The 212,177-nt window shown below is 45.9% G+C and carries 207 protein-coding genes and 6 pseudogenes (1 of these 213 cut by a window edge); 71 read left to right on the top strand and 142 right to left on the bottom strand.

Going from position 1 to position 212,177, the window contains the following annotated elements; genetic code table 11:
- Positions 1–881 precede the first annotated feature (881 nt).
- The 8 genes from AC5SXE_RS03510 (at position 882) to AC5SXE_RS03475 (ending at position 7,449) form a co-directional block, all read left to right on the top strand.
- Positions 882–2,189, top strand: coding sequence for an ABC transporter substrate-binding protein (locus AC5SXE_RS03510; RefSeq protein ID WP_493916630.1), 1,308 nt, complete (start codon positions 882–884; stop codon positions 2,187–2,189).
- Positions 2,190–2,294: 105 nt separating this feature from the next.
- Complete coding sequence (locus tag AC5SXE_RS03505) at positions 2,295–3,086, top strand: ABC transporter ATP-binding protein (RefSeq protein ID WP_493916629.1); 792 nt, start codon at positions 2,295–2,297, stop codon at positions 3,084–3,086.
- 6 nt (positions 3,087–3,092) lie between these two features.
- A complete protein-coding gene (locus AC5SXE_RS03500; protein WP_493916628.1) occupies positions 3,093–3,803 on the top strand; it encodes an ABC transporter ATP-binding protein in 711 nt (236 codons plus the stop codon).
- 12 nt (positions 3,804–3,815) lie between these two features.
- Entirely contained in the window at positions 3,816–4,724 is a 909-nt protein-coding gene (locus AC5SXE_RS03495; RefSeq protein ID WP_493916627.1) for a branched-chain amino acid ABC transporter permease, read from the top strand.
- A complete protein-coding gene (locus AC5SXE_RS03490) occupies positions 4,721–5,797 on the top strand; it encodes a branched-chain amino acid ABC transporter permease (protein ID WP_493916626.1) in 1,077 nt (358 codons plus the stop codon). The genes AC5SXE_RS03495 and AC5SXE_RS03490 overlap by 4 nt, the downstream gene beginning before the upstream one ends.
- Positions 5,794–5,988, top strand: a complete 195-nt coding sequence (locus AC5SXE_RS03485) for an acetamidase/formamidase family protein (protein ID WP_493916625.1) — start codon at positions 5,794–5,796, stop codon at positions 5,986–5,988. Before AC5SXE_RS03490 ends, AC5SXE_RS03485 begins: the two co-directional genes overlap by 4 nt.
- A gap of 89 nt (positions 5,989–6,077) precedes the next feature.
- The gene (locus AC5SXE_RS03480) at positions 6,078–7,025 is read left to right on the top strand and encodes an ADP-ribosylglycohydrolase family protein (RefSeq protein ID WP_493916624.1); all 948 of its coding nucleotides are present in this window, start codon (positions 6,078–6,080) and stop codon (positions 7,023–7,025) included.
- 265 nt (positions 7,026–7,290) lie between these two features.
- Positions 7,291–7,449 (top strand): hypothetical protein, encoded by a 159-nt coding sequence (locus AC5SXE_RS03475; protein WP_493916623.1) that lies wholly within the window; start codon positions 7,291–7,293, stop codon positions 7,447–7,449.
- Between the two features lie 231 nt (positions 7,450–7,680).
- Here the strand turns inward: AC5SXE_RS03475 and AC5SXE_RS03470 are convergent, their stop codons facing one another.
- Genes AC5SXE_RS03470 through AC5SXE_RS03455 form a run of 4 tightly spaced genes read right to left on the bottom strand, consistent with a single transcriptional unit; the run spans position 7,681 to position 11,695 of the window.
- Positions 7,681–9,174 carry a tripartite tricarboxylate transporter permease gene (locus tag AC5SXE_RS03470; RefSeq protein WP_493916622.1) on the bottom strand — a complete coding sequence of 498 codons (1,494 nt, stop codon included), beginning with the start codon at positions 9,172–9,174 and terminating at the stop codon, positions 7,681–7,683.
- Positions 9,175–9,213: 39 nt separating this feature from the next.
- Positions 9,214–9,678 (bottom strand): tripartite tricarboxylate transporter TctB family protein, encoded by a 465-nt coding sequence (locus AC5SXE_RS03465; protein WP_493916621.1) that lies wholly within the window; start codon positions 9,676–9,678, stop codon positions 9,214–9,216.
- A gap of 23 nt (positions 9,679–9,701) precedes the next feature.
- Complete coding sequence (locus AC5SXE_RS03460) at positions 9,702–10,694, bottom strand: Bug family tripartite tricarboxylate transporter substrate binding protein (protein WP_493916620.1); 993 nt, start codon at positions 10,692–10,694, stop codon at positions 9,702–9,704.
- Between the two features lie 44 nt (positions 10,695–10,738).
- The gene (locus AC5SXE_RS03455) at positions 10,739–11,695 is read right to left on the bottom strand and encodes an aminopeptidase (RefSeq protein WP_493916619.1); all 957 of its coding nucleotides are present in this window, start codon (positions 11,693–11,695) and stop codon (positions 10,739–10,741) included.
- Between the two features lie 297 nt (positions 11,696–11,992).
- On the opposite strand from AC5SXE_RS03455, the gene AC5SXE_RS03450 reads away from it, so the two are divergent.
- Positions 11,993–12,742, top strand: coding sequence for a FadR/GntR family transcriptional regulator (locus AC5SXE_RS03450; protein ID WP_493916618.1), 750 nt, complete (start codon positions 11,993–11,995; stop codon positions 12,740–12,742).
- A gap of 57 nt (positions 12,743–12,799) precedes the next feature.
- On the opposite strand, the gene AC5SXE_RS03445 is transcribed toward AC5SXE_RS03450, so the two are convergent.
- The 12 genes from AC5SXE_RS03445 to brxF form a co-directional block, all read right to left on the bottom strand.
- Positions 12,800–13,582 (bottom strand): hypothetical protein, encoded by a 783-nt coding sequence (locus tag AC5SXE_RS03445; RefSeq protein ID WP_493916617.1) that lies wholly within the window; start codon positions 13,580–13,582, stop codon positions 12,800–12,802.
- A 31-nt stretch (positions 13,583–13,613) separates the two neighbouring features.
- On the bottom strand, positions 13,614–15,608 hold the full coding sequence (pglZ, locus tag AC5SXE_RS03440; RefSeq protein ID WP_493916616.1) for a BREX-3 system phosphatase PglZ: 1,995 nt from the start codon (positions 15,606–15,608) through the stop codon (positions 13,614–13,616).
- Complete coding sequence (locus AC5SXE_RS03435) at positions 15,601–18,414, bottom strand: DEAD/DEAH box helicase (protein WP_493916615.1); 2,814 nt, start codon at positions 18,412–18,414, stop codon at positions 15,601–15,603. Before AC5SXE_RS03435 ends, pglZ begins: the two co-directional genes overlap by 8 nt.
- Before the next feature lie 353 nt (positions 18,415–18,767).
- Positions 18,768–19,283, bottom strand: a complete 516-nt coding sequence (locus AC5SXE_RS03430; protein ID WP_493916614.1) for a TIR domain-containing protein — start codon at positions 19,281–19,283, stop codon at positions 18,768–18,770.
- Positions 19,284–19,285: 2 nt separating this feature from the next.
- Positions 19,286–19,888 carry a 7-cyano-7-deazaguanine synthase gene (locus AC5SXE_RS03425; protein WP_493916613.1) on the bottom strand — a complete coding sequence of 201 codons (603 nt, stop codon included), beginning with the start codon at positions 19,886–19,888 and terminating at the stop codon, positions 19,286–19,288.
- Positions 19,879–20,610, bottom strand: a complete 732-nt coding sequence (locus AC5SXE_RS03420; RefSeq protein WP_493916612.1) for an 8-oxoguanine DNA glycosylase — start codon at positions 20,608–20,610, stop codon at positions 19,879–19,881. The genes AC5SXE_RS03425 and AC5SXE_RS03420 overlap by 10 nt, the downstream gene beginning before the upstream one ends.
- Positions 20,611–20,638: 28 nt before the next feature.
- Complete coding sequence (locus tag AC5SXE_RS03415) at positions 20,639–21,598, bottom strand: hypothetical protein (RefSeq protein WP_493916611.1); 960 nt, start codon at positions 21,596–21,598, stop codon at positions 20,639–20,641.
- Positions 21,599–21,610: 12 nt separating this feature from the next.
- On the bottom strand, positions 21,611–22,525 hold the full coding sequence (locus tag AC5SXE_RS03410; RefSeq protein WP_493916610.1) for a DUF4231 domain-containing protein: 915 nt from the start codon (positions 22,523–22,525) through the stop codon (positions 21,611–21,613).
- A gap of 5 nt (positions 22,526–22,530) precedes the next feature.
- On the bottom strand, positions 22,531–25,641 hold the full coding sequence (locus AC5SXE_RS03405) for a DNA methyltransferase (RefSeq protein ID WP_493916609.1): 3,111 nt from the start codon (positions 25,639–25,641) through the stop codon (positions 22,531–22,533).
- Between the two features lie 48 nt (positions 25,642–25,689).
- The gene (locus AC5SXE_RS03400) at positions 25,690–28,635 is read right to left on the bottom strand and encodes a DUF6079 domain-containing protein (protein ID WP_493916608.1); all 2,946 of its coding nucleotides are present in this window, start codon (positions 28,633–28,635) and stop codon (positions 25,690–25,692) included.
- On the bottom strand, positions 28,571–29,488 hold the full coding sequence (locus AC5SXE_RS03395) for a DUF6079 family protein (protein WP_493916607.1): 918 nt from the start codon (positions 29,486–29,488) through the stop codon (positions 28,571–28,573). The genes AC5SXE_RS03400 and AC5SXE_RS03395 overlap by 65 nt, the downstream gene beginning before the upstream one ends.
- A gap of 42 nt (positions 29,489–29,530) precedes the next feature.
- Positions 29,531–29,998, bottom strand: a complete 468-nt coding sequence (brxF, locus tag AC5SXE_RS03390; protein WP_493916606.1) for a BREX-3 system P-loop-containing protein BrxF — start codon at positions 29,996–29,998, stop codon at positions 29,531–29,533.
- A 1,274-nt stretch (positions 29,999–31,272) separates the two neighbouring features.
- Between brxF and AC5SXE_RS03385 the strand changes: the two genes are divergently transcribed.
- From AC5SXE_RS03385 to AC5SXE_RS03370, 4 genes are all read left to right on the top strand, one after another.
- Positions 31,273–32,664 carry an acyclic terpene utilization AtuA family protein gene (locus AC5SXE_RS03385; RefSeq protein ID WP_323721309.1) on the top strand — a complete coding sequence of 464 codons (1,392 nt, stop codon included), beginning with the start codon at positions 31,273–31,275 and terminating at the stop codon, positions 32,662–32,664.
- A complete protein-coding gene (locus tag AC5SXE_RS03380; protein WP_493916605.1) occupies positions 32,664–33,005 on the top strand; it encodes a DUF4387 domain-containing protein in 342 nt (113 codons plus the stop codon). Before AC5SXE_RS03385 ends, AC5SXE_RS03380 begins: the two co-directional genes overlap by 1 nt.
- Positions 33,006–33,318: 313 nt before the next feature.
- Entirely contained in the window at positions 33,319–34,665 is a 1,347-nt protein-coding gene (locus AC5SXE_RS03375) for a TRAP transporter large permease subunit (RefSeq protein ID WP_493916604.1), read from the top strand.
- 19 nt (positions 34,666–34,684) lie between these two features.
- Positions 34,685–34,945, top strand: coding sequence for a hypothetical protein (locus tag AC5SXE_RS03370; protein ID WP_332635408.1), 261 nt, complete (start codon positions 34,685–34,687; stop codon positions 34,943–34,945).
- A gap of 118 nt (positions 34,946–35,063) precedes the next feature.
- On the opposite strand, the gene AC5SXE_RS03365 is transcribed toward AC5SXE_RS03370, so the two are convergent.
- The 12 genes from AC5SXE_RS03365 to AC5SXE_RS03310 form a co-directional block, all read right to left on the bottom strand.
- On the bottom strand, positions 35,064–35,465 hold the full coding sequence (locus tag AC5SXE_RS03365; RefSeq protein ID WP_493916603.1) for a DUF4268 domain-containing protein: 402 nt from the start codon (positions 35,463–35,465) through the stop codon (positions 35,064–35,066).
- A 42-nt stretch (positions 35,466–35,507) separates the two neighbouring features.
- Positions 35,508–35,660, bottom strand: a complete 153-nt coding sequence (locus AC5SXE_RS03360; protein ID WP_493916602.1) for a hypothetical protein — start codon at positions 35,658–35,660, stop codon at positions 35,508–35,510.
- Positions 35,661–35,712: 52 nt separating this feature from the next.
- Positions 35,713–35,949 (bottom strand): transposase, encoded by a 237-nt coding sequence (locus AC5SXE_RS03355; RefSeq protein WP_493916601.1) that lies wholly within the window; start codon positions 35,947–35,949, stop codon positions 35,713–35,715.
- A gap of 336 nt (positions 35,950–36,285) precedes the next feature.
- Positions 36,286–36,900, bottom strand: a complete 615-nt coding sequence (locus AC5SXE_RS03350) for an ATP-binding protein (protein WP_493916600.1) — start codon at positions 36,898–36,900, stop codon at positions 36,286–36,288.
- Between the two features lie 257 nt (positions 36,901–37,157).
- A complete protein-coding gene (locus AC5SXE_RS03345; RefSeq protein ID WP_493916599.1) occupies positions 37,158–37,364 on the bottom strand; it encodes a hypothetical protein in 207 nt (68 codons plus the stop codon).
- A gap of 946 nt (positions 37,365–38,310) precedes the next feature.
- Positions 38,311–39,342 (bottom strand): DctP family TRAP transporter solute-binding subunit, encoded by a 1,032-nt coding sequence (locus AC5SXE_RS03340; RefSeq protein WP_493916598.1) that lies wholly within the window; start codon positions 39,340–39,342, stop codon positions 38,311–38,313.
- 144 nt (positions 39,343–39,486) lie between these two features.
- Positions 39,487–40,764 (bottom strand): TRAP transporter large permease, encoded by a 1,278-nt coding sequence (locus AC5SXE_RS03335; RefSeq protein WP_493916597.1) that lies wholly within the window; start codon positions 40,762–40,764, stop codon positions 39,487–39,489.
- A gap of 3 nt (positions 40,765–40,767) precedes the next feature.
- Complete coding sequence (locus AC5SXE_RS03330; protein ID WP_493916596.1) at positions 40,768–41,235, bottom strand: TRAP transporter small permease; 468 nt, start codon at positions 41,233–41,235, stop codon at positions 40,768–40,770.
- 145 nt (positions 41,236–41,380) lie between these two features.
- The gene (locus AC5SXE_RS03325) at positions 41,381–42,073 is read right to left on the bottom strand and encodes a DUF2848 family protein (protein ID WP_493916595.1); all 693 of its coding nucleotides are present in this window, start codon (positions 42,071–42,073) and stop codon (positions 41,381–41,383) included.
- A gap of 109 nt (positions 42,074–42,182) precedes the next feature.
- Positions 42,183–42,860, bottom strand: a complete 678-nt coding sequence (locus AC5SXE_RS03320) for a DUF2848 family protein (RefSeq protein ID WP_493916594.1) — start codon at positions 42,858–42,860, stop codon at positions 42,183–42,185.
- A 13-nt stretch (positions 42,861–42,873) separates the two neighbouring features.
- Entirely contained in the window at positions 42,874–43,665 is a 792-nt protein-coding gene (locus AC5SXE_RS03315) for a carbon-nitrogen family hydrolase (RefSeq protein WP_493916593.1), read from the bottom strand.
- A 23-nt stretch (positions 43,666–43,688) separates the two neighbouring features.
- Positions 43,689–44,309 carry a GntR family transcriptional regulator gene (locus AC5SXE_RS03310; RefSeq protein ID WP_493916592.1) on the bottom strand — a complete coding sequence of 207 codons (621 nt, stop codon included), beginning with the start codon at positions 44,307–44,309 and terminating at the stop codon, positions 43,689–43,691.
- 1,157 nt (positions 44,310–45,466) lie between these two features.
- Here AC5SXE_RS03310 and AC5SXE_RS03305 point away from each other — a divergent pair.
- Together AC5SXE_RS03305 and AC5SXE_RS03300 are read left to right on the top strand one after the other, a co-directional pair.
- Positions 45,467–45,990 (top strand): annotated as a pseudogene (locus AC5SXE_RS03305) (IS256 family transposase).
- A 32-nt stretch (positions 45,991–46,022) separates the two neighbouring features.
- Positions 46,023–46,550: pseudogene (locus AC5SXE_RS03300) on the top strand (transposase).
- A gap of 176 nt (positions 46,551–46,726) precedes the next feature.
- Here AC5SXE_RS03300 and AC5SXE_RS03295 read toward each other — a convergent pair.
- Entirely contained in the window at positions 46,727–48,304 is a 1,578-nt protein-coding gene (locus tag AC5SXE_RS03295; RefSeq protein ID WP_493916591.1) for an AbgT family transporter, read from the bottom strand.
- A 101-nt stretch (positions 48,305–48,405) separates the two neighbouring features.
- The gene (locus AC5SXE_RS03290; RefSeq protein WP_493916590.1) at positions 48,406–49,884 is read right to left on the bottom strand and encodes an amidohydrolase family protein; all 1,479 of its coding nucleotides are present in this window, start codon (positions 49,882–49,884) and stop codon (positions 48,406–48,408) included.
- A gap of 1,087 nt (positions 49,885–50,971) precedes the next feature.
- Between AC5SXE_RS03290 and AC5SXE_RS03285 the strand changes: the two genes are divergently transcribed.
- Together AC5SXE_RS03285 and AC5SXE_RS03280 are read left to right on the top strand one after the other, a co-directional pair.
- Positions 50,972–51,265, top strand: a complete 294-nt coding sequence (locus tag AC5SXE_RS03285) for a hypothetical protein (RefSeq protein ID WP_493916589.1) — start codon at positions 50,972–50,974, stop codon at positions 51,263–51,265.
- A gap of 205 nt (positions 51,266–51,470) precedes the next feature.
- On the top strand, positions 51,471–51,680 hold the full coding sequence (locus tag AC5SXE_RS03280; RefSeq protein ID WP_493916643.1) for a hypothetical protein: 210 nt from the start codon (positions 51,471–51,473) through the stop codon (positions 51,678–51,680).
- Here AC5SXE_RS03280 and AC5SXE_RS03275 read toward each other — a convergent pair.
- The 7 genes and pseudogenes from AC5SXE_RS03275 to AC5SXE_RS03245 all read right to left on the bottom strand — a co-directional run.
- A pseudogene (locus AC5SXE_RS03275) lies at positions 51,606–52,134 on the bottom strand (transposase); the annotation flags it as partial. The gene AC5SXE_RS03280 and the pseudogene AC5SXE_RS03275 overlap by 75 nt on opposite strands.
- 295 nt (positions 52,135–52,429) lie before the next feature.
- The gene (gene ertE / locus AC5SXE_RS03270) at positions 52,430–53,686 is read right to left on the bottom strand and encodes an N-carbamyl-l-glutamate amidohydrolase ErtE (protein WP_493916588.1); all 1,257 of its coding nucleotides are present in this window, start codon (positions 53,684–53,686) and stop codon (positions 52,430–52,432) included.
- Positions 53,687–53,825: 139 nt separating this feature from the next.
- Entirely contained in the window at positions 53,826–53,963 is a 138-nt protein-coding gene (locus AC5SXE_RS03265) for a hypothetical protein (protein ID WP_493916642.1), read from the bottom strand.
- A gap of 493 nt (positions 53,964–54,456) precedes the next feature.
- A complete protein-coding gene (locus AC5SXE_RS03260) occupies positions 54,457–54,585 on the bottom strand; it encodes a hypothetical protein (protein WP_493916587.1) in 129 nt (42 codons plus the stop codon).
- 278 nt (positions 54,586–54,863) lie between these two features.
- The gene (locus tag AC5SXE_RS03255) at positions 54,864–56,222 is read right to left on the bottom strand and encodes a dihydroorotase (protein ID WP_493916586.1); all 1,359 of its coding nucleotides are present in this window, start codon (positions 56,220–56,222) and stop codon (positions 54,864–54,866) included.
- A 25-nt stretch (positions 56,223–56,247) separates the two neighbouring features.
- Complete coding sequence (locus AC5SXE_RS03250; RefSeq protein WP_493916585.1) at positions 56,248–57,018, bottom strand: IclR family transcriptional regulator; 771 nt, start codon at positions 57,016–57,018, stop codon at positions 56,248–56,250.
- A 99-nt stretch (positions 57,019–57,117) separates the two neighbouring features.
- Positions 57,118–58,122: pseudogene (locus AC5SXE_RS03245) on the bottom strand (ISL3 family transposase); the annotation flags it as partial.
- A gap of 69 nt (positions 58,123–58,191) precedes the next feature.
- Here AC5SXE_RS03245 and AC5SXE_RS03240 point away from each other — a divergent pair.
- Positions 58,192–59,369 (top strand): IS3 family transposase gene (locus AC5SXE_RS03240; protein ID WP_493916584.1). Its coding sequence is split into 2 segments (ribosomal slippage): positions 58,192–58,468 and positions 58,468–59,369, totalling 1,179 coding nucleotides; the frame shifts between segments, so codons are not numbered across the junction.
- Between the two features lie 11 nt (positions 59,370–59,380).
- On the opposite strand, the gene AC5SXE_RS03235 is transcribed toward AC5SXE_RS03240, so the two are convergent.
- Positions 59,381–59,614, bottom strand: a complete 234-nt coding sequence (locus tag AC5SXE_RS03235) for a hypothetical protein (RefSeq protein ID WP_493916583.1) — start codon at positions 59,612–59,614, stop codon at positions 59,381–59,383.
- 693 nt (positions 59,615–60,307) lie between these two features.
- On the opposite strand from AC5SXE_RS03235, the gene AC5SXE_RS03230 reads away from it, so the two are divergent.
- Genes AC5SXE_RS03230 through AC5SXE_RS03220 form a run of 3 tightly spaced genes read left to right on the top strand, consistent with a single transcriptional unit; the run spans position 60,308 to position 63,165 of the window.
- Positions 60,308–61,108 (top strand): acetoacetate decarboxylase family protein, encoded by an 801-nt coding sequence (locus tag AC5SXE_RS03230; protein ID WP_493916582.1) that lies wholly within the window; start codon positions 60,308–60,310, stop codon positions 61,106–61,108.
- Positions 61,109–61,134: 26 nt separating this feature from the next.
- Positions 61,135–61,941, top strand: coding sequence for an SDR family NAD(P)-dependent oxidoreductase (locus AC5SXE_RS03225; protein WP_493916581.1), 807 nt, complete (start codon positions 61,135–61,137; stop codon positions 61,939–61,941).
- 27 nt (positions 61,942–61,968) lie between these two features.
- Positions 61,969–63,165, top strand: a complete 1,197-nt coding sequence (locus tag AC5SXE_RS03220) for a hypothetical protein (protein ID WP_493916580.1) — start codon at positions 61,969–61,971, stop codon at positions 63,163–63,165.
- A gap of 124 nt (positions 63,166–63,289) precedes the next feature.
- Here the strand turns inward: AC5SXE_RS03220 and AC5SXE_RS03215 are convergent.
- The 6 genes and pseudogenes from AC5SXE_RS03215 to AC5SXE_RS03190 all read right to left on the bottom strand — a co-directional run.
- Positions 63,290–63,480: pseudogene (locus AC5SXE_RS03215) on the bottom strand (transposase); the annotation flags it as partial.
- Positions 63,481–63,932: 452 nt separating this feature from the next.
- Positions 63,933–64,841 (bottom strand): restriction endonuclease, encoded by a 909-nt coding sequence (locus AC5SXE_RS03210; protein ID WP_493916579.1) that lies wholly within the window; start codon positions 64,839–64,841, stop codon positions 63,933–63,935.
- A gap of 355 nt (positions 64,842–65,196) precedes the next feature.
- Positions 65,197–65,463: a hypothetical protein gene (locus AC5SXE_RS03205; protein ID WP_493916578.1), complete on the bottom strand. Its 267-nt coding sequence runs from the start codon at positions 65,461–65,463 to the stop codon at positions 65,197–65,199.
- 89 nt (positions 65,464–65,552) lie between these two features.
- Positions 65,553–66,398 carry a trypsin-like peptidase domain-containing protein gene (locus AC5SXE_RS03200; protein WP_493916577.1) on the bottom strand — a complete coding sequence of 282 codons (846 nt, stop codon included), beginning with the start codon at positions 66,396–66,398 and terminating at the stop codon, positions 65,553–65,555.
- Positions 66,367–67,737: a sensor histidine kinase gene (locus AC5SXE_RS03195; protein WP_493916576.1), complete on the bottom strand. Its 1,371-nt coding sequence runs from the start codon at positions 67,735–67,737 to the stop codon at positions 66,367–66,369. The genes AC5SXE_RS03200 and AC5SXE_RS03195 overlap by 32 nt, the downstream gene beginning before the upstream one ends.
- Positions 67,734–68,417, bottom strand: coding sequence for a response regulator transcription factor (locus AC5SXE_RS03190; RefSeq protein WP_493916575.1), 684 nt, complete (start codon positions 68,415–68,417; stop codon positions 67,734–67,736). The genes AC5SXE_RS03195 and AC5SXE_RS03190 overlap by 4 nt, the downstream gene beginning before the upstream one ends.
- Positions 68,418–68,705: 288 nt before the next feature.
- Between AC5SXE_RS03190 and AC5SXE_RS03185 the strand changes: the two genes are divergently transcribed.
- Genes AC5SXE_RS03185 through AC5SXE_RS03175 form a run of 3 tightly spaced genes read left to right on the top strand, consistent with a single transcriptional unit; the run spans position 68,706 to position 73,314 of the window.
- On the top strand, positions 68,706–71,306 hold the full coding sequence (locus tag AC5SXE_RS03185) for a glycosyltransferase family 39 protein (RefSeq protein WP_493916574.1): 2,601 nt from the start codon (positions 68,706–68,708) through the stop codon (positions 71,304–71,306).
- 11 nt (positions 71,307–71,317) lie between these two features.
- The gene (locus AC5SXE_RS03180; RefSeq protein ID WP_493916573.1) at positions 71,318–72,343 is read left to right on the top strand and encodes a GHMP family kinase ATP-binding protein; all 1,026 of its coding nucleotides are present in this window, start codon (positions 71,318–71,320) and stop codon (positions 72,341–72,343) included.
- Positions 72,340–73,314 carry a GDP-mannose 4,6-dehydratase gene (locus AC5SXE_RS03175; protein ID WP_323721321.1) on the top strand — a complete coding sequence of 325 codons (975 nt, stop codon included), beginning with the start codon at positions 72,340–72,342 and terminating at the stop codon, positions 73,312–73,314. Before AC5SXE_RS03180 ends, AC5SXE_RS03175 begins: the two co-directional genes overlap by 4 nt.
- Before the next feature lie 83 nt (positions 73,315–73,397).
- Here AC5SXE_RS03175 and hydA read toward each other — a convergent pair whose 3' ends face one another.
- The gene (hydA, locus tag AC5SXE_RS03170; protein ID WP_493916572.1) at positions 73,398–74,756 is read right to left on the bottom strand and encodes a dihydropyrimidinase; all 1,359 of its coding nucleotides are present in this window, start codon (positions 74,754–74,756) and stop codon (positions 73,398–73,400) included.
- Between the two features lie 154 nt (positions 74,757–74,910).
- Here hydA and AC5SXE_RS03165 point away from each other — a divergent pair, with 154 nt between their 5' ends.
- The 4 genes from AC5SXE_RS03165 (at position 74,911) to AC5SXE_RS03150 (ending at position 78,283) form a co-directional block, all read left to right on the top strand.
- A complete protein-coding gene (locus AC5SXE_RS03165; RefSeq protein ID WP_493916571.1) occupies positions 74,911–76,059 on the top strand; it encodes a metallophosphoesterase in 1,149 nt (382 codons plus the stop codon).
- A gap of 99 nt (positions 76,060–76,158) precedes the next feature.
- A complete protein-coding gene (gene xth / locus AC5SXE_RS03160; protein ID WP_493916570.1) occupies positions 76,159–76,944 on the top strand; it encodes an exodeoxyribonuclease III in 786 nt (261 codons plus the stop codon).
- Between the two features lie 34 nt (positions 76,945–76,978).
- Positions 76,979–77,872: a DMT family transporter gene (locus AC5SXE_RS03155; RefSeq protein WP_332636805.1), complete on the top strand. Its 894-nt coding sequence runs from the start codon at positions 76,979–76,981 to the stop codon at positions 77,870–77,872.
- Positions 77,873–77,908: 36 nt separating this feature from the next.
- Positions 77,909–78,283, top strand: a complete 375-nt coding sequence (locus AC5SXE_RS03150; RefSeq protein WP_332636804.1) for a hypothetical protein — start codon at positions 77,909–77,911, stop codon at positions 78,281–78,283.
- 18 nt (positions 78,284–78,301) lie between these two features.
- Here the strand turns inward: AC5SXE_RS03150 and lpdA are convergent, their stop codons facing one another.
- From lpdA to gcvT, 5 genes are all read right to left on the bottom strand, one after another.
- Entirely contained in the window at positions 78,302–79,699 is a 1,398-nt protein-coding gene (lpdA, locus tag AC5SXE_RS03145) for a dihydrolipoyl dehydrogenase (RefSeq protein WP_493916569.1), read from the bottom strand.
- A gap of 145 nt (positions 79,700–79,844) precedes the next feature.
- Positions 79,845–81,302 (bottom strand): aminomethyl-transferring glycine dehydrogenase subunit GcvPB, encoded by a 1,458-nt coding sequence (gene gcvPB / locus AC5SXE_RS03140; RefSeq protein ID WP_493916568.1) that lies wholly within the window; start codon positions 81,300–81,302, stop codon positions 79,845–79,847.
- A complete protein-coding gene (gene gcvPA, locus AC5SXE_RS03135; RefSeq protein WP_332636826.1) occupies positions 81,299–82,642 on the bottom strand; it encodes an aminomethyl-transferring glycine dehydrogenase subunit GcvPA in 1,344 nt (447 codons plus the stop codon). Before gcvPA ends, gcvPB begins: the two co-directional genes overlap by 4 nt.
- Complete coding sequence (gcvH, locus tag AC5SXE_RS03130) at positions 82,642–83,037, bottom strand: glycine cleavage system protein GcvH (RefSeq protein ID WP_493916567.1); 396 nt, start codon at positions 83,035–83,037, stop codon at positions 82,642–82,644. Before gcvH ends, gcvPA begins: the two co-directional genes overlap by 1 nt.
- 32 nt (positions 83,038–83,069) lie before the next feature.
- Entirely contained in the window at positions 83,070–84,167 is a 1,098-nt protein-coding gene (gene gcvT / locus AC5SXE_RS03125) for a glycine cleavage system aminomethyltransferase GcvT (protein WP_493916566.1), read from the bottom strand.
- Positions 84,168–84,672: 505 nt separating this feature from the next.
- Between gcvT and AC5SXE_RS03120 the strand changes: the two genes are divergently transcribed.
- Positions 84,673–86,235 carry a diguanylate cyclase domain-containing protein gene (locus tag AC5SXE_RS03120; protein ID WP_493916565.1) on the top strand — a complete coding sequence of 521 codons (1,563 nt, stop codon included), beginning with the start codon at positions 84,673–84,675 and terminating at the stop codon, positions 86,233–86,235.
- Positions 86,236–86,319: 84 nt separating this feature from the next.
- Here the strand turns inward: AC5SXE_RS03120 and AC5SXE_RS03115 are convergent, their stop codons facing one another.
- Entirely contained in the window at positions 86,320–88,524 is a 2,205-nt protein-coding gene (locus AC5SXE_RS03115; RefSeq protein ID WP_493916564.1) for an FAD-dependent oxidoreductase, read from the bottom strand.
- A 19-nt stretch (positions 88,525–88,543) separates the two neighbouring features.
- Positions 88,544–89,554, bottom strand: coding sequence for an alpha-hydroxy-acid oxidizing protein (locus AC5SXE_RS03110; RefSeq protein WP_493916563.1), 1,011 nt, complete (start codon positions 89,552–89,554; stop codon positions 88,544–88,546).
- 82 nt (positions 89,555–89,636) lie between these two features.
- Here AC5SXE_RS03110 and ade point away from each other — a divergent pair, with 82 nt between their 5' ends.
- Positions 89,637–91,436: an adenine deaminase gene (gene ade / locus AC5SXE_RS03105; RefSeq protein ID WP_493916562.1), complete on the top strand. Its 1,800-nt coding sequence runs from the start codon at positions 89,637–89,639 to the stop codon at positions 91,434–91,436.
- Here the strand turns inward: ade and AC5SXE_RS03100 are convergent.
- The 5 genes from AC5SXE_RS03100 to hypD form a co-directional block, all read right to left on the bottom strand.
- On the bottom strand, positions 91,431–92,363 hold the full coding sequence (locus AC5SXE_RS03100) for an MBL fold metallo-hydrolase (RefSeq protein WP_493916561.1): 933 nt from the start codon (positions 92,361–92,363) through the stop codon (positions 91,431–91,433). The genes ade and AC5SXE_RS03100 overlap by 6 nt on opposite strands.
- A gap of 206 nt (positions 92,364–92,569) precedes the next feature.
- Complete coding sequence (locus tag AC5SXE_RS03095) at positions 92,570–95,551, bottom strand: DEAD/DEAH box helicase family protein (protein WP_493916560.1); 2,982 nt, start codon at positions 95,549–95,551, stop codon at positions 92,570–92,572.
- A 2-nt stretch (positions 95,552–95,553) separates the two neighbouring features.
- On the bottom strand, positions 95,554–98,040 hold the full coding sequence (locus tag AC5SXE_RS03090) for a DNA methyltransferase (protein WP_493916559.1): 2,487 nt from the start codon (positions 98,038–98,040) through the stop codon (positions 95,554–95,556).
- A gap of 213 nt (positions 98,041–98,253) precedes the next feature.
- Positions 98,254–99,207, bottom strand: coding sequence for a glycyl-radical enzyme activating protein (locus tag AC5SXE_RS03085; protein ID WP_493916558.1), 954 nt, complete (start codon positions 99,205–99,207; stop codon positions 98,254–98,256).
- Positions 99,194–101,620: a trans-4-hydroxy-L-proline dehydratase gene (hypD, locus tag AC5SXE_RS03080; protein WP_493916557.1), complete on the bottom strand. Its 2,427-nt coding sequence runs from the start codon at positions 101,618–101,620 to the stop codon at positions 99,194–99,196. Before hypD ends, AC5SXE_RS03085 begins: the two co-directional genes overlap by 14 nt.
- Positions 101,621–102,034: 414 nt before the next feature.
- Here hypD and AC5SXE_RS03075 point away from each other — a divergent pair, with 414 nt between their 5' ends.
- Complete coding sequence (locus tag AC5SXE_RS03075) at positions 102,035–102,580, top strand: flavin reductase family protein (protein WP_332636788.1); 546 nt, start codon at positions 102,035–102,037, stop codon at positions 102,578–102,580.
- The gene (locus tag AC5SXE_RS03070) at positions 102,562–102,699 is read left to right on the top strand and encodes a hypothetical protein (RefSeq protein WP_332636787.1); all 138 of its coding nucleotides are present in this window, start codon (positions 102,562–102,564) and stop codon (positions 102,697–102,699) included. The genes AC5SXE_RS03075 and AC5SXE_RS03070 overlap by 19 nt, the downstream gene beginning before the upstream one ends.
- 260 nt (positions 102,700–102,959) lie before the next feature.
- Here the strand turns inward: AC5SXE_RS03070 and AC5SXE_RS03065 are convergent, their stop codons facing one another.
- From AC5SXE_RS03065 to AC5SXE_RS03055, 3 genes are all read right to left on the bottom strand, one after another.
- Positions 102,960–103,439, bottom strand: a complete 480-nt coding sequence (locus AC5SXE_RS03065; RefSeq protein ID WP_493916556.1) for a hypothetical protein — start codon at positions 103,437–103,439, stop codon at positions 102,960–102,962.
- A gap of 191 nt (positions 103,440–103,630) precedes the next feature.
- The gene (gene radC / locus AC5SXE_RS03060) at positions 103,631–104,554 is read right to left on the bottom strand and encodes a RadC family protein (protein ID WP_493916555.1); all 924 of its coding nucleotides are present in this window, start codon (positions 104,552–104,554) and stop codon (positions 103,631–103,633) included.
- A gap of 26 nt (positions 104,555–104,580) precedes the next feature.
- Positions 104,581–105,291, bottom strand: a complete 711-nt coding sequence (locus AC5SXE_RS03055) for a SagB/ThcOx family dehydrogenase (RefSeq protein ID WP_310847279.1) — start codon at positions 105,289–105,291, stop codon at positions 104,581–104,583.
- A gap of 386 nt (positions 105,292–105,677) precedes the next feature.
- Here AC5SXE_RS03055 and AC5SXE_RS03050 point away from each other — a divergent pair, with 386 nt between their 5' ends.
- Together AC5SXE_RS03050 and AC5SXE_RS03045 are read left to right on the top strand one after the other, a co-directional pair.
- On the top strand, positions 105,678–106,574 hold the full coding sequence (locus AC5SXE_RS03050) for a radical SAM protein (protein ID WP_493916554.1): 897 nt from the start codon (positions 105,678–105,680) through the stop codon (positions 106,572–106,574).
- A gap of 58 nt (positions 106,575–106,632) precedes the next feature.
- Entirely contained in the window at positions 106,633–107,958 is a 1,326-nt protein-coding gene (locus AC5SXE_RS03045) for a B12-binding domain-containing radical SAM protein (RefSeq protein ID WP_493916553.1), read from the top strand.
- Here the strand turns inward: AC5SXE_RS03045 and AC5SXE_RS03040 are convergent.
- From AC5SXE_RS03040 to AC5SXE_RS03000, 9 genes are all read right to left on the bottom strand, one after another.
- Entirely contained in the window at positions 107,955–108,833 is an 879-nt protein-coding gene (locus AC5SXE_RS03040; protein ID WP_332636777.1) for an ABC transporter permease, read from the bottom strand. The genes AC5SXE_RS03045 and AC5SXE_RS03040 overlap by 4 nt on opposite strands.
- A 29-nt stretch (positions 108,834–108,862) precedes the next feature.
- Positions 108,863–109,675 carry an ABC transporter permease gene (locus tag AC5SXE_RS03035; protein ID WP_493916552.1) on the bottom strand — a complete coding sequence of 271 codons (813 nt, stop codon included), beginning with the start codon at positions 109,673–109,675 and terminating at the stop codon, positions 108,863–108,865.
- Positions 109,676–109,872: 197 nt separating this feature from the next.
- Positions 109,873–110,217, bottom strand: a complete 345-nt coding sequence (locus tag AC5SXE_RS03030; RefSeq protein ID WP_493916551.1) for a hypothetical protein — start codon at positions 110,215–110,217, stop codon at positions 109,873–109,875.
- Positions 110,218–110,219: 2 nt separating this feature from the next.
- Positions 110,220–110,411, bottom strand: coding sequence for a hypothetical protein (locus AC5SXE_RS03025; RefSeq protein WP_493916550.1), 192 nt, complete (start codon positions 110,409–110,411; stop codon positions 110,220–110,222).
- Positions 110,412–110,440: 29 nt separating this feature from the next.
- Positions 110,441–110,593 carry an ABC transporter substrate-binding protein gene (locus AC5SXE_RS03020; RefSeq protein ID WP_493916549.1) on the bottom strand — a complete coding sequence of 51 codons (153 nt, stop codon included), beginning with the start codon at positions 110,591–110,593 and terminating at the stop codon, positions 110,441–110,443.
- A complete protein-coding gene (locus tag AC5SXE_RS03015; RefSeq protein ID WP_493916548.1) occupies positions 110,565–110,852 on the bottom strand; it encodes an ABC transporter substrate-binding protein in 288 nt (95 codons plus the stop codon). The genes AC5SXE_RS03020 and AC5SXE_RS03015 overlap by 29 nt, the downstream gene beginning before the upstream one ends.
- Before the next feature lie 110 nt (positions 110,853–110,962).
- Entirely contained in the window at positions 110,963–111,460 is a 498-nt protein-coding gene (locus AC5SXE_RS03010; RefSeq protein ID WP_493916547.1) for an ABC transporter substrate-binding protein, read from the bottom strand.
- Positions 111,457–112,452, bottom strand: coding sequence for an ABC transporter ATP-binding protein (locus AC5SXE_RS03005; RefSeq protein ID WP_493916546.1), 996 nt, complete (start codon positions 112,450–112,452; stop codon positions 111,457–111,459). The genes AC5SXE_RS03010 and AC5SXE_RS03005 overlap by 4 nt, the downstream gene beginning before the upstream one ends.
- A gap of 20 nt (positions 112,453–112,472) precedes the next feature.
- Positions 112,473–113,432, bottom strand: a complete 960-nt coding sequence (locus tag AC5SXE_RS03000) for an ABC transporter ATP-binding protein (RefSeq protein WP_310848150.1) — start codon at positions 113,430–113,432, stop codon at positions 112,473–112,475.
- A 322-nt stretch (positions 113,433–113,754) separates the two neighbouring features.
- Here AC5SXE_RS03000 and AC5SXE_RS02995 point away from each other — a divergent pair, with 322 nt between their 5' ends.
- From AC5SXE_RS02995 to aroB, 9 genes and pseudogenes are all read left to right on the top strand, one after another.
- On the top strand, positions 113,755–113,940 hold the full coding sequence (locus AC5SXE_RS02995) for a hypothetical protein (protein WP_332636771.1): 186 nt from the start codon (positions 113,755–113,757) through the stop codon (positions 113,938–113,940).
- Positions 113,941–114,022: 82 nt separating this feature from the next.
- Positions 114,023–114,337 (top strand): hypothetical protein, encoded by a 315-nt coding sequence (locus tag AC5SXE_RS02990; RefSeq protein ID WP_493916545.1) that lies wholly within the window; start codon positions 114,023–114,025, stop codon positions 114,335–114,337.
- Positions 114,264–115,067, top strand: coding sequence for a 3-deoxy-7-phosphoheptulonate synthase (gene aroF / locus AC5SXE_RS02985; RefSeq protein ID WP_493916641.1), 804 nt, complete (start codon positions 114,264–114,266; stop codon positions 115,065–115,067). Before AC5SXE_RS02990 ends, aroF begins: the two co-directional genes overlap by 74 nt.
- Positions 115,049–115,900, top strand: a complete 852-nt coding sequence (locus tag AC5SXE_RS02980; protein ID WP_493916544.1) for a prephenate dehydrogenase — start codon at positions 115,049–115,051, stop codon at positions 115,898–115,900. The genes aroF and AC5SXE_RS02980 overlap by 19 nt, the downstream gene beginning before the upstream one ends.
- Before the next feature lie 6 nt (positions 115,901–115,906).
- Positions 115,907–116,764, top strand: a pseudogene (locus AC5SXE_RS02975) (3-phosphoshikimate 1-carboxyvinyltransferase); the annotation flags it as partial.
- Between the two features lie 115 nt (positions 116,765–116,879).
- Positions 116,880–117,281, top strand: coding sequence for a 3-phosphoshikimate 1-carboxyvinyltransferase (locus AC5SXE_RS02970; protein ID WP_493916543.1), 402 nt, complete (start codon positions 116,880–116,882; stop codon positions 117,279–117,281).
- On the top strand, positions 117,278–118,423 hold the full coding sequence (gene aroC / locus AC5SXE_RS02965; protein WP_493916542.1) for a chorismate synthase: 1,146 nt from the start codon (positions 117,278–117,280) through the stop codon (positions 118,421–118,423). The genes AC5SXE_RS02970 and aroC overlap by 4 nt, the downstream gene beginning before the upstream one ends.
- Before the next feature lie 63 nt (positions 118,424–118,486).
- Positions 118,487–119,089, top strand: a complete 603-nt coding sequence (locus AC5SXE_RS02960) for a shikimate kinase (RefSeq protein ID WP_493916541.1) — start codon at positions 118,487–118,489, stop codon at positions 119,087–119,089.
- Positions 119,016–120,086: a 3-dehydroquinate synthase gene (aroB, locus tag AC5SXE_RS02955; protein WP_493916540.1), complete on the top strand. Its 1,071-nt coding sequence runs from the start codon at positions 119,016–119,018 to the stop codon at positions 120,084–120,086. The genes AC5SXE_RS02960 and aroB overlap by 74 nt, the downstream gene beginning before the upstream one ends.
- Before the next feature lie 45 nt (positions 120,087–120,131).
- On the opposite strand, the gene pheA is transcribed toward aroB, so the two are convergent.
- The 37 genes from pheA to AC5SXE_RS02770 form a co-directional block, all read right to left on the bottom strand.
- On the bottom strand, positions 120,132–121,247 hold the full coding sequence (gene pheA / locus AC5SXE_RS02950) for a prephenate dehydratase (RefSeq protein WP_493916539.1): 1,116 nt from the start codon (positions 121,245–121,247) through the stop codon (positions 120,132–120,134).
- 55 nt (positions 121,248–121,302) lie between these two features.
- The gene (locus tag AC5SXE_RS02945; RefSeq protein ID WP_493916538.1) at positions 121,303–121,677 is read right to left on the bottom strand and encodes a hypothetical protein; all 375 of its coding nucleotides are present in this window, start codon (positions 121,675–121,677) and stop codon (positions 121,303–121,305) included.
- A gap of 6 nt (positions 121,678–121,683) precedes the next feature.
- Positions 121,684–122,358, bottom strand: coding sequence for a P-loop NTPase (locus AC5SXE_RS02940; protein WP_493916537.1), 675 nt, complete (start codon positions 122,356–122,358; stop codon positions 121,684–121,686).
- On the bottom strand, positions 122,282–122,572 hold the full coding sequence (locus tag AC5SXE_RS02935; protein WP_493916536.1) for a P-loop NTPase: 291 nt from the start codon (positions 122,570–122,572) through the stop codon (positions 122,282–122,284). Before AC5SXE_RS02935 ends, AC5SXE_RS02940 begins: the two co-directional genes overlap by 77 nt.
- 148 nt (positions 122,573–122,720) lie before the next feature.
- Positions 122,721–123,830, bottom strand: a complete 1,110-nt coding sequence (locus AC5SXE_RS02930) for a DUF362 domain-containing protein (protein ID WP_493916535.1) — start codon at positions 123,828–123,830, stop codon at positions 122,721–122,723.
- A gap of 4 nt (positions 123,831–123,834) precedes the next feature.
- Entirely contained in the window at positions 123,835–124,374 is a 540-nt protein-coding gene (locus AC5SXE_RS02925; RefSeq protein WP_493916534.1) for a DUF362 domain-containing protein, read from the bottom strand.
- Positions 124,304–125,257, bottom strand: a complete 954-nt coding sequence (locus AC5SXE_RS02920) for a DUF362 domain-containing protein (protein WP_493916533.1) — start codon at positions 125,255–125,257, stop codon at positions 124,304–124,306. The genes AC5SXE_RS02925 and AC5SXE_RS02920 overlap by 71 nt, the downstream gene beginning before the upstream one ends.
- 226 nt (positions 125,258–125,483) lie before the next feature.
- Entirely contained in the window at positions 125,484–126,056 is a 573-nt protein-coding gene (locus tag AC5SXE_RS02915; protein WP_493916532.1) for a type II secretion system protein GspD, read from the bottom strand.
- Between the two features lie 70 nt (positions 126,057–126,126).
- Positions 126,127–126,354 (bottom strand): hypothetical protein, encoded by a 228-nt coding sequence (locus AC5SXE_RS02910; RefSeq protein ID WP_493916640.1) that lies wholly within the window; start codon positions 126,352–126,354, stop codon positions 126,127–126,129.
- On the bottom strand, positions 126,326–126,931 hold the full coding sequence (locus tag AC5SXE_RS02905) for a DUF4974 domain-containing protein (RefSeq protein WP_493916531.1): 606 nt from the start codon (positions 126,929–126,931) through the stop codon (positions 126,326–126,328). Before AC5SXE_RS02905 ends, AC5SXE_RS02910 begins: the two co-directional genes overlap by 29 nt.
- Positions 126,906–127,265, bottom strand: a complete 360-nt coding sequence (locus tag AC5SXE_RS02900) for a hypothetical protein (RefSeq protein WP_493916530.1) — start codon at positions 127,263–127,265, stop codon at positions 126,906–126,908. The genes AC5SXE_RS02905 and AC5SXE_RS02900 overlap by 26 nt, the downstream gene beginning before the upstream one ends.
- Positions 127,262–127,873 carry a hypothetical protein gene (locus AC5SXE_RS02895; RefSeq protein ID WP_310848178.1) on the bottom strand — a complete coding sequence of 204 codons (612 nt, stop codon included), beginning with the start codon at positions 127,871–127,873 and terminating at the stop codon, positions 127,262–127,264. Before AC5SXE_RS02895 ends, AC5SXE_RS02900 begins: the two co-directional genes overlap by 4 nt.
- A 7-nt stretch (positions 127,874–127,880) precedes the next feature.
- Complete coding sequence (locus AC5SXE_RS02890; protein ID WP_493916529.1) at positions 127,881–128,231, bottom strand: hypothetical protein; 351 nt, start codon at positions 128,229–128,231, stop codon at positions 127,881–127,883.
- Positions 128,161–128,388 carry a hypothetical protein gene (locus AC5SXE_RS02885; protein WP_493916528.1) on the bottom strand — a complete coding sequence of 76 codons (228 nt, stop codon included), beginning with the start codon at positions 128,386–128,388 and terminating at the stop codon, positions 128,161–128,163. Before AC5SXE_RS02885 ends, AC5SXE_RS02890 begins: the two co-directional genes overlap by 71 nt.
- Positions 128,372–128,986, bottom strand: a complete 615-nt coding sequence (locus AC5SXE_RS02880; protein ID WP_310848181.1) for a PilN domain-containing protein — start codon at positions 128,984–128,986, stop codon at positions 128,372–128,374. Before AC5SXE_RS02880 ends, AC5SXE_RS02885 begins: the two co-directional genes overlap by 17 nt.
- Positions 128,983–129,393, bottom strand: coding sequence for a type IV pilus biogenesis protein PilM (locus AC5SXE_RS02875; RefSeq protein ID WP_493916527.1), 411 nt, complete (start codon positions 129,391–129,393; stop codon positions 128,983–128,985). Before AC5SXE_RS02875 ends, AC5SXE_RS02880 begins: the two co-directional genes overlap by 4 nt.
- A gap of 31 nt (positions 129,394–129,424) precedes the next feature.
- Positions 129,425–129,922: a type IV pilus biogenesis protein PilM gene (pilM, locus tag AC5SXE_RS02870; RefSeq protein WP_493916526.1), complete on the bottom strand. Its 498-nt coding sequence runs from the start codon at positions 129,920–129,922 to the stop codon at positions 129,425–129,427.
- A gap of 145 nt (positions 129,923–130,067) precedes the next feature.
- Positions 130,068–130,259, bottom strand: a complete 192-nt coding sequence (locus AC5SXE_RS02865) for a hypothetical protein (protein ID WP_493916525.1) — start codon at positions 130,257–130,259, stop codon at positions 130,068–130,070.
- 81 nt (positions 130,260–130,340) lie between these two features.
- Positions 130,341–130,490 carry a hypothetical protein gene (locus AC5SXE_RS02860; RefSeq protein WP_493916524.1) on the bottom strand — a complete coding sequence of 50 codons (150 nt, stop codon included), beginning with the start codon at positions 130,488–130,490 and terminating at the stop codon, positions 130,341–130,343.
- Positions 130,491–130,497: 7 nt separating this feature from the next.
- Complete coding sequence (locus tag AC5SXE_RS02855; RefSeq protein ID WP_493916523.1) at positions 130,498–131,067, bottom strand: hypothetical protein; 570 nt, start codon at positions 131,065–131,067, stop codon at positions 130,498–130,500.
- A 13-nt stretch (positions 131,068–131,080) separates the two neighbouring features.
- Positions 131,081–132,376, bottom strand: coding sequence for a pilus assembly protein (locus tag AC5SXE_RS02850; RefSeq protein WP_493916639.1), 1,296 nt, complete (start codon positions 132,374–132,376; stop codon positions 131,081–131,083).
- Positions 132,264–133,169: a hypothetical protein gene (locus tag AC5SXE_RS02845; RefSeq protein WP_493916522.1), complete on the bottom strand. Its 906-nt coding sequence runs from the start codon at positions 133,167–133,169 to the stop codon at positions 132,264–132,266. The genes AC5SXE_RS02850 and AC5SXE_RS02845 overlap by 113 nt, the downstream gene beginning before the upstream one ends.
- Positions 133,170–133,172: 3 nt before the next feature.
- Entirely contained in the window at positions 133,173–133,568 is a 396-nt protein-coding gene (locus tag AC5SXE_RS02840; RefSeq protein ID WP_493916521.1) for a hypothetical protein, read from the bottom strand.
- 24 nt (positions 133,569–133,592) lie between these two features.
- Positions 133,593–134,219 carry a hypothetical protein gene (locus tag AC5SXE_RS02835; protein WP_493916520.1) on the bottom strand — a complete coding sequence of 209 codons (627 nt, stop codon included), beginning with the start codon at positions 134,217–134,219 and terminating at the stop codon, positions 133,593–133,595.
- On the bottom strand, positions 134,219–135,163 hold the full coding sequence (locus AC5SXE_RS02830; protein WP_493916519.1) for a PilW family protein: 945 nt from the start codon (positions 135,161–135,163) through the stop codon (positions 134,219–134,221). Before AC5SXE_RS02830 ends, AC5SXE_RS02835 begins: the two co-directional genes overlap by 1 nt.
- Positions 135,141–135,497 (bottom strand): type IV pilus modification PilV family protein, encoded by a 357-nt coding sequence (locus AC5SXE_RS02825; protein ID WP_493916518.1) that lies wholly within the window; start codon positions 135,495–135,497, stop codon positions 135,141–135,143. Before AC5SXE_RS02825 ends, AC5SXE_RS02830 begins: the two co-directional genes overlap by 23 nt.
- A gap of 15 nt (positions 135,498–135,512) precedes the next feature.
- Entirely contained in the window at positions 135,513–136,109 is a 597-nt protein-coding gene (locus tag AC5SXE_RS02820; protein ID WP_493916517.1) for a prepilin-type N-terminal cleavage/methylation domain-containing protein, read from the bottom strand.
- 264 nt (positions 136,110–136,373) lie between these two features.
- Entirely contained in the window at positions 136,374–137,594 is a 1,221-nt protein-coding gene (locus tag AC5SXE_RS02815) for a type II secretion system F family protein (protein WP_493916516.1), read from the bottom strand.
- A 7-nt stretch (positions 137,595–137,601) separates the two neighbouring features.
- Positions 137,602–138,726, bottom strand: coding sequence for a type IV pilus twitching motility protein PilT (locus tag AC5SXE_RS02810; protein ID WP_493916515.1), 1,125 nt, complete (start codon positions 138,724–138,726; stop codon positions 137,602–137,604).
- 21 nt (positions 138,727–138,747) lie between these two features.
- On the bottom strand, positions 138,748–140,439 hold the full coding sequence (locus AC5SXE_RS02805; RefSeq protein ID WP_493916514.1) for a GspE/PulE family protein: 1,692 nt from the start codon (positions 140,437–140,439) through the stop codon (positions 138,748–138,750).
- A gap of 630 nt (positions 140,440–141,069) precedes the next feature.
- A complete protein-coding gene (locus AC5SXE_RS02800) occupies positions 141,070–141,462 on the bottom strand; it encodes a secondary thiamine-phosphate synthase enzyme YjbQ (RefSeq protein ID WP_310848222.1) in 393 nt (130 codons plus the stop codon).
- A gap of 40 nt (positions 141,463–141,502) precedes the next feature.
- Positions 141,503–141,892 (bottom strand): type II toxin-antitoxin system PemK/MazF family toxin, encoded by a 390-nt coding sequence (locus AC5SXE_RS02795; RefSeq protein WP_332636573.1) that lies wholly within the window; start codon positions 141,890–141,892, stop codon positions 141,503–141,505.
- Positions 141,856–142,089 (bottom strand): hypothetical protein, encoded by a 234-nt coding sequence (locus AC5SXE_RS02790; RefSeq protein ID WP_493916513.1) that lies wholly within the window; start codon positions 142,087–142,089, stop codon positions 141,856–141,858. The genes AC5SXE_RS02795 and AC5SXE_RS02790 overlap by 37 nt, the downstream gene beginning before the upstream one ends.
- A 128-nt stretch (positions 142,090–142,217) precedes the next feature.
- Positions 142,218–143,447 (bottom strand): ABC transporter permease, encoded by a 1,230-nt coding sequence (locus AC5SXE_RS02785; protein ID WP_493916512.1) that lies wholly within the window; start codon positions 143,445–143,447, stop codon positions 142,218–142,220.
- On the bottom strand, positions 143,444–144,157 hold the full coding sequence (locus tag AC5SXE_RS02780; protein WP_493916511.1) for an ABC transporter ATP-binding protein: 714 nt from the start codon (positions 144,155–144,157) through the stop codon (positions 143,444–143,446). Before AC5SXE_RS02780 ends, AC5SXE_RS02785 begins: the two co-directional genes overlap by 4 nt.
- 14 nt (positions 144,158–144,171) lie before the next feature.
- Positions 144,172–145,326, bottom strand: a complete 1,155-nt coding sequence (locus AC5SXE_RS02775; protein ID WP_493916510.1) for an efflux RND transporter periplasmic adaptor subunit — start codon at positions 145,324–145,326, stop codon at positions 144,172–144,174.
- Positions 145,323–146,612 (bottom strand): TolC family protein, encoded by a 1,290-nt coding sequence (locus tag AC5SXE_RS02770; protein WP_493916509.1) that lies wholly within the window; start codon positions 146,610–146,612, stop codon positions 145,323–145,325. The genes AC5SXE_RS02775 and AC5SXE_RS02770 overlap by 4 nt, the downstream gene beginning before the upstream one ends.
- Before the next feature lie 158 nt (positions 146,613–146,770).
- Between AC5SXE_RS02770 and AC5SXE_RS02765 the strand changes: the two genes are divergently transcribed.
- On the top strand, positions 146,771–147,979 hold the full coding sequence (locus AC5SXE_RS02765; RefSeq protein WP_310849285.1) for an aminotransferase-like domain-containing protein: 1,209 nt from the start codon (positions 146,771–146,773) through the stop codon (positions 147,977–147,979).
- Here the strand turns inward: AC5SXE_RS02765 and AC5SXE_RS02760 are convergent.
- The 7 genes from AC5SXE_RS02760 to AC5SXE_RS02730 form a co-directional block, all read right to left on the bottom strand.
- Entirely contained in the window at positions 147,974–148,819 is an 846-nt protein-coding gene (locus AC5SXE_RS02760; RefSeq protein ID WP_493916508.1) for a MurR/RpiR family transcriptional regulator, read from the bottom strand. The genes AC5SXE_RS02765 and AC5SXE_RS02760 overlap by 6 nt on opposite strands.
- Positions 148,820–148,940: 121 nt before the next feature.
- Positions 148,941–150,125, bottom strand: coding sequence for a thiolase family protein (locus tag AC5SXE_RS02755; protein ID WP_493916507.1), 1,185 nt, complete (start codon positions 150,123–150,125; stop codon positions 148,941–148,943).
- On the bottom strand, positions 150,122–150,814 hold the full coding sequence (locus tag AC5SXE_RS02750) for a 3-oxoacid CoA-transferase subunit B (protein ID WP_310848241.1): 693 nt from the start codon (positions 150,812–150,814) through the stop codon (positions 150,122–150,124). Before AC5SXE_RS02750 ends, AC5SXE_RS02755 begins: the two co-directional genes overlap by 4 nt.
- Entirely contained in the window at positions 150,798–151,487 is a 690-nt protein-coding gene (locus tag AC5SXE_RS02745) for a CoA transferase subunit A (protein ID WP_493916506.1), read from the bottom strand. The genes AC5SXE_RS02750 and AC5SXE_RS02745 overlap by 17 nt, the downstream gene beginning before the upstream one ends.
- 46 nt (positions 151,488–151,533) lie before the next feature.
- Positions 151,534–153,504, bottom strand: coding sequence for a TRAP transporter permease (locus tag AC5SXE_RS02740; RefSeq protein ID WP_310848246.1), 1,971 nt, complete (start codon positions 153,502–153,504; stop codon positions 151,534–151,536).
- Positions 153,505–153,583: 79 nt separating this feature from the next.
- Positions 153,584–154,543, bottom strand: a complete 960-nt coding sequence (locus tag AC5SXE_RS02735) for a TAXI family TRAP transporter solute-binding subunit (protein ID WP_493916505.1) — start codon at positions 154,541–154,543, stop codon at positions 153,584–153,586.
- A 51-nt stretch (positions 154,544–154,594) separates the two neighbouring features.
- Complete coding sequence (locus AC5SXE_RS02730; RefSeq protein WP_332636560.1) at positions 154,595–155,944, bottom strand: aspartate aminotransferase family protein; 1,350 nt, start codon at positions 155,942–155,944, stop codon at positions 154,595–154,597.
- 413 nt (positions 155,945–156,357) lie between these two features.
- Here AC5SXE_RS02730 and fbp point away from each other — a divergent pair, with 413 nt between their 5' ends.
- The 6 genes from fbp (at position 156,358) to AC5SXE_RS02700 (ending at position 163,280) form a co-directional block, all read left to right on the top strand.
- Positions 156,358–157,461: a fructose-1,6-bisphosphate aldolase/phosphatase gene (fbp, locus tag AC5SXE_RS02725; RefSeq protein WP_310848255.1), complete on the top strand. Its 1,104-nt coding sequence runs from the start codon at positions 156,358–156,360 to the stop codon at positions 157,459–157,461.
- A 219-nt stretch (positions 157,462–157,680) separates the two neighbouring features.
- Positions 157,681–158,535 carry a 3-methyl-2-oxobutanoate hydroxymethyltransferase gene (panB, locus tag AC5SXE_RS02720; RefSeq protein ID WP_310848256.1) on the top strand — a complete coding sequence of 285 codons (855 nt, stop codon included), beginning with the start codon at positions 157,681–157,683 and terminating at the stop codon, positions 158,533–158,535.
- Positions 158,536–158,626: 91 nt separating this feature from the next.
- Positions 158,627–159,889, top strand: coding sequence for a hypothetical protein (locus tag AC5SXE_RS02715; RefSeq protein ID WP_493916504.1), 1,263 nt, complete (start codon positions 158,627–158,629; stop codon positions 159,887–159,889).
- A gap of 337 nt (positions 159,890–160,226) precedes the next feature.
- Positions 160,227–160,493, top strand: coding sequence for a YhdT family protein (locus tag AC5SXE_RS02710; protein WP_310848259.1), 267 nt, complete (start codon positions 160,227–160,229; stop codon positions 160,491–160,493).
- 33 nt (positions 160,494–160,526) lie between these two features.
- Complete coding sequence (panF, locus tag AC5SXE_RS02705; RefSeq protein WP_310848261.1) at positions 160,527–162,023, top strand: sodium/pantothenate symporter; 1,497 nt, start codon at positions 160,527–160,529, stop codon at positions 162,021–162,023.
- 39 nt (positions 162,024–162,062) lie between these two features.
- Complete coding sequence (locus AC5SXE_RS02700) at positions 162,063–163,280, top strand: M20 family metallopeptidase (protein WP_493916503.1); 1,218 nt, start codon at positions 162,063–162,065, stop codon at positions 163,278–163,280.
- Positions 163,281–163,376: 96 nt separating this feature from the next.
- Here AC5SXE_RS02700 and AC5SXE_RS02695 read toward each other — a convergent pair whose 3' ends face one another.
- From AC5SXE_RS02695 to AC5SXE_RS02645, 11 genes are all read right to left on the bottom strand, one after another.
- Positions 163,377–164,555 carry a glycerol-3-phosphate acyltransferase gene (locus tag AC5SXE_RS02695; protein ID WP_493916638.1) on the bottom strand — a complete coding sequence of 393 codons (1,179 nt, stop codon included), beginning with the start codon at positions 164,553–164,555 and terminating at the stop codon, positions 163,377–163,379.
- A 21-nt stretch (positions 164,556–164,576) separates the two neighbouring features.
- Complete coding sequence (locus tag AC5SXE_RS02690; RefSeq protein WP_493916502.1) at positions 164,577–165,434, bottom strand: patatin-like phospholipase family protein; 858 nt, start codon at positions 165,432–165,434, stop codon at positions 164,577–164,579.
- Positions 165,431–166,018, bottom strand: coding sequence for a Fe-S-containing hydro-lyase (locus AC5SXE_RS02685; RefSeq protein WP_303884007.1), 588 nt, complete (start codon positions 166,016–166,018; stop codon positions 165,431–165,433). Before AC5SXE_RS02685 ends, AC5SXE_RS02690 begins: the two co-directional genes overlap by 4 nt.
- 170 nt (positions 166,019–166,188) lie before the next feature.
- On the bottom strand, positions 166,189–167,034 hold the full coding sequence (locus tag AC5SXE_RS02680; protein WP_332636553.1) for a fumarate hydratase: 846 nt from the start codon (positions 167,032–167,034) through the stop codon (positions 166,189–166,191).
- Positions 167,035–167,168: 134 nt separating this feature from the next.
- Positions 167,169–168,290 (bottom strand): sodium ion-translocating decarboxylase subunit beta, encoded by a 1,122-nt coding sequence (locus tag AC5SXE_RS02675; protein ID WP_310848270.1) that lies wholly within the window; start codon positions 168,288–168,290, stop codon positions 167,169–167,171.
- 21 nt (positions 168,291–168,311) lie between these two features.
- The gene (locus AC5SXE_RS02670) at positions 168,312–168,773 is read right to left on the bottom strand and encodes a biotin/lipoyl-containing protein (protein WP_310848272.1); all 462 of its coding nucleotides are present in this window, start codon (positions 168,771–168,773) and stop codon (positions 168,312–168,314) included.
- A gap of 34 nt (positions 168,774–168,807) precedes the next feature.
- Positions 168,808–169,206, bottom strand: coding sequence for an OadG family protein (locus AC5SXE_RS02665; RefSeq protein WP_493916501.1), 399 nt, complete (start codon positions 169,204–169,206; stop codon positions 168,808–168,810).
- 13 nt (positions 169,207–169,219) lie between these two features.
- Positions 169,220–170,779: an acyl-CoA carboxylase subunit beta gene (locus tag AC5SXE_RS02660; RefSeq protein ID WP_493916500.1), complete on the bottom strand. Its 1,560-nt coding sequence runs from the start codon at positions 170,777–170,779 to the stop codon at positions 169,220–169,222.
- A gap of 27 nt (positions 170,780–170,806) precedes the next feature.
- Positions 170,807–171,208: a methylmalonyl-CoA epimerase gene (gene mce, locus AC5SXE_RS02655; protein ID WP_493916499.1), complete on the bottom strand. Its 402-nt coding sequence runs from the start codon at positions 171,206–171,208 to the stop codon at positions 170,807–170,809.
- Positions 171,209–171,257: 49 nt separating this feature from the next.
- Positions 171,258–171,677, bottom strand: a complete 420-nt coding sequence (icmB, locus tag AC5SXE_RS02650) for a coenzyme B12-dependent isobutyryl CoA mutase small subunit (protein ID WP_493916498.1) — start codon at positions 171,675–171,677, stop codon at positions 171,258–171,260.
- Positions 171,678–171,694: 17 nt separating this feature from the next.
- A complete protein-coding gene (locus tag AC5SXE_RS02645; protein WP_310848282.1) occupies positions 171,695–173,377 on the bottom strand; it encodes an acyl-CoA mutase large subunit family protein in 1,683 nt (560 codons plus the stop codon).
- Positions 173,378–174,150: 773 nt separating this feature from the next.
- Between AC5SXE_RS02645 and AC5SXE_RS02640 the strand changes: the two genes are divergently transcribed.
- On the top strand, positions 174,151–174,525 hold the full coding sequence (locus AC5SXE_RS02640) for a hypothetical protein (RefSeq protein ID WP_493916497.1): 375 nt from the start codon (positions 174,151–174,153) through the stop codon (positions 174,523–174,525).
- 106 nt (positions 174,526–174,631) lie between these two features.
- On the opposite strand, the gene AC5SXE_RS02635 is transcribed toward AC5SXE_RS02640, so the two are convergent.
- Positions 174,632–175,834 carry an FprA family A-type flavoprotein gene (locus AC5SXE_RS02635; protein ID WP_310848286.1) on the bottom strand — a complete coding sequence of 401 codons (1,203 nt, stop codon included), beginning with the start codon at positions 175,832–175,834 and terminating at the stop codon, positions 174,632–174,634.
- 33 nt (positions 175,835–175,867) lie between these two features.
- The gene (locus AC5SXE_RS02630; RefSeq protein ID WP_310848288.1) at positions 175,868–176,503 is read right to left on the bottom strand and encodes an HAD family hydrolase; all 636 of its coding nucleotides are present in this window, start codon (positions 176,501–176,503) and stop codon (positions 175,868–175,870) included.
- A gap of 196 nt (positions 176,504–176,699) precedes the next feature.
- Here AC5SXE_RS02630 and AC5SXE_RS02625 point away from each other — a divergent pair, with 196 nt between their 5' ends.
- Entirely contained in the window at positions 176,700–177,977 is a 1,278-nt protein-coding gene (locus AC5SXE_RS02625) for a Glu/Leu/Phe/Val family dehydrogenase (protein ID WP_310848290.1), read from the top strand.
- A gap of 188 nt (positions 177,978–178,165) precedes the next feature.
- On the top strand, positions 178,166–178,816 hold the full coding sequence (locus tag AC5SXE_RS02620; RefSeq protein ID WP_310848292.1) for a TenA family protein: 651 nt from the start codon (positions 178,166–178,168) through the stop codon (positions 178,814–178,816).
- A 113-nt stretch (positions 178,817–178,929) separates the two neighbouring features.
- Here the strand turns inward: AC5SXE_RS02620 and AC5SXE_RS02615 are convergent, their stop codons facing one another.
- The 7 genes from AC5SXE_RS02615 to AC5SXE_RS02585 form a co-directional block, all read right to left on the bottom strand.
- Entirely contained in the window at positions 178,930–179,634 is a 705-nt protein-coding gene (locus tag AC5SXE_RS02615; protein WP_310848294.1) for a queuosine precursor transporter, read from the bottom strand.
- Positions 179,627–180,229 (bottom strand): uracil-DNA glycosylase, encoded by a 603-nt coding sequence (locus AC5SXE_RS02610; protein WP_310848295.1) that lies wholly within the window; start codon positions 180,227–180,229, stop codon positions 179,627–179,629. Before AC5SXE_RS02610 ends, AC5SXE_RS02615 begins: the two co-directional genes overlap by 8 nt.
- Positions 180,230–180,270: 41 nt before the next feature.
- Entirely contained in the window at positions 180,271–181,440 is a 1,170-nt protein-coding gene (gene sfsA / locus AC5SXE_RS02605) for a DNA/RNA nuclease SfsA (RefSeq protein WP_493916496.1), read from the bottom strand.
- A gap of 634 nt (positions 181,441–182,074) precedes the next feature.
- Positions 182,075–183,004 (bottom strand): ABC transporter permease, encoded by a 930-nt coding sequence (locus AC5SXE_RS02600; RefSeq protein WP_310848299.1) that lies wholly within the window; start codon positions 183,002–183,004, stop codon positions 182,075–182,077.
- Between the two features lie 6 nt (positions 183,005–183,010).
- The gene (locus AC5SXE_RS02595; protein ID WP_310848301.1) at positions 183,011–184,075 is read right to left on the bottom strand and encodes an ABC transporter permease; all 1,065 of its coding nucleotides are present in this window, start codon (positions 184,073–184,075) and stop codon (positions 183,011–183,013) included.
- Positions 184,065–185,621 carry an ABC transporter ATP-binding protein gene (locus tag AC5SXE_RS02590; protein WP_310848302.1) on the bottom strand — a complete coding sequence of 519 codons (1,557 nt, stop codon included), beginning with the start codon at positions 185,619–185,621 and terminating at the stop codon, positions 184,065–184,067. Before AC5SXE_RS02590 ends, AC5SXE_RS02595 begins: the two co-directional genes overlap by 11 nt.
- A 57-nt stretch (positions 185,622–185,678) precedes the next feature.
- Positions 185,679–186,761 (bottom strand): BMP family ABC transporter substrate-binding protein, encoded by a 1,083-nt coding sequence (locus tag AC5SXE_RS02585; protein WP_310848304.1) that lies wholly within the window; start codon positions 186,759–186,761, stop codon positions 185,679–185,681.
- A 272-nt stretch (positions 186,762–187,033) separates the two neighbouring features.
- Here AC5SXE_RS02585 and gpt point away from each other — a divergent pair, with 272 nt between their 5' ends.
- On the top strand, positions 187,034–187,522 hold the full coding sequence (gpt, locus tag AC5SXE_RS02580; protein ID WP_310848306.1) for a xanthine phosphoribosyltransferase: 489 nt from the start codon (positions 187,034–187,036) through the stop codon (positions 187,520–187,522).
- 178 nt (positions 187,523–187,700) lie between these two features.
- Here gpt and AC5SXE_RS02575 read toward each other — a convergent pair whose 3' ends face one another.
- The 4 genes from AC5SXE_RS02575 to AC5SXE_RS02560 all read right to left on the bottom strand — a co-directional run bounded on the left by AC5SXE_RS02575 (position 187,701) and on the right by AC5SXE_RS02560 (position 190,685).
- Positions 187,701–188,273 (bottom strand): biotin transporter BioY, encoded by a 573-nt coding sequence (locus AC5SXE_RS02575; protein ID WP_310848308.1) that lies wholly within the window; start codon positions 188,271–188,273, stop codon positions 187,701–187,703.
- Positions 188,274–188,281: 8 nt separating this feature from the next.
- A complete protein-coding gene (locus AC5SXE_RS02570) occupies positions 188,282–188,929 on the bottom strand; it encodes an IMPACT family protein (RefSeq protein WP_310848310.1) in 648 nt (215 codons plus the stop codon).
- Positions 188,930–189,415, bottom strand: coding sequence for an HIT family protein (locus AC5SXE_RS02565; RefSeq protein ID WP_310848312.1), 486 nt, complete (start codon positions 189,413–189,415; stop codon positions 188,930–188,932).
- Positions 189,416–189,587: 172 nt separating this feature from the next.
- The gene (locus tag AC5SXE_RS02560; RefSeq protein ID WP_310848314.1) at positions 189,588–190,685 is read right to left on the bottom strand and encodes an AI-2E family transporter; all 1,098 of its coding nucleotides are present in this window, start codon (positions 190,683–190,685) and stop codon (positions 189,588–189,590) included.
- Positions 190,686–190,794: 109 nt separating this feature from the next.
- Between AC5SXE_RS02560 and AC5SXE_RS02555 the strand changes: the two genes are divergently transcribed.
- From AC5SXE_RS02555 to AC5SXE_RS02510, 10 genes are all read left to right on the top strand, one after another.
- On the top strand, positions 190,795–191,274 hold the full coding sequence (locus AC5SXE_RS02555; protein WP_493916495.1) for a Fur family transcriptional regulator: 480 nt from the start codon (positions 190,795–190,797) through the stop codon (positions 191,272–191,274).
- Positions 191,264–192,130, top strand: coding sequence for a metal ABC transporter solute-binding protein, Zn/Mn family (locus AC5SXE_RS02550; RefSeq protein WP_493916494.1), 867 nt, complete (start codon positions 191,264–191,266; stop codon positions 192,128–192,130). The genes AC5SXE_RS02555 and AC5SXE_RS02550 overlap by 11 nt, the downstream gene beginning before the upstream one ends.
- Positions 192,131–192,916 carry a metal ABC transporter ATP-binding protein gene (locus AC5SXE_RS02545; RefSeq protein WP_310848318.1) on the top strand — a complete coding sequence of 262 codons (786 nt, stop codon included), beginning with the start codon at positions 192,131–192,133 and terminating at the stop codon, positions 192,914–192,916.
- On the top strand, positions 192,909–193,730 hold the full coding sequence (locus AC5SXE_RS02540; protein WP_310848320.1) for a metal ABC transporter permease: 822 nt from the start codon (positions 192,909–192,911) through the stop codon (positions 193,728–193,730). Before AC5SXE_RS02545 ends, AC5SXE_RS02540 begins: the two co-directional genes overlap by 8 nt.
- Before the next feature lie 321 nt (positions 193,731–194,051).
- Positions 194,052–194,969, top strand: a complete 918-nt coding sequence (locus AC5SXE_RS02535) for an ABC transporter permease (RefSeq protein ID WP_310848323.1) — start codon at positions 194,052–194,054, stop codon at positions 194,967–194,969.
- Positions 194,962–195,819, top strand: a complete 858-nt coding sequence (locus AC5SXE_RS02530; RefSeq protein WP_493916493.1) for an ABC transporter permease — start codon at positions 194,962–194,964, stop codon at positions 195,817–195,819. Before AC5SXE_RS02535 ends, AC5SXE_RS02530 begins: the two co-directional genes overlap by 8 nt.
- A gap of 5 nt (positions 195,820–195,824) precedes the next feature.
- Positions 195,825–196,793: an ABC transporter ATP-binding protein gene (locus tag AC5SXE_RS02525; RefSeq protein WP_310848326.1), complete on the top strand. Its 969-nt coding sequence runs from the start codon at positions 195,825–195,827 to the stop codon at positions 196,791–196,793.
- On the top strand, positions 196,777–197,748 hold the full coding sequence (locus AC5SXE_RS02520; RefSeq protein ID WP_493916492.1) for an ABC transporter ATP-binding protein: 972 nt from the start codon (positions 196,777–196,779) through the stop codon (positions 197,746–197,748). The genes AC5SXE_RS02525 and AC5SXE_RS02520 overlap by 17 nt, the downstream gene beginning before the upstream one ends.
- A 25-nt stretch (positions 197,749–197,773) precedes the next feature.
- Positions 197,774–198,880, top strand: coding sequence for a beta-aspartyl-peptidase (gene iadA / locus AC5SXE_RS02515; protein WP_493916491.1), 1,107 nt, complete (start codon positions 197,774–197,776; stop codon positions 198,878–198,880).
- 42 nt (positions 198,881–198,922) lie between these two features.
- Complete coding sequence (locus AC5SXE_RS02510) at positions 198,923–200,485, top strand: glutathione ABC transporter substrate-binding protein (RefSeq protein ID WP_493916490.1); 1,563 nt, start codon at positions 198,923–198,925, stop codon at positions 200,483–200,485.
- A 79-nt stretch (positions 200,486–200,564) separates the two neighbouring features.
- On the opposite strand, the gene AC5SXE_RS02505 is transcribed toward AC5SXE_RS02510, so the two are convergent.
- Positions 200,565–201,779 (bottom strand): ISL3 family transposase, encoded by a 1,215-nt coding sequence (locus tag AC5SXE_RS02505; RefSeq protein WP_310846065.1) that lies wholly within the window; start codon positions 201,777–201,779, stop codon positions 200,565–200,567.
- A 391-nt stretch (positions 201,780–202,170) separates the two neighbouring features.
- On the opposite strand from AC5SXE_RS02505, the gene serA reads away from it, so the two are divergent.
- Entirely contained in the window at positions 202,171–203,805 is a 1,635-nt protein-coding gene (gene serA / locus AC5SXE_RS02500) for a phosphoglycerate dehydrogenase (RefSeq protein WP_493916489.1), read from the top strand.
- A complete protein-coding gene (locus AC5SXE_RS02495) occupies positions 203,802–204,443 on the top strand; it encodes a histidine phosphatase family protein (protein WP_493916488.1) in 642 nt (213 codons plus the stop codon). The genes serA and AC5SXE_RS02495 overlap by 4 nt, the downstream gene beginning before the upstream one ends.
- A gap of 138 nt (positions 204,444–204,581) precedes the next feature.
- Here the strand turns inward: AC5SXE_RS02495 and AC5SXE_RS02490 are convergent, their stop codons facing one another.
- From AC5SXE_RS02490 to rsmG, 4 genes are read right to left on the bottom strand one after another with little or no spacing between them, the layout of a single operon-like run.
- Positions 204,582–204,821 carry a sodium-dependent proline transporter gene (locus tag AC5SXE_RS02490; RefSeq protein ID WP_310848336.1) on the bottom strand — a complete coding sequence of 80 codons (240 nt, stop codon included), beginning with the start codon at positions 204,819–204,821 and terminating at the stop codon, positions 204,582–204,584.
- 6 nt (positions 204,822–204,827) lie between these two features.
- Positions 204,828–205,697 carry a ParB/RepB/Spo0J family partition protein gene (locus AC5SXE_RS02485; protein ID WP_310848339.1) on the bottom strand — a complete coding sequence of 290 codons (870 nt, stop codon included), beginning with the start codon at positions 205,695–205,697 and terminating at the stop codon, positions 204,828–204,830.
- Entirely contained in the window at positions 205,673–206,446 is a 774-nt protein-coding gene (locus tag AC5SXE_RS02480) for a ParA family protein (protein WP_310848341.1), read from the bottom strand. The genes AC5SXE_RS02485 and AC5SXE_RS02480 overlap by 25 nt, the downstream gene beginning before the upstream one ends.
- Positions 206,447–206,451: 5 nt before the next feature.
- On the bottom strand, positions 206,452–207,150 hold the full coding sequence (gene rsmG / locus AC5SXE_RS02475) for a 16S rRNA (guanine(527)-N(7))-methyltransferase RsmG (RefSeq protein WP_493916487.1): 699 nt from the start codon (positions 207,148–207,150) through the stop codon (positions 206,452–206,454).
- 55 nt (positions 207,151–207,205) lie between these two features.
- On the opposite strand from rsmG, the gene AC5SXE_RS02470 reads away from it, so the two are divergent.
- From AC5SXE_RS02470 to AC5SXE_RS02450, 5 genes are all read left to right on the top strand, one after another.
- Positions 207,206–207,943, top strand: coding sequence for a Rossmann-like domain-containing protein (locus tag AC5SXE_RS02470; RefSeq protein ID WP_310848345.1), 738 nt, complete (start codon positions 207,206–207,208; stop codon positions 207,941–207,943).
- A 90-nt stretch (positions 207,944–208,033) separates the two neighbouring features.
- Positions 208,034–208,480 carry a PPC domain-containing DNA-binding protein gene (locus AC5SXE_RS02465; RefSeq protein WP_493916486.1) on the top strand — a complete coding sequence of 149 codons (447 nt, stop codon included), beginning with the start codon at positions 208,034–208,036 and terminating at the stop codon, positions 208,478–208,480.
- A 4-nt stretch (positions 208,481–208,484) separates the two neighbouring features.
- Positions 208,485–209,354, top strand: a complete 870-nt coding sequence (locus AC5SXE_RS02460) for a thermonuclease family protein (protein ID WP_310848349.1) — start codon at positions 208,485–208,487, stop codon at positions 209,352–209,354.
- Between the two features lie 148 nt (positions 209,355–209,502).
- Complete coding sequence (locus AC5SXE_RS02455; RefSeq protein ID WP_310848351.1) at positions 209,503–209,994, top strand: hypothetical protein; 492 nt, start codon at positions 209,503–209,505, stop codon at positions 209,992–209,994.
- Positions 209,995–210,025: 31 nt separating this feature from the next.
- Positions 210,026–212,177 carry the 5' portion of a hypothetical protein gene (locus tag AC5SXE_RS02450; RefSeq protein WP_493916485.1) on the top strand. Its footprint extends 1,166 nt past the window's final position, so only the first 2,152 of its 3,318 coding nucleotides appear in the window; it begins with the start codon at positions 210,026–210,028; the stop codon falls past the right edge of the window.

Here is a 212,177-nt window from a genome sequence, read left to right as displayed (position 1 = left end):
ACACAATAACAAAAGGCACAAGGCCGGGGTTTGGGTTCTCCAGCGAGGGAGGCTCAAACCCCGGCCTTTATTTGCAAGATCTTCGCGGCAGGGATGATCTTAATCTGAGATAACTTCACTTAAATTACTCGTGACATCTTGACCTCGAAATCGTCAAAAGACTCCAATAGCTCCTTGCTGAAGTTTGGTGCTCATGTAGTAAAAATATACTACAAATTTCCTACAGATATTTCACGCAGTAGGCTAACTTCGTTAATTTGCACTATATTTTATTTCTTGCTATCATTCAATATGAGAGGTAGGGCAAGATTTGAAGTGTTTCTCAAAACCACGGCAGGTTACGTAAACGTTGAGCAGAAGCTAGAATTACTATACTTTCGCAAGATTTACAATGCAAGAGAGGTGGCAGTGCACTATTTTGGTCCAACGAGGAGGCCAGAGACATCCGAAGCACCCTTCAGATCACAAGGAATCTGTGAGCCATTTTTATCAATCCCTCCGCAACCTCTGCAAAAGCATCACGGATTTCCACACTTTATAGGGCTACGCAGGATTCGTGTGTTGTTTAATCTCCGTCAACTGCTGGGTGGGATTTGTTATACAAAGCTTCTCGTTTAATATTAAATATAAGTTGGATAAAAGCAGTATATCCTTTATATAACCGTCCACTGGCTTCATGCGACACGGAAGCAAGGCCGAAAGTTTAATATGCCTACGGCGCAAGCAGTTTGTCAACGGTATTTTGTTAGAGCGCATTGCTGCGGTCATTGAATCAAGCAAGGAGGTGGTCAACAGTTAAAACGATACTGTTGTAGTGATTGTGGTTCGTTTATTGTTAGTCAGTACTCATGACAAGCAAGTGGCAAGGAAACGGGGTACCATTGAACCTCGAAAGGAAGGTGTTATTATTGTCAAACCATGGAAATCGCGTTATTAGAAGTATCGTGGTTATATTGGTTGGGATTCTTTTTGCGTTCAATCCAGCAGCGTTTGCACAACAAAAGACTCCAATTGCGATTGGCTCTATTTGGGACTTAGTGGGATTCGGGGGCGAGATTGGTCAATGTGCTTACCGAGGTGCTCAGCTTGCAGTAGAGCTAGCAAACAATGCTGGTGGAATCGAGGGCCGGAAGATTGAGTACATCAATATTGATGGCCAAAGTGAACTGGACGTCATTGCGGGAGCAGCTAAAAGGCTTACACAGGAACTGAACGTCGTGGCTGGAGTGGGTAGTGAAGATGACTCACTCACATCAGCATCAGGTCCTGTGTTCCAGGCTGAAAAATGTGTATTCCTCACAGGTACGGCAACTACCCCTACTCAGCCTAATATAGGAGAGTATATATTCATGCCTGCTTATGGTGACCACTTTCAAGGCACTGCGGTAGCCAAGTTCATAGTGGATGAACTTGGATGGAGAAAAGTGGCAGTGCTCTGGGATGCAGGAAGTGCATACAGTACATATCTGTCCAACGTATTTATGGCTGCTTTTAAATACTACACAGGCGATCCAAACGCTGTGGTTGTTTCTGAATCATATATGACTGGCGACCTGGTGTTCACTGCTCAGCTTACCCGTATAAAGGCCAGTGAGGACGAACTCGACGGTATAGTGACATTACCACCCGAACCGCAGGATGCTCCGGTGTATGCAAAACAAGCCAGAAATCTAGGCATCAAGCTTCCCTTCTTCTTCACAGACGGAGCTGACGACATTAGCCTTGTTGAGGTGGGAGGTAGTGCAGTGGAAGGAGCTTACGTATCCACTCAATTCGCAGGCGATTACCCAATTACCGAAAATGGCAAAGAATTTGTGAAGAACTACACGGCTAAGTACAAAGAAGAACCTGGCTGCTTCGAGGCTGTGGGATATGACAGTATTCGCCTTGTACTTGAATCTATTGAGACTATCATCGAGGAACAGGGAGAAGCGAAGTGGGAAGCGATGACTCTGGCTCAGAAGCGCAATTCCATTCGTGATATGCTTCAGGATAAGCCAATGTTTGAAACCACAACTCTTCCTATATCGTATCCTGACCCCGAAACTGCTATCTACCCGCGTTGTCCTGATAAACCAGTGGTATTTAAGAAGGTTCAGGACGGTCGACTTCGCTATGTGGCACACATGGAATTCTCGGCTTTCTCAGGTGATCTGGAAGCAATACTCAAAACAATGGGCATAAAGTAACTCGCCCGAGGTAAATGGTGTATTGTTGCATAATAGTGGGGACATCGGAGCTAACTTCGGCTCCGTGTCCCACTTACATTAAGCAGTAAGGGGGCAGTTGGCCACATGAACTTGTTACAGGTAACTGAGCTCACTAAGCGTTTTGGAGGACTTACGGCAGTTTCGGATTTTGACTTATGCTTGAAAGAGGGCGAACTGGTAGGTCTGATAGGCCCCAATGGAGCAGGAAAGACCACGGTTTTCAACCTCATGACCGGAATTCTTAAGCCGGATAAGGGCAGTGTTATCTTTCGCGGAGAAAATCTAGCGGGTAAGCCTCCTCATGTATCATCCAATAAAGGCCTTGTGCGAACATTTCAAAATATTCGATTGATGTCCGGTATGACGGTGGTTGAGAATCTCAAGCCTGCGTTTCACCATCGGCTCCATTACTCCCTAATCGATTCCATGCTGGGTACATCAAAGTTCAATAAGGCCGAGGCTAAAGTTGAAGATACGATTGCTGATATCCTTGAGAGACTGGATATAACTGAGTACGCACAAGAGGACGTTTCCGATCTACCTTACGGAATTCAACGAAAAGTAGATATAGCCAGAGTTCTATGTGTGAATCCAAAAGTTTTGCTACTGGACGAACCTACAGCAGGGCTTAACCCCAAAGAAGTGGACGAGGTAGTGAAGATTATCCGGTATCTACATGAAGGCCTCAACTTAAGTCTTGTGATAATAGAACACAACATGCGAGTTATTATGACCATATGTAGCAGGATTGTAGTAATGCACGAGGGAAGCGTTATTGCTGAAGGCACACCCAGTGAGATTCAGAACAATCCTGACGTCGCCAGGGTCTATTTGGGCAGCAAGAGAGTACATCAAGCTGCTGTAGGTAAGAGGTGATAAGCTGTGTTGCTTGAACTGGATAACGTAGCCACAGGCTATGGGAAAGCACAAGTTCTAAAGGACATATGTCTGAATGTTTGCCAAGGCGAGATCGTTGCATTGCTCGGAGCAAATGGAGCAGGTAAAAGCACTGTACTTCGCTGCATTGCAGGCATGATTCAGCCCTGGGAAGGAAGCATAAAGTTTGAGGATACCGACACCCAGGACCTGCCGCCCTATGCTCTTGTGGCTATGGGGATATCGTATTGTCCTGAAGGACGCAATGTATTTGCAAACCTCACTGTATTTGAGAATCTCAAGATAGGAGCCTACCTCATAAATGACACGGAACAATTTGAGGCTCGTCTCGAATGGGTCTACGAGTTATTTCCCAGACTGAAGGAACGCAGGAACCAGTTGTCGGCTTCATTAAGTGGAGGGGAACAGCAAATGCTTGCCATTGGAAGATCGCTTATGTCCAATCCCAAGCTGCTGATGCTTGATGAGCCGTCTCTGGGGGTAGCTCCTATACTTGTTGAGGCAATATATGACAGGATAGAGGAAATCAATACTTCAGGTACGTCCATTCTCCTAGTTGAGCAGAATGTGAGCCTTGCTTTAGAAGTGGCAAACCGTGCCTATGTACTCGAAAAAGGCGTGATTTGCCTTGAAGGCACATGCGATGAATTGCGTGATAATGAGCATGTGAAAGCCTCTTACCTGGGGATAGCGTGAGGAGTGATCACTATGGGATTGTATATTACACAACAGTTGGTAAATGCCGTTTCGTATGGTAGCATACTTGGTCTGTTGGCAGTTGGATACACAATGATATATGGAATACTCGGATTAATTAACTTCGCACATGGCGAAGTCTTCATGATTGGAGCTTTTGTGTGTTATCTAGCCACCTCAGTATATTCAATGCCATTAATTTATGGGGCTGCCTTGGCATTATTGGCAAGCACCGGCGTGGGGCTCCTTCTACAGAGATATGTATATCGCCCTGTTATAAAGAGGAAGGCGCCTTTATTGACTGTTTTTATTGCTTCATTTGCAGCGTCGATAGGTCTCCGTCATATTATGATGATGTTTTATACTGATAAGCGTCGCGCATTTCCTATTCCACAAATATTTGAAAAGATGTTTCTCGTAGGAGGCGTAGCTATTGGCCTGCGCGACATTCTAATTTTCGTGGTGACCATTGTCATAATGTCCGTTCTAACCTACTTCATACGCTACTCTAAGGTGGGTATAGGCATGCGTGCTGTATCCTACGATAGAAGTACCGCGGAGCTTGTAGGCGTGAACAGCAGCAAGGTGACTATCGTCGCTTTCGTAATTGGCTCTGCTCTGGCAGGCCTTTCAGGGCTGGCATATGGATTGAGCTTCGGCATTGTAAACCCAAGCATGGGCGTTACTCCCGGGTTAACAGCCTTTATTGCTGCAGTGTTAGGCGGAATTGGCAATGTGACTGGGGCGATGATTGGAGGGTTTATCATAGGAATTGGTGAGGTGTTATTTGTTGCACTGTTGCCGGCATCTTTATCACCCCTTCGTCCTCTGTTCGTGTGGATTTTGCTATTCGTGATTCTCTTTACCAAACCAAGCGGACTCTTTAAGCCCAACGTCAAGTTTGAGGAGATATGGGAATGACATATGTAAACTCAAATAATAGTAAGGTGCGGAGGATTTGGAAAATACTAATACTTACCACCATTGCCGTTGGCTTGCTGGTTCTCGCTAACACAAAACTTAGAGGCTTCTATCTTGGTGTTTTCCTACTTTTTGGAATAAATGCCATGGCTTGCATAGGTGTCAGTATTACTAACAGTTATGCTAATATATTTTCTTTAGGTTTTGGCGGCATAATGCTCGTGGCAGCGTATACATGCGCCCTCCTTACTCTTCCGATAGATTATAAAACATCCGTGCTCACCCTGCCTTTATGGCTTGAGAATCTACAGGTACCTTTTGGTTTGGCACTGGTGGTTTCGGGGATTGTGGCAGTACTATCTAGCATTGTGCTGGTATTGCCCGCATTCAGATTGCGAGGCCACTACTTCGTTCTTGCATCAATGGGCATCAATATAGTAATGGCCAATCTTGCAATTAACCTGCGCTCATATACGCATGGCCCATTGGGCCTGCGCAACATTCCGTTTCACACAAACGTGTGGTGGGTGTACGGATTACTGGCTCTAACCGTGTTCTTTGTGTCGAGGTTCAAGTGGTCTAAATTTGGCAGAGCGCTGATTTCCATAGGCAAGGATCAGACTCTTGCAGCTACTTTAGGCATAAACGTAGTCAGATACAAGATATATGCTTTCGTAATAGGCAGCTTTATCGTAGGAATTTCCGGGGCATTGTGGGTACATTACACCGGCTCCATGCACCCTAATGTATTCGATTTAAACTTTGTATTCAATATAATTGCCATGCTTGCAATTGGTGGTAGCTCGTCAATTACAGGAGCGCTTTTTGGTGCAGCGATAATAACCTTCTTTACCCATCTAGCCCGACCGATCCAAGAAGGTTTTGTCTTCCTTGGATTTAACGTGCCTCCCTTGATTGGCCTTATACAAGTGCTTATGGCAGTTATGGTCATTCTTATCATGATTTTCTTGCCTGATGGGTTGTTCGGTTCTGGTAAGATTTCACTCAGCTCAATAAAGCGCCTATTTGCCACTCCGCAAGTAGGGAAAGAAAGGAAAGAAGAGAAAGCATGAAGGTTCTTCGTCAAGATAAGAAGATAAGGGGAAACTTGGATGCCAGGAAAATCATCGAAGGGGCTACGCTATATTTATCAGTGTTTACTCATGGAGCGCATCTAGCATTGGTAGATCTTCATGCTGTCATGGATAATGGCGAGGTGTGCGGAGCTTATGGAAAGAGACAAGTCATGACAAAATTGGACTAGAGCGCTAGGACATATGCATCAGAGGACCTAAAACGATTGATTATAGTAACGTCATAAAGCACAGACAATAGTCTGGAAGTGAATTTCTTATGATTACGAAAAAAGGCAAAATACTTGCCGGTTTGCTTGGATTATGCATTGGAGATGCACTCGGTGTGCCTGTGGAGTTTCAATCCAGGGAAAAGCTTAGAAGAAATCCTGTCAAAGACATGATAGGATACGGGACCCACGATCAGCCGCCGGGCACGTGGTCAGACGACAGCTCTCTTGCCTTTTGTTTAGCCGAATCGCTTTGCAATGGCTTTGACCTTCGGGATATCGCTGATAAATTCGTTAAATGGATGTACGAGGGATACTGGACGCCGTGGGGCAAGGCTTTTGACGTTGGCCGCACGACTCAAATTGCCATCTCCTGCTTAAAGAAAGGAGTTGATCCCCTAGAAGCTGGACCTACGGATGAACGCAGCAACGGCAACGGGTCGCTCATGAGAATCTTGCCGTTGATATTTTATGTAGAGAAAATGGATAAAGAAGAGCAATTTGAAATCACTCACCAGGTCTCGCGCATAACACACGGACATATAAGATCGCAAATGGCATGCGGAATATACGTTCAATTTGGGATAAATTTGTTTAATGGCGACGCTCCTGAAGCAGCTTACGAGAAGATGAAAGATGCCGTTTTGAAATATTATTCTAAAGAGCCATACATTGAGGAATTGAGTCATTTTAGCAGAATTCTTGCATCCGATATCTCGAAATTGCCAATTGATTCCATAAAATCGAGCGGCTACGTCGTAGGTTCGCTGGAGGCTTGTCTGTGGTGCTTTCTCAATAACGATTCCTACAAAGATACTGTCATAACCGCAGTAAATCTGGGTGGGGACACGGACACCATTGGCGCCCTTGCCGGCGGATTGGCCGGCATATACTGCGGATATGAAGGCATTCCCAAGGAATGGGTACAGAAGATCGCTAAAGTAGATGAAATAATCAAGCTGGGAGAAAGGCTGTATGAGGCGATTTATGGAATATAGTAGAGCCCCTTGACTTCGTGCATTCGAGGCTATACTTAAGTTCTCTTTCGGTACATTTAGATACGCTACGAATGTTAATTGAAATGTCAGCCCAAAATAATAAAAATTGGCACTAGAAAGAAGGACAATATTATGAGGTTGGATGGTTACTCCCAGTCTAAAAAATGGAATGTTGTGGGCGTACAAATAATTTCACAGCGCGAAAGCAAATTATGTGGGTATAATGATATTAATCTTTCAAACCAGTGTTGGAGCTTTTTTGAAAGTGAATTCCCAGAAGGCATATATCGCCATCAATAAGAAGGTAATAGAGAAGTTTTTGATCAAGTTCAAAGGAACTCATTTGAGCCGAAAGTTACTGCAGACCACGTCAGCAAAAAGCACCAAAAACGCTTCTCCCGTAGAGGATATCAGCCTCGCATAACCTCACGTGAAGATCCCTGACTAATGTGTAGGGACAATTTTGTACGCTCTTCTTTTAACGACAATCCAATAGTGGTGCAGATTTCGTCAGGAGACGACTTGCCCTATCTTGACTAAGTAAAAAGACCCGTATGAATTGGATGGCTGGTAGATAAAGTACATAGACACCTAGATTAGATCTACACATTTGAAAATGGTCATTTTCAAATGTGTAGATCTAATATGTTATTTTTCATGAAGGTAGATGTTTTTTTATTCCCTGCCAGAGCGATAGGAATGTTAATCCAATGACAATTAGAGAAATCGGGCTCGTCAGCATGCTATGAATAAGACCCGAGACACTGCCGTGAACTAGAGACATAGCACGGGCCAGTTCTCCTTCAGCCATGCTTCCCAAAACTAGTCCTAACACAAGAGGCTCCCTGGGTACATCGAACTCCTTCATCAGGTAGCCCAGCATCCCGATGGCTAGCATGATCCACACTTCCACAGTGGACATGTTAACTGCATAAGAGCCCATTACGGCCAAGCCGATCACAAGAGGTCCAAGGATAGAGGCTGGCGTTTCAATTAAACGGGCGCAGTAACGAGCGATGAAAAGGCCCACAGGTACAAAGACGAGATTCGATACAAACAAGCTCAGGATGAAGCAGTAGACAATGGCACTATTTTCAATAAAGAGAGCCGGCCCAGGCTTGAGTCCATGGATCATCAGGCCTCCCAAGAGAACCGCCGAGACGGCGTTTCCTGGTACTCCAAGCGTCAGAGCGGGGACAAGCGATCCACCAACAACAGCGTTGTTCGCCGTTTCAGAAGCAATGACCCCTTCCGGTGAACCCTTTCCAAACATACTGGGATTCTTTGAGAAGCGTTTGGCATCATCGTAGGCAACAAAGCTCGCGATACTGCAGCCAGCGCCCGGAATGATCCCCACGATGATGCCAATGACCGTTGCCCGAAATAAAAGTATTTTATGCTTGAAGATCTCCATCATCTGCGTGAAAACTCCACGACCCACGCTCCAGGACTGTTTCACTTTTTCCTGCTTGCTCTCCAAGATCGAGATGACCTCAGGAATGGAGTAAAGACCAATCAACGCCACCACCAGGGGTAGGCCATCATAAAGCTCGGCAATTCCTAAAGTGAAACGCACATCCCCAGTAAGAGGGTGCATGCCAACAATGCTGAGAAAAAGGCCAAGGCATCCTGAAATCAGTCCCTTAACCATATTCCGTTCGGAAAGAGAAGCAATGACGCTCACTCCAAAGATTGCCAGGAGAAAGTATTCCTGGGCTCCGAACTTAAGGGCAAACTCTGCAAGAGGGGGCGCCAGGAAGAGAAGAGCAAAGATGCTTAAAAAACCACCCACGGCGGAAGCTGCGGTGGCCAAGGCAATCGCTCTGCCCGATTCTCCCTTTTGTGTCATCGGATAGCCATCCAACATGGTGCAGCAGTTAGCCGGGGTTCCAGGGATATTCAGCAGGATAGCACTTATCGCCCCAGCGTAGGTGGAAGAGCAGTAAATTGCCCCCAAAAGTGCTAAGCCCATGGCCGGGCTCATGCCGAAAGTCACTGGCACAAGCAAAGCAACACCCATGGTGCTTGTCAATCCAGGTAGAGCACCGATAACAATGCCAAATACAGTGCCTGCCATGATAAGAAATAGGGTCATAGGGTCTAAGAGCAGAAGCCCGCCTTTTATGATACCTGAGAATAGAACTTCCATAAGGGTATCCCCCCTTCCTTTGCTGTTAGCTGAACAGCGCTAGAAAAGCATGCCTTCTGGCAGATGAAGCCCCAGGAATCGGACAAAAAGAGCGTAAATCACTACCAAAAAAATCATAGAGGTCCCCAGCATGACAAAGAGCCGGTGTCTACCGAAAAGGGTCATAGTGCCCACCAAAAAAAGTATCGTACTTGTGAAGTAACCTATCACTGGGATCAAGGCCACATAGAGAGCCGCAATGAAAAAAACCAAGAATGGCACCTTTTGACTTGCCCAGAAAGAACTTCTCTCTTGATCCGTTTCTCCCATTTCAGGTTGCCTAGGCCTAGAGCGCAGCGTTTGCACCAACAGGATAAGTGAGAGCGCCAACATAGTCGCCGTCAGGAAACGGGGAAATTGCGACGACTCTTTTGCGTAAGAGAAAGAACAAATTACCAGAAGAGCACAAATTAACGTGACTAAAATGGAAAAACCCAATTCTTTTTTATAGGAGTTTTTTACCATTTAGATCAGAATTCCTCCCACTCTTATTTTTCGTCGAACAGCGATTTGTACTGCTCCACCAAAGTAGTCATTTCCTTAACGAGGGCCGTGGATTCCTTTGAATCCATGAAACGAATTACAAGCCCGAGAGATTCAGCCTGCTCAAGAAATTCGGGAGATTCAGCTACCGCTTTGAAGGCCTTTTCCAAAACCGCGATCTGTTCAGCCTTCACATCTTTCGGCGCGGCAACGCCTCGTGCGGCCATTCCAATCGATGGAATTGAAACGCCGAAGGCTTCCTCAGCTATTGGCGTGTCAGGGATAACATCCATCTTGGCCGAATAGAACAACACCAAGGGGCGCAAGCGCCCTCCTTCGATGTGAGGCATAGCAGAGCTCAGGGTTGTCGCAGCTAAGTCAACCTTCTTGCCGAGGACTGCTGTCAAGGCTGGCCCCGATCCGCTGTAAGAGATAAAGTTGGTGGAGATTCCAAGTAGCTTCGCGGCCACAAGATGCTGAAGCTGCACATTACTCTCAGGACCGTCACCAGCAACATTCAACTTTTTCGGATTAGACTTTGCATAATCGACAATATCCTGAGCCGTCTTAAACTGACTCTCCTTTTCCACAACCCAGATAATGGGGTCCACCTGGAAGTTGCAAATGTACTGGAAATCATCGAGATCGAAAGGTACATTCTCTCTGAGGCTCTTGATTAGAATCATTGACGGCAGAGTGGTGGCTCCAATGGTGTAACCATCGGGTCTAGCTTTCGAGAGTGCCGTCCACCCGATTTGTCCCCCTGCTCCAGGCTTGTTCTCCACAATTAAGGTCTCACCCAGAAAAGGTGTGATGTACTTCGCGACGAGGCGAAGCAAAACATCATTACCGCCACCAGGAGAAAAGGGAACGATGGCGACGATTGGCTTTGTGGGATAATCGGCTGCCGAGGCCCTCACGGGCACGACGGCTGCAAACAAAGCAACAAATGCAACAAGTACAAGAAGCGCTCCAAAAAATTTCTTCTGTCCGTTCATCATGATTCCTCCTCTGTTTTTTTGGTTTACCTGAAGCCTGTATATTAAAAAATCACTCGAGGGCCGTCGATCACGAGGGTCCCATCAATTTCAACACGAGGATCCCACATAATCAGGTCGTAGTGGCAAGGAGCCTTCGTGTCGCCTCCCAGGGTGATGTTTGTCCCAATACCGATATGAGCTGTCCCCACAACCCCTTCATCTTCCAACATGATGCCGCACATCCTGCACTTCGGGTTGAGCCCGATCCCCAATTCAGCAATATTGAAGCTATTTTTGTCATTGTGGCTCTCGAGATCCCGGCGAAGTATATCAGCTTGGCGCCCGCCGCTAATCTTAGTGATAAAACCATCCTTAACATCGACAATTACGGGCTCGTCAAGCAATCCGATGCCAAGATAAGGAATGCTGGCATCGGCCACGATTCGACCGTTTGCCGTTCCCTCGATGGGCGATACATTAGCCTCCACGGTGGGCACTGTTGAAAACTCTCCAGGCTCGACAATGCAGTAGAGGGCGTTTCCCCGACGTCCCGTAATGTCCATCGTGAGATCTGTCCCCCCAGGGGAGGTAAGATGAACCCGTTTACCGCAGGTAAAGCTGTGGGCAACGAATCTGCAGATTGGCTTCAACTCGCGAAAATCGGCCTCGATCCCACCATGTATGAGCATCTCTTCCGTGAAATCGGTCATGACCAAGATGCGCGCCCCTTTTGCAGCAGCTTCCTTCACTGCATAGGTGTGGGTGACCGAGTAACTAACAGGTAGCAAAACCACATCTGCATGTTTCATCCCCTCGGCGATTATCTTCGGAGGTTCCTGCCCAGCTTTTTCTCTCGGCGTCATGACTCCTAAAGTCACCTCAGCCCCTCGCTCCATGGCGGCAGCAGCTAAGACCTGTCCAATCCCCTCCTGAAACATATCTGTTACGATAAAGACATTTTCGCCCTCCTTAACTGAGACACACACATCAAGGATAGTCCGCGCCCCCTTGAACATCATTGCCTCCTTCATCCGCAATAGCCATCGCTCCTTTTCAGAAAGATTTAACCCTTATACCCATCAGAACGCCATTGAAATAAAAGTCCTTGCCTCGAAATTTGTATTATAATACTATTATAATACTATTAGGTCAAGTAGTTTATTGCTCTATAATCTTTAGCGTGGGAAATTTAGCCGGAAAAATATAATGGCAGCAATAATCAACCATGCTCTTTAAAATAATAAACTTCTATAACTATTACGAAGACCAGGGGTATAATATCAACAGATCCTTGGAGCACGAAAGGACGGTACGAAATGAAAAGAAAGAAAAACAAAACCCGAGGAGATAAAATATCTTTGCCTTTGGAGCAACAGAGACGCCTCTCTCAACAAGTATCAAGGCTTCTACTTGAGGAGATTCGCTCAGGCGCATTTCAGCCAGGAGACCGCCTTCCAACAGAAACAGACCTTGCCGAGCAGTACGGGATCAGTAGAACCGTCATCCGCGAGGCCCTGGCGAGCCTTAAGGATGATGGTATTTTGGAATCTAAACAGGGAAGAGGGATATTCGTCAAGGACCCTAGCGAACGCAGGGCTTTCCGTCTTTCAGATGTTTTTGAAAGCATATCCCACGCAGAGGTCAACCATCTTTATGAAATGAGAGCTATACTCGAAGCCGAGGCTGCTGGATTGGCAGCCTTGAGGCATACACAGGAGGACATTGACGCAATTAAAAGTGCGTTCAACGAGATGGTGGAAGCAGTCGAAGTCGGCAGCTCTGGAGAAGAAGCCCACCTTCGATACAACGAGGCTATTGCTCAGGCAAGCCATAATCCGGTCTTATCGAGCTTCCTCTGCTTTCTGCACGGCAGACTACGATCTCTTGCGCGGGAACTGAGGCTAAACACAATGATGGATCCTTCCCGGGCAAGGTTAGTTTTGTCCGAACACAAGGCTATATTGGAGGGAATCCTCTCCAGGGAACCCGAGAAGGCCCGAGCCGCGACTCTCACCCACCTGAGAAACGCTGCCCAACGGGCCAACCTGGAGATTTACGCTCCTTAAGCGAGGTCTTATGAGCATTTGGATGGCCCTATGGCTTTCAATTACGAATCGACCACATCATTGCGAGCAATCCTTCAATGTAATAAGATCTTGATCAAGCCCAACTGAGAAAGCATCGAGCCGTCCAAAGGCCTTGGTTAGCTGATCTGCTGACACCGGGCTTATGCGAAACGGAAATAAACTTGGCGAGTTAACTATTGCATCCAAACTCCTTGGCCCATTTTGTTGAGCATGTAAAAAAGCCTCGACCAACCAAGCGATGATCTCTATATCATCCATGGCTAACGAAAGTCCGGAGGCGTAAATCCCCCTTTTTGTAGTTCTCCTTAGCACGCCCCAATCAGCAAGGCTAAGAAATATCTTTTGTACAGACAAAGATACTACGCCTCGTTCTCCATATTGTTCACGAACGCGACGTTGCACTTGACTGACTGTCGTTGTGCCTTGAAGCCTCAGTTGCCTTCCTATATGTACAGCCACAGCACTCCAAAATGGATATACTGCCATGGTCATACCCCAATGGACTGCTATATGCTCCTCGCGTGGGATGCATGATAAAATTTTCAGGCCATCATCTCTAAGACTAACCAGATCGCCTGGAGGACGAACCCAAATTTTCATTAAAATATAAATAGTTTTTTCCCTACTGCCTCCCTTAACGTTTCTACCTCCAGAGAGCTCATTATCAAGCAACCTCTGAAGAACATCGTAAATGGATGACTCATCGTTTCCAGCAAGGACTAAGTTGGCTGTTCTTTCCAACCATTCAAGGCGTATCAGCCTACTAAAGCCAATTTGCGAAAATCTTTTTTCTGACGTTCGTTGGCCGTTATGTGGCACAATCTCACCCCCAAGAAAGGATCTGGTAACTTTATACCCGTTCGACCTCGATAAATGGGACTATAACTTCCTCGACGCTAATACCGCCATGACTTACGATGACATCGCCTTTACGAATAAAGGCAGCCCTACTTGGTGCAATTAAAGCATAATAATCCTCTGGAAGGCCAATAGGAGGCCATTCAACAGAATCTGGAAATGATACTTTGCACCTGGATCTTAAACCGGGGTCAGAATATATACGAACACGCTCTCCTCGTAATTCTACGGTTGCCCCTTCGCTGGGACTACCAATTCCTTTAGCTTCGATATTCCCATGATCCGATGTAATATATACCCTAAAATCACCGTCCATTAAAATGCTTAAAAGGTCTCGCATAAATCCCTGCTTAGCCCATTGTCGAATCTGATTATGCATGCCAGCAGCACCTAATTGCATACCATGTATTATCCGATCAACTTTGTCTATGATCAAACCAACAACTCGTAATTGATCTTGACTTAAAAACTCGCAAAGCTCAATAGATATTTCATTACCTAGCCCTCTTTTATAAGCTATTTCATTGACGTTAAGCCCCTGCTCTATCCAAAATTGAGTCCAAAGACGTTGTTCTTTATCAGTTGTTCGAATACTTGCCGAAAAGAACATGGGAGGTTTCCCCGCAAATGCCGCTTGTCGAGAAACTGGTGTTACAGTGGGTATCCACGCAAAAACGGCGGACTCTTTAAACTGCAATCTTGAGTCAAACTCATTCAAGACCTCGCGTAAGGTTATCCATTGATCCAAAGCTAGGCCATCAACTAACAAAAAGGCGATCTTCGTGCTATTTTTATCCCTTAGATTCCGCGCAAGGAACCTAGGGATGTGATGCAACATCGCGGGCGATACCGGCGAAAGATTTATAAGACTCGCGTAACGTTTCAAAATCCAATCTTGAAACATTTCATCGATCTTTGATTTTAATGCAACCATGCGCTCTTCATATGCGCTAGGTAAATCAAAGTCAGTTGTAGATTCCAAGGCCAAAAGTTCAGCCCATTTGTAGGCAAAGCGAAGCCACATCTCGTAGCGGATATCTTCGCTTAAGGTTTCTTCAATAGAGTCGATCAATCCGTCAATACGACGATAGTAACCTTCTTCAGTGTCAGTTGTTATGCCAAAGGCTATCCAGTGTTCTTTAGGTATTTGCGTTTCTTCGCAAGGAACCGGATGAAGCAATCCTTCAAGAAATAGGTCATCAATATAAATGCGAATTTCCCCATGATCGAATGGCAAAAGTGCCGGTCCTGAAAATCTTAACCCATAACTTGAGGACCCTTCACATGCTATATCGCCCTTTTGTGTTAAGGAATTTAAAAACACAGGCCATCGTTCTTGTAAAAATGCAAAAAATGCCTGTCTATCTGGAACTATGGAATCTAAGGGCCACTCTTTGAACATCTCATTCTGTTGAAGCAACTGTATAAAATATTCATCGATGATCGATGGAATTCTCATACCGCGATAATGTCGTCGAAGCAATACCAAAAGCAGATCCTTAGGCTCTTTAATAAACTCCGGGATTATTTCAAATACGGAGCGAAGTATGAAGCCTTTAGTAGCGTTATCTCCCAATCGTCCAGGCGAAAACTTTTCTTGATCTTGGAATAAAGTATCAAGGTAAATGAAATCAAGTGTCGCAATAACTGGATAACTTAAATTCGGAAAAAGATCACTTAAGGAGACTGAGACTTTACGCCCAGCTTGAAGCAAGTCATATGGCAATAAATCTAATTCACTTGAAGCCAGCCTTAGAACTGCCATTGAATCGGCCTCTTCGCCATTATCCCAACGAGAACGAAACTTAGATTCATAGATATATCTAAAGGCAACATTGTCATCGAATGGTATCAATTCAAAGCCTCTTGCGCGCATTTCTTCGAAAATGCCCTCTTCAAGCAATAAACCATCTGGATCTGCAACTAACGTGAGGCGCGCAATTTGAGGCAGAAACTCTCTAAGAATTTTATCACGCCAACTAGCCATTGGTTCCCTCCTCTACGCGAGCTATTAGCACTGGAACCATTTCCGGCAAGGCTTTAGCTTTACGGTCAAGCTCTTCATAGAAGTATCTTTCTTCCTGATCCAAAAGTTTTAGTCGATGGCTACGCACCTGCTTCAGACCAATGCGCATTATGGTCCTGCGTCGCGCAGCAAATGCATATTCGCCCTTTCCCCGCTCCCGGATAAGATGTTCTTTATGAGCCTGGATCAGCTCGTCATAGACAATCTTGCCCTGCTGTTCTCCTGCTTTCCAAAGCCGCTCAAAGGCCCGATACGAGGTTTCGATATCCAAGTGCCGGAGGATCAGGGGATATGCGGTCAATAATTGATCCCAAATGTACTTGCCAGTTGGCATAAATATTTGGTCACTGTCAGTTAAAAACAAGGGCATCATTCGATAACGGTTCCAATCGGCGGTTGAGATTGAAATTCGCCATAGAGACCAAAAACCAACGATCTCTGATGCCAGCTCATGAAGCGCGATTACCGGTATTGGCTGTCCCGGCACAAAGGGCAGAAGATGCATCGCCAGACGTCGCACTTTCGAATCTTCAAACGTAACATAGTGGCTTAACGGATTTTTTCCTGCTTCTTCCTTGCTAAAGACAACATCAGTCATTATCTCTTCGTCTGGCCAAGTTAGATCCCATGCGTCATCTTTTTTCTCAGCCTTGCCACCATTAGCCAAAATATAGTTTATAGTCATACGCTCCACCCAATACGGAAAAGGATGAGCTAACAACCGTTGCGCTTCCCGAGGGTCTAAATCTCCTGCAGAACCAAGCAAAGAAGCGCTCTGCCTGGACTCGATCGCCTCTTCTCGGATGCTTTTTATTACCTCGTCGACCTTAGCTTCTACATTTTCAGGATTTAGTATCGCTTCAACATAAAGATCGTCGAAGATCTGACCTGCTTGGGCAGAATCAAGAACATCGGCGGTCTTGTCTATGCCAAATTCTCTAAAGATGAGATCCAGCTTCTCTTCTAACACCTCGCGAACGCGCCCTTCAACTGAATCCTGAAACACAAAATTAATAGCTCTGACTGTATGTGACTGACCAATGCGATCTACCCTACCGATACGCTGTTCCAGGCGCATTGGGTTCCAGGGAATATCGTAATTTATGACCACATGACAGAATTGGAGATTAAGCCCTTCGCCACCAGCATCTGTCGAAATGAGAACACGTACATCACCGGCAAATGCCTTTTGCGCTCGAACGCGCTCGTCCATATCCATAGCACCATTGAGACAGGTAACTGAGATGCCCCGCTCCGTTAAAAACTCATAAAGCATCTCCTGAGTTGGCACGAACTCCGTAAAAACCAGGACTTTAAGGTCCGGATCACCCTCATCGGCCTGAAGTCGGTAAATCCAGCTAACCAGCGCTTCAGCCTTGGCATCGAAACTTTGGCTTTCACAATCTTTAGCTATATCCAAAAGACGCTTTACCTCGGTTTTTTCATCTTTTAAAGCTTCATACTGGAGTTTGAGGGCTATATCTATTTGCTCCTGACCATCCAAATCGGCCCATTCTTCCTCGGTAATTGCCGGGAATAGCGATAGCTGTTCTAGCGGTTCTTCGAGCACTTCGAGACGTCTCTCAAGCGATGTGCGAATGGCACGCGTACTCGATACTACCAATCGTTGCATTAAAATCATTAGAAATCCAATATAATTGCGCTTTTCAAGCTTCGCTTTGTTATAGCCTTCGCGTACATATTCAGTTACTTCTTCATAAAGTAATTTTTGCTGCCTATGGCGATACCCCCAAGAAACTGGTGTTAACTGCGTGTACCGCGGCTTAAATAGCGGCTGACCCTGCGAATCTATGGCTTTACGCTTCTCCGTTCGGATTACATATGGCTGCACCCGCTCTTTTGAAACGCTACCGACATCGGGAAAGGCTTGGGCATCTATGAGTGAAAGTAGCCTATGGAAAGCATCTGTCTTGCCTTGATGCGGCGTGGCGGAGAGCAAAAGCAAATAAGGAGCAGCTTCCGAAAGCCCCAAGCCAAGCTTATAACGGGCCACCTGATCCGTGCTGCCACTTAAGCGATGAGCCTCGTCTACTATGATTAAGTCCCATCTGGCAGAGACCAAATTCTCAAAGCGCTCCCTATTATACTCTGCAACCTGTTCCATCGACCATCCACGTCGGTTATCTAAAGGTTTCACAGAATCCATGGAGCAGATTATTTGGGGATGAATTTGCCAGAGGTTTTCTTCGCTGGCTATCCGCCGATAAGCAGAAAAATCGCTTGGTATGATTAAGCGAAACTCTTCTTTGAAATGAAAGCTCAACTCTGCTATCCATTGAGCCACCAATCCTTTAGGGACAACAACCAAAGTGCGCTTAATCAAGCCACGGAGCTTTAACTCCCGCATTATGAGCCCTGCTTCAATGGTCTTGCCAAGTCCAACTTCGTCCGCCAAAAGATAGCGAACCCGATTCGAGGAAACAGCCCTAGACAGAGCTTTAACTTGATGAGGCAACGGTATAACTGACGATTCTATTGGCGCAAGCAGGACATCTTGAGTTAAAGCATCGGCAACCCTCGCTGCGGAAGCAAGATAGGCTATCTCGTGCTTATTGTCAATTGTAATCTCACATAAAGGTTTAAGTCGCGAGGCCGATATACGAACAACAGCGTTTTTATTAGGCATCCAGACACGGCAAATAGTCTCGCCCCAAAGTGTCTGGGTTTCAATTACACGGCAAAGATCGTTGTGGTCGAGGCTGTAGCGCCAATCATCTTGATTTTTTCTTCCAATTTCCACATTCATTTGCTTCTCCGACATTACTTTCGTTGATCGCTATCCTTGAGAGCGCGTAAGCGCCTGATCATACCACATCAATAACTTCGGGTCTTCTAAGAGAACTTTCTCCGGGATCTAACCCACCACACTATAGATACTGGTAATACCATCCACGACACTAACATTTGCCTCTTGTGCTGATCAAATACCCGTGAAAGAACTTAATAGTATCTTTGGCTAACCGTTAGACACAGCAGGCAATCTCGTCCAGAAAGTCTCAATCTCGATAATCTGGCAGCCCTTCAAGTTCTCGCAACTCTACTAATATGTCCAAATACAATTAATAATCTTATCAATGTTTTGCGGACCACTTTTTTCTCTCATTCATTACTTTTTTCAAATCTCTCTTTCTGAATAGCCTTCGATAATTCCTCATGATTCCAAGGGACTATTGGCACTTCGTATTCTGTAAGGGCTTTAGGCACACGGGAGGGAGGTTTCTCACCTTTATACATTGCAATAACACCTTTACCCAACGCAATACTCTCCCGGATTTCCCATTCGACCCATTTACTATCCGGTGTATTATCAGATAGATATACAATCGTTACAGAACACTGACGTATACGTTCACGGATCCCCCGTCTAATGTATTCTGCATCTTTGCTATCAAATGGTTCTTTAAGCGACCAATCATTAAATTCGATATCCAAGTTTTCATTCTGGGCCTGCCCACGCAGCAAGTTGACTTCTTTCAAATCCTCTGAAGCAAAGCTAATGAATACATTACACTTGCCAGTTCCTGCGCCAGTCCTCAAGGATTCCTTGGCCAGCTGTTCGAGTTTGCGAAGTTCGCTAGGAGTCAATCCTGAGCTTCCGCCTCCACCTCCGCCCATATTCAATCCCCTCCTCTTTCCATTGCGTTATTAATTTCTACACATGCCACACACTTTCCGCAGGGAGCATCCGCCCCAGCGTGACAGGAATATGTATCTCTCAATCCACGTGCACTTGCCATCTTTAAGACATCTTTCTTGGAAAATTCAAGCAAAGGCGCAACTATAGAAATGGCTCTGCCCATAGCTGCCTTAATAATGATCTCGCACTGACTCAAGAACTCACTAGTCTGATCTGGAAATAGACAATCCTTGGGATTGAGCAAACCTATGGCTACTCCATCAGCCTGGACCTTGTATGCATATGCAGCACCAGATAGCAAAAGTAGCAGATTGCGCCCCGGTAGAAATGCATCCTCATTGATCCTCATTGAAGTATCGGTAATTCCGCTGGGTACAATCTTGCCAAACCCTGACATATCCATTCGAGTTACCTTTGGCAAACCATATCTCTCATGCAACACTTGACAAACTAACCACTCTTTTGCTGAGCTGAGTTGACAGTAATCCACAAAGAGTGGATACAGTATTACTCCTTCTTCATGTGCCAAAATGCTCATGAGCATTGAATCAAGACCACCTGAAACAAGCGTAACTAGCGCCATTTCCGGCACTCCTCCTTTACCGTTCGAACCACAACCCACACTGCTATGTCAAAAAGATCCACCCGGAACCCCTTAGCATAAGAATGTTCTATAAACAAATTTTCGAGTGTCTCATACTTCTGCATGGTTCGAACCGATTTTATTGAAGTACAAACAAGTCCCATCCAGTTCATATATGTCAAGAGATGGGTGTCCAATACAGCTATATTTTCAGCATATCCAATGTTACGAAGGAATAAGCTCGCCTGCTTGGGACCTAAACCATGTATCTCATTTACCAGACGACATCGTGCTACATGAGGATCTCGAGCATTGCTCAGCAGATCTAGGATTGAGCCATATTTAGAATAAAGCATTTGAGCAGCCATTCTTATTTGATTTGCCCGGAGTTTAGGGAAGGGGTAACCTCGTTGTAAACAAGAGATCTCGTGCTGTTGTGTAACTTCTGACAGAACACGGAAAATATCTTGCTCATATTTATCATTTGCCGAGGACCGACAAGCCGGTGAGAATAGGTTTGCTCTATCCATTCGCTTAATGGCTGCATAGGCAACATCAAATCGAACACGACTACTTAGGATACAGGCAACAAGCTCACGCCAGAGATAATCCTCACTCATGTCCGTCCACGGAGGTATGTGGCGGTCTCTTTGTTCAAGGACATTATACACTGTACGTATGGCAGTCTCGATTTTCGAAATTGGTGGCCAGAATGAAAACATGATTAACCTCCTCTTTTTTCTCTTCTATCTAAATAATATCCAAAATCATTTTTGCATGCTCCTTTGGAAGGTACCTATCGAGTATTCCTCGAGGTGTATCGTCCATTAAGGCTATCCTAAGACCTTGCATAAATTGGCTGTAGAACTCCAGATTATGCATCAATACCGAATAGGTATATGGCAAAATTTGATTATAGCCCCACTTCGTTTGCTGCTTAAAAAAATCCCATTGCTGAAAGTGAAATAGCAATCTTGTTCTGTGATCCACCACAGTTTGGCACCATTCTAAACCATCGAAACTGTCAGCGCCTGCCACAGCATAGGCAATTATTGCAATTGGATTGCCAGTACCAAGTAGATGAAGAGGATAATATACACCAAGCGTGTCAAGTTCCCTACGTATGTTACGCACCGACCGAGTGCGTGCCAAAATACCCTCTCCCAAAGCGCGTTCTGGGACAGCTATGAGAACTGGACATACATGTCTCGCTACCGTTTTTACAGCAAACGGTAGAAGCTCAGTCGGACCATGGACAATCGGAACAATTGTTCCTCCAGTATACTCCTGATCTTGAAGTATTCCTGTCACTACGTTCTGAGCGATTTCTTCAGCTATTTCAGGTGGCTCCTGATTATCATAGCAAAAACAAAGATCGTGCTTGCAGATTTGACATTCGGCATGGAATCTATCTACCGTCCAGGTGACATCTCCCTTCCAGAATGCTTCATATTTTCCACTATCCATGAATATTACTTTGAATCCTTCCTTGCTCTTTTTAAGCGCTCTATATATACGCTCCCTATGTTCAGCACAGGAATTGGCAATATCGAAAGCAGACACAAGAAACACAGGATATAAGGATGCACTTAGCAATTCAACATAATCAACGGGCATCAAATTTGTTTTAACACTTGACACAGAAGGAACATAGCAAGGAAGAGGCAATGTAATTCCCCCAACACATAGGTTAAAACTCCTTGCTCCCATAATCGCACCCCTCTACATAATGTTTCCGCCTACATGGACCTCGAGCGGCACATCTCGACGTGCACACCACAAGGTATGTTCACGCGAAATTGCTTCTTCCACCTGCTCTACAAGTTGACCAAATTCACTTTCATGTGACAAACCTTTAGCGATTACCTCCAGTTCACCGAGTTCCTGTGCCGCAAGCGAGTAAGCTTTAGCTAACTCGTCATGCCGTTTCATGTGACTCCAGGCAATTATGACAGCAACACATGTAGTTAGTATGGGAACGAGGTTGAATTTCAATGATCCAATTGTTGTTTGGGTCATTGCAATCGCGACAGCAATAGCCTGCAGACTACCGATTATCCAAAACCATTTTGCTCCACTACGAGCGTTCATATTTGCCTTCCTCGAATACCACGATTTCTGTTCACATAATCTGGACAAGATATAAATTTTTTTTCGTTTGGTAAAAGGCGACGATCTTACCTGCCACATAAAGTCAGTAATTAGTGGTGCATCAGCATTAATATAACTAGCAATAGCTTTTTCGGAGTTAGGCCTTGCCTTCCTTATTTCCTGTAGCACTTTGATGAACTGTTCATCAGCTGTGCTAATGCATTGGAACGGAGGCACATTCATCATAAAGCGCCACGTTGCTGTTTTAACTGACTCGGCTATGGCGCGGCAGTCAAACCATGTTTGATCATCTCGTCGTGCCCGAGCCAACAAAAGGATCAGGAGTCCAAACACATAAATAAGGGCAATTGCTAAGTACAGATACGAGCTCTGTTTATCACTCACCAACGATGTGACTCCCCCAACAACACTACCCAAAATAAGAGAACTTAAATACGCCACTTGAAGGCGGATGTATATTCGTTGTGCTGACAACGAAGCACGATCAGCCGCCAAAAATAGTCCTGGATAATCTTCATTCTTCATATTAATCACTCTAATCCCAGCCTTGTAAGCGCCTGATCATACCACATCAATAACTTCGGGTCTTCTAAGAGAACTTTCTCCGGGATCTTACGCGCTATGGCGATGATGGTTGCGTAATCGCGTTCTTGCCAAGCCTTCTTGAAGCCGGCACGAACAGCTTCGAGTCTAAATACCCTTAGCCGTTTCTGTTTGGAATCTCTGTATTCCTCAAATTCGCGCAATAAGGCACGCTCACGAAGCCTCTCTAAATCGCTCGCTTTATTTAAATCGGGGACATACCAACGATCCTTTGCACGTTTTATAAGCTCTTGGTTTTCAGTGTATAATTGGCCATTTTCTTCCCTCAAGCTACCTCTTGCTAGCTCTTCTTGTATGATTTTGCGCAAATCAGCGCTTTGTTTCATCCAAGAAACTATTTGCGCAGGAATTGGCCCTTTCCCGTCATAGCGAAGAAAGTTCTGTTCCAAAATTTCCAAAAGTTCAAGCGGTTTTTCGTGTTTTTGCCAGCCGCCAATCTCCTTTATGAACTGCGGATGTAGTTCCTGGAAAGTTTGCGGCTTTCTGTTGAGATTTATCTTAAGCCATTGAATTGCAGAGGATTCATCGGTAACGGCAAGTTCAAGCTGCATAACCTCTTTGATTTTCATACGTTTTTTGTCGTATTCTACTACCTGATCAGGCAAGAAATACATGCCATCACGTTCCGGAAATCGTTGGGCAAGGCCTTCGTAAAACTCGGCTGCAGAAAGTGGTACAGTAACTCCACGCTGGACATGAAAAGCAACCATTCTGTCGAAGAGTAAATAGTTTTGACGCTCGGCAATGGCCTCTGCCTTGCCGTCCTTGGAGATGAACACCGGAAGGTTTTTTAAATGCATGCGGACGAAGTCCCAGACACCTTCTTCGCTGCCAGCCTCAATTTTGAAACGTTCTTCCAAACCTTCGTTAGGCTTGTAGCATGAAATGATAAGATCTTGTTTAACGGCGGAGGCCGATGTAACTTGTTTAAAAGAACCCTGTTTTTTATCAAGGGTGCGAATATCGGCGATCACAAAACCAGCTGTTTGCAAAGCTTCCATGATGGCGTTCCATACGCTGTTTTTAGAGTTATGAAATTCCACCGTCATCCAACGACCGGGCTTAAGCACCCGATAATATTCTTTGAAGCACTCCGTCATAAGTCGCTGGTATTCCGGTAGTCCTTTGCCTTGAACCTTATTTTCGATGGCCTCTGGTTTGTTGTTGGTGAAAACTCTGAGCCATGCTTCCCACAAGAAATTAAGTTCTGAATACATCAAATTTCCGCCAAAAGGAGGGTCGGTAAAGATATAGTCGATAGATGGAGCATCAGCCTCAAAGTACTCTGCAGATTGAGTAAAAATAGTTGAGCGACCGGCAATTTCATTAAAAGCAGTAACAAGCCGTCTTATTCGGTTCGAATATGCAATAAAAATGTTTGATTCTGAGACTTGGGATCCAATATAAAGTGTTCCGCTAAGTGGATTATAAGGAAATGATACTTTTGGCCGATATCTGTTAAGCTTGGAAATGTTTATTAGCTGACTGTTAAACATTAGTAGCATTTGCGGAGAAATAGCCCTTATCCGTGATGCTCCCAGCACCCACAAATTTCGCTTAGTATAGAAATGATGCACGTGGGTGAGGCCAATATCATCATTACGACGAGACTCTTCGCCCTCGGGCATTCGATCTGTAGGGAACCAATATGGAATATCGAGCTGTTCGATCTTGTCAATAAGCGCTATATCAAAGGCATCGGGCGCTTTCTCGTAGCGCTTTTTGCCCACACTATAATTTATGAGCACCGGAACTTGCTTTGCCAGGCGGATGGTCTTGCCAATGGCGCTATCATATTTGGCCACCCAGGCACGATCCATGTTGCGTTTGGTGAGCAACGCACCACAATGCGGGCAAAGGAATTCTTTATGGACTTTGCCGGCTTTTTTGTCCACTGCAGATTCCCAAAAAATGATTTCATTCATACATTCGGGACACACAAATACATCCGACCAGACCGTATACTTGATCTGTCCTAGGTTTGGAATTCCTCGAATCAATTTATTGGCCTCATCGGCACTTTTACACATTTTAAGCTCATCGGCCCAAATTTCTGCTTTGTCAGTCTCCCCCCGAGGCAATGTAGCGTACATCCAGCCGCATTCTTCTTCAACCTCACGTAGAATACGTTTGGCTTCACGCTCAAAGGCTTTGACGTCTACCGGAGTGTTATAGTTATAAGCTATGAATGTAGCAGCTGGCGACAGATCGTTTAACACTGCGTATCTAGGGCCAAGTTTAGAAAAAGGTTTCCACGCGCTTTTTCCGTTATCCTCTGTTTCCTGTTGGTACACTACGCCCTGATCGTCCACCATATAACCAAGAGATTCCACTGTGTTGCGGTCACCGCAAAGTTGGGCCGCCACGCCGGTCATTCCCGTGCCGCAAAAACCATCAAAGACAATATCACCGGGTTCAGTGTAGTGCAGTATATACCGCATGATTGCTTTGTGTGGCACCTTTGTGTGATAGGAGTGAGCATTATAGATAGGGTCATTTTTCCCCTCGCTAACATCGGCTGCGAAGGGCTCACGGTGGTAATTGTTGCTTTCCGGATTATATGCTTTGCCATAATATTTAATGAAATCTTCGATAAATGGATTAGGACAGGCTGTGTAATAAGGCGGGTCGGAAAGGTGCAAGATATCCTCGGTCTTGCCGTGAGGGAAGCCAACCTCGTCTTTATAAAGCGTTAAAAGGTCTGTATCGACGTTTCCGCGGCGAGCAATTCGTGCTGCTTCGGTCATGCAAAGGGCAAGTTTACCAATGCCCTCATCGTCGCCAACGGGCCAATGTTCGAGCGACTTCAAACGAGATATGGTGTCATCTAGCGTAGTAAAAGGAACGCCTTTAAGCTTGGCATTTAATTCTTCCAGTCCTTTGCGAAGCAGATCAAGGAAGTACTCCCGCCGCTTTTCGTCATTTTCAAATGTAATCCCCAGGCAACTTACAGAGGCACCTAAGTCTAACTTGCCAGAGGGCATAGATTCTAAATCAAACAAGATCTGTTGACGATGTTGTCTTGTTTTTTCGCTCACTTAAATCATGCCACCTTCCATGAAAAGTCACATATAAACTTATAGACTTTACTCTAATACTATCCTAACCTTGTTGGGTTCTTTGCCCCTGGCGAGCTCTGCCAAATAGGCTTCAAAACGTTTCTTCATTTCATCCAACGTCACGGGCGAACCGCCTGCAAGGAGGGCCTTGTGCAAATCTTCGATCTTAACTTCGACCTTGACGAGGCCTGATAACACCTCCTGTATGACGCGGATAAAATCCTTGCCCAATACATCAGGCAATTGCTGTTCTTCCATAAATTTCTCAATTTGTTTTCGATCCTCCGGTTTCAGCAAATCGAGGTTATTCTGAACTGTTGGGTCTTCTAGGTTAGTTAGTAACGTAACAGTCCATTCGTTAAACAAATTATCTAGTCTCTCATCTAGGGATTCAAGCTCAATCGCTGCAGATCTGAGGGGCGTCTCTACCGCCGGCCGGAAGGAACAATAAGGACATTCCGGCTTTGTAGCGAGGTCTTGTTCGGTAAGTTTAAAACAGCTTTTCAAGTCGGCCAATCGTTCTTCAAGCTCCCTCAGTTGAGAAAGGGGCATGAGATCTATGGTGGCTAAGTCGCGTAGTGCTTTTAACCGCTCGTCATTATTCATCAGCTCTTTTTTTCTTCTGTCCTCGTTCACGCCCAATCTGGCCTTGGTGTGCATATCTAGATAAGCATTGATGTAGGATTCTTTAAGGTCGGTCAAATCTCGCCGTAGCTTTGGCAGTAAATCACCACTCCCACAGTTCAGCCTATCGCCTACTGCATCCATCCATTTACCCTTAATCGAAGTTATTGTTTGGGCTCGAATTTCTCTTGCCTTCTTTGTCCATTCGTGGTCCTTTGGCATAAGAGTTTCGGCATTAGACAGATACGAGATAATATCTTTCAGTTGGTTTAGTAATCCCTGTAAAAATTCGACCTGCAAAAGACATTTTAAATCATCCTCGTAGCGTTTAATTTCTTGAACTTCGTAATGAAAGTTTTTGAGCTTACCAGAAGTATTAAAAGTTTGTAAGCTTTCCAAAAAACTTTTCATTCGCTCAAGCGCTGAGCAGTATGCCTGCTGCGTCGATTCGTCCAAAATATATTCACCCCAAAAGACAACACCTTGACGTAATGTTTGTTGGGCCAAAACAATTCGCTCCAAATATTCATTTACCTTTTTTTGCATCTCGACAATTGGATCATCCTTGCCTTGAGCGATGAGCTGGACCATGCCCGGCGTCAGATCTAACAATTCAAATAAGGCTCTAAGGGCCGGTAAGTTCCACTCCTTTGGTCTTTCTATGTGTTTAAAATTGACCAGTTCGCTTATTGGTTCAGCGGCCAACTCGGGTAATGCGGTGGCATCGAATTTCCTGCCGGGGATCGAAAGGACAATATCTCCGGAGTAAACCAAAGCGGCCAAAAGCACTACAACCCATTCAGGTTCTAAGCGATAGCCCTTATCTATAGCAAAATACTCTACATCGCTTACACCCTGAATCAACTCTGAGCGGTTAACGACATGGCCATGTTCCTTCTTTTTAAGGATATTTAGGATGTGCTTTGCATATTTAGAACGAGAGGGGTCAAGCCTATCGCCGTCTAGCAACTCCAAGGCATCGAGTACAGCAGTTGCTTGTTTGGTGCGATTTTGTCCGGCAATTGCGCGCAGGGCGTCCTGTGCTGCTTGTTCCCGGTTTTGACTTGTGATCAATACACTAAAGCTTGGATACTCTGGGGCTTGATCCTGAAAATGCGCAGACAACATAGCGCCAGCAACGGCATTAACTAGGTCGCGAAAGCCAAAGCTGGAGGTATCAGGCGTCTGCAGATAATGTGCGACTTGGCGAGCACCTGCTCCCAATCCGCTCAAGAGACTGGAGGCATGGCGTAATGACTCACCAAAACTTCTATTTCGGCCCCGCCAAGTCACCTCAAAGGCATTAATCATATTTTCCCGCAACCAGTCAACGATATCTCCCAAAAAACCGGTCGCTTTGGACTCATAGGCATTCTTGGCACTACCACTTGACTTAGAGGCTTGATCCAGCGCTGCTGCATATTTTGCAAGCAAGGGCCTGAAGTCTTCCATTTTGTTAGAAAGGCGAAAGAACACTTCATCTGCCTTCTTTTCATCTTTAAAGTGTGGCGGATCGAAGGGCTGGATGAAGTAAATGTAAAAATCGCGGGGCGGCACAGCCGTAGAGCGCTCATTGGGCGCGCCGAAGAAAAGGTATCCCTGCCTCATGACGTTTCGCTCAGGCCATAGAACCTCGTGTTCCCAAATTCGGTATCCTGTTACATAGGTGGGGTGATCCTTTTTCTCCATTAAAATCTGGAGAGCTTCGTAATAAGCCCGATCCAAAGCACTGTCGTCTAAACTCTCGGCTCGTCTTTCAATGAGTGCATCGTAATCCTCCGTCTTTTTAAGATCTAAATACCATTGGTCGTTATCCTGATTATGGGAAATGAATTGACCGCTAACAGTCTTTTGAATTTCCCTGAGTACTGTTTCTATCAGCGTCAATAAGTCGTCTGCCGGCTCTCCGCCAAGCTCTTCAATATCTGGTTGATAGAGGCAAAGCGTATCACGTAGCTCCTTGGCCGTAGCACCCAAAGGTGCATAAATATCACCAGTAGTCAGACGATGAACGGAAAGGGCGTGGATTATTCTGATAGCTAAGGGCTTGTACAGTGGACGCGTGAAGGCCTGCTCTATTCTGGCCTCCAATGTTTGGCTGACGTCCATAACCTCCTTGACTTCGGGGATCGTACGAAAAGCCGGATTGCTTTTAAGCGTAACCCAGTAACTATCATGGGCTATAACCCCTGGTCGGTCCGTCGGCACTTCCTCGTTAAGCAGTTCTTTCATAGCATAGGAGAGGGTCTTGAGAATTTCACGCTTCTCAACCACCCTGATCTGTTCAAAGACGTCGATATAATCGGGATGGACGGGGAAAGAGGCGGACGAACTCATCCATTCGCTCATTCATGTGGCCGTAAAACTTAGCAAAAGGCATGAGATATTCGCGTATTTTGACCTGCTGCTCTCCAGTTTTTTTAAGAAGGCGTTCAGCTACTACGAACTTAACATCCTTGCGAACGATGAGGATTTGTTCGAAGCGATCCTTTACTCGGCGAAGTTGATCGGCCATGTGGATAAAACGGGGGCTATCGAAAATCGCTTCCTGCACACCCGCTATAAAGCGAAAACGCAGGTACTTACATACTTCGCCAACTTCACGAAGAAAGTTGAGGTCTAAAATAAGCTCTTGATCCTTACGAGTACGGAGATACTCTAAAAGTTCATCTACGACTAAAAGGAGACCATGGTCTGGAAACACTGCTTGAAAGGAAGCCATCATTTCCTCAAAAGCCGGTTTGTTGCTTGGTATTTGACTAGCACCTGGGAAGGTATATATAACACCCATATCATTTAGAGCTTCCTCTAAATAAAACGTGACGATATCCCGCAGAGACATTGTAGTTGATCCAATCTCTCTGCGAACCACTTTGAATTTACCGGCTATGGTTTGCGCCGATGTCGCAACTTTTTCGTTGTTTAAAACAGAAAGAAGGGCTTCATGCTCTGCAATGCTGGATATTACCGACATCAGATGAGATTTGCCAGTGCCGTAATTGCCTACAATTAACAAAGCCTTGTTATCCGAAGGGCTATCGAATTGTAGTTGGGGAAACACAAGGTTCGTTAGCCTTTCGGCCATCTCATCCGATATGACGTAAGTACTTACCAGTTGCCTCGCTCTCGTAACTTCATCGGCATCCCTTAGCTGAACCACAGTTTCAATGGGCTCAAATTGAATTAAGTCTCCATATTTCATTTCAATTGCCCCCTAAAAATTTGCTTTTGTTTTAAAAACCCGTTATTCCACACTAACTGTCAAAAAATCCCTGACAGCATAACGACGATATTCTGGATGACCTGAAACGGCATAGGTCAAATGACCATCCGTGATCAATCCGTTCCAGGTAGACGCAATCGTCTTGTTTCGCGATAACCCCTGAAGTAAACACAGAGGGTCATGCTTCAAATTAACGTCAAAGAGAAGTTCTATATTGTCGAACAAGACCAGTTCCCCCTGGGTTTTATCTACTATTTCACTAACAATACGCGGCAACTGCAGGATCCGTTTTCGTTCGGTAAGGTCAAGCATTTGGCGGGACAATTCGAGGTTCAGGTTAATGAGTGGCACACTTGCTAACGTGGATACTTCCTTAATTACATTCGTCTTTCCACTTCCCGCTAGGCCCACAATCAAGACTAGGCGGTAATAAGACTTTGAGGCTTCCTTAATCCTTTGAATTACTTGATCTATCAGAGGTCCTGACATCACATGTTTATCTCCATGCCTGTTATATTTTTTAAAAAGTTACATTTTGGCTTACCAAATAAACATTAAACGGTGGCACAAAGCCATTGTCTTTAATCGCCATAAAGTTAACTCTTACCGCATGGATGATTTTGATTATCTTCGTTCTTAAGTAGCCATCTACAATTTACCGGTTGTTTCAGTTGCTGTCAAGCTATCGTAAGAAATTAACGAGAGAGAATAATGACATGATATACGATTAAACTATACAAATTCATTGTCAATATTTTCTCCCTAATTTTTTCTTTATATCACACGCATTGATATTATCTGGAAAATTTAAGATGACACCCTTCTGAGGGGAAACAAAAAGGCCGTCCGCTCACGTCTCTTTTCTGCCCGTTTATTATCCGAAGCTTCTTCCTGTAGCGTACCGGTATTTGAGACACATTTAGTCTCATAGTCCCAACTTTAGTAGTTAGCTGCCATTCCTTGTATCGGTTGCACATACCCTTCCTTTCTTCCGTGCGTTTATAGGCTTCTGAATTGATCTGTTTTAGTTCGCTGTTGTTCCAGCACCTGATTGGCAAGTTGTTATAAAACTTTTTCAAGCTTTCGTCATGCCAGAAAATAGATGACATCAACCCTTTTCGTTCAAGGTAAGTAAGAAAAGGGCATCATCATCCTGAATTTCTCAGATGATATCATACGTAACTTGCTTAAAAGCATGTTTGAAATATTGAGATAAAACATTTATTATATCTATCGAGTTGTCATGATCCGTGAACTATTGTATAAAATATTAATTATATTGTATTTCAACTGCACCGCGATAATGCACGCTTACTATTGAAACTATCGAAAAGCATTATAGAAAATCTATCACATCACTCATGCCAGTGCTCTATATTGTTAAAGTACATTGATTCAACGTTAGTTTATGATCACCTATTACCGTTCTGGGACTTTCAAATGCACTTTTCTCGTCTTTTTTTTGCTTCATGCACCTTAAAAAAGGGAGGTAGTCACTATTGCCGCCGTTCTTGATCGTCTGCTACATCACGTTCATGTTATCACTCTGAAGGGAGGGGAGCCATTGCATGAGAATTCGTTTCCTAGTTCCTCCATCCAGGGCTACTTGATACGGGTGGGGAACTTCTATGACCAAACATTGGGATTATCAAATGGCCATTAGCAGCATTTTAAATTTAAGTGAAGGTGGTGGTACTAAAGACATAGCAAAAAGGCAGGATGTCATTTTTTTATAAATTTCACAATGTAGAGGAGTGTCGTAATTGAAAAAACATGTTGTTATTTCTCCAACGTCTTGCATGGGCCTAGTAGGCATCCATGAAGGGGCATACAAAAAAGCTCTCACGTTTGATCCCGATGCAGTTGCTGTTGATGCCGGTTCTCTTGATCCGGGACCATACTATTTAGGAGCAGGACTGCCACATGTTCCAAGATACAAAATGAAAGAAGACTGCCGCATCATGATGGAAGGTCTCCTGACAAATAAAACAACCATGGTTATGGGAAGCGCAGGAGGGTCAGGGGGGCACAAACATATCAAGTGGCATCTCGATATCATGGATGAAGTTGCCAAAGAAATGGGCAAAACATTCAAAGTCGCTATTGTAGATACAACTCTAGATAAGGAATATCTAAAACAAAGAGTTCGCAAGGAAAGAATTGAAGGTTGCCAACACGACGCCATCCTCACTGAAGAAGCCATCGATAATGCAACAGAAATTGTAGCCCAAGTAGGAACAGAAGCACTAATCAAAGCGCTAGATATGAACCCCGATATTGTCTTGGCTGGTCGAGCTTGTGATAACGCCTGTTTTGCAGCGGATGCTGTACGTAAAGGTTTTGACAAAGGGCTGGCATTGCACCTTGGCAAAATTGTGGAGTGTGGTTCAGCATGCGCTATACAGCTTCCAGGCTCCAAAATTATGCGAACTCCTATGGTTGCAACCCTCTACGAAGATCATTTCATTGTAGAGCCTGCAACCCCAGATTGGATTTGCACAGTTAGATCAGTTACTGGACATGAACTTTACGAACGAACCGATCCCCACATTCAAGCTGAACCCGGTGGAATTCTCGATATGTCCAATGTGGAAATTACTCAGCACACCGAAAGAAGTGTAAAAGTCTCGGGGTCACGCTGGAGAGATGATCCTCATTCGTACAAAGTTAAATTAGAAGGTGCTGAAAAGGTTGGACATCGTTGCTTGTTCATTACCGGTGCAAGAGATCCCAACTTTATTCGTAACATTGATTGGGTTATCAATTTTACCAAGCAACGAATCATTGATGAGTTTTCCCCTAAGGGGTTGGTAGAAGGAAAAGACTATTATGTAATCTTCCGCGTTTATGGACGCAATGCTGTAATGGGTGAATTGGAAACCAAGGAACCCCAGTCTCCTCATGAGTTGGGAGTCATAATGGAAATAATTGGAAAAACACAGGAGCTAGCTCATGAAATTAGTTATTTCGGTAAATACGGCATGGTATGGTGCAACTACCCCGGAAGAACAACCGTTTCTGGCAACGTAGGCTATACTTTTTCACCGAGCATTCTAGATGCGGGAGAAGCATACCAGCTAAACGTACATCATCTGCTGCCCATTGATAAAGACCAATCCTTATTTGATGTAAAAATAGTGGAGGTAGGAAAATAATGAAAATGAATGAACTTGCTCCGGTAATACGATCCAAAAATGCGGGACCTTACTGGTTTACTGTCGATATAATTTTCGATAGTTTAGCAATTTATAATGCAGTTAAAAAGTTAAACGTCATAAACAAGGAGGTAATTGCAAAGATATATAACAATCGCGACTTAAATGATGTCTCTGACATTATTTACTTCGATGCGGGTAAGGCTATTAAATTCAATGTCCGGCGACCTCACTCATCGGGTAGTCCTTACGACACAGACGTTTTGGGTATGCAACAACATGCGCCTGTCTTAGAAATCGATGTTCCTCTTCACAGAATATTCACCCAGCTTCAAGTATAAAGCGTAAAACTTAAATACGGCATTAAGATTAAGCTCTGAAGTCTATCCGTATCCAATGGCCAGATCCGTCAATAAGTACCAATTTATCTTAAATCAAAGCCCTTACTCACCTCTCATTAGTTGTTTCATGAAATACGCAAATAAGTTTCTTTTTTACGTGGCTCAGGATCTGGCTTTCTTCTTTTAGTGATAGTTTCTTGGCCCAAAACAGCTACACAACTAGCGTTAAGATCGCTGATTGTGTTTTATAGCGACCTTAAAGCAGTGGCAATGAGGTGTATTTAAAAAGAACTTGGAAGGAGTGGGTTTCAATATGCCGAGTAGTTTTATTTCTCTGATTATTTTAATGGCGTTTATCCTCGTTAGTTTTATAGTAATCAAGAGGCCAATTTATGAAATCATGGTTTTGGGGTATATTGTCACGATTATATGCACCGGACGATATGACGTATTCTGGAAAAACCTAATTAAGCCTTCTACCAGTTCGCTATTTTTCGCCGTAGTTGCCTTCTTGCTTTTAGCCCATGTTCTAGATGAAACTGGAGTCATTCAACAGGTAATCGATATTGTTCTTTCGTTAGTCGGTCGATTACCAGGAGGTGCCGGATATTTAGCAATTGCTATCTCATCTTTCATGTCCGCTTTATCAGGCTCAGGCCCCGGAAACGTAGCAGCAACTGGTGTATTTACTATTCCTGCTATGAAAGAAACTGGTTTTCCGGCAGAACTAGCGGCCAATATCGAAACAAGCGCTAGTTGTTTAGGGCCCATGATCCCGCCCTCGGGCACTATTTTGTTAGCATATGGAATTCTTAATGAATTCCTCCCAGCGTCGCAGAAGATCCCCATGTCTAGATTCTGGATGATAGTTTGGGGGGTAGGTCTTTGGTATATTTTACAGCGAGTCATAACAACTTGGCTTTACTGCAAATATTATAAGGTGCAGCCAATGTCCGAAGAAGATGTTAAGCCTTTGAGCGAATCTTTAAGGACTGGTTGGGCAGCTGCTTTGCTCCCAATTATCATTCTCGCTCCTTTTGTGATAGACGCTACCATGAAAACTACATTGACTAACTTAGTAACTAGTGCCGGAGCCAAGGCTTTCTCAAATACGCTATTAATATTCGTACCTGGTGTGGCTGCAGTATATTGTATGCTAATTAGTAAGACTAGCGTTAAGAAAACATTTGATATTTTAAAAGGCAGTGTTCCAAAGATTGTTCCTGTCGCAGCAACCGTGTATTTTTCATATTCTATTGCCTACGTCTTTGGCGACATAGGCATGGATAAAGCCCTGGCTGAAGTGGTTACATCACTCCAGCTCCCAAAATTAGCCCTAATTATTGTCACAGTTCTATTCTTTGCCGTTATTGGTATGATTTTGCCAGGCTCAGGTTCGTTAGCAATATTCGGTGGCAGTTTTTTGGCCATTTTTGCTGAAGTTGGCGTAAACCCTGTATTAATTGCTGCTGTTTTGCCAGCATTAACCGGGGCTTTATCCGGCATGGTTCCCCCCGTTGCTGTTGCCCTTTATACTGCTGTAGGTATCGCGCAGGCAGATATTGGGAAAGCAATAAATATGTCCATAGTATGGGCAGGGACACACCTGCTGTTGACTTTAATGCTCATGCTAGAGTTGTTACCAGTATTAGGTTTATAGGCTATAAGGAGGTTGCAAAATGAGCTTTAAAAAAGCCCTGATTAACATATTTGCTATTTGTATGGCCATTAGCCTTTTCGGCGGTTTTGCAATTTTTGTGATGCATATCGTTGGTCTTTTTGCTGGTGCAGAGCAAGGAGCTGCCATAATGACTTTCGCTTCAAAGAAGATAAGCGATCTGCTGATCCGGGTCTCGAGCATCGGGGTTGTTATTGGGTTGATACTAATTTATCTTACAAATACACACGCCTTGACTTATCAAAGCGAAAAAAACCAATAGTCCCTGCCATGATTCCCCAAAAACAGGGGTGTTGCGTCTTATACTTCCTGTAAAAATAGGTGGCCTTCTCTTCGGAGGCCACCTATTAAAAAAATAATATCAGCAAACAAAAGGATGCCTAAGGAGTTTCGGGAACTTTTTTTAATTTGCGTATTTGATTGGAGTACGGACTAAAAGCCTTATCCCATTCGACCAGTCTGTCAGCTATTATTCTGTACCCTTGATCCCAAGTAGATTCATCGCCTAACTTACACTCATATATGTCATGATGAATTCTACTGGATATGTGGTTATCCAATCTTCTCCAGATGATATCACCTCCAAATGCCCTTTCAATCTCTTCTTTTTTATCATAAAGAAAGTCAAAAATCTTTTTGTTAAGTTCTCCAGATTTATCTTTAGAAATGAGAAGTTGTATGGCTGCGCTGTCCTTTTTAATAATGATCTGATAATGGATCCCGCTTACTCCTGTACCCGCTGATAACCAGTTATCCGTTGAAGGGCTAATGTTTCTAAACAAGTCTGTTTATTCATTGAGCACTGACAGAAGTCCCTTCCAGAATTAAAGTCTTTTTAGGTGCCGTTCGGCCAAATCTTTCTTAACATCATCGGTTGCCCTCACTTCCTCGCTGGGCCCAGCGATTATGCTAAAAAGAGGCGCTACAGGAGAATCTCCTATTTTAACTGCCTCAATCTTTAATATATACCAATTCATATCCGCCGGCGTAACTTCATTAAGCCATTTAATGACGCGAATATGTTCTATTTCAAATAACGTGGAAGACTTCCGGTAGCAAGAACCCTATCATCATCCTGACGTAAGCTTCTACGTTTCTGAGGCCAAAGTATAGACGCTCTTTAACATCTTTACCTTCGGTATAGGCGTTGGTGGTCTTATTGTCGAAGTAATTTAAGATTGGCTCACGCCATCTTTTAAGTGTATTTGACACCTTTTGGACTTTATGTATCTGAAGTCTTAGGAATCCCAAAGCTTTATTTAACATCACCTTAAATCGCTTTTACTTGATTTTCATATGTTTTCTCAAATTACTCTGGCTTTTGTAGCTAAGCATCAAAAACAGCCTAGTGGGATTGCAAAGACCTCAATATACTTAAAGATTTCGGAACTAGCTTCCATCCTGATTTTAAACCTGCAATGGTTCACAAAATTCTGCCTTCAAGATCTTAACGAGACTCTCCCTTGCAAAATTTCTTAAAGCAGTTTCATTTATGGTTCAATGACCCACTATTACATTATCATGTGTGTTTTTAACGATCCCATATTCCCCAGTTTTGCAAAGGTTTTTCCCCAGGCACCGGTGGGGAATTTTGTCTGAAACTTACTCCAACTGCTTCATGTTCATGAGCGACTGCCTCATGCGATAGCTTTGTCCGTCGAAGATCAATAGGTAGCTATGGTGTATCAGCCTGTCTATTATCGCTACCGTCATCTGTTCGTCGCAGAATATGTTGCCCCAACGGCTGAACTCAAGGTTCGTAGTTATTATCACGCTTCTTCGTTCGTAGCAGTCGTAAATGACCTGAAACAATAGCTGTACTCCTTCGCGATCCAGCGGTACGTATCCCCATTCGTCGCAGATCAAAAGGTCCAACTTGGAAAGCGCCTTTAAAATCCTTGATATCTCACCTTCCTTCCTGGCTTCCCGTAGCCTATTTACCAACGCGGCTGTGCGGTAGAATTTTACGTTTAGGTCCTTCCTGCAAGTCTCAACCCCTATGGCCGTAGCGAGGTGCGTCTTGTCATTATATAAAGCTTTACATAATTCCCCATACCCGTTCCGCCACCCAAAATCAAGGAGGTGCCGTCTTCTATACACACCATTGCAGGCCTCTTCGCCTTCCTGATAATGGGGGTCTCCAACCATTATGAAGGTGTCAAAAGTGCAGTGTTTCATGGCTTCTTGGATCTTGCTAGCCCGAATAAGCTGTTCCATTTCTCGTTGCCGTTTTTACTCTCGCGATTCACACGATTTCCCACCTCGGCCACAATAATCTGCCGTCTAAAGATTTTTTTCACTGAAATCGACCATCGGAGCCCTCTGTATTTGCACAATGCGATTCCCGGACACTTGGCGCAAAATCGCTGCTGCTCTTCAGCTTGAATGAAATCTCCCATGGAACTGTATAAATCTGACGCCGTTTATAGATGGATTTTTGAAAAATCACCTCACGTACGAAAGAACTTGTTTTGTCATGTCAACTCACCTCCGTATTTTTCAATCATGGCTTCCTGTCGCCTGGCGCCCCACTCTTTCAAGTCGGCCGCCTGTTGTTTTTCACATGGATCTTCAGACGTGAAAACCTCTTGAGCTTCAGACTTGTTCCTTCGCCTCGATGTCTGGTATTTCAAGCTTTCGTAAATGTATTCGAGGGTGAGAACGTGGAGCGGACGGCTCATTTTTTCCGTATCTCGATACCGCCCTTGCGATCTCATGGTTCACGCGGGCGAGGACATGAATTTTCTCAATGGCTTTGAATGTGGAAAAATCCTTGTGGGGGGGTAGTCTCTTTTCTGCCCGTTTTGAGCAGGAAATACTCCACAGTCGCGCGCATTACTTGAGGAGTATCTTCCAGTCCCACTGTCGCTTTAGGAATATATTGCGTCGCTCGGCAATCAATGAGAACATATTCCGAAGAGAGCTGTCGCTTATTTTGTATCGAGGGGTTCACTTCAAATATCTTTCCGACTACATTCGTTTTAAGCTCTCTTGAGTGAAGCGCACGGAACACCCCACATACGCGGCTATTGTTGTCACTTTGGAAAAATATTTTTCCTCACTCATAGACGCAAGGTTGCAAAGACCGGCGTAGACATTTTATCGATAGGTAAAACATCTCTGTCACGAATGACGCACCTGTCTACACACATCCACCAAAAATCACGAGAATCGTTAAGAAGTGTCTAATCTGCCACGGGACTTGCACTATCTCTAATGAAATATCATGTAACTGAGATAATACGGCCAAGAGAAACTCTTAGTGAGTTTAAAATATTTCCTGCGTTCGATCAGTTCTAGCTGTTTAGGCAATTCGAATTTACATTCGGCCTGAGATTCTAGTTTGATGTTGAATCTGAAACTTGGGCCCATATCCACCGGAAATGTAGCTCGATATCCCACTCAAAAAAATCCTGACGCTCGAACTTGCTAATGGTTTTAAAATATTGAGTCTCTACATGTATAAGTGTATAAGTGTGCCCATGGCAACGAAAAAATAAAAAAGTGAAAAATTTTTGAAGTTTTCGGGGTGAACGACATTTAGAAAATTATTTGGCAGGTAAGGGAAGGGTGAAAAGGGGCAGCATCTCTGCTACCCCTTTAAAACTAATTTATAGAGAACTTTTCTTATTTAAGCCCCCAAGCAGAAGCTGCATCTTCACCAAACTTTTCTATGAAATATTCTTGCACAGGTTTTACAGCTTTCTTAAACGCAGCAAGTTCATCCGGTGTCAATTCTGTGATAGTAACTCCTCTGTTTTCAATAAAGTCTTTCTTTATCTCTTTTTCTGCGTTTTCAAGATACTGTCTGCCATACACCTCGGCTTCCTTGGCTTTTTCCAATAAAAGTTTTTGAGTCTTTTCGCTGAATTTAGACCAATCTTTGCTATTGGCCATCAGCCAATAGCCATCGTAACTCCAATTCCACTCGGTTATAAACTTCTGCACTTCATAAATTTTAGCTGAGTCAATTGTCTGATATCCGTTTTCATGACCATCAATAGTCCCCTGCTGAAGTGCGGTAAAGACTTCGCTCCAATTCATAGCAATTGGGTCAGCACCAAATTCACGTAATGTTTTCATGTAGACTTCTCCGCTCGGAACTCTGATCTTCAGCCCTTTAAGGTCTTCTGGTGTTCTGATTTCTTTCTTATTATTAGTAAGCTGACGAAGTCCATTATGAATTCCAGCTAAGTAAACCAATCCTTTTTCTTTCATTAAATTAGTATAGTATTCTCCACCAGTGCTATCCATCTTCGCAATTGCCTCGGCATAACTTGAGAATATAAAAGGAACAGAGTGCGTAAGGAATCGGGCATCAATATTACCAAGAACAGAACCAGAGAACACTGCAAGTTCATAGTTGCCACCAACGATTAAAAGTTCAATGCTTTTCGGCATACTGCCGCCGGCAAGTTGGCAGTTGGGATAGACTCGAATCTTAATTTTACCGTCGCTTGCTTCCTTGACAGCATCAGCAAAGTACTGAGCGGTAATGGCATCTACACCAAGATTTGTTCCAGACGTACTTAGTTTTAGATTCAGCTTTTCATAATCATCGGAACCGCTTTCTTTTGCTTCCACTACCGAATTGCCATAGCAAAGAGCAAACGCAAGAACAAACACACCCACAAGGATAAAAGACATTACTTTTTTCACAATTCTCTCCCCTTTTCTTATGAATATGAATTAGAAACGCTAAAAGCAAATAGTATATTAAAAATCTGGAGTAAAAACTCCATTCCACCCTTGTATTTCAACTTGCATATTTAGTCCCTATTTCTACCGCTTGCTAATCTGACATCACATCAGCAAATTAGGTAAAAACTGCGATATTGCGGGCATATAGGTAACAATAAGCAATGCCAAAACCGATGCCGCCAAGAATGGCAAAGAAGCTTTGGATATCTCTTCGAGAGACACGTCGCCGATTCCACATGCAACATAAAGGCAAACTCCGACAGGCGGCGTAGCATTACCGATTGCCAAGTTCATAACCATGATGACACCGAATGCCAAAGGGTCATATCCCAACTGAATTGCAACTGGCAAAAGAATGGGCGTGAAAATATAAAATGCTGACGTTCCGTCAATAACGCATCCTGCCAAAAGAAGTACGATATTCACTATCAAAAGGAATATTAGGATATTTCCCCCCGCCATATTTACGAGTAGCTCACTTGCCGCAGCTGCAATACCCTCTGTTGTGATGATCCATGCAAACAAACTTGCCGTAGCAGTAATAAACATAACCACAGCGGATTGGACTGCCGATGTAACCAATATTTGATATAAATCTTTAAATTTAACACTCTTATAGACAACGGCTCCAACAATTAAACCATAAACAGCAGATATTGCCGCCGCTTCAGTAGGTGTGCACACTCCTCCATAAATGCCACCTAATATGATGATAGGCATTAAAATTGCCCATATAGCATCCTTAAAAGCAACCCAGCACTGTTTCAGAGGAACTTTAGGTATTCTTTTTATATCTTCTCTCCTTGTCGTTAAAAGACATGAAACAGCAATAAATGCTCCCATAAGAAGCCCAGGAATAATCCCGCCCATAAATAATTTGCTTATGGAAACCCCAGCAATTGAACCGTATATAACAAAAGTAATAGATGGAGGGATAATGAGGCCTATGGCACCTGATGCAGCCATTAAGGCCGAGGCTGTATCTTTTTTGTACCCCACACTAACCATTGCAGGAATGACAATCATACCGAGAGCTGCAACTGTAGCGGGAGCGGATCCTGAAATAGCAGCAAAAAAACAGGAAACAAGAACACATACGATTGCAAGTCCGCCTTTAAGATGACCAACTAGGGCCATGGCAAAATCGATCAATTTCCTGGAAATACCTGCTTTTTCCATAATATTTCCGCCCAAAATAAAGAAAGGAATAGCGAGAAGAACAAACTTGCTACTAGCTGCATAAAAATTAATGGGGATCATATCGAAGCTCATACCCATAGCCATAAGACCCAGTAGACTCGAAATGCCCATAGTAATAGCAATAGGAACATTTATCAACAACATCACTAGGAATGATCCTAACAATATGGTAGCAACCATTAACTACGCCTCCTTCCGCCTTAAAGACTCAAAAATAGCCTGGATAAAACGTAGGGTTAAAAACAACGCTCCTATGGGGACAAAAGAACCGTATATCCATTCCGGCCACTGCAGCGTTATAGAAATCTGTTTTAGTTCGTACTCTTGAATTACCATAAATATTCCCTTGTAAAGAAGTACAAGAGAAAAGATCACGCCTAAAATACTGGCTAAAAGATAAAATCTCCTTTGCCATTTTTCGCTCAGTTTGCCTGTGACTAAGCTCAAACCTAAATGAGCATTACGTTTTACCCCAATAGCAGCTCCAAGTGTGCATAAGAGAACAAACAGCGATGTAGTAATTTCCTCGGTAAATGAAATAGACGAACTAAGGAAATATCTTGAAATTACGTTTATGAATGTGAGCACCAGCATAAAAAACATAACAATTGCTGATAAAACTTCTTCGATGTTATTAAATATCTTTTTCATTTGCGCCCATTCAACTCCTTACAGCCCCACCAGAGAAGCCATTACCTAGGGCAAGGCGGGTTATTTTCCGTGGCACGACCAAGACCAAGCTTGAAAATTTTACTATAAGCCAACTCGCGCCATGCCATAAGCATTACGTAACATCCTAACCTTCGTCAGCTGGAACTACTTTAATACTGTATTCAAAACCAATACTCCTACCAAGGACATCATCTTTCAAACATCCTCTAAACTTTTCCCCGTAAACTAATCCATTCAAAGCTGGAATTGTGCCAGAGAAAATAATGCAATCTTCAAGGCTCGGATAGAGTTTTAAGGCCTCCTCCCGAAGAGTCTCTAGGGATAGTAGAGCGGAAAGTTTTTCCTTTTGATAGACAGATTCTTTGCCATCCATTGTCTGCCATGCAATCAGTTCGAGATCATCCCAGTGATCCTTTATATCTTTATATTTCCAGAGCTTGCTACTCATAGGCTTCTGACAAATAGCTTTCGATTTAACCATGTCTACAGCTTCAAGAGATCTATCTGTATGCTCACTTGTAACGCCTACATATATATTGCCTTCTCTCTCGAGGAAGAAGAATTCAATCTCCCCGCATGTTCTATCGCCTACTACTGTAATTTCATCATCTTGGGTTACAACATTCGGAGAACAAAAAAAATGTTCTGGCATGCTCTTGGGCCCTCTTATGCCGTGCTCGGCCAATTCTGCTGCATGTTTTCTGATTTCATCCTTATTACGCCCGGCCCATCCGAAAAGGCAGCAGTTTCGGATAGCAAACCCCATATGTGTTACTTTTCCGTTTTTGTCTTCAACATCAAACCAGACCTTTTTCATTTTGATTCCTCCAAGTATTTTACTAAAGTTTTATATAGCAAATAGATCGCCCTTATAACTATCTTAAGAGATGAAGGATGTTAAAATTACAAATACTACAGTAAGAGCTTTACCCAAGAACCTCTACTTTATATTCATGAGCTATCTTTCGCTGCAATACTTCATCCTGAAGCTCACATCTAAAAGAATCGCCATAAATAAAACCGTCAAGCAAAGGCACAGTGCCAGAGAACATAATCATATTGTCCATATTGGGGTAAGTCTTGCCCACTTCCTCTATTATTTTTTCAACTCTCAAAATCTCACTGACTTTCCCTTCTTGGTACTTCACTTCTTTGTTGTTGTAAACCTGCCAAGAAACGAGTTTTAAATCATCCCAATGGTCTTTCACATCATCATATAGCCATACTTCATTAGCCAATGGCTTTGCACAAATTTGTTTCGATTTAGCAATGCTCACTGATTCTAAATCTCTATCTGTATGGTCGCTGCCCAGACCTATATATATTTTCCCTCTCTGCAGTATGATGGTAAATTCTGCCTCTCCGCTGGTTCTGTCTCCGAGAACCTGAATATAATCCTCATCCGTTACCAAGAGATCAGCTACTGGATACAACACAGGAATGCTTTCTGGAGCTTTTACACCAAGTTTCTCAAGCTCGCGGATATGTTCCATAGCTTTGGCCTGATTTCTTCCCGCGAATCCTATTGCCAATACTTTGTTAAAATCAATGTGCAGTTCTTTACGTCCTTCTTTGGTGACCAACATAAGATCCATCGTTTTCATGTGTCTAATCTCCCTATAATTTATAAAATTCAGTTTTTCTATCTCTAAAGACGTTAATCCTCTCGCGAATATCTTTAACTATGGAAAAATCTGCCTCCGCCATTACAACTTCTTCATCTTCCCCAGCATGGGCCAGTATTTCCCCCCAAGGGTCTATCAGCATAGAATTACCGCAAAACTTCAAATCATTCGCTGTGCCAACACCATTTACGGCAGCAACAAACATCTGATTTTCGATAGCCCTCGCCATTGCTAGTATTTCCCAATGTTTCAATCTGGGATGGGGCCATTGAGCAGGTATAAATAAAATCTGGATGCCATCCAACGCCAAGGTGCGAACCAGCTCAACAAACCTCATGTCATAACAGATAATCATTCCAGCTTTAATGCCATCTAATTCAAAAGTACAAAGTCTGGAGCCACCCTCGAAATACGTGTGTTCGCCAGAAGGAGAAAAGCCATGAATTTTGTCATATTCGGCTATACATTTCCCATTCCGGTCAAAAACGAAACCAGTGTTATAAACCTTGTCGCCCCGTCTATTAGCAACAGAGCCACCAACTATGTTGACCTTATATTTACTCGCTAGCCCACTTAGCAACTCTTTTGTCGGTTGACCATTCACATCTGCCAAATCTTTCAGGTTCTTTTTTGGGAAAAAACCCACATTCCAAGTTTCTGGCAAACAAATAATATCAGGATTTCCCTTCACAGCCTCACGTATCATCTGTTCAGCTTTTTCCCTGTTCGCAACTGGATTCTCAAATGTTACATCCATCTGTAAAAGGGCTATTTTTTGGATCACGCACGATTCCTCCTTTGTCTGTCCTAACTTGACTGCCACCTTATATTATTGGTAATGTACTCTAGAGCTGCCTTCAAATCTCTTTCTTCCAGCGCTGAAATAAGTAAAGTGTGCTCTTGGATTGAGGGCTCCATTCGTTTACCATATTTGCACGCCCTTAAACCAATGAGAAAAAAACGATCTTGAAGTTGTTCCAGCAATTCACTCATCTTAGGATTATTGTAAATTTTAAAAAAATAGCTATGAAACTGCTGATCCGAAGCCATAAATGCAACTGGATCATTTTGCTCAAAAGCCTTCCTCTGGGAATCAATCATTTCTCGTAATTTCTTAATGTCTTCGGCAGTAATAACATCAATTATTTGTTCAATAACAAATCTCTCAAGAGCCCTTCTAACGTCATATAACTGATTCGCCTCTTCATCTGAAAGCTCTTGCAAATAAATACCCAATTTCGGTACAATTTTGACAAATCCTTCTTTTTCTAAAAGCTTAAGCGCTGATCTGATAGGAGTTCTGCTCATCTTGAGTTCGGACGCTAAACGATTTTCTGAAATCGGCTGATCCCTCGTTAGAATCCCTTTATGTATCATTTCTTTAATCTTCCGATAAGCAATCTCTGACTTACTTGGTAGTTGTTCCACTTTTTTCTCCTTTGCTGTTAAGTAAAATTCCTGTTTGCAACTGGCAAAAGACCAATTGAATATTTATGCTTTTTAAAGATCACTAAGAACTGTGATTTTCAAAACTAAACAACATCGTAAAAACTAGTAACATAAATAGGCATTTTCAAACAATGCCATATTGCCACATTTCCTTCTCATCAGATTTTTCATCTTCAAGATTAAGAAAAATTTTGACACCCGCAATTCACCCATTCTCATGCCAAATCATTAAAAGAATAACGATATCGTAAATGTGCACTATGATGAGTTGGTTTGAACTGATGAGATTTGTTAAGAAAGGAAGGGCAATATTGAGGGATTTGGATCACACGAAGAAAAACTCGCAAGGCTACATCAAGATTCGGTCGTGCCGACGTTTGTAAAATCGAGATCATGAACTTTTCAGAAACCAATTGTAATAGTATTAACTTTAGTTCCTTCAATAATCCAAACAATAATCCAAAACGACATTCCATACGTAATCCCTCATTTTCGAAATCAAAAGAAATACAAGGATATATGTTGGTATCCATACTAATATCCAAGTTGGTATATTAGATAATATAAGGGCTTCTTACTTATTTGTCAATGACAAATTTTCTCAAATATGAGAAATGAAGGCTGATTTCTCTCTGTGCTCTTCTTTCTGCCATCTCTAAATCGCGTCACAGCTGGGGTCTGCCCGCTAGTTGCTGGCGACAGAAAGATTTGATATTTCTTTTTTCCACGGTGATATGCCTCTACAAAGCGGGTGGACATGGTGCATGTGTGAAAGTTATTTTGCGGGGTGGGCGGTGGAAGGGGCAGCATGTTTATATTGACTCAAAACAATAATTTGTGACTCGTAAAAGCCATTTCACGAGCAGCAAAAGTTACGCATGATATCATCTGTAAAATTTAGGATGACACTTCCCCAAATAAACTAGGAAGGGTCATTGCCCTCTGATAGAATAAAGTTATCACAGACCCAAACTATCGAAAGGGTCAACGATGACCCAATATTATATTACCTTGAATGAGGAGGATTGACGTCTCTATTTTCCTGCAATGACGAAAGCTTAAGGGAAGTCATAGAACAATTTATAAATCAGGTACTGGAGCAACAGCGAACTAAAGCAGATCAACGCTAAAGCCTTATGAACGCATGGAAAAGCCAGGGAATGCGCAACGGATACAAAGAAAGAGGGTTAACCACCAGGGTTGGGACCTTGACGTTAAGAGTACCTCAGATAAGAGATGGCATTTTCACTATAGATTATTCGAGCGCTATCAACGAAGCGAAAGGGCGTTAATCGCCACCTTGATGGAGATGGTCGTCAATGGCCTTTCGACCAGAAAGGTCGCCAGGACAACGGAGGAGCTTTGCGGGACACATGCTCAGCATCGACCATATCTAGAGCTTTGCAAAGACCTTGACGTTTCGCTGCAGATCTGGAAAGAGAGGGATTTATCTAAAACCCTTTATCCATTCCTGATGTTAGACGGCATTGTAATAAAGGCAAGAGAAGACGGCAAGGTAAGGCCTTTCAGCTTACTCGTCGCTACAGGAATCAACCAGGAAGGATATAGGGAGATCTTGGGGATGGAGTTAGGAAATAGCGAGACAGAGGAAAGCTGGTCAAAGTTTTTCAAGGACTTAAAGGCAAGGGGGCTTAGGTGAGTCGATATAGTGGTATCCGATAACTTGCAAGTCTGGTCAACGCCGTAGAAAGGCATTTTCAAGGTTCGACCTGGCAGAGGTGTCAGACCCACTTCGCTAGGTCGTTTAACTCGTGTCCCAAGAACATGCAAAAAGACCTAAAGTCGTACCTTGAGGGCGATCTTTGAAGCACCTGACATATCTACGGCACGACACATGCTAAATCTGACGCTTGAAGTGTTTTCTGCCCAAACCTTAGGGCTACAGAGATCCTGGAAGATGGCTTTGACGACGCCGTAACAGTATTAAACCTCCCTGCACGTTACAGGAAGAGGCTTCGGACCACGAACGGACAGGAAAGATTAAACCAGGAAATAAGGCGAAGAGAGGGGGTGATTCGGATATTTCCTAACCGCGAATCGGCACTAAGGCGGGTAAAAGCGTTGTTGATGGAACAGGACGAAGCATGGTCTACGGGTAAGAAGTACTGCGAGATAGATGAATATTGGGAGTGGAAGAAACAGGAACAGGAACAACAGTGTGAGATAGACGAAGTAGCTCTAGTAATGACTGAAGTTTAACCATGATTTTAATCAGAGGGCGATTTTACAGAAAAATAAGGGCTTGACCATTTCATCTCCAATGCAAATGTAGATTAATTATATAAACAAAGCTAAATATTTCGCTATATTTAGAGTCTATTAGAACTTAATAGCTCTAATAGACTCTTCTAGAATTATTATATAAATGTCTTGTATTACAAATATATTCCTGCATTCGGGCCAAGAGGTAGATTAAATAATATAAATATGATAGACAAAGCAGTCCAAAAGAGTAAAAATGCTAAACTAAAAGGTATCATTAATGATATTAAAGTTCCAAGACCCGTATCTTTCTTATATCTTGTCATCATACCTAAGACAATAGCTAGTCCAGATGATAGGGGTGTAATAATATTTGTACAAGAATTACCTACATTGTAAAGAGCCTGGGCAAAAGCAGGGGAATATCCTAATAATGCAAACATCGGAACAAATATCGGAGCAACCATTGCCCATTTTGCAGAAGCTGAAACAACAAAAAGATTAAGAAAGGACATAAAGAGAATAAAAACTATTACTAAAGGTACATCCTTTAAATTAATAGCTTTTATGAACTCTGTTCCTCTAACAGCTATTAAAGTAGCGAGATTTGTATCTTTGAAACATGCAACGAATTGAGACGCGCCAAATACTATAACAATAAATCCTGCCATTGAGGCTACACCTTTTACCATATATTTTGCAACATCTCTATCTTTTTTAATCTTGCCAACGGTTATTCCATATGTAATACCAGGAATTAGAAATAAGAATGTCATCAGCATTACTATACTGTCCATGAAAGGTGATTTAGGTAAGATATTTCCCGTATCAGTGTTCCTAAAAAATGCACCCTGGGGAACTGTTAAAACTAATATTATAACGATATAAATTAATAAAGATATACCAGCGTATTTCAACCCTTTATGTTCAATTGGTTTTAATTCACTCATATCTGCGTCTACATAATAATCGATGTCTTCGTCAACATTAAATACATCGCTTCCTTCAACAATTGGAGCAATTACCTTTTCTGAAACATATACTGCAATAGGAGTCAATAATAAAGCTGATGCGGCAAGAAAATACCAATTCATAGCTATATGGGCAGGATAGTGTTGTGTTATTGGGAGCAATTGCATAACCGATTCTGTAATGCCACATAAAATAGCATCACTACTTCCAAACATAATTGCAGCAGAATGTCCTCCATTTACGCATGCATACGAAGTCGCTATTCCTAAAATAGGATTTCTTCCTTTAGCCGCATATACCACCCCTGCTAATGTTGGTATAAATACAAAAGCAGAATCCCCTATGAGATTTCCATTCATGCTTAAGAATACAACAATGGTAGCTATTAAGGTGTTTGATGCATTCGCAACAAATCGTTTCATAACAGCATTGAATAAGCCAGAATATTCACATACGGCAGTCCCCAAAATTATAACAAGTGCATAACGTAATGCTGGAAAATCAACAAAGTTTTTTGGTATATCCTTTAAAAACCTTCTAACAAAATCAGCTTTTAAAAGACTTTGAGTAATAATTTCATCATCAGTGCCAGGAAGCTTTATAACAATTCCTTGTGTAAAATGAGAAATTATAAATAAAATACCTATAAGTATAATAAATATTGTAAGTGGATGTGGTATTTTATTACCAAGCCTTTCTGCAGATAAAATAACCTTTTGAAACTTGCTGGGTTTTAATACGTTATTTGTAGTTTTCGGATGAACTACTTTATCTAGCACTATAAAAACCCCCTTTTTTAATAATTTGTTTTATCATCCTACTACTACCAAGTTTCTGCTGCTCGCTGAACAATATAATATACATAATATACTTTTACCATCTACTTAAAGATCTTGGATTTCGGAGTAGATATATTAATGTGTTTATCTAATTCTACAATATTATATTTACTTCCTTCCCAGAAACTCTCATCTTCATATTCAAAAGGAATCTTAGCTAAATTAGCGCGTTCTATCATCTTCTCTGCTTCTTCCTCAGCTAAACTAATTATTTTATCTTCATTTACAGTTAATAAAACTCTATTTTCCATAACAATTTCCCCATCTATAATTACCGTATTAACATCTTGACCTGTAACCTCATAAACAGCTCGTATTGGTTCTAACATTTTAGGCACAAGGTGTGGACTATTTAAATCAATGAGAATTATATCAGCCTTTTTGCCAGGGACTAGTGAACCTATAATCGAGTCAAGCCCTAGAGCTTTAGCAGCATCTATTGTAACCATTTTTAATACTTTCCCAGGTGGCAAATAACTTATATCGCTAAAATGTGACCTATGTTCTATCATAGCTACTTTTAATTCCTTAAATAAATCAAAAGTACGATCTGGTGCATTACCATCTGTGGATAAAACAACATTTGCTCCTGCTTCAATTAACTCTGGAACTGGACAACGCTGTTTTATAAATGCACGTGAACTAGGAGATGAAGCAACATGGGTTCCTGTATCTGCCAATATGCTAATTTCTTCAGAATCAATTCCTGTTACATGCGCTAAAACTGTATCAGGGCCAAGTACATCCTTTAGAAATTCATGTGCAAACTTAATATGTCCTGCATATGCATGAGCATTAATTTTTGTATTATATTCTTTAGATAATCTTTTTAGTTTTCTAAATAAACTTTGAACCTCCTCTGTTGAGGCACCCATAGTTCTATCAATACCTGAAGGGCTTACATGCACAAAACTTAAATCACTTTTTTCATGCCACTTTTCTAAAACATATTTAGTAGTCTTAATTGCCTCCTCTAGAGTTAATAAAATCTCTTCAGTGCTATTGTTACGCCATCTTACGAAACGTCTTGGCCATGTTGTCCTACAAGGGCCAATTCCTATAATATTCCTAATTCCTATTTCCCTCATAGCTTCCATATGTTGCTCAGCATATATCGGTTCATCACAACGAGGTGCGGCACCAAGCATCGAATATCCGCAAGTAGTTCCAAACTTTATTCGTTCTGCCCCAGAAAGCAATCCTTCTGCGTACCAAAAAAGATCGGTAGTATTTTCAAAATAAATGTATTCCATAAGTCGTTGCCAGTCTCCTGATTGTAGACAAGTACCAAAACCCTTTGTTAACCCATGACCAGCATGACCGTGAGCATCTATTAATCCAGGCATTATAATATTGTCAAAAGCATCAATTTTTCTCTTAGCTTCAATACCCTCAAATTCTTGCGATTTACCCACCTTAACTATCCTATCTCCAATTATGCCAATGGAACCATTTTTTATAACCGTATTTTTAGGATCCATTGTGATTATGAATCCTCCATTAATTATTAAATCAAACACACTTATCATCCTTTCACTCAAAGAAAAAATCATATTTTTACATAATCCTAATTGTTACTGCAGAATACTATCAACATGTTTGTATACAGATATGCATATAAATAATGCTGTCTTTTGAAACTTGTTAGACTTTAATAACTTCTTTGTAACATCGGCATTAATTCACTTGTGCACATTCTAAAATCCCTCCCTTCTTTTTATGTATGCTCTCGAAAAATCCGAGAATATTTACTTTACCTTAAGAGCTAGCTTTAAAGCTTCACCCTAATTTTGAAATAAGTATTACCGAGATACATGGGAATATTGACCTAATCTACATTAATTTTACGGCATAATTTTTTAATGCATTTCCCTTCAAAATAGTATTGTGTTATCTGATTCTATTTTGATGGTTTTATTATATTTAGAAACTGACAACTCAATAGGGTAGATATTGGTTCATTTTATTCTTAATATCTCGTCTCAAAAATTATTCTTTCGAAGCTTGCTTTATTATGCCATTTTTGTGTTATCCCACACTACAATATATGTTTTTCAAAGTTCATATCATTACACTTCTCAAACTATTCATTACTTTAACAGTAATATCATTTTTAGCTTGTCTCGATTATCGAGACACTGTATCATAAATATAGTACTATAAGTTTATTGCTCATCTATGCTTTTGTCAATAGGACGAGTTGCCTCACCTAAAAATCAAAGTGAAACTATCATCCCCTTAAAGGCATCTGTAAGGGGGAATCGGGGTGAGGATGTCAATGTAGATTCGAAGGGAAATCGTCTATGGGGCAAGTAAAGGATATAACAAGCTATCAAAGAAAGAAAAGGGTAGAAAGCTTGACAACGTTGTAGCTATCACCGGCTACAACCGTGACTATGCGTCACGACTGCTTTCCCAGCATGGCAAGTACATTTACGTTAAAGACAGAGCCGGAAGGCCTTATAAGCTCATCGCCGATGTGAGGAGAAAGAAGAAACGCTCTGAGAAGAAAAAATTGATGCAGAAGTATTTGGGATCCTAAGACAGATATGGGCAATCATGAATTACCCTTGCGGAAAGCGCCGTTTCCCTTGCATGAGTTGGCTCGTGCCGATGCTTGAAGCCTTTGGGGAGATAAAGATAGCCTCCGATGATACGAGGCAGAAGCTACTAGCTATATCTCCTTCGAGCATGGACCGTCTTTTGAAGGACAAGAAGAAAAGGATCGATATCGGAAAAAGAAAGAGCACTAAGCCGGGAAGCCTCCTCAAAAACCAAATAAGCGTGCGCACCTCCGCAGATTGGGAGACGTCCAAGGTGAGATTTATGGAGATGGATTTAGTATCTCACGAAGGAAGGAACCCCAGAGGGCAGTTCGCCTTTACCCCGACCCCTTACTGATGTATTTCCGACTGGACGGAGAATAGGGCCGTGAAAAAATAGGGCACAGAAGTGGACCTTTGAGGCTATAGTTAAAGGTTACCCTTTTCAATTAAGGGCTTGACTTTGATAACGACAATGTTTTCATAAACGCCCACATGCTGCGTTATTGTGAAGAAAAGGAGATAACCTTTACCAGGTCCAGGGTTGGCAACAAAAACGACTGTTGCTACGTGGAACAGAAGAACTGGCAGTAGTAAGACGTACCGTAGGATATGCTCGCTACAATACGGACGATGAAGTGGAGATATTAAACGAGATATACGATGTCTTGAGGTTGTTCGTGAACTTCTTCCAACTTGAAGTACTCGAAGGCATGAATCATGCACCTGTTAAAGACATCCACGTTACATCGGTTGGTAAATTCCATGTATAGGCTGGCAATACCCCAAGACCATTATGAGAAGATACAGCTTTCTTATTTCGCCCGTCCCCTCATCGATGTATATGTACCCCCCTAATCTCATGCCCTTGCTCTCCTGGTTTTGTCTCGTAGGGCCAGTACCGGCTGATGTCTGCTTGGGTAGCCTAAAGCAGCTTACGTAATTGCGCAGGATACTGCGACCGCCGGTATAGCCTTCTGCCTTTATCCTTTCGTAGATGACTTCACAGTTAAATATCCCCTGACTGGTTAGCTTTCCTATGGTCTCCTTATAGGGATCGAGCTTGGAACCTCGCTTGCGCGAAAGGCGACGTTCCGGTATCCCTTCTGCCCTCAAATACTTTCTTACCGTATTTCTTAAAATGACCTGTATTCCTGGCTATTCATGAATGCCCACTTCCTTTGCCCTTAGCTCATATAACATGATCACAGACCCACTCCTTAGCATTTATTTCCCTCCGATCTATTGCTCTTCAGAGGAAGTATCTGCTAGAGGTGGGCCAATTATGCGCCGGCGGTAACAAAAGGACGCATAGTATGGCGTTATCTGCTGCTGACATAGAAATAGACGAAATAAAGCTTGGCCCTCCAGTTTCGCCCGCGATGGTTTACAACGCACCGTTTCCCACGGAAGAGGAAAAAAGGGCCTAACTTCCAAAGATACAGACAAGAGGGTCAAAGAGATAGCCAAAGCCCTCACGCATTTTTAAGAATAATGCACTCCGGTTAGCTGATCTAATAGATTAGACATCAAACTTATCGTTTAAAATAAAAAGGCTTTCTAAAAGCACCTCTGCTCCTGCCACAGCGTGTTCCTCCTTCACGAATTCCTCGGAGCAGTGACTCAAGCCCTTGGCATTGGGGACAAAAATCATGCCTATAGGTGCTATCGAACCCAAATGCATAGCATCATGTCCTGCCCCACTTGGCATTTCCATATACTTGTACCCCAGGCTTAAACAAGCCTCTTTTATAGCAGCTGCAACCATTCTCGAGCATAGAGCAGGTGGAGCATCACTTACACGTTCAAAGGAGATTAAAACACGACGTGCTATGCCTGTTGAAGTGCTTACCTCTTGGAGGTGAGATAAAAACGCGTCGATTTCTTCTATCGAGATACTTCGAACCTCCAAGTCCATAATGCATAAGCCTGGTATTACATTTGGTGAATTGGGGAATAGTTCCACGCGACCAACTGTAGCTACCAAGGGAAAGCGACCGCGCCAATTTAAAGCAATGTCGTAGACTAGCGAAACTACTTGAGAAGCCCCGACCAATGCGTCACTTCGAGCCTCCATTGGAGTAGTCCCAGCGTGGTTTGCTTGCCCTTTTATGGTAATCTTCACACGGCGGATTGCCACAATGCCAGAGACAACTCCTATAGGAATATCAGCTGCATCCAATACTGGCCCTTGTTCTATGTGAAGCTCAAGATATGCAGCAATATCGCCACGTTTCCTTAAAGGAGCACGCAAACTATCGGGGTTACCACCCATTCGTCTTATGGCGTCTTTAAGCATTTCACCGTTGGGATTAGTCCGCGACAGCATCTCCTGGGATAACACTCCAGCCATAGCGCGGCTTCCTACGCAGGAAACGGCGCCATAGTCGCTTACCTCTTCTGATAAGAAGTCCACAACCTCCAAGGGAAATCGTAAAGATTGACCAGAGTGATAAAGATAAGATGCTACCGCCGCACCAGCCAGCACTCCTAAGATCCCGTCATAGCGTCCGCCACCAATGACTGTGTCTGTATGAGAGCCTATCATTATAGGCGGTTTGTCGCGATCAAGTCCTTCTCTGCGTCCAATCAAATTTGCCGCAGCATCAAGTTTTACATCTAAACCAGATGCTTCAAAGTGGCTTTTGAGCCACTCTCTTCCCTTTAAATAAGTTTCTGTGAAGGCACGCCTCGTAAAGGGAGGATCGCTCCGATCAGTGAAGGTGGCCATCTTTTCAATAGTTCTAATTAAAGTTTTACCATCTATTCGACCTGCCAATGTCAGCACCTCTATCACATAAGTTAAAAGATCTAAAAAATTATCCCAGTAATAAGTTTGGAAGCCATGTGACAATCTGTTGGGATATAAAAAGTATAACCAACACTATTATGTTGTACGCCACAAAGGAGCACACCCTCTAAAAATATCCTCGAACGATTCGCGATACGTTATATTTAGGTAGTATTACCCCCTTAATGGCGAATATATTCAAACCTACCAGTGGCATTATCAATCCCATTTCAGTCAAATTCAGCACTATCACGCCAAACCAGATAGGATCATAACCAGGTATTGATGGCGCGGTCTCAAGGCCTGCTTCTTTAGTCGCTTTAATCCATTACTCTTGTAAATCTCGCAATTTCTCTGCGTTTTCCCACTTCGCTACATTTCCACCAGATATGAACGTCACAGAGCAACCGGCAGCCCGCCTACTGTTTCGTTATATACTATTATGGAGAATGCGTTTTCCACGATTTCGCTCGCCTTAAGAGTTCCTCCTTGCACATCCTTGGGCAATTTATTCCAGAAGCCAATATTATAAGTATCGTGCCAGTCTGCAAAGCCACGAATACATCTCCCATGCAACGGAAACTAGAACGGCCCACGCACTTTCTAGGAACCAATATGCCCACTTGTCGCCAGCTCGCCACTTCTGACTCTTTATACCGTCAATACTCTTAATCAGCTTTGTGCTATAAAAGGCACCAGGTAACCCAAGTGTGAAGAGCAAGGGCATCACATTAGCCTTGACGAGCTCCTCTTACAGCTCAGGGATCTCCTCTGGGCTTTATGGTAAAGCCATGCCATATTCTCGAAGTTACTTGGGCCACTTCAGCACCTATACCCTTAAGCATTTCTTGGGAGGAAAGCAATACACCACTCCAAAAGTCCTGCATCTTTATCTTTCCTTCAGTTTACTTCACAATTTCTGGGAACCATACTTCGCTTGAAAATTTAGTTCTCATAACCACCTGGCGGATCGTGATCCAAATATTTAATAGTTATTGTTTTAGTTTCGCGGGTCAATCCTGTAAAGAACAAGAAAGATACGAATACAATTATACATATTACCCTAACAAATAATTTTCTGCTCATGGCCAAATTTCCCATCTTTAATGCAACGCATCACTTCTTGTGAGGCTACTCAAGGAAGCTAAACATATCGCAACTCTCCCTAAATAACACGCCCTACAAATCTTCCCCATCCAGGCTTACTAAACACCTCTTTACCATCATAGATCACTTGCCCACGCACCATAGTAGTTACCACACGCCCCGTCACTTCCATTTCATCGTAAGGACTCCACTTGGCACTGCTATAACTTTTATCGGCACTAAATCTCCACTTGACTCCTGGATCTAACACAACTATGTCTGCATCAGCGCCCACGCGGATAGCTCCTTTTTTGGGATAGAGTCCGAAACGACGTGCAGGTGCTTCGCTAACCAATTGCACAGCCGTTTTAATATTCATACCTCGCTTAACCACACCCTCGCTATAAAGTAACTGTAGGAGCAACTCTACACCAGGGACGCCAGATTCGTTATCAAAAATGTTGGGACAGGTCTTATTTTCTAAAGGCCAGGGAGCGTGGTCGGATGTAACGAAATCTATTTCCCCATTCATAAGTTTTTGCCACAGCCCTTCAACAGTGATGCGGGGTCTCAAGGGAGGATTTATTTTACCGAAAGCTTTGAGCCTCGGCATGTCTTCTTCGGCAAGAACTAGGTAATGGATGCACGTTTCAGCAGTTACATCGAGTCCCCAATTTTTATAACTTCTTACAATATCAAATCCCCTAGGTATGCTAACATGGGCTATATGAACCTTGGCGTTACATGCAAGCGCAAGTTCAAGCAAATGCGCTATAGCAGTCGCCTCAGTCACAGGAGGACGACTGCGACAGTGATCTAATGGTTCACCAGAACCGCAACTTTTTAACTCGTCTACAAAAGCTCTAACCAACTCTTCATTCTCAGCATGAAAACTGGTAACTACTCCGTATTTATTTAGCTCTGAAAAAGCTTTCATTAATTCACGATCTGTTATCCTGGGAAAACGATAAGGGTCAGTCTCATAAGTTGACATCTTGAAGGCGCAGGCACCCTCTTCTACCAATCCTTCTATTTCTTCGGTGCCACTATTTTTAGCGATCGTGCCATAAAGAGCAACATCTACTACGGCTTCATTGTTGACTTCAGATATCTTTTCCTTAAGGCGAAACCGATTTATCACGGGGCCAGCTGCATCGAAAGGCATATCGATTACCGTCGTCACGCCGCCCGAAGCAGCCGCGCGAGTTGTGTTAAAAAGTTTCTCAGGTTTGTCCTTGACACTTGCCGAATGGACATGTGCATCAATAGCACCTGGCAGGATTAATTTGCCCCTCGCGTCCAGAACCTGCTCAGTCAACGGGACTTCTTTTCCAAACCCAATGGCCGCAATTTGGCCTCCGGAAACAGCCACAAACCCGTTTCGTACGATATCAACAGGCGTTACGACATCACCCTTAACAACGAGATCAAATGACATTTTTTGGCACCCTCCTTTTTACAGTCTATGCGCCTAATGTCTCTACTCTGTTAACGATTTCTTTAGCAGCTTCAAATAGAAGTGGTACAAATTCTTCTTCTTTTTCCTCACTGAATCTGTATTCTGGCATACTAATAGTCAGACTTCCGTAAATCTCTCCATGCCGAATAGCTAAAGGAACAGCTATGGCGGTTGCTCCTTCGTCCACCTCACTTGTTGTGGTGACATATCCGAACTCCTTGAGCTTTAAAACCCTCTCTAACACCTCATGAGGATCAGTCCACGTCCTTTCCGTATACCTTTCCAAAGGCTTAGATAATAGGTGAGATCTTATCCTGCTTTCTGGCATGCCTATCAATATTGCAATTCCGGTAGCACCCGCATGGAGAGGGAAATATCGCCCTACTTCTGAGGTCACCTTTACACTACGTGACGTCTCGAGTTTTTCTATACATATCGCCCCGATCTTGCTTTCAACGGCTAGGACTATCGTTTCATCTGTGAGCTCCAAGAGTTTCATCATAGTTGGTCGGGATAAAGCAATTAGGGGATGTCGCGTGAGCGAAGATCTGATTGAGAGCAATCCTAAGCCCAAGCGGTATTTGCCACTGTTATTATCTTTTTCAACCCACTGATTTTTCTCTAAGGTTACAAGGATCCTGTGGACGACGCTTTTATGTAAACCCACTCTCCTGCTGAGCTCAGAGACACCCGCCTCGCCCTCTCCTTGACATAAAGCTTCAAGAACTTTAATAGCTCTCGAAATTGATTGGTTGATATAGCTATCTCTTTCCATCTTTTTCCTCGTCTCAATAATCGAGATACTGTATCATAAACATAACATGACAACTGTATTGCTGATCTCTGCTTTTGTCAAGAGCACGATGGCTCTATTTCAAACAGTGTGGAAAAATTTCTGTGGTAAGAACCCTAGCATCATCTTTCTGACGTAGACCTCTATGTTTCTAAGGCCAAAAGAGATTCGTTTTAGCATCTTCACCTTCGTATTGCACATTTTTGTATAGGCGTTGGTAGTATTGTTGTCGAAGTAATTTAAGATGGGCTCACGCCATCTTTTAAGCGTATTTGCCCACCTTCGGGCTTCAGCGTCGTCAGAGGCCTTTAAGTTTATGATGACTAGCTCCAACTGCCTTAAAGCTTCTTTTTTGTCCCTTGCACTGTAAAGTTTTCTCAAAGCTTCCTTAGCCCAGTAAAAGTCCTTGAGGTTTGGGTATTGGCTTAAAAGCTCGTCTAGCTTTTCTTTTCCGCCTTCGCTTAACCGCTCAAATCCCACGAGGAATATCTTTTTGGGTATCCTTACTTTTCTTTTGTTACGTACGTCTTGTTCTATCCTCCTTGCCTCGTCCATGCGTCTGTTTCCGTCTGCTATGATGTGGAAATGGTCTACGACTACATTGGCTTTGGGGAAAAGCCTTTGAGCCAACTTTCTAAAGCCCTCCTTCATGTCTATGCATACTTCCTTGACCCTTTGGCTTGGGATCTTCTTTAAAAACTCCTCCAGGGTAGAAAGGCGATCGTCCTTTAGTATTCCAAGCACCCTCTTTGCCATTACGTCTGTCACCACTATCACCATGTCCTGATGCCTGAAACTGTGTTCATCTATCCCTAGGTGAAGTTCTTCTAAGTCGTCTATCATTGATCCCGGTAAGTCAGCCATCCTCACGAAGTCCATCAACACCTTTTTAATTTTGCCGTAGGATATGTGAAGAAGCTTTGCCACCTCTTTGAAGCTCATGAACTTTAGCAACCACAGTACCCACATCTCGGCCATATTGGTAAGCCTGCTTTTTGGCCTTAGGATTTCAAGCCTCCAAGTGAAGGTGCGACCACAGGACCTGCACTTCCACCTCTGCAGTCCCCATATTTCAAGATATACCTGGCCCTCCCCCGATTTGCAGGACACGAAGTTAAGGCTATATAATCCAATTTAAAGGGGGAGGTTTCTTTCATGGGAAGTGCGAGGAGACATTACGATGAGGAATTTAAGCGCAACGCAGTAGACTTATGCCATACCAGCGGCAAAAGCATTAGTGAAATAGCTAAAGATCTGGGAATCAGCTGTAGCATGCTCGCAAGATGGAAAAGAGAGCAGGAAGAATATAAAGATAGGGCATTCCCCGGCCTGGGCAAGGCAAGACGGGGAACGGATCTGGAAGAAGAAAACCGTCGCCTAAAGAAGGAATTGGCACTCGTCCAGGAGGAACGGGACATACTAAAAAAAGCTGTAGCCATCTTTTCCAAAGTCCCGAAATGAAATACCGTTTTATCCTGGATAACTCGAAGGTATTTCACGTAAAGACGATGTGTCGTGTCCTGAAAGTATCTCGTAGTAGATATTATTCTTGGCTAAAAAAGCCTTTAAGCCAAAGGCAAATTCAGGAAGAAATCATAAAAGAACGTATAATTTATATCTACAACGAAAGCCGCCGTACCTATGGCAGTCCCAGGATACATAGACAAATGGCAAAAGATGGCATTCACTGTAGCAAAAAGAGGATAGAACGAATAATGAGAAAAGCAGGTTTAAAGGCCGTAGGGAGGCGCAGATTCAAGGTCACGACCGACTCGGGTTCTAATATGTCAGTGGCAAATAACGTCTTAGACAGAAATTTTTTCGCTTACTGTCCGGATGAGAAGTGGGCGGCAGACATAACCTATATCCACACCTACGAAGGATATCTATACCTAGCGGCTGTGATGGACCTTTACTCCAAGAAGATCGTAGGATACTCCATGAAACAGCGGTTGACCCAGGAGCTGGTCGTTGAAGCCATGAATATGGCGATACATGCCCGACGTCCAATGCCAGGGCTGATCGTTCATACCGACAGGGGCAGCCAATATGGCAGCTTTGCTTACAGACAACTGCTAGAAAAGGAAGGATATATATGTTCAATGAGCCGCAAGGGCAATTGTTGGGATAATTCTCCAATGGAGAGCTTCTTTAAGACCTTGAAGGCAGAACTTGTATATCGTCGCAGGTTTAAAACCAGGGCTGAAGCCAGGATCGAAATCTTTGAGTATATTGAGGTATTCTACAACCGTACTAGACTGCATTCTACCCTTGGCTACAAAAGCCCGGAGGAATTCGAGAGAACATATAAAAATCCAATAAAGGTGACTTAGGTTGGTGTCCGCTAAAGCGGGGGAAGTCCAACCCTCTTGCCACAGATAAAAGCATGTAACGCCCTTCTTGGTCTTGCATGGCCGTGTCTGTAAAGGTGCTTTAAGCCGCAATGAGGACAAAACGCCCTTTCCCCTTTGGCCTGAACTTTAATTACTACAAAATCTTCCTCTTTAACTACTTGTATGACCCTTAGACCTTCCAACCCAAGCAAATTAGTGATATCATTTAAATGGCCTTTGGCCATGGTGGTAGGAGCCTCCTTTCTTAATGGGTTTGGTTGGTTCTTACCACCATTATATTTTTTATGTCAAATTTCCACACTAAAGATTATAGAGCCTCCCATTGTTGACATAATTATTTTAATGTGCTATAAAATGAAATTGTTATTATACTCATCAAGACTTCTTTTGACAGTTGAAGCTCTCATCATCATATCGTTACATCTCTTAGACCATTTAAAACAAATGATATAGATATACGCGTCTTTGATCTGATCTACAGACATGGATTATTCGTTGCCAAATCAATAATGGGGCAGAAGGGAGAAAGTGTGAACGCAGGGATTATAATAATTATTAGTTACGGAGTTAATTTTTTATAGGTTAAGAGTGAGGAGTGAGTTATTTAGGCAAGACAAGTTGTAAATTTTATGATTAAAAAGCTTTTTTATAAATTTTAAAATAAAGATACTTTGAGGCTGTTTAAAAATGGTAATTTTTTAGACTTTTTCATCAACGGTTGTTGGAGGAAAAACCTCTTAATAAAGCTTGTTTGATTGAAGCTAAAAAATAATTAAATAGCCTCATTTTTTATATGAATCATTCATAGCTCGGACGAAAATATTCTTATGTTTCAATCTTAAATATACTCAGATGTATCGGATGATATAGAGTAGCTATATCTACTGCATAACTATAAATATGAGGAGATGGGAAACGTGAGAGGGAAATTTAAATTTCAAGACGATTATATCTACAAGATGCCAGTCCATTTTGGAGGATCCGCATTTTATCCTGGAAGACCGGTGTATCGGGATATGTTGGGCATTACCTTAAAATATGAAACCGAACAAGAAGCACTCCTTAAATTCATACCAGAGGATTTTGAACTCCAGGAACCCATAGTTAGCGTTCAGTTTAGCAACTGTCGAGATGTGGATTGGATGTCAGGCGGAGAATATCGGCTTATACAGGTTACTGCACCGGTAAAATATTTAGGAAATACAGAGGGACTTTGTGGTGACTATGCTTTAGTGATATGGGAAAATAAAACCTGTCCCATCATTGGAGGGCGGGAGGAAGATGGTGTCCCAAAGCTTTTTGCTGATATCGCCTCTGAACGTCACGTTGGTGACCATTGGTTCACAGCTGCCAGCTATGAAAGCTATACTTTTCTTAAGATCGATTTTCGAAAAAAGGATGAACTGCATAAGCAAGATATAGAAAAAATAAATGAAAACTCCAAGATCAACTTATTTGGCTGGCGCTACCTGCCCAACCTCGGAAAGGGAGGAGCCGCATTAAGTCATGCCACCCTTTACCCGCAAGAAGTGAAAGTCAAGCAGGCGTGGATTGGAGATGGGAGCGTAGAGTGGACGCAGCTCACTCAGGAGCAGCACCCTTTGCAAAGTCATATTATTAAAGCTTTGGCGGAGCTGCCGTTGATTAAGTATACAAACGCCATGATGATAAAGTGTATGGCACAACTCAACGTCGGCGACTCGAAAATTTTACCCTAATAAATTACAAAAAAGGAGGTGTAGATATGAGCGGGTATTTTGAAAACAAGGTTGCAGTGGTAACCGGTGCAGCATCAGGCATTGGTTTGGGACTCACCGAGCACTTGCTTTCCAAGGGAGCGAAGGCAGTATTTATGGGCGATGTAAAAGAAGAAAACCTCATCAAAGAATCCGAACAATTAAACAAAAAATTTCCCGGGAAGGCTATTGCACAGATCACTGATGTCACCAAATTAGAGCAAGTTGAAAAACTCATCCACGCCGCTAAAGCCTTTGACGGTCATCTTGATTTTGTATTCAACAATGCCGGCATGGGCATGACGCTTCCGACCGAACAAATCACTTTTGAAATATGGAGATTTATCATGGACTTAAATTTTATGGGAGTAGTATACGGCACCTATTCAGCAATACCCATTATGAGGGAACAAGGATTTGGGCACATAGTCAACACTGCTTCTGCTGCCGGGCTTGTTCCTATTCCCTATCAAGCAGTCTATGCCGCCAGCAAGAGCGCGATAATTACAATGACCGAGAGTTTGCAGTATGAGTTAGAAACAGAAGGATTGAACTTCAGCGTAATATGTCCCGGAAATGTCAGAACGGCAATTTTCGGAGATATGACACCGCCGCCCGATTCAATCAGCGTTGATGAGGCAGTTGCCTATATTTTCCAAGAACTTGAAAAAAAATCTCTCATCATAATTTTTCCTGAAATGGTACGGAAACTTGATGAGCTTTATAGAGAAAATCGGCCGGAATTCGATAAGATCATGCGTCAGATTGCTGCTGAACGCCGTGAGAGCTATCGTACCAAGGGAACATATCAGTAAGTATTACTGATGGAGATTTTATCGGATATGGCCAGAAACCGAATCCACCAAGAGGCATATCTTCCACTAGAAGTGGCTCTTTTGCTCATTGCCGGTTTAATGATGCTCATCACCGGGATTTTGCTTTTTCCAGTATCTTCTGGAACATTTCCTTATTACGAAAATGGGCTATATGGCCTGTTCCTGTTCGTCTTCGCCCTGCAGATGATCACCCTGGGGAAGACTCCTTTCGGTGATATGAGCCGGTCAAGACCTTTGATCGTTATCGGAATAATTATAGCCGCTGTTGGTATTATGACCTGTTTTGTTCCCGATATCTTCAGTCAGATCCCTCGCATCTTGCTGTTTATCTGTTTTGCCCCAGGAGGTTTTATACTTCTGCTCAAGATGGTTTTTTCAAGAGAAAAACTCCGTCTATGGAAGCAATATGGGGGTATATTTAATCATTTAATATTTGGGTGCGGTGCAGTATATGTGCTATCTATATTAATTGGACTTCTTATTTTAATACATAGTCTGTTAAGCACTGCCATGACAGCGGTAGTAGGGATTACCGATGGATTTGCGATTATTTATTTATCCTTAGTCCTTCGAAAAATCTATCATACATATCCCGAGGCTGAGAATACCAATCCGGGAGCAGTTACACTTCCTACCGATAAAATGATGCTTCTAGTAACTGCTATTTTTATGATGCTTTTGGGAGCACTGTTAATTCCAGTTAATTTGGATCAACTTCCTTTTTCGGGAAGTGCTCAGCTCGGACTCCTGATGGTCATATTTGCCATTCAGATGCTGGCATCTGGAAGCACTCCGATTGGCCCTTTCCCCCGGGACTGGTTAATGGTGAGTTTTGGACTTTTGTTTGCATCGCTGGGGATCATATCCAGCATTATTCCGGAGATCCTTGTAAAACCGCTAATCATTCTTATTGGGTTATTGAATATTATTAACGGTTTTATGACACTGGCGAGAACATTTCTATCTAGATTTAAAAAGTCGGACAATTCAGGCGGTAAAGTTCATCCAACTATAAAAAAGCTTTTTATTACTCAGCTGCTAATGAGTTTATTGTCTATTATGTTTGGAACATCAGCGTTGCTTGCTCACCTGCTTCCGGAATTGGTCATCGATGTGCTTATCTTTGCGAATGGATGTGGTCTTTTGTATTTGATGCTTATTCTTATTGACTTGGACAGGATAGCAAGCCATTTCAATGAATAATGATGATCAACAGAAATGAAAGCTGTTTAAACAATAGTGCAAAAAACAATAATTTCAACTCTCATTTAATAATATTCTTTTAACCCACCAAGTGATGCAAAACTCAAGATACCTGGGCTCTATTTCAAACAGTGTGGAAAAATTTCTGTGGTAAGAATAGGGGCTAATCTTCCTGACGTAAGCCTCTATGTTTCTAAGGCCAAAAGAGATTCGTTTCAGCATCTTCACCTTCGTGTTGTACGTTTTAGTAAAAGCGTTGGTAGTATTGTTGTCGAAGTAATTTAAGATGGGCTCACGCCATCTTTTAAGCGTATTTGACACCTTTTGGACTTTATGTATCTGAAGTCTTAGAAATCCCAAAGCTTTATTTAACATCACCTTAAATCGCTTTTACTTGATTTTCATATGTTTTCTCAAATTACTCTGGCTTTTGTAGCTAAGCATCAAAAACAGCCTAGTGGGATTGCAAAGACCTCAATATACTTAAAGATTTCGGAACTAGCTTCCATCCTGATTTTAAACCTGCAATGGTTCACAAAATTCTGCCTTCAAGATCTTAACGAGACTCTCCCTTGCAAAATTGCAAAATTTCTTAAAGCAGTTGTCTTTATGGTACAATGACCCACTATTACATTACCTTGAATGAGGTCCTTCATTTATAATGACCTCCTGCTATTATCCTCAAAAAGAGGTGGTGAATATAATCCTAAAAACTCGGATATCTCAACTGAGAACCACATTAAATAGTGGACGTGTAATACGATAAGCTATTCCTCTATAAAATAATCGTATTCTACTTTCTTTATTTGGTAGGTCATTGTTGTAGATACCCCTATATTGTATTCGATCATAAAATCAACTAACATCTGCCCGTCAATGAGAACGATCTTTTTTTGTACGTTTGATATATATTCCCGAGCTTCATTAGTGAACGATGACGTAGTTATAAATACACCTTTTTGGGCTCTTTTCCCATCAAGGGCTCCCACAAACCTTTGTAATTCCGGACGTCCGACAGAATCTCTCCAGCGTTTTGCCTGGATGTAGATTACGTCAAGACCAAGGCGATCTTCGTTGATTATCCCGTCAATACCACCATCACCTGTGCGCCCCACAGCCCGTGCTGCCTCTTTGAATGTTCCACCGTAGCCCATCGTAACGAGCAGCTCTACAACTAAGCGCTCAAAGAATTCAGGTGAAGTTTTTTGGATCTGATCAAGAAGTTCACTTGCAAGTTCCAGCTTCAGCTCTTCGTATGTAGTAGCAAGAATTTCTTCTGGCGTCTCGTTAATTTCCTTTGGAAAATCGACAACAATCTCTTGGTTTGTTTCCTGTCCAAACTTGAACTCTCGAAACTCTTTATATTGACTCAAAAACTGAACGTCAATACGGGTAGGTTTTTGTTTAAGCACCTCAATGCCACGATCGGTGATTCGAATGTAACCCCTGCGCGTTGATTCGAGAAGTCCCGCCTTTTTCATATAAGTACGTGCCCATCCAACGCGGTTATCGAACACTAACTGCTTGCCGCTTGGAAGAAGGGTTTGACGCTCCTCTGGCGTGAGATCAAATTGCTTAGCTAAGATTTCGATAACATCACGCATATAATGCTCCTGTCGGTCTCCTACTAATTTCAAAAGAGGAAGCATAATTTCTTGATAGCTGGGAATACCCATTGCTCATCCCCTCCTTTTTAATTCAATCATAAAGACTTGTCCTCAACAAAACGCCCTTAACTTTTTCCTAAACAATGGGCTATAAACTATTATTGAGGTCAAAACCTTCAAATGTCCAAATGTGCTTAGAGTGATACCGAAAATCTTTTGCTTGCAATATAGATCTTATATTTTTATGTACGTATAATTTGTTCCATCTGTTCGTTGACTTAATATCATGCTAGTTGGTAGTAATGTAAATCGCTACCGCAATTTATTTTTCTTTGCCTTTCGCACAACCATACATTTCTGCTCATGCCTTTATTTGTAGCTAAATTTCACAATCTCTGAACACTGCATAATTTCCATATACCTTTCATGCAGCGCAAACAATGTCTATCTCCAATACACTTTTTATGCCTTCATGCTCATGAGTTAGTTGTAATTTACAATTACGCGCGACTAATGTCAAGGTGATATAAGAAAGCGGTAAAAGAGCATCAGAATTGAATTTCATCTTTAGCATAATAAGAGATATTCGTTCCTGCCAAACGTTTTTATGACTCTTTAATCTATCCCATACCACAACTGGCGGAATCCTAAAGCCATCAAACAACCACTCGGCTTTATCAGCTAACCCCAAAAATTTCCCCCCCGTTATGGGATAGTTAAAAGAATAACGTGCAAAGTTGTCCCTGTGCCTTTGGTTATAGTCGTTTTATTAGGCACACTTTACTGTTGTTTCTGCACATTAATGGCATTTATTATTCCTGCCAAGGCATCGAGGCGAGCCAGAGGGTCTTGTATCGTTTGAGCGACCTTTAAGCTTTCATCGAGCTTTCCTGCCCTGGCCATAGTTATTGCTACCTCGGATAACGTATTTGACTTAATTCTGGCATCCGAAACCTTTTGGGCGATTTGCAGCGCTTGATCGAACTGTCCTACCCTTGCTAATCCTATGGCTATTTCTGTCGTTGCCCATGATTGCAAATCTCTATCGCTAATTTTCTGTGAAAACTGCAAAGCTATGTTAAAAGTTGCTAGGACACGATCAGTCTGGCCCGCTTTTGCCATCGATTGAGCAATTTTTATAAGAGCCCTAATAAGCTCGTCTTCACCTGCCTGAGGCGTTTGGAGGGCTTCTTTGTAGGTTTTATCCAATTCAGCTTGCGCAGCGACATGGGCAAAGGGTGCGAAGTAGTCCCCTGACAAGGGTTGCACCTCGGCCTTGGCTTGTTTTAAAAGTTCCTTTACGACATTAGAAGGAATGGCGATGCTGACGACCTGTCCGTCTCCGATGGAGTAAACATCGGCCACCCCAACGACTTCGGCTTTCTTGTTAAAAACCGGTGCGCCGATGCTTTCCTTCGCAACAGGTGCCGTAATTTGCAATGCCCTAAGTCCACCCTTTAATTCCCTCACGGCGCTCACGATACCGGTGCTTATCTGGCCTGCTGCAGACGGCTGCGAAGCAATGACGCAAATAGCCTCGCCCAGCTTGACTTTATCGGAATCCCCAAGGGATACAAAGGGCAAGTTATTCCCATTATCTTGCATTATATCCGGGCAATCGAACAATAACGCGCGTCCTTGCACCTGGCTTGCTTTCGATATCGACCCTACCTTTATGAAGTTCAACGATTCTTTTAACGATGGGCAATCCCAAACCTGACCCTCCATAATCTAAGGATCTCGATTTTTCGACCCTGTAAAATTGATCAAACACCTTGGGCAGGTCTTCTTCCGGCACTCCCGGACCGGTATTTTCAATAATTACTACCGTTTCTGCGACATCTCGTTCGACCCTTATCACTATCTGCCCGCCATCCTCGTTATATTTGATTGCGTTGTTTAAAAGATTTGAGAAGGCACGACGTAATTTTTCCTCGTCGCCTTTAACCCACAAGTTTTCCGGGAGATTGACCTCCATCATGATGTTGCGTGCGTCGGATAAAAGTCGGTAATCCTCTATTAAAGCGGAAAGCAATTCGGTTAAATGGACCGGCTTTAAATCGATACCAGAAAGCGTTTCCAGTGACGACATGTCGAGGAGATCCTTGACCAGCCGCTCCATTCGCAACACTTGATCGTTCAATCTGAGAAGGTTATCCCTTATCGAAGGGGAAAGGCTTTCCATATTCGAAGAGCAAATTTCGCCGATGGCCAATCTTATGGTAGCAAGCGGGGTTTTAAGCTCATGAGAAGTATCGAAAAGAAAGTTTCTCTGTCTCATGAAAGAATACTGCAATCGGTCGAGCATCTGGTTGATCGTCACCGCCAGATCGTTAAATTCATCCCCTTGTTCATCTACAGGAAGCCGCTGTTCCAGATTTTTCTCGCTTATATCTCGCGCCAAATCTTTCATCTGCCCTATGGGTTTTAGTATCTTACCTGTTACGAAGTGGCTGATGAGGATCAAAACCGAGGTAGAAAAAAGGAGACCTAGTGGAATACCCCAAACCAGCTCTCTTATCTCCTCTTCAACCTTTCCTAAGGAACGACCGACTTGAACGATGTAATTTTTATCGCCTAAGGAGACCGGAAAGGCCTTAAGCCTGAACGCTTCGACTTTACTTTTGCCGGAGGCATCGTTTACGACTACGTGTCTTATGGTGACAGCAGAGTTTGGCTTTACCGAAGGAAGCCTGACAAAGTCGGCCATGTTCGAGCGAAAGATGACTTCGCTGCCCTGTCGATCGTAAATCACGATCCAATATCTGTCATCTATATGCGAATTGAGCTGTCCTTTTGTGTGTTCTAACAACTCTATAACCTTATAAGCTTCCTCCTCAAGCATGGAATCTAAAAGCCTGAACGATTGTTCTACAAACTCATAAAACACTACGCCGGAGAAGAGAAAGCCTGATACCAAACCTGTTCCAACGATGAGAAGCATAATCCTTCTTCTTACGGTCATTGTTCACCATCTTCGATCATATAACCAACGCTACGTACGGTCTGAATGATTTTATCGTTCCCCGCATCACCGATTTTACGGCGCAAATTTTTAATATGAACATCTATAAAATTAGACATGGTAAAGGGATCAAAGGCATCTCCCCATACATGTTCGGCCAAACTAAAACGCGATACGACCCTGTTTTTGTTGTAAAGCAGAAATTCGAGGATTGAAAATTCTTTTTGGGTAAGCTCTATCGGTTCTCCATTTCTCGTGACCTTGCGGCTTACAGTGTCTAATCTTAGTCCTTTAACATCCAAAATCGCGCTATGCTGGCCACCGGATCTCCTCAACAACGCGCGCACGCGAGCAAGCAATTCGTCGATAGAAAAAGGCTTTGCCAAATAGTCATCAGCTCCGAGATCAAGCCCTTTGACCTTGTCCTCCACGTCCCCTTTTGCCGTAAGCATTAACACCGGAATATCGATCCCGCCTTTTCGTATTTGCTCAAGTAGACTCAACCCATCCATATGGGGCATCATGATATCCAGTATCACCATATCGAAGACAGCGTCATAAAGCTTGTCCATGGCCTCGATTCCGCTGCTTGCAGTGTCTACAATGTAGCGCTCGCCGGCCAAGATCTCTCGTACTTGTTCAAGTAGAGAGATATCATCGTCTACTATCAAAATCCTCATCACGCCACTCTCCTGGAGTAATGTTAACGTTAGTAAATTATATACCAATGACTTGTCATGTAATTTTACCCCATTCATAACTGCAACTTCATAAAATTCGAATTTATCGTTCAATCTTCTAGTATCCCCACCGTCATGAGATTGTTAAAAGAATAATATGGGAAGCTGTCCCTGCATTTTTAGATTACGGCAGTTCAATTGAAAGAAGCAATCTTCACGAAAACTTCATCGTCGGGTGGCTAAAATCAGCTTTGTACCTTTTGGAATAAATACTTGGAGGGATAAGAATTGTCCAAGGTCTCAATAATCGTTCCCACCATAAACGAGGTAGGAAATATTGATGATCTTCTTTCCCGCATTGTCGCGCTGATGGGTGAGATTTCATACGACCTTGAAGTATTGATAGTAGACGACGGTTCCACCGACGGCACGCGCGAACACGTCCTTAAATGGCAAGAAAAATACCCCGTACGACTCATTGCCCGCGATGGCGACAGAGGCGTGGCCAAATCCGTAATAGCGGGAGCCCGTGCGGCCACCGGCGACATCCTGGTGGTCATGGACGCCGATTTGAGCCATCCGCCCGAGGTCATCCCCGACCTGGCCAAGCCTTTAATGGAAGATACATGCGATATAGCCATAGCAAGCCGTTACGTAAAAGGAGGATCCACACCAGGATGGCCCTTTTACAGACGTTTGGCGTCCTTTATCGCCACAGCCATAGCGAGGATCTTCGTAGATGTACGTGACCCCATGTCCGGTTTCTTTGCCGTGCGTCCCCAATTGCTTCGTTCACTCGACCCTGAAAAAGCTTGTTTTAAGGTGTGCATGGAGTCGCTCATAGCAGGAGGCCCTTCCTTGAGGGTCGTCGAGATCCCCATCATTTTCAAAGACAGGGCGAGCGGGCATTCGAAGATCAATCTCATCAAGATGGGCTGGTCTTACCTGTGTCGCTTGGCTGCTTTAGCCGGGGGCAACATGTCGGCAAAAAGCGGCATCCGCTTCGTGATCGTGGGCCTTCTTGCCATGGTTTTGGACCTGCTTGTATTTTCTATACTTACCGGCTTGAAATTTCCCATAGGGCAATCACACGTGATGAGCTTTTTTGCCTCTACAATATTTAACTTCACCTGCAACGCCAAATGGTCCTTTGCCCAGGGGAAGACATACCGGATCTCTCCCTCTAGTTTCGGGCGTTTCCCGCTTTTGGCTTTGATGTCACTTTTTCTGCGAGGAGGAGTGCTTGCTACTTTAAACCAACTGCTGGGTTGGCCACCGACTTTAGCCGTAATAGGAGGAATCTTTGCTGCCGCTGTCTCAAATTACGTAGGGAATGCCTTTTTCGTATTTCCCTTGAAGCCTAAGTGCAAGGAGCTTCGTTGGCGGGCTGTCTCTGTCATATTTCTCATTTATGCCATCGCGTTGCGCCTGTTTTATATGGGAGTGATGGAGCTAATTTATGAGGAAGCATACTATTGGAATTACGCTCAGCACCTAGATATAGGCTATCTGGACCACCCTCCCACGGTGGCCTGGATCATAGCCTTTTTCACGTCCATCTTAGGCAACACCGAATTTGCCGTAAGGATAGGAGCACTGCTTTCCTGGGCAGTTATGGGAGCGTTCGTCTTTGCCCTTACGCGAAACCTTTACGGTAGGGGGGCCGCCTTCACCTCTATTTTGTTCGTAGCCGGAGTTCCCTTTTTCTTCGGGATAGGCATGCTAATGACCCCTGACGCTCCACTTGCTGCCTGCTGGGCGGGTACGCTTTATTTTCTGGCCAATGTATTTTTTGGCAAACAACGTTCATCCTGGCGGGGCGTTGGCATCTGTGCCGGGCTAGGTTTGCTTTCCAAATACACCATCACACTTTTAGCGCCGGCAAGTTTATTGTTCATGGCCATAGACCCAACGTCCCGCCAATGGTTAAAGAAAAAGGAACCATACTTAGTTGCTATCCTTGCTCTTTTGATCTTTTCACCGGTCATCATCTGGAACGCCAAACACGGATGGGCATCTTTCGTCTATCAGGGGCCTGGCAGGTTCAACGATTCTTTTGAGTTTTGCCTGCCCCAATTTCTAGGTTATGTAGCGGCCCTCCTTTCACCCGTCGGTTTAGTTGCCGTCTTAGGAACTTTTTTAGGGGTAAAAGGCGACCGAAGATCTCGGTTTTGCATGGCAATGGCACTTTTACCGGTGTGCTTCTTTTTGGCCTTTAGTCTGTTTCGAGAAGTCAAGTTGAATTGGACAGGGCCAGCTTGGCTTTGTCTCATCCCTCTAATGGCATATCAGACGACTGAAAACGATATAACGTCACGAATTGTCTATTTTCTACGAAAAGCTTGGATTCCTACGGTTGTAGTCGTCTATCTTATCTTTGGCACAGCACTGCACTATTTTGTTTTAGGCCTGCCCTTCGTAGGTTATCCGCATGATCTGCCCTTGCTTGGATGGAGCGACCTGGCAAGACAGGTCGAGGACATAGAAGATACGCTTGAACAGACTACGGGACATGAGCCTTTGGTGTTGGGCATGGACAAAAACACGATTGCAAGCGAACTTTCTTTCTACAGAACGAAGCTAGCCGGCAAAGGCCATGATTGCCGCGAAGGCGTAAAATACACTGCCGGTCCCAACTTCTTTGGGCACGAAAGTCTTATGTTCAAATACTGGTTTCCGAATGACAAAGGTCTACGCGCCTATAGCGACGTGCTCCTGTTGGTCGGCCAAAATTCTAAAAGTCTATGTTTAGACGAATTGACAAAAGATGGTTGGAACGTAGAAGGTCCAAAAGAACTGGTTGTAAGAAAAAACGGCATTCCCGTTAGAAATTATTACTATGCCATAGCACAGATGGCAAACAGTAAGTTTAAAGCCGCTTTAAAGTGAGGTTAGGAAGCATGCTGATAAGATCAAGGGTGCCTTTGAGGATAAGCTTTGGCGGCGGCGGAACTGACGTATCCCCTTACTGCGAGGAATACGGAGGCGTTGTCATGAACGCCACCATTGACCGTTATGCTACTGTGAGCCTCTTTCCGTTTAGCGATAAGACCATAGAGATAGAAAGCATAGATTACGACGCAGCCCTGAAATACGATGTGGATCAATTTTTGGCTTATGATGGACATCTCGACCTAATAAAAGGCGTGGTCAACTACATGAGGAAAACTTATGATGTACATCACGGCTTTAAGCTTAGAATTCATAACGATGCTCCTCCCGGTTCAGGTTTGGGATCATCTTCTGCTGTCTGCGTCGCCGTCGTTGGGGCATTTAGACATTGGCTCAACCTTCCCATGACCCCCTATGAAGTGGCCGAGCTTGCTTATTACATAGAAAGAAAAGAGCTGGGCATCAAAGGCGGCAAGCAGGATCAATATGCTGCTGCCTTTGGCGGCTTTAACTTCATAGAATTTAACAGCACGAAGACGATAGTAAACCCGTTGAGGTTGCGAAATGATGTAGTTTGTGAGCTCAACCACAGATTAGTTTTGGCCTACGTAGGCGGTTCTCACGATTCGTCAAAGATCTTAGGCTCTCAGATAAAAAACATGGCTTCTGGCAACGAGGAAACGTTAACGTCACTTCACAAGGCCAAGGAGCTTGCCATAGCGATGAAGGCCGCGCTACTTACCGACAATCTCGACGATTTTGGGCTTCTCCTCGGTGAGGCATGGGAGTCCAAAAAGCACTTCACTGCAGGCATAACGACTCCAAAGATCGACGTCATATACGAAAAAGCCAAATCAGCCGGCGCTTTGGGAGGTAAAATCTCGGGAGCAGGTGGCGGCGGGTTCATGTTCTTTTTTACGAAACCTGACAAGAGATACGCCGTAACCAAAGCGCTTCAAGAAGAAGGTATCCAAATAGTCAATTATTCGTTCACGGAGATAGGCTTACATACTTGGGAGGTGCGATGTTCATGATCTTAGTCACAGGAGCTGGTGGAATGATAGGGAGCCATCTCATAGACAGGCTCTTTTGCCTCGCAGGGAAAGGTAATGTTATAGCTTCTTATTACAAACCTACGATCGACATGAAAGAAATCGAGGGAAAAGCTACGTTCGTGGAGACGGACGTGCGTTATTTTGAGAATTTATACACTCTAGTCGAACGATACAAACCGCAGTTCATATATCATTTAGCAGCCCAAAGCTTCCCAGCCATCTCGTGGGAAAAGCCACAGGAAACCCTTGAGACCAACGTGATAGGCACGGCAAATCTATTTGAGGCAATAAAGCTCATAAGGGCCAAGGAACCTTACGACCCGATAGTGATCGTAGCGTGTTCCAGCGCCGCTTACGGTTACGTAAATGAACGAGAAGTTCCCATATCGGAAAGCCATGCCTTGCTTCCACTGCATCCGTATGGGGTAAGTAAAGCCGCCCAAGATCTTCTTACCTATCAATATTGGGCCACATATGGCATCAAAGGCATAAGGGCCAGGATATTCAACACCACCGGTCCAAGAAAGACGGGCGATGTATGCGCGGACTTAACCTTGAGAGCTGTCCGGATAGAAAAGGGTTACACCCCGCCGATACTGCAAGTAGGAAACAGGGAAAGCCGCAGGGCCATACTTGACGTAAGGGACTTGATTTCTGCCCTTATATTGCTTGCCCAAAAAGGCACACCCGGTGAAGCTTATAACATCAGCGCCCAAAAAGCGTACGCAGTATGTGAAATAATTGATATCATAAAGAAGGAATCAAGCATCTCCTTTGACGTACGTACAGACACAACGCTGCTACGGCTTAAAGACGAACCTATAATACTTGGAGATTCCTCGAAGCTCGTGTCCGCCACGGGCTGGAGGCCCAAATATGACCTTGCTGTTACCATAAAAGATATGCTGCAGTATTGGCGCCAAAATCACCTCGATGTTAGACCAATGTGACACATTCTACGAGATAAGAAACCTCAACAAGGATTGGATGCTTATAATGTGCGAGTTATCTACTTATAAAAATTAAAAGGGTCCTAACAGCTCCTCCTCAAAAATTTGCCTCTCCCCTCACGTCCTTTAAAGGAACCCCTTTCAAATATCACTTCTCCCCGTGACAAAGTTGTGTAAATCTGTCCATGCACCTTCAAGCCCTCGAAGGGAGAAAAATCGGTGTTCATGTGCAAATCACCCGAAGTGATGGTCCATTCCGCATTCGGATCGAACACCACCACGTCCGCATCCGAGCCGATTTGAAGCGCACCCTTTTGAGGGAAAAGGCCGTAAATTTTGGCTGGATTTTCGGATAAAAACCTTACTAACAAACTGATGGGCAAATGTCGCTTAAAAACACCCTCGGAAAACATCAAGGGCAAAGCCGTCTCCACGCCGGGCAAGCCGTAAGGGAGGTCCAAAAAGTTTCCCTTCCAAGTTTTTTGTTCTCTGGTAAAGGGACAATGATCCGTAGCTATCATCGAAAGTTCTTCGTTGTAAAGGGCGTCCCAAAGGGCTTCTAAGTCATAGGGCGATCTCAGGGCAGGAGAAGCCGAGTATAAATGACCATCCGTGCTTTCGTACACATCCTGAGTTAACAAAAGATATTGAGGGCAGGTCTCAGCCGTCACATTTTTATAAAAACTTTTCCCCCTTTTTAAAGCTTCCAGTCCCAGGGCGGAAGACAAGTGAACTATGTGCAGGCGCGCGTTAGCCCTTTCTGCCAAGTAGATCGCGTCACTTACTGCAACCGCCTCGCACAAAGGAGACCTGACTTTCGCTAAAGATACCATGTTCTTTAATTCCTCTTCTTCCAACGCGTTCATCAGGTAATTGATGACTTCTTCGTCCTCGGCATGCACAACTGCCAGCGCGCCCAAATCACCTATTATCTGGAACGCCTCAAATAAGGCTCCCCTATCGGTTCTCCTCCCAGAAGAACCGTAGGCGGTAAAAAATTTAAAGCTAGTCACGCCCATTTGGACTGCCTTCAGGATCTCCTGTGATCTTGATCTATGCCAACCTATGACTTCGGCGTGAAGGGCGTAATCTATGTGAGATTTTTCGGCCTCCCTGAGCCTATTTTCGATATCCTCAGGTATCGTTGACTTGCTGCTGCCAACGGTGAAATCTATGATCGTCGTTACGCCTCCGCAGGCAGCCGCTTTGGTGCCTGAGGAAAAATCATCGCTTGAACGGGTGCCGGAAACGGGAAGTCCCATGTGCACGTGAGCATCTATGACGCCGGGCATTACCAACTTCCCTGAGGCATCGATTACATATTTTCCGTCCAAATCGTCGCCGATCGCGGCTATTTTCTCTCCTTTTATGGCTAAATCGGCTTTAATGGTTTCGCGAAAGCCGCTTACGAGCTTACCTCCTTTGACCACCACGTCGTACATCTTGACACCTCCCATTCCCTGGCAAAAGAAGTTTTACAGTAAGCTGACCTCAATATCACTTTTTTAAAAGTGCGATTCCCCTAAGACTTATATGAATTTCTGATTCCTTCATTTCCTTTACTCGCATTATACTATGATTAAAAGGGGGAGTTATATGTATTTAAGATTAATAATTTTACTAGGCATCGTATCATTAATTTACGCTCTAACGAATTATTATATTTATATACACGTTGCTCCTTTATGCCTATCGCCCCGGGGCAAAATACTCATCCCGTTATTGCTATTGATCATGGCAGCTTATCCTGGCGGTCGTATATTGCAAGCTTTCACATCGCCCGGGGTTATTATAAAGGTAATCATTGTAGTGGGTTCCTACTACCTCGCCTTCATGGCCTACGCCTTTTCCCTAGCTCTATTTATGGATATTTACAAGCTTCTATCTTCAATACTTTCCTTCCTCCCGCTTTTAGGCACCACACTGCAAGCACAAATATGGAAAGTTGGCATTTGTCTTATAATCGCCTTGATTGCCTTCGGCAGCCTAAACGCCAGAAAAGCCCAAGTCATCACTCTTGACCTTGAAATACCACTTGGCAATCCCGGCATAGATTCTCTTCGTGCAGTTGCCGTCTCTGATATGCACGTAGGGCCTTTTATTAACAGCTCTCGCATTAGAGGCCTGGTGGATAAAATAAACGGCTTGTCTCCCGATATCGTATTCCTGGTTGGCGACATCGTCGACGAGAGCATAACCGCAGCTACAGAGGAAGGCCTGGCGGAAGAGTTAAAAAGGACAAAAGCGCCTTTGGGCATCTATGCCGTTCCCGGAAACCATGAATATTACGCAGGAATAGAGGACGTTCAAAAGTACTTGTCCCGAGGGGGAGTGAGATTGCTTCGTGACGAATTTGTAGTCATCAAGGATTCGCTAATATTGGTAGGGCGTGAGGATATAATGGCAAATCGCTTGGGGGAAAAGAAACGCCAGCCCCTTTCTGAAATCCTTCGAGAAGCTCCCGAAAACCTCCCCATAATCGTTTTGGATCACACGCCGATCGATCTCGAAGAAGCGACCTCGCAAGGCGCATCACTCCAACTTTCAGGACATACACATAACGGCCAAATGTGGCCTTTTAACTTAATTACGCGATTGATATTTGAAAAAAGTTGGGGGCTTTTGCAAAAAGGAAATACCCTCATTTATGTATCATGCGGATACGGAACATGGGGACCGCCCGTGCGCATAGGATCAACGCCCGAAATAATATTGTTGAATTTAACGTTGAATGTCTTAAAATAATTTAGTATATCGAAATCAAGTTACAGGGTTTTCCTGCAAGAAAATGACAGTTTCCGAGTGAGCCTGTTTTAAAATTGCTCAAGGGAGGTAATGATACAAATGCCGTTTTTCACGATAGCTACCTTTAACGTGAATTCTGTTCGAAGTAGGCTTCACATCTTAGAAAGATGGCTCTCTGCAAATCCAGTCGATGTGCTTTGCTTGCAAGAGACTAAGGTTAGTGACGACCAATTTCCCCTATCTGCCTTTGAATCGTGGGGATACCATGTATTTTTTCGAGGCAAGAAGGGTTATAGCGGCGTCGCAATAGCATGTCAAAATGAGCCTGAAGAAATAATCTACGGCTTCCCCGATGACAAAAACCCCAGAGATGACGACAGGCTCATGATAGCTCGTTTTGGCGATATCTGGGTAATAAACACATATGTGCCACAGGGAAAATCGATAGTTCACCCTGACTACCGATACAAAAAGGATTTTTTGATGCGATTTCTTGAGATGCTGGAATCGCAGTTTAATGACGAAGATAAAATACTGTGGGTGGGTGACATGAACGTCGCACCGGAGGAAAAGGACGTCACAAAACCTGAGACCAAGAGAAATCATGTCTGTTTCCACGAGGAAATTCGCGATTTATTCGATACGGTGAAATCCTGGGGATTCATGGACGTCTTCAGAAAACATCATACCGAAGAAGGGCAGTTCACTTTTTGGGACTATCGCGTCAAAAATGCCTTTGAACGAAACATCGGGTGGCGCGTCGATCACATATTGGCTACGCAGCCGCTAGCGGAGCGATCTGTGGACTGTTACATCGACAGAGAACCGCGCATTTGGGAACGGCCATCAGACCATACAATTATGGTGGGTATCTTTGACATCTAGCAAAAAGCTCAAAACAATGAGGTATGATCATGCTATGCAGGGAATATTATTAGCCCTTGGAGCGACATTAATATGGGGAACAAACGGGCCTGCCGTCCGATTTATCAACAGCTTTGGGGTCAGTCCTCTTCTCATAACCCTTTTTCGCCTCACCGTAAGCACATGCATTATCATCTTCCTTGCTCCAAAACCACGAAGCTCTTTGATAATGCCCCGCAAAGCAGAGATGCGCAAACCTCTTTTTTGGTTAAGCGCTGTTGGCTTGATCAGCTCCAACTTAGGCTTGAGCATCGCTTTTTTACGGATATCCATAGGCTTAACGTTGATTTTATATTACACCGCGCCAATTTGGGCCATGATAGGCGCCTGGGCCATAGCACGGGAACGTCCAACCATAGTACAGATTTTGGCCCTAATAGTATCTTTATTGGGTGTTTACTTCGCAGTATGGGATCCCAAAGAGGGGTTGAAATTTGACCTCATAGGCATATTGTGTGCCCTGGCAGGAGGAGCCGGATATGCCTTATACCTGCTCAACGGAAGGTATGGGGTGGGCAAAGAATCCCCCTTCAAAGCCTACTTACAGAACTTTATGTGGGCATCAATAATCTGTTGGGTAGTTGCCCTGTTCACGGGAGAAGCCGGGATGTTATTTAAGGCCCCTTTAAAAGCTTACCTTGGCCTTTTATACATGGCCCTTTGCACCTCTGCGCTGGCTTTCGGGATGATTTCACGAGCACTTAAGTACATGTCAAGCTCCATAGCTTCTGTGGTATCCATGACTGAGGTCCCCTTTTCGATGATGTGGGCATTTGTCTTGCTTCATGAAGTGCCAGAAAAAAGAGCCGTTTTGGGCGGAATATTTATTTGTATTGCCGTTATATTGCTTTCATTAGAACCTTTATTCTATTGCAGGGATAACCGATAAGTGCTATATTACATTTGCGATACATGAGCAAAAGAGGTGAGAAAGATAGCACACTATTGGAAAATCAAGTGCCCAACTTGTGGAGCTGAGACTATATCTTCTGCACAAGAGGGCACCAAAGCTAAATGCTCTCACTTTAATAGATTTTTACCGGAAGAATCGCTCGTCCTTTATTATAATGACCTCGGAGAAGAAGTGGCCGTAAGGCTCGATTCTGTAGGACAAATTTGCTATAGTTTTTCCTGTCCACTTTGTAAAGAGAAGATCGAGGCATGCGCTACGGAAGAAGCGCTACAATATTATGTTAAAACTAGCTGCACTCATTTCATAACTCTGCGCAAGGACAAAGACAATAAGGCATCTGCCGTATTCGTTGACTCCTTCGGCAACGTCTATCCAGTCGAGATCTAAGAGACAGCCAACGGGAGTTTACCGCCTTTTGGGCAGTTGATGAATGGCTTGCCCAGTAACGTTCATCACTGCTTCATGAAAGACCTCGGCTAGTGTTGGATGGGCATGAATGCATGAGTCCATCTCCTCGGCAGTTACACCGGCATGCATCGCTATGGCCGCCTCGTGGATCAGGTCGCTTGCATGAGGGCCAATTATATGAACTCCCGCTAATTTTCCGTCTTCGTAAGCCAAAACTTTTACTAGACCTTCTTCTTCCCCCATGGCAACGGCTTTCCCGTTACCTCCAAAGAGAAACTTGCCGACTCTGTAAGGTATTCCTTCACTTTGGAGCTCTTCTTCGGTCTTTCCCACGGTACCAACTTCCGGAATGGTGAATACCGCCGCAGGAATTACATCATAGTTAACCTTGGTTGGTCGCCCAAACATCGCTTCTGCCGCAGCCCTACCCTCCGCGGAAGCCACGTGAGCCAGGTAGGGAGGACCTAATACGTCCCCTATGGCGTATATTCCTTCTGTGGAAGTGCGGTAAAGCTCGTCCACTACGATGCCTTTTTCCCCAGTCTTAATGCCCACATCCTCGCAACCCAGTCCTTCAACATTGGGGGTGTTTCCCGTGGCAACCAAGACCATGTCGGCACCTAAAACAACTTCTCCCGTTTTGCCTGAAGCGTGAATTACTAATTCATCCTGGCCTTCCTCGATGCGGTCAAGGAGCGTCCCCTCGTAAAGGGTTATGCCCTTTCTCCTTAAAAACACGTTCATGCGTTTGGATATCTCGCCGTCCATCAAGCGAAGCACCTTGCTTCTCACCATGACCGTCACCTTTGAGCCCAAGGCGTTATAAATGCTCGCAAATTCCATAGCGATGTAGCCGCCACCATATATCAAAAGTCTTTCCGGCAAGCCTTCAAATCCCAGCAGTTCCTTACTGGTGACGACTCCTTCCAGGTCCATGCCAGGCACATTTGGAATGGTCTCCTTGGATCCGGTAGCTATCAAGATACATTTGGATTCAAGTTCACTTGATTTGCCGTCTGGCATATTTACCAAGATTTTGTTTTTGTGAATTAATTTCGCTTCACCGTGAAGAACGTTCACTTTGTATCCTTTTAAAAGCTTTTCCACTCCTCCGGTTAGCTCATCCACAGCCCTTTGTTTCCAGGCATGTACCTTGGACATATCAACTCGAGGCTCGCCGACGATCACGCCAAATTCTTCCATTCTTTTAGCCAAAAGAACGCTCGAAGCGCTTTGGCACAAAGCCTTTGTGGGGATGCAACCGTAATTGAGACATGTCCCGCCTATTTTTTCTTTTTCAACGATGGTGACCTTGGCTCCAAGTTGTGCGGCTCGAATAGCGGCTACATATCCCCCAGGGCCACTTCCTATGATGATGAGGTCGCTGTTTGCCATGCAAATGTCTCCTTTCCATCAAAAAATTGTTATAACAACGGTCTAAAACCCGGCTGGATCGTGACGCAATAGCAATTCAACTAACAAAGCGTCCCTCACGCCTTTTAATTTCCGGTGAGGGACGCTTTGCGATTAAATTTAAACTTTACGATTCAAACTCCCACTTAACAATTGGCCTTTTAGCGGCTGTCACTTCGTCTAAGCGCGTGACAGGAGTGGTTTTCGGAGATTCCTTGACCAGCTGAGGGTTTTCCTCGGCTTCTTTGGCAATCGTTATCAAGCTTTCCGCAAAGGCGTCCAAGGTCTCCAAGCTTTCCGTCTCCGTGGGTTCCACCATCATGGCTTCAGGAACAATCAAGGGGAAATACACAGTCGGAGGATGAAAACCGTAATCTATCAAGCGCTTAACCATATCCAACGTAGTCACGCCTTTGGATTTTTTCTGCCTGTTGCCCGAAATTACGAATTCGTGCTTGCACCATCGATCGTAGGGCAGATCGAAGTAATCGCGCAATCGTTTCATGAGATAGTTGGCGCTTAAGACAGAGCATTCAGCCACTTCCCTCAAGCCCTCAGGTCCCATGGTGAGAATATAGGCGTAGGCTTTTATCATCACGTTGAAGTTTCCGTAAAAGGACCTGACTCTTCCTATGGACGAAGGCCTGTCATAGTCAAGATAGTATCGGTTACCATCGTATTCGACAAGTGGTGCGGGAAGGAAGGGAACTAGCTCCTTTGTCACGGCTATGGGACCAGACCCGGGGCCCCCGCCGCCATGTGGAGTGCTAAACGTCTTATGAAGGTTTAAGTGCACCACGTCAAATCCCATGTCGCCTGGTCGTGCTTTACCAAGGTTGGCGTTAAGGTTGGCACCGTCATAATACAAAAGCCCTCCGGCATCGTGTATTATCTTGGAGATTTCATCGATCCTTTCCTCGAATAAGCCCAGCGTATTCGGGTTTGTTAGCATGATGCCCGCCACTTCGTCGCTCATGAGCTTCTTTAAATCTTCGACGTCAACATTTCCCCGCTCGTCTGATTTTACTTCCACTACCTCATAGCCCACCATGCTCGCTGACGCCGGGTTAGTGCCGTGAGCAGAATCGGGTATTATAATCTTGTTTCTGTGGCCCTCGCCTCGGTGTTCTAGGGCAGTCTTTATTATCATGAGTCCCGTCAGTTCCCCGTGCGCCCCTGCGGCAGGCTGCAGTGTGGCTCGCTCCATACCGGTAATCTCGCACAACATCCTTTCCAAATCGTAGATTAGCTTCAAAGCGCCCTGTACCATCTCCTCAGGTTGATAGGGATGGATCCGCAAAAATCCGGGAAGTCGCGACACAACTTCATTCACCTTCGGGTTATATTTCATGGTGCACGAGCCCAGGGGGTAAAACCCTATGTCAACGGCGTAATTAAGCTGAGACAACCTGGTAAAATGACGAACCACGTCCACTTCAAAAACCTCAGGAAGCCTCGCGTCAGCCTTCCTTGCAAATCTCTCCGGAATTTTTTCGCTCGCCTCAGGCACATCGCAAGCGGGAAGTGAGTAAGCTTTCCTGCCGGGCTTGCTTAGTTCAACTATCAGCTCCACGGGCTTTTTCATCGCACTTCACCCCCTGCGGCACTAACGAACCCGTCGATCTCATCTTTCGTCCTGCGCTCGGTCACGGCAATTAGCCAGCCCTTATCGATCTCGGGATAGTGCTTGGAAAGGTCGTAGCCGCCTATGAAGCCCTGTTTTAAAAGCTTTTCGTTAAGTTCATTCACCGGCTTAGGCGAGATCACGACAAACTCTTTAAAGAAGGGCGCATCAAAGGCACGTTTAAATCCCTCTTTGACCAGCTTTTCCATGGCGTAATGAGACTTGTTGTAACAAAGTTTCGCCACTTCTTTAAGGCCCTCCTTACCCATCGTGGCCATATACACTGCACCCATCAAAGCACATAGGCTTTGATTAGTGCATATATTCGAAGTAGCCCTCTCGCGGCGTATATGCTGTTCTCTTGCCTGTAAAGTCAAGACAAAACCGCGGCGACCTTCTGTGTCAACTGTTTGTCCCACGATGCGTCCCGGCATTCTTCTAAGGAGCTTCTCTGTCGCGGCCAAAAAGCCAAAGTGCGGTCCTCCAAAGGAAGGTTGATTGCCCAAGGCTTGCCCTTCGCCTGTTACGATGTCAGCGCCAAGCTTTCCAGGCGCTTCCAGGATTGCAAGAGAGATGGGATCTGCGCTCGTGATCAGCAAAGCGCCTTTTGAGTGTGCTAATTCGGCTATTGATGCCACGTCTTCGATGACACCAAAGAAATTGGGACTCTGGACCATTACCGCAGCGATTTCTTCGTTCAACTTACTTTTAAGGTCGTCTACATCGACTTGCCCGTCCTTGTAGCCAAACTCCTCTACTTGGACACCTCTAAAATGAGCGTAGGTATTTAAGACCATCCTGTATTCCGGATGTACAGACCTAGCACAAAGTACCTTTTCCCTTTTCGTAGCTGTGCAAGCCATGAAGGCCGACTCGGCAAAGGACGAAGCTCCGTCGTACATGGAGGCGTTAGAGACATACATGCCCGTAAGTTCACATATCATCGACTGATACTCGAAGATAGCCTGGAGAGTCCCTTGGCTAATCTCCGGTTGGTAGGGTGTGTAAGCCGTGTAAAATTCGCCCCTAGATGCCATTGCGTCGATCACGGAAGGCACGAAGTGATCATAAACCCCTGCGCCTAAAAAACAGGCGTGACTATCCAGATGTGAATTTTTGCCCGCCAGCTCTTGCATGTGCACGATTAATTCATCTTCGGTCATGGGACCAGGGATATCGTAATCTCCCTTCATTCGCACCTTTTTAGGAATATCCTCGAACAACTCGTCAATAGATGCGATGCCCAGGGCCTTGCACATCTTTTCCTTATCTTCGCGCGTGTGGGGAATATAGCTCCACATCAAGCCATCTCCTCCTCTTCTTCTTCGCAATGCTTCGCATAGCTTTCGGCATCGAGAAGGGCATCCACCTCCCCCGGATCGCTCATTTCGATGACTGCGATCCAATTTTCGTAGGGATCTTCATTCAACAATTCAGGTTCATCTTCCAGGGATTCGTTAACTTCAATCACTTTGCCCGAAACGGGCGAATATACATCGGAGGCCGCCTTGACAGATTCGACCGAACAAAAAGCGTCTCCCGCCTCTACCTCCGATCCCACTTCGGGAAGTTCCACATAAACTATATCGCCTAGATGCTCTTGAGCGAAATCAGTTATTCCGACATAGGCCTTGCCATCTTCAACCCTAACCCACTCATGCGTTTTCGTATACCTCAAGTCCTCAGGTATGTTCATGTCCTACAGCACCTCCTAATTTTACTTTTTAATTAGCGTTTGTAACGTCTCTTATAAAAAGGAGTCTCGACAACTTCAGCGAGCCTCTCTCTTCCTCTTATATTGACATAAACTTCCTGGCCCATTTCCGTATAGTCTATGCCAAGTAAGGCCAAAGCCAGATATTTTTCCAGGTAAGGAGCAAACGACCCGGAGGTGATCGTGCCAATCGTCTTGCCTTGAGATCTTACTTCGTAGCCGTGCCTTGGAACGCCCTTTTCAATCATTTCCAATCCTACAATCTTCCGCTTTAACCCATTCTCCTTTTGCTCAAGCAAGCTGGACTTTCCTATAAAATCCTCCTTGTCGAGCTTGACGAAGAAACCAAGACCGGCCTCAAGGGGTGTTATTTCCTCGGAGAGTTCCTGTCCGTAGAGGGGCAGACTAGCCTCAAAACGCAAGGTATCTCGCGCGCCCAATCCGGCCGGAAGCAAGCCTTCTTCTTTGCCAGCTTCAAGCAGCTTGTCCCAAACATGAACGGCATCGGAGGGGGACAGATAAAGCTCAAAACCGTCCTCGCCCGTGTATCCTGTTCGCGAAAGCAAAACCTTCGCACCATCAACCAAGACTTCGTCTTTAAAGGCATAAAACTTCAGATCCCCTAAGGGAATATCGGTGAGTTTTTGAAGTATGCCTTCGGCCTTCGGTCCCTGTAAGGCAATTTGAGCATAGGAATCGGACATATCCAGAACACTAACATCAAAGTCCTTTGATTTATCCAAGATCCAGTGATAATCTTTATCCTTGTTGCCGGCATTGACGACTAAAAGCAAATTGCTTTCGTCATGCATGTATATCAAAATGTCGTCTACCACTCCACCATGTTCGTAGCACATAGGAGAGTACATGATCTTGCCCGGCACCAATCTGGAAACGTCGTTAGTAACGATGTAGTTAATGAAGTTCAAGGCATCTTTTCCCTTAACCTCTATCTCCCCCATATGAGATACGTCGAACAAGCCAGCCGCGCTTCTCACGGCTAAGTGTTCTTCGACAATCCCACTATACTGCACGGGAAGAGCCCACCCCAAGAAATCAACAATACGACCGCCCAGTGCAATGTGCTTCTCGTAAAGCGGTGTTTTTTTCAAACTCAATCTCCTCCTTCCTTGTTCTAAATGATTATGATAGCGAAAAAGGTAGCCTACATGCTTTAAAAGCACACGATACCGAACATAGACCGCGAAACGTCATTGCTAATTTTGCAGATTCATATACTTAAGGTACTATTGCGTGGATTGCCCGAGTTCTCTACATACGGCACGAACTACGGTCACTGTGGTGAACTAACCCTTTCGTGCCTTTTCAGTGTACAGGGTTTGTCTTTAAGCGTCAAGCACGCGATAAGATGACGGGGTTGACTTGTCTGTAATGCTTTTTTAACTTATAATCGGTTGAACATATGTAGGACCGATTAGTCTGCAATTTTTTATAAAAAGGAAGAATTTAGCTTCACTTATTTCTGTTATTCTCTATACTATTGATGTGCGCCCTTCCTGCGTCGGTCACTAGTTTTTATGACAGGGCTGTAATGTCAAGGCCTATTTTTTGAGACATAGCATTAAATGACAAAACCTTGATCGTCGGGGGACAAAAATGTCAGAAATTTTACCGCAAGTTGATTTTCTAGTCTTTTTAGTTTATTCAGCTGCTGCCATATCCCTATTTGCATACAATACTCCTACAACAGAACGCAACTTGTGCATGAGTATAGTGTTGTGCTTTGCACTATGGTCTTTCTGCGAAGCCTATGCGCACCTTTCCCCAACTCCTGATGGGGCCTTAATGTGGTTTAACATCAGTTCCTTTGGTTGGATAATCTTTCCTTTGCCCGTCCTTTTCTTTTATCTAGCTGTCACGAGAGGCATAAAACCGAATTTTAGGGCTGTATTGACTCCGTCTTTTTTATGTCTTTTTTTAATAACAGCTCAGTGGAGAGGAGGTCTTATAAATAAGGTCGAAAGGGGCCCCTTTGGTTGGGTTGCCTTCTGGGCCAATTCACCCGCATCTTACCTATTTGTAATTTATTATAGTGCGATTCTGTCTTTTTGCGCCTTTTTAGCTCTTAAGTTTTGGCTCAATGCAGAAGAGCAAAAACAGCGAGCTCAGGGGAAAATACTTTTTTTCACGGTTGTTGCCGGGTTTTTTGTAGGCACTTTTTCAGATGTTGTGGCGCCAATGTTCGAAATATTTCAAGTTCCCCCAATCGCTTGCCTGGCAGGTTTAATATGGTTGGCAGGAATGGTGCTGGCCGTGACCAAATATGGTTTACTTTCTGTGGAACTTGGTTACTTTAAAGACCTTTATGAACGATTATTTGAGTTTACACCCGGCCCCTTGGCTCTGCTCGATGAGCGAGGGGTGTTTTTATCTGTAAATCGGGCTATGGCCAATAGCTTAGGGAAAAAAAGAGAAGAACTGATCGGTAAAAACTTAAGGCAAGTGCTGGACGCTGAAACATATGAACATCGCATGGCAGCAATCAAGGAAGCGCTGCATTCGGGCCAAGTTAAGTCATTTGAAGACGCCAGAAAGGGCCGATACTTCAAGCATAATATCGTGCCTGTTTCCTTTCAAGATAACAAGAAGGCGGTATTGATCATATCGCGCGATATAACCGAAGAAGTTAAGGCCATGCAGCGATTGGAATTTTATGCTTACCACGATTATTTGACGGGGCTTCCCAACAGAGCAATGCTCGAAATGAAATTTAGCGAAATGACATCAAAGGGAGATGGAAATTCTTTCATCGCCGTTTTTTTCCTCGATCTTGACGGGTTTAAATTTTACAACGACAGCTTAGGGCACGATGTTGGCGATGAGATTTTGATAGAGTTCGGCAAGCGCCTATGCCAAAAGGTGTGTAACGGACTAGTTGGTCGATTTGGTGGCGATGAATTTATCGTGATATTGCCACATATGAAAAACACGGAACACGTTGAGCATGCGGTGTCAGAAATCGTCTCGGCGTTGAAAACGCCCACGAAGGCAGGAGGCGTTGACGTCTTTTTGTCGCCAAGCATAGGAATTAGCCTGTACCCTAAGGATGGGACGAGCTTCGATGAGCTCATACGCCACGCCGACATTGCTATGTATAAAGCCAAAAAAAGCGCCAGGCCTTATTGTTTCTTTCAAGAAGATCGTGCCTTCTTGCGCTAAAGACCCGGCGCAAACTGTTTTTACTAACGCACCACAGATAGGCACGGCTTTAGAAACTATGGTTGTCGTACCTTTTTCCTTTTGCTATCTATGCTCGGTCAAAACCTTCAAAACAAGATCGAGGGCTTCCCCCCTTAAAATGATCCCCTGGAAATTCAAGTTTTCATCAGTTAAAAATGGCGATAGTCTTTTACAGGCCCATGAAATTTTCTCCCTCTCGGTGGTTATGGGTTTGGGAGTTTTATCGGGATAAAGAGCCTGGCAGAAAGCAAGCATAAATTCTCCTTTAGATATAGGTTCATCGCTCATGCCATAGTGCAAATTGACTTTATTTCGGTTCCCCAGGTCACTTAGTACAGCATTAAGCATTTCGTTTGCACTCTTCCAGCTCAAGGGCTCATCCACGCCAAAGATGCCCTTGGTGCGTCCCTTTCGCGATGCCTGCAGGATATCGTTATAATTGTCCGCCCTTGAGGCAGCAAAGGTGGGCAAACTCTTTGGCTTCATCCAACCTCTCATGGTAGCCGTTTGCACTGCCGGCCAAAAGGGATGATTGGGCGGGACATCTGAAAAAACGCATAAAGAAAGCCTATCTCCTGCCTCCAAAAGTATCCTTTGTACTTTTAACACGTTTACCTCGCGGGGAGGAACCTCTTCCTTGACAGCCACGGCTGCTATTGCCCCTGCAGCTTGTCCCGTAAGCATGGTTATGGGCTGAAGTCTAAGCGCTCCCGAGGCCAGTCGGGTCACCGATAAATTTTTTTCCGCCGCCAAAAAACCGTCCAGATCCTTGGGTATAAAGATTTCAAAGGGTATTTGAAAGGGCCCAACGGGTTTGTTTTTGGCTATGGATTCCTTTGTCTCGCCAAACTCTTCTTCCAGTTGAGCAGTTTCGTCCGCACCGTGTAGGTCCAAAACATAACGACCGACGGCGACAGAGTTGGGAATTTCTCTTCCTTCATTTTTAATATAGCTTTCCGAATTCACTCGAAGCTCATGGGAAGTCAATGTGCTTATGCCAACGAGCCTCCTGCTTTCACGAATGTAGGGTCGGGGAGGAAAGTGCTTTGCAATTGAGGCGTACTCGAAGGGAACAAAATCTTTTACCTTTTCATAGGTCGAATCGGACTCAAAAATGTCAGACGCCACGGACCAATCGCAACCGAGCTCATTTTGCAGGTAATAAATAAACCCAATAGTTACGAGCATTGCCTTGGCTTCAGTTTCCTTCCTGAAATTGGGATCCTCAAAGTACGTTACGGGCAGGCCGCTTTTTTCCTCATAACCCCCCTTGCCAGGATAATCGTTAGCCCAGTTTATCTCAGTCTTGGTGAGCAAAAGCCATGTAAAAGGGCTACTGGCGTCGGCATCCCCGGGAGCCAAACTGTCAGGCAAGCCCCGATAAGCGTTGTGAGTTGGCCAATCGACAGGAAATTTAATCGGGTATCCCTTAAAGGTAAAACCATCACGAGCTACGTAGGACTTAAAAGATTCCCTCATTTGTTCGTAATTCGGAGGGGGAGTGTTGACCTTTAAATCGTCGGGGACACCGCCCGGATAGTGCTTTATTACAGCTACCCAGGTAATATCCTGCACTCTCGCATCCTCATCAAAGTCCTTTGAATCGGAGCCTACTACATTGCGACCAACCCTATAACTTGCACCTGCCAAGGGAAGCAAATCCCCATATTCAGTGGCATCAATCAAGACCTTGCTATTACATTGAAATTTCTTGCCCCTCACATCAACGATGATGCCAGTCACGGTCTTTCCGTCGCTTGACCTCAAAACCCTCTGCACTTTGGACTTGAAATAAACGTCTAAAATACCGGGCTTTCCGTCAACGGTCGTCCTTCCCTCGCGGACGTCTTTTATCATCTCTGCCAGGATGTAGTCGGCAACATCGGGCTCGAAAGCAACGGTAATGGGAGTCCAGTAACAAGTCCCCACCGACTTCCCTAGAGAAGAATAATATTCCAAAATGCCATCCAAGAACTCTCCATAAAGCCCCCATCTGGTGCCGTACATGTCGTCCATTGTGGACACGGCCGATGCCACCATTTGGCCACCCAAAACGTTCGTATCCTCAAATAGGGCCACCCTTGCTCCCAATCGTCCGGCCTGGATTGCTGCTGCAACGCCTCCCGTTCCCGCCCCCACTACAATAACGTCATAATCCCTCGTTTCAACGGCCTCTGCCGACCACGGACAAGCAGCCATGGAAATTGAGACGATCACGAACATTAGGGTCCGTAAAATTAAAGAGAGGATACCATTTTTTTTAATCATGATCTAACCTACCTCCTACTTAACTTTGCAAAACACTCGCCGAGATATCTTTAATGCTCGGCGTTGAAGTTAATATCATCGCTATGCGCAACTCGTCGGCCAATTTTTCGTAAAGCAACCTGACTCCTTCCTTGCCGCCTCCAAAGGCCCCCCACACGACGGGACGACCCACTAAGACGGCATCGGCCCCGCAAGCGATGAACTTCAAAACGTCCGATCCGCTTCTCACTCCACCATCGGCCAATAGGATGCAGCAATCTTTTACCTTTGAGGCTATGCCTGGAAGGACTGAGATCGTCCCGGGCAGGTCATCCAACACTCTGCCGCCATGATTTGATACGACGATGGCGCCCGCACCCGCATCACAGGCCATTAGGGCTTCTTCTTCTGTCATGACACCTTTGATTATAACTGGAAGCATTGTGCTCTCGCATATCCTTCTTAAGGCATCGGGACCCAAAGGTCCCACGTATTCGCCGGATCTCCTCATGTTGACCAAGCCGGCAGCATCGACATCTACGCCAACGGCTACCGCACCGGCTTCTTCAGCCATCCTAATGCGCCTTATCATCTCGTCTAATTTTCTGGGTTTTATTATGGCTATGCCTTTACCTGCTCCTTTTAGCGCTTCGATCGTTTTATCGTAAAGATCGCCAGGGCCGTCTCCTATCATGGCTATGGTACCTGCCTCCAGGGCCCCGAAAACCTGAGCTTTTGCCAAATCGGCCTCGTCCATCCTGTCCTTGAAGTTGATCGCAGCTCCTGCGACGGCTGCCCCTATCACGGGCATGGCTAACTTTTGCCCAAAAAGTTCAACGTTTATATCGGGTTCAGTGACGTCATGAAGGGTCTTCATCTTAAATCTTAGACTACGAAGCGCCTCATAGTTATTTTTAGCGCTAGAACCCGTGCCGATTCCGCCGATGCCTGGCACCCTACCGGCACAGGCTTTCATATCACAAATGGGGCACAAATTACATATCCCCTTCAATGCCTCTCTGGCCCTTCCTAAAACATCTTCCCATTTCACTTCCCATCACCTTGCCTCTGCTTTCTGACATATAATAATAGTACTATTTTAAACTAAGCAGCGAAAAAAGGAGTGATGAAGGATGGCGAAGTTCTTGGGAAGAAATGCCCTTTACGAAATGACTCGCGATTTGACGCTTGCAGCTCAAGGCAAGCGCAAAGCTGATACTGTGATAAAGGGTGGTCTTGTGGTAAACGTCTTCACTAGGGAGATAATGCCCGCAGACATCGCCATATACAAGGGTCGCATAGTCTTGGTTGGCAAGGTCGATCATACAGTTGGCCCGGAAACGCAGGTTATAGATGCCACAGGTTTTTATTTAACTCCCGGATTGCTGGACGGTCACATGCATGTAGAGTCGAGCATGGTGACAGTCACGCAATTTGCCCGAGCAGTGCTTCCCTTTGGCACGACCGCCATCTTCATGGATCCCCATGAAATTGCAAATGTACTGGGGGTTAAAGGGGTCCGCCTTATGATAGATGAGGGCAAGGGCTTGCCCCTTAAGGTATTTTCAACCATGCCGTCATGCGTGCCCTCGGCACCGGGATTTGAGGACGCAGGGGCTGAAATCACTCCCAAGGACATCGCCGAGGCCATGAAGTGGGAGGAAATAATAGGCCTTGGAGAGATGATGAACTTCCCGGGAGTGCTGAGCGGCGATGAGAAAGTACACGAAATGCTCAAACTTACCATGGAGGCGGGCAAAGTCGTGACCGGCCATTATTCCATTCCCGAAACGGACATGGGCCTTCAAGCTTACGCAGCATCAGGAGTAGCATCATGTCATGAAGGCACGCGAAAGGAAGACGCCTTGGCCAGGTTGCGTCTTGGCATGTACAGCAAAATGAGAGAAGGGTCGGCATGGCAGGATATAAAGGCCACCGTAAAAAGCATCACCGAGACGGGAGCGGATGACAGGAGGGCCTTGCTCGTTACCGACGACACCCATCCTCACACTATTTTGACGCTGGGGCACATGAATCATGTGGTGAAAAGGGCCATAGAAGAAGGATTGAACCCCATAAGCGCCATACAAATGGCCACGATAAATACAGCGGAGTGCTTCAAGGTAAGCCATGAGATCGGAGCCATAGCGCCGGGAAGGTGCGCCGACATACTTTTTGTGAGGGATTTGGCGGACTTTGTCCCTGAGATCGTAATGAGCGATGGCAAGATCGTCGCCAAGGAAGGAAAATTAACGGAAAGCCTTAAAACTCCAAAATATCCGGATTGGGCACTTAACACCGTACATCTTAGAAAAGAACTATCAGGGGCAGATTTCGAAGTTAAATATTTCGGGCCACATAAGGAAGCAACTGTGAGGATAATACAAGTGATAGAAGCTAAGACCAATACTTTGCACAAGACGGCGAAGCTCTCGGTCCATGACCAAACAATCCCGGCCGACCCTGTCCAAGACGTGGCAAAGGTTGCAGTCATAGAACGTCACGGCGGGCCCGGAAACATGGGAATCGGTTTTGTCAGTGGTTTTGGCTTAAAGCGAGGTGCTGTTGCATCCACCGTAGCGCATGACAGCCACAATCTTCTAATCGTGGGTACAAACGACCCCGACATGGCTTATGCGGGAAATGTGCTGCACGAATGCGGCGGAGGCATGGTCGCCGTGTGCGATGGCAAGGTATTGGCTTTAGTAAAGCTACCCATAGCAGGTTTAATGTCCAATGAACCAGTAGAAGATGTAGACGCCCAAGTGAAGGCCTTAGACGAAGCATGGCGACAGCTGGGATGTTCTATCGAATCTCCCTTCATGACCATGGCTCTGCTCTCCCTGCCGGTTCTACCGGAACTTAGAATAACCAATAGAGGATTGGTAGATACTTTAAACTTTAACTTCGTCGATCTTTTCAAAGGCCTATGATGCCTTTGTATTTTGAAAAACATAATCTAAAAATCCCCTAACGGAAGAAAGTATGTTTTCTCCCTCACGGATCTTGATATCTTTGGGTAGGTTAGAAAAATCGGCCAAAAGCGGATCTTTCTGAAGCAGGTATTCAGCCATGTTTTCTGGCATAATGGTCGCGCCTTCGTATTTTGATATGTAGTCTCGTATAAGGGCATCCCATAGCAAAAGCTGTTTTTCTCCCAAGTCGAGGAATTTTAAAACTTCAGTGGTATAGCCAAAGTGAGCGTAGCACAAGACATCTGCCTTTAAACTTTTTAGCTTTCTTATGCTTGAAAGAGCGCTTTGTAAATAAAACTTGGGTGGCGTGGCAGGACGCAATATGAAGGTACCGTTATCGGGGCCTGGATAGGCAAATCCCCTTTTGTAATAAGTACCTGCAGCCTCGCCCGCAAAAAGCAAATTCGATTCCGCCTCATACAGGAACGAATAATGATGAGAGGCATGTCCGGGCGTTTCTATCTTTTTGATGCCTTCCAAACTTGCCTCGTCGGGCAGAAACGAGCTCTCCTCTGCTGGAATCGGCCTGCCGTAAGCTAATGCAACGTCCCCCAAGACTTCTACGCTGGATTCCCACAAGCGCTTAGGATTCAAAAGGTGCTTTTTGCCCTTTGGATGCGCTAGCACTTTGGCCGATTCGAATTTTTTTAGAAGGTGTCCTAATCCTCCCGAGTGATCGAGGTGTACGTGAGTCAGCAAGATAAAGTCAAGTTTTGAAACCCCAACCGCCTCAATAGACTGAACGAGAACGGGAACGCTTGAGACAGGTCCTACATCTATAAGGATTGTCCGGCTCGAACTTTCGTCAATTATCAACCAACTGCTCAAGAAATGATGAAAGCCGGGAAGTTTTTCAACGGGCAAGTCAATTAGGACGATTTTCAAATCTTGGGCCACTTTTAAAATAAATGGATTAAATACAAATCTCTCGTCAGTGATTGTAACTCACCCTTCCTTTTTTGAAGTAGTGTTCCTTCAAACTACATGAAACGGATCCTGTGGCGATAAGCTCGGCAACCAGTTTACCCGATATGGGGCCAAGCTTGTATCCATGCCCAGAAAATCCTGCGAACATGCAACTTCAATAATCATTATACAGCCTCTAAAATCTTGTCCAACATTTCACTAATTTCATTAAACCAATATTTATTATACTTGCCTGAAGATCCTGAACCCTCTCTTGATCTCAGTAGCAATTTTATTCTTACTCTGTATCCTCTGTAATTAAACAGCTTTTCTTTCCCTAATTCCCCGAACAGTATTTCGTATCCATCAATTTTTCTCATAGCACTTGTGTGCTCCGTTCCCTTTGGGTCTACAAAGACTATGAAGTAGTCATTTCCTTTTTTAAGCCAGAAGATAAAATCCGGGTAAAATCGGCTGATCTTGTTAACATTGGCGCTATAGTAAGGAATATAAATTTCATCCAAGCTTTCGTCAAGCTTGCTAAAAAACCACCAATCGAATTCTTTAAATTTATTATTGTTTCCTTCGAGATAATCTTCCAAATCATTTACAAATGAAACCTCACTCTTGACTTTGATAATGTGCTTGATATAGTCTACTCTTTCATCGTTAGACAGTACAAGTGGTATGTAATAGTGATTTGCAATGTGCTTAATTTCAAGGCAATCTATATTTTTCTTTTTAATCATTTGAGCGCATTTTTCGATGCCTTCCGTGTATTGATCCAAATCAATTTCATTACGTTTTAACTTCCCCTTCAGCTCTGTTTTCAATACTGAAGGGTCTTGGTATTCCTTGACTATCTCTATTGCTTTCTTTAGTTCTTTGATATCCTCCAAATAGACCTTAATATTTTTAAAGTGCTTTATTTCGTCTTCCAGTTCCTTAAGTTCCTCAAATTTTTTTGGAATTACACTAAGATAATCGAAAAATCTTTGGATGAGCAAATCGATATTTTTGATATTGTTAACGTCTTTGTTGATTTTAAAACAACTGTTAGAACTTATACCTTCTCTCATGATTTTCACTTTGGCTGGTTCTGCGTTTTTATATCTCATCATCAGCACACTGTCGTCTGCTACAAATTCATTAAATTTTCTAAGCACCTCAAAGTCTTTAGCGGATATCTCAAACCTTAGCTGCTCTTTGGGCATTGAAATATAAGACGATGCTAATCCGTATGTGGGCACAAGCAATGTATGACCTTGAATTGTGGGGTTCTCGTAAAGGGAAAGTTCCGCCACGCTTGCTCTTGCCTTTTCTTTCTTCAGTTCTTGGATCACTGCAACTAAAGCGTCCCTATTCGTCCCAAATATAAAGAGCGTCTCCATCGGCAATGCTTTATCTTTAAGAAGGTCAAATAAATATTTGTCTATTTCTTTTGCATTGTAAAGCTGCAGCAACCTCTTTCTCTTGTTTTTTATGGGTTCAATCCTTACGCCTCGCCCAACGGATTGAAGGATGAATTTCTTTGCATCCTCTCTCATGCCTATATTGATGAAGTTAATGACGTTTGGTCTGTTGGAGTCCCAGCCCTCATAAAAGCTGCGCGATCCCATGAGAATGTTTATTTCTGACTCTTCTTTATTTAAATTTTCAAAATAACTCTCATCCTCAAATCTCTCTTGCACTTCATACCCAGCAAGCTCCTCCTTCAACCATCCAGATATGTCACCTATCTTTATCAACGCAAAAGGCCTGTCGCTGGCCTTTAATTTAAAGGCCAACTCTTTCCTATCGGATTGTCTCACTAATACTTCGATCTCTCCGCTAGTGCTCGAATTATACACATATTTTAAGATGTCATCTTTAGTGATGTTCCTTAACCTTGCTTCGTCTATCTTGATAGACCTGCCTTCTTCAAACATGAAATCCGGCTTATCCTTTAATTCACTCAGGAGCTCATCGATAGCTTTTTTAAAAAGATCTTCGTCAATTGCTCCTTGGCCGATCCTTTCCAGCTCCCTAAAGAAGAGTTTCAAATCGGCATCTTTCGTATTGACGGAGTTAACGAGGGTCAAAAGGAGGGGCTTATGATACAAATCTGCCCTGATATTTTTGATATCTTCGTAAAATTTCTTCACGTAAGTTAAAATGATCAAAGACTTTAAAACTATCTTTTGTTTTTCTTCTCCACTATAGTCTTCTTCATCCCTAAATGCCCTCATCTCTTGTTTAAGAATGCCAATGTGCTTTCCGTAACCCGCGTTCACGAAGCTCGACAGATTAAATTCATAGGCGCAAGTGGCAATATCTCTTGGGTCTACAAAGGTGGCGGATGAATTAAATAAGAAACCATTTCTCGATAAAATGGAATAAATGTGCTGTCTTTTTGAATCTTCTCTGTCTCCTTTGTGCGCTTCATCCAAGAAGACATACCATTTGCCGTCATTGTCGTAGTTTTTAAAGTCAATAATTTTTTCTTTTTGTTCGTCGCTCAAGTTATCAGAACGATAATAAAAGACAGTGGTGCCGAATAAAGAGGGCTCCCTTTTAACTTCAGGGTATTCCTTTAGTTCCTTTAAGGTTATCTGATTCTCGTTAGCACCGTTAAACTCACGCACATGATTTTTAAGCTGTTCTATCAAATCGTCCCTATGGGTCAAGATCAAAATATCGTATGGAGGAATTTCACCTCTTTCGATCAACTGTATCAAGATTTGAATAAGTTTAATTATGACAAGGCTTTTCCCGCTGCCCGTCGCCATCCAAAAGCACATTCGATTTATGAAATGCTCATAGGAGATCTTGCCATTTTCTTGAGGAAAATCGTCAGAGTACTCCGTTAAAAGCTTATAGATGTTCCTTTTCCTCTTATCCAATTTGATGACCAAATCGTCTTCTTGGTCCAATCCATTGTCCTCGTACCATTCAAAGAAAAGTTTTTTTCTATACTTGTTAGCAGTCGCATTTTCATTATTTCGATAATCCACAAAATCCTCATAATATTTCCAAAGAACTTTTATTGCGTTTCTTACCGCATCCTGCTGATAATCCCAAAGTTTTTTATCCTTTGAAAAAGTCTCCAGATCAAAGGTGTTCCAATTGGGAGGCAGATCTTCGTATTTCAAATCTTCGGCCATATCACGTAAATATAATTTATTCATTTTTACCACCATATTAAATCTTTAATGAGCCTGTAATCCGGATTTTCCAGATTTATTTTTTCGCCATCGTCAAATTCCACTTCAGTTGAACTGACCTTCTTAATCCACTTGCCCAAGAGATTTGAGAGGGTTTCCGGAACGTCTATGTTGGGATAAAGCTTCGATAAATCCACTTTTACTTTGTTATTCTCATAATCGATCCTTAATACTTCAACCATCTTTGGGTCTCTCATAAAAACATATTGGCTATATGGGTCTTCATAAGGGTTATCGAAGAGGTCGGCATCTTCATATTTTACTTTTCTCAACGCATCTTCGTATTGTTCGAGTTCGTAGTATTTGAAGAAGCCACCGGCGTTATCTTTGTTATATTTTTCTTTGACATCTTTTTCTCTTGAAATTCCAGATTTATCATAGGCTAAAACTTTTTTCATCCTTGGTAAGACCACAGTGTAAAAATGATCACCCACTTCTACGCCAATCCACTTCCTCCCCAGTTTATGGGCTACTGCAGTTGTGGTGCCAGAACCTAGGAAGTAATCCATGACTAAATCACCTTCGTCAGAGGTAGATTCTATGACGCGTTTTAAGAGAATTTCGGAGTTTTCGGTAGGGAAATTCCACGTGAAAGAATAACCGTAAAAGCCAGTCCAGTCATCTGTCAAATAAATCTCTGCGGGTTTTAACATTTGGGGGTTCCCGGTTTTGCTAAATCTTATTCTATTTTGTTTTTCCAATTCATTAATAATCTCTTGAGAAGGAAAACGCCTTCCATCTCTCGGCAAAATTTCTTTTCCTAATATTATCCTCGCCCTGGAAATAGGATTTCCATTCTCATCGTACTTTATATTTTTTGCAGAAAAAAGCTTAATCATATCTTGAGGAATGACGTCCCATTTTTCACCTTCCATATCAATGGACCGCCACTCTTCCTTCTGTCTTGATTCCGTGATATGGCGGAAATAAACTTTATCGGAATTATTTGAATACCAAAAAACAGAGTCATGCCACGAGGGAAATTTATTTCCCTCGGTTTTCATCCTGACAGATTTATTTACTACTATCTCATTCTTAAAATTCTCTCCTCCAAAAACTTCATTCATCAACGGCCTGACGATCCAATTGCCGTTGTAATCGCACCTTACAAAGATGCTTCCTTTCTCATTTAAGATATCTTTTGCCGGCCTAAATCTATTTTCAAGCAGAGTTGCCCAACTCGAATCCTTATACTTTACAGAATAAAAATAATCTGCATCCTGTTCTTTATTAAACGGTGGGTCGATATAAATGGTCTGTATTTTTTCTTTAAACTTAGGAAGGATTGTATTTAGCGCTTGGTAGTTTTCGCTCTTTATCAACCACCCATCCAAAGAATTATCCAAATCATCAAAAAGCCCCAAAATTTCGAGCTCCAAATCCTTGAAGTACTTTGTATCAATTGGCAGGTGTTGGTATTTCTTCCTTAACTTTTTGCCCGAAAGCGGGTTTTCAAATACCTTTCTTTTGTCAAACTCTTTGTCTGCGATCTCTAATTCTTCCCACTCTTTTACTTGATCCTTAAATCCCTCATGCTCTAGTATTTTTTCTATGATTTCGATATTTTTTTCTGCAATCCTATCGAGTGTTATCACATAGTTAGAGTTCAAGGCAAACTTGGGCTTATTCCATATCTTGACGAGTTCGTCTTCAAATTGACTTATAAAATCAATTATCTTAAATGCTATGTCTTTCAGAATTTGCAACTGCTTTATTCTTTTCTCTGTCCATCCACTTTCGCCGCTAAAAACATATTGATAAAGCCATATATTGAACTGCTCTTGCAAAAACTCTTTGGCATTCTTGTTTATGAAATAGTCAACATCGTTTTGTTTCTCAAACACCCTAAATGCCTTTTCCAGAGCGTCTTCGGTAATTGTTACTCCTTCTTTTCTTAGGTCTCTTAAAATATCGTTAATTTTAGTTATCCTGCCTCTTTCAGAATATAAAACATTAAAAACAATTACTCCGTCTTTTCTCTTCTCTTTAAACTCGTAAATAATGGCTCTTTTTTCGTTTGCTTTTTTATGTTCAAGCCCAGAAACGTCAAAGAAAAATTTAAATTCCTCTGTTTTAACCTCCAAGTTTTTAAACAACTTGTCGGTTTTGACATAATAAAGCATGTGCGTTTTCCAGAAAAGTATTACATCCTTATCGTCAGTGTATACCTTTTCATAGACATTTTGATGGATTGGAGTATATCTAAAGTAAATCGAACCGCTCTCCGAAAAATAGCGGTTAAAGAAAGTATACAGTTTATCAAAAAGCTCCTCTTTGAACTCGGGGAAAGGCTCTAACGCCCTGTCTACGTCCTCTTTAAGTTTGGGGAAGACACCTTCTTCGTAGTAACGCGACTTTATCCTCATCAAATTAATATATCCCGATTCGCCCTCCACCTTTGCGCCAACAAAGATGTCTTCTAGCGCATCATAGAACCTCTGTTCTTTACTCATAATTTCACCTCTTCTTGCCAAGACTCTAGGTACGTACTGTAACGTAATCCGGGACACTTAAATCCAACAACTAAGACGCTTCTTTTTGTGCTTTGCCGTGCAAAGTAATCTTAATTTCTACTTTACTCCAGCAAAAGTACATGAGGTTGGGGCGTTGTTTTAAAAGCTTTTCCAGTCTTTGCTTTGCCTTTGTTTGATAGATTTTTCGAGCCGCTAAATCTTTACGCGTAAACCTATGCTCTCAAACTTTTCCTTGATTTCCAGCAACTTTTCTTGAGGCGGAGATTTGCGGACCGTCATCAAATACTCCCTGTCAAGCCTATGATATTTTTCACTTACATCGTGAAAGGGAAGCAAGTTGATCTCTCTTAAACCGCGCAAATTAGATATGAATTCTGCCACGTCATCTACGTTATCGGGCGTATCGGTTATCCCCGGGATGACGGGAAAACGAAGTATTACGTCTTGAGCCCTGCCTGAATCCACTAAGAAACGCAAATTTTCCTTGATTAAGGTATTTGAGACACCAGTGTATTTGATGTGCTCTTTTTCGTCAATTAACTTAAGGTCATACAAAAAAAGATCGACGTAACCCATTGCGGAGGCCAACACCTCACGCGAGGCAAATCCGGCGGTATCCAATGCCTTATGGATATATCTGTTTTTACATTCTTTTAACACTTCTAGCAAAAAGTCAGCCTGAAAAAGAGGTTCGCCACCGGAAAATGTCACACCGCCTCCTGAATTATCGAAGTACAGGACGTCTTTTTCTATTTCTTTCATGAGCTCTTCCACGGTATATTCCTTTCCAACGAGCCTCAAGGCACCGGCAGGACATGCGTCAGAACAATTACCACAGGCTGTACAAAGCGGTCGAAATATCCTTGGTTTGCCTTTGAACTCAATTGCCCCCGTGGGGCACACTTTCGCGCAATCCCCGCAGCGCATGCACTTGTAATCAAAATACATCAATTCTTTGACGGGATCTATCCCCTCGGGATTGTGGCACCACCAGCATCGCAAGGGACATCCTTTGAAGAACACTGTTGTCCTTATGCCGGGCCCATCGTGTATGGAGTACCTTTGGACATCGAATATCAACCCTACGGGGCTATTGCTTTCATCGTTTGTATGGCCAGATCCCTGACATGTTTCATATTCTTTCATGTTCGGTCCTCGCAATGATCTCCTCTTGCAAACCCTTGGGCAAGTTGACGAAGTAATCGCTGTAGCCGGCAACTCTTACCATCAGGTCTTGGAAATCCTTGGGCCTTTTTTGCGCTTCCTTTAACAACTCCGTGCTAACTACATTGAACTGCACATGATGGCCGCCCATCATGAAAAACGTCCTGATTGCTTGAGCAAGCTTTTTTACGTTTTCTTCACCCTCCAGCAAATCGGGACTTAACTTTTGGTTTAACAAGGCCCCGCCGGTTTTGTCCCAGTCACATTTTGAAACTGACCCAAAGACCGCAGCGATGCCTTTTCTGTCACTTCCTTGGACGGGTGAAATGCCTTCCGATACCGGGAAACCTGCCTTTCTGCCATCGGGCGTTGCACCCGTGACTTTACCAAAATATACGTGAGCAGTTGTGGGCAAAAAGTAGGCCCTTTTAGATGCCCTTCTTATCGGAGAAGGTGGGTAACTTTCGATCATACTGACGATTTGATCAACCAATTTTTTGGCTATGAGATCAGCGTAATCTTGGTCTTCGCCGTATTTAGGCGTTTTGTTCAAGATAGTCTGCCGCAATATCTCATATTGCCCGCTAAAATTGTATCTTAAGGCATCAAGCAGCTCATCCATCGATACAGCTTTTTGGTCGAACACGTGGTATTTAAGGGACGTCAAGCTGTAGGCCATAGTGCCAAGCCCTACAACCTGAAGGTATTGGGTGTTGTAGCGCGTGCCTCCGCAGTTGTAGTCCTTGGCCTTTTCCACGCAATCGCATATCCAAAGGGACATAAAAGGCACAGGGAAGTGCTTAGCAAATATTGACTCTATTATGTCGTTTCCCTTCATCTTGATGTCCATGAAATGTTTAACCTGCTTCATGAAGGCATCCCACAGCTCGTCAAAGGACTTGAAGCTTCGGGGATTTCCGGTGCTCAAACCCAGTTTTTTGCCGGTGCCGGGGTCAACTCCATCGTTTAAGGTGATCTCAAGTATTTTCGGCAGGTTGAAATAGCCGGTTAAAATATACGATTCTTTTCCAAAAGCGCCGGTTTCGACGCATCCGCTTACACCCGCAGTGCGGGCATCCTCCAAAGATTTGCCCTGTCTTAAAGCCTTAACGATGACGCCGTCGAAGTTGAAAAATGGAGGTTCGCCAAACCCAGGTCCCACCACGTTTAAGGCCTCCACGATGAAGCGCTCAGGGTTTTTGACGCTCGCCTGGACCGCAGTATTTGGCTGCAGAGTCCTCATCTCGTCTAGAACTTCGAGTAACAAATAGGAGACTTCGTTCACTCCGTCAGAACCGTCTTTTTTAAGGCCTCCTATGTTAATTTTCGTGAAGTCGTTGTATGTGAAACTTTCTTCTGCCGTAACGCGCACCTTCGGCACTGCCGGCTGATTATTAAACTTAACCCAGAACGCCTCGAGCAGTTCCTTTGCCTCATCTCTAGCAAGCATTCCGCTTGAAACTTCCCTTTCATAAAAAGGAAGAAGGTGCTGATCCAACCTGCCTGGATTGAAGGAGTCCCAGGGGTTTGTCTCATACACGATGCCAACATGGACGAACCAATAGTGTTGCAGGGCCTCCCAAAAGGTCTCGGGCGCATGGGCCGGCACCTTATCGCATATTTGAGCCATCTTTTCAAGCTCGGCCTTTCTTTTTACGTCATTTTCAACTTTGGCCAATTCCCTAAGTTTTGCGGCGTACCTTTTTGCGTATATCAATATGGCGTCTGCAGCGATGTCCATGGCTTTGAGCTCTTCCATTTTGTCGTAGTAAGCAGGATCAGCCGGGTTCAACATCTCCATCTGTCTTTTTATATCTTCTTTGATGTCTAAAACGCCCGTCGCGAAAATCTTTTCCCCTCCGGCAGAATGACCGGGCGCCCTCTGCTCCATGAACTCGGTCCATATTCCGGCTTCGTAGGCATCGATCCATTCTTCGGGAAGGCTTTCAAAGATGATCTCCCTCGTAGTCTTGCCCTTCCAAAAGGGTATGATCTCCTTTTCGTATATCTTTCTGGTCTCCTCGTCAACCTTATAGGGCATGTTTTCTCTTGTATCTAAGACCTTTAAATCTTCGAGGTCGTGAGTACATATTTCGGGATAGGTTGGCACTTCCTGAGGCCCGGTGCCGCGAAGACCTACTATTAGCTGACCTTCTTCTACGGGTAAACTTACATGCTCCATCAAATACTTGAAGGCCATGGCGCGCCTAACCGGTTCCGATTTGCCGTCTGCCACGCCGCTTTTATAAAACTCGGTCACGAGCCTCGCTCGTTCGCTTGAGATCTTTACCTCGGCGCCGACGCTTTCTTCACGCAACTTCGCAATGCGGCTATTCATCGGCCTTACGGCAGATCTTCTCTTTGCCATTTCCTTTTCTACTCTAACTTCTGACATTTAAAATGCCTCCTAATTATCCATAAAATAAGCTAATTATATGCTAATTGAGAATTTTATAATTATTTCTAATTTGATTGTATTATACTTTGATTGTATTATACGCCCTCTCAGGTCCATACTTCCATATATTACACTACAGCTTGACGAAGAAAAAAGTCCTGTTTTTATTAGGTCGCCTGAGTTAAATCGGATACGACGATTTTGTAAACTTTCATTATTGTTATAATGCAACTGGCTTTCCTTTTTTAACAAAACGATAAACGACGCTGGGTGGTCAAGCAACATATTGCCACTATATTTGAGACTTCTAAAATTAAAATACTCAAATTTGCTAGGTTTGTGGCCCAAGGTTGGCAAAAACGAGGGGAAAGCTTCAAAGCTAGACAAAATAATTAGACGAGGTGAAAGGACATGATAGAATTTCCAATTTCTAAGGCATTCCAATTCATCGAACCAGGCCCGGTGGTTCTAGTATCTACCGCTCATAAGGGAAAAGCCAACGTCATGACATTGAGTTGGCACATGGTTGTGGATTTTACGCCACTCATAGGCTGCATTATAGGTCCCTGGGATTGGAGTTATAACGCACTGATGGCGACCAAGGAGTGCGTTATCGCCGTGCCCACGGTCGACCTCTTAGAAAAGGTTGTAGATATAGGAAACTGTTCCGGACGAGACATAGATAAATTTGCACGCTTTGACCTTACGCCCCTGCCGGCCAAAGACGTCCAGGCTCCCCTCATCGCCGAGTGTCTAGCTAACATAGAATGTCGCGTGGTCGATACCACTCTCACCGATAAATACGGGTTATCCATCCTAGAGGGTGTGAGGGCGTGGATCGACCCTGACCGCAAAGAGCGCAGGACATGCCATGCCAACGGAGACGGAACTTTCGTAGTCGACGGAGAGACAATAGACCTCAAGGAAAGGATGGTGAAGTGGCAGGATACACTCTAATCCTCGAAAAGCTAGGGGAGGAGATTGAAGGCCTGGAAAGCGAAGTGATTGAAAAAGCGGCTGCCATCGTATTTCAGGAGATGCTCGAAGCAAAAGGGAAACCTAGGGAAAAAAGGTAAAGAGCGCTCCAGGGAAACATCTGAGTATATAAGCCCCAAGGATAACCTGGATCGGTTGAGGGCAAATTTGGGCATTGAAGAAAACTTGCAACCGGATCGTGAACTGGCGGAAGTATCTTAATCATGCATAGACTATCCTTTTCACAGGAGAAATTGGACTTGACCAGCAAAATTTACCATTAAGGGCCCATATTTACTAAACAGATTGTCAGTATGGGCCCCAATAACATTGCCATAACATATCTTACTATATTTTCAGCTTAATTAATCCCTTCTATAAAAAGATCTCTTAATTTTTTATTCAACTGCTCTATTTTTCCTATGTTTTTATCATTTGGATGTAACATTAAGGCACTTTCTTGATTGAAGATACCTAAGCACCATATACCTTCATGTTTACTAATCCCAACTTGAAATGTAATATCGTTCTCATCTGTTATTGCGTGTAATCTAAGTTGACCATCCTCGAATATATCAAAATATGGTAATATATCTAACAGCGCAAAACAGTTAGCAGTCCAATACTGCTGATCTGGAGTAATAAATACTATGTCGCCATATTCATCTATAGTAATTGTTACATTCCCTTTGTTCTTTTCAACTATTTGTTTTTCATCACTTATCTGATAATCAATATTGCGCAATATACATAATACATTGTCATCGGCAGCATATCCATATCCAACGACCGACAACACAAATACTACAACCATCATCATACATAGTATTATTCTTCTCATATAACAATCACTCCTCTAAGAGATTTTAAGCATTGTAGTATTTCATTTATTAATGTTATTCTAATGCTCTACGGAAAAGCAAATAGCTGCTTCTCTAGCTATCAGTCCATAAAATAAGCTTGAAGATGTCCAGCTATATAGTCTCAATTCTGCCCAGACCCAATAATTCTGCAAGTTCTTTCTCGGTCAATTTATATCAACCCCTCTGTTGCAAAGCTGTAAAAGTCGTCTGCATTTTTGCCAATGATGATGTGATCAAGGACATTTACCCCCAAAAGGTCGCAGGCGTACGCTATGCGACTGGTTAACTCAATATCCTCAGACGATGGGGCGCACTCGCCCGAAGGATGATTGTGAACCAGTATGACGGAAGATGCGGATTTTAAGGACGCAGCCTTTACGATTTCCTTGGGATCGACCACGGTGGCATTTACGCTGCCCTTGCTTATCTCAACATTTCCAATGGGCTTATTTTTAATATCCAAAAGAATGACGCTAAAAACTTCCTTTTGCTTATCCCTCAGATAGGGAGCATAAAATTCGGAAACATAGCCGATCACATCGTCAGGTTTATTTAATTTTTTCTTCGTCTCGGCCTTTTCCTTAAAAAGTCTCTTGCCAAGCTCAAAGGCCGCCTTTATTTGCACCGCCTTGGCAAGGCCAATTCCATCGATTTTGGAAATCTCTGATATGGGCGCCGAATCTATACCTCGAAGCGATCCAAAACGGTTGAGCAAAGTCCTTGCGAGCTCTTCGGCGCTCATGCCGTCTTTTCCGGTCCTCAAAATTATCGCCAAAAGCTTGGCCAAGGGTAAATTTTCCGCTCCAAGTTGCACGAGCATCTCCCTTGGCCTTTCTTCTTTCACCCATTCTTTGATCGGTCGGGTTGACTTCCGCTCCGCTACCATTCTTTTAATCTTTCCCCTTAACTTTTCACATTCATCGGCTGTATTGATGTTTAACTGCCGAATGATGTCACTCGACCTTTCTTCGGTAAGCAACCCCTTTTTTGGACATCTCAAATATACCTTTCCTTTTTTGCTGCACATCGGATAAATGGCGTTTGCCACCATGAAGTCAAGCAGTTCTTTCTCCGGCAAAATCTCGTCGCTCATCCCGATAACAACCTCCGTGTAAACACTTATATCCTTCCTATGGGCATTATATACAATGGACGTTCATCCTTTGGAAGGCTTAAAACTTTTTTTACCTCCTCATCCCTAAAGGCTCCAACGACCACTGTGCCGAGGCCCAAAGAAACGGCTTGCAGACAAACATTTTGAGCGGCGTGCCCGACTTCCATGTGCACATATCTGATGCCCCTATCGCCGTATTTCCCGGTTGTTCTTTCGTAAACTGCGGTAAATACCATGGCAATAGCGCCGTCCCTGACGCAAGATTGCCTGAGAGCGGCGGCAGCCAGACCGCCTCGCAAATCTTCGTCCATGACTTTCGAGAGTTCATGTCCACGAGGCACATACTTATATACGCCTTTTGCGATGCCATCTACATTGCCCACCAGGACGTACAATTCAAGCGGGTAAAGCGCGCCTGCGGAAGGTGCCGTTTTAAAGCCCCATCTTTGGCCGGTGATTCCCTGCGCAGCCCAAAGAAGTTGTGAAACCTCGCTAAGAGTCAGCGGTTCATCTTTGTACCTGCGAACAGATCTTCGTTCAAGCAAAGCTTTTTCAACAGAGGTGTCGCTCTCGTATTTGGGTTCAGGCAGTTTTATTTTTCCATTGACACGCTTCCCCGGTTCACTTCCGTATCCTGCTCCTGTCATCATGGAAAACCCTCCCGTTCCTAAACATATTAATGCCACAAGCATGATTATTAACTTTGTTTTATTCATAAAATCACCACTTTTTCGGCAAATAATGGTTCACACCTATTTTCGATATGGCCGTGCTGCTGTCGAGATTTTTTTGTGACTTCACTCGCTATCTTCCAAGCATATATTGCTATATCATTTTAGCAAAAGATGTTCGCCAGATTCGCCAAGGAGCCGGATGGCCTAACAATGCGTCTGTTATAATACGAGTAGCGTTACTTTCATGCAAATAATAAGATAACTTCACTTTTTACAAGACAAGAGGCGTCAATGATCGGGCAGCAAATTTGCAATGCAGGTATCGAAGTTTTATTGAAAACCATCTCGCGTCAGTCTAGACTGGAATTTTACCAACTACAGCAAACAAGGGGCGTAAATTTAGCTCCTTTTTACTTGAGGTGCTCATCATGAAAGAGGACAAAGAATTCTTAAAAGAGCTATCAGAACGCCTAGAAAAGGCTTTAGAAATTTCGTCGGATTGCGAACTGTGTCCGAGGAAGTGTCACGTAAATCGCCTTAAAGGCGAAAAAGGCTTTTGCAAGACGGGAAGGAATGCCGTTGTAAGCAGCTTCGGACCTCACTTCGGGGAAGAAAAAGTTCTGGTAGGAAGACATGGCTCGGGCACGATATTTTTCACCCATTGCAACATGGCATGCGTCTTTTGCCAAAATTACGACATCAGTCAACTTGGCAGGGGCAAGGAAGTCTCCGCTCAAGAATTAGCGAACACGATGCTCGAACTTCAAAAGATGGGTTGTCATAACATAAATTTGGTCTCCCCTACTCATTGCGTTCCCCAAATCATGGAAGCTCTTTTGTATGCCTTCGAAGGAGGCCTCAAGGTTCCAATCGTGTACAACACCGGCGGGTACGACTCCGTTGACACGCTAAAGCTCCTTGAAGGCATCGTAGACATATACATGCCGGACATAAAGTACGGCAACGACGAAAGGGGCATTCGTTATTCTTCGGCTCCTAATTACTTTTCTGTGGCAAAAAGTGCAGTCAGGGAAATGCACAGACAGGTAGGAGATTTAAAGACGGACGACAGAGGCATCGCCGTTAAAGGGCTTTTGATCAGGCACTTGGTACTTCCAAACGACCTTGCCGGGACAGAAAAAGTAATGGAGTTTTTAGCCACGGAAATTTCGACGGAAACCTTCGTAAACATAATGGACCAGTACCGCCCTCTTCATAAAGCATTTCAATATCCGGAGCTTTCAAGGCCCATTACGCGGATGGAATTCAAAAGGGCCATCGAAATAGCGCAAAATTACGGAATTCATCGTATATGCAGGCTATAATTAAAGGAATGCTCGTCAAGAGCTAAAATGAGAAGGTTAAGAAAGGCGGTCATCCAAAGTGAAAGTTTTATTGATATCTCCAGGCAAGGACGAATACTACAAAAAAAGGTTAAAGCTGGCGCTTAAAATGCCACCTCTCACCCTGAGCACGATCGCGGCTTTGACAAAACCGGACATAGAAGTCGCTATTTTAGACGAACATGTAGAACCCATCAATTATGACGACGTACCTGACCTGGTAGGTATCACGGTTATGACCTCAGTCGCACCGAGGGCATACAGGATCGCAGACAAGTTCAGGAAAAGAGGCGCAAAGGTTGTGCTGGGCGGTCCCCACCCTTCCGCTCTCCCCAAAGAAGCCATAGGACATTGCGATGCCGTGGTCATCGGAGAAGCTGAAGGTACATGGGAAAAGCTATTGGAGGACTTTAAGAACGGCGATTTAAAGCAATTTTATTTCAATGAAAAACCCCCGAGCCTGGTCAATTTACCCGAGCCTCGAAGGGATCTATACAAAAAGGAAGCATATTACTTTGTTAATAGCCTTCAAGTAAGCAGGGGCTGTCCTTTTGATTGCTCCTTCTGCTCCGTGTCAAATTTTTTCGGCAAAACTTACAGACACAGGCCCATAGCCGATGTCATCAGGGAGATAGAGCACCTCGAAGGCAAATTCGTAGCCTTCATCGATGACAATATCGTGGGCAATCCAAAATACAGCAAAGAATTATTCAAAGCCCTTATTCCCTATAAAATCCGATGGGTTGGGCAAAGTTCATTCAACATAATTCGAGACCCGGACTTGTTAAAAGCTGCTAGAAAAAGCGGCTGCGCGGGGTTGTTCATAGGCCTTGAAACCATCTCGGAAGAAAGCATGCAAGAAATTGGCAAAGTGCAAAATGATATCAAGGAGTTTAAAGTTGGAATAAAGCGTTTGCACGATCATGGCATCGTCGTGTTGGGAGCTTTCGTCTTCGGTTTTGATAATGACGACAAGGACGTTTTTAAAAGGACCTTAGATTTTGCGATGGAATCGAGGTTAGACTTAGCGCAATTCAGCATTCTAACCCCCTTGCCCGGAACGAGGTTGCACGAAAAGCTATCTTCTGAAAACCGCATCATCGATACAGACTGGTCGAAGTATGACATGGGCAACGCAGTTTTTATGCCGGCGCAAATGACGCCTGAAGAATTGCAAAAGGGCATGAGCTGGGCTTGGAGGGAATTTTATTCCTACGGTTCAATCCTAAAGAGGTTATTTAACGTGAATTTTAATTTACTGCAACATCTTCTTAATTTCGCGCCGCTTTTGACCTTAAACCTGAGTTTTAAGAGGGCCCTTGATTTCGAGAGCAAAATGGCCAAAGCATCGATTGAGAAGCACTAATTTCGAAGCCTTGGATCCAGGGAGTCTCGCAAAGCATCCCCAAGCAGATTAAAACCCATAACGATTAAAATGATCATTATCCCGGGGAATATGGTAATCCAAGGCGCATGAAACAGAAAGGAACGACCCGAGCTCATGATTGAGCCCCAGCTGGGCAAAGGAGGCTGTATGCCCAGCCCGAGAAAGCTCAGCGTTGCCTCCACAATTATGGCTTTAGGCACTTCAAGTGTCGTTAAAACAACCAGGGGCGCCAATGAATTAGGCAAGATATGACGAAATATAATACGTGCATCTGAGTATCCAAGAATCCTGGCTGCTTCTACGAACTCCTGGTTTTTTAAAGAAAGAAACTGACCTCGTGAAATGCGGGCAAATGACCCCCAAGACGAAAGTGCTATTGCTAAACATACGTTGAATAGCCCGGGGCCTAAGACAGCTATGATAGCGATTGCCAGCAATGTCATGGGAAAGGCCAAGGCAATATCGATCAGTGCACATATGACGCTATCCAAAAGGCGACCGTAATAACCGGCAATGCACCCAAAGAACAAACCCGTCAGCAAGGAAATGCCGACCGCGAGAAAACCAACTTTCATGGATACCCTGGAACCATAAACTACCCTGCTGAAAATATCGCGACCAAACTCGTCAGTGCCAAACAAATGTGCTTTCGAGGGTGGTTGCAACATGGACGGCAGATCCTGTTTAGCATAGTCATGGGTAGCTATTAACGGCGCAAATAAGGCACATAGGAGCATCAAGCTTATAATGACTAACCCGAAAACCGCGGCCTTGCTGCGAAGCAATCGTCTCATTAACCCGTAAAAAGCGTTACCGCTCTTAGTAAGTTCCGTGCTTGCGATCCCCTCAGCCATATAATCGCCACCTTTTCACCCGACAAATCTCATTTCAGCTTTATTCGCGGATCGACAACCGCATACAAAATATCCGCAACGAGGTTTCCCAGTATGATGCACGTCGTCAAGACTACCATGACCCCCTGGACGACGGGGTAATCGCGGGCCAAAATGGAATCTACCATGAGCCTTCCCAGGCCTGGCCTGGCGAAGACGATCTCCACGACGACAGAACCGCCCACCACCCATCCTATGCGCAATCCCAACAGCGTAATTATTGGAATCAGGGCATTTCTCAGGGCATGGCGATTAATCACGACTCGCTCCGGCAAGCCCTTGCTTCGGGCAGTGCGTATGTAGTCCTGACGAATGACTTCGAGCATGCTTGAGCGCACCATTCGAGCAAGCAAAGCTGCATCGGTTATCCCAATCGTCAATGCAGGCAGAAATAGATGCCTCCACGTTCCATAACCCGAGACGGGGAAAAGCCTCAGCTTAAAGGCAACAATATAAAGAAGCATGAGGCCAAACCAAAAGGTTGGCATTGAGATGCCGATTAAAGAAAGAGCCATGAGCGCATAATCTGTGACCGTATTTCTCTTTAGCGCGGCCTTTATGCCGATGGGAATTGATATCAAGAAAGATATGACCAGAGCCGTCAAACTTAGCTCAAGAGTTACAAAAAACCTCTCCACTATCAGCTCTGAAACTGGTTTGTGTTGAATTATCGAATTACCCAGATCGCCGTGTAATAACGATTTCATAAAGCTAAGATATTGGACTGCCAGCGGTCGATCTAAACCGTATTGATGACGTATATTTTCCCTCACTTCCGGAATAACATTGGGACCGACGATCAAATCTATCGGGTCTCCAGGCGCCAGGTGGAGCATGGAGAATATGACGATCTGTCGCACCGAGTAAAGTTAAAACCAGAAATGCCATTCGTCTAACGAAATAGCGAAGCATTATAACCACTCCTGTTACTCTTTGGAGAAAGGAGACCCTTGCGAAATCCCCTTTCTCCAAAAATGTGAGTTTAACTAAAAAACAAACCTTATTTCGTTACGATGTCAATTCCGTCGCTATATTGAATCATCCACGGATGGTTTTTAAAGTTTATTACCTCTTTGCGCACAGCAAGCATCTTATCGGGAATGTAGATCGGACACCACACCGCCTGTTCTATAAGATACCGCTGCACTTCTTTATATCTTTCTGCTCGAATTTCCCACGTGGGGGCAGTTGCCGCTGAGTTGATCAATTCGTCAGTTTTGGGATCACACCAGCGAGAGTGATTCGGGTAAGGAAACTGCGCTGACAACAAGAACCAATCGAGAATATCCGCATTGGGCCAGCTATAGAGGCGGACGAAAAGGTCTTGTTGACCCGCTTTTAGCATGGCTACATAGCTTGCACTATCGTAAAGTTGAATCTTGGCCTTGATGCCAACTTCAGCGAGTTGCGCCTGAAGGACCTCTGCAAGCCTTTTCGATGTAGAGTCGTTTTCGGCAGAAGGGTTGTTTCAAAGCCGTTAGGAAATCCCGCCTCGGCAAGCAAGGCCTTCGCCCTTGCCGGATCGTACTTGTAGCCCAACTCCTCGCTCTCCTCCAGATATTCATCTTTCAGCGCCGGGGAAGATAGCCGTACGCCGGGGTAGCATAGCCACTAAAGATGTATTTCACTATCGTTTCCCTATCGACGGCATGATTAATTGCCCGCCTGACAAGTACGTCATCAAATGGTTTTTTATCGCAAGCATAAGCAAGGTACCCCAACTTCGTCGATCTGATCGATAAATATATTAATGTCAGGGTTTTCTTTTAGTTTGTCAGCTTGCAAAGGAGGCACATCGCGTAGTACGTGAATCCCGCCGGTGACGAGCTCCATAATGCGGGAACTTTCCTCGGGTATAGTCCGAATGACCAGCTCGTCGAAAAGGGCCGGCCCCCGATTGGACATCCATTCAGGACCCCAATTGTAATCAGGGTTTTTGACGAGCACTATCCTGTCTCCACGTACCCATTTCTTGAACATAAATGGACCCGTTCCCATCACCGTCTTAATTCCATAATATTCTCCATATTCTTCATAACAACCGGCCTTTTGTATTCCTGAAGCTGTGTTCGATAGATTAAAGAGCAAGATTAGGAAAGGGATATTTTAGCACCATTTGGACCGTATGATCGTCGAATAATTTTGACTTCATCGATTGCCTTTAGATCGCCGGCGGAAGGAGACGCAGTCTTCGGGTCTTTTATTGTATCGATGGTCCATTTTACGTCTTTCGCAGTAAAGGGAGTCCCGTCATGGAAAGTAACGCCCTTTCGCAGGTGAAAGATCCATATCAATCCGTCTTCCGATACCTCCCAACCTGTGGCAAGGCCTGGGCGATATCTAAAATCATAATCCCTCGATATCAGACGATCGTGCAAATAAATTAGAGCATCGGAATACCACGCAGCTTTAATGGTGTCTAAAATATCGGGATCCCTATCCATGGCTTGAACGATCACCTTTCTTTCAGCAGCTACTGAAGGCGACTCCATAAACACCATGCCAAGAATCCCCAAAAAAACGCATAGCGCGATCATAATGTAGGCTACAAAAGTTCGTACTTTTGAAAACCCTTTAAGTTCCTTCATAATCCCTGCCTCCTTCTCTTTCTGATCAAGCATAATGACACGCCACGAAATCGATTTGCCCCTTTTTTTATTAGAGCCGGCTCGTCAATTACGCATTTTTCTTTGGCCCTGAAGCACCGAGGATGAAATCTACATCCGCTCGGAGGAGATAAAGGACTTGGGACATCTCCTTCAAGGAGTTTGCGCCTTCCCTTCTTGTCCGATGATACATCCGGTATTGCCTCCAACAACGCTTCTGTATATGGGTGAAGGGGGTTTTCAAATAACACATCGGTCTCCGCAATTTCCACGATTTTTCCCAAATACATCACGGCAACCCGAGTGCTTATGTGCCTTACCACGCTCATATCGTGAGAGATGAACAAATAGGTCAAATTAAACTTTTTTTGAAGCTCCTCGAACAAGTTGATTATTTGAGCTCTAATGGATACGTCCAGAGCTGAGACAGGCTCGTCACAAATCAAGAACTCAGGATTAATGGCTAACGCCCTTGCAATGACCGCACGCTGTCTTTGCCCTCCGCTTAATTCGTGTGGATATCGAGTTTGATAATGCCTCGTCAAACCGACTGCATCCATCAGTCTTTCTGCTTTGTTCCTTCTTTCTAATTTCGTTGCCTTTTCGTGAACAATGAGCACTTCTTCAATCGCATCGCCCACCGTAAGCCTTGGATTAAGCGAACCAAAGGGATCCTGAAAGACCATTTGAACCTTTTTTCTATATTCTTTAAGTTGTTTTTTATCAAGCGTTAGTACGTTAACTCCACGATAATAGACCTTGCTATTCTTTTGAGCATCCGCAAGCCCGACAATGACTCTGCCGAGAGTAGACTTGCCACATCCGCTCTCTCCCACTAGGCCAAGGACCTCGCCCGCCTTCACATCAAAATCGATGCCATCGACAGCTCTTATATATTGTTTTTTGCCAAAAAATTTACTTGGCACGGAGAAGTTAACGCATAAATCCCGTACCTCGAGCAAATGATCCGGCATATGATCATTCCTCTCTCGTCTTATGAGACGTTATGGCATCGCACGAGACGACCATCCAGCCTTGTGATGACCGGCTCGATATGCTTGCAGTAAGCTTTTGTGCAATCACAACGAGGAGCAAACCTGCACCCCGTAGTAATATCTTGTGGCGATGGCACAGTGCCTTTGATAGGTTTCAATGGTTTTTTGGGTCCATTTATGGACGGCAAAGATGCCAAAAGCCCTTTTGTATAGGGATGAAGCGGGGCCCTGAGCACATCCTTCGTCAGGCCGTATTCTACGATGCGTCCGCAGTACATTACGGCTACGCGATCGGCCACTTCGCTAATGACCCCAAGGTCGTGAGTGATAAACAACACAGCAGTGCCCATTTTTTCTTGAAGTTCCAGCATTAGCTCAAGGATTTGAGCTTGCACCGTCACATCCAGCGCAGTTGTAGGTTCATCGGCTATCAGAAGGCTCGGATTACAGGCTAAGGCCATGGCAATCATAGCGCGCTGCCTCATGCCACCACTTAGCTCGTGTGGGTACTGACGTAAACGTTTTCTTGGAAGGGAAACCTTACAAAGGTGTAGCAGGTGCTCGCTCTTTTTCAAAGCTTCCTTTTTAGACGCTCCTTGATGGAGCATTATTGCCTCGGAAATCTGAGTGCCAATGGTGAGAACCGGGTTCAATGAGGTCATTGGTTCTTGAAAAACCATGGAAATCTCCTTTCCGCGAACTCGCCTCATCTCATCCTCGTCCTTGAGCAAAAGGTCTTCGCCTTTAAATAATACTTTGCCGCCGACAATCTTCGCAGGAGGGTAAGGAATTAAACGCATTATTGAAAGTGCTGTCACGCTCTTGCCGGAACCTGACTCTCCGACGATTCCCAACGTTTCACCCGCTTGAAGGGCAAAGCTCACGGAATCTACTGCCGGAACAGCTGTACCTTCAATATAGAAGCAGGTTCTCAGATCTTTCACTTCTAATAGCGGCATTCCCGCAAGTGGGCACTCTCCGGATTGTGGGTATGCATATATATCCATTATTTTAAATGATATATTTGAATATTCTCAATGTCAAGATGCAAGTGAATTAGTACTTGCCTGTAGTTTTATCTGAGAAAAGACAAAAATAGATTTCAAGAAGCTAAAGAAACAGTAGTCATAAAGCCCTATAAGGCGATTGAGTCAATTGACAAGTGCTGTGGCTAAATATTTTCAATTATTTTTCTGCCCCTCCTATGTTGACAAACTACAATAAGTCATATATGATTATCTTTAATTAAAAAAATCTGCGGAAAGAAGGAGGCGCTAAGTGGTGATAGGTGAACGCGTTTTGGCTACATCTGGACAATGCGTTAGTATTATCAGCACGATGTGCGCCTCCATATCCGGCGGTTATTATTTTAGCGACGGCCAGTGGCGTTATTATTACGCTTCTGGCCAATTTTCTTATGGAGACCGGCCGCCGGGCGGGAGCATTTACTGTAACACCATAAAGTAAAGTATCATAGTAGCAAGTTAAATCCGGGGTTCGGTCTCAAGCCGAACCCCGGATTTTTTTATTTTAAAAGGAGGAAAGAAAAATGGAAGCGACAAGAGCAATTATAAAGACAAAAAGAGACGAATCGGCAGGCAAGCTGCTCATGAAACTGGATCAAATGGGGATAACGGCTCGCATCACAAAAAACGAGCCGGAGGCAATCGTGCTGGCAGAAGGACAGATCGATGAAGGCAAGATAAAAACCATGCCCGAAGTCGCCCAACTGACCGAAGTAAAGGCACCTTTTCCCTTGGTCAGCAGGGAATGGAGTCAAAAAAGACAGCATAGTAGAGATAGCCCCCGGCGTCGCAGTAGGAGGAGGAAACGTTCTAATCATAGCCGGCCCTTGCGCAGTTGAAGGGGAAGAACAGATCGTAAAGACAGCAAAGGCGATAAAAAACTCGGGTGCCACTGCCCTTCGGGGAGGTGCCTATAAGCCAAGGACCAGTCCCTACTCCTTCCAAGGCCTTGGGGCCGAAGGGCTGGCCTTGCTGTCGGAGGCAAAAAAAGCTACAGGCCTTCCCATAGTTACAGAGGTAATGACGCCTGAAGACATCGACTTCATGCTGCCTCACGCAGACATCCTGCAGGTCGGTTCCCGCAACATGCAAAATTTCTCGCTTCTCAAGGCTTTAGGGAAGGTGGACAAACCCGTCTTGCTCAAACGGGGCATGATGGCCACCATAGACGAGTGGCTTCAAGCCGCAGAATACATCATGGCAGGCGGCAACTTCAACGTCATCTTGTGCGAGCGTGGAATAAGGAGCTTCGAAAAAAGGACCCGCAACACCCTGGATCTAAACGCCGTACCCCTGGTCAAGAGCTTGAGCCACCTCCCCGTAATCGTAGACCCCAGCCACGGAACGGGAAAGAGCGAGCTCGTCCCCAGCATGAGCCTTGCGGCTTTGGCGGCCGGTGCCGACGGCTTGATCGTCGAGGTGCATCCGAATCCCAAAGAAGCGACAAGCGATGGAGACCAGTCGCTCGATTTCGAACAATTTGGCGATCTCATGAAATCCGTAAGCAGGCTGCTTTCCATAATGCCCGGCAAAGTCCTGGAGGGATCAAAGTGCAGTGTAGCAGCATAGGCATCATAGGACTGGGGCTCATAGGAGGCTCCATAGGCAAGAGCCTGCTAAAAAACGAGGCGTCTCACAGGGTGCTCGGCTGGGACGTAAATGAAGACGCGATAGACGTCGCGCTCGCGTCAGGCGCCGTCACGCACGCCTGCGAACCCGAAAAGATGGCGGGCGAAGCCGAACTGCTCATACTGGCGGTGCCCCCAAGCCAAATGGAACTGCTAAGCGAAAAAGTAGCGCCCTTTGCCGGCAAAGGGTTAAAAGCCGTAACGGATACGGCGAGCACCAAATCTGCAATAGTAAAGCAATTATCGGCAATCTGGAAGGAAAAGTACGTGGGGCTTCATCCAATGGCCGGCAAAGAAAGGGCGGGCATCGATAACTCTTCGGCAGATTTATTTGAGGGCGCCGCATGGGCCGTCGTCCCGAGCGCTATTTCGAGCAAGGAAGCAGTCGAAATGGCAACAGATCTGGTTTGCGTACTGCATTCGGTCCCGATCACCCTAACCCCCGAAGAACACGACGCCATCGTGGCCGTGACAAGCCACCTTCCCATGTTTTTGGCCACGGCGCTGGTGACGTTGGCCTCGCAAAGAGCTTCAGAAAATCCCAAACTTTCCAAATTCGTCGCCGGAGGCTTTAGGGATACGACCAGAGTGGCTTCCTGTCAACCCTGGCTGATATCCGAAGTATGGGAAACAAACGAAGGCTTTATAAAAGAGGCATTAAAGAGACTTCATAAATATTTTATCCGAAATGTCCTCAAAGGACTCAAAAAGCCTCGCAGAGATGGCAACCGAGGCCAAAAGGGCCAGGGAATCTCTGCTTGCAGGACGAGGTGAAAGCAAATGATTGAAATAAGACCGGTAGAGGGAATAAGGGGCGAGATAAACGTTCCTGGAGACAAATCGATATCGCACAGGGCAGCAATTTTAGGCGCCCTCTCAAAAGAGGGGATAACTGTCGGCAACTTCTCAACCGGAGAAGATTGCGAGACCACGTTGGCATGCCTTAAAGCATTGGGCTGCGAGATAACAAAGCCAGACGACAAAACCGGGGCGAAAGATTTAAGGGATCCCGATCATCTCAGATCCGGCACGGCAGGTTTTGAAAACAAAGTAACGATAAAGGCACCCCAAGGCTTAAGGGAACCGAAAAACATACTGGACGCAGGAAATTCGGGGACCACGGCCAGGCTTTTGTTGGGACTAATATCGGGGATCCCAAATTTATTCGCCGTCATCAACGGCGACGAAAGCCTTAAAGGGCGGCCCATGGGAAGGGTCACGGGACCGTTAATTTCCATGGGAGCAAAAATAGACGGCAGGGAATTTGGCGAAAAGCTGCCCTTAGCGGTCAGGGGCAAAAAACTAAATGGCGGCATCCACGTACTTCAGGTGGCGAGCGCCCAGGTGAAAACGGCGATTCTTTTGGCAGGCCTCGGAGCACAAGGGGCCACCACCGTGATAGAACCCTCGCCCACCAGGGATCATACGGAAATCATGCTTGAATTTCTTGGCGTTCCCGTCTTCAAAAGCGATCTCAAGACGACGGTCTATCCGACTTCTCTCATAAACGGTGGAAGTTGGACCATACCTGGTGATTTTTCCTCAGCTGCATTTTGGATAGTGGCGGCGGCCATAACGAGGGAAAGCGAGCTGCGAATTAAAAACGTAAACGTAAATCCCACGAGGACCGGGTTGCTCAAAGTACTAAAAAGAATGGGGTTAGCTTACTCCGTCGAGGACGAAAGCCTTAGCGGAGGCGAAAAAACGGCAACGATCGCTGTCAAGTCCTCGTCACTTAAGGGGAACAAAGGTGATGCCCGAAGAGATACCTTCCTTGATCGACGAGCTTCCCCTTTTGGCGGTGGCCGCCACCCAGGCAGAAGGGATCACCGAAGTCACGGGAGCTCAAGAATTAAGGGTCAAAGAAAGCGACAGGATTCACACTATGGCGGTGGGCTTAAAAAAGATGGGAGCACAAATAAAAGAAACAAAGGACGGTTGGATCATCAAAGGCAAGACCCCCCTTGCAGGCGGTAAGACAAAAAGCTACGGAGATCACCGCATAGCCATGGCCCTGGCCGTGGCGGGCCTTGCCGCGACAAGCCCCTTGCATTTGGAGGGAGAAAGCTGCGTCCGCATATCCTATCCCAGTTTTTTCGAAACCTTGAGAAAACTGACCCAAAACACAGAAGTCAGGGAGGGGATTCAACCATGACCATACGTTTTTTATCCAGCGGCGAATCTCACGGGAAGGGTCTTTTGATCATCATCGAGGGCATGCCTTCCGGGCTTGCGATCTCAAAAGACGACATAGAAAACCAATTGGCTCGAAGAAGGCGCGGCTACGGCCGGGGCGACCGAATGAAGCTTGAAAAAGACGAATTTGAGTTTTACAGCGGCCTCAGAGGAGGCGTCACCACGGGAAACCCCATCGGGGTCGTCCTTCACAACAGCGAATGGGATAAGTGGAAAGACGTCATGGACGCCGGGCAAAAGGCCATCACGCGGCCCAGGCCGGGGCATGCCGATGCATCGGGCATGGCAAAGTTTGGCCTTGAAGACGCAAGAAACGTCTTAGAAAGGGCCAGCGCCAGGTGCACTGCTGCCTGGACCATAGCAGGGACGCTTTGTCAGATGCTCTTAAAGGAGCTCGGAGTTACCGTAAAAAGCGCCGTCACGTCCATAGGAAAAGAAAAAGTCGATCTGCCCGAAAGCGACGAAGAATGGGCGAGGGCATGCTCTTCGGACATGGGAATCCCAAGAAAAGAAGACGAACCGCGCCTGCAAAGGGCAATAGACAGGGCAAAGGAAGAAGGCGACTCCCTTGGCGGCACCTTTGCAGTTGCCGTAAAAGGCGTGCCGCCCGGCATAGGGTCTTACAGCGAATGGGACAGACGATTAGACGGCCGATTAGCCCAGGCTTTGATGTCCATACCCTCGGCCAAAGGCGTCGAGATAGGAGGAGGTTTTTCGCTTTCTGAAATGTGCGGGAGCGAGGTACACGACGAATTCATCCTTTCCTCCGACCGGTGGGGACGAGGTACAAACAATGCCGGCGGAATCGAAGGCGGCGTTACCAACGGAGAAGACATATTTGTCCACGTGGCCTTAAAACCCATCCCGACCTTAAGGAAACCCCTTCGCACCTTCGACATCAGGACAAAAAAAGAAGCGCTCGCCCACGTGGAAAGAAGCGACGTTTGTGTCGTCCCAGCTGCCTGCATCGTTGGCGAAGCCATGACGTCGCTCCTATTGGCCCAAGTCATATGCGAGCAGTTCGGCGGCGATAGAGTAGAAGACTTAAAGCACCGCTTTGAAGAACACGTAAACAGGACGAGGAGGATGTTTCATGTCTAGTACGTACAAACAATAAAAGAGACGAAAGAAGGAAAACTTGAGCAAAGGAGTCATCCTCTGAGGTTGTACCTGGGAGGTTTCATGGCGGCCGGCAAAACCTCGGTCGGAAGCAAACTGTCCGAAATGACGGGACTGCCCTTTCTCGATACCGATGACCTTGTAGAAGCCATGGCCGGGATGAGCGTTGCCGAAATATTCGCAAATTACGGCGAACCCCATTTTCGGCAACTTGAGAAACGTGCCCTCGACGAAACCTTTAAACTGAAAAACGTCATAGTTGGCCTGGGCGGCGGCGTCCTGGTAAACCCCGAGCACAAGGCAAAGATTTTCGCCAACGGGACGCTGATAATGTTAGACGCGGCCGTAAAGACCATAATGGAGCGCGCATCCCGCCAGCCGGGGAAAAGGCCGCTTCTTAAAGAAGACAACGTTGCAGAGCTGTTAAATAAACGACGCGAAGCTTACAAGGACGCCCACCTGCGCGTCTCGACCGACGAAATCTTCATTGATCAGGTTGCTTCCATCATCATCGATAATCTGGGCAAAGACATAATACAGCCCGAAAGGACATCTCGGCGGAAGCTACGAAATAGTGCAGGTCAAGACAAAGAAGGGCATCAGCTATCCCATAGTGATAGGCAGAGGCATATTAACCTCCTGCGATGATATTAACGATATCCTGGATACCATCGCAGATAAGCACAGCGGAGCACCCTTCGTGATAAGCGATCCGCTGTCATTCACTCTATTTTCGAGGCAAATCAAAAAAATATCGGGCACACACCTGCTTCCACGAGGCGAGGAAGGAAAGACCTTAGATCAAGTTTCGCTCATCTACGAAAAATTTGCCCAGCACAACATCGACAGAAAGGGGTTAATCCTGGCCATAGGCGGAGGATGCGTGGGAGATGCGGCGGGCTTTGCGGCCTCCACTTGGATGCGAGGCATAGACATCGTACAAATACCTACAACTCTGATAGCGCAAGTTGACAGCTCCATCGGCGGGAAGACAGCCGTAGACTTGCCTCAAGGTAAAAACCTGGTCGGGGCCTTTCACCAGCCCTGCTGTGTGATCGTGGACGTAAACTGTCTTCTAAGCTTGCCCGACGATGAATTCAGGCAGGGAATGGCAGAAGTCATCAAATACGGCCTGGGCGAAGACCGCGAATTTTTCCGCTGGCTTTCGGAGAACAGAAAATCGGTCCTTGAAAGAGAACCTGAAGCCTTGCTCAAAATGGTAAAACGCTGTATCGAGCTTAAGGCCTCAGTTGTGGGAGAAGATGAAAGAGAAACTTCGGGCGCGAGGACCCGCCTAAACCTGGGACACACCGTAGCTCACGGCCTGGAAGCCTGCTCTAATTACAGCGAGATAAAACACGGAGACGCCGTTGCCATCGGATTGGTCGTGGCGGCTAACCTCGCAGTCATGCTTGGAACCTGCCAGCGGGATATCTTGGCCGAGCTTAAAGATCTGCTCGAATACTTTGGCCTGCCCACCAGACCATATAAAGTCTTTGACGAGGCACTCCCCTTCATACAAAGAGATAAAAAGTTCATAAGCGGAAAGCCCACAATGGTGCTTCCAAGGGAAGGCAAAAAGTGCGAAGTGAAAGAAATCTCGATAGAGCTGCTCAAAAATGCTTACCAAGCGGCAGTGCGCTAAAGGGGCCCAAAGGCATTATCGCGACTCGGACGGGTTTGCAGGCCCTTATTTTATAAACTTTATCTGAGGGTAGGAACCCAAGACGCGCAGGCGCTCGACCCTGGATCTCATCGCCGCAAGCGCCTCCTTTACCTTTTCTTCCCCAACGTCGCCCTCGAAATCCACGAAAAAGAAATACTCGAAGGGGTTCCCGGGAAGAGGGCGCGATTGGATCAAGGTAAGATTGAGTCCTGCTTTGTATAATGGCTCCAAAGCTTGAAACAAAGTCCCCGGCTTATGGGCTACGTTAAACAATATCGAGGTCTTGCACCTTTCGGAAGACCTTGCGAAGGCACGACCTATGAGCCAAAACCTCGTAGCGTTATAGGGGTGATCTTCTATACCTTCGTCTAAAATATTAAGCTCGTATAGTTCCGCTGCGAGCCTTCCGCAGATGGCGGCGCTTTTCTTTTTTGTCTTTGCGATCTTTGCGGCGTAGCTTGTGCTTGAGGTGGGTATTTGCCGTGCCCAGGGCAAGTTTTTATGAAGCCAGTTCCTACATTGACCGAAGGGCTGGGGGTGAGAGTAGACCTCCTCGATGTCAGCCGTCGTCTTTTCTTCGCTCGCCAGGGCCAACCTTATGGGCAGTTGTCCCTCGCCAATCACCGATATGCTTTGCTCGGCCGTGGCAAAGGCATCCAGGGTGGAGTAAACGGTGCCCTCTGTGGTATTCTCAACGGGCACGACCCCTATCCCGGCTTTTTCCTTCGATACATGATCAAACACTTCTGCAGGGTTTTCGACAAAAACTACATCTACGAACCTTCCCAAAAAAGAAACGACTGCTTCATGGGAAAAGGAACCCTCAGGTCCCATGCAGGCAACTTTTATCGGCTTTTGAACGGCCCTGCAAAAGGATATAATTTCTCGAAAAAGCAGGCTGACGAACTTCGGATCCAACTCTTTAGTCAAATTGCAAAGCCTCTCTATGATCTCCATCTCCCTGGAAGGATCATAAACTGAGGCATCACCTTTGACTTCGCCTACCTTCTTGGCCAAATCGACCCGTCTTTCAAGAAGGCGAAGCACTTCTTCGTCAACGGACTCAATTTGCTTTCTCAAATGGTAAATGTCTTGGCTTGACACAACTGGGTCGTCCCCTCTTTTTATAATCTCTAGCAATTATACAATATCCCTAAACACAAGTTTTGGGATAAACTGACGGAAAATGCGGGCATTACAATTTCATACCGCATTGCTTTTCTAAAGACAGGAGGTAATCCCTTAATTCGCGGAAATCCTCGTAGAAGGCGGTAATCCCGTAACGTTCAAACTGATGGTAAGCGTCCTTCTCGAGTGAGCTTATTAGCCACAAAATTTGTCGTCCTACGTCTAGGGCGTAGCCCTCACCTTCATCATATTCCCAATATTCAGCCAACATATCTGCAGCGTTGAGGGAGGTCAGGCCTTCGACGAACTCGTCCAAGGTAATCTCGTCGGTATTCAGGCGATAAAGCAACTTAAGCGCCTTCTTGCCGATGCGCATGACGCTTCGAATGAAGTCATCACCGTGTTTTCCTTTACTCTCGGCCACACCTTTAGCATCTGTCATGGCACATCACTTCTCACTAAGTGAAGCTATTAACTTAGAGGCGATCTCGTCAAAAATCCGGCTGAAGGCGGAATCCGGTTTTTTGTCAACGAGAGGGGCCCCTTCGTCGATGCATTCTCCCATGTCAAGCTCGATGGGTACGCTTCCCCAAAAGGGAATTTGCATCAAACTGGCGAGCTTTTCGCCCTGTCCTTTGCCGAAGGGGAACATCTCCATCCCACAAGAGGGACATTCGAGCGAGCTCATGTTTTCCACCAAGCCCAATAAAGGCACCTCTAACTCTTTTGTGGCGCTTATGGCCCGCGAGCAAACCATGGCCGAAAGCCTTTGAGGCGTCGTTACAACAAGCATGCCGTCAAGATTGGGGATCGATCTCATCACGGTCTGGACCTCGTCGCCCGTGCCCGGGGGAAGGTCTACAAGCAGGAAATCGGCGCTTCCCCAGTTGACTGACGCAATCAACTGTCTTATGGCCCGCATCTTATGGGCGCCTTTCCACATTATGGGTTGATCCTGCGTTGCCCACATGGAGGCCACTGACACAACTTTTATGCCCTTTGAGGTAACGAGTGGGTTAAAGCGAAGGTCATGGTGACCGGGGTGGTCATGGTCGCTTACTACGTCCATCCTGCCGGACAAGCCCAATGACCTGGGAACGGCGGGGCCATGAATGATCGGCATCGAAAATGCAAACTTCGTAACCTCTCTTCTTCAACGCCGCGGCCAGGTTGACGGTAACAACCGTCTTTCCGACACCACCTTTGCCGCTTAAAATAGCGATCTTGTGGCGGACGTCCTTGAGCGCTAAGGCAAGTGGACCCTTGGTCTTCAACGTCTCTTCCCTTATTTTTGCCTTCATCTCCTCAAATTGTTCTCTTCCGATGTCAACATTCATAGGGCCACCACCTTTGCATAATTTGTACTTTCAAAAATTTAAAGGCCATACACATTCACCCACGCAATCGCGAGCGAAAGAACAATTTGAGCCCATCTCAGTCGACTTGGTCAATTTTTGCAACGGCACTTCGACTGATTTGTTTATATTACACCTTGAAGACTCTAAAATCACCCTGTCCCAAGCCCTGTTTCACCGCATAAAGGATCATTTCCTTGGGATCGACGCCTGTTATATGGAATAACTTCCCCCGGCCGGGGCTTAGGGCGTCGCACTCCTCAGCGATGGAGCCGGGAAGGCCTGGAGCCTCATCTATGACGCTTAAAGTGGCACTATCCAGCGCCACAGGATCTGAGGACATTAAAATTCCCTGATCTGAAACGAAGGGAACATCTGAAAAGGGATAGCAATCCGGATATGGGCAAATGTCTATTAAGACGTTGACGTAATAAACCTTGCCTTTTAAGGCAGTATTTACAGCCATGGCGGAATCAACAACCCGCTTTTGAAAGCGCATCGTTGAACTTCTGCCGATCACAATTGCTCCCACTGAACAGGCGGCCGTGCAATAGTAAGCACAACCAATGCAGCTTTTCTCATCCAGTTGTGGTTCATTGTTTTCTAAGCTAACCGCACCGTGAGGACAATGCTTCTCACACTCTCCGCAACCATCGCAGCGGTCCTGCAAGAAAATGGGGCGCAAGGGAGCATGTACCCTGCCTTTTCCCTTCAAGGACACGCATCCCACGCTGCACGAAACAAGTGCCCCTGACAGTCCGGCAAAGGGATGGGCCGCAACATGAGATACCACCACAAGAGCGTGCGATTCTGCGATGGCCCTGGCGACCTCAACGCCACCCAACTCTCCTCCTTCTACGGGCACCAAGAGATCCTCCTCGCCTGTGTATCCATCGGCCAACATGGGGCTTTTGCCTAAGCTGGTCACGCTAAAGCCATGCAAAGCAGTGGCTTCAAGCCAATTGCGGCCGACATCGGAGGCCTTGGTATTCATATTTAAGGTATCTAAAAGCACGGGATAACCGTCGCAGGAATAAATTGCATCAACTATTGCCTTTACAATCGGTGGCCTAACGTAACCTAAAGCGGTTTTCTCTCCAACATCAAACTTTACCGCGACGAGATCACCCTGCGAAAAAAGATCGTGAAGCTCGCCTTTTTCCAAGGCCCCCTTAAATCGTTCAATCATGTTTGAAGAAGTATAACGCTCCCTCGCGCCCACAAAATGCACCGCAGGCATCGGCTTAGTCCTTTCCTACGGCATCTGCCCATTCCTTGACGGGGAGCTTCTTTAAGTACTCGGTACGGTCCCCCGGCTTGAAGTCCTCGTGACTGGGCTTTTCCTCGAAGGGTACCTTCTTGTAGGGTACAGCTTCCAACACAAAATCGCGCTTCTTCCACATCTCACGTTGAATGAGCGTCGTCGGGGTGGGCCTGATCTGCCATTTCGCGATGTGCTCTTCGTTGTAAGGAGGCTTGTAGGTTATCAATTCGTATTCCATGATGCCAAGTCCGTTTTTGACTCCGGCAGTGAGCTGATAGCGCGGTGACGTGCCTTGAGTGATCGCAAACTTGTCTTGGCCCTGCTTATAACCGCCCTCCACGCTTTCCAAGGCCTTATTAGCTCCTCCGGGATATGCGGGAGCCGCGTCGATCATATCAAGTATTGCAGTATCGATAGCGACGGGGTCTTTAGAAGCAAACACCCCGATATCAGGCGCCACCGGCAGCGTCGCCCAGGGGATGCAGTCGCAGTTTGGATCGATATCGATGCAGTAAGCCATGTGGCCAACCTTTCCCGGCTCGAAGGTAAGCATGACGCCCTTTGCAGGCATCGGACATGGCTATCTGAGCATAGGGGAAGTAATCCGGGATGAAGACGAGACATTCATGTCCCGTGAACATGCAAGTGATTTGACAGGAATAGCATAACCAGCATTTTTCGGCATCGAAATGATGGCCCTTCTCATCGATATGGAAGGCGCCTCTGGGACAGGAATCTTCGCACAGATTATGAAAAGGACAATCCAGGCCCAGGCACTTCTCGGGGTATCTGGCAGGCCAACCGATGAAATCCTCAGGCGTTCCCCAATGGGCAAGGTGTTCGTGGTATTTGCCCCGCTTTGACTGGCCTCCTATGCCGATGTTTTTGATGCAGCCACCGAAGGAAGCTACCGGATGTCCCTTTGCGTGTGCCAGGTTAATCATCGCGTCGGCATGAGCAATGGCGGCAGCCACATAAGCTTCTTTCAAGATAACGCCGGTTGGCACCTCGACTCTCACGTCATCGTCGCCGGAAAAGCCATCGGCAACGATGACCGGACACCCCATGGCGCCTTCGGTAAAACCGTGTCGCGCCGCTGTCTCCAGGGCGAGGTTTCCAATAAACCTGGAGCTATAAGCATGGTAAGTCAATGTAGTAGTATCGCAGACGAAGGGCCTTCCACCACAAGCTTTGACTTCTTCGACTATGGCGGCAACCAGTTCGGGACGCAAGCACCTCGTCCTGTTCCACTCGCCAAAGTGTATCTTTATGGCAACGCTGTCACCTTTTTCAATGCATTCATTGAGCTTGGCTTCGTAGAAAAGATCCTTGGCCTTTGGCACGAGAGACTCAACCCAATTTGCCGCATGCGCATCGGCAAACCACACTTTTTCTTTTTTCATCTCCAATCTCCCCCTTAGAAAAGTGATGATAAAAAGTAATTTCTGTTCATTGATTCTAGCATTGATTTACATTGAGGTAAACAGGATAAACAATCAAAGGAAAGGTATAATCCTTTATAAGAAGAAAAAATCGGGCACGCAGTAAGATACATGCAAAAAAGGCCCTCCCATGTGGGCGGGGGCCTTTTATGAAGATCAACCTACCGATATCTTAAATTAGCCGTTGTCATTTAGCGGTCACATTTGTGTTTAAAGTCCCGAGTTCGCTCACCTCTATGGAGGTATCGGGAACATCCAAAATGTAAGGCACGACCACGGTGACAACTTCGGACTCCTCTTCGCGCTTCGTGCGGGTTTTAAAGATCTCGCCCAACAAAGGAATATCGGCCAACACCGGAACTTTGGAAACGGTATCGGTCTTTCTCCTGTCAAAAAGTCCGCCTATGACGAAGGGTTCGCCATTTCTGACTCGGACCATGGTGCTGACGTCTCGGGAGCTGGTGACGGGAACTTCTTCTCCCATACCTCCGGCCCTCCATTCGACGACTTCACCCGTCGAAATCGCTACGTTTATGGTGACGGTGTTATCCCTGCCTACAATGGGCGTAAATTCCAGTGTCGGTCCGATCCGTTCCTCCGTATATACGGGATTTCCCGCTTCGTCACGTTCGGAGATGTACTTGATGTTCGTGGTCAGGGCGATCGACGCCTTTTGTCCGTCCACCGTGACGACCGACGGGCTGGCCAGGATATCTGCCTTGTTGGATTCGACCAAGTTTCTTATGCCCACATCGAGCATTCGAAGCGTCCCGTTGGTGATGTCTACGAGATCCACATCGAGGGGCGAGGTAGGCCTGTCATCGTCAGGGTCAAAAGTTTCCGGCTCGCTGGAATCGCACGTAACCTATAGAACCGCCGCCGGCTCCGTAGGAAAACCACCAGTGTTTGTAGACGGCATCTACAATACTTTCAAGCTCCTTCCTGCCCGTGTCCCTCACTTCGATGAGGCGCGCCTGAAGCATAACCTGACGTCCCGGGTGGTCGATCCTTTGAAGAAGTTGTTCCACGTCATGCAAATTGTCGGGCCTTCCCGTCACGTAAACCGTCCGAAGCCTCTCGTCCACAGCCACAGTTAGTTATCCCCACAAGGCTTTGAAGGATGGCGGGAATTTGTTTGGGATCGGCGTAAGCTATCTTGAAGGACTTCGTCTGCTCCATCCCAAGGGATTTAGCGAGGCTTTCCGGAGTGCCAAACAGTATGGTGTTTCCCATCATGGCATAGTTTAAGTTGTTCATCCGCATTATATAGGCCAAAACTTCCCTCAAGGGTGCGTCCTTTACGCTTAATGTTATAGTGGTTGGAGGCACCGAAGGATCCACTATGACGTTTATGCCCATGAACTTGGCAAGCATCCTCAAGACGTCCTTTAGCTCTGTGTCTCTGAGCTCAAGTGTAACCGGCGAAGCGACGGACATCGGGTCTTTAGGCCCCGTTTTAAGCGATAAGGGCAAGCGCTCCTCAGGCTCTTTCGCGGGTTCTTCGACAGGCTTAGAAACGACGGGCCCAAGGTGCAGCCTGTAAACCGGCGCCGGTTCCGTTCCCTTTATTTCCTTAACTTCAAGGAGCTCATTCGTAAAAAGGCGCAGCTCAAGGCCGCCTTCGACGTTTACCACTTCGATCCCCCTCAAAAGGGGAAAGCTGTAGCTTCTGGACCACTGTTGAGCCGGCATTGATGGTCCCGGCAAAAAAGAAGACCATATTTCCGGGATCGGAATGCAAAAGTTTGGGACTGGGCAATTTTGTGCCCTTTACCTCCACCAGCAAAAGGGACGAACCGGCCTGGTGTACCAATACTCCTCCAAATATAGGCATATCCTGTACTACTTCTCCGGCAGTCGTACTGACGCTCGTTTGAGCCAGTGCTTTTTCGCACGAATAAACGCCAAAGACAAAGCATAAAAACACAATGACCAACATAAAACCTGCCATTCTCTTTGTGCTTCTCATAGCACATCCATCCCCAATTCCATTTTCGTTCCTGCCCATAATACCACCACCTTCGTCGGGGTAATGCTGACCACCTTGCCTTTTCCGTTGTCGAATTTATATCCCGGAGAAACGATCAGTCCGTCGCCTTCTCCCTCGATGTACATTAGCGCCATGGGCTTCCCGTCCAATATCATGACGGCACGGACCTCCATATAGGGCGGCAGATATACTTCTTCGTATGCCGGAGAAACTTCCCCTTCTCTTGCCGCAGTCTTGGCTAATTCAGCCAACACCACAGGCATGGGAGGTTCGTTAAAGGGGTACCTGTCCAATGTAGAGGCGATGTAGACAAACTCCCCGCTGGTTGACCTCGCCTGAACGATTTCCTCAAACCCCTTGGCCATCTCGGCAAATTTCTTCTCCTCTTCCACGCCCCGCTTTATCGGAGGAGTTTCTAACGGAGTTATTTGCGATAAGGCTATTATCTGTCTGTAAAGATAGATCGACCATCCAATGCTCAAGACGAGCAACAGGGCTAGCAGTATACGCAAAAACCGCAGGGAGCCCCTTCCGTAAAGAAGGCCATTCCACAATGAAGCAAAAGCATCTTTCCACGTTTCACCCACGCCCAAATCACTCCCCTTTCATGATGGTCTCTATCGACATATCGGCACTCACCAGCCCTTTTTCTTGCCCTTTAACTGACAAGGAAAATAAGCGCACGGCCGGTTTATTGCCCCGCATATCGGAGATGGCCGAAAGGAAATTGAGGTAATCGCCTTCACAAGACACCAACACGGCGGTCCTGTCCGGAGTAGTCGATTTGACAGGATTAACCTTGTTGATCTTAAGTTTATTCCCCGCCATGACCTTTTCTATGGCCGCGAAAAACGCCACGTTGTCCGCCGGAAATTCAACGCGAGATTGCTCCATTTCGCTCAAGGCATCGCGGTAAACCTCGAGCAACGCGTACTTTCTGCGCAATGGCGCCCTTCAAGCTCACCTCCTGTTTGGCAAGGCCCTCTATGGCATCCCTTTCCTGCAAGATGCTTGCGCTCAAGGCGTGCTGAAACCACAGAAATCCCCCCATCACAAGGCAAAAACAAAAAATTATGAGTGCTTTCTTAACGCTCAACTTCATCCTTTTCAGCTCCTTTGGCCACTTCAAAGGTCCCCAGGAAGTCTTTAATGTCGCAGGTGAAGCTGAACTTCACAAGGGTTCTTTCATATTCATCTTTGCCCTTTTTGGTTTCTTTAGACGTCACCAAAGGGCTAATGGAGCTAGTGACGCTGGCGTTAAGCAGTTTTAAAGCAAAGGCGGCGACATCGTTTTCCGCGAAGGCATAACCTTCGACGTCAGCTCTGCCCGGGACCAGCCGAACTTGGGAAAGCCAGACTTCGTTGGGCAGGGATGCCATAACGGCAGAAAAAAACTCGACCGAAGGGATGTCTTCCCTCAGCAAAGACAGCACTTTTTCGTACAGGTCAAGTTTCTCCTTGTTCTGTGCAATGTAACCATCGAGCCTTTTGCCCTCAAGCGTCAATTTTTCCACGCTCGCCTCTAAAGCCTGTCTTCTAGCCGTAAGTTCCCTTAAAACAAATATACCGTAAGCGGAAGTAAAACATGACGCTACAATAAAGACAAGGATGAGCGCTATGGCGATCACTCTCGGAAGGTCGACCTTTTTCCTCTCGGCTATCTTTACACCCAGTGGCCTTAAATCTATTTTGACAGTCATGATTTATCCCTCACAGCCAGCCCTATTGCGGCTTCCCACCCGTATTCTTCAGGCAATTCTCCCTCGATGGACCACGCCATCCAGGGATCGGCCACATGACACATGTACGCGTCGGAGGCCGCCTGTATCTCAGCTTGAAGACCCTCATCACCACCGTATTCACCGCAAAGAATAATTTCCTTCACGTTCCACCCCCTAAATTGGGAGCTTCCGAAAACAATGGAATTTCTTACCTCTTGCATCAACACCTCATACACAGACGCTCCTCCTTGAAACTCGCTGCGTGCCCCAACATAGACCGTCCTATAGACCAAGCCGTTGCCCTTGTACTCCAAAATGATCTGCGAGCTTCTGTCGCCGACAGATAAAATCAAACTGCCGCTCGAGCTTTCGCCACGAGAACCCACAACCCCTCTAACGATCGCGATGCCTGCAGGCTCAATCGCCGTGACCCTCGCGTCCTCCCTTTGCCACCATATCCAATATTCCGTTTACAACGGTAAGACGCGATGCGACAATCATGACGCTCATATTTTCGTCGGAAAGCGGCGAAGGGACATCAACGGGCACAATGTCGAAGGAGGCATCCTTTAAAGGAAAAGAGAAGTAATGTTCAAAATCCCACCCAAAAGCGCTTCTGGCATCCTCCATGTTCATCTTGGGCATCTCGACCACCCTGATGATGGCGTCCTGCGGCGGCAATCCCACCACCACCGAGGGCGCAAACTTGCCGCCCAGCTTGGTCCTCAAACTGCCGAGCGCCGTCGAAAGACGATCCATGTTCACGATCCTGTCCTGTGCTATCGTGCCCTCTTCCACCGAAACCTTCGCGCTTCTTGCGATCCTAAACCCACGTGACGAGGGCCTAAGCTCAAGATACCTGATCGCCCCTCCCTCTATGGAAAGACCAGCGTAGTGCCGTTTTCTTCCAAACATCACACCCCCTCCTTAGAAAAAAACCCGTTTTACGAATTTAACTTTAGAGCCTTCTGCTGTAACTTCTACGCTTTCCCCCTGGTAAGCCTGGGCAAACTGTCTGGGCGTCATCTCTTGGTCGTCTGCTCCAATGAAAAGCGTCTCGTCAACCAGCCCATATAAATTTTTTAAGCCCTGTGCCACTGCAGTGGATAAGAAAAGCGTATGGCGGGTCCAATTGAAGCTTTGACAGCATGCCGTAGTAAACGTCCGGTTCGGAAGGACCGGCATTTGCAATGGGGACAGCGATAAAAAGAAAGAGGACAGAAAAGATCATAAAGAGCTTAATTATCTTCATGGTATCCACCTCCTCCAGTAAGAGGGCACCATGACGCCGCTTGGGTATGCAGAATCCCAGCTTGCAACCTCGGGCGGAACGTCAAAGGCCAATAATCCACTCTGGATACTCAACCCCTTCGCCCAATTCCTCTGGAAGTTCAGCATCAACCTGTGGATAATCCGTGACGCCTGCGTAAACGCGCCCTTCGGAAATAACTATGCCCGAGACCTTGACGCCCTCCAGCTCCACGTATTTTTTACCTCCAGACCAGGCACCTTTGCCGGTAGTGGCGTTTAAGACGTAAATTCGGCTTGTTCCAACGCTGCAGGGATCCTTGCGATGGTATATAGGTGGAAAAGAAGATGTGGCCGTTGTAGTAAACCGGGGGTGTCGTAGCACCTTCTCCTTTGGGTATCTCCGTATACCACCCTTTGGCGCTTGTGCTGACACTTTTTACATCTTCAGGGTCCAATTTCATAAGCTCGTTCATTTTCATAAGCTTGTTCTCTTCACTTGCACCCGAAGAAATGTTGGCAGCTACCATGTAGTCGGCCTTTTTTTCGGGATCGTCCTTCATCAGATTTTCATAATCACCGGTGAGGATGAAAATCCACTTATTGCGGTCAATATAAGCAGTATCCAGTATGTAGGAGGGTCCTACGGAGCCCTCTAAATCGAAGACCGGCTCCAACAACCAGTCACTAGGGGTCGAACTCGTCAAATTTCCTTCGTATATGATGCCGTTATCGTCTCCGATGTAAAAATACTTGGCCAGGCGGGTAGAACCGGTCCAGATTATTGCAGCAGGTGTGATCATTTGCTTCATAGAACCCTCTTTTTCAAAGCACCCTGAGCAATTTGCCATTTTCTACGTTTATGACGTAAACGCTTGCAATGGAAAAGCCCTCGTTGATGCGCATCTGGGAGCCGTTTCCCATGATTGCCACCCACGTATTTGGCAGTGTTCCATTCGGGACCGGTACATAACCAATTGCGGGCGTGCTCTGGGTAAAGCGCAGGCTTTTGTAGTTCAAGTCGCTTGAATCTTCTATATTCTCGCGTTGAGTATTCGTGCGTGTAACGGCATCACCGCTTCTCGCCCAATAGGAAACAAAGAAATTTTTATCTGCGCTCGGAAGCACTTCGTCTCCCTTGCGATTGTATATGGCGTTTTCCACAGCCCACATAAACTCAGGTTTATCGGGGTCGGTGACGTCCAGGGCATAAAGGCCCGGCCCGGCGTAGCCCAAAAGCCCAAGCAAGACAGTGTGGTAGTCGCCATCGCTAAGCAAGACGTCTTCTGCCGTCATCGTGCCGTCGAGCAGATACCGCGGGTTTGATTTTTCCTTATTCAACCACGTTACTGTCCCGTCTTGTGAAATGTCCTGCTTCATGCCCGCCATTCGCCCCTCTGCCAGCACGTTTGGAGGAATGAAGGCCCACTTTTCCTCTCCAGTGTCGGCGCTAAAGGCATGAAGCATTCCGTCGTTCGCCTGAACATAGACCAGCTTTTCCCTGTTGGCGTTGTCCGCCTTAAACTGCATGTAAAGCTCGTGAGGGTTGCTTCCCCTCGGGGGTCCTATTTCCGCTATACCGCTGTGGTATATGTCTCCGAGCTTGTATCTCTCAGATCTCTCAGATCCTGGGACTTCGTCCCACTCGTCGCTGCCCAGGACCCATTTTATGAACTTAGAAGCCTGATCTTGTTGGGTAAGCCCGAGCATCGGGGCCAAAGTCGAAGCATTGCCTTCCTTGAAGTCAAGCTTCCAATTTCCGTCCTTCCAGTTCACGGTAAAAACGTTTCGAGCGCTGTAGGGTTTGGCATTTAGCTTGTCTGCGGCATCCCATTCGTAAGATTCGGACATGGCTCCATTCGTATCGAGTGTATATTTATACAAATGGCCGGCCCATTGTCTTTCCACACGAGGCACGAAGTTAGGCACGTAAACCCCGCCTTCCTGGCCTCCTATGGGCGGGCTCACGAGTGGAGCGTTCCCGGTCGAATTGAAGCTCTGAATTTTCTTAAATATGTCCTTGAAGGCCTTCATGAGTTCCTCCACATTGGTGGCAAAATAGGCATAGCTTGGGTTCTTGTTCTCGGTTTCGTCGTTGTTTTCGATGCCGTCGTCTCCCATGTCGGCCATGCGGTTCAAAGTCTTCGCTAAGCTCGAAACACTGTGCCTCGGGGTCTATAAGACCAATTACCATGGTCTTGACCGGCTGGGCCTTGTGTTCCTTTCCTTTGCTGTCTTTAAAAACAGGCCAATCGTTTTTGTTGTATTCATTGTAAAGATCTTGTACAGCCTTTACAGGATCACCCCCTAAAGTATCCTCCCCATCTGTAAGCACAATCAGCCAGTTTTGCTGGCACCAGGCGTTTATGGCACTTATCTTCTTATCACTAGAATCATCACTAGAATCATCGAAGGGATTTTTAATATTTTTAAGAAGGAAAAAATCCTTGGTATCGCCATAATAAGGTGCATTATTGGTTTGAGACTTGTCCGCCCCGTAAATGGACGCTGCAAGCGGCGTGTCACCATGGGCACGCAGTTCGGGGTTATTCGAACTTTCAACACCATCTATCCACTGTGTTATCTCTTCTATACTTCCTGGCTCGTCAGTGGATCTAAAAAACCTTCTAAGCAAAGCTCTTTTCATACGATCTTTATCTCCAGTAGTGCTACCTTTCCAAGAAATAGCTTGTAATGTTCCATTTGAGGTAGGACTCCACCTGTACCATGAACCTGAAGTCACCGAAGGAACATTATTATATTCTTGTTGAAAGTACGTGGCCAACCCAATTCGCAATCCTGAAACCAGTCCGGGATCGTTTAAGATCTCCCACAGGACCAATTTTAATTTATACATGCGGCTGTCGTTCGGATAAAGGTATCGTCCATCGTCGTATTGATCAAAATATTGCATGCTTCATCCTGGTAAATCTGCGCCATCAATATATACAAGGTTAGGATGGTAGTTAAAGGGTTTAGTGGGATCGTTATTTGAACTATCCAAATCGCACCCGAAGTACCTGTAAACATTATTACCGTACTTATAAGGCTTACTGCCGTCCCCGTAAGTCGATATGTTCTTGTCGCTCCTAAACGTCATCGACCCGCTCGTGTCCAAAAGAAGAAGGACGTTTGGCTGGACGGATTGAGCATAACCCTCAGGCAGAGGTTTATTGCAGCTGGGCAGGACCGGCGGCTCGGCAGCAGCTTGAGGCAAAATCCCAAGTTGGCCGGCGACAATGACGGCAAAGGCCACCGCCACCAGTACAAAGGCGCGTTTTAAAACACCAATATTTGATAAAAACTTTTTCATGGGTTACACCCCCGTTTGCGGTTTCTAAAACCGCATGGCGACCGCCTGTTCGGCGGTGCTCGTCCTGTCTTTGTAAGTGGCGGTGCATCGTATGAGATAAACGCCTATATCGCTGCCCGGTGCGCCCTCGCCCGTGGAACCTCCGCCCCTGCCAACGACTGCGTAGCTTGGCCTTACTACAGAGCTTCCCTCTTCAAGCTGGGGACGAATGGCAGGAGGAAAGCCCTTTTTGTAATCGTCCATCAGATCGGGATGCGGCTCGTAGGCCAGGTCGTAAACCACAACGTGCAATTTGATCCCGTCTTCGGTGGTAATATCAAAAACCCCTTTGTCGGTCGAGCTGACCCTTGCAATGAGAGCCTCGTAAGTGTATGTAGCGCCGTCAGGCTTGTCCGCAGACGAAAGCATGCCGTCGCCGTCTATATCCGTCCAGCGCGGGATATGTCCCAGCTTCATGTTCTTATAAATCCACCCCTTGCCTTCCTCGATGCCGCTCACGGCGGCGTTGTAAAGGCGGGTGCCGGTCACGGTCTGCTTGGCGCTGGAATAGTAATTTTCCGTTATATAAAAGGCCGCCGCCACGAGAGCACCTCCAACGAGCACTATCACCAACACCAGAGGCAGTGCTATGGCCTTTCTTTTTTTTCTCATCAGTTCCTCACCCTCCAGGAGGCTGACATGGCAACGAGCCTGTAATGCCTGTCCTCGCTTGTAACCGTGCCCGTAAGCGGCCAGCCCGGCACATCGCCCGAGGTGACCTCTCCGGGAAACTTGCGGTTTCCCCGCACTAACAAATGGACCGTCAAAACATTGCTATCGTCATCGAAGGAAAAAAGCACCTGAGATACGCCTTCGGATACGGGCTGTGCAGGACTTCGCGTCACGTCCTCCACATAAAAGTGCGGTGACGTACCGCCAGGAGATTCGACGTAGGCGCATAAAGCCCGCACGTACTGAAGCTCGGCAAAAAAGGGAATGAGGTCAACACGCGACGACTTTACGGCCAGCGTTGGCGGGTCAGCTGTATTATTAATGCCAGTTACTGCAAAAGGAGTCTGACACCCCGAAAATGTCACCCAGCCGTCGGTCCTCCTGCCGGTCGAAGTCTGTGCTATCCAGCCCGACGGACAAGCCTCCGACAATTTCAGGACGGCCTCGCTATTGGCGGCTACGTTGTGCTCGTCTTCCAGTACACCTATATTTGAGCTCAGGGAGTAAACTATACCGATGCGCCTGTAGTAATCCGTCCCGGTGACGAGGTCAGCAGGGTACATGGGCGTGTTCCATCCGCTGATGGCATTCCTCAAGGACGTGATCAGGTTGATGTCCGTGCCCACGACGAAGACCTTCTCAAAGTCGGACGTCTTGTTTGGCATGGAAAGCCCTGCCTGGAGGACGGCCGTCTCCAGGCGGGACAACACCATCTCGCCTCGCTGGCGGGCCGCAGTAAGGTCTGAAGACTGCTCGAAGTGCTTTGTGAAGGCAAAAAACAGCCCTGTCGCCGCAATGGACACTATGGACAAAATGACCACGGCAATGAGTACTTCAACGAGCGTAAAGCCCTGACGCGGTTTAAGTTGACGTCTTATAAGCACCGGCGCTCACCTGCCTTGTGACTTCAAGCTTACTGCGTCCGCCGCCCCATGTGACGGTAACCGCCACTTCCCTTTGCTGGTCTACTACGTCTCCGACGGTCCAATCTATTTTGTAACCGCCGGTCGTTTGAGACCCGCCCGATAGTTCACTGAGTTTTTTTGCCTCAAGCTCGTCCAGCTTTTGAACGGCAAGCAGCGCGGCCTGCTCCCTGGCGGCCGAGGCCATATAGAGCCTGCTCGTGGCCGCGGGGACAGCCGCCATGGGTATCAGCGCCACAACCAACAGCATCAGCGCCACCAAAGCTTCTATCAGGGAGAAACCGCGCCGCTTCATGTCAGGCCACCCGGGTTATTGGATGAGTATGTAAACTACTTTTTCTGCATCGGCACCCGTGAAAAATCCCGGGTCGCCCTCAGTCATATCGATAGCTGTATTTTTATACAGACCAGCGGTTTGAGCTTGTTTCGCCAAACTAGATTTCACACCGCTCCTCACTGCATCGTATGTGCCTGTTTTAGCGTCTAAATCGTATCCCAAATACCAGGCATCCTGCGTTACATCTTCTGTAATTGTCTCTTCTTCTACAATCTTCTCTATCTCACTTATCTTTACGGTTCCCACTACAAATTTAAAACGATGCTTACCTTCTATCAATGGTCTATCCAGAAATTTATTAATAGGAGCCGGGTTTGCTTCAAGTCCTTCCCAAGTTTCCCCCGAAAAACCTTCAGGACTTTCTGCCAACAGCATCACAGCTGCGGCTTTTACGTTCCTAAGGTCGCTTATTATCTTCGACGCCTCCGCAGAATCCCTGCTTGCGCCCGCCACCAGCATCATCGCTCCCGCCAGTATGCCTATGATGATGATAACGATCAGCAACTCAACCAGCGTGAAGCCCCTTCTTGCGCCCTTCCTTTGAAGCCTTTTTTTCATCTCACCAACCACTTTTACCATCCTCCTTTAAATCCTGCTTGCATTTCAAGCTCTTGCCCTCTTAAACTCCTGTGAAAGATAAATCCGCCCACGTGTCCTGAGACCACCTCCTTTTAAAAGACAAAGACCGGCCCGCAAAGTCTTCCTAAGAAACTTTGGGGGCCGGTCGCGCCACTCGCCCCCCTTCTTTCGGCGCCCGAATTTTAAGAGAAAGAAGGGGTCTAAAGCTTCCCCGTGATGCCTTATTGAATTTTTAGTTGGCTTGATTTTATCACCTCACGCTCCCGCAAGCAAGCCCTGAATCGAACCAATTATGGGCATGAATACGGCAAAGACGACGAGGGCCACCACCCCGCCCACGAAGACTATGAGCACGGGTTCAAGTATGGAAGTAAGCCTCTTGATCTTTTCGTCCAGCTCAAATTCGAACCAGTCGGCCACTTTATCCACCATCTCTTCAAGCCTGCCCGTTTGCTCGCCTATTGTGATCATGTGAGACGCCAGCGGGGGGATCACCATGATCTTTTTTGCCGTCTCGCCCAGGGAAGCTCCCCTTTTTGCCTGATCTGACATTTGAATGAAGGCGTCTTCGATGACGGAGTTTCCCGAGACGTCTGCCGTCATCTCAAGGGCAGAAAGTATGGGAACGCCGGCCTGGACAAGGGCGGCAAAGGTCCTGAATGTCCTGGCAAGGACCGATTTTTTCGATATGTCGCCGAACAAGGGAAGTTTCAGCTTCAAGGCATCGAGCCTTTTCTTTGTCCCCTTGTTTTTTGACAGGGCATAAATTCCTAAAATTAACAATAAGACCAGCCCTAGGGGCAAATACCAGTGGTGGCTCAACCACACGGAAACCGTGAACAAAAGCCTCGTCACCAGGGGAAGCTCTACGCCTATGTCGGTGAACACGTCGGCAAAGCGGGGCATTATCACCGTCACCAAAAGAAACACCACGAGCAGGGCAAAGCTCATGACCACGGCGGGGTAGGTCGAAGCTGACACGATCTTTTTCCTCAGTTCGTCCTCCCGTTCGAGGAAGGTTGCAAGACGGTCCAGGCTCGATTCCAAGACTCCTCCCTCTTCTCCTGCCCTGGTTATGGCCACCATGAGCTTTGAAAATTCCTTCTTCGTCGCCATGGCGGCACTCAATGATGTGCCTCTGTCAACCATGGTCTTTATTTCCCTTATGGCCCCGGCAAAGCGCTTGTTTTCCGTCTGTTCGGCAAGCATGTCCAGGGCACTGCCCAAGATGATGCCAGCCTCGAGCATCGTGGCCAGCTGTCTGAAGAAAACGGCCTTGTCCTTGAGCTTTATGGTCGAGTAAGTTTCCAGCCTTTCCTTCAGGGACTTAGCGGCGCGCTCCTTTGCCTCCTCAACTTCTATGGGATAAAGAGACCTTTCCCTGAGCCATTGAAGGACCTGGGCGTTGGATTGCGCCTGCTGACTGCCGTAAACTATCCTGCCGTCGCTTGACCTTGCCTTGTAGCGATAAAGCATTTACCGCTCACCTCCTCCCCATGACGCCTTCGCCCGCAAAGGCGGACGTGCCCTCGCCGAAGACCATCCTGTCCAGGTCCTTGATGTCGAAGGCATAAGAGGCGGCCAGTTCGTAGGGCAGTTTGCCCTCCTTTACCAAGCGGGCCAAATCCTGGTCCATGGTGTGCATGCCCTGGTCCAGCCCGGTTTGGATGATGCTTTTCAATCCGTGGATTTTTCGCTCCCTTATGCAGTTTCGCACGGCCGGCACGGCCCACATGAGCTCCGTGGCGACCATCCTGCCTCCGCCGGGAAGGGGTATGAGCTGCTGTGAACATATGCCTATCAGGACGTTTGCAAGCTGGAGCTTGACCTGGTCCTGCTGATGGGGAGGAAAGACGTCCAAGATCCGATCGATGCTTTGAGGAGCGTCGGGCGTATGAAGCGTCGCCAAAACCAGGTGTCCCGTTTCGGCCGCAGTGAGAGCGGCGCGCACCGTCTCCAAATCCCTCATCTCGCCTATCATTATCACGTCGGGGTCCTGACGAAGCACTCTCTTTAGGGCCTCGGCAAAGCTCGTGGTGTCGATGCCTATCTCGCGCTGGTGTATTATCGACCTGTCCGAGTGAAACAAATACTCTATGGGGTCTTCGATGGTCACGATGTGGCAACTTCTCGATATATTAATTTCCTGTATTATGGCGGCCAGGGTCGTTGACTTGCCGTGGCCCGTGGGCCCCGTCACCAAAAAAAGGCCCTGACGTCTTCTTGCAACCTCGTGGAGCTGTTTTGGGAGGATGAGGTGTTCTATGAGGCGAATTGTCTTGGGAATGACCCTGAATGCCATGGCCATGTTGCCCCGCTCGAAGAAACAGTTACCCCTCAAACGAACGCTCATGCCCTCGCTTGAGATGGCATAATGCAAACTGAAGTCCAGCTCTTTTTTATTCAGGTAACTTTCAAATTGCTCTTCCGTGAGCAGGGTAGTTATTACGTCCCTCACGTCCCCCGGATCAAGGGGGGGATGTTTGAGGGGGTGCAGTTTTTCGTCCACGCGCAGGACTGGAGGAATGCCAACCGAGATGTGGATATCGCTGGCATTCTTTTTCACCGCCTCACCGAACAATTCCCTGAGACTGATTTCTAATGCCATAAGTTCCTCACCCCTCAGATATCAAAGCGTCACCGACAGGACTTCGTCGGCGCTGGTTATTCCCTCCGTCACCTTTTTGGCTCCCGAGACCCGAAGGGTCCTCATGCCCTGACTTATGGCCATGGTTCGAAGATCATCGGAAGTTGCTCCCGTCATCACGGCCCTTCTTAATTCCTCGGACATGGGCATGATCTCGAAAATTGCCGTCCTCCCCCTGTAGCCCGTCCCGCGGCATTCGTCGCAGCCTAGGGGCTTGTAAACCTTCGTAAAACCGTCCAGCCCAAGGCTTTCGGCCACGTCTAAGGGCAATTCGTAGGGCACCTTGCAGTGGGGACAAAGCTTTCTTACCAACCTCTGAGCCATCACGGCAACCACCGATGAAGACACCAGGAAGGGAGGTATCCCCATGTCGATCATCCTTACGATGGAACTTGGAGCGTCATTCGTATGAAGGGTTGACAAAACCAAATGCCCCGTGAGTGCTGCCCTGACGGCCAGCTGGGCCGTCTCGGTATCGCGCATCTCGCCCACCAGTATTATGTCGGGGTCCTGTCGCAAGATGGACCTCAAGACCGTGTCGAAGGTAAGCCCCGCCTTTTCGTTTATCTGCACCTGATTTACCCCGGCTATGGTGTACTCCACCGGGTCTTCTACAGTCGTTATGTTGACCTCGTAGGAGTTAAGGTTTTGAATGACGGAATAAAGAGTCGTCGATTTTCCGCTTCCCGTGGGACCCGTGACCAATATGATGCCGTAGGGAACTTCTATGATTTTATCCAGGACCACTCTCTCGTCAGAGTCCAGTCCGAGCTTCTCTAAGCCCACCATGGCTGTGGCCTGGTCGAGCAAGCGCATGACCAGCTTCTCGCCGTAAATGGCGGGCAAACTCGAGACCCTTATGTCTATGCGCCTGCCGGCCACGCGAAGGAGTATCCTGCCGTCCTGGGGGTGGCGCTTTTCGGCGATGTCCATGCCTGACATTATCTTTATTCGCGATGACACGGGGGGATGAAGGTGCTTTGGGAAGGTGAGCATGTCAAATAAGACGCCGTCGATCCTGTATCTGACTCGCGTCTCGTTCTCGAAGGGCTCAACGTGCACGTCCGAGGCGCTGTTATCGACGGCTTGTCCCAATATGGTGTTTACGAGCTTGACGACGGGAGCGTCGTCTATGGAGACGGCCTCTTCCCCCTTCGATAAGTCGAACTCCCCTCTTTCTTCCACTACCTCAACCAGCGCTTCGTCTATGCTCGACCTTAAGGCGTAAAGAGTCTCTATGGCGCGTTTGATGTCGGAAAGGGTGGCTATGACGACGTCCACATCCATACCTGTTATCATTCTGATCTCATCAAGGGCTAAAATATTGAAGGGATCGGAGACGGCAACGGTCAGCTTATTTGCGTTTTCATCAATCGAAAGGGGCACGACCTCGAGCCTTCTGGCCATACTTTCGGGGATGGCGTCTATGGCCTCCTCCATGGGACGAAACATGGACAAGGACACGAAGGGCAGATTTGTCTGCTTTGATATGGCTTCGGCCAAGTCCTTCTCCGTAACCCACCCGTTTTTGACCAGGATTTCGCCAATGCGCAGGTTGGTCACGGTCTGCTCCTTTAGGGCCAAATCCAACTGTTCGGGCAGGATGTAACCCTGCTCGACGAGTATCTGGCCTATAAGCGGCTTTTTTTCATACTGTATTTCCCTCTTATTCATTCAAGACCCCCCAAAACGGTCGTTATCTAAATCGCATCAAATAAGCGATATTATGACAAGGCTTTGTTTTAAAGCTTCATCGTACATGAACAGCACTGCAAAACCTGACTACATAAAAGATTTATGTCTTACCTGCCTCTCATGCTCCGCCAAACCGGCATAATTTCTGATTGCTCGACGCTGTATAGTCCCAAAAAATAAAGCCCTTTGAGGTAACCATTACCTTCAAGGGGCCGGTCGCGCATTTCGCTCACCCTTCGCTCTTGCGCCCGTCTTAAAAATGCGAAAGGTTCATCGCTTCCCCGTTATCATATGTATTTTTCTACTTTATAGCACGATAGAGTTTTTTTGGCAATAGGTAAATGGGCAAAAAATTCAAAATAATGAAAATTTTTCTGCCTGAAAATTTAACTTAAGTTCGCCGGGAATACACACCTGTGTCGCCTGACGCACCACACCGGGACATGTGGTGATCCCCTCGGGGTCACGTGATGACCCACCCTGGGACACGTGGTGACCTAACCCGGGTCACCTGGTGACCCCATAACTATATCCAATATAACTAGATCCATATAACTAGATCCAGGGGAACTATATGTGTCCGCCACGTGTACTTTATCTGTGAACATTTTATTTTAATAAAACATAAAAGCGCCTGTTTCTCGGCCCGTCGAACTCGCAGAAAAATATACCTTGCCATGTGCCGAGCACGAGACGGCCTTCGTGAATGGGTATGATTTGCGAGACGCCAAGCAGGCTTGATTTTATGTGGGCATCGGAATTGCCCTCCCCGTGGGAATAATTGCCATCGCGGGGGACTAAGACTTTGAGCTGCCTCAGTATATCTTCTTTGACGCTTGGGTCGGCGTCTTCGTTTATCGTCACGGCCGCCGTGGTATGGGGGACGTAAACCACACAAAGGCCTTCTTTCAGGCCGGAAGACCTGACGTCCTCTTCTACAGTACGCGTTATGTCAACAAACTCCTCGCGGGCCTTCGTGCGCAATTCATGGCTTACAAGCATATACTACACCTCCCGCCAATAAGGTCGCAGAAGAGAAAGTTTACTTGAGATCAAAGACAATTTTTAAGGCTTCGTCGATTTTTAACAATACGTCTTCTTCAAGCTCCCCCCGTACCTTGACGAAGCGTTTGCCGTAATCCACGGGCCTTGTCTGCAGGCAATCGGCTACGGATTTTTTAGTCAGTCCGTTTTGGGAAGTTGGATTTATTTCGACATTTGTGATGATCCTGGCCTTTTTTTCGTTCCATGACGTTAGGGGCACCACCTGAACTACCGGTACGCGCTCGTTATAAACGTCGTTCGTAACGATTATGCAGGGTCTTATTTTTCCAGTTTCGGAACCTTTTGCGGGATCCAGGTCGATATCGATCACCATTCCCCGCTTTAGCGCGCTCATGCCGGCCACTCTGACGTATCCGCTTCTGTCCATTCGCGGGTTTCGATGTCCTCTTCGTAAATTTGGGCATAGAGCGACGCCGACTCCCGCAGCCGCTGTTCGGTCATTTCCGTCAAATATCGTTCCAGCGCAAAGCGCACCATTTCGCTTTTATCCCTGAAGCCCAGACGCTTAAACTGAGCAAGAAAATTTATGTGTGATTCGTCAAGACCAATTTTGACCTGTTTCATAATAACCCTCCTTTAAGCCCCAATTATAGGGACCAATAAATAGTACTATTATTATAGGGCCTAACAAGCAAAGGTCAAGCGGCCCGCTGAGCATGAGCTGCCTCATAATAGCGAAGGGATATTAACAATCATTCGTATCGCAGGGCCTCTATGGGATTTAAAAGCGACGCCTTGTAGGCCGGGTACAAACCGAAGACGATGCCCACCAGGGCGGAAAAACCGAAGGCCAACGCTATGGAACCGGGGAGCACGACCGTCTGCCACTCAAAGGCACCGGATAAGATGCGTGACAAAAGGGTGCCAAAAAGGACCCCGGCAAAACCGCCCGTCATGGAAAGCATGCCCGATTCGACCAAAAACTGAAGCATTATGTCCTTGGACGTCGCGCCAACGGCCATGCGTATGCCTATCTCCCTGGTGCGCTCGGTGACCGAGACGAGCATGACGTTCATTATGCCGATGCCGCCCACGAGCAGGGAGACCGAGGCTATGGAGCCCAAGAGCAGGGACATCACCTTAGTTGACTGTTGGGCCGCCTCCATGGCCTGGGCCATGTTTCTAACGGTAAAATCGTCGTCTTGAAAAGAAGTTATCTTATGTCGCTGCCTCAAAAGCAAAGTTACCTCTTCTTGCGCCACGGACATGAGGTCCTCGGACTTGACCTTGACCGTAATGGAGGAAACCATGTTGGGCCTGGGCATGCCAAAGAGCCTCTTTTGCGCCGTGGTGACGGGCACCATGACTATGTCGTCCTGATCCCTCCCCCAGCTTGATTCCCCCTTTGATTCCAATACACCTATCACCTGAAAGGGAATCTTTTTTATCCTGATTATCTCCCCAACCGGATCGGAATAGCCGAAGAGCTCACGCGCCACGGTAGAGCCCAATATGGCCACCTTGGTGGCACTTCTCATGTCCTGATCCGTAAAGGGACGTCCAGACGTCAACTTCCAATCGTTCACCACGAAAACGCCTACCGTCACGCCCGTAACTTGAGTGGACCAGTTTTGATTTCCGTAAACGATTTGAGCCGATCCGTTAAATTGTGCCAGGACCTCTTCAACCGATGGGCATTCCGCCTTTATGGCCTTGGCGTCATCTAAGGTCAAAGAAGGAACGCTTCCGGCGCCAATGCGGATGCCGCCGGAGGTCACCGTGCCGGGGCGTATGACGAGCAAATTGCTTCCCATGCTTGACATGACGCTTTTTATCTGCGCAGTGGCCCCAGCGCCCAAGGCAAGCATCGCTATCACGGCGCCCACGCCTATGACTATGCCGAGCATGGCAAGACCTGAGCGCATTTTATTGGAAATTATGGCCCTAAAGGACACTCGGCAGGTCTCCGTAAAAGATATCATCCCATCGTCACCTGCTCTTCGGCTTCTTCTTTGGGCGTGTCGCTTGAGATCATGCCGTCAAGGACCCTTACGATCCTCTTGCCGTACCGGGCAATGCCGCTGTCGTGGGTCACGAGCACTATGGTTATTCCCCGCTCGGAGTTTAGATACGTCAGCGTTTCCATGACTTGAACACCAGTCTTTGAATCAAGGTTTCCCGTGGGCTCGTCGGCCAAAAGAAGGGGAGCGTCGTTGACCAGGGCGCGGGCTATGGCAACTCTCTGCTGTTGTCCTCCTGACAGCTGATTGGGCCTGTGGTCGGCCCACTCAAGCAGTCCGACCAAATCCAAGGCCTGTTTGGCCTTGGCCCTTCGCTCGCCGGCAGGCAAGCCTGCGTAAAGCATGGGCAGTTCCACGTTTTCCAGGGCGCTCATCCTGGGAAGGAGGTTAAAGCCCTGGAATATAAAACCTATATTTTTGTTCCTCACGCGGGCAAGTTCGTCCCTGGTCATGCTGGTGATATCTTTGCCGTTTAAGATATATTTGCCGGAGGTGGGAACGTCTAAGGCGCCCAATATGTGCATGAGAGTCGACTTCCCCGATCCTGATGGTCCCATGATGATGACAAACTCTTCTTTTTCCACCGTGAAGGAGACGCCCTTTAAGGCTTCAAATTCCACGCCGTCCATCTTATAGACCTTTCGCACATTTTCCACTTCTATCAATGGCATTTTTTCGTCGCCCCCTAGAAGGGCATCCTCCTGTTGGCCTTGGATTTCTTAGCAGAATTCGCTTCCTCGCCAATTACGACGAGCTGGCCTTCGCTCAAATCGCCTTGTAGTATCTCCACGTAGGCGCCGTCCGTTATGCCGACCTTTACCTCTTTGGGCGAGGGCTTGCCATTTTCTAAAACCCAAATGACCCTGCCTCGCAGTGTATTTCCCAAATAATCGGAAGGCCTGTATCGCAGTGCGGCGCTCGGTACGGCAAGGACGTCTTCTTTTTTATCGGTGATTATGGTCACGTTTGCGGTCATCCCCGGCTTTAACATCAGGTCGGGGTTGGCAACGTCTATTATCACCGGGTAGGTCACCACGTTTTCCACCACGCTTGAAGCTATCCTAACTTGTTTTATGGTGCCCGAAAACACGGTGTCGGGATAGGCATCGACGGTAAAGGTCACGCTGAGGCCTTCTTTGACTTCCCCTATGTCTGCCTCATCGACGTTCGTTTCGATCTGCATCTTGGTGAGGTCTTGGGCTATCGTAAAAAGCGTGGGCGTTTGAAAGCTTGCGGCCACCGTCTGTCCTGCGTCCACGTCGCGTGAAACCACGATGCCGTCCACGGGAGAATAAATCCTCGTATAGCCAAGGTCGGTCTCCGCCCTCTTTAAAGCGGCCTGCGCCTGATAAACGTTGGCTTCGGCCTCGCTAACTCCAGCCAGGGCAAGGTCGTAGTTGGTCTGAGCCGCGTCCAGTTCGCTCCTTGCGATAAGATCTCTGTCCCAAAGCATCTTTTGACGGTTTAAATTCCTCTGCGCATCCTCAAGCGTGGCCTTTGCCTTCTGCAAAGCCGCCTTGGCCTGCATCAGGTTGGCCTTCGCCTGTTCGACTTGGGCCTCAAAGGTGGTGGGATCTATGAGGGCTATCATCTGCCCCTTTTTTACGGCGGAGTTGTAATCGACGTAGATCTCTTTAATCGTCCCCGAAACCTGGGTCCCCACTTCCACGGTCGTAACTGCCGAAACAGTCCCGATGGCAGTCACATAAGAAGCTATATCGCGACGCTCGATCACAGCCGTCTCATAAATTACGCTTTCTTTGCTGCCAAACATGTTTCTGCCGAAAAGGACGAACAATACAACGCCTATGATGAGAAGGACCACAATCTTTTTTTTCACGGCATACTCTCTCCCATCGCGCTTTTAAGCGCCATGCTGGCCATCCTGTAATCGTAAAGGGCCTGAATGTAATTTCTCCTGGCATCGTTTAAGGCCACAGTTGCATCGGTGACCTCGATCGGGCTTCCCACGCCGGCTTCATACCTTCCAAGGGCCAATTCCAGGTTTTCTTCGGCCTGCTTGACCGTCAAACCAGAGACTCTCACCCTCTCCTCGGATTCTATTAAGGACAAATACCCCTGCTCCACCTCGAGAATTATATCGTTTTTCATGGACTCGGTAGCCAGGTTAACTTCTTCGAGGTTGGCTGTGGCCTCCTTCGTCTTATATTCGACGAGATGTCCGTCAAAAACCGGTACGCTCAAAGACAGGCCGTAATTCCAACCTTCGTCGAGGGGGAAGTCCCTGCCCTCAAAATTATAGGCCGCATAGGCCGAAAGAGTTGGAGATTGCCCTTTGGCCGCAAGCCTCAAAGATTTTTGCGCCGAGACCGCGCTGTGTTCCTGAGCCTTAAGATCCGGCCTGTTTGCCATCGCCCTTTCTAGGGCTTCCTCTTTCGTTATCTCATAGACTTTGAAATCCATGTCGTCAGCTATGTCGTAGGAAGGCGCATCCATAAAACCCATGGCGTTGTTGAGGGTTTTCCACGCTATTTCAAGGGATGACCGAGCCTTTATGAGGTCAAGGCGGGCGGTGCTTAAATCCACCTGGGCTTTTGTGACGTCGAATCGGGGAGCGGTGCCTGCCTCATAAAAACCTTGGGCTTGTCTCAGGTGCTCCTCAAATTGTTTTACCGTTTCCTCGGCCACAGCCACGTTTCTTTTGGCGGCGAGCACTCCGTAGTAAGCTTCAGACACGCTGTAAGCGACGTTTCTTTGCCTATCGTTGGCCTGAAACTCAGTGACCGTCACGTTTTCCTTCTGGATGTCGATTTGTGTCTCCCTTTGACCGAAATCCGTGACGAGCTGAGACAGCGAGACATCGCTTGAGTAGTTGGAGTGGACGCTTCCGCCGGCGGGGGAAGTTCTGGCGTAATTGGTCGAGGCCGAAAGGGTCGGGTAATTTTGAGACGACGCCTGGCCAACCCTGCTTTCCTGGGCTTCTACTTTTTTCTGGGCGCCCACCACGTCAGGGTGGACTTGAAGTGCTATCTCAATGCATTGCGCTAAGGTCAACACGTCTTTTTCTTCTATGAAAACGCCCTGTGCCGATGAAGTTAAAGGAAACGAGCAAAAAAGCGCGGAAAATACTGCCATAACCAATGAACGTTTAATCCAGGCCCTCAATGTTCTTTACTCCTTTCTATCTTTTTTCTATCTTTTATTGTAATTTTATTTTAATATCTATATGGCGTAATCCGCACTTCAACTTACGTCTATCTTAGCGGTTAAAGCGTAATGTCAAAGTCAATTTCTTAAAAAGGAGTGGAGTCGAATTGGACGTTATGTCAATGCTGGGGAAAAGGGTCACTGAAAGGATCACACCATCCGCGATCACGGAAATGATGATACTCGTCAAAGAGCACAACGCAATTTCGCTCACGGCGGGAGAACCGTCGAGCGATGTTTACCCCGTGGAAATGGTAAGGGAATCCGCAAAAAAGGCCTTGGCGGACCCTGACCTGCTGGGCTACTATCCGCTTTCTACGGGTATAGTTGAGCTCCGCGAGTGGATCGCCGAATGGATGAAAAAAGACGGGCTTCTGCCAAAGGGTTTTAGCGGAAAAAACGTAATACTCACCAACGGGTCTCAAGACGGCCTGAACCTGGTATCGGAGGCCTTCGTAGAGCCGGGCGACGTCGTTTTGGTTGAAAACCCGACCTACCCGGAGGCCTTGCTCGCCTTCGGCAAGGAAGGCGCAAAGTTTGTAAGCGTCCCCGTGGACAAAGACGGCCCGATAATAGAGGAGATGGAAAAGGTCCTGGCCAAAGACAAAGTAAAGTTATTTTACACCGTAGTCAACTTCCAAAACCCGTCGGGCTGTGTAACCACGGACGAGCGAAAGGAACAAATTTTGGAACTTGCCGAGCGATACAGCTTTTTGATAATAGAAGATGACCCCTACAGATATTTGAGGTACGAAGGAAAACACGAGGGAAGTTACATCAACTTGGCCGAAGACGAGGACGCGGTCCTGTACTTGGGCAGTTTTTCCAAGATCATCGCCCCGGGCATCAGGTGCGGATTCATGGTAATACCTTCAAAAATCACGTCGCACATGAGTGAATTGGCGCTTGCTACAAAGTTATCGCTTTCGGCTTTCCTGCAAAGAACCGTTTACGAACTTTTATGTTCCCTTGACATGGAAACACACCTGTCGAATTTAAAGTCAACATATATGATGAGGCGAAACGCCTTGGACGCGTCTTTGGGGGAAAATGCCGCGCCCTATGGCATGACTTACGACCTTCCTCAGGGAGGATTTTTCATATGGGCTCGCGTGCCTTGGATGAAGGACTGCTACGACTTCGCTAAATTTGCCGTGCTCGAAGAAAAAGTGGGGGTAGTTCCCGGGGCAGCCTTTTATCCGGATGCTTTAAGCGCTGACAACTCAACGCTTCGGCTGTCCTTCGCAAAGACTCCGCCCGAAGTGGCCGAAGAGGCAGGAAGGCGGCTCGGCAGAGCCTTAGCTAAATATAAGAATCTGTCATAAAGAATCTTCATATATTCCGGACTGTGCCCAGGTTTTTTCCAACTCTTGCAGCTTTTTCGTCGCCAAATCACCCAAATTATCCGCCACTTTTAAGAGGATTGCATTTATCAAGCCTATGGGTATGACGAAGGAATCGATAAAGGAAATATGAGAACAGGGAGCGTAGACGAGAAAATCGGCGTGAGGCGCTAAGGGGCTCAAGGGGGAGTTCGTTATCGCAGCCGTTTTTCTTCCAAGTTCATGTGCTAGCGCCAGGCATTCAACCGTTTGTTTAGTATAGCGGGGAAAACTAATGCCTATGAAAAAGCTGTTTTCTCGCGAATTTATCACATGTTCAAGGAACATATCGGCTTCCAAGACATGAACTTCAGGGAGAAACCATGAAAGGTAGGCACCGAAGTACATAGCCAGGCCTTTGGCGCTTCTAAGGCCAATTAAGTTTATGGAAGATGAGTCGCAAAGAACGCGGGCGAATTCCTCCAGGGACGCGTCATCCAACATAGATAGAATGCTCATCCCCTTTTGCAGGTCTTGGCGAAGCACGCTTTGAAGGAAGTTGTCTCCCTCTCCAATCGTTTGATAGAGTCGATGTCTTTCTAGTGCTTTTAGTTGATCGAGCAACGATTCCTGCAATGCATCTTTGAACTCGGGGTAACCCGGAAAGCCCAGGGAAGTGGCAAACCTTATGACCGTGGCTTCGCTAACCCCCACGAGTTCGCCCAACTCTGCGGCCGTGAGGTTCATCACTTCACTCGAATGTTCCAGGACGTATTGAGCCACTGCCCTTTGACCCCTGGGCAATCGATCTATTTTTCTTTGAATTAAATCTCTCAAGGGCATCTGTACACCTTCTCTCAAACCGTTAAAAAAGCGGGGTAAAACATGCTCTTTTGTGCATTATACCCCGCTTTTCTTTTCTCCACCAAATCTGGCGATCTGCAGTTGGCTACATTTTATTTTTTTATTTCAAGCGTCGAACCACTATCGCGACTCCTTGGCCTCCGCCAATGCAAGCACTGGCAATTCCCAATTCCTTATCGTAGTTTTGCAAAGCATAAAGTAGGGTGGTTAAAATCTTTGCACCGCTGGCACCTATCGGGTGGCCCAGCGCTATGGCTCCGCCGTGTACGTTTAGTTTTTCCATATCGAAAGGCATAACGCGATGACAGGCTATAACCTGTGCTGCAAAGGCCTCGTTTATCTCAATTAAATCCATATCCTCCAAGGACAACCCGGCCTTTTCGAGGGCTTTCGGCATTGCCAGCGTCGGCGATAAGCCAAAACGTTCTGCTTCAAGCGCAACTGCCGCATATCCCAGGATTTCAGCCATGGGCTCCAGTCCGTTAGCCGTGGCCCAATCCCCGTCTGCGACGACAAGGGCGCTTCCGGCATCGCACAGAGCCGAACTGGAACCTGCCGTGATGGTCCCTCCTTCTTTAAACACCGGAGAGAGCCTGCTCAAAGCTTCCATGCTGGTGTCCGGACGCGGTATTTCGTCCTTATCGATTACTATTTCGCCTTTTTTTCTGTCCCTGTATGACATTGGGATGATTTCGTCCTTGAAAAACCCTTCTTCCGTCGCCTTACAAGCTTTTCTATGGCTGTTTAGCGAAAATTCGTCTTGTTCTTCTCGCGTTATGTTAAATTCTTCTACCAATTTCTCGGTGGCTTCACCCATCAACATTCCTGCAAGAGGACATAAAAATCCGTCTTTTTGAAGCACGTCCATGGCATTTTTGTCACCCATCCTCATGCCCCATCTTGCTTCGGGCAAAATGTAGGGAACGTTAGAGGCGCTTTCCATCCCACCGGCTACCATGACCTTGATGTCGCCCAGACGTATCTTATCGGCCCCAAGCATGACCGATCTTATGCCGGAACCACAGCGAATGTTCACGGTAAAGGCAGGTATGCTCTGGGGTAATCCGGCCTTATACATGGCTATCCTTGCGGGATTTGCTCCTACTCCGGCTTGCCAACCGTTGCCCATGATGACTTCCTCTATGGCTTCATCCTGGACCCCACTGCGCTTTAGGGCTTCTCTTATAGCCGCGGCTCCAAGATCTGATGCCTCAAACCGGGACAAACCGCCACCAAACCTGCCTCCTGCCGTTCTGCAGGCGCTAAGTATGACTACTTTTTTCATTCCTCTTCTTCCTCCTCCTCTACTCCCTGCATAGTGATAAGCGGTTCCGCCACAGTAAAGTCCGCATCGGTCATTGCTTTTATATCCTCCAGGGTAACTTCGGGGGCTATCTCGAGTAATTTCATTTGTCCTTTCTCGATGGAAAATACTGCAAATTCAGTTACTATGAGTTTTACAACGCCCTTGGCCGTCAAGGGCAGTGTGCACTTTCTTACTATTTTGGGTTCTCCCCTCTTTGTGGTGTGCGTCGTAGCGATTATGACCCTTCGAGCCCCAACGACCAGGTCCATGGCTCCTCCCATGCCGGGCACCATCTTGCCCGGAACCATCCAATTTGCCAGATCGCCGTCCTGGCTAACCTGCAAAGCACCCAATACCGTTGCGTCTAAATGGCCTCCCCGTATTAATCCAAAGCTGAGGTCGCTTGCCACAAAGCAACCTCCGGGCATTATGACAAAGGGCCTTCCTCCTGCTCCTATGAACCTGAGATCCGGCACCTCGGGGGCGGGACCGGCACCAATCGCGCCATTTTCCGTTTGGAAAATAATGCGAACGTCCTCGGGGATATAATCTGAGACGAGCGTGGGAATTCCAATTCCCAGGTTCACCACATCCCCGTCATGAAATTCCTTCGCGATACGCCGCGCTATCCTGTGTCTTGTTCTTTCTTCGCTAAGTTCTATTGGCATAATAGTTATCCCCCTTTACAACCAGAGCATCTATCAAAATACCCGGGGTCACGACTTCGTTTGGATCCAACTCCCCTATAGGGACTACGCTATCTACTTCGGCTACTACATAATCCGCTGCCGTCGCCATTATTGGGTTGAAATTTCTATTTGTCCCAAAATAGGTCAAATTGCCCATCCTATCTGCTTTATACGCCCTAATGAAGGCGACATCGGCCTTGAGCGGTAAATCGAGAAGATAGTCTTGCCCGTTTATTTTTATGACCTGTTTACCCTCCTCGACCACGGTGCCCACTCCCGTCGGCGTAAGTACTCCGCCTAACCCAAATCCCGCCGCGCGAATGCACTCCACAAACGTCCCCTGCGGATAAAGCACCAGCTCCAGCTTGCCTTCCATGTAAAACTGTCCAGTTTTTTTGTTCAGACCTACGTGAGAAGCTATGACTTTTTTTACTTGCCCCTTTGCAACCAGTTTCCCATGCCCCACATCTTCATAGGCGGTATCATTTGATATGAGCGTTAAATCTCCCGTTCCTGCTTCCACTAAAGCCTCGACCAACGTATAGGGGACGCCTCCGTAATTGAATCCTCCTATCATGATGCTCATTCCGGGCCTAACGTATTTCGCGGCCTCTGCCGCGGATACGACAGGCTTAATCACTTTTTTAGCCAAAATGCTACACCTCCTAGCCCTTTAGGCGAATAATAATCTATTGTGTTTATAGGACATATTGCCTCAAGCGAACCTTCTGGAGCAGGAAAACTGCGATGACTATCATCACGGCCAAGAAATTGGCCAATAAAGAAGGATATATTATTCCGAAGGGAAGTATCATAAAAGCAAGTCTTTCGATAATGTTGAGCTTCGAAAGGAAATAGCCCTGTATTCCGGCGGATAAGGCTACGACTGCTACAATGGCCGTTACGCACCCCAAGATAATGTGAAATATCTCGCCCTTAAGAAGCAGATAAGGGTTATAAACGAACATGTAGGGGACCAAAAACCCCGCCGCAGCTGTGGCCAAGGCAACGAAACCGGTCTTCATGGGATTTGATTTAGCGATGCCTGAAGCAGCATAGGTGGCAAGTGCTACCGGTGGGGTGACATCTGCCAAAACACCGAAATAGAGGCAGAACAAATGAGCCGAAAACAAGGGAACGCCCAATTGTGCTAATGCAGGGGCTGCAAGCGTAGATGTAATGACGTATTGAGCTGTCGTTGGCACGCCCATGCCAAGGATAATTGAACCTATCATGGTCAAGATCAATGCTAAAGGAAGAATGCCATGAGAGAGGCTTAAGACGAAGGAAGAAAAGGCAAGCCCTACTCCCGTAATGCCAATGACTCCTATGATTATCCCGGAGCAGGCACAAGCTGCCGCAACTTCTATGGCACCAATAGCCCCGTTGATCAAGGCATCCAAAATGCGCCTTGGCGTCATGCGGTATTCCTTTTTACCTACCCACGATACCACGACTAAAAGCGCTAAGGACCAAAATACAGCCTTTACAGGCGAGTAGCCCAATGCCAAAAATATGACGAGGGTGATGATTGGCAAGAGCAAATGCCAGCCTTCCCTTAAAACGGTCTTGAGTTTTGGCATATCCTCAATGCTAAATTCCTTCAATCTTATTTTGCCCGAACGATAATGAACCATAAACCATATTGAGGCAAAATATAAAGTAGCCGGCACAGCGGCCGCTACCACTATTTCCCAATAAGAAACTCCCAAAAACTGTGCCATAATAAATGCTGCTGCTCCCATGACAGGAGGCATGACTTGTCCTCCTGTAGATGCAGCTGCAACAACTGCTCCTGCAAACTCGCTTTTATAACCTGACTCCTTCATCAAGGGAATGGTAAATGCTCCCGTCGTCACGGCATTTGCGACGGAACTGCCGGAGACCGTTCCCATCAAGCCGCTTGCCAAAACTGCCGCCTTTCCCGGACCTCCCTGGCTTTGCCCGGTCAGGGCGATGGCTAAGTCGATGAAAAATTTGCCTGCCCCCGAGGAGCTTAAAAAAGCACCAAACAATACGAACAAAAATATGAATGAGGCGGAAACTCCCAGCGGCACTCCAAAGATGCCGTCCGTGCGAAGATATTCAAATGGCGCAAGTTCCTTAAACGGAAATCCGCCATGAGCGAGAAGTCCCGGAAAATATGGTCCAAAAAGGGCGTAAAGAAGAGCTACGATGGAAACTATGGGGAGGGGCCAACCCATGGATCGCCTTGCGCCTTCAATTACCAAGATTATCATCATTATTCCGAGGTAAATATCAGAAGCTGTAGGCATGCCCTCACGATCTGAAATAGCATTCCAGTTTAGCAGGATATTTAAGCATCCTATCACTAAAAGAATCGCAAAGCCCCAGTCCCATATATCTATTTTGTCCTTTGGTCGCTTTCCGGAAATCGGGTATAGCAAATAAAGGAGAACGCCCATCAACATCCAATGAATGCTCCTTTGATACATGGCCGGCAATAGTCCATATAAAGCGGTGTACAGGTGAAAAGCCGACGCGGAAATTGCAATACCCGCAACTATCCACCATTGCCATCCATGCAAATCACGTCTTTTCGTTTCAATTTTTTTTACGTCAATATCCTCTACATCAACGACGGGTTCGCGAGATTGCTCTTGATTTGCAGATGCTTGAGTATTATTGGTACGTTCGTCATCCGCCATTTAAAGATATCCCTCCTCCCTTGATCTGAGGAAACTTGGGCCCGATCAATCTTTTGATTGATTGGGCCCAAGTCATCCTCTACTCTACGGGTACCTCTATGCCATGTTCCTTGAAGTACCTCGCAGCGCCCGGGTGAACCGGGATAATAGCCACGCTAGCTTCTTCCGGAACGAAGTGTGATGCTTGAGGAATGGATTGCATAATTTCTTCTCGATGCTCGATGGTGGTCTTAACGAGCTTATAGGCAAGCTCTTCATCCATGTCCTTGTTGACTACAAGAAAATTACCATCGGCGACTGTAAGGACATCCTTATCTTGTTTTGGATAGGTGCCTTTTGGAATCTTATAGGGGAACATGAAGGGGTATTTCTTTACGACCTTTTCCACGATATCCTCCGGAATGGGGATGAGCACGACCTCGCGAACGGCAGCTACTTCTAACACTGCAGATCCGGGAGTGGCAAAGTTCCAGAACACCACGTCCACATTCCCGTCCTTAAGGGCCATTACGCCCTCCGGTTGGGTTAGCTGCTGTCTTTTGATGTCCTTTTCGGGGTTTATCCCCGCTGCATCCAGTATCATGTTGGTCAGCACCTGATCTCCTCCGCCAGGTGCGCCAACTGAAACCCTTTTGCCCAAGATGTCTTCAAACTTGGTGATTCCCGTGCCCTTTACCGTAACTATGTGATGTGGTGCGGGGTACATGTGCATGAGTATCTTAAGCGGCAAAGCCCCATCTTCTTCAAAGGCTTCAGTACCGGTATATGCTTGATAAAGAGTGGAACCCATCGACATCCCGACATCTGCCCTTCCGGAGGCCACTAACCTGCAATTTTCCCTCGACGCAGAAGTGGCCCGTGAAGTAGCTTTGACATCGATTCCAGCTTTATTGTAGACTTCTGCTAAAACACCACCTAAGGGGTAGTAAGTGCCACCTAAGCCACCGGAAACTATCGTAATGTAAGTAACGGCGTAAGCTGTACCGACGAATGCAACCAAACACACCATTGCAACTGCTAACAGCACCTTCTTCTTCATGGCTTGCTCTCCTCCCTCTTACTAATTAATTGCTATTGCAAATTTAGTAAATCACTCTACGCTACCTAACAACTTTTTTGCCGCCTCAGCCAAGCCCTCTTCAAGCTTGGCCAGTAATTCATCCACTTGCTCGGAAGTTATGACTAGAGGAGGACCGATCAAGAAGTTATCTCCGTCGATTCCATCGACCATTCCGCCGCCCGGGTAAATGACAAGGCCCCTTTCAAGGCACTCTTTTGTGGCCAACCCGGCAGCGCCTTTGCCCTTCGGAAATGGCCTGCGGCTTTCTTTGTCCATTACAAGCTCCACGCCCCACATCAGGCCTTTCCCTCGGACTTCCCCAACGATGGGGTTGGATGCCTCTATCTCTTTGAGTCCTTTGCCAAGTTTTTCGCCCTGAATGCGAGCATTCGCAACTAAGTTGTGTTCTTTCATATAGCGCAAGACAGCTGTCGTTGCTGCTCCACTGACGGGATTGCCGTTATAGGTGTAGCCATGAACAAAGGCGCCGCTGCCGCCTCTTATTGTCTCGGCGATCTCGTTTCGAACAATTATTCCGCCGGTCGGGACATAGCCTGCCGCCATGCCCTTCGCCGTAGCAATAATGTCCGGGACCACATCCCAGTGGTTTACGCAAAAGTTTGCGCCAGTTCTGCCAAAACCGGTCATCACTTCGTCAGCAATGAGCAAAATGTCGTAACGATCGCATATTTCGCGAATTATCGGCCAGTATTCGTCGGGAGGAGTTAAAGCTCCAACAGTGGAGCCCACTATCGGTTCAGCTATGAAAGCCGAAATGTATTGCGATCCGATGTTTTTAATGAGATCCTCGAGCTGATGAGCGCAGACAACGCCGCACCCGGGGTATTTTTTGTCAAAGGGACAACGATAACAATAAGGAGCGACAATTTTGGGAAATTCTTTAAAAAGAGGGGAATAAATACGACGCCTGGGGATGCTGCCCCCCAAAGCCATAGTACCGACGGTACTTCCGTGATATGAGTTCCATCGAGCTATGACAAGGGCTTTAGACGTATGCATGCCGTCTCTTTCTATGAAATATTGGCGTGCAAGTTTTACGGCGGATTCCACGGCCTCACTCCCACCGCTTACAAACCACACATAATCCATTCCCTCCGGAGCAATGCTGGCGATTTCGTCGGCCGCTTCCTCAGCTGCCTTATTGCGCCATCGGGAAGTGTGGGCAAACTCTATTTTTTTCAGTTGCTCGGTTATCGCCTCGATGACTTCTGGGACGCAATGCCCTATATTAGATATCAAAGCTCCGCTGCAACCATCCAAATAGCGCTTACCCTCCTCGTCATAAAGATATATTCCTTCACCTCTAGCAACCAATGACATTGTTGCTTTAAAATTGCGTTGAAAAACTTTGCCCCCCATATCCCTCGCCTCCAAGATTCGACTTAAAAAACTTAACGTTAAATTAAATGACGTATACAATGATGCATAGGCTACGAAGTTATATATTTATGAAGGATATCCTTCAAAAAAGAATGCTACACTCTACGTAACTGATTGTCAAGAGCAAATAAGGATATTGCTGAGGCGCTAATGTGACAATAAAGAAAGCTGCAACCGCTGTAAGAAGGGACGAAGGGCCCTCATGACTGAAGCAAGAAGTGTTTTTTGATATGATTGCACTTTTGACTAAGCTGCTTTTTATATTGCTACAAAAGCTGGTGTTTGATCAACTTTAACATTTGTGCAACTTAGTGTAAGATAATTGGCGTAAGCCTTTTTTAGAAAGGGACGATGTTTTTTGCGTCTTGATCACAAAATAAAAGGGGGAGAGAATGTTGAGAGTAACCCTTACAGCGGTCAAGGCCGATATAGGAAGCATCGGAGGACACATTCGTCCGAGCGTATCGCTTCTTGATGAAGTAGAAAAGTCCTTAAAACCTCACTTGGGCAAAGATATAATCGACTTTCGCCTTTCCTTCACCGGAGATGACATAGCGATCCTCATGACCCACGCCAATGGCACGGATAACCCGCTCATACATCAAATGGCCTGGGATGCTTTCAAGGCTGCCGCTGATGTAGCCAAAGAGGAGGGATTGTACGGAGCCGGACAAGACCTGCTCAAAGACGCCTTTTCGGGCAACATAAGGGGACTGGGACCCGGCATCGCCGAGATGGAATTCGAGGAAAGAAAAAGCGAGCCCTTTCTGCTTTTTGCAGCCGACAAGACCGATCCAGGCGCCTTCAATTTGCCTTTGTATTTGGCATTTTGCGATCCCATGTACAACAGCGGACTGCTTTTGTCGCCAAATTTGTTCAAAGGTTTTAAGTTCGAGATCATGGACGTAAACCACACTGAAGGCGATAAGGTCATAACGCTGGTGGCCCCTGAAGACCTTTACGACATGGCAGCGCTTTTAAGGGACCCCGAGCGCTACGTGATCAAAGCCATTTACTCGAGGACTACGGATGAAATATCGGCCGTTGCAAGCACAACCAGGCTTCACAACATCGCGGGCAGATATGTGGGCAAAGACGACCCCATTCTTTTGGTTAGGGTCCAGGGAGTTTTTCCGGCTACGGGTGAAATACTGCAACCCTACGCCATGGTTCCCTACGTAGGAGGTTTTATGAGGGGAAGTCACAATGGTCCTCTAATGCCCGTAAAGCGAAACAGCACGGTATCCTTCTTTGACGGCCCGCCCATCATAAGCTGCACCGCTTACTGCGTTAAGAAAGGAAAGTTATCAGAGGAAGCGGACGCCTTTGATCATCCCTTCTGGGATTACGTAAGAGAATTGGCCTCTAAGAAAGCAATAGAACTGCGCAGACAGGGTTTTTACGGAAACGCCATGCTGCCCTACGGAGAGCTCGAATATGGAGGTATAGTAGAAAGGCTAGAAAACCTGGAGGACAAATTCGAGATCAGGCATTAAAATTAAGATGGGAGGTTTTCCTCCCATCTTAATTTATTAAAGTGCTGTGTTTTAATAGGCGTGAAACTTTCCAAGAAATACAGACACGCTCAAATCGTGCCAGAACCCGCCTTAATTTATCACGACCTTCCGCTGAATTGTATCGGTTGTAATGTGAATATAGTCTTTGTCTTCTTATATGAGTTATTTAATAAATTATATTAGCGGAGGAGGATCAGTATGGCAAAAAAGACTCGTTTGGACCTCATGAAAATGAAAAAATCTGGCGAAAAGGTGGCTTGGGTGACGGCTTACGACTTTCCCACGGCGTCCTTTGCCGAGCAGGCCGGCATGGACATGATCTTGGTGGGCGATAGCTTGGGCATGATCGTGCTCGGTTACCAGGGGACGATACCGGTGACCATGGAAGAATGCATCACCTGCTGTAATGCCGTCCGTCGCGGCGCTCCAAACACATTCTGCATAGGAGATATGCCCTTCATGTCCTACCAGATTTCAGACGAAGACGCCGTCTACAACGCAGGAAGGTTTTTAAAGGAAGCCGACATGGACGCGGTGAAACTTGAAGGAGGAAGGAGGGTGATAACGAGGATAAAGGCCATTGCGGACGCGGGCATGTTGGTCATGGGTCACATTGGCTTAACCCCTCAAAGCTCGGGGGTCCTTGGAGGATTTAAAGCCCAGGGAAGGGATCCCAAGAGCGCGCGAGACCTCATACTGGATGCCCGGGCCATTGAAGAAGCCGGAGCTTTCTCGCTGCTGCTTGAAGCAGTGCCCCCCGAATTGACGGAATTCATAACAAATGACCTTACCATCCCCGTTTATTCCATCGGAGCTGGCATTCCTTGCGATGGACAGCTTCTCATATGCGGAGACATGCTGGGACTGTTTGAGGCCTTTACCCCGAAGTTCGTTAAAAAATACGCCAACGTCGCTGAAATTGAGATAAAAGCCTTCAAAGAATACGTGGACGACGTGAAGAAGGGAAGGTTCCCCACGGACGAACATTGCTACCACATATTGCCGGAGACGGCGGATGAGTATCAAAAGATGTTGGATGAGCTGAGAAGGTAGGCTTAAAAAAGTAAAGGGCCCTTGAGTTACAAGCTCTCGTAAAGAGAAAATGAGCTTGGCAGTAATTTGAGAGCAAAGGAGGTTTTTCATCGTGAGTTGCGGAGAAATTTTGTGCCAGGAAGCTTTAAAATCCCTGAATTGCTATTTGGCAGATCCAAAGAGCAAGCTTATCAGGGATATTGCAAATGTGATTAAAAAATACGGCTCTCCCTCTGAGATAAACGAAAGAGCTCGCGAAGCCAGGAAGGTTTCAAATCTGCTGCAGCGCTTGGGCAAGATTGACTCACCCTACCTCAAGGACTTGGAATGGCTGATGGAACAAAAAGAAAAGAGGGCTTTCATCTCCATAAGCGAGTTCAGAAGGAAAGTTCTCGGGGATGAAGCCGATTTGATGCAGTTTGACGAATCAACCGCCGTTACGCTTGAAATCAGCGCCCTTCAATATTTCCCTTGGTTTATAACCGAAGCCAAAAGGGCAATTGAAAAGGGCGAAGTTATGCCGGGCCGTTTCATCAGGGTCAGGAACATGAAAGAACAAGAACGCGACAAAGGCGACATAATGGCCGTCGCCGCAGCGACTCAAATCGTGGGCGCAAGCTTGGTAGAGACTTTGGACACCAAGGGGACGGACGGCTCCAATATCCACCTGGGAGGACCTGAAACTTTGACCGGCTATTTCACCGGCGTGGGACAGCCAAACGACCACCCCGTACAGTGGGTCGACGAATATCTATATTACGCCATAAACTACGGCGTCCAGGAGGTATTAAACGTCAATCCCGGCTCGGTATTGGCAGGGCTAATTCTTTACAGGCTGGGCGTGGACATCAAATTCAAGATTTCCGTTTTCATGGGCACCGACAACTTATATTATCTATTCATTCTATTCGCCTTAGCGAAGATGCTTGCGCGAGAGGATGGTTCAACCTCTTTGTCCGGGATAAACATATCTAACTCCGTAAACGCCAAGACACTGCTTGCCATGGCACAGATGCGCAGAGACCTGGGCTTGGAGGACAAGGTCAGGATAGAACATCACATAACGGAGGCTTACAAGAGCATCGTCATACAGCCTTATTGCCGTAGAGGCGACTTGCTTGTAGCCCTAGAGCATGGCGTGCCCAACATCTCGGCCAAGCACGAAGGCGGCGACCCCGAAGACGAAGTAAAACTCGACCATCCTTCCGATATACTTGACTACTTCAGGGCTAAAGCGGAGATAGAAGAAGCCGGAGACTTCGAAAAGCTTGAGCAAAACTTCATTTATAAGCACGTAGCGTTAAACCGCACGGCGGAAGAACTCACAAAAAGAGGGTTCTCCTTCATTGCGGCGACGGGGCTGCATTCGCGATAATAGCGCAAGATGCAAGGTAACCGAACTTGAGCATGTGGCATTAAAAAAACAAAAGTTTCCCCTTTGAAAAATGTGTTAAACTCCTCTTTAAGCATGACAAGGCAGGACTCACATTCTATGATTACAGGTCCTGCCTTGTTACTATTCACGTTATCAGGTAAATATTGAAGCACTCAATGCGCTGTTTCACAGATGACGATTTAGGTATACTTTTATCAGCGAATCTTTTGGAATTCACCGAGCGCTTCTCAAGGTCTGAAATAAATGAAGTTCTGACTTCGGATGGCTGAAGGATATAATTAGTTTTAACAATAAATTAATGACGGGGAGTGAAGTTATGACAAAAAAATATATCATTGACGAAGATCCGAGGTACAAGCAGACCAATAAAGAGACGTTATCGATGGTCATATTGCTAATTGCAAATATAGCGTGGTGGTTCATATTCGCCTATGGCTTGGGATCGAGCCCTCCGGAAAGTTATACCTACATTATGGGCTTCCCTGCTTGGTTTTTCTGGAGCTGTATCATGAGTTGCGTGCTCTTTAGCGTATTGGTATGGCTCGTAATATCATTGGTGTTTAAAGATATACCTTTAGATTAGAACCGATTACGGCGAAGAAAGCGAGGGAAGAAGATGAATTCAGCCAATCAGCATTTACCTCAAATATGGATTCCTGTGGCAATATATCTTATAGCAATGCTCTATATAGGTTATTACAGCAATAAGATTGTAAGCGCTTCAAAGGGAGACAAATTTTTAAGCGAATACTTCCTGGGCAGCAGGAGTTTTGGCGGCTACGTGGTGGCAATGACATTGGTGGCCACTTACGTAAGTGCGTCCAGCTTCCTCGGGGGTCCGGGTGCTGCGTATACTCAAGGTCTTGGTTGGGTGCTGCTTGCAATGACTCAGCTGCCGACAGCTTATCTTACCTTGGGCATTTTGGGCAAAAGATTTGCCATAGTATCGAGAAAGGTCAAGGCAGTGACCATCATCGATGTCATCCGCGAGAGGTACGAGGACAATTTGTGGGTGGTTTGGCTTGCATCTATTGGGGCAATTATATTTTTAATTGTTGCAGTTGTGGGACAATTCGTCGGCGGCGCCAAGCTTTTTCAAAGCATAACGGGGCTTCCTTATATGTGGGGACTTTTCTTATTTGGAGGAATCGCGTTGATTTACACTGCCATCGGGGGCTTTAGGGCAGTCGTGCTGAGCGACGCTATTCAGGGCACCGTAATGTTGTTTGGCACGATATTAATATTAGTCGTCACAATAATAGCAGGCGGAGGCGTGTCTAATATACTCGGCACCTTAAATTCTATTAATCCCGATTTGCTCACCCCTTACGGGGTAGATAACTTCATAGCTGTTCCGTGGATATCTTCCTATTGGGTGCTCGTTTGCATAGGAATTCTCGGTTTGCCCCAAAACGCCATTAGAGTTATGGCGTACAAAGACAGCAAGTCCATGCACAGGGCCATTGTCATCGGAACTGTAGTATCCGGTATTTTGATGTTGGGGCTTCATTTAACGGGCGCGCTTTCAAGGGGGATTATCGAGAAGATACCGGAAGGGCTAACGGTTGATAACATCATGCCTGTGCTTGCCATAAAACTACTGCCTCCGTGGTTGGTTGGCATATTTTTAGCCGCACCATTAGCGGCCATCATGTCCACGGTGGATTCACAGCTCATACTGATGTCAAGCACTATAGTAAAAGATTTATATCTAAACTATATAAATCCGAGAGCGAGCGAAGACCAGAAAAGACTGACTAATTTGAGCATGATATGCACAGCTATATTGGGGCTAATCATAATAATAGCGTCCATAAAACCCCCATCGCTCATTATATGGATTAATTTATATGCCTTTGGAGGATTGGAAGCCACATTTTTTTGGATGCTCATACTTGGCCTTTACTGGAAGAGGGCAAATGCATATGGAGCCATTGCATCCATGATAACCGGAATCGTGGGGTTTATCACTATAAGCAAGTTTTGGCCCAGACCCTTTGGGACTCATCCAATCGTTCTAACCTTGGTATTGGGATTGATCGCATTCGTGATTGCAACTTACGTAACCACTCCGCCAAAGGAAGAAACCATAAGGAAGTTTTGGGGCGCATAGCTCATATTAAAGGACTTGTATTAAAAGGAGCCGATCTTGTTGAACGTTGATGTTTTAAGATTTATTGACGAAAAAAAACTCCTGTCTTTTACGAGGGAATTGATAAAAATTCCAAGCGTCCATGACCAGGAAGATGAAAGCGGGAACGAAGAAAGAGTGGCTATGTTCATAAAAGAAAAACTGGAAGAAATGGGGCTTGAGGTGTATTGCGAGGAGGTATCGCCCCACAGGCCCAACATAATAGCCATTCTTAGGGGCAATCGTCCCGGTAAGACGATATTACTGGAAGCACATTCCGATGTCGTAACTCCCGGAGATCCGGATTCTTGGGAACACGATCCTTTTGGTGCCGAGGTGGTTGACGGCAAAATTTACGGTCGTGGCGCATGCGATACAAAAGGCAACCTGGCATCCGCTGTAATTGCCGTCAAGGCCATAAAAGACTCCGGCATCGATTTTCCGGGCAAAATAATTCTTTGTATTCCTGTCGACGAAGAGGGAATGATGACGGGCATAAAGCACTTTATCAACCGCGGGTGGGCCGATGATGTCGATGCAGCAATTATATGCGAGCCGGAAAATAATGAAATTTGTATTCAAATGAAGGGCGCCATTAGGATCGCAATAAGGGTAAAGGGAAAGATGGCCCACGGAGCCATGCCCTTTTCGGGCATAAATCCAAATTTGAGAATGGCCAGGCTCATAATAAAACTTCATGAACTGGAAAAAAGAGAGATTGATAGGCTGGGGTTCAATGAATATCTCGGATATCCAAGCATAACACCCACAGTAGTCATGTCGCCTTCCAGCGGCAAGGGACAGTTAAACGTGATTCCGGAAGATAGTTTGATTTATCTCGATATACGTACTGTGCCAGGCCAAGATGACGCAATGATCACGAACCAGATTGAGAATATATTCAAAGAGCTGAAAGCCTGCGACCAACAATTTGATGCCGAAATGGAGATCATCGAAAGCAGACCTTGCGCCTTTACCGATAAAAACGAGCCGATTGTCAGGGCCATGGACGAAGCATATAGGGAAATTACGGGCAAAGATCCGATTTACAGCGGCGTGCCGGGCGCTACGGATGGGACCTTTTTATGGGCGTGGAAGAACATTCCCTTTGTCGTTACGGGTGCGGGTAAAAAGGATATCCCACATCAAAAAGATGAATACGTCGAGATAAGTCAGCTCATTGAAACAACAAAGCTTTATGCCAAAGCAGTAATTAACTACCTCTATGATGAATGGTAATAGGCTGCTCTTTTCCGCCAAAAATATTGGGGTGTTCCGGGTGAACCCGTGGAGCGATCGATATACAACCCTGCGTTTGCAAGCCCGGTATGTCTTTTAACTCAGTATGAATAAAGTCAGAGCAGCCAAAGGACCCATTGTTAGATTGTCAAGCCTCCTTGGGGTAACTGCTTCAACTAATGCGGTGACAAAGGAGGCCGCGATCATTGCAAGAAAGGACAAGGGAAAGGCCAACAGTTTGCTCAGCATGAGGCAGGATAACAGGCAAACCACAAAACAACCGAGGCTTCCTTCGAGCGTCTTTCCCCTAATCAAGGGGGTCCTTCCAAATTTTAATCCGCACAAGACTGCCCATGCGTCGCCTAAGATCAACATGACTACAGCGAAGACTCCTAAGGGATCGGGAAAGAAAGAGGCAAGGGCGCAACCGCACAAAAACATGGTGGTCGAGGAAATGTGCTCCGCCTCCTCCGCTCTCCCAACTGGAGCGAAAAGTTTTTTTACGCCTTCGTTGAACTTGGCCGAGCGATGTCGCAAAAACTCAATGACAATGGCAATACCTGCGGATACAAGAAGCACCTTGCGAAGGACCGAGTAGCCAAATACAGGATAGACGAGTGCGGGAAATGCTAGCGCGGAATATCTGTAAAGTTTGCGCCTGACCAAGTGTTGGCCCAAGGCTTTGGTAAAATCATTGAAATCATTGCGCAAACGACTCCACCCTAAGGCGAGCACCCAAACAACCAAGAAGGTCACAGTGCAGGCCGTTTTAAAGTCGATGGTTTCCCTGGCAAGGGAGATCAAGATCGTAAAGGGCCACATTAAGGCGAGCGAGGAAAGCAAGCAACCTCCGAACGTAAGCAGGGCTGTCGCAATCAGCAAGCCCGTTGCCATTGCTTCCCAGGGCATCATAACAACGAAGACACCTGCAGTGGCGGATGCACCGCGGCCGCCTCTGAAATTTAAAAATATCGACCATGCATGTCCCACTACCGCCATCCACCCACATAAAGGCCAGAAAAACCTTGGAAGACCTGCAACTTTGGCGACCAAGACGGCAAGGGCGCCCTTGAGGGCATCTCCCGAAGCGGCAATGCAACCCGCAACGGGGCCCGCCAAGTGCCATACATTGGCCGCTCCCACATTTTTAGTCCCCTCTTCGGCGAGATCGATCGGGGCCCTCATAAAGAGCTTGGCCACGATCGTACTCCAGGGGATGCTGCCTATGATATAACATAAAAGCAAAGCGCTTACGTGCTTTAACATATACACCATCCCCAATCGGCGAATAGCCTCTTATTCCAATAACTCCTCGATGGTGTGCATGCTCCTTTCCGCTGCCTTTCTACCTTCAGCGATCGCTACTGATGCTTTATCAAATTCCAACATGCGGATGTTCCGTACCCTGGGTGATATCAGGACATCGGGCGGATCGGCTGCCAGGCGATGCCTCGTCAACCTCGTCTGAATTATCTGGCTTGAAACGGCAAGTATTTCCAAAAAGTGGGGCATTTTCTCCCCGCCTTCCTCAAGCGAATTTGCCTCATTGGTTTTGGGTAAACCCCAATGTGGCCCAAAGTATCTTCCAACTCTTTCTCCGTTTAAATCCACTGCAATTACGATGTCCGCGCCCAAAGCCCTGCATAGCGATACAGGAACGGGATTTGCCAAAGCTCCGTCTCCAAGCAGTAAACCATCTTTTTGAAAGGGCATCAACATGCCGGGAGCAGATATGCTGGCCATGATCGCCTCGACGAGATCGCCGGATGTCATCCATATCTCCATGCCGGTGGAAAGGTCTACCGACACAGCGCCAAACTTAACGGGCAATTCCTCTATCTTTACGTCTCCTAAAACGTCCCGTATCCACTGCATAATTCCCTTGTTATCGAAAAAACCGCCACGAAAAATAAGACGACCCATCATCCTCAACATGCCCATTTTGCTCAACGAATAAGAAGCTTCTTCCAATTCGTCAAGCTTTAAAGCTGCATAAAATCCTCCAACCAGGGCGCCCATGGAGCACCCACAAACTATATCGGGATGTATGTTCCTATCGGCAAGCGCTCTCAGTATGCCTATATGAGCCCATCCTCTGGCCGCTCCACTGCCCAAGGTCAGTCCGATCGTTGGGCTGCCGTTTTTTGAATTCATGACCTTTTGTCCTCCTCTGTCGTCTTAAGGGCAGACCATTTTTCAGGCCCCAAGGAATATAAGTCGTTGCCCTCGGAATCTGTTACCACCAACAAAGGAAAATCCTCCACTAATATCTCATAAATGGCCTCTGGTCCCAGGTCTTCGTAGGCTATCACCTTGGAAGATTTTACTTTCATAGCCAACAAAGCTGCTGCTCCCCCGGTTGCGCCAAAGTACACCGCTTTATGAGATTTTATCGCGGCAATCACCGGTTCGCTCCTTTTTCCTTTGCCGATCATGCCTTTTAAACCCATTTCAATGAGCACCGGTGCATATTTATCCATGCGTCCACTCGTGGTCGGCCCAATGGATCCAACGGGTGCGCCCGGCTTCGCCGGAGCAGGACCTGCGTAATAGATGACCTGGCCTCGAAGGTCAAAGGGAGGGGGATCACCCTGTCTTATTGCCTTCAACATCCTTTCATGCGCTGCATCGCGAGCTGTATAAACAAAACCGGATAACAATACCCTATCCCCCATGTGCAAACTCTTGACAAGCTCATCCTTCAAGGGAGTTTTTATTCTTTTAACCTTTACATTCATCCAAGATCTCCTGATCAATTCAAATTAGCGTTTTCGAAAAATTAAAACCTCAAGACCTTACATCCGAAAACATTACCCCTACTTTATTATTTAAATAACATAAGCCCTCAAAGAAGGCAACATGCTTTTTGTTTTTAAAGGCATCCAAAGCAGGCATTTCTAAAAACGGCCTATAGATGGCCGCTTGCATGCCGTAGGGCGTTACAACAAACGTTTACGGCCACAGGCAAACCCGCGATGTGAGTGGGCATAAACTCAACGTGAACGTCAAGAGCCGTAATTCTTCCTCCATATCCTCCCGGACCCAAGCCCAAACCGTTAATCTCTTCAAGAAGTTTTTCCTCCAACTGCGCGTAACGAGCATCTGCATTTCTGCTGCCTGTGGGCCTGAGCAACGACCTTTTGGCCAAAATGGGCGCGCTTTCAAAATTGCCTCCGATGCCAACGCCCACAACGAGGGGAGGGCAAGCGTTTTGTCCCTTTTGTGCTATTGTGTCTTTCACGAAATTGATGACTCCCTCTTGACCATCGGCGGGCGATAACATGGCCAAAGCTGAGGCGTTTTCGCTTCCCATGCCCTTAGGAACTACGGTAAATTTCACTTCATTTCCGCTAACTAACCTACAATGCACTATTGCAGGGGTATTATCGCCCGTGTTTTTTCTTTCGTATAGAGGATCGTTGACCACGGATCTTCTCAAATAATTTTCGAGATAAGCCTTTCTTACGCCTTCATCGATAGATTCCTGCAGAGTGCTGCCGACTAGAAGAACTTCTTGTCCCCAATCAACGAAGACAACCACCATCCCGCAATCTTGGCAAAGAGGCATCCTCTCTTTCCGCGCCAATTCGATGTTTTCAAGCAGGTCTTCTAAAACGGCCTGCCCGTAAAAGGAATCCTCATGAGCCTTCGCCAGGATTATGCTCTTCACGATATCCTCGGGAGCACATATATTTGCCTTGATACATAAACCTTCTATTAAATCAGCAATTTCAATTGAATTTATCTCTTTCAAGCGAGTCTCTCCTTTTTACAAAATACCCGGAAAGAAGACATTCTTTCCGGGTATTTTGACGTAAAAATATTTTCGCAGAAGTATCTCTTAAAGGGAAACTTGTCTTGCCGCTAACCGCAAATTCGGTTCGCTGCTTAAGAAAGCAATGTAATCATGACTCCGGCGGCAACAGCGGTCCCGATGACGCCGGCGACGTTGGGCCCCATGGCATGCATCAATAAGAAGTTCCCCGGGTCTTCTTTTTGAGAGACACGCTGGACGACCCTGGCGGCCATGGGAACGGCCGAAACACCAGCTGCACCGATCATGGGGTTGATCTTGCCGCCAGATATCACCTTCATTACTTGACCAAAAAGCACCCCTCCGGCCGTGCTGAAAGCAAAGGCAATTAGTCCCAAAAGTACTATTTTTATCGTTGCTGGCGTTAAAAACACCGCTGCATCCATCGTGGCTCCCACGCATATGCCCAAAAAGATGGTAGTGGCGTTAAGGATCTCGTTCTGAGCAGCCAATGAAAGCCTATCGGTGGCGCCGCATTCTCTGAGCAAATTGCCAAACATTAACATACCAATAATAGGAACGGAGGCGGGTAGAATTAGTCCAGCCAACAGAGTTGATATGACCGGGAACAAGACGCGCTCTCTTTTGGATACGGCCCTCAGCTGTTCCATTCGAATTCGCCTATCCTGCTTAGTGGTCAGCAGACGGATGATGGGCGGTTGTATAATTGGGACCAAGGACATGTAGCTGTAAGCCGCAACGGCAGTAGCACCCAGCAAGTGCGGTGCCAGCTTAGCGGCGACGTATATCGTAGTTGGGCCATCCGCTCCACCAATGATAGCTATGGGACTGGCTTCTTTGACCGTGAAACCCAATGCCACAGCACCTAAAAGCGCGACGAAGACGCCTAACTGGGACGCAGCGCCAAGTAAAAACGTTACCGGGTTTGCCAAGAGAGGGCCAAAATCGGTAAGAGCGCCTATCCCCATAAATATTATTATCGGAAATATCTCGTGCTCGATCCCAAAGGAGATGTACTTCAAAAATCCTCCTTCATCCATTATCCCAGACAGGGGCAAGTTGACCAATAGGCACCCAATCGATATAGGAACCAACAATAAGGGCTCGAAGCCCTTGCCTATGGCAAGGTACAAAAGGATTGCCGAAATAACTATCATCACGACGTTTCCCCACGTCAACCCAACAAAACCGGATTGTTCGAGAACGCCGGACAGAGCTCTGAGGTATACTTGCATTTTACAGACCCTCCTTAAGGGCTAAGCAATTATTACCATGGGATCGCCGGTATTTACATTGTCACCTTCTTTAACCTTTACATCCCTCACTACGCCATCGGAAGGAGCTAAAATTTCGTTTTCCATTTTCATGGCTTCCAAAATTAACATATTCTGTCCTTTTTTAATCTGCATGCCAGGCTGAACCAACACTTTAAGGATTTTACCAGGCATAGGTGCCGATATTGTAGCACCCCCACTGGGAGGCGCAGGTGCTGTAGGTACCGTTGGTGTAGGTTTGGGAGCAGGCGGGCTAACTTGGACGCTTGGAGCCGGAGCTGCTGGCACAGGAGCTGGCGCTGGCGGTTGGGCAACGGTTTGGACTGACGGAGCCTGTGGCGCCATGGGTGAAGCTTGAGCATAATTTGATGTCGCGGCCCCAAGTTCCTCGACTGCAACTTCGTACTCTCTACCGTTTATGACTATTCTGTACCTTTTATACATCCTAACAATTCCTCCTAAAACTTTAATGTTATTTTTATTCCAATCCTTCCAGGCTCTCAAAGATTGATGCCCTCCGCCACAAGCTCGCACGCGGAGGCACGATTCTTCTAATTGATTTGATCTCAAAGGATCCTGACCCATAGGCCGCGATGGCTGCAGTGATAGCGACAATCTCCTCTTCACTTATGCCTTCTTCGATATGCAGCGGAGCAACGCCTTGCCCTTCCGGAGGCGAAGGTATCGTGGTTTCCTCAACCAATGCCTCGCCGCCGCCTGGGGTTGTTTTCTCGAACTTCTTACTGGAAGTGCGCCCTATAAACTTCATGGCCATGATGACAAGGGTCAAGCCTCCCAATACGATAAAAACCATGCTAAAGGCTATGATGGACAACTGCAGCCCCCCGTATAAACCTTGCTCAAAGACTGAATTCATTGACTTCACCACCTTAGCTAGGTATTATGCCGTGTTTTCGTTTCGGGCGAAGTTCTCTTTTTGTCTCGGTCAACAATAAGGCTTGATATATCTCCTTGCGTGTTTCTTCAGGGAATATCACGCGATCAACGAATCCCCTCGCCGCTGCGACGTAAGGATTCGCGAAGGCATCCTGATATTCCTCTATTTTCTGGCGCCTCAAGGCTTCCTTGTCCTCGGCTTGTTCTATCTCCCTTTTAAACACTATGTTAGCCGCACCCTCGGCGCCCATTACCGCGATCTCCGCCTGAGGCCAGGCTAAAACTACGTCAGCACCAAGGTCCTTACTGCACATGCCGAGATAAGATCCGCCGTAGGCCTTTCTTAAAATCACCGTTATCTTGGGAACTGTGGCCTCGGAATAGGCATATAACATCTTAGCTCCGTGGCGTATTATGCCACCAAGCTCCTGAGCCCTCCCGGGAAGGTAACCAGGAACGTCCACGAAGTTCACCACCGGTACGTTATAAGCATCGCATATCCTTATGAAGCGGCTGGCTTTATCAGAGGCATCAATATCCAAGCACCCGGCCAAAAAGCGCGCCTGATTGGCGATGATACCAATAACCCTGCCACCCAGCCTGGCAAAGCCCGTTACGATGTTTTTCGCCCAGTAGGGCTGAACCTCAAAAAAGTCAGCATTATCGACAACGCACTTTATGACGTCTATCACGTCGTAACCCTTGTTGGGATTGGTTGGGACCAGTTCCCTAAGGTTCATATCCAACCGTTCGGGATCATCGCCCGTGTCGATGAAGGGAGGCTCTTCCATGTTGTTGCTCGGCAAAAAGCTTAACAACTTCCTCACTTGAAGAAAACATTCTTCTTCATCTGATGCAAAGAAATGAGCCACGCCTGATACTTGGTTGTGAGCCATGGCTCCTCCTATTTCTTCGCTCGTGACGTCTTCTCCCGTAACGGCCTTTATGACGGCCGGTCCAGTGATGTGCATTATCCCTATTTTATCCACCATGAAGACAAAATCCATCAACGCCGGGCTATATACAGCACCTCCGGCACTGGGACCAGCTATGATGGATATTTGCGGCACTATACCGCTTGCCTTTACGTTTCTAAAAAATATATTCCCGTAACCGGATAGGGAATCAACGCCTTCCTGAATGCGCGCGCCGCCTGAGTCGTTTATTCCAATTACAGGCGCACCGTTGAGCAGGGCCATATCCTGTACTTTGCATATTTTCTTCGCATGCATCTCGCCCAGGGATCCGCCCATGACCGTAAAATCTTGGCTAAACACGTAAACCAAACGGCCCTCTACCGTTCCATAACCGGTAACCACGCCATCGCCGGGAAGCTTGCGATCCTCCATCCCAAAAAGCGTGCAACGATGCTCTACATGCTCATCGAGTTCAACGAAGGATCCTGGGTCAAGCAGTTTATCTATCCTTTCTCTAGCGGTTAATTTGCCACGTTTGTGCTGCTTTTCTATAGCGTCTTTTCCTACGGGATAGCGCGCTCTTTCTTTTCTCGCCATTAGTTCCTCGCAAAGCTGATCTATCGTCTTTTCGGCCATTATCATGTCCTCCTTACGCAATCCATCTTACCGCTCTGATATTTCAAGCAAAACGCCGCCGGCAGCTTTTGGGTGAATGAAGGCAATCTTTGCGCCCCCCGCGCCACAACGTGGTTCTTCGTCGATAAGTCGGATGCCTTTGCCCTTTAACTCCTCCAAGGCTGCTTCAATATTTTCAACCCTAAGCGCTAAATGATGAATGCCTTCGCCTCGTTTCTCTATGAATTTTGATACGGGGCTTTCGGGAGAAGTTGGTTCTAAAAGTTCAATCTCGGTGTCCCCCAGGGGCAAGAAAGCTGTAACGACCTTTTGCTCCTCAACTTCTTCTCTGCCTGTGCATTTGATGCCTAAAACTTCTTCCCAGAGCTTCAAGGCTTCATCTATAGACTTCACTGCTATGCCAATATGATCCACATCTGTTACTTTCATTTCGTACAATTCACCCTCCTTCCTCTTCGCTCTTTGTTAAAGGCCTAAATTAAACGCGTTCTTTCGTTCTCCTTTCGTGGACTGCGTTTTTGAGCCACTCTACGATTTCAGACGTAGACGTGCCGGGTCCGAAAACCGCTTTAACCCCCATCGCCTTAAGCGATGGGACATCGTCCTCAGGTATGACGCCACCGCCGAAGACGATAATATCTTCTGCTCCCTTGCTTTTGAGCAACTCAATGACCTCTCTGAAATAATGTTCATGAGCTCCAGATAAAATGCTTAATCCAACCGCATCAACGTCTTCTTGTATAGCAGTCGCAACGATCTGCTCTGGAGTTTGTCTTAGGCCCGTATAGATGACTTCCATGCCGGCATCTCTAAGAGCCCTTGCCACCACTTTGGCTCCCCTATCGTGACCATCGAGCCCTGGTTTTGCTACTATTACACGTATTTTTCTCTCATCCATCGTTCTTGCCTCCATACTTAGAGGATTATGTTTTCCTTATATTCGCCAAACTCTTCCCGCAGGACACCGCAGACCTCTCCCAAGGTAGCGTAGGCCTTTATTGCATCTAAAATCCTGGGCATGAGGTTAATGGATTCATCCCTGGCCGCTTCCCTTATTTCTTCAAGCGTTTCTTTGACCTTTACATTGTCCCTGCGCTCCTTTAAAGCCTTTAGCCTTGCGATTTGCTTTTCTCCCACGGAGGGATCTACCTTCAAGATTTCCCGTGAGGTCCCTTTTTCTTCAATTTGGAATTTGTTTACGCCAACGACTATTTGTTCCTCGCTTTCAATCGCCTTTTGATAAGCATAGGCTGAATCCTGTATCTGCTGCTGCACGTAACCCCTTTCAATGGCTACAAGCATGCCACCCATCTCGTCTATTTTATCTAGATATTCTTGAGCCCTTCTTTCTATCTCGCTAGTGAGCCACTCGAGATAGTAGCTTCCAGCCAGAGGATCTATTGTGCTCGTAACGCCCGATTCGTAAGCTATTATCTGCTGCGTCCTTAGCGCTATGCGAACGCTGTCTTCTGTCGGAAGTGCCAAGGCCTCGTCAAAGCTGTTAGTGTGAAGCGACTGTGTCCCGCCCAACACCGCGGCTAAAGCCTGCATGGTTACACGTACAATGTTATTTTCCGGCTGCTGAGCAGTGAGTGTACAGCCTGCCGTTTGGGTATGGAAACGAAGTTTTTGAGCACTTGGATTAGTCACGCCAAATCTTTCCTTCATGATCCTGGCCCAGAGCCTCCTGGCAGCCCTGAACTTGGCTATCTCCTCCAAGAAGTCGTTGTGGGAGTTGAAGAAAAATGACAACCTGCGACCAAAAACGTCGGGATCTAAGCCCTTTTTAACGGCGGCTTCCACATAAGCGATCCCGTCGGCCAGGGTGAAAGCGACCTCCTGGACGGCCGTGGAGCCTGCCTCCCTGATGTGATATCCGGAAATGGAAATTGTATTCCATTTAGGCACATGCTTGCTGCAAAACTCAAAGATGTCCGTGATAAGCCGCATAGAAGGCTTTGGCGGGAAGATATATGTCCCTCTTGCGATATACTCCTTTAAAATATCATTTTGGATCGTGCCGGATAACTTATCCATGGGGATGTTTTGCTTTTCTCCCACGGCTATGTACATGGCGAGCAAGATGGAAGCAGGTGCGTTTATGGTCATGGAGGTTGAAACTCTATCTAAAGGGATCCCATCAAACAAAATTTCCATATCCTCCAAGCTGTCTATGGCCACACCGACTTTGCCGACTTCCCCTCGGGCCATGGGATGGTCCGAATCGTATCCAATCTGCGTAGGTAAATCGAAAGCCACTGAAAGACCTGTTTGGCCCTGTTCCAGTAAATATTTATATCTTTCATTAGATTCATCGGCAGAGGCATATCCCGCGTACTGACGCATAGTCCAAAGACGACCGCGGTACATTGTAGGCTGAACGCCACGTGTGTAGGGATATTCTCCTGGAAAACCCAAATCCTTGACATAGTCTAAATCTTTGACGTTTTCCGGCGTATAAACCCTCTCTACGGGAACCCCTCCGCTAGTGGTAAACGTGCTTTTGCGTTCAGGATACCTCTGCGTGGCCTTCTTTACGCCCTCTTCATATTTAAGGCGAGCCTTAGATATCCTTTCCAGTTCCTCTTCTTTGAACATTAAGTCCACCCTCCCTAGAGATTTCGCCTTTCACATAATTTGCACATTTGTACTTATTATTTCGTACTTTTTTGCCCTTTGCAACTTTTGCAGAATATTAAGACAATTCAAACATACACCCGCTATTATACCGGTGCAGATGCCAAAGACGATGCTACCACAGTAAGGCCTACAAGTCCACAGGCCAGCCGTCATCGCGGGTTCACTCCAAAACAGTTTGGATTAGCACGTTAATGCCTCGCCAACTATCTTCCAAGGGCGTAAACTCTAGTTCGCAGCGACTATGCCCGCCCTTACTCGGAAAAAAATCATTGTGGTGGGGATTATTTCCGCAACATACTGCTCCTCATGCCCAGCACCATAATACATTTTATTCTAAACAGAAAATGTGTCCAAGCTATTTCCTACGTCTCATATGACGTGGACAAAACTCCCCGGTTGTACTGGTCACAATAAAGCGAAGTTTATTTTGGGTTTTATCGCTTTCTATGGACAAGAACGTTTTATAATGAATTTATAATAAGAAGGCGGCTCTTTTATTATAGTTTATATAGTTTATTATAGTTGAGCTATATGGCATTGCCTTTGTTAAAACGGCCACTTGGCTCAACGAGCTTGAAGCTATGGCAAAGTATATAGGACATGACATAAACTAGACTGACACACAGGGAGGACCTTGGAGGAGTTTAGAGTTGCACTGCAGTAAGTTGCAATATATCCGAGTTGCTAAGACAACCGTGTAAATTTAAATACACCATAGTGGAGGGATGAATATGTCTATGGTTGAATGCTACCTCTGCGGTAAGGGGTTTGTTACAACAGGACCAAAAGTATGTCCAACTTGCATGAAACGTCTGGACAAGCTTTATTTTGAAGCCAGAGATTACATTAGAGACAACCCACGACTTCGGTTAAACGTAAGAGAGCTGGCTGATGCGCTTAGTGCCGATCCTCGAGATGTTCAAACATTAGTAGATTTGGGACGACTAGAGCTCGAGGGAGAATGCAGCGAAGAGCATGAATCGATTTCTGAAAAAGAAAAATTACTCAGGGAGTTCGAAAAACACCTAAAAGAAAGCAGGAGCAAGAGATCCTCTCGCGTCAAATACGCCGCAGAAAAGTACGGCAAAGAAACGAAAGAGGACTAGTAAGGCTTCAATCGAAAAGGACGAGGCCGTCATTCCCTCGTCCTTCCGCACCACCAGCTTCGCCACTCCGGACTTTGGCCTTAACGACGAACGCTAAGCTTTACCGTCATTGACATTCTTTCAATTTTTGAGCCATGTTTTTGCCTAGCTGGACGGCTTTATCGTAATCCTCATCCTTGGGTGAAGACTGTATCACTATTTCCGGTGAAAGCAGCTCCCACTTTCCTGCGCTTTGGGCAAATTCTTTCAATTTCTTCAGAATGCCGGGGCTCCAGGTATAATTTCCCATTATGCCCAAGAGACGATTTTTCATTTTCTTATTTTCTAGATGGGTCATTAAATCTTGCATTGGGGGGAAAGGCATCGTGTTGTAGGTACAGGATGCGAGCACTAAGCCCCTGTAACGCCAAATATCACGGATCACAAAGGATACATGATCCCTAGCTATGTCGTGCACGATAACGTGTCCGATCCCTTCTTTCGCCAAAGCGCGCGCCGTTGCATGGGCAAGCTTTGCCGTATTTCCATACATAGATCCGTAAACTACCACTGCACCACATTCAGTTTCATGGCGACTCCACTTATCATAAAGCCCGATTATGTGCTCCGGCTTGCTTCTGTGTATGGGGCCATGAGAAGGGGCTACAACCTTTACTTCCACACCGCTTAATTTGGAAATGGCAGCTTGCACTTGATCGGAGTAACGACCAACTATGTTGGAAAAATATCTTAGTATCTCTCCTTCGTAATAGGACATGTCAACTTCATCGTCAAAAATTCCGCCTTCAAGACATCCAAAGCCCCCGAAGGCATCGCAAGAAAACAAAGTTTTAGTCACTTTATCGTAAGTCATCATGGTCTCCGGCCAATGCACCATTGGGGTCAAAAAGAACTTAAGAACGTGCCCTCCTACGTCAATCTCTTCCCCGTCTTTTACTTGAATAATGCCATCCGTGACAGAATAAAAGTTCTCTAGCATCTTCACCGTTTGAGCATTGCAAAGGATCTTCAAATTCGGGTATAAAGCCTTAAGGATCCTTATTGAGCCGGAATGATCGGGCTCCATGTGATTTACGATAAGATAATCTATAGCCCTGTCTTCTCCGAGCAGGCGCTTAACCTTAGTTACTAAGTCGGCTAGAAAGAAGGCCTTAACAGTATCTACGAGGACAACCTTTTCGCCTATGACGAGATAAGAATTATAGGCAACTCCCCTTGGAAGGGGCCACACCGCCTCAAAGAGGTCTGTTTCTTTATCATTAACTCCCACCCAATAAATGCCTTTTGCCACTTCTACGGCATTATTCATTTAAAACCCTCCTCTATTTTAGCTACAGCATGCTCACGCCATCTTGCTCTCGAGTTCGGGCAAATATGCAAAAAGCTCCTTTAACAACTTATCCTTGCTCTTATATAGGATGCCCTTAATGCCATATTCTTCTGCTAAAGTTATATTCCTACGCCTATCGTCAACTAATATTATATCCTTGGGATCTACTCCAAGTATATTTAAAATTTCTTTAAATATCGTACCGTCATGCTTGCATTTTCCAAAACGATAGCTGTTGAACACATGATCGAACATATCATAGAAAGGCGTTTCTTCGTTTATTTCTTCTATCCAGTTAGTCTGATCCGTTAGCAGTACTACCTTGATATCCGAACTGCGTAACGTGCGGATCAAATCAAGGGTCCAAGGCCTTATGACAAACCTCCTTAAAACCTCCTCCCTTAGCTCTTCATCGGAATAATGGTCCAAGCTAAACCGCTTTTTAAAAGCGCTCCAAAATTCTTTCTCAGCCGTTTTGCCGCAAATGTATCCCGAGTCGTACAAGATATCAGTGGCAGCTTCCACCACAACTTTCGGATCCAAGCCGCACTTTTTGGCTATTTCTTCCATGCCTTTGACGAATCCCTCTTCGGCAATAACACCTCCAAAATCGAACATTATAACAGAATATTCTTTATTGTTTTGCAAAATTCAACACCTCTTGGTTTTTTTATGATATAAGTTATAATATAGACGATGTTGTCGCATGCATAAGTAAATTTACTAAAACTGATGCGATAGCAGAAATATTAACCCTGATAAGGGCTAGAAAATACACGAAATACAATGGGCACGAGGCCCATTCGTATTTATATAATTACACACATAATAGGAGGGGTCAACAATGGCCGTAGAGAGGCGCACCTCTGATGATGTCCTTCTCTCCACAGCTCTTGAGAACTTTTACAATGCAGCTGAAGAGATGGGATTGAAGGATGACCTGATTGAAATACTCAGCCGTTCGGAAAGAAGGATTTGCGTATCCATACCCGTTGAGATGGACGATGGTACTGTTAAGGTTTTTGACGGATATCGCGTAGTTCACTCAAGCGCTCTAGGTCCAGGTAAGGGAGGCATTCGCTTCCATCCACAGGTAACGCTCGACGAAACTGAGGCTTTGGCGTTTATGATGACCTGGAAATGTTCCTTGGCAGGCATACCCTATGGCGGAGGCAAGGGTGGCGTGTGCTGCGAGCCGCTCGAGCTGTCACTAAAGGAGAAGGAAAGAATTACCCGAACCTTCGCTGCAAGGATCGAGCCCTTTGTAGGCGCTTGGACTGATGTCCCTGCGCCCGACATCAATACCGGGGCCCGAGAGATGGTGTGGTTCATGGACACCATCAGCAAGATCAGAGGCCAACTTGAACCGGCTATCTTTACTGGAAAGCCGGTTTCTTTGTGGGGTTCCAAGGGCAGGACTGCAGCCACGGGGCTTGGTGTTGCCACTTGTGCATTGGAGTTTTTGCGAGTTATTGGGAGAGATCCTAAGGAAACCACGGCCGCCGTTCAGGGTTTTGGCACCGTAGGAAGCTATACGGCCAAATTCCTGCATGAAGCAGGGGTCAAGATAGTGGCCATATGTGACATCACAGGAACTTACTATTGCAAAGACGGCATCGACGTCGAAAAGGCTATGGCCCATGCACATAGCCACCCCAAAAGGTTGCTTGAAGGATACTCACAAGCCGGTCTTGAAAAAAGCAAACCCAACGACATCCTCTACCTGGATGTAGATGTACTGCTCCCGTGCGCCATGGAAGGCGTGCTCAATAAGGCAAACGCCGACAAGGTGAGGGCAAAATACATCGTCGAGGGAGCAAACGGTCCCTTAACGCCCGAGGCAGACGAAATTTTGAAATCCAAGGGCATCCCAATTGTGCCTGACTTCCTTGCCAACAGCGGTGGCGTAATAGGGTCTTACTTCGAGTGGTGCCAGAACTTGGCCGGTTTCTTCTGGACCGAAGAGGAATACAACGCAAGGCTAGTTCCGATCATGAAATCGAATTTCCAAAGAGTGTGGGAATACTCAAAGGAACATAACGTTGAAATGCGTCGGGCTGCCTTCATGGTCGCTATAAAGCGCGTTGCTGACGCTGTTGAGATGAGAGGGGTATTTCTATAAAATAGCTGATCGATTTTAGCCTACATTCCCTGTACTATGTTTTAAACTCCACCCTCATTCGCCATATCCTAAAGGGGGTGGAGTTTAATTAAGGGACCGATACTCAAACTAGGGGGGCAAAAACTCAAATTTTATTTATTAATATATTAAACTGCAACTTGCTTTCGGCAAAATGTGGAGGGATATTTATGGTCAAAAGACTTTCAGAAATTTTGTGGGAAGAAAATCAGGATATCGCTCAGTCCTGTTTAAACCATCCCTTCGTTCAGGGAATAGCTTCCGGAGCATTGGAGAGAGAAAAGTTTAATTGGTATGTGGGGCAAGACTATTTCTACCTTCATGCTTTCGCCAAAGCCTTCTGTCTTGCTACGGTTAAAACGCCGGATGCCGAGGGAATGAGGGCATTTCATAAACTTGCCGGCGGAGCTTTAGGCGAAATGAAACTCCACAAAGGGTTCGAAGAGACCTTAGCAGCCGAGGTTGAAAAGGTCATCCCAAGCAAGGCTACGCGCATGTACACTGACTTTTTGCTCGCCACAGCATGGGGCAGCGACGCAGGTTTAATAGCAGCGGCTACAACGCCCTGTAATCGCTTATATGCGTGGCTTGGCCAGAACCTTAAAGGTCACTTAGATGATGAAAACAATCCTTATATTGACTGGATATTGATGTACTCCAGCGATTCTTTTGAAGAGCTTGCTAAAGAAACCGAGCGTTTGGTCGATCTTTATGCCCTCGACGATGAAAATACTAGAGCTGTATATCGCTACGCCATGATCTGTGAATACGAATTTTTCGACGCCGCATGGGAATATAGCCCGCCTGAAGCAGAATTATAAAAAATGTAACGCACAAGCTACCTCTGGAGCGGGCTGGGACAAAATTATGACTGAGCGAAAGGGGAGCAAAGAGGCAGGATCACATTCAGCCACTTTTTGAGCAGGCAAACTTTCTATCGCACGATGTATTCCGCTTCGGTTCTTATCTTTCCTTCGCGAAACCATTTTCTAGCGAGGTAAACGCACCATGTATCGCCCAAAGCGACAATCCACTTTATCACGTAGGTGCTTAAAAAAAGCGATAGCAATACATTAGTGGGATACATCCCGTAAAAAGCCACACCCACAAAAATTCCCGTATCGATCGCCTGAGAGACCATAGTACTTACGTTATTCCTGAGCCAAAGGTGCTTGTCATGGGTCTTATCCTTCAACAAATGGAACATCCATACGTCGTGATACTGAGAAGAGGCGTAAGCGCAAAATGAAGCTCCCGCAACTCTAGGAGTTAAGCCAAATATCTTCGATAAAGCTTCGTGAGCCATATCGTGAGGATTTGGGATGAAGAGAATGGCAAACTTCATGACTACCACCATCATAAGAAGCATGAAAAATCCAATATGAACCGCCAGGTTCGCGTCCTTTTTTCCATGATTTTCGCTCAAGATATCCGTCGCCAGAAAGGACGTTCCATATAATATGTTGCCCAATGTAGCTGTCATTCCGAACAAAGAAATAAGCTTCATGACTTGAATGTTGGCCAAGATCACGCACATAACTGTCCATGCGTATAATCCCTGTTTCCCAAATAATCTATAGCACGCCAATATCGAGATCAAACAAAATATAAGCATCGAAAACCAGATAATCTCATTCATCTAATTCACCTTTCCTTAGGGACGATAAAAAAGACCCCAATAGCTCAAACAAACTTACAGTTGGATCCCACAATGACGATCTGTATACCAAAGATGCGGGGTGAGGGAGCGGAAAAATGATGTAATTACCAGCATATAAGGCTTCCCCGAACATCTCCGGTATCATGGAATTCTTCTCGGGCCTCGGAATGCCAAATAAGCTCAGCAATCCCTTTGTGGCCCATTTGCCGAGGGGCACAATAATTTTGGGCCCTATCAGTTTCAGTTCTTCTTCAAGATAGGGAAGACAGGCGTTTACCTGTCGCCATTTTGGCCTTCCATAACGAGGCAAGGGACATTTTAACAAATTGGTTCTCCAGCAGTCATAAAAATTTACCTCTGCTCTTCCCAGGAAGTAGCGCAAAAAAGATCCTGTAACGCCCCAAAAGGGCCTGCCGTTTTTTTGCTCGCTATCGAAGGGGGCCTGTCCCACCAAAAAGATTTCGGCATCCAAGGGTCCCTCACCTGGGATGGCTCTCTCTCGTTTCAAAGCCAAATCACATTTCTCACATTTACTGACCTGCAATGCCAAACGCTCAAGATGCTCACGTAACAAAACCGACTTAACTCTCCTTTACACTGAACAAATATTTGCCCTCACACGCGAACTCCTGCTTTATCCCAAAGCCTGTCAAAGCGGAAATATATCAACATATCTATAAACTTCGCCATCTTTAAAGGGTCGCTCGGGAAATAAAACAGATGAGATTCACAGTTACAGTCACTAGAACCAAAGCCGGGTATGGCATAACTTGCCACGGAGGACAATCTGCTTGCCGTTAAGCATTCTATATCGTCCCGCGTTCTTATGGGTAGGTTGAGTACATTTTTTGCAACTTCACGCAGATAATCTACGTGCCAATGTAGATTTTTTCGCTTTCTTGCATGTCGATTAATTCGAGCGGTCAAGTTATTTGCGGCTGAGCCCACATAAACATAATATCCCGGATGCATCTTCAGGGTTCCCAATGCTCCTACCTCCACATCCTTAAATTCATCAATTTCAAATATGGATAGGTAGACTCCCCTATCTGCGACCTCTTCCTCTAAAAACTCCCAAGGAACAGAAATCTTGGCTGGCAAGTCGCGTATGGACATATTATCGCTCCAATCCACGCCAACGGGAATCACGTCAATCGCATTGCGATGCCTGATCAAAGATATTGCAAATGCCAAATCCGTATGGTAATCCGGCACAAAAATCTCGGGTGTTTGGGAATTCACCAAAAATAAAAGGGCAGCACGGTAGCCTTTCTCCCTCAGAGAAGCAAGTTCTTCTACGTGTTTTCTGCCCCTGGCCGTCACGGCATCGGGGAAAGCCGCCACGTGACGGCCAAAAAGAGTGCAGGATTTGACTTCAAGAAAGATCTTCTCGCCATCCTTCATCAATAGAAAATCTATGCGGCTTTTGTCCACGGTAATTTCTCGCTTTAAGATTTTTGCACCTGCCAGTTCAGCAATTAAGTCATTGCGCAACATCCAATCGACCACGTCATTGACCATGTGGGTATGAAGCATAACCCAATTGCCTAAACGTTTCGCCGCTACTACCTTATAGGGTAATTCACCTCTTGAAGGGGCGAGCAACAAATGAGCTCCCGGTAAAAGTATCTCCCACAACCTGCCAGGGTTAGGCAGATACGAAAAGGTCGCACTTCCTTCGATCTCCACCTGAACTACGAAGCGATTAACTCTATTTAAAAAACGCCCCAACAAGAGCGGGCCTTTGCAAAGCTCAAACTCAAAGAAACTATCAAAAAAGCTCATGATTTTCACTCCTTAGCTACGAGCTCGCCATGACAATTTTATCATCCCAATATCATGCAGCCATCGGTTACGATGCCAAGATGCCCATTAAAAGAAATCACAACAAATGGTCAATATTAGTCAATTCTTCTCTACTCTTTATATCGCTCTTTATATTGCAAATTCAGCCTTAAAAAATCATTTCATGGAAGGCGTGAAGACTTCGCAAAGGCAAATTGACTTTCTTGCATATCACATATTTCGCGAAGAAATTGTAATAAAAAAATGATGTGGTGTATTAAATTGCCAACTAGACAACGTGCAAATCTCGAGGAACGACGTCCTAATATCTAATTGTCCGTAAAGTTAAGTTTACAAGAAGGCGAGGCAACATCCCTACCTACATTGCGATCATCGAAACAGCAACGAAGCACGCAAAGTGTAAGAAGGGACTGACTAATATTGACCATCATGCGGGAAAAACTGAATGTATCACGCTTAAATAAGCACAATCTCGTGATGAGCAATTAAAAGCCGATCACGTTACGGGTAACAATTAAGGGATATTAAGGTGGGGCGCATACGCCCGCTAAAGCGAGGGTAAAGGGCTTGAATCTAGACAACCGCAGCTCGTTCTTTTAATAAAATATAGCCGCTACTCCCTTTCTTCTCTATAAAAGGGAAGCCCCAGGGCACTTGGAGCGCCAAGCATCTTTCCTCTTCCCTTGAAGACCGATATGACGACCAATACCGCGACTGTCAGGATATAAGGAAGCATCATGAGCAAAGGAGCAGGAATCGTAGTTCCGCCGGCCTGAATTCTCATCTGAAGGGCCTCTACTCCACCAAATAAATATGAACCTAAAGCGGCTCTAAGAGGATTCCATATGGCAAATATGACCAGCGCTACTGCTATCCATCCTCTGCCAGCCGTCATCAGGTCAACCCACATGTGACTGTAAACGACGGTCAGATAAGCACCTCCGAGCGATACCAGGCCTCCCCCAAGCAGCGTCGAAGCATATCTCACGGCAGATACCGATATTCCAGCGGCTTCGGCTGAAAGGGGACTATCGCCAACAGCTCTCATCATCAAGCCAAATTTTGTCTTGTACATCAAAAACCACACAACGAAAACGAGCAAATAGGAGATATAAACCATCACGTCTTGGCTGAAAAACACGGGTCCGACTACGGGAAAAGATGACAATCCAGGCAGAGCAACAGCTTGAAGACCTGCAATGGTTTCTCCCACATAGCCTCGCCCCAAAAGGGAACTTACTCCAGTACCAAACATGGTCATGGCAAGTCCGCAAATTACTTGATTCGCCTTTAACGATATGCATAAAAAGGCGTGCACGACGTTTACGGCCATGCCCACAAAAAAAGCTGCCACGAGGCCCCAAAAAGGTGATCCAGTGTTGTAGGTCACGATAAACCCCACGTAGGCTCCAATCAACATGATCCCTTCAAGTCCGAGGTTTAAGACACCCGATTTCTCGGTCATTATCTCACCCAACGTAGCGTACAAAATAGGCGTACCGCTTCTTACGGCAGCAGCTAAAATTGGAACGATCAATTCCATTGCGGGTCACCTCTTTCTGGAGATAAAGCTCACACGGTAATTCCTGAAAAATTCCCCTCCGAGCAAGAAAAACAATATCAATCCCTGCAATATCTGAACACTTGATAGCGGTAGGCGCATGGCTATTTGCAAATTTTCCCCACCGACAAATAGGGCTCCAAACAAGAAGGAGACAAAAATTATGGCCAAGGGATGCAACCTGGCCAGCCAGGCAATTATTATCGCAGTATATCCGTAACCTACGGCAAAGCCCGGTTGTAAACGCCGATGCAACCCGGCCATCTCTGCCATTCCAGCCAGGCCTGCTATAGCGCCCGATAAGAACATGACTAGTATTACATTTCTTGTAGACCTTATACCCGCGTAATCCGCCGCTTTTGGGTTTTGACCGCTCACCCTTATTTCATAACCCCATACCCCTTTTCTAACGACGATCCAAAGGATAAGGGCGATTATAACGGCAAAAAATATTCCAGAATGCACTCTGGTGGAGAAAAATTGATGTAAACGTGCGCTTTTAGGGAAAAGAGGCGTCATGGGAAAGCCTAAGCTGGTAGGATCGCGCCATGAACCGTAAACGAAATATTGTAACAAAAGTATGGCAACATAATTCATCATTAACGTTGTAATAATCTCGTTCACATTCCATCGGGCCTTTAAAAAACCGGCAAAAGCTCCCCACAACCCCCCAGCCAGTAAGGCCGATATCCCCATGCAGGCCAGCATGACCACAAAGTTGTCGACATATAAGTACCTGACAAAGGCCGTGCAGGCCAATGCCCCCAGGACAAATTGTCCTTCCGCTCCAATATTCCAAACTACCATAGTGAAAGAAAGCGCAACAGCCAGGGAGCACATTATGAGGGGTATCGTTTTTGCCACGGTTTCGCTCATGCCGTAAAAATCTCCCAAAGATCCGTCAATCATCATTTTATAAGCTTCCAAAGGGTCAACCCCCAAAAAATGAAAAACTAAAGCGCCGCTTGAAAAAGCCAGGACAATTGATGCCAAAATAATGCAAACTTCTTGCCATTTAGTTATATAAAACCTTTTCTCGATCTTAATCCTCATCGATTACATTTCCTCCCCCAACGCTTGTCGGTATACCCGCCATCATCAACCCTATCTCTTCTATGTTTTCGGCCTTTGGTTCTTCGATCATGCCCATGATCTTGCCTCTGTAGATGACGGCTAACACGTCGCTTAACGCCAAAAGCTCGTCTAAATCCTCGGATATCAACAAAACGGCAGAGCCGTCATTTCTTGCCGACAGCAGTTTTTCCCTGACGAAAGCCGTGGCCTTGACGTCCAATCCCCAGGTAGGATGCATCGCTATTACTACTTTTAGCTCTCCTGACAGTTCCCTTGCCAATATCAACTTCTGTAAATTCCCCCCGGATAACATCCTCACCGGGATATTGACTCCTGGCGTTAAAATTTCATAACTTTCCACCAAGGACTTGGAATCTCTGTAAATCTCGTCCCAATCTATAAAAAATCCCTTTTTGAAAGGAGGCTGCCAATATTTGCGCAGAGCTACATTTTCTGCTACGTTCATGTTTGGAACTAAACCGACTCCCTTGCGGTCAGACGGGATATACTTAACCCCCAGGTCAACCATCTGCCTTGCCGAGGCGTAAGTTACATCTTCGACCGTAAAATACAGTCTTCCGCTTTCGATCTTTCGCATCCCGGACAATGCTTCCGCCAATTCGCCTTGCCCATTGCCGCTTACACCAGCAATGCCCAATATCTGGTTTTCCCTCAAAGTAAAGCTTATGCCGTCCACGGCAATTAGCCCTTTGTCGTTCTTTACTACGATATCCTCGGCCACCAAAAGAGGTTTTCCATTCGACTTCGGCTTTCCCCCTGCTGCTCGGACTTCGCTGACTCCCGAGGTACCAACCATCATTTCGGCCAGCCTTTCAGGGGTTGCCTCAAATGTCTTCATGGATCCCACAACCCTGCCCCGCCTAAGTACTGTTATTCTATCGGCGATCTCAAAGACCTCCCTTAGTTTATGGGAGATGAAAACTATGCCGTAATCTTCTTCTTTCATGTGTTTTATGGTTATAAATAAATTCTCAATTTCCTGAGGGGTTAAAACGGAGGTAGGTTCGTCTAAAATCAATATATTCGCTTCATGATAAAGCATCCGCAAGATGGCAACGCGCTGCTGTTCTCCTATGGAAAGCTGCCACACGGGCGTCAATGGGTCTACGTCAAGGCCATAACGTTGTGAAAGCTCTTTTATCCTCTCACAAATAGCATTTTCATCAATTACGAACTTCATATCCTTGCTTCCAAGGGCCATATTTTCCCACACAGTAAGGCTCGGCACCAACATGAAATGTTGATGGACTATGCCGATTCCCCTAGCTATGGCATCCTTGGGAGAATGAAAGACAACTTTCCTGCCATTAACCACAATTACTCCATCATCGGGCTGGTATAAACCGCACAACACACTCATCAGGGTGCTTTTTCCGGCTCCGTTTTCCCCAAGTAGCGCATGGACCTCTCCGCACTTTAAGTCAAAATCCACTTCATCGTTCGCCTTAATGCCATAGAAGGCCTTGGTAATTCCGCGCATCTTTACTAAATAGCTTTCAGTCATGTCGCGACCCCAATTCATGAGGGGCATGCAGAAAATCCCTGCACGCCCCTTGCAATTTTATTTAGGAAGTTCTCCTTCCACTCCTTCAACGAGCCAATTCATGGACAACAAATCCTGGTCAGTAAGCTTTTGTCCCTTTTCGACTCGAATTTTGCCTTGATTATCCTTAATTGGACCTTCAAATACATCCCATTCGCCGGAAACAATGCGTTGTCTTTCGCTCTCCACAAGCTCCTTTACGCTTTCAGGCACATCTTTTCCGTAAGGAGCAATATCGACCATACCTTCTTTTAAACCCCACCATATGTCCTCAGGTTCCCATGTGCCATCTATAACTTTGCCCACCGTGTATTTATATACTACTCCCCAATTCCAAACCGGCGCCGTAAGGTGCTTTGTGGGAGCATACTTTGACATATCGTTGTTATAACCAATGACATATACTCCCGCCTCCTCGGCGGCTTGCGGGACTGCACCGGTATTGGCATGCATGCCCAGAACATCGGCTCCGGCATCGATTAAAGCCTTAGCTGCCTCCTTTTCCTTGCCGGGATCTATCCAAGAAAAGAGCCACACTACTTTTATCTTCACATTGGGGTTTGCGTGACGAGCGCCCAGTGCAAAGGCATTGAGTGCCCTTATTACCTCAGGAATGGGATGTGCTGCTACAAAACCGATGACATTTTTCTTGGTCATACTGCCCGCAACCAATCCAGTCAAATACCTTGACTGGTACATTCGTCCAAAATATACGCCCACGTTATCTGCCCTCTTAAATCCAGAACAGTGCATGAACATGGTATCCGGATGCCGCCCGGCTGCCTCCTGGACGTAGTCCATGTAACCAAAGGAAGTGGCGAAAATCAATTTCGCGCCGTTTCTGATGAAATTTTCCATGGCCCTCACGGAATCAGGCCCCTCGGGCACGGACTCCACGTACATAGTGGTCACACCTGGGAAAGCCTTTTCTACATCTAGTCTTCCTTGGTCGTGCATGTAGGTCCACCCGCCATCTCCAATGGGACCGTTGTACAACCAGGCTACCTTCAGCTTATCGGCGGGAATGGCTTCAAAGGCCATGAGAGGAGTGCAAAAAAGGGCCACCATCAAAAGAGCGACAATTAAAACGGACCTTTTCATCGTATTTCAACCTCCTTAAAAAAAGATTATAATTGTTAGTTAAAATTCTACCGTCTTTCTGGTTTTTAGTGAACCCCTCGGCTAAGCGAGGAGAGCCATTTGTCCTCTCTGGTAATCTAGAAATCTTGTTGAATTTCCAACCACGCATAACTAAGTTGTGGCTACGCTGTGGGGGTCGATTAATGCTAGAATACAATTACATCGCAATTTTCTATAACTTAACTTATAAAAAATAATAATACAAACATCACTTCTGTGAGGGGAGATCGCCTATGGTCAGTAAAAATCGTTATAAAAGAACTTTTCCAGTATCGTGGGACCAGCTTCACAGGGACAGCAAAGCCCTAGCTTGGCGTCTGATCGATAAGGGTCAGTCCTGGGACAAGATAATCGCTATCGTCAGGGGTGGCTTGGTTCCGGCTGCCATTATCGCCAGAGAACTCGATATCCACTACGTCGATACCGTTTGTGTGTCAAGCTACACTTTAAAGGAGCAGGGAGAGCTAAAGATAATAAAAAGCATAGAGGGCATTGACGGGGGAAATGCCCTCATTATTGATGACTTGGTGGACACCGGCAAGACCGCCAAAATCGTAAGGCAAATGTTGCCCGATGCTCATTTCGCCACGGTTTACGCAAAACCTGACGGAAAACCTTACGTAGACACCTACATCACCGAGGTCAGTCAAGACACGTGGATTTTATTTCCCTGGGATTCTGAAATCCAGTTCGTCGAACCGCTGATACAACGAATGCCTTAACCTTTATAAATCAATTTAAAAGCGCGTTTACCGTTACGTCTTTTTACAAAAATTATTTAAAACATTTATCGTTAATTTTTAATCTTTCTTCACTTTTACTACTTGACTACTTATTAATGCTAAAATATCAACTTGCTTTCTCTTGTTACATTTTACACATTCTGGCAAGATACCTCGTTTATGTCCCTGTCTTGAGTCCGGCTCTTGCCCTCATATTTAAAAGCTGCGGCGCTACCCTAGAGGCAAGGATGGCCGCCGCAGCTGCTTTTAATGCGTCTGCAGCCAAAAAGGGTAAGACACCTATCTTTATCGTACCAATAAAAGAAACTTCCTTGCCTATAACGAAGTTTAAATTTAGATATAAGCCTATTATTCCACACAAGTAAATCGCTAGAAGCCCTAAAAGGGAAGAACCAAGAAATCGAAAAAACTTCGCTTCTCCACTTGACACCTTACCAGTCACATAGGAGGCAAGTATAAAACCCACCAAATAACCAAATGTGGGTGAAAATAAGATGTGCGGGCCGCTTGCGCCCGCAAAGACCGGCAACCCGATCAACCCCATTCCAATGTACACGGCTTGCGACATTGCTCCCCACTTTGGCCCTAAGCACATGCCTGAAAGGAGTACAAAAAATACTTGTAGTGTCAAAGGAACGATGGGAAAAGGGATCCTTATCCAAGCCCCAACAGCCGTAAGACACACGAACAACCCAGCTAAAATAACCGATTTCGTTTCAAAGTTAAACACGAACGTCATCACCCTCGCAAGTTATTAAGCTCCTCTATCCAGCTCCACGTGAAAACCCAACCCTGCCCTACGTAACTTGAAAGCAATTCTTCTACCTCTTCGACCAAAAAGTCCGGAATCTTACCGTAAAGACGAACCCTTTCCGCGTACACGGCCTCCCAGCTGGAGTCATCGATTCCCATCGATTTGAACTGCGAGTATATGAGGCTCTGCTTATCGTAAGGCACATCAATCATTATTTCTTTTCCCTTAACCTTCCGGGCCACCCCGGCTGCTCTTATTGCTTCCCTCGCAGTTTGGCCATAGGCTTCTATGAGCCCCCTGACACCGAGCTTGATTCCTCCGAAATAACGAGTAACGACAATGACAGTATTGGTAATGTTTGCTCGTTCAATTTCACCTAAGATAGGCTTGCCCGCTGTCCCGGAAGGCTCACCTCCATCGGAATAATGCTCTTGAGGGAAATCGATGCCCACCTTGTAAGCCCAACAATTGTGCGTCGCATTGGAATGCTCTTTTGATATTTCCCTGATGATCTTTTTTGCCTCTTCCACTGACCCGGCAACCCTGAGGTGGCCTATGAAACGAGACCTTCTTATGGTCAACTCCACTTTTGCATTTTCTCTAGGTTCCAAATAGACGCTGCTTTCTGCCACTTATTCTTCCCATGCCTCTTTGAGTTTTTTATAAGTTACATCCAGGGCTTCCGGTATCACCTTGGTCTCCCCTACAACTGGCATAAAGTTCGTATCGCCTTCCCACCTGGGCACTATATGCACATGGACATGCCCCTCGAAGCCAGCTCCAGCTACTTTGCCCATATTTACTCCAATGTTGAAGCCATGGGGATTCATGGTTTTTTTGATGACTTTTATGCACCTTTGAACCAAGAGGTTTAACTCCAAAATCTCTTCCTCGCTCAACGCGTCGTAATCGCCCGTGTGGCGAAAGGGTGCCACCATCAAATGTCCGGGATTGTAGGGAAAGGCGTTTAACATTATAAATGCTTTTTTGCCTCTATATAAAATCAGCCTTTTCTCGTCTTCATTTTCCTTCACGAATTCGCAAAAAATACAATCCATATTCTTGGAACCCGATTCGGCAATATATTTCATGCGCCAAGGTGCATGAAGCACTTCCATGATTCATCGCCTCCATTTATCTTTGTTTCTCTCCAAGAAATGTTTCACGTGAAACATTTCTTGGAGAGGCTCACGACAGGTTATTCTGACAGGATTATAACATGATCATGAAATCTCAAATCTCGTAACTCGTAAAAAAAGCTTCAGCGCCTTAAATCAAAGGGTACCGGGTTTAAGCTGGTCCTTCAATCACTTTGCTTTGCCTAGATTCCATGAGAATAGCAATGGGACGTAGTATGGGAACATTTTCACATGTTATTTTAATCACGACTACGATGGGAACGGCCAACACCGCTCCAACTCCACCCCAAAGCCAACCCCAAAAAAGGAGCGACAGGAGAACAACTATAGGGTTTATGTTAAGGGCATCTCCAACAACTTTTGGCGCAAGCAGGTTCCCTATGCTCGTTTGGATAGCCAAGAGGGCAAGAGATGTTGTTACTGCAGGTCTAATGTCTGGATAAAACTGTACAATGGCCACCAATATCGGAGGGATGGAGGCAATAAGCGATCCAACATAAGGTATGAAATTCAATACAAATGCCAACACTCCCCAGTTGACAGCAAAATCTACATTTATTATGACAAGAGCAAGCCATACGGCAATGCCCGTCAAGGCACTAATGATAACGGTCGTAAGCAAATACCGACCAATTTGCTTTGAAATGGCGTTGACAATTTGCTGCACGCGATCTGCCGTTGTCGGTGAAAAGGCTCGCTTAAGCTTTTCAGAGGATGCCGGAGAACCTAGCAATATGAATATCAAAAACACTATGATCAGGAAAAGGTTGCTGATTAAAGAGATTGCCTTAGCCGGAAGGGCAAAAAGAAATGGGGTCAATCGCCTCCCCAAATCAAATTCCATTAAAACGTCCGTTGGTAAATTTGTTTTTTGGCCTATCTCTTGGACGATATTCATGAAGCGAGCATAATAGCCTGGAAATGCATTCACAAAAGGAAGTATCCTTCTATAAAGCAACGCAAAGGCCAATAAGCAAATAACTAAAAATAAGGTCAAAAGCAGGGAGACAGCCAGGCCTCGAGGTACTTTTCTTTTTTCCAACCTTAATACGGCCGGCTTAAATATAAATGAAAGCAGCCATGCTATGACCAAGGGCATGACAACGCTTCTGGCCGAACGTAAAACAGCACCACCTGCCACAATGCACAGGAAGCCCAGCAGTAGCAACGGGGCTTGATATCTATACCAATTCATTGTAAAAGCGCTATCCTTGGCTGTTTTAGGGCTATTGTGGTCACAATCAGGCATGGCCAAAACCTCCTTTGCCTTTACACCTAATATTATCATCCTTTTACATCTAATCTCAAAGCCTTTATCCTGTTTGCAAATAATTTGCAAACAGGATAAAATACACTACATGAACAAAAATATGGCAAGAGACATTTTAAGGAAAAAGGGTTTGGCAGCTACAAAACAACGTATAGCCATTTTTCTAAAAATGTGGGAATGCAACTGCCACTTTACCGCAGGAGAATTGCATCACCTGATTACTGAAAAGAAATGTGAAGAAACCATAGACCTTGCGACCGTTTACCGTACAATTAAAGCCTTCGAAGGCGTAGGTCTTATTAAGTGCGTGGCTGAGGCCGGAAATTGCCGATATTACAGCAAGGCGGACTCCTTTGACCTTCCGCATGCACACTTTCACTGTGAGGAGTGCGGAAAATTGTTTTGCATACAACCCATAGAGAAAAGTCTAAAAGAGATTGGAGCGCTAAAGAAAAAAGGGTTCCGGGTACATCGACTGCTGGTCACCGCCGAAGGCTTATGTACGGAATGTTGCAAAAAGGCACAGTCCGCTTCAGCTAGTGAAGGAGGAGCACGAGGTGAAGTATAAACGTTTTTTTGAAACTTTTTTCCTGCTCGCGATCATATTGATATCAACGTCACTTGCCAATGAGACTACGGCTTTTGGCAATGATAAGACGATAGCATTCACGTCAGTGCCGCCAATTGCGTACTTCATCGAACGCATAGGAGGCCATGAAGTTCAGGTGGAATCACTGCTAGGTCCAAACGATGACCCCCACGCCTTCGAACCAAAACCCAGACAAATGGTGGCACTTTCAAAAGCGCGAATTTATTTTTCGACGAACTTTCCTTTTGAGACAAACATCCTGCCAAAGATAAAATCTTCAAATCCAGATTTGCTCGTAGTAGACATTAGTTCAGGAGCCATAAGCATGGAAGATCACGATGAAAAATGTCAGAGCTCTGATCCGCACATTTGGACTTCTCCTCTTGTAGCATTAAAGATCGCGGACGATGTTTACCGAAGCCTCGCCATTGTCAGCCCAGAAGGAGTAGAGGTTTACAGAAAAAACTATCAGGATTTGTTAAAGGATATTGTGGCCCTAGACGAAGAGATATGGAATATTTTAAAAGCGGTGCGAGGCAAGAAATTCTTGGTCTTTCATCCGGCATGGGGGCACTTCGCAAGTGACTATGGTCTCATTCAAGTCCCGATAGAGGTCGAAGGAAAGGAACCCAAGGGAGCTCAGTTAGTCCGCCTAATAGAGGAGGCGCGGAGGGAAGGTATCAATGTGATCTTCGTCTCGCCTCAGCATTCAAAAAAGGGAGCTCAAGCCGTGGCAAAAGCCATAGGCGCGCAAATAATCGAGATCGATCCTTTGTCCAAAGACTGGGCTGACAACTTAAAGGCAGTGGCAAAAATCTTTTCGAGGGTGTTATAAATGTCCCAACAAAGGTCTCCTGCTTATGACATTTTATTCAAAGATGTGTGGTTTTCCTACAACAACTCCTTTGTGCTTCGCCAGGTATCCTTTTCAGTTCCTCCAAAGGAATTTTTGGTCATAATCGGACCAAATGGGGGAGGGAAAACAACCTTACTTAAACTTGTCTTGGGACTTTGCGTCCCTCGAAGAGGGGAAGTAAGGCTTTTCGACGGCCTTGAACCAAGGCAGGCCTTGCACTTAATGGGATATGTCCCCCAAAACACAAATTTTAATCTCGATTTTCCTGTAAGAGTGCTGGATGTAGTGCTCATGGGAAGGCTGCACGGTCTAAAGTGTTTTTATACCAAAGAAGACAAAGAGATGGCATATGAAGCCTTAAAGACGATGGGAATGAACGAATACGCTTCAGCCATGATGAGCGAACTATCGCAAGGACAACGCCAGCGCGTACTTATTGCAAGGGCATTGACCTCTCAGCCCAAGATTTTACTCTTGGACGAACCAACGGCAAACGTGGACATTGAAGCTCAAAACATCCTTTATGATAAGCTGCGAGAGCTCAACGAAAAGATAACCGTAGTGCTCGTGAGTCATGACATGACCGTCATCACAAGCTATGCAACAGCCGTAGCCTGCGTAAACGGTACCGTCTACTACCATGACTCCAACGAAATAACTCCCGAAATGCTTCAAATGGCCTATGGGTCTTGTCCAGTGGAGATCATAGCCCACGGCATCCCCCATCGAGTGTTGTCCAAACACAAGGGTGAGCGAGATGCTTGAAGCCCTTCAATATGACTTCATGCGCAACGCCTTAGCAGCAGCGGTCCTTGCCAGCTTCATCTGCGGCATAATGGGAACAATCGTGGTGAGCAAGCGGTTAGTCTCCATGGCGGGAGGAGTAGCTCACGCCGCCTACGGGGGTGTGGGCATGGCGCTTTTTTTTGGATTTACGCCACAACTTGGAGCTTTGGGCTTTGCTTTGGTCTCTTCTCTTTTTATGGCTTGGACGACACTCAAGGCGCAATCCAGGGCTGACACCATTGTGAGCATTACCTGGGCAGTCGGCATGGCTATAGGTGTTGTCTTTTCAGACCTCGCTCCCGGATACGGGGGAGACCTAATGAGCTATTTATTTGGCAGCATATTAATGGTAACCAAGAGAGATATAATCTTGATGAGTGTTTTTGCCTTGATTCTTTGTGTCTTTGTGCCCACCTTTTACGGACATTTGTTAGTCTATTCTTACGACGAAGACTATGCTCGCACCAGAGGAGTCCCGGTCAACTTTCTTCATTTTGCCGTCATAGTTCTCATATCCTTTTCAGTGGTCCTGATGATTAGAATAGTGGGGCTTATATTGGTAATAGCGCTTTTTTCCATTCCGCCTTACATAGCAGAAAGGTTTTGCCGCTCCTTAGTTGGCATGATGGCGACCTCATCTTTCTTGAGCCTCGTTTTTTCGCTAACAGGACTAACAGTGGCTTATAAACTTAACTTAACATCAGGCGCTGTGATAATTATCATTGCAGCCCTAGTTTACTTTGCTACAGAAATATTTCTCAGATACCGCAACTTGCAACGAAAGAAGGTTTGACCCAAACCTTCAGATTGCTCCTTTAACCCTCGGACGATTTTCATGGTAACCCCGAGACACCCAACTTAGGTGGGCCTATTGCATGACCTTAAACAGTTCTCTTAGTTGCACATAGCGTTAGTGGTGCTTTATAATGATATTTAGCATCCAAAAGTCTTTAGCCCATAGAGTGCATATAATACAGTTGCGCATCTTTAGGGTTGCTGCGGACTGTAATTTACTTAGCAGTCCGCATAGTGTTCTTGATAGATAGTCAATATATTTGCATGGGCGATACACTTAAACACGTTGTGGGACAAAAGACAAGACGGAGGAAGCTATATGATAAAGTTCATTATCAGAAGGCTTATACTCCTTATCCCTGTTCTCGTAGGCGTTTCGGTCATCGCTTTCCTTATGTTGCACTTGGCACCCGGAGATCCTGCGGAGCTTTTGGCCGGGCTTGAAGCTTCCGCGGAAGATGTAGCAGCCCTGCGAGTTCGCTTCGGCTTGGATAAGCCCCTCTTTATCCAATACTTTATGTTCTTAAAAGGCCTCTTTGATGGCAGCCTCATATCCCTCAAATACGAGATGCCTGCGGCGAGCGTCATTATTCCAAGGATTTTTAATACCCTTAAGCTTGCCTGCGCGAGCATCGTAGTAGCCGTAGCTGTGGGAACGGTAGCTGGGATACTTTCTGCTGTTCGACGCCACTCTATTGTAGACTATCTTTCGACTACGATGGCACTCCTTGGCGTATCAATGCCTGTCTTTTGGTGGGGACTCGTCTTGATTATGATATTTTCAGTATATTTGATGTGGCTTCCATCGGGGGGTATGGGCGGTTTACGGTATTTAGTCCTTCCCGCGATCGTGTTGGGCACTTCTTCTGCTGGAGTAATAGCTCGGATGACGCGTTCCAGCATGATGGACATCTTAAGGCAAGATTACATAACGACTGCCAAGTCGAAAGGCTTACCCTCCAGAATCGTGATCTACCGTCATGCTTTGAGGAATGCCTTGATACCAACAGTCACCGTGGTTGGATTAGAGTTTGGATATATGTTGGCGGGAGCTGTGCTCACAGAAACCGTTTTTTCCTGGCCAGGGGTAGGGAGATTGATCGTCGACTCAATTATGGCCAGGGACTACCCAGTAGTGCAGGCTTCTCTCCTTTTGGTAGCAGGCCTTTTTGTTCTGGTCAATTTGGGCGTAGACGTGCTTTATGCCTTCTTAGATCCGAGGATTCGTTATGACTAAAGCATCTGCCAAACGCCCGGCACATACTGCGTGGCGCCGCCTGAAGAAGAACAAAATTGCCATAGTGGGGCTTTTTATTGTGTCCCTCTATGTTGCATGTGCCATCTTTGCTCCCTATATATCCCCCTATGATCCCACCAAACAGAATCTTGCTAAAAGTTTTTTTTCGCCGGGTACCGAGCATTTTTTAGGTTGCGACGAATTTGGGAGGGATATATGCTCTCGCATCATCTGGGGGGCACGAATGTCACTTTTAATACAGTTAAGCTCAGTCATATTCGCACTCCTCATCGGGATTTTCCTCGGTGCCCTTGGGGGATATTATGGCGGCAAGGTTGACGAGGTGATCATGCGCTTCATGGACATATTACTTGCATTTCCGGGAATGCTTTTGGCCCTTGCCATCGTAGCAATGTTGGGCCCCAGCTTGAGGAATCTCATCATAGCAATCGGTATTTACTCTGTTCCACAATTTGCACGCATTACCAGAGGGGCAGTGCTTGCCGTCAGCGCAAACGAGTATGTCATCGGAGCGAAGGCAATAGGCGAAAGCGACGCGGCAGTGATTCTTCGCTATGTCCTCCCAAATGCCCTTTCTCCAATAATCGTTCAGACGACGCTTCGCATGGCTACGGTGTTACTTACAGCCTCAGGACTTGGTTTCTTGGGTTTGGGAGTACAACCTCCCAATCCTGAGTGGGGCACCATGCTATCAAGTGCTCGAATGTATCTTCGGTCAGCCCCTCATGTAGCTCTCTTTCCCGGCCTTGCCATTATGATCACGGTATTAGGATTTAATTTCCTTGGAGATGGCCTGCAAGATGCCCTAAATCCGAGGCTCAAGGAGTAAGATAGATGGAGCCGCTGCTTGAAGTAAAAGACCTTGCAACATACTTTTACACCGATGAAGGGGTAATAAAAGCCCTTGATGGCATTTCGTTTTCAATAAACGAAGGAGAGATATTGGGCCTTGTAGGGGAGACAGGTTGTGGCAAGTCTGTAACAGCTACCTCAATCATGGGGCTCATCCCCTCTCCTCCCGGCAAAATCGTACGAGGAAGCATACTCTTCAAGGGAAAGGTTCTGCTTTCTCTGTCAGAACAGCAGATGCGCCGCATCCGGGGGAAGGATATTGCAATGATTTTCCAAGATCCAGCGAGCAGCTTAAATCCGGTCCTCAGGGTAGGATTTCAAGTGGCTGAAGCCATATGGGCGCACCTGAAAACCCCCATTCGTGAGGCCATGCTCAAGGCTGTCGAGCTTTTCGGACTTGTCAACATCCCGGATCCGCATACAGCGGTTAACCGCTACCCGCACCAACTTTCGGGCGGCATGAAGCAACGAGTCATGATAGCCATGGCCCTCTCGCTAAACCCAAAGCTTTTGATAGCAGATGAACCTACCACGGCGCTCGATGTCTCCATCCAGGCTCAGATCCTAAGCCTGATAAAGATATTGCAACGAGATTACGGAAGCAGCGTGCTCTTGATTTCCCACGACCTCGGTGTTATTTCCACGATGGCCCATAGAGTAGCTGTCATGTATTCTGGGTTGATCGTAGAGCAGGGAAGGGTGGAAGGCCTCTTTCAAAGCCCTCTGCATCCATACACGCAAGGGCTGCTGGCGGCCATTCCCAGGGTCGATGAGGACATAAGCGAGCTTGCTGTCATAGAAGGCACACTACCAAACCCCATAAACCCTCCCGCAGGGTGTCGCTTTCATCCACGCTGTCCACGGGCAATGGAGATATGCAAGTCCAAAAGGCCTGCGTTTAAAGCCGTGAAGCCATACCATGAGGTGGCTTGCCATGCCTACGCTGATTAGTGCGGAAGGCTTGTATAAGCACTTTCCTATAAGGGGAGGCATCGTTACGTCAAAACCTGCCGGGTGGGTAAGGGCCGTGGATGGCGTTTCTCTCTCCGTCGAGGTGGGCGAGACACTGGGCCTTGTGGGAGAATCCGGCAGCGGCAAGTCCACCACGGGATTATTGCTTTTAGGGCTGATCAAACCCTCGGGCGGCAGGATCCTCTACGATGGCAAGTCGATTGAAGAATTCCTGGCAAGAAATCCTCGAGAATTTAGGAGGCGAGCTCAAATAGTCTTTCAAAACCCCTTCGCCTCCCTTAACCCACGCATGACGGTAAGGGATATTATCGGGAGGGGGATGAAGCTCCACGGTTTGGTAAAAAACGACAAGGAGCTTACGGAACGAGCGGCAGCAATCCTAGCAGAAGTGGGACTTAGGGAAGATCACTTGAGCCGCTATCCGCATGAATTTTCCGGCGGCCAAAGGCAACGCATAGCCATTGCTCGAGCACTTGCCCTTAACCCTGAATTTATCGTCTTAGACGAACCCGCGAGCGCACTTGATGTATCAGTGCAAGCCCAGATATTAAACCTGCTTAAGGATCTCCAGCGATCGCGAGGCCTTTCGTACCTCTTTATATCTCACAACTTAGCTGTGGTGAGGCATATAAGCCACGATGTGGCTGTCATGTATTTGGGCAAGATCATGGAAAGCTCGCCAAAGGAAGTCCTCTTTTCCCAGCCCCTTCACCCTTATACCCAGGCGCTTTTAAGAAGCATTCCAAAGATATCCTTCCCTCCTGAGGATATAGAAAACAAGGTCATAGAAGGGGATATTCCTAGCCCCATAAACCCCCCTCCCGGTTGCCCCTTCAATCCGCGCTGCCGTAAGGCTATCGATATTTGCATGATAAAGATGCCGGATTTTAGAGAAGTAATGCCAGGCCGATGGGTTACATGCCATTTGATTTGAAATCCTACAGAGGAGGGAAAAAATCATGTTGTTGAAAAACGTACGTACCTTTGCCCCTCAGGATCTGGGCAGTGTAGATATATTTGTTGGCTATAGCAAGGTGTTAGCTGTTGAAAGTAGCATTGGCTCCATGCCTATAGAGACAAAAACATTCGACCTATCGAATTTCATCCTCACGCCGGGACTCATAGACCTTCATGTACATTTTGCTGGGGCGGGCGGGGAAGGAGGACCGCTTTTCAGGGCAGAGCCTTTGAGCGTATCTTCGCTTTTGGAATCAGGCATAACCACAGCCGTCGGCTTGCTGGGGACTGACAGCTATGCCAGAAGTGTCATGGAAGTACTGCAGAAGGCTTACGCTTTGGAAGCCCAAGGTATATCGACGTATATATTCACAGGATCTTATAAAATTCCACCAATCACCATCACCGGAGATGTGGCCGTAGATATCATTGCCATAGAGAAGGTGTTGGGATTAAAAGCTGCTATAGCGGATCACCGATCATCTCACCCAACGGTAGAAGAGTTTATGCGCCTTGCTTCGCAGGTGCGCGTGGCAGGAATTTTGAGCGGCAAGGTGGGGATATTCCACTTGCACGTCGGCACCTGCCCCGATCCCCTTTACATCGTGCGGGAGACAAATAAAAGGACCTCCATTCCGCTGTATCACTTCCTGCCGACCCACATGAACAGGAACGAGGCAATATTGGAGGAAGCGCTAAAATTTGCCCTTGAGGGGGGAAATGTAGATTTTACGGCTATTAGCGACATGAATTGCCCTCAGGCATATGAGGCTGTGATACATCTTCTTGAGGCTGGAGTTCCGCTCGATCGCATTACTGTAAGCTCGGATGCGGGAGGAAGCTCTCCGCTTTTCGATTCCGAGGGTCATTTGTTAGATGTAAGGATAACTACGCCCGAAGACTTAATGACCCAGTTTTTGCGCATGCTGGATGTAATAGGGCCTGAAAAGGCACTCGCTGTCTTTTCGACAAATCCCGCCGAAAGGTTGGGGCTTGGCTGCAAAGGCAAAATAGAGGTGGGTTTTGATGCAGATTTCCTCATATTCGATAATACATGGAATTTGGCAGGCGTAGTGGCCAATGGCAGATTGGTTTGGGGTAAAATATAATCGACCATCGCAAGATCGTTTGTTTAAAAGGGGGAAAAAGAAATGAAACGTTTGGTTACTGTGCTATTATGCGTAGCATTTGGTTTTTTCGTCATGGGATCGTCATCCGCAACGGCAACCATGAAGCTCGTTATAGGGCAAGGAGTTGAACCTGTGGCGTTAGATCCTGCCGACGTGACTGACAATCCCTCGGAAGAGGTCTGTCACCATATATACGAAGGGCTTATAGGTTTTGACGAAAATATGAACATCATCCCTAAACTCGCTACGGATTGGAGCGTTTCTGATGACGGGAAAACGTGGACATTTCACTTGAAGAAGGGCGTCAAATTTCACTCCGGCGCTGACTTCAACGCCAAGGCAGTCAAAAAGAACTTCGATAGAATCCTTGCAGGCGGACTGAAAAGAAGTTCTCTTTATAAACCCGTCATCGGTGAAGTGAAGGTAATAGATGATTATACTGTGCAATTCATCCTGCCAGAATCGTTTGGCCCCTTCCTCCACACGCTCTGCCACACTGCAGGTATTATCGTAGACCCTACTTTAATCGATGCCAAGGCGGACATAAGGCGAAAGCCATCCGGCACCGGTCCGTTTAAGTTCAAGGAGTGGGCTGTCGGCGACCAGATAAAATTCACAGCTTTCGATGGCTACCATGGAGGCAGACCAAAACTCGATGAACTCTTATTTAAGGTGGTGCCCGAGGACACGGCACGCACAATGATGCTCGAAACGGGAGAACTTGATGTAGCCGAGAGGCTTTCTCCCTTTGACATCGAACATCTAAAAGCCCGTAAAGACTTGGTGGTAGAAATTGCACCATCTCTCCGCGTCATTTATATAGGCATGAATTGTCAAAAAGGCGTGACAAAGGACGTTCTAGTGCGTCGTGCCTTTAACTATGCCGTAGACAAAAAGGCCATATGCGATAATATTCTAAAAGGCATGGGCGTGCCGACAGATACCCCAATGTCCCCAATGACCAACGGCTATGCAGAAGTTAGAGGCTATCCTTACGATCCGCAAAAAGCCAAAGAACTACTTGCGGAAGCCGGATGGAAAGATACAAACGGTGACGGGATCCTCGAAAAAAACGGACAAAAACTTTCCGTAAACTTAATGACACCCCATGGGCGCTACTTGATGGATTTTAAGGTCGCAGAAGCAGTACAGGCATACCTGAAAGACATAGGCGTTGATGCGAAGCTCGTCACAATGGAATGGGGTACATATATTGCAACGCTCTCTAAGCCCTTGAATGAAAACGATGTGGACATGTACCTTCTTGGCTGGTCTCCATCGACGGGGGATGCCGATTGGGCGCTTCGCCCGCTGTTTCACTCCGCCAATTGGGCTCCCGACGATAACTACAGTTTCTACAAGAATCCCAAAGTTGACGAATTAATAGAGGCAGGTATGCGTACTGTGGACCCACAAAAGCGTAAGGAAATTTACAAAGAAGCCCAAGAGATAATAGTAGAAGATGCTCCGTGGATCACTTTATATTGGATGAACAATGTGACTGGTTACTGGAATTACGTTAAAGGCATAAAGATCATACCGCTTGAGATGACTTTTGCCCATCAAGCTTTCGTAGAACGCTAAAAATTGCAAAAGCATAATAAACGAAGGGCAATTGCCAGCCCCCGCTTTTTACGCCCTCACCACCAAGGGCGGCTCTATTTCAAATAGTGTGGAAAAATTTCTGTGGCAAGAACCCTAGCATCATCTTTCTGACGTAGACCTCTATGTTTCTAAGGCCAAAAGAGATTCGTTTTAGCATCTTCACCTTCGTATTGCATCCTTCGGTATAGGCGTTGGTAGTATTGTTGTCGAAGTAATTTAAGATGGGCTCACGCCATCTTTTAAGCGTATTTGCCCACCTTCGGGCTTCAGCGTCGTCAGAGGCCTTTAAGTTTATGATGACTAGCTCCAACTGCCTTAAAGCTTCTTTTTTGTCCCTTGCACTGTAAAGTTTCCTCAAAGCTTCCTTAGCCCAGTAAAAGTCCTTGAGGTTTGGGTATTGGCTTAAAAGCTCGTCTAGCTTTTCTTTTCCGCCTTCGCTTAACCGCTCAAATCCCACGAGGAATATCTTTTTGGGTATCCTTACTTTTCTTTTGTTACGTACGTCTTGTTCTATCCTCCTTGCCTCGTCCATGCGTCTGTTTCCGTCTGCTATGATGTGGAAATGGTCTACGACTACATTGGCTTTGGGGAAAAGCCTTTGAGCCAACTTTCTAAAGCCCTCCTTCATGTCTATGCATACTTCCTTGACCCTTTGGCTTGGGATCTTCTTTAAAAACTCCTCCAGGGTAGAAAGGCGATCGTCCTTTAGTATTCCAAGCACCCTCTTTGCCATTACGTCTGTCACCACTATCACCATGTCCTGATGCCTGAAACTGTGTTCATCTATCCCTAGGTGAAGTTCTTCTAAGTCGTCTATCATTGATCCCGGTAAGTCAGCCATCCTCACGAAGTCCATCAACACCTTTTTAATTTTGCCGTAGGATATGTGAAGAAGCTTTGCCACCTCTTTGAAGCTCATGAACTTTAGCAACCACAGTACCCACATCTCGGCCATATTGGTAAGCCTGCTCCTTGGCCTTAGGATTTCAAGCCTCCAAGTGAAGGTGCGACCACAGGACCTGCACTTCCACCTCTGCAGTCCCCATATTTCAAGATATACCCTCTTGCCACAGATAAAAGCATGCAGCACCCTTCTTGGTCTTGCATGGCCGTGTCTGTAAAGGTGCTTTGAGCCGCAATGAGGACAAAACGCCCTTTCCCCTTTGGCCTGAACTTTAATTACTACAAAATCTTCCTCTTTAACTACTTGTATGACCCTTAGACCTTCCAACCCAAGCAAATTAGTGATATCATTTAAATGGCCTTTGGCCATGGTGGTAGGAGCCTCCTTTCTTAATGGGTTTGGTTGGTTCTTACCACCATTATATTTTTAAGTCAAATTTTCCACACTAAAGATTATAGAGCCACCAAGGGCTTGACAATCGTCGATACGAGTATTATAAAAGTGGAAGCTTGAGTCACTATGTAAGGGCAGGTTTGAGCTATGGCATTCGACCTTAATGTGATTTGTATATCATGCGGCAGCAGTTCTTCTCGATCTTGGCGTTCTCGTCAAGAAAGGAAGAGGTGTTGCTTTAGGCCGCATGACATGAGGGTAAAATAGCTCAGTTTTTTAAACTAAAATTTTATTTAACTTAAAATAGGCCGGAGGCGACATCTTCCGGCCTATTTTTTATTTCTTTACTGAAGAAGGTGGAAACCACATGTATAGGGTATTGATCACGGAACACATTCATGAAGAAGGTTTAAAGGATTTATATGAGGTGCCAAAGATCGAAACAATCGTTCACCTTGGAATGTCTCGAGAGGAACTTTACGATGCCGTCAAGGACGTAGACGCCTTGATCACGAGAAGTGGCACAGCAGTTGACGCGAAGCTGCTGGATGCTGCTAAAAAATTGAAAGTCGTAGCTAGGGTAGGGGTTGGGGTAGACAACATAGACCTGGCTGCGGCAAGCAAAAAAGGGGTCATCGTGCTTAATTCGCCCACAGGAAATACCTTGGCCGCCACGGAACTGACCATGGGCATGATATTGGCTGTGGCAAGAAAAATACCTCAGGCTAATAACTCTTTGCTCGAGGGTCATTGGAAAAGGGAAAATTTCTTGGGGACACAACTATACGGAAAAACGCTCTTGATAATAGGCCTTGGAAGGATAGGCTCCTCAGTGGCAACTAGGGCCAAGGCCCTGGGGATGGAGATATTTTGCTACGATCCTTATATAAACCCCAAAAAGGCAGAAAACTTGGGAGTCAAACGCCTCGATGACTTGCGCGGGGCTTTGTCGTTGGCGGACTTTGTCACTCTTCACGTACCCTTAACGCATGAGACCAAAAATTTAATAAACGAAGAGACCTTGAGGTCGATCAAAAGAGGGGCTTACTTGATAAACTGCGCCAGGGGAGGAATAGTAGACGAAGGGGCCTGTGCAATGGCAATTAAAGAGGGCAGGCTTGCCGGCGCAGCCTTTGACGTGCATACAGTTGAACCGCCGAAGGAAAGCCCTCTTTTTGATCCTGAACTTAGGGGAAAGGTAGTGGTAACTCCCCACATAGGTGCGAACACAAAGGAGGCTCAACAAGCCGTTGCCGAAATCGTCGTAAAAAACCTCATAAAAGCTTTGTCAGGCGAGCCCTACGAGAATGCCGTAAATCTTCCCTACATGGAAAACAAGATGACACTTCAAGAAAGAGAATTTTTATCCCTGGCTCGAAGGATAGGCATGATCGCTGCTTGCGTGCTCAAAGAACATATTGAGCAAATAACGGTAAGCATGGCCGGTCCCTTATTTGAGGAAGTAGAAATAAACCTGCCCTTCGAGGTGCCTTACAGATATATGCCCTTCACTGCAGCTGCCTTAAAGGGGTTGCTTGAGGTTAGATTGGGACCTGAAGTAAACGCCATGTCGGCACCGCTTCTGGCAAGAGAGCAGGGAGTAAACGTCTTTGAGAGTCGCACCGAGGCCAGGACCTATAAAAACGTCCTATCGGTAGAGGTAAAATCACGAGACAAAGCTTTTTCCATGGAGGGGACCGTTACGGAAGAAAACAAAAAGCGCATAGTGCGAGTTGACGGTTACGAGATCGATTTCGTGCCCGAAGGATGGGTTTTACTTTTTTCAAATCACGATAGGCCTGGCGTCATAGGAAAGATTGGAACGTTATTGGGAAATTATGACGTAAACATCGCAAATTTCGCCTTGGGGAGAAAAAACGGAAGCGGCCTGGCCATTGCCGCCCTACAGCTGGATAGCAGCGTCCCAAAAGATATCATGGACAAGATACAAAAGGATGCCGATTTACTGTGGGCGCACTTAATAAACCTTAACGGAGAGTGAAGAAATTGCGGTTTTATCTGATACGACACGGAGAAACTGATTGGAACGCTCAGGGTAGATTTCAAGGAAGAAAGGACATTGGTTTAAACGACGAGGGAACGTCGCAAGCCCAATTGACATCAAAGGTAGCCTCAAAAATCGGAAAAGCTGTTATATGGTGCAGCCCTTTATCAAGAGCGTTACACACGGCAAAGCCTTTAGCGCAAAAGGGAGGATACGAAATATTTATCGAAGAAAACCTCATTGAAATAGATCACGGCAAGTGGGAAGGCTTACATGCCGAAGAAGTGAAGCGCTTTTTCCCAGAGTCCTTCGAGTTATGGCATAAACAACCTGATAAAATTCTAATGCCTGGGGGAGAAAGCCTGCAAGAGGTGCAAGAACGCGCCCTCGTTGCACTGTCTAAGATCAAACAGAATGGAAAAGAGCAAGCGATCATCATAAGTCATGACGCAGTATTAAAATGCCTTCTATGCCACTGGCTTGAGCTCCCCCTTTCGAGCTTTTGGCGCTTTAGGCTTGCTAATTGCAGCGTATCCATTGTCGAAGAAGAAAATGGCCAAGTGACGATTCCCATGCTAGGCGATATATGCCACTTGAAGAAAGGATGGACGTGGTCAATTCAAAGGGGACTTTAAACATCTTCGAAGCCTTTACAAAACGACCGTGGGCAAGTCGCCAGCGATTATGGCCTGCCTTATTGGCAATTAGGCGACCACATCCAAAAGTGTCACCCCAGGTCCGTCGCTTATGTCTCCTTTTACAAGCCTTAAATTTCATTTTGAATCTCCTCGAAGTTGGTCCACTATTGACTTGATCATCTTCCAGCATTGCAGCAGCCCTAACACCGCACCGATCAAAGCTCCCCATACAGGGGTTGATTGGGCCAAATCATATTTATTCTCGAAATATAGACCCGCGTAGTAACCAAGCAAAATAAACCCAACGATTAGCAGGCCCGAGGACACTATTTTCGTGAATATCACTAAATCCTTGACATCAAACTTAAAGTTCATGGAAAGCTACACGCCTTCGTCAAAGAGTGACTCGATATATTTTTCCAGGAAACTAATTATTTTATTGACCTTCAGGTCATCTAAACCTCCTATTATCACTTTACTATCGTCTTCTGACTTTTTGACCACTATCTTAAGGCCTAGCTTTCGGCCCAGCGGCAATTCCACTGTGGCAGAGCTCCTTTGTTTCCGATCCGGTGTTTTTTTAACCCTGTTTATCTCCTTTTCGAGCCTGCGCACAGACCAGGAATGGGCGACGCACTTTCGTGCAAGTGCGATTTGTTCCTCCTTCGAGGCCAATCCCAAAAGGATTCGCGCATGTCCTTCAGATAATTTTTCTTCCTCCAACAACTTTTGTATTTCAAGGGGCAAATCGAGCAACCTAAGCTTGTTTGACACGGCAGGACGACTCCAGCCCAAGCGAGAAGCTATCTCCCCATGAGTCATGCCGAAACGGTCAATCATCTCAGCAAGCGAGCGAGCCACTTCAATGGAGGATAAATCTTCCCTTTGCAAGTTCTCGACCAAAGCGACCTCAAGGGATTCGACGTCGCTTAAATCAGTCATCACGACGGGAACTTCCGTCAACCCCGCAAGTTTTGCCGCTTTCAATCGCCTCTCTCCAGCAACTATCTCGTAGCCTTCTTTCGAGCGCCTAACTATCAAGGGTTGCAGGATCCCGTGTTCTTTAATGGATTGAGCCAAAGATTTTAAGCCTTCGTCGCTCATGTTTTGCCTCGGCTGAAAGGAAGAAGTTTTAATTTCATCTATGGGTAAAAGACCCCTGTCTTTCTGTTGGCTTATAACTTCATCCTTAACGGAGGAAGCAAATAGGGCATCCAAACCCCTTCCTAAGGCCTTTTTTGATTTAGCCACCTTTCCTCCACCTCCTCGGCCAAAGACATATAGGCCATTGAGCCAACACACTGGGGATCGTAATAAATGATGGGCTGACCATAGCTTGGAGCTTCAGAGATTCGGACGTTTCGAGGTATTACCGAAGAAAACACAACCCCTGGGAATTGTCTTCGTACTTCGTCCGCAACCTCTTTGGACAGGTTCGTCCTGGCGTCGTACATGGTTAAAATGACTCCCCCAATGTGCAGCTTTTCATTTAAATGGTGCCTTATCAGTTCAATCGTACCAACCAGCTGCGACAAGCCTTCCAGTGCATAATATTCGCATTGTATGGGAACGATCACTGTTTCCGCAGCCGCTAAAGCATTGACCGTCAAAAGACCCAGCGAGGGAGGGCAGTCTATGAAAACGAGGTCAAAGTCTTTCAAATCAGATAAAGCCCTGACTAGCCTGGTCTCCCGACTCAGCAACCCAACCAACTCGACCTCCGCTCCGGCAAGTTCTAGTCTGGCGGGCAAAATGGAAACGCCCTTCCATGGCGTAGAGCAAAGGGCATCTCTAGGCTTCAGGTCATTGATCAATACATCATACACGCTGTGGGACAACTTGCTCTTATCGAGCCCTAAACCGCTTGTGCTGTGGCCTTGTGGATCCATGTCAACTATGAGCACCTTTCTTCCCTTGTACCCCAAGGCGGCCGCTATGTTCACACAGGAAGTAGTCTTGCCCACTCCACCTTTTTGATTTGCGATAGCTATAATTCGCAAAAACTTCACCTCCACCACGGCCTTTTTTCGGGGATTCCAACTCTCCTGGGAAGTTTTATTTCGGCATCGCTGGCCTTCTGCCACGTAAAAATAAATAACCTCTTACCAGATACGTCGTATCCCCAAATTTCAAGCCCAGACCATCCCAGTATCTTTTCCTTGCCGTGAAATTCCCTTAATTCTTCGAATGCACGAGGCCCCTTGAAAGCAATGCATCTCCCTCCAATTTTTACAAAGGGAGAAAAGTACTCGAGCAAAACTCCCAAATGGGCAACGGCACGTGCTGTAGCAACGTCATACTTTTCTTGGTTCAGGCTAGCGAACTCTTCAGCCCTAGCACAGCAAACTTGGACATTTTCTAGGCTTAAGATTCTCACAATATCTTCAAGCGCCGCGCATTTCTTCTTAACGCTATCCAAAAGGACCACCGAAACGTCGTTCCTACATATAGCCCAAACAATCCCTGGCAACCCGCCTCCCGTTCCAACGTCAATAACTTTCGCTTTAAGGGGCAACAATGGAAGCGCCATGGCACAATCTATTATATGTTCATCGAAAATATCCCGATAATCGATCGAACCAGTCAGCCTTGCGCGTACATTGGCTTTCGATAGGACGTCAGCATAATCCATCAATTTTTCTCTGTTAGCGTTAATTAGCTTTTCCGCGACATCTCGCGGTATCTCCTTTATTTTAGTCTTCACTGACCCCTTCACCTCATATTGATAATATAATATCTCATATAAAGGGGGTATAGGATTGCGAATATTTGAAACAATCCTGAAAGAACTCCGTTCCTTTCCCGATGGCGAAGTCAGCGAGATCGTCCTGGGGTGGCATGGCAGTATTGTCCTGTTTCGGGACGGCCGCTATGGCTTAGGATCCGTGCCCACCCGAAGAAATCTCGAAACCTTCGAGTCCTATTCCTCTCAGACTCAGCGCCTTCTAAATGCATCGGCCCATGAGCTGGTGGAACTTATGGTATCGCCCTACCCGCAGGAATTCGCGATCGCAAGCGCCGCGGCGTCAGCCCTTGCCCCCATCAAAACAAAAGGGAGACCCTTGAGTAGATTTTTAAAAGATCTTAACCCTAAGAAGTTGTATCTAATAGGTTACGAACAACCTTTAGTTCTTTTGTTCAATAATTTAAATTTAAAACCCTTCGTTTTGGATGACTTCTCCAGGAAGCCTCGCGTCCTTCCTTCGTGGGTTGGACCACATTTGCTTAACGATGCCGATTGGCTTTGGATCACCTTTCAAGCCCTCAGGGACAGACAATTATTCTCATTGGAGAAGTTGATAAAAAGTACCGAAAATGTGGTCCTCTTAGGACCAGGGGTCCCTTGGCTTCCGGAGCTTTTAAGCTGGTTGGGGATAAAATTCGTAGCGCAACCCAGAATATCGCATTCAAAAGCGAATCATTTGCTTAAATACATTGCAGCAGGCGGCAGTTGCTGGGATTGTGAATTTTTATCGTGGGAGGTTTATCCAATATAAATTTTTAACCTGGCCAGCTCAAGCATTTTGCCATAGAATTTCATGATAACATAATGTAGCGCAAAGAGTATGAAGAAGGGGGAGACCGTCATGTCTTGTAAAAACATTTACGCTCGGAACAAAAATTATCTAATAGTGCGCCTGAAAGAGGATGATGATTTTTTTAAAGAACTTACAGCTATTTTGAAAAACGAGGGAATAGGATCAGCAGTCTTGGTTTCTTCGGTAGGAATGATGAAAGATGTTGAGATAGGATGGTTTAGCGGAGAGGAATACAAAAAGAAAGTTTTCAGCGAACCGATGGAACTTCTTTCCATGACAGGATCGGTTAACGAAAAAGAGGACGGGGAAATCCACATGCACTTTCATGTAATACTCGGCGATTCAGATTTAAATACCCTTGGAGGCCATTTGTTCAGCGCCACGGTACACCAGGCCAACGAACTAGTATTCTTACTGCCAACAAACATAGCTCTGAAGCGGATCAAAGAAGGAGAGGGACTGCTTAGGCTATTCCCGGAGCTAAAAGGAAAGTAAAGTCGTGAGGAATCCCTTTGCGGCAGGGGGCAGAAAAGGCCTTGTCCGAAAAGTGCTCCTTGCCGCTTTTTTAATAAGTCTTTTTTCGTTATTCCTAAATTCGGGAGAAAAAGAGGCTCTCGTCACTGACATTGTCGATGGCGATACCATCGTAACGTTAACCAACCAAGGCAAAAAAGAGACAATCCGATATTTATTGATAGATACCCCCGAACTGCACCATCCTCGTCGCAGGGAAGAAGAACTTGCCAAGGAGGCCAAAATCTTTAACGCTTCGCTTGTTTTAAATAAAAAGATTAGGATAGAACTTGACAAAGAAGAGAGGGATAAATACGGCAGATTGCTTGCTTACGTTTGGGTAAACACTGAAAATGGTGAAAAGATGGTCAATGAAACACTGATAGAGAAGGGATTGGCTTTGCCTTTCTTCATTCCTCCTAACGGGAAATATCTTGGAGGCATAATGGAAGCAACGAAAAGGGCGCGAAGCCAAAACTTAGGCCTTTGGAAGCTGGCACGTAAAAGGATATTTACTCCAAGCCAAATTTATGCTGAATTACCATACTTGGCTGGTAGTTATGTGACCATCGACATAAGGATAGACGAAGTCAAAAAGTCCGGATCGAGGTGGTTATTATCACAAAGTGGCAGCCGATGTTACCTCGTCATTTACGATAACAATAAACATTTACTTAAAGTTAAGGACTCCCTGACCGGGAAGCGGATAAAAGTTGTTGGCAAGATAACCGCCTCTTTTTTAGGGGCAGAGATTGTAATATCCGATCCAGCTCAGGTCATCGAAATTGCAAAAACAGCAATGCCCTTTGGTTGCATCCTAAAAAATGGTGCCAGCGAATTATATATGGCAGCATGAGATGTAAATGACGAATTAGAGCAAGAGATGATTACTCCATGGTGAAAAGCCCATTGAGTAAAATTACTGTCCGTATTCCCAGATTGCATCGGTTAAAATAAAGTTGAAATGAAAGAATGGCAAGATATCGCCATGGAGGTGGCAGGCAATGCTTAAAGGAGTGTACAGTAAAAAAGGGTATTTTCTTTTTACCATATTTTTACTTTGTATATTATCACTTTTGTTTTTTATCCCCTCGAAGAGCCTATATGCCGATCAACTGTTCGGCAAGCTTGACATCACCGAGGTATCCCTGAAAGGACACAAATTGCATATCCGCGGAGAGACAGATCTACCGCCAGGGTCTACCCTTAATGTAAAGGTGTCGATCCCGAAACTAGACGACGATAAGGGGAAGGACCATGATGTAAAGGTTAATATAACTCCCGGACATTTCTTCATAATGATAGACCTTCCAAAGGAATGGAAAAATAAGGACTGGGTTAAATTTTTAAAGCTAAAAGCCGTCTTTGATCCCTGGGAACAACCCGAGAATGTCAAAGTAAAGGTAGGCAAAAATGGAGAAAAATTAAGCGGACCTAAGGTAAAAGTCGAAAAGGGCAAAAAAATAATGATCTCGATAAAAAACGTAATATTTTAAACGAGCGGTTCCATTTAGGTGGTGATCGGTAATGAAGGTTAAAGGAAAATACATACTGGTTGGCGTTGCCATCATAGCAATTCTTCTCGTGCTAATCGTCGCGATTTTTGATGTAGGCACGGGGATAGTTGAGGAAATGGCGCCTAAGGCGGCAAAGGACGCCCTGGGGGTCGATTTGACCTTAGAGGCGGTCTCTGGCAACCCCATAAAAGGATATACTTTAAAGAACCTGGCTCTATCCAAAGAAGATGAAGAAATCTTTTCAATAAAACAATTGGAAGCCAAACCCAGTTTGCTAGCTTTAATCGGTGGGAAGTTATATCTAAAGTCCGTGGTCTTGGACGGTGCGCTTTTTGATTTTGACAAAATAGTTGAGCTAGCGAAAAGCTTCGAGCCCAAGGGCACAGAGGGAGAATTGCCTTTGGGGGCTATAAACATCAAATCAAGTGAAATAAAAGGTCCCTTCGGCACTATTGATTTAAGAAATATCGAAATAAAGCCCGAAATGAACGCAATTAAGGCGACATTAGACGCATCTTACAACGATGTGCTAGCTAAAGGTAATGCTACCATATTGATTAAAGATGGGATCAAGATTGAAAACTTGAGTCTGCAAATAGCCGATGGGGAAATCTTTTTTTCTGGAACCGTGATGCCAGAGCTAGATCTTGAGGGAAAAGTTAAAAACCTCGATCTAGAGCGGTTAAAGAACCTGTGGCCTCCGTTAAAGGAACAGCTGTTGGCCGGAAAGCTGGGCGGTAAAATTAAGTTAATCGGCAAAGTGCCCGAAGTTCAAGGAATGGGCGATATAACATTCAGTCAAGGAATGCTTGTGGGCTTGCCTGTTGAAAGAGCAGGGGCCAGCTGGAAATACGCAAAAAATGAGCTTCACTTTCAAGACATCGATGCCAACATCCTAAATGGCGTCATAAAGGGCAATATCGTCATGTCACTGAGAAACTTGCCGCCTCATCTCGATCTCAATTTAGAAGGTAAAGACATAGATCTAAACCTAATAGCGAAATCTTTCCCACAAATGGGCGGAAAAATATCTGGCATTGTCAGCAAAGTTAACGTTAAGCTCTCGGGTATGGCAATGGAATTATCTGGCAATGCCCTTCTTTCCTCCAAGAAGCTTTCCGTCATGGGCCAGACTTTAGAAGAAGTCGAGGCAAACGTGAAAATTGAAAAGGGCAAAACCGTGAAGTTTGACGCCTCTTCTCGCTGGAATAAGACGCCTCTTAAAGCCAGGGGCGACATCGATCTTTCTAAAGGGCAATTTGTGAACGTGTCGTTATCATGGCAAAATGCATCGCTTGAGACGGCAAAAACTTTTTTACCTTCTTTAAAGGAATTCCCCATCAAGGGAAATGCCTCGGGGGAGGTGACCATAAGCGGCTCGCTAAAAGATGTCCATTCTTTTTTGATCTCGGGTAAGACTTGGTCAGAGGGCTTGGTGTTCGCAAAGGAACAGCTTATATCGCCCTTCGTGAACTTTGAGTTTAAAGATAATGTCCTGAGCTTGAAAGCCTTTTCCGCATCGTGGCGTGGCGCCAGCATAAAAGGTGCCGGTAAAATTAGTGACATAACTAAGGCTGCCATGCTCAATTTAGAGGGCAGAGTAGACGGGTTAAACCTTTCTAATTTAAAGCAGCTTGTTCCTCAACTATCAAGCTACGATCTTGCAGGCGTTGTTTCTTCTCAATGGACATTAAAGGGTCCCTTGAGCTCTCCGGAATTAGCGCTCGATTTTTACTCAAACAAGCTCGCTTTCTACGGCATGTCGGCAAACAATCTTTCCGGATCGACAAGCTTGAAACCTTTGGACAAAAATCCGTTAGCCACCCTCTCGGCCTTCATTAAGGCTTCGGCGATAGGCACGCCTTCCTTCGCACCATTACAGGACTTGACAGCTTCCATAAAAGCTGAGGCCGAGAAAATAACCGTTGGCGATGTCAAGGGACGTCTCTTACAGGGCAATCTTCAGGCTTCGGGTCAAATTACAATGCCTAAGGATCAAAATCCGGCCGTGGTTTTTGATGTAACCGTTGAGGGAGCCAAATTATCCAGCGTCAATGATTTTGGATTAAAACTGCCTTTGGAAGGAAAGGCAGACATCAAGGCTCAGTTTAAGGGGTCCCTTCCAAATATAGCTATCGCAGTCGATGCGACTTCTCCGCAGA

The sequence above is a fragment of the Acetomicrobium sp. genome, assembly GCF_059026225.1.
Note: the sequence above shows the minus strand (reverse complement) of the source record. Positions and strands in the feature narration are given on the sequence as shown.

Excerpts from the sequence above, each read along its gene's own strand:
- AC5SXE_RS03505 (WP_493916629.1), top strand. The coding sequence starts at position 2,295 with ATGAACTTGTTACAGGTAACTGAGCTCACTAAGCGTTTTGGAGGACTT.
- AC5SXE_RS03495 (WP_493916627.1), top strand. The coding sequence starts at position 3,816 with ATGGGATTGTATATTACACAACAGTTGGTAAATGCCGTTTCGTATGGT.
- AC5SXE_RS03490 (WP_493916626.1), top strand. The coding sequence starts at position 4,721 with ATGACATATGTAAACTCAAATAATAGTAAGGTGCGGAGGATTTGGAAA.
- AC5SXE_RS03485 (WP_493916625.1), top strand. The coding sequence starts at position 5,794 with ATGAAGGTTCTTCGTCAAGATAAGAAGATAAGGGGAAACTTGGATGCC.
- AC5SXE_RS03480 (WP_493916624.1), top strand. The coding sequence starts at position 6,078 with ATGATTACGAAAAAAGGCAAAATACTTGCCGGTTTGCTTGGATTATGC.
- AC5SXE_RS03470 (WP_493916622.1), bottom strand. The coding sequence starts at position 9,174 with ATGGAAGTTCTATTCTCAGGTATCATAAAAGGCGGGCTTCTGCTCTTA.
- AC5SXE_RS03465 (WP_493916621.1), bottom strand. The coding sequence starts at position 9,678 with ATGGTAAAAAACTCCTATAAAAAAGAATTGGGTTTTTCCATTTTAGTC.
- AC5SXE_RS03460 (WP_493916620.1), bottom strand. The coding sequence starts at position 10,694 with ATGAACGGACAGAAGAAATTTTTTGGAGCGCTTCTTGTACTTGTTGCA.
- AC5SXE_RS03455 (WP_493916619.1), bottom strand. The coding sequence starts at position 11,695 with ATGATGTTCAAGGGGGCGCGGACTATCCTTGATGTGTGTGTCTCAGTT.
- AC5SXE_RS03450 (WP_493916618.1), top strand. The coding sequence starts at position 11,993 with ATGAAAAGAAAGAAAAACAAAACCCGAGGAGATAAAATATCTTTGCCT.
- pglZ (WP_493916616.1), bottom strand. The coding sequence starts at position 15,608 with ATGGCTAGTTGGCGTGATAAAATTCTTAGAGAGTTTCTGCCTCAAATT.
- AC5SXE_RS03435 (WP_493916615.1), bottom strand. The coding sequence starts at position 18,414 with ATGAATGTGGAAATTGGAAGAAAAAATCAAGATGATTGGCGCTACAGC.
- AC5SXE_RS03430 (WP_493916614.1), bottom strand. The coding sequence starts at position 19,283 with ATGGGCGGAGGTGGAGGCGGAAGCTCAGGATTGACTCCTAGCGAACTT.
- AC5SXE_RS03425 (WP_493916613.1), bottom strand. The coding sequence starts at position 19,888 with ATGGCGCTAGTTACGCTTGTTTCAGGTGGTCTTGATTCAATGCTCATG.
- AC5SXE_RS03420 (WP_493916612.1), bottom strand. The coding sequence starts at position 20,610 with ATGTTTTCATTCTGGCCACCAATTTCGAAAATCGAGACTGCCATACGT.
- AC5SXE_RS03415 (WP_493916611.1), bottom strand. The coding sequence starts at position 21,598 with ATGGGAGCAAGGAGTTTTAACCTATGTGTTGGGGGAATTACATTGCCT.
- AC5SXE_RS03410 (WP_493916610.1), bottom strand. The coding sequence starts at position 22,525 with ATGAAGAATGAAGATTATCCAGGACTATTTTTGGCGGCTGATCGTGCT.
- AC5SXE_RS03400 (WP_493916608.1), bottom strand. The coding sequence starts at position 28,635 with ATGAGCGAATGGATGAGTTCGTCCGCCTCTTTCCCCGTCCATCCCGAT.
- AC5SXE_RS03395 (WP_493916607.1), bottom strand. The coding sequence starts at position 29,488 with ATGAAATATGGAGACTTAATTCAATTTGAGCCCATTGAAACTGTGGTT.
- brxF (WP_493916606.1), bottom strand. The coding sequence starts at position 29,998 with ATGTCAGGACCTCTGATAGATCAAGTAATTCAAAGGATTAAGGAAGCC.
- AC5SXE_RS03380 (WP_493916605.1), top strand. The coding sequence starts at position 32,664 with ATGAAAATGAATGAACTTGCTCCGGTAATACGATCCAAAAATGCGGGA.
- AC5SXE_RS03375 (WP_493916604.1), top strand. The coding sequence starts at position 33,319 with ATGCCGAGTAGTTTTATTTCTCTGATTATTTTAATGGCGTTTATCCTC.
- AC5SXE_RS03370 (WP_332635408.1), top strand. The coding sequence starts at position 34,685 with ATGAGCTTTAAAAAAGCCCTGATTAACATATTTGCTATTTGTATGGCC.
- AC5SXE_RS03360 (WP_493916602.1), bottom strand. The coding sequence starts at position 35,660 with ATGAATTGGTATATATTAAAGATTGAGGCAGTTAAAATAGGAGATTCT.
- AC5SXE_RS03355 (WP_493916601.1), bottom strand. The coding sequence starts at position 35,949 with ATGTTAAATAAAGCTTTGGGATTCCTAAGACTTCAGATACATAAAGTC.
- AC5SXE_RS03350 (WP_493916600.1), bottom strand. The coding sequence starts at position 36,900 with ATGGAACAGCTTATTCGGGCTAGCAAGATCCAAGAAGCCATGAAACAC.
- AC5SXE_RS03345 (WP_493916599.1), bottom strand. The coding sequence starts at position 37,364 with ATGAGCCGTCCGCTCCACGTTCTCACCCTCGAATACATTTACGAAAGC.
- AC5SXE_RS03335 (WP_493916597.1), bottom strand. The coding sequence starts at position 40,764 with ATGGTTGCTACCATATTGTTAGGATCATTCCTAGTGATGTTGTTGATA.
- AC5SXE_RS03330 (WP_493916596.1), bottom strand. The coding sequence starts at position 41,235 with ATGAAAAAGATATTTAATAACATCGAAGAAGTTTTATCAGCAATTGTT.
- AC5SXE_RS03325 (WP_493916595.1), bottom strand. The coding sequence starts at position 42,073 with ATGAAAAAGGTCTGGTTTGATGTTGAAGACAAAAACGGAAAAGTAACA.
- AC5SXE_RS03320 (WP_493916594.1), bottom strand. The coding sequence starts at position 42,860 with ATGAAAACGATGGATCTTATGTTGGTCACCAAAGAAGGACGTAAAGAA.
- AC5SXE_RS03260 (WP_493916587.1), bottom strand. The coding sequence starts at position 54,585 with ATGCAGGACTTTTGGAGTGGTGTATTGCTTTCCTCCCAAGAAATGCTT.
- AC5SXE_RS03255 (WP_493916586.1), bottom strand. The coding sequence starts at position 56,222 with ATGTCATTTGATCTCGTTGTTAAGGGTGATGTCGTAACGCCTGTTGAT.
- AC5SXE_RS03250 (WP_493916585.1), bottom strand. The coding sequence starts at position 57,018 with ATGGAAAGAGATAGCTATATCAACCAATCAATTTCGAGAGCTATTAAA.
- AC5SXE_RS03235 (WP_493916583.1), bottom strand. The coding sequence starts at position 59,614 with ATGGCCAAAGGCCATTTAAATGATATCACTAATTTGCTTGGGTTGGAA.
- AC5SXE_RS03225 (WP_493916581.1), top strand. The coding sequence starts at position 61,135 with ATGAGCGGGTATTTTGAAAACAAGGTTGCAGTGGTAACCGGTGCAGCA.
- AC5SXE_RS03220 (WP_493916580.1), top strand. The coding sequence starts at position 61,969 with ATGGCCAGAAACCGAATCCACCAAGAGGCATATCTTCCACTAGAAGTG.
- AC5SXE_RS03210 (WP_493916579.1), bottom strand. The coding sequence starts at position 64,841 with ATGGGTATTCCCAGCTATCAAGAAATTATGCTTCCTCTTTTGAAATTA.
- AC5SXE_RS03195 (WP_493916576.1), bottom strand. The coding sequence starts at position 67,737 with ATGACCGTAAGAAGAAGGATTATGCTTCTCATCGTTGGAACAGGTTTG.
- AC5SXE_RS03190 (WP_493916575.1), bottom strand. The coding sequence starts at position 68,417 with ATGAGGATTTTGATAGTAGACGATGATATCTCTCTACTTGAACAAGTA.
- AC5SXE_RS03180 (WP_493916573.1), top strand. The coding sequence starts at position 71,318 with ATGCTGATAAGATCAAGGGTGCCTTTGAGGATAAGCTTTGGCGGCGGC.
- AC5SXE_RS03175 (WP_323721321.1), top strand. The coding sequence starts at position 72,340 with ATGATCTTAGTCACAGGAGCTGGTGGAATGATAGGGAGCCATCTCATA.
- hydA (WP_493916572.1), bottom strand. The coding sequence starts at position 74,756 with ATGTACGACGTGGTGGTCAAAGGAGGTAAGCTCGTAAGCGGCTTTCGC.
- AC5SXE_RS03165 (WP_493916571.1), top strand. The coding sequence starts at position 74,911 with ATGTATTTAAGATTAATAATTTTACTAGGCATCGTATCATTAATTTAC.
- xth (WP_493916570.1), top strand. The coding sequence starts at position 76,159 with ATGCCGTTTTTCACGATAGCTACCTTTAACGTGAATTCTGTTCGAAGT.
- AC5SXE_RS03155 (WP_332636805.1), top strand. The coding sequence starts at position 76,979 with ATGCAGGGAATATTATTAGCCCTTGGAGCGACATTAATATGGGGAACA.
- lpdA (WP_493916569.1), bottom strand. The coding sequence starts at position 79,699 with ATGGCAAACAGCGACCTCATCATCATAGGAAGTGGCCCTGGGGGATAT.
- gcvPB (WP_493916568.1), bottom strand. The coding sequence starts at position 81,302 with ATGAAAAAGCCCGTGGAGCTGATAGTTGAACTAAGCAAGCCCGGCAGG.
- gcvPA (WP_332636826.1), bottom strand. The coding sequence starts at position 82,642 with ATGTGGAGCTATATTCCCCACACGCGCGAAGATAAGGAAAAGATGTGC.
- gcvH (WP_493916567.1), bottom strand. The coding sequence starts at position 83,037 with ATGAACATACCTGAGGACTTGAGGTATACGAAAACGCATGAGTGGGTT.
- AC5SXE_RS03120 (WP_493916565.1), top strand. The coding sequence starts at position 84,673 with ATGTCAGAAATTTTACCGCAAGTTGATTTTCTAGTCTTTTTAGTTTAT.
- AC5SXE_RS03115 (WP_493916564.1), bottom strand. The coding sequence starts at position 88,524 with ATGATTAAAAAAAATGGTATCCTCTCTTTAATTTTACGGACCCTAATG.
- ade (WP_493916562.1), top strand. The coding sequence starts at position 89,637 with ATGGCGAAGTTCTTGGGAAGAAATGCCCTTTACGAAATGACTCGCGAT.
- AC5SXE_RS03095 (WP_493916560.1), bottom strand. The coding sequence starts at position 95,551 with ATGAATAAATTATATTTACGTGATATGGCCGAAGATTTGAAATACGAA.
- AC5SXE_RS03090 (WP_493916559.1), bottom strand. The coding sequence starts at position 98,040 with ATGAGTAAAGAACAGAGGTTCTATGATGCGCTAGAAGACATCTTTGTT.
- AC5SXE_RS03085 (WP_493916558.1), bottom strand. The coding sequence starts at position 99,207 with ATGAAAGAATATGAAACATGTCAGGGATCTGGCCATACAAACGATGAA.
- hypD (WP_493916557.1), bottom strand. The coding sequence starts at position 101,620 with ATGTCAGAAGTTAGAGTAGAAAAGGAAATGGCAAAGAGAAGATCTGCC.
- AC5SXE_RS03075 (WP_332636788.1), top strand. The coding sequence starts at position 102,035 with ATGATAGAATTTCCAATTTCTAAGGCATTCCAATTCATCGAACCAGGC.
- AC5SXE_RS03065 (WP_493916556.1), bottom strand. The coding sequence starts at position 103,439 with ATGAGAAGAATAATACTATGTATGATGATGGTTGTAGTATTTGTGTTG.
- radC (WP_493916555.1), bottom strand. The coding sequence starts at position 104,554 with ATGAGCGACGAGATTTTGCCGGAGAAAGAACTGCTTGACTTCATGGTG.
- AC5SXE_RS03055 (WP_310847279.1), bottom strand. The coding sequence starts at position 105,291 with ATGAATAAAACAAAGTTAATAATCATGCTTGTGGCATTAATATGTTTA.
- AC5SXE_RS03050 (WP_493916554.1), top strand. The coding sequence starts at position 105,678 with ATGAAAGAGGACAAAGAATTCTTAAAAGAGCTATCAGAACGCCTAGAA.
- AC5SXE_RS03040 (WP_332636777.1), bottom strand. The coding sequence starts at position 108,833 with ATGGCTGAGGGGATCGCAAGCACGGAACTTACTAAGAGCGGTAACGCT.
- AC5SXE_RS03030 (WP_493916551.1), bottom strand. The coding sequence starts at position 110,217 with ATGCTAAAAGCGGGTCAACAAGACCTTTTCGTCCGCCTCTATAGCTGG.
- AC5SXE_RS03015 (WP_493916548.1), bottom strand. The coding sequence starts at position 110,852 with ATGTTCAAGAAATGGGTACGTGGAGACAGGATAGTGCTCGTCAAAAAC.
- AC5SXE_RS03010 (WP_493916547.1), bottom strand. The coding sequence starts at position 111,460 with ATGAAGGAACTTAAAGGGTTTTCAAAAGTACGAACTTTTGTAGCCTAC.
- AC5SXE_RS03005 (WP_493916546.1), bottom strand. The coding sequence starts at position 112,452 with ATGCCGGATCATTTGCTCGAGGTACGGGATTTATGCGTTAACTTCTCC.
- AC5SXE_RS03000 (WP_310848150.1), bottom strand. The coding sequence starts at position 113,432 with ATGCCGCTATTAGAAGTGAAAGATCTGAGAACCTGCTTCTATATTGAA.
- AC5SXE_RS02990 (WP_493916545.1), top strand. The coding sequence starts at position 114,023 with ATGGAAGCGACAAGAGCAATTATAAAGACAAAAAGAGACGAATCGGCA.
- AC5SXE_RS02970 (WP_493916543.1), top strand. The coding sequence starts at position 116,880 with ATGCCCGAAGAGATACCTTCCTTGATCGACGAGCTTCCCCTTTTGGCG.
- aroC (WP_493916542.1), top strand. The coding sequence starts at position 117,278 with ATGACCATACGTTTTTTATCCAGCGGCGAATCTCACGGGAAGGGTCTT.
- AC5SXE_RS02945 (WP_493916538.1), bottom strand. The coding sequence starts at position 121,677 with ATGACAGATGCTAAAGGTGTGGCCGAGAGTAAAGGAAAACACGGTGAT.
- AC5SXE_RS02940 (WP_493916537.1), bottom strand. The coding sequence starts at position 122,358 with ATGCCGATCATTCATGGCCCCGCCGTTCCCAGGTCATTGGGCTTGTCC.
- AC5SXE_RS02935 (WP_493916536.1), bottom strand. The coding sequence starts at position 122,572 with ATGAATGTTGACATCGGAAGAGAACAATTTGAGGAGATGAAGGCAAAA.
- AC5SXE_RS02930 (WP_493916535.1), bottom strand. The coding sequence starts at position 123,830 with ATGCCTGCGGTGCATTTTGTGGGCGCGAGGGAGCGTTATACTTCTTCA.
- AC5SXE_RS02925 (WP_493916534.1), bottom strand. The coding sequence starts at position 124,374 with ATGGCTTACTGCATCGATATCGATCCAAACTGCGACTGCATCCCCTGG.
- AC5SXE_RS02920 (WP_493916533.1), bottom strand. The coding sequence starts at position 125,257 with ATGAAAAAAGAAAAAGTGTGGTTTGCCGATGCGCATGCGGCAAATTGG.
- AC5SXE_RS02915 (WP_493916532.1), bottom strand. The coding sequence starts at position 126,056 with ATGCTCGATGTGGGCATAAGAAACTTGGTCGAATCCAACAAGGCAGAT.
- AC5SXE_RS02900 (WP_493916530.1), bottom strand. The coding sequence starts at position 127,265 with ATGAGAAGCACAAAGAGAATGGCAGGTTTTATGTTGGTCATTGTGTTT.
- AC5SXE_RS02885 (WP_493916528.1), bottom strand. The coding sequence starts at position 128,388 with ATGAAGTTGAGCGTTAAGAAAGCACTCATAATTTTTTGTTTTTGCCTT.
- AC5SXE_RS02880 (WP_310848181.1), bottom strand. The coding sequence starts at position 128,986 with ATGACTGTCAAAATAGATTTAAGGCCACTGGGTGTAAAGATAGCCGAG.
- pilM (WP_493916526.1), bottom strand. The coding sequence starts at position 129,922 with ATGTTTGGAAGAAAACGGCACTACGCTGGTCTTTCCATAGAGGGAGGG.
- AC5SXE_RS02865 (WP_493916525.1), bottom strand. The coding sequence starts at position 130,259 with ATGAAGATAATTAAGCTCTTTATGATCTTTTCTGTCCTCTTTCTTTTT.
- AC5SXE_RS02855 (WP_493916523.1), bottom strand. The coding sequence starts at position 131,067 with ATGAAGCAAATGATCACACCTGCTGCAATAATCTGGACCGGTTCTACC.
- AC5SXE_RS02850 (WP_493916639.1), bottom strand. The coding sequence starts at position 132,376 with ATGGGAGACGACGGCATCGAAAACAACGACGAAACCGAGAACAAGAAC.
- AC5SXE_RS02845 (WP_493916522.1), bottom strand. The coding sequence starts at position 133,169 with ATGCAATATTTTGATCAATACGACGATGGACGATACCTTTATCCGAAC.
- AC5SXE_RS02840 (WP_493916521.1), bottom strand. The coding sequence starts at position 133,568 with ATGAAAAAGTTTTTATCAAATATTGGTGTTTTAAAACGCGCCTTTGTA.
- AC5SXE_RS02835 (WP_493916520.1), bottom strand. The coding sequence starts at position 134,219 with ATGAGAAAAAAAAGAAAGGCCATAGCACTGCCTCTGGTGTTGGTGATA.
- AC5SXE_RS02825 (WP_493916518.1), bottom strand. The coding sequence starts at position 135,497 with ATGAAGCGGCGCGGTTTCTCCCTGATAGAAGCTTTGGTGGCGCTGATG.
- AC5SXE_RS02815 (WP_493916516.1), bottom strand. The coding sequence starts at position 137,594 with ATGCTTTATCGCTACAAGGCAAGGTCAAGCGACGGCAGGATAGTTTAC.
- AC5SXE_RS02810 (WP_493916515.1), bottom strand. The coding sequence starts at position 138,726 with ATGGCATTAGAAATCAGTCTCAGGGAATTGTTCGGTGAGGCGGTGAAA.
- AC5SXE_RS02805 (WP_493916514.1), bottom strand. The coding sequence starts at position 140,439 with ATGAATAAGAGGGAAATACAGTATGAAAAAAAGCCGCTTATAGGCCAG.
- AC5SXE_RS02800 (WP_310848222.1), bottom strand. The coding sequence starts at position 141,462 with ATGCTTGTAAGCCATGAATTGCGCACGAAGGCCCGCGAGGAGTTTGTT.
- AC5SXE_RS02795 (WP_332636573.1), bottom strand. The coding sequence starts at position 141,892 with ATGGACAGAAGCGGATACGTCAGAGTGGCCGGCATGAGCGCGCTAAAG.
- AC5SXE_RS02790 (WP_493916513.1), bottom strand. The coding sequence starts at position 142,089 with ATGAAACAGGTCAAAATTGGTCTTGACGAATCACACATAAATTTTCTT.
- AC5SXE_RS02785 (WP_493916512.1), bottom strand. The coding sequence starts at position 143,447 with ATGATATCTTTTACGGAGACCTGCCGAGTGTCCTTTAGGGCCATAATT.
- AC5SXE_RS02780 (WP_493916511.1), bottom strand. The coding sequence starts at position 144,157 with ATGCCATTGATAGAAGTGGAAAATGTGCGAAAGGTCTATAAGATGGAC.
- AC5SXE_RS02765 (WP_310849285.1), top strand. The coding sequence starts at position 146,771 with ATGTCAATGCTGGGGAAAAGGGTCACTGAAAGGATCACACCATCCGCG.
- AC5SXE_RS02760 (WP_493916508.1), bottom strand. The coding sequence starts at position 148,819 with ATGCCCTTGAGAGATTTAATTCAAAGAAAAATAGATCGATTGCCCAGG.
- AC5SXE_RS02755 (WP_493916507.1), bottom strand. The coding sequence starts at position 150,125 with ATGAAAAAAGTAGTCATACTTAGCGCCTGCAGAACGGCAGGAGGCAGG.
- AC5SXE_RS02750 (WP_310848241.1), bottom strand. The coding sequence starts at position 150,814 with ATGCCAATAGAACTTAGCGAAGAAAGAACAAGACACAGGATAGCGCGG.
- AC5SXE_RS02740 (WP_310848246.1), bottom strand. The coding sequence starts at position 153,504 with ATGGCGGATGACGAACGTACCAATAATACTCAAGCATCTGCAAATCAA.
- AC5SXE_RS02735 (WP_493916505.1), bottom strand. The coding sequence starts at position 154,543 with ATGAAGAAGAAGGTGCTGTTAGCAGTTGCAATGGTGTGTTTGGTTGCA.
- AC5SXE_RS02730 (WP_332636560.1), bottom strand. The coding sequence starts at position 155,944 with ATGGGGGGCAAAGTTTTTCAACGCAATTTTAAAGCAACAATGTCATTG.
- fbp (WP_310848255.1), top strand. The coding sequence starts at position 156,358 with ATGTTGAGAGTAACCCTTACAGCGGTCAAGGCCGATATAGGAAGCATC.
- panB (WP_310848256.1), top strand. The coding sequence starts at position 157,681 with ATGGCAAAAAAGACTCGTTTGGACCTCATGAAAATGAAAAAATCTGGC.
- AC5SXE_RS02710 (WP_310848259.1), top strand. The coding sequence starts at position 160,227 with ATGACAAAAAAATATATCATTGACGAAGATCCGAGGTACAAGCAGACC.
- panF (WP_310848261.1), top strand. The coding sequence starts at position 160,527 with ATGAATTCAGCCAATCAGCATTTACCTCAAATATGGATTCCTGTGGCA.
- AC5SXE_RS02695 (WP_493916638.1), bottom strand. The coding sequence starts at position 164,555 with ATGGTGTATATGTTAAAGCACGTAAGCGCTTTGCTTTTATGTTATATC.
- AC5SXE_RS02690 (WP_493916502.1), bottom strand. The coding sequence starts at position 165,434 with ATGAATTCAAAAAACGGCAGCCCAACGATCGGACTGACCTTGGGCAGT.
- AC5SXE_RS02685 (WP_303884007.1), bottom strand. The coding sequence starts at position 166,018 with ATGAATGTAAAGGTTAAAAGAATAAAAACTCCCTTGAAGGATGAGCTT.
- AC5SXE_RS02675 (WP_310848270.1), bottom strand. The coding sequence starts at position 168,290 with ATGCAAGTATACCTCAGAGCTCTGTCCGGCGTTCTCGAACAATCCGGT.
- AC5SXE_RS02670 (WP_310848272.1), bottom strand. The coding sequence starts at position 168,773 with ATGTATAAAAGGTACAGAATAGTCATAAACGGTAGAGAGTACGAAGTT.
- AC5SXE_RS02665 (WP_493916501.1), bottom strand. The coding sequence starts at position 169,206 with ATGAATTCAGTCTTTGAGCAAGGTTTATACGGGGGGCTGCAGTTGTCC.
- AC5SXE_RS02660 (WP_493916500.1), bottom strand. The coding sequence starts at position 170,779 with ATGGCCGAAAAGACGATAGATCAGCTTTGCGAGGAACTAATGGCGAGA.
- mce (WP_493916499.1), bottom strand. The coding sequence starts at position 171,208 with ATGAAAGTAACAGATGTGGATCATATTGGCATAGCAGTGAAGTCTATA.
- icmB (WP_493916498.1), bottom strand. The coding sequence starts at position 171,677 with ATGGATGAGAGAAAAATACGTGTAATAGTAGCAAAACCAGGGCTCGAT.
- AC5SXE_RS02645 (WP_310848282.1), bottom strand. The coding sequence starts at position 173,377 with ATGTTCAAAGAAGAGGAACTGGAAAGGATATCTAAGGCTCGCCTTAAA.
- AC5SXE_RS02640 (WP_493916497.1), top strand. The coding sequence starts at position 174,151 with ATGTCTATGGTTGAATGCTACCTCTGCGGTAAGGGGTTTGTTACAACA.
- AC5SXE_RS02635 (WP_310848286.1), bottom strand. The coding sequence starts at position 175,834 with ATGAATAATGCCGTAGAAGTGGCAAAAGGCATTTATTGGGTGGGAGTT.
- AC5SXE_RS02625 (WP_310848290.1), top strand. The coding sequence starts at position 176,700 with ATGGCCGTAGAGAGGCGCACCTCTGATGATGTCCTTCTCTCCACAGCT.
- AC5SXE_RS02620 (WP_310848292.1), top strand. The coding sequence starts at position 178,166 with ATGGTCAAAAGACTTTCAGAAATTTTGTGGGAAGAAAATCAGGATATC.
- AC5SXE_RS02615 (WP_310848294.1), bottom strand. The coding sequence starts at position 179,634 with ATGAATGAGATTATCTGGTTTTCGATGCTTATATTTTGTTTGATCTCG.
- sfsA (WP_493916496.1), bottom strand. The coding sequence starts at position 181,440 with ATGAGCTTTTTTGATAGTTTCTTTGAGTTTGAGCTTTGCAAAGGCCCG.
- AC5SXE_RS02600 (WP_310848299.1), bottom strand. The coding sequence starts at position 183,004 with ATGGAATTGATCGTTCCAATTTTAGCTGCTGCCGTAAGAAGCGGTACG.
- AC5SXE_RS02595 (WP_310848301.1), bottom strand. The coding sequence starts at position 184,075 with ATGAGGATTAAGATCGAGAAAAGGTTTTATATAACTAAATGGCAAGAA.
- AC5SXE_RS02590 (WP_310848302.1), bottom strand. The coding sequence starts at position 185,621 with ATGACTGAAAGCTATTTAGTAAAGATGCGCGGAATTACCAAGGCCTTC.
- AC5SXE_RS02585 (WP_310848304.1), bottom strand. The coding sequence starts at position 186,761 with ATGAAAAGGTCCGTTTTAATTGTCGCTCTTTTGATGGTGGCCCTTTTT.
- gpt (WP_310848306.1), top strand. The coding sequence starts at position 187,034 with ATGGTCAGTAAAAATCGTTATAAAAGAACTTTTCCAGTATCGTGGGAC.
- AC5SXE_RS02565 (WP_310848312.1), bottom strand. The coding sequence starts at position 189,415 with ATGGAAGTGCTTCATGCACCTTGGCGCATGAAATATATTGCCGAATCG.
- AC5SXE_RS02560 (WP_310848314.1), bottom strand. The coding sequence starts at position 190,685 with ATGCCTGATTGTGACCACAATAGCCCTAAAACAGCCAAGGATAGCGCT.
- AC5SXE_RS02555 (WP_493916495.1), top strand. The coding sequence starts at position 190,795 with ATGAACAAAAATATGGCAAGAGACATTTTAAGGAAAAAGGGTTTGGCA.
- AC5SXE_RS02545 (WP_310848318.1), top strand. The coding sequence starts at position 192,131 with ATGTCCCAACAAAGGTCTCCTGCTTATGACATTTTATTCAAAGATGTG.
- AC5SXE_RS02540 (WP_310848320.1), top strand. The coding sequence starts at position 192,909 with ATGCTTGAAGCCCTTCAATATGACTTCATGCGCAACGCCTTAGCAGCA.
- AC5SXE_RS02535 (WP_310848323.1), top strand. The coding sequence starts at position 194,052 with ATGATAAAGTTCATTATCAGAAGGCTTATACTCCTTATCCCTGTTCTC.
- AC5SXE_RS02530 (WP_493916493.1), top strand. The coding sequence starts at position 194,962 with ATGACTAAAGCATCTGCCAAACGCCCGGCACATACTGCGTGGCGCCGC.
- AC5SXE_RS02525 (WP_310848326.1), top strand. The coding sequence starts at position 195,825 with ATGGAGCCGCTGCTTGAAGTAAAAGACCTTGCAACATACTTTTACACC.
- AC5SXE_RS02520 (WP_493916492.1), top strand. The coding sequence starts at position 196,777 with ATGCCTACGCTGATTAGTGCGGAAGGCTTGTATAAGCACTTTCCTATA.
- iadA (WP_493916491.1), top strand. The coding sequence starts at position 197,774 with ATGTTGTTGAAAAACGTACGTACCTTTGCCCCTCAGGATCTGGGCAGT.
- AC5SXE_RS02510 (WP_493916490.1), top strand. The coding sequence starts at position 198,923 with ATGAAACGTTTGGTTACTGTGCTATTATGCGTAGCATTTGGTTTTTTC.
- AC5SXE_RS02505 (WP_310846065.1), bottom strand. The coding sequence starts at position 201,779 with ATGGCCAAAGGCCATTTAAATGATATCACTAATTTGCTTGGGTTGGAA.
- serA (WP_493916489.1), top strand. The coding sequence starts at position 202,171 with ATGTATAGGGTATTGATCACGGAACACATTCATGAAGAAGGTTTAAAG.
- AC5SXE_RS02490 (WP_310848336.1), bottom strand. The coding sequence starts at position 204,821 with ATGAACTTTAAGTTTGATGTCAAGGATTTAGTGATATTCACGAAAATA.
- AC5SXE_RS02465 (WP_493916486.1), top strand. The coding sequence starts at position 208,034 with ATGTCTTGTAAAAACATTTACGCTCGGAACAAAAATTATCTAATAGTG.
- AC5SXE_RS02455 (WP_310848351.1), top strand. The coding sequence starts at position 209,503 with ATGCTTAAAGGAGTGTACAGTAAAAAAGGGTATTTTCTTTTTACCATA.